Source organism: Bradyrhizobium glycinis (genome assembly GCF_016031655.1).
GTDB classification, from domain to species: Bacteria; Pseudomonadota; Alphaproteobacteria; order Rhizobiales; family Xanthobacteraceae; genus Bradyrhizobium; species Bradyrhizobium glycinis.
In genome coordinates, this window is record NZ_JACCHQ010000018.1 from 1 (window position 1) to 169,215 (window position 169,215).

Annotated in this window: 141 protein-coding genes and 21 pseudogenes; 47 read left to right on the forward strand and 115 right to left on the reverse strand. The window is 59.0% G+C overall.

Annotation, left to right across the window (positions count from 1 at the left end; translation table 11 throughout):
• Positions 1-1,030 precede the first annotated feature (1,030 nt).
• Positions 1,031-1,492 carry a hypothetical protein gene (locus HZZ16_RS23615; protein WP_197952221.1) on the forward strand — a complete coding sequence of 154 codons (462 nt, stop codon included), beginning with the start codon at positions 1,031-1,033 and terminating at the stop codon, positions 1,490-1,492.
• 379 nt (positions 1,493-1,871) lie between these two features.
• Here HZZ16_RS23615 and HZZ16_RS23620 read toward each other — a convergent pair whose 3' ends face one another.
• The gene (locus HZZ16_RS23620; protein ID WP_197952223.1) at positions 1,872-2,066 is read right to left on the reverse strand and encodes a hypothetical protein; all 195 of its coding nucleotides are present in this window, start codon (positions 2,064-2,066) and stop codon (positions 1,872-1,874) included.
• A gap of 595 nt (positions 2,067-2,661) precedes the next feature.
• A complete protein-coding gene (ald, locus tag HZZ16_RS23625; protein ID WP_197952226.1) occupies positions 2,662-3,774 on the reverse strand; it encodes an alanine dehydrogenase in 1,113 nt (370 codons plus the stop codon).
• Positions 3,775-3,954: 180 nt separating this feature from the next.
• Between ald and HZZ16_RS23630 the strand changes: the two are divergent.
• Positions 3,955-4,170: pseudogene (locus HZZ16_RS23630) on the forward strand (transposase); the annotation flags it as partial.
• Here HZZ16_RS23630 and HZZ16_RS37370 read toward each other — a convergent pair.
• Entirely contained in the window at positions 4,141-4,515 is a 375-nt protein-coding gene (locus HZZ16_RS37370) for a hypothetical protein (RefSeq protein ID WP_246510404.1), read from the reverse strand. The pseudogene HZZ16_RS23630 and the gene HZZ16_RS37370 sit on opposite strands and share 30 nt — an antisense overlap.
• Positions 4,516-4,621: 106 nt before the next feature.
• Here HZZ16_RS37370 and HZZ16_RS37375 point away from each other — a divergent pair, with 106 nt between their 5' ends.
• Positions 4,622-4,831, forward strand: a complete 210-nt coding sequence (locus HZZ16_RS37375; RefSeq protein ID WP_246510369.1) for a hypothetical protein — start codon at positions 4,622-4,624, stop codon at positions 4,829-4,831.
• Between the two features lie 90 nt (positions 4,832-4,921).
• On the opposite strand, the gene HZZ16_RS37380 is transcribed toward HZZ16_RS37375, so the two are convergent.
• The 23 genes and pseudogenes from HZZ16_RS37380 to HZZ16_RS23745 all read right to left on the reverse strand — a co-directional run bounded on the left by HZZ16_RS37380 (position 4,922) and on the right by HZZ16_RS23745 (position 28,229).
• Positions 4,922-5,854 (reverse strand): formyltransferase family protein, encoded by a 933-nt coding sequence (locus HZZ16_RS37380; RefSeq protein WP_246510370.1) that lies wholly within the window; start codon positions 5,852-5,854, stop codon positions 4,922-4,924.
• A gap of 8 nt (positions 5,855-5,862) precedes the next feature.
• A complete protein-coding gene (gene hypE / locus HZZ16_RS23640) occupies positions 5,863-6,903 on the reverse strand; it encodes a hydrogenase expression/formation protein HypE (RefSeq protein WP_197952228.1) in 1,041 nt (346 codons plus the stop codon).
• Positions 6,900-8,042, reverse strand: a complete 1,143-nt coding sequence (hypD, locus tag HZZ16_RS23645; RefSeq protein ID WP_197952230.1) for a hydrogenase formation protein HypD — start codon at positions 8,040-8,042, stop codon at positions 6,900-6,902. The genes hypE and hypD overlap by 4 nt, the downstream gene beginning before the upstream one ends.
• Positions 8,039-8,275 (reverse strand): HypC/HybG/HupF family hydrogenase formation chaperone, encoded by a 237-nt coding sequence (locus HZZ16_RS23650; RefSeq protein WP_197952232.1) that lies wholly within the window; start codon positions 8,273-8,275, stop codon positions 8,039-8,041. Before HZZ16_RS23650 ends, hypD begins: the two co-directional genes overlap by 4 nt.
• Entirely contained in the window at positions 8,275-10,530 is a 2,256-nt protein-coding gene (gene hypF / locus HZZ16_RS23655; protein ID WP_197952235.1) for a carbamoyltransferase HypF, read from the reverse strand. The genes HZZ16_RS23650 and hypF overlap by 1 nt, the downstream gene beginning before the upstream one ends.
• A gap of 2 nt (positions 10,531-10,532) precedes the next feature.
• Positions 10,533-11,444 carry a hydrogenase nickel incorporation protein HypB gene (gene hypB, locus HZZ16_RS23660; RefSeq protein ID WP_197952237.1) on the reverse strand — a complete coding sequence of 304 codons (912 nt, stop codon included), beginning with the start codon at positions 11,442-11,444 and terminating at the stop codon, positions 10,533-10,535.
• A complete protein-coding gene (gene hypA / locus HZZ16_RS23665; protein ID WP_197952239.1) occupies positions 11,444-11,785 on the reverse strand; it encodes a hydrogenase maturation nickel metallochaperone HypA in 342 nt (113 codons plus the stop codon). The genes hypB and hypA overlap by 1 nt, the downstream gene beginning before the upstream one ends.
• Entirely contained in the window at positions 11,778-12,863 is a 1,086-nt protein-coding gene (locus HZZ16_RS23670) for a hypothetical protein (RefSeq protein WP_197952241.1), read from the reverse strand. The genes hypA and HZZ16_RS23670 overlap by 8 nt, the downstream gene beginning before the upstream one ends.
• On the reverse strand, positions 12,860-13,372 hold the full coding sequence (gene hybE, locus HZZ16_RS23675; protein ID WP_197952243.1) for a [NiFe]-hydrogenase assembly chaperone HybE: 513 nt from the start codon (positions 13,370-13,372) through the stop codon (positions 12,860-12,862). Before hybE ends, HZZ16_RS23670 begins: the two co-directional genes overlap by 4 nt.
• Positions 13,369-13,578 carry a rubredoxin gene (locus HZZ16_RS23680; protein ID WP_197952245.1) on the reverse strand — a complete coding sequence of 70 codons (210 nt, stop codon included), beginning with the start codon at positions 13,576-13,578 and terminating at the stop codon, positions 13,369-13,371. Before HZZ16_RS23680 ends, hybE begins: the two co-directional genes overlap by 4 nt.
• On the reverse strand, positions 13,575-14,438 hold the full coding sequence (locus HZZ16_RS23685) for a hydrogenase expression/formation protein (RefSeq protein ID WP_197952247.1): 864 nt from the start codon (positions 14,436-14,438) through the stop codon (positions 13,575-13,577). The genes HZZ16_RS23680 and HZZ16_RS23685 overlap by 4 nt, the downstream gene beginning before the upstream one ends.
• Entirely contained in the window at positions 14,435-14,881 is a 447-nt protein-coding gene (locus HZZ16_RS23690; protein WP_197952249.1) for a thioredoxin domain-containing protein, read from the reverse strand. The genes HZZ16_RS23685 and HZZ16_RS23690 overlap by 4 nt, the downstream gene beginning before the upstream one ends.
• 270 nt (positions 14,882-15,151) lie before the next feature.
• Positions 15,152-15,448: a HypC/HybG/HupF family hydrogenase formation chaperone gene (locus HZZ16_RS23695; protein WP_197952251.1), complete on the reverse strand. Its 297-nt coding sequence runs from the start codon at positions 15,446-15,448 to the stop codon at positions 15,152-15,154.
• Between the two features lie 27 nt (positions 15,449-15,475).
• Positions 15,476-16,054: a HyaD/HybD family hydrogenase maturation endopeptidase gene (locus tag HZZ16_RS23700; protein WP_197952253.1), complete on the reverse strand. Its 579-nt coding sequence runs from the start codon at positions 16,052-16,054 to the stop codon at positions 15,476-15,478.
• 16 nt (positions 16,055-16,070) lie between these two features.
• Positions 16,071-16,814, reverse strand: coding sequence for a Ni/Fe-hydrogenase, b-type cytochrome subunit (gene cybH, locus HZZ16_RS23705; RefSeq protein ID WP_197952255.1), 744 nt, complete (start codon positions 16,812-16,814; stop codon positions 16,071-16,073).
• Positions 16,815-16,823: 9 nt separating this feature from the next.
• Positions 16,824-18,614 carry a nickel-dependent hydrogenase large subunit gene (locus HZZ16_RS23710; protein ID WP_197952257.1) on the reverse strand — a complete coding sequence of 597 codons (1,791 nt, stop codon included), beginning with the start codon at positions 18,612-18,614 and terminating at the stop codon, positions 16,824-16,826.
• A gap of 30 nt (positions 18,615-18,644) precedes the next feature.
• Complete coding sequence (locus HZZ16_RS23715; RefSeq protein ID WP_197952259.1) at positions 18,645-19,736, reverse strand: hydrogenase small subunit; 1,092 nt, start codon at positions 19,734-19,736, stop codon at positions 18,645-18,647.
• Between the two features lie 195 nt (positions 19,737-19,931).
• A pseudogene (locus tag HZZ16_RS23720) lies at positions 19,932-21,370 on the reverse strand (nickel-dependent hydrogenase large subunit).
• Positions 21,371-21,372: 2 nt separating this feature from the next.
• Positions 21,373-22,381, reverse strand: a pseudogene (locus HZZ16_RS23725) (NADH-quinone oxidoreductase subunit B family protein).
• Positions 22,382-22,448: 67 nt separating this feature from the next.
• Positions 22,449-23,761: pseudogene (locus tag HZZ16_RS23730) on the reverse strand (DUF3422 domain-containing protein).
• Positions 23,762-24,007: 246 nt separating this feature from the next.
• A complete protein-coding gene (locus tag HZZ16_RS23735) occupies positions 24,008-24,175 on the reverse strand; it encodes a hypothetical protein (protein WP_197952261.1) in 168 nt (55 codons plus the stop codon).
• Between the two features lie 492 nt (positions 24,176-24,667).
• Positions 24,668-25,552, reverse strand: coding sequence for a TauD/TfdA dioxygenase family protein (locus tag HZZ16_RS23740; RefSeq protein ID WP_197952264.1), 885 nt, complete (start codon positions 25,550-25,552; stop codon positions 24,668-24,670).
• A gap of 2,185 nt (positions 25,553-27,737) precedes the next feature.
• Positions 27,738-28,229: a hypothetical protein gene (locus HZZ16_RS23745; RefSeq protein WP_197952266.1), complete on the reverse strand. Its 492-nt coding sequence runs from the start codon at positions 28,227-28,229 to the stop codon at positions 27,738-27,740.
• A gap of 553 nt (positions 28,230-28,782) precedes the next feature.
• Here HZZ16_RS23745 and HZZ16_RS23750 point away from each other — a divergent pair.
• Positions 28,783-29,379, forward strand: a complete 597-nt coding sequence (locus HZZ16_RS23750; RefSeq protein ID WP_512699525.1) for a hypothetical protein — start codon at positions 28,783-28,785, stop codon at positions 29,377-29,379.
• Between the two features lie 346 nt (positions 29,380-29,725).
• On the opposite strand, the gene HZZ16_RS23755 is transcribed toward HZZ16_RS23750, so the two are convergent.
• Together HZZ16_RS23755 and HZZ16_RS37395 are read right to left on the reverse strand one after the other, a co-directional pair.
• A complete protein-coding gene (locus HZZ16_RS23755; RefSeq protein WP_197952271.1) occupies positions 29,726-30,139 on the reverse strand; it encodes a hypothetical protein in 414 nt (137 codons plus the stop codon).
• Between the two features lie 19 nt (positions 30,140-30,158).
• Positions 30,159-30,360, reverse strand: a pseudogene (locus HZZ16_RS37395) (hypothetical protein).
• A gap of 871 nt (positions 30,361-31,231) precedes the next feature.
• Between HZZ16_RS37395 and HZZ16_RS23760 the strand changes: the two are divergent.
• A complete protein-coding gene (locus HZZ16_RS23760; protein ID WP_197952273.1) occupies positions 31,232-31,432 on the forward strand; it encodes a hypothetical protein in 201 nt (66 codons plus the stop codon).
• A gap of 476 nt (positions 31,433-31,908) precedes the next feature.
• On the opposite strand, the pseudogene HZZ16_RS37400 reads toward HZZ16_RS23760, so the two are convergent.
• Positions 31,909-31,989, reverse strand: a pseudogene (locus tag HZZ16_RS37400) (dihydrofolate reductase); the annotation flags it as partial.
• A 132-nt stretch (positions 31,990-32,121) separates the two neighbouring features.
• Between HZZ16_RS37400 and HZZ16_RS37405 the strand changes: the two are divergent.
• The 4 genes from HZZ16_RS37405 (at position 32,122) to HZZ16_RS23775 (ending at position 36,879) form a co-directional block, all read left to right on the forward strand.
• Positions 32,122-32,427 carry a hypothetical protein gene (locus HZZ16_RS37405; protein WP_246510376.1) on the forward strand — a complete coding sequence of 102 codons (306 nt, stop codon included), beginning with the start codon at positions 32,122-32,124 and terminating at the stop codon, positions 32,425-32,427.
• 1,749 nt (positions 32,428-34,176) lie between these two features.
• Positions 34,177-34,377 carry a hypothetical protein gene (locus tag HZZ16_RS38625; RefSeq protein ID WP_512699526.1) on the forward strand — a complete coding sequence of 67 codons (201 nt, stop codon included), beginning with the start codon at positions 34,177-34,179 and terminating at the stop codon, positions 34,375-34,377.
• A gap of 115 nt (positions 34,378-34,492) precedes the next feature.
• On the forward strand, positions 34,493-35,965 hold the full coding sequence (locus tag HZZ16_RS23770) for a DASS family sodium-coupled anion symporter (protein WP_197952275.1): 1,473 nt from the start codon (positions 34,493-34,495) through the stop codon (positions 35,963-35,965).
• Positions 35,966-36,369: 404 nt separating this feature from the next.
• Positions 36,370-36,879, forward strand: coding sequence for an SET domain-containing protein (locus HZZ16_RS23775; protein ID WP_246510378.1), 510 nt, complete (start codon positions 36,370-36,372; stop codon positions 36,877-36,879).
• 192 nt (positions 36,880-37,071) lie between these two features.
• Here HZZ16_RS23775 and HZZ16_RS23780 read toward each other — a convergent pair.
• Positions 37,072-37,310 (reverse strand): annotated as a pseudogene (locus HZZ16_RS23780) (hypothetical protein).
• Positions 37,307-37,450 (reverse strand): annotated as a pseudogene (locus HZZ16_RS23785) (transposase domain-containing protein); the annotation flags it as partial. The pseudogenes HZZ16_RS23780 and HZZ16_RS23785, both read right to left, overlap by 4 nt.
• Before the next feature lie 123 nt (positions 37,451-37,573).
• Here HZZ16_RS23785 and HZZ16_RS23790 point away from each other — a divergent pair.
• From HZZ16_RS23790 to HZZ16_RS23800, 3 genes are read left to right on the forward strand one after another with little or no spacing between them, the layout of a single operon-like run.
• On the forward strand, positions 37,574-38,815 hold the full coding sequence (locus HZZ16_RS23790; protein ID WP_197952277.1) for a tyrosine-type recombinase/integrase: 1,242 nt from the start codon (positions 37,574-37,576) through the stop codon (positions 38,813-38,815).
• A complete protein-coding gene (locus tag HZZ16_RS23795) occupies positions 38,812-39,738 on the forward strand; it encodes a tyrosine-type recombinase/integrase (RefSeq protein ID WP_197952279.1) in 927 nt (308 codons plus the stop codon). The genes HZZ16_RS23790 and HZZ16_RS23795 overlap by 4 nt, the downstream gene beginning before the upstream one ends.
• Positions 39,735-40,736 (forward strand): tyrosine-type recombinase/integrase, encoded by a 1,002-nt coding sequence (locus HZZ16_RS23800; RefSeq protein ID WP_197952282.1) that lies wholly within the window; start codon positions 39,735-39,737, stop codon positions 40,734-40,736. Before HZZ16_RS23795 ends, HZZ16_RS23800 begins: the two co-directional genes overlap by 4 nt.
• 140 nt (positions 40,737-40,876) lie before the next feature.
• Here the strand turns inward: HZZ16_RS23800 and tnpC are convergent.
• The 8 genes and pseudogenes from tnpC to HZZ16_RS23835 all read right to left on the reverse strand — a co-directional run.
• Positions 40,877-41,592, reverse strand: a pseudogene (gene tnpC / locus HZZ16_RS23805) (IS66 family transposase); the annotation flags it as partial.
• Complete coding sequence (locus HZZ16_RS37410) at positions 41,576-41,773, reverse strand: hypothetical protein (RefSeq protein ID WP_246510380.1); 198 nt, start codon at positions 41,771-41,773, stop codon at positions 41,576-41,578. The pseudogene tnpC and the gene HZZ16_RS37410, both read right to left, overlap by 17 nt.
• Before the next feature lie 69 nt (positions 41,774-41,842).
• Positions 41,843-42,037 (reverse strand): IS66 family insertion sequence element accessory protein TnpB, encoded by a 195-nt coding sequence (tnpB, locus tag HZZ16_RS23810; protein WP_311974232.1) that lies wholly within the window; start codon positions 42,035-42,037, stop codon positions 41,843-41,845.
• Between the two features lie 33 nt (positions 42,038-42,070).
• Positions 42,071-43,348 carry a group II intron reverse transcriptase/maturase gene (gene ltrA, locus HZZ16_RS23815; RefSeq protein WP_197952286.1) on the reverse strand — a complete coding sequence of 426 codons (1,278 nt, stop codon included), beginning with the start codon at positions 43,346-43,348 and terminating at the stop codon, positions 42,071-42,073.
• A gap of 510 nt (positions 43,349-43,858) precedes the next feature.
• The gene (tnpB, locus tag HZZ16_RS23820) at positions 43,859-44,077 is read right to left on the reverse strand and encodes an IS66 family insertion sequence element accessory protein TnpB (protein ID WP_197952288.1); all 219 of its coding nucleotides are present in this window, start codon (positions 44,075-44,077) and stop codon (positions 43,859-43,861) included.
• Positions 44,074-44,496 carry an IS66-like element accessory protein TnpA gene (gene tnpA, locus HZZ16_RS23825; RefSeq protein ID WP_197952290.1) on the reverse strand — a complete coding sequence of 141 codons (423 nt, stop codon included), beginning with the start codon at positions 44,494-44,496 and terminating at the stop codon, positions 44,074-44,076. Before tnpA ends, tnpB (HZZ16_RS23820) begins: the two co-directional genes overlap by 4 nt.
• A gap of 153 nt (positions 44,497-44,649) precedes the next feature.
• Positions 44,650-44,874: a type IV toxin-antitoxin system AbiEi family antitoxin domain-containing protein gene (locus HZZ16_RS38350; protein WP_376707585.1), complete on the reverse strand. Its 225-nt coding sequence runs from the start codon at positions 44,872-44,874 to the stop codon at positions 44,650-44,652.
• Between the two features lie 176 nt (positions 44,875-45,050).
• Positions 45,051-45,788, reverse strand: a complete 738-nt coding sequence (locus tag HZZ16_RS23835; protein ID WP_197952295.1) for a glycoside hydrolase family 12 protein — start codon at positions 45,786-45,788, stop codon at positions 45,051-45,053.
• Between the two features lie 1,087 nt (positions 45,789-46,875).
• On the opposite strand from HZZ16_RS23835, the pseudogene HZZ16_RS23840 reads away from it, so the two are divergent.
• The 4 genes and pseudogenes from HZZ16_RS23840 to HZZ16_RS23850 form a co-directional block, all read left to right on the forward strand.
• A pseudogene (locus HZZ16_RS23840) lies at positions 46,876-47,182 on the forward strand (IS21 family transposase); the annotation flags it as partial.
• Positions 47,183-47,742: 560 nt separating this feature from the next.
• A complete protein-coding gene (locus HZZ16_RS23845) occupies positions 47,743-49,197 on the forward strand; it encodes a hypothetical protein (protein ID WP_197952413.1) in 1,455 nt (484 codons plus the stop codon).
• Positions 49,198-50,000: 803 nt separating this feature from the next.
• A pseudogene (locus HZZ16_RS37415) lies at positions 50,001-50,093 on the forward strand (IS5/IS1182 family transposase); the annotation flags it as partial.
• Between the two features lie 49 nt (positions 50,094-50,142).
• Entirely contained in the window at positions 50,143-50,760 is a 618-nt protein-coding gene (locus HZZ16_RS23850; RefSeq protein ID WP_311974237.1) for an IS5 family transposase, read from the forward strand.
• Positions 50,761-50,810: 50 nt separating this feature from the next.
• On the opposite strand, the gene noeE is transcribed toward HZZ16_RS23850, so the two are convergent.
• From noeE to HZZ16_RS38370, 15 genes and pseudogenes are all read right to left on the reverse strand, one after another.
• On the reverse strand, positions 50,811-51,779 hold the full coding sequence (gene noeE / locus HZZ16_RS23855) for a nodulation protein NoeE (RefSeq protein WP_197952297.1): 969 nt from the start codon (positions 51,777-51,779) through the stop codon (positions 50,811-50,813).
• Positions 51,780-52,179: 400 nt separating this feature from the next.
• Entirely contained in the window at positions 52,180-52,476 is a 297-nt protein-coding gene (locus HZZ16_RS38355; protein WP_197952299.1) for a hypothetical protein, read from the reverse strand.
• Between the two features lie 61 nt (positions 52,477-52,537).
• Positions 52,538-52,783 (reverse strand): hypothetical protein, encoded by a 246-nt coding sequence (locus tag HZZ16_RS38360; RefSeq protein ID WP_197952301.1) that lies wholly within the window; start codon positions 52,781-52,783, stop codon positions 52,538-52,540.
• 530 nt (positions 52,784-53,313) lie between these two features.
• Positions 53,314-53,520, reverse strand: a complete 207-nt coding sequence (locus HZZ16_RS23870) for a hypothetical protein (protein ID WP_197952304.1) — start codon at positions 53,518-53,520, stop codon at positions 53,314-53,316.
• Between the two features lie 1,217 nt (positions 53,521-54,737).
• Positions 54,738-56,957 carry a T3SS effector XopP-like protein gene (locus tag HZZ16_RS23875; RefSeq protein ID WP_197952306.1) on the reverse strand — a complete coding sequence of 740 codons (2,220 nt, stop codon included), beginning with the start codon at positions 56,955-56,957 and terminating at the stop codon, positions 54,738-54,740.
• Positions 56,958-57,406: 449 nt separating this feature from the next.
• Positions 57,407-57,760: a hypothetical protein gene (locus HZZ16_RS23880; protein WP_197952308.1), complete on the reverse strand. Its 354-nt coding sequence runs from the start codon at positions 57,758-57,760 to the stop codon at positions 57,407-57,409.
• Between the two features lie 265 nt (positions 57,761-58,025).
• The gene (locus HZZ16_RS23885; protein ID WP_197952310.1) at positions 58,026-59,267 is read right to left on the reverse strand and encodes a cytochrome P450; all 1,242 of its coding nucleotides are present in this window, start codon (positions 59,265-59,267) and stop codon (positions 58,026-58,028) included.
• 321 nt (positions 59,268-59,588) lie between these two features.
• On the reverse strand, positions 59,589-60,470 hold the full coding sequence (locus HZZ16_RS23890; RefSeq protein WP_197952312.1) for a pantoate--beta-alanine ligase: 882 nt from the start codon (positions 60,468-60,470) through the stop codon (positions 59,589-59,591).
• Positions 60,471-60,678: 208 nt separating this feature from the next.
• On the reverse strand, positions 60,679-62,160 hold the full coding sequence (locus HZZ16_RS23895) for a pentapeptide repeat-containing protein (protein ID WP_197952315.1): 1,482 nt from the start codon (positions 62,158-62,160) through the stop codon (positions 60,679-60,681).
• A gap of 556 nt (positions 62,161-62,716) precedes the next feature.
• A complete protein-coding gene (locus HZZ16_RS23900; protein ID WP_197952317.1) occupies positions 62,717-63,025 on the reverse strand; it encodes a hypothetical protein in 309 nt (102 codons plus the stop codon).
• A gap of 357 nt (positions 63,026-63,382) precedes the next feature.
• Positions 63,383-64,920: pseudogene (locus tag HZZ16_RS23905) on the reverse strand (S10 family peptidase).
• Positions 64,921-65,925: 1,005 nt separating this feature from the next.
• Positions 65,926-66,240, reverse strand: coding sequence for a hypothetical protein (locus tag HZZ16_RS38365; RefSeq protein ID WP_376707586.1), 315 nt, complete (start codon positions 66,238-66,240; stop codon positions 65,926-65,928).
• Positions 66,185-66,496 carry a type 1 periplasmic-binding domain-containing protein gene (locus tag HZZ16_RS23910; protein WP_197952319.1) on the reverse strand — a complete coding sequence of 104 codons (312 nt, stop codon included), beginning with the start codon at positions 66,494-66,496 and terminating at the stop codon, positions 66,185-66,187. Before HZZ16_RS23910 ends, HZZ16_RS38365 begins: the two co-directional genes overlap by 56 nt.
• A 601-nt stretch (positions 66,497-67,097) precedes the next feature.
• Positions 67,098-67,736, reverse strand: a pseudogene (locus tag HZZ16_RS23915) (TrbI/VirB10 family protein); the annotation flags it as partial.
• Positions 67,730-67,960, reverse strand: a pseudogene (locus HZZ16_RS38370) (TrbG/VirB9 family P-type conjugative transfer protein); the annotation flags it as partial. The pseudogenes HZZ16_RS38370 and HZZ16_RS23915, both read right to left, overlap by 7 nt.
• A 138-nt stretch (positions 67,961-68,098) precedes the next feature.
• Between HZZ16_RS38370 and HZZ16_RS23925 the strand changes: the two are divergent.
• Entirely contained in the window at positions 68,099-68,308 is a 210-nt protein-coding gene (locus tag HZZ16_RS23925) for an NAD-dependent epimerase/dehydratase family protein (protein ID WP_197952321.1), read from the forward strand.
• Here the strand turns inward: HZZ16_RS23925 and HZZ16_RS23930 are convergent.
• Together HZZ16_RS23930 and HZZ16_RS23935 are read right to left on the reverse strand one after the other, a co-directional pair.
• Positions 68,266-68,433, reverse strand: a pseudogene (locus HZZ16_RS23930) (transposase); the annotation flags it as partial. The gene HZZ16_RS23925 and the pseudogene HZZ16_RS23930 sit on opposite strands and share 43 nt — an antisense overlap.
• Before the next feature lie 14 nt (positions 68,434-68,447).
• Positions 68,448-69,031: pseudogene (locus tag HZZ16_RS23935) on the reverse strand (terpene synthase family protein); the annotation flags it as partial.
• 517 nt (positions 69,032-69,548) lie between these two features.
• Here HZZ16_RS23935 and HZZ16_RS23940 point away from each other — a divergent pair.
• The 4 genes from HZZ16_RS23940 to HZZ16_RS23955 all read left to right on the forward strand — a co-directional run bounded on the left by HZZ16_RS23940 (position 69,549) and on the right by HZZ16_RS23955 (position 71,105).
• Positions 69,549-69,692 carry a hypothetical protein gene (locus tag HZZ16_RS23940; RefSeq protein WP_197952323.1) on the forward strand — a complete coding sequence of 48 codons (144 nt, stop codon included), beginning with the start codon at positions 69,549-69,551 and terminating at the stop codon, positions 69,690-69,692.
• A gap of 688 nt (positions 69,693-70,380) precedes the next feature.
• On the forward strand, positions 70,381-70,593 hold the full coding sequence (locus tag HZZ16_RS23945; protein WP_197952325.1) for a hypothetical protein: 213 nt from the start codon (positions 70,381-70,383) through the stop codon (positions 70,591-70,593).
• Positions 70,594-70,613: 20 nt separating this feature from the next.
• Positions 70,614-70,883 (forward strand): hypothetical protein, encoded by a 270-nt coding sequence (locus tag HZZ16_RS23950; RefSeq protein WP_197952327.1) that lies wholly within the window; start codon positions 70,614-70,616, stop codon positions 70,881-70,883.
• Positions 70,884-70,931: 48 nt separating this feature from the next.
• A complete protein-coding gene (locus HZZ16_RS23955) occupies positions 70,932-71,105 on the forward strand; it encodes a hypothetical protein (RefSeq protein ID WP_197952329.1) in 174 nt (57 codons plus the stop codon).
• Positions 71,106-71,861: 756 nt separating this feature from the next.
• Here HZZ16_RS23955 and HZZ16_RS23960 read toward each other — a convergent pair.
• The 11 genes from HZZ16_RS23960 to bioB all read right to left on the reverse strand — a co-directional run bounded on the left by HZZ16_RS23960 (position 71,862) and on the right by bioB (position 85,845).
• Positions 71,862-73,577: an outer membrane beta-barrel protein gene (locus HZZ16_RS23960; protein ID WP_197952331.1), complete on the reverse strand. Its 1,716-nt coding sequence runs from the start codon at positions 73,575-73,577 to the stop codon at positions 71,862-71,864.
• A gap of 687 nt (positions 73,578-74,264) precedes the next feature.
• Positions 74,265-75,398 (reverse strand): aminotransferase-like domain-containing protein, encoded by a 1,134-nt coding sequence (locus tag HZZ16_RS23965; RefSeq protein WP_197952334.1) that lies wholly within the window; start codon positions 75,396-75,398, stop codon positions 74,265-74,267.
• Between the two features lie 19 nt (positions 75,399-75,417).
• Positions 75,418-76,995 carry a class I tRNA ligase family protein gene (locus tag HZZ16_RS23970; protein WP_197952336.1) on the reverse strand — a complete coding sequence of 526 codons (1,578 nt, stop codon included), beginning with the start codon at positions 76,993-76,995 and terminating at the stop codon, positions 75,418-75,420.
• A gap of 1 nt (position 76,996) precedes the next feature.
• Positions 76,997-77,326, reverse strand: coding sequence for a cupin domain-containing protein (locus HZZ16_RS23975; RefSeq protein ID WP_197952338.1), 330 nt, complete (start codon positions 77,324-77,326; stop codon positions 76,997-76,999).
• Positions 77,327-77,350: 24 nt separating this feature from the next.
• Positions 77,351-78,130, reverse strand: a complete 780-nt coding sequence (locus HZZ16_RS23980; protein ID WP_197952340.1) for a phytanoyl-CoA dioxygenase family protein — start codon at positions 78,128-78,130, stop codon at positions 77,351-77,353.
• A 40-nt stretch (positions 78,131-78,170) separates the two neighbouring features.
• Positions 78,171-79,400: an MFS transporter gene (locus tag HZZ16_RS23985; RefSeq protein ID WP_246510384.1), complete on the reverse strand. Its 1,230-nt coding sequence runs from the start codon at positions 79,398-79,400 to the stop codon at positions 78,171-78,173.
• Positions 79,397-80,716: a lysine N(6)-hydroxylase/L-ornithine N(5)-oxygenase family protein gene (locus tag HZZ16_RS23990; protein WP_197952342.1), complete on the reverse strand. Its 1,320-nt coding sequence runs from the start codon at positions 80,714-80,716 to the stop codon at positions 79,397-79,399. Before HZZ16_RS23990 ends, HZZ16_RS23985 begins: the two co-directional genes overlap by 4 nt.
• Positions 80,717-81,627: 911 nt before the next feature.
• Entirely contained in the window at positions 81,628-82,881 is a 1,254-nt protein-coding gene (locus tag HZZ16_RS23995; RefSeq protein WP_197952343.1) for an adenosylmethionine--8-amino-7-oxononanoate transaminase, read from the reverse strand.
• A complete protein-coding gene (gene bioD / locus HZZ16_RS24000) occupies positions 82,878-83,522 on the reverse strand; it encodes a dethiobiotin synthase (protein WP_197952344.1) in 645 nt (214 codons plus the stop codon). Before bioD ends, HZZ16_RS23995 begins: the two co-directional genes overlap by 4 nt.
• Complete coding sequence (locus HZZ16_RS24005) at positions 83,519-84,673, reverse strand: 8-amino-7-oxononanoate synthase (protein ID WP_197952345.1); 1,155 nt, start codon at positions 84,671-84,673, stop codon at positions 83,519-83,521. Before HZZ16_RS24005 ends, bioD begins: the two co-directional genes overlap by 4 nt.
• A 158-nt stretch (positions 84,674-84,831) precedes the next feature.
• Positions 84,832-85,845, reverse strand: coding sequence for a biotin synthase BioB (bioB, locus tag HZZ16_RS24010; protein WP_197952346.1), 1,014 nt, complete (start codon positions 85,843-85,845; stop codon positions 84,832-84,834).
• Positions 85,846-85,963: 118 nt separating this feature from the next.
• On the opposite strand from bioB, the gene HZZ16_RS24015 reads away from it, so the two are divergent.
• Entirely contained in the window at positions 85,964-86,605 is a 642-nt protein-coding gene (locus HZZ16_RS24015) for a GntR family transcriptional regulator (RefSeq protein WP_197952347.1), read from the forward strand.
• A 962-nt stretch (positions 86,606-87,567) separates the two neighbouring features.
• Here the strand turns inward: HZZ16_RS24015 and HZZ16_RS24020 are convergent.
• Positions 87,568-88,008, reverse strand: a complete 441-nt coding sequence (locus tag HZZ16_RS24020) for a VirK family protein (protein ID WP_197952348.1) — start codon at positions 88,006-88,008, stop codon at positions 87,568-87,570.
• A gap of 2,443 nt (positions 88,009-90,451) precedes the next feature.
• Between HZZ16_RS24020 and HZZ16_RS24025 the strand changes: the two genes are divergently transcribed.
• Genes HZZ16_RS24025 through HZZ16_RS24035 form a run of 3 tightly spaced genes read left to right on the forward strand, consistent with a single transcriptional unit; the run spans position 90,452 to position 93,296 of the window.
• On the forward strand, positions 90,452-91,141 hold the full coding sequence (locus HZZ16_RS24025; RefSeq protein ID WP_197952349.1) for a response regulator: 690 nt from the start codon (positions 90,452-90,454) through the stop codon (positions 91,139-91,141).
• A gap of 27 nt (positions 91,142-91,168) precedes the next feature.
• Complete coding sequence (locus tag HZZ16_RS24030) at positions 91,169-92,623, forward strand: type II and III secretion system protein family protein (RefSeq protein WP_197952350.1); 1,455 nt, start codon at positions 91,169-91,171, stop codon at positions 92,621-92,623.
• A gap of 10 nt (positions 92,624-92,633) precedes the next feature.
• Complete coding sequence (locus tag HZZ16_RS24035) at positions 92,634-93,296, forward strand: CpaD family pilus assembly lipoprotein (RefSeq protein WP_197952351.1); 663 nt, start codon at positions 92,634-92,636, stop codon at positions 93,294-93,296.
• Positions 93,297-93,598: 302 nt separating this feature from the next.
• Here the strand turns inward: HZZ16_RS24035 and HZZ16_RS24040 are convergent, their stop codons facing one another.
• Genes HZZ16_RS24040 through HZZ16_RS24090 form a run of 11 tightly spaced genes read right to left on the reverse strand, consistent with a single transcriptional unit; the run spans position 93,599 to position 102,081 of the window.
• Positions 93,599-94,636, reverse strand: a complete 1,038-nt coding sequence (locus HZZ16_RS24040; protein WP_197952352.1) for an EscU/YscU/HrcU family type III secretion system export apparatus switch protein — start codon at positions 94,634-94,636, stop codon at positions 93,599-93,601.
• A complete protein-coding gene (sctT, locus tag HZZ16_RS24045) occupies positions 94,633-95,454 on the reverse strand; it encodes a type III secretion system export apparatus subunit SctT (protein WP_197952353.1) in 822 nt (273 codons plus the stop codon). Before sctT ends, HZZ16_RS24040 begins: the two co-directional genes overlap by 4 nt.
• A gap of 11 nt (positions 95,455-95,465) precedes the next feature.
• A complete protein-coding gene (locus HZZ16_RS24050) occupies positions 95,466-95,741 on the reverse strand; it encodes an EscS/YscS/HrcS family type III secretion system export apparatus protein (protein ID WP_197952354.1) in 276 nt (91 codons plus the stop codon).
• Positions 95,742-95,743: 2 nt separating this feature from the next.
• Entirely contained in the window at positions 95,744-96,409 is a 666-nt protein-coding gene (gene sctR / locus HZZ16_RS24055) for a type III secretion system export apparatus subunit SctR (protein WP_197952355.1), read from the reverse strand.
• Complete coding sequence (gene sctQ / locus HZZ16_RS24060; protein WP_197952356.1) at positions 96,402-97,520, reverse strand: type III secretion system cytoplasmic ring protein SctQ; 1,119 nt, start codon at positions 97,518-97,520, stop codon at positions 96,402-96,404. Before sctQ ends, sctR begins: the two co-directional genes overlap by 8 nt.
• Positions 97,517-98,047 (reverse strand): hypothetical protein, encoded by a 531-nt coding sequence (locus HZZ16_RS24065; RefSeq protein ID WP_197952357.1) that lies wholly within the window; start codon positions 98,045-98,047, stop codon positions 97,517-97,519. The genes sctQ and HZZ16_RS24065 overlap by 4 nt, the downstream gene beginning before the upstream one ends.
• On the reverse strand, positions 98,023-99,378 hold the full coding sequence (sctN, locus tag HZZ16_RS24070) for a type III secretion system ATPase SctN (RefSeq protein ID WP_311974233.1): 1,356 nt from the start codon (positions 99,376-99,378) through the stop codon (positions 98,023-98,025). The genes HZZ16_RS24065 and sctN overlap by 25 nt, the downstream gene beginning before the upstream one ends.
• The gene (gene sctL, locus HZZ16_RS24075; protein ID WP_197952358.1) at positions 99,375-99,998 is read right to left on the reverse strand and encodes a type III secretion system stator protein SctL; all 624 of its coding nucleotides are present in this window, start codon (positions 99,996-99,998) and stop codon (positions 99,375-99,377) included. The genes sctN and sctL overlap by 4 nt, the downstream gene beginning before the upstream one ends.
• Positions 99,995-100,627 carry a nodulation protein NolU gene (locus tag HZZ16_RS24080; RefSeq protein ID WP_197952359.1) on the reverse strand — a complete coding sequence of 211 codons (633 nt, stop codon included), beginning with the start codon at positions 100,625-100,627 and terminating at the stop codon, positions 99,995-99,997. Before HZZ16_RS24080 ends, sctL begins: the two co-directional genes overlap by 4 nt.
• An 11-nt stretch (positions 100,628-100,638) precedes the next feature.
• Positions 100,639-101,493: a type III secretion system inner membrane ring lipoprotein SctJ gene (gene sctJ, locus HZZ16_RS24085; protein WP_311974234.1), complete on the reverse strand. Its 855-nt coding sequence runs from the start codon at positions 101,491-101,493 to the stop codon at positions 100,639-100,641.
• 18 nt (positions 101,494-101,511) lie between these two features.
• Positions 101,512-102,081, reverse strand: coding sequence for a nodulation protein NolB (locus HZZ16_RS24090; RefSeq protein ID WP_311974235.1), 570 nt, complete (start codon positions 102,079-102,081; stop codon positions 101,512-101,514).
• A 137-nt stretch (positions 102,082-102,218) separates the two neighbouring features.
• On the opposite strand from HZZ16_RS24090, the gene HZZ16_RS24095 reads away from it, so the two are divergent.
• A complete protein-coding gene (locus tag HZZ16_RS24095; protein ID WP_246510386.1) occupies positions 102,219-102,902 on the forward strand; it encodes a secretin N-terminal domain-containing protein in 684 nt (227 codons plus the stop codon).
• A gap of 2,440 nt (positions 102,903-105,342) precedes the next feature.
• Here HZZ16_RS24095 and HZZ16_RS24100 read toward each other — a convergent pair.
• Positions 105,343-106,827: a DUF1521 domain-containing protein gene (locus HZZ16_RS24100; protein WP_197952362.1), complete on the reverse strand. Its 1,485-nt coding sequence runs from the start codon at positions 106,825-106,827 to the stop codon at positions 105,343-105,345.
• A 719-nt stretch (positions 106,828-107,546) separates the two neighbouring features.
• Here HZZ16_RS24100 and HZZ16_RS24105 point away from each other — a divergent pair.
• From HZZ16_RS24105 to HZZ16_RS24145, 9 genes are all read left to right on the forward strand, one after another.
• On the forward strand, positions 107,547-107,855 hold the full coding sequence (locus HZZ16_RS24105; protein WP_197952363.1) for a hypothetical protein: 309 nt from the start codon (positions 107,547-107,549) through the stop codon (positions 107,853-107,855).
• 353 nt (positions 107,856-108,208) lie between these two features.
• Entirely contained in the window at positions 108,209-109,102 is an 894-nt protein-coding gene (locus HZZ16_RS24110; RefSeq protein ID WP_197952364.1) for a SctD/MshK family protein, read from the forward strand.
• 33 nt (positions 109,103-109,135) lie between these two features.
• Positions 109,136-109,669 (forward strand): hypothetical protein, encoded by a 534-nt coding sequence (locus HZZ16_RS24115; RefSeq protein ID WP_197952365.1) that lies wholly within the window; start codon positions 109,136-109,138, stop codon positions 109,667-109,669.
• 3 nt (positions 109,670-109,672) lie between these two features.
• Positions 109,673-110,101, forward strand: a complete 429-nt coding sequence (locus tag HZZ16_RS24120; protein ID WP_197952366.1) for a tetratricopeptide repeat protein — start codon at positions 109,673-109,675, stop codon at positions 110,099-110,101.
• A gap of 9 nt (positions 110,102-110,110) precedes the next feature.
• On the forward strand, positions 110,111-112,228 hold the full coding sequence (gene sctV / locus HZZ16_RS24125; RefSeq protein ID WP_197952367.1) for a type III secretion system export apparatus subunit SctV: 2,118 nt from the start codon (positions 110,111-110,113) through the stop codon (positions 112,226-112,228).
• 215 nt (positions 112,229-112,443) lie between these two features.
• On the forward strand, positions 112,444-112,848 hold the full coding sequence (locus tag HZZ16_RS37435) for a hypothetical protein (RefSeq protein ID WP_311974236.1): 405 nt from the start codon (positions 112,444-112,446) through the stop codon (positions 112,846-112,848).
• Between the two features lie 2,189 nt (positions 112,849-115,037).
• On the forward strand, positions 115,038-115,247 hold the full coding sequence (locus tag HZZ16_RS37440) for a hypothetical protein (protein ID WP_246510388.1): 210 nt from the start codon (positions 115,038-115,040) through the stop codon (positions 115,245-115,247).
• 1,101 nt (positions 115,248-116,348) lie between these two features.
• Positions 116,349-117,098 carry a P-loop NTPase family protein gene (locus HZZ16_RS24140; protein ID WP_197952369.1) on the forward strand — a complete coding sequence of 250 codons (750 nt, stop codon included), beginning with the start codon at positions 116,349-116,351 and terminating at the stop codon, positions 117,096-117,098.
• Between the two features lie 59 nt (positions 117,099-117,157).
• Positions 117,158-117,877 (forward strand): hypothetical protein, encoded by a 720-nt coding sequence (locus tag HZZ16_RS24145; protein WP_197952370.1) that lies wholly within the window; start codon positions 117,158-117,160, stop codon positions 117,875-117,877.
• A 275-nt stretch (positions 117,878-118,152) separates the two neighbouring features.
• On the opposite strand, the gene HZZ16_RS24150 is transcribed toward HZZ16_RS24145, so the two are convergent.
• Positions 118,153-119,784 (reverse strand): NEL-type E3 ubiquitin ligase domain-containing protein, encoded by a 1,632-nt coding sequence (locus HZZ16_RS24150; protein ID WP_197952371.1) that lies wholly within the window; start codon positions 119,782-119,784, stop codon positions 118,153-118,155.
• Positions 119,785-121,361: 1,577 nt separating this feature from the next.
• Between HZZ16_RS24150 and HZZ16_RS24155 the strand changes: the two genes are divergently transcribed.
• The gene (locus tag HZZ16_RS24155) at positions 121,362-121,661 is read left to right on the forward strand and encodes a hypothetical protein (protein ID WP_210342599.1); all 300 of its coding nucleotides are present in this window, start codon (positions 121,362-121,364) and stop codon (positions 121,659-121,661) included.
• 1,430 nt (positions 121,662-123,091) lie between these two features.
• Here HZZ16_RS24155 and HZZ16_RS24160 read toward each other — a convergent pair.
• Positions 123,092-123,253 (reverse strand): hypothetical protein, encoded by a 162-nt coding sequence (locus tag HZZ16_RS24160; protein ID WP_197952373.1) that lies wholly within the window; start codon positions 123,251-123,253, stop codon positions 123,092-123,094.
• Between the two features lie 634 nt (positions 123,254-123,887).
• Between HZZ16_RS24160 and modC the strand changes: the two genes are divergently transcribed.
• The 3 genes from modC to ahpD all read left to right on the forward strand — a co-directional run bounded on the left by modC (position 123,888) and on the right by ahpD (position 126,408).
• Positions 123,888-125,036: a molybdenum ABC transporter ATP-binding protein gene (modC, locus tag HZZ16_RS24165; RefSeq protein WP_197952374.1), complete on the forward strand. Its 1,149-nt coding sequence runs from the start codon at positions 123,888-123,890 to the stop codon at positions 125,034-125,036.
• A 262-nt stretch (positions 125,037-125,298) separates the two neighbouring features.
• The gene (locus HZZ16_RS24170; RefSeq protein WP_197952375.1) at positions 125,299-125,853 is read left to right on the forward strand and encodes a peroxiredoxin; all 555 of its coding nucleotides are present in this window, start codon (positions 125,299-125,301) and stop codon (positions 125,851-125,853) included.
• A 6-nt stretch (positions 125,854-125,859) separates the two neighbouring features.
• Entirely contained in the window at positions 125,860-126,408 is a 549-nt protein-coding gene (gene ahpD / locus HZZ16_RS24175; RefSeq protein ID WP_197952376.1) for an alkylhydroperoxidase, AhpD family, read from the forward strand.
• A 178-nt stretch (positions 126,409-126,586) separates the two neighbouring features.
• Here the strand turns inward: ahpD and HZZ16_RS24180 are convergent, their stop codons facing one another.
• The 16 genes and pseudogenes from HZZ16_RS24180 to HZZ16_RS24250 all read right to left on the reverse strand — a co-directional run bounded on the left by HZZ16_RS24180 (position 126,587) and on the right by HZZ16_RS24250 (position 141,469).
• Positions 126,587-126,883, reverse strand: coding sequence for a ferredoxin family protein (locus HZZ16_RS24180; protein ID WP_197952377.1), 297 nt, complete (start codon positions 126,881-126,883; stop codon positions 126,587-126,589).
• Positions 126,884-126,921: 38 nt separating this feature from the next.
• Positions 126,922-128,229 (reverse strand): FAD-dependent oxidoreductase, encoded by a 1,308-nt coding sequence (locus HZZ16_RS24185; protein WP_197952378.1) that lies wholly within the window; start codon positions 128,227-128,229, stop codon positions 126,922-126,924.
• A gap of 11 nt (positions 128,230-128,240) precedes the next feature.
• Positions 128,241-129,350 carry an electron transfer flavoprotein subunit alpha/FixB family protein gene (locus HZZ16_RS24190; RefSeq protein WP_197952379.1) on the reverse strand — a complete coding sequence of 370 codons (1,110 nt, stop codon included), beginning with the start codon at positions 129,348-129,350 and terminating at the stop codon, positions 128,241-128,243.
• Positions 129,351-129,459: 109 nt separating this feature from the next.
• A complete protein-coding gene (locus HZZ16_RS24195) occupies positions 129,460-129,618 on the reverse strand; it encodes a hypothetical protein (protein ID WP_197952380.1) in 159 nt (52 codons plus the stop codon).
• Between the two features lie 705 nt (positions 129,619-130,323).
• Positions 130,324-130,665, reverse strand: coding sequence for a nitrogenase stabilizing/protective protein NifW (gene nifW, locus HZZ16_RS24200; RefSeq protein WP_197952381.1), 342 nt, complete (start codon positions 130,663-130,665; stop codon positions 130,324-130,326).
• 539 nt (positions 130,666-131,204) lie between these two features.
• Positions 131,205-131,463, reverse strand: a pseudogene (locus HZZ16_RS37445) (hydroxymethylglutaryl-CoA lyase-like TIM-barrel protein); the annotation flags it as partial.
• Positions 131,464-131,819: 356 nt separating this feature from the next.
• Positions 131,820-132,518, reverse strand: coding sequence for a nitrogen fixation protein NifQ (locus HZZ16_RS24205; RefSeq protein WP_197952409.1), 699 nt, complete (start codon positions 132,516-132,518; stop codon positions 131,820-131,822).
• A 149-nt stretch (positions 132,519-132,667) separates the two neighbouring features.
• Positions 132,668-133,552: a nitrogenase iron protein gene (gene nifH, locus HZZ16_RS24210; RefSeq protein WP_197952382.1), complete on the reverse strand. Its 885-nt coding sequence runs from the start codon at positions 133,550-133,552 to the stop codon at positions 132,668-132,670.
• Positions 133,553-135,328: 1,776 nt separating this feature from the next.
• On the reverse strand, positions 135,329-135,688 hold the full coding sequence (locus HZZ16_RS24215) for a DUF3024 domain-containing protein (protein ID WP_197952383.1): 360 nt from the start codon (positions 135,686-135,688) through the stop codon (positions 135,329-135,331).
• A gap of 15 nt (positions 135,689-135,703) precedes the next feature.
• Complete coding sequence (locus HZZ16_RS24220) at positions 135,704-135,943, reverse strand: nitrogen fixation protein NifZ (RefSeq protein WP_197952384.1); 240 nt, start codon at positions 135,941-135,943, stop codon at positions 135,704-135,706.
• Complete coding sequence (locus tag HZZ16_RS24225; RefSeq protein ID WP_197952385.1) at positions 135,940-136,254, reverse strand: nitrogen fixation protein NifZ; 315 nt, start codon at positions 136,252-136,254, stop codon at positions 135,940-135,942. The genes HZZ16_RS24220 and HZZ16_RS24225 overlap by 4 nt, the downstream gene beginning before the upstream one ends.
• 288 nt (positions 136,255-136,542) lie before the next feature.
• Positions 136,543-136,767, reverse strand: coding sequence for a 4Fe-4S binding protein (locus tag HZZ16_RS24230; RefSeq protein ID WP_197952386.1), 225 nt, complete (start codon positions 136,765-136,767; stop codon positions 136,543-136,545).
• Between the two features lie 10 nt (positions 136,768-136,777).
• Positions 136,778-138,340, reverse strand: coding sequence for a nitrogenase cofactor biosynthesis protein NifB (gene nifB / locus HZZ16_RS24235; protein ID WP_197952387.1), 1,563 nt, complete (start codon positions 138,338-138,340; stop codon positions 136,778-136,780).
• Between the two features lie 1,097 nt (positions 138,341-139,437).
• Positions 139,438-139,662 (reverse strand): putative nitrogen fixation protein NifT, encoded by a 225-nt coding sequence (nifT, locus tag HZZ16_RS24240; protein ID WP_197952388.1) that lies wholly within the window; start codon positions 139,660-139,662, stop codon positions 139,438-139,440.
• Between the two features lie 4 nt (positions 139,663-139,666).
• Positions 139,667-140,764: an aminotransferase class V-fold PLP-dependent enzyme gene (locus tag HZZ16_RS24245; protein ID WP_376707587.1), complete on the reverse strand. Its 1,098-nt coding sequence runs from the start codon at positions 140,762-140,764 to the stop codon at positions 139,667-139,669.
• Between the two features lie 384 nt (positions 140,765-141,148).
• Positions 141,149-141,469 (reverse strand): HesB/IscA family protein, encoded by a 321-nt coding sequence (locus tag HZZ16_RS24250; protein ID WP_197952390.1) that lies wholly within the window; start codon positions 141,467-141,469, stop codon positions 141,149-141,151.
• A 273-nt stretch (positions 141,470-141,742) separates the two neighbouring features.
• On the opposite strand from HZZ16_RS24250, the gene HZZ16_RS24255 reads away from it, so the two are divergent.
• Positions 141,743-142,333, forward strand: a complete 591-nt coding sequence (locus tag HZZ16_RS24255; protein WP_197952391.1) for a hypothetical protein — start codon at positions 141,743-141,745, stop codon at positions 142,331-142,333.
• A 7-nt stretch (positions 142,334-142,340) separates the two neighbouring features.
• Here HZZ16_RS24255 and HZZ16_RS24260 read toward each other — a convergent pair whose 3' ends face one another.
• The 14 genes and pseudogenes from HZZ16_RS24260 to HZZ16_RS38380 all read right to left on the reverse strand — a co-directional run bounded on the left by HZZ16_RS24260 (position 142,341) and on the right by HZZ16_RS38380 (position 155,912).
• Positions 142,341-142,736: a Rieske (2Fe-2S) protein gene (locus tag HZZ16_RS24260; RefSeq protein WP_197952392.1), complete on the reverse strand. Its 396-nt coding sequence runs from the start codon at positions 142,734-142,736 to the stop codon at positions 142,341-142,343.
• Between the two features lie 475 nt (positions 142,737-143,211).
• A complete protein-coding gene (locus HZZ16_RS24265; protein WP_246510391.1) occupies positions 143,212-144,054 on the reverse strand; it encodes a host specificity protein in 843 nt (280 codons plus the stop codon).
• A 925-nt stretch (positions 144,055-144,979) separates the two neighbouring features.
• Positions 144,980-145,279, reverse strand: a complete 300-nt coding sequence (gene fdxB / locus HZZ16_RS24270) for a ferredoxin III, nif-specific (RefSeq protein WP_197952393.1) — start codon at positions 145,277-145,279, stop codon at positions 144,980-144,982.
• A 14-nt stretch (positions 145,280-145,293) separates the two neighbouring features.
• Positions 145,294-145,494, reverse strand: a complete 201-nt coding sequence (locus tag HZZ16_RS24275; protein WP_197952394.1) for a CCE_0567 family metalloprotein — start codon at positions 145,492-145,494, stop codon at positions 145,294-145,296.
• A gap of 8 nt (positions 145,495-145,502) precedes the next feature.
• Positions 145,503-145,966 (reverse strand): annotated as a pseudogene (locus tag HZZ16_RS24280) (NifX-associated nitrogen fixation protein).
• A gap of 6 nt (positions 145,967-145,972) precedes the next feature.
• The gene (gene nifX / locus HZZ16_RS24285) at positions 145,973-146,368 is read right to left on the reverse strand and encodes a nitrogen fixation protein NifX (RefSeq protein WP_197952395.1); all 396 of its coding nucleotides are present in this window, start codon (positions 146,366-146,368) and stop codon (positions 145,973-145,975) included.
• A complete protein-coding gene (nifN, locus tag HZZ16_RS24290; RefSeq protein ID WP_246510392.1) occupies positions 146,365-147,774 on the reverse strand; it encodes a nitrogenase iron-molybdenum cofactor biosynthesis protein NifN in 1,410 nt (469 codons plus the stop codon). Before nifN ends, nifX begins: the two co-directional genes overlap by 4 nt.
• Before the next feature lie 9 nt (positions 147,775-147,783).
• Positions 147,784-149,430, reverse strand: a complete 1,647-nt coding sequence (gene nifE / locus HZZ16_RS24295; protein WP_197952396.1) for a nitrogenase iron-molybdenum cofactor biosynthesis protein NifE — start codon at positions 149,428-149,430, stop codon at positions 147,784-147,786.
• A 95-nt stretch (positions 149,431-149,525) separates the two neighbouring features.
• Entirely contained in the window at positions 149,526-151,082 is a 1,557-nt protein-coding gene (gene nifK, locus HZZ16_RS24300; RefSeq protein ID WP_197952397.1) for a nitrogenase molybdenum-iron protein subunit beta, read from the reverse strand.
• 66 nt (positions 151,083-151,148) lie between these two features.
• A complete protein-coding gene (nifD, locus tag HZZ16_RS24305) occupies positions 151,149-152,651 on the reverse strand; it encodes a nitrogenase molybdenum-iron protein alpha chain (protein WP_197952411.1) in 1,503 nt (500 codons plus the stop codon).
• Positions 152,652-153,352: 701 nt separating this feature from the next.
• Positions 153,353-154,048, reverse strand: a pseudogene (locus HZZ16_RS37450) (SufB/SufD family protein); the annotation flags it as partial.
• Between the two features lie 193 nt (positions 154,049-154,241).
• A complete protein-coding gene (locus tag HZZ16_RS24310; RefSeq protein WP_197952398.1) occupies positions 154,242-154,445 on the reverse strand; it encodes a 4Fe-4S binding protein in 204 nt (67 codons plus the stop codon).
• Positions 154,446-154,882: 437 nt separating this feature from the next.
• Positions 154,883-155,295: pseudogene (locus HZZ16_RS38375) on the reverse strand (NAD-binding protein).
• A pseudogene (locus tag HZZ16_RS38380) lies at positions 155,289-155,912 on the reverse strand (hypothetical protein). Before HZZ16_RS38380 ends, HZZ16_RS38375 begins: the two co-directional pseudogenes overlap by 7 nt.
• Positions 155,913-156,793: 881 nt before the next feature.
• Between HZZ16_RS38380 and dctA the strand changes: the two are divergent.
• The 7 genes from dctA (at position 156,794) to HZZ16_RS24345 (ending at position 165,003) form a co-directional block, all read left to right on the forward strand.
• Positions 156,794-158,116, forward strand: a complete 1,323-nt coding sequence (gene dctA, locus HZZ16_RS24320; protein ID WP_197952399.1) for a C4-dicarboxylate transporter DctA — start codon at positions 156,794-156,796, stop codon at positions 158,114-158,116.
• Between the two features lie 633 nt (positions 158,117-158,749).
• On the forward strand, positions 158,750-161,422 hold the full coding sequence (locus HZZ16_RS24325) for a PAS domain S-box protein (protein ID WP_197952400.1): 2,673 nt from the start codon (positions 158,750-158,752) through the stop codon (positions 161,420-161,422).
• The gene (locus tag HZZ16_RS24330; RefSeq protein WP_197952401.1) at positions 161,419-162,102 is read left to right on the forward strand and encodes a response regulator transcription factor; all 684 of its coding nucleotides are present in this window, start codon (positions 161,419-161,421) and stop codon (positions 162,100-162,102) included. Before HZZ16_RS24325 ends, HZZ16_RS24330 begins: the two co-directional genes overlap by 4 nt.
• Before the next feature lie 88 nt (positions 162,103-162,190).
• Positions 162,191-162,577, forward strand: a complete 387-nt coding sequence (locus HZZ16_RS24335; RefSeq protein ID WP_197952402.1) for a response regulator transcription factor — start codon at positions 162,191-162,193, stop codon at positions 162,575-162,577.
• Between the two features lie 949 nt (positions 162,578-163,526).
• Positions 163,527-163,652, forward strand: coding sequence for a hypothetical protein (locus HZZ16_RS37965; protein ID WP_283815867.1), 126 nt, complete (start codon positions 163,527-163,529; stop codon positions 163,650-163,652).
• Between the two features lie 247 nt (positions 163,653-163,899).
• Complete coding sequence (locus tag HZZ16_RS24340; protein ID WP_197952403.1) at positions 163,900-164,271, forward strand: CidA/LrgA family protein; 372 nt, start codon at positions 163,900-163,902, stop codon at positions 164,269-164,271.
• Positions 164,272-164,280: 9 nt separating this feature from the next.
• The gene (locus HZZ16_RS24345; RefSeq protein WP_197952404.1) at positions 164,281-165,003 is read left to right on the forward strand and encodes an LrgB family protein; all 723 of its coding nucleotides are present in this window, start codon (positions 164,281-164,283) and stop codon (positions 165,001-165,003) included.
• 341 nt (positions 165,004-165,344) lie between these two features.
• On the opposite strand, the gene HZZ16_RS38385 is transcribed toward HZZ16_RS24345, so the two are convergent.
• The 3 genes from HZZ16_RS38385 to HZZ16_RS24360 form a co-directional block, all read right to left on the reverse strand.
• Positions 165,345-165,515, reverse strand: coding sequence for an aldehyde dehydrogenase family protein (locus tag HZZ16_RS38385; protein WP_197952405.1), 171 nt, complete (start codon positions 165,513-165,515; stop codon positions 165,345-165,347).
• A 1,033-nt stretch (positions 165,516-166,548) separates the two neighbouring features.
• On the reverse strand, positions 166,549-168,237 hold the full coding sequence (gene nodU, locus HZZ16_RS24355; protein WP_197952412.1) for a nodulation protein NodU: 1,689 nt from the start codon (positions 168,235-168,237) through the stop codon (positions 166,549-166,551).
• A 694-nt stretch (positions 168,238-168,931) separates the two neighbouring features.
• On the reverse strand, positions 168,932-169,215 hold a 284-nt coding region (locus tag HZZ16_RS24360; protein WP_197948773.1), incomplete at its 5' end, for a transposase domain-containing protein.

Sequence of the window (169,215 nt, forward strand, 5' to 3'; positions counted from 1 at the left end):
GGCGTCCGCCCGTTCTTGCTCGGCCTTGATTACATCGGCTGCCGATGAAGACCGAGACTGCAGCGCGCGAAGCTGATCGGCCGCTACGGCACTGTTGGGGGTGCGCGTCCGGTCAGCTTCGCTCCGCCGACCATACCATCAAACATGTGACGTGATCCCTTCAGCGGCCGCTTGACCACGGGCTATCGATGGTGCCAATTACCTTTAACGATCGGGTGCTTCTCCTGCGCGCGATCAGATTGGAACGTTGCGCGGCATCAGATTGGAATACCTGCGCGCGATCATTGGAATCCGCACCTCAATGCGGTCGGCTCGAAATCATGATGCGTCGAGTGGGACCCGTCATAGCCTAGAGGCGGACTGCGACACGCGGGCGCGGAGCCGCCAAGGCTGGGAGCCGACAGGAACGGGACGGCGTCGCGCTCGAATTCGTCTTCATGACGGCCGTGCCGTGGCCGCCGCCGTGACAATTCTGGAACACGTTGCGGTCCTGACCGAAGTAGTCGCGCCGTCTTGCCGTCTGGAGACGATGTGGGCAGTGACAGTCTTGGCTGCGTGCAACTACTGTTTCAGAAACCCAAGAAATCGAGTGGAGTATCTCCGACAACGAAGCGGCTGTTTCCGTTCTTGCCGGAATCGTTGTTGATGCTACCAAAGAGATCGGCAATAAATGTTCCCCGTCGTAGCATTGTACTATGTACCCGCGGTTATACTTAAGCTGTCCTGCGGATGGCATACCGGTTTGGCTAGCTAAGACGGACCGCCACCAGTGGCTGTCACCTGGGTTGCCGTTGTCATACCATCAAGCGCCACAGCCGCGTTGGCCGAGTCCGTTACATTGGCTGATGCGATCCATGGCGATGTGCCAACACTCCATACTTTGCCAGTTTGGCCCGGCTTTCCTCGACCACCTTTCTGCATTCCTTGATCTATCAGCTGGTTGAGAGCAGCGGGGTCGAACGGATCGTGCTGATCGACCTCAAGGCGGCCTGGAATTCCCAACCGGTACCGACATAGTGGGAAGGTGCAGGTGATTTGGGATTTCCGGGAGGTGGTGCGCGTGGTCGAGGGGCTGGTCGCGACCATGGATGCACGCCAAGACCAGATGCGCGACCAAGGTCTTCAGAACTGGCCAGGCGGCCGGACGTTTGTCATCATCGACGCGTACGCGGAGATCCAGAGCGAGATCGATACAGCAGATGGCAAGGAGGAGAAAGCCATTGCCAAGCGCTTGTCGGGCAACCTTGTGCGGATTGCCCGGCGCGCCAGGGCTCTCGGCATTGTGCTGATCTGCGCGTTGCAGAAGCCCACACTGGACGCCATGGATTCGGCGCTCCGGAGCAACCTCGGCTGCCGCACCTGCCTGCGCGTCGGTTCAAACCAACTGGGCCGGGTTGCCGGCGGTACGCCTCTTCATTGTCACCCGGCCGACCATAGGCCAAATCCTCGCCTTTCCAGTTTATGGGTGTCGCGTTCCGACACCAGTCCGTAAGCTTGCGAAGGTTTTCCTTGCTGATCTTGCGCTGGTAATCGCCATGTTTTTCACAATGGGCAAACTGGCCAAACTGGAATTCTCGCCGATTACGAGCAAAATACGAGTCCGGATTCGCCGGGTAAACCTTGGTCAGTCGTTTGATCGCCTCTTGCGTGGTGATGTCTTGCGTCATGGGCGCTCGCTATGCTTCATCGTCAGCGCTTCGACTGCAGCGCGACGGGGCAGCCAGCATGGGGATTGAATGACGAACGTCGAGCTGAAACTGCGGCGCAGCATCAACAAGTTCGAGTGCGTTCTTTCGTCCGAAGGCGATCTCCAAGCGACGCTTTTTCAGGTCGAACGTGAACCGAGCGCTCTCGCGGCTATATGTGACGCGCTAATGACGATCATCGTCATCGACCTCGCCGCCCAACGCGTCGGCGATGTCCTCCAGGCGGTTGACCAGTGAGTCGAACGAATCGTCCATGCTATCGAACTCGACCACCAACTGCTGAAATTCGTCGGAGAAGAGTTCGTCGAGCGCTTCGCGGTGCGCCGCCCAGCCTTGGCGCAGCTCCAGCCGCCAAGTCATGTAATGGGCCCTCGGGTTCTGACCGGTCTCGACGATGTAGCGAAAGGCCGGCGCATCGAGCGTGTCGACTTCCTTCCGAACGTCCTTCCGCCGTGTCGGCAAGCAGCCGATTGCACCAGCCTTCGGCCGATTCCGAGAGTCGGTCAGGCACCTTGATATCCGCGCGAAAAGCCGTACAGGCTGCGAATGGCGCCCGTCTCGGTGCCTTCGGGATCCTCGCTGTTGTTCTTGAGCCGGATGCCAGCAAGCGCCGCATCCGCAGCTCAGCGGCCGATGGCGGCACATAGTGGATCCGGAAGGCTGTTGAATGCCGACAAGCTGGCCTGCGGCATCTGTGTCGCCCTGATCGTCATCTCGTGGGTTATGTAGGGGCGGCACCTCCTAGAGAGGGTAGTTCTGCAACCCTTCACCCGTCAGCCAACGGTCGCGTGTGAGCGCGTCGGGCACGCGCCCCTGCTCACAGTTCTGCAAGAACTAGCTTGACACCTGCCTTGGAGGGCACGTCACACGATGGTGCCATTCCTCCCCAAAAGAGGGCCACTCCGAAGGAGTGGCCCAAGTGAGGGAGGAAATGTCCCCATGGGGACCACTGGGATCAGGCCGCGGCCTGTTCGATCGGTGAGAAGGGTAGGCCTAGACTCTCGGCCACCGCCTTATAAGTTAGCCGGCCCCGATAGACATTGAGGCCTGCGCGCAGATGCGGATTCTCGAGCACGGCTGAAAATCCCTTGTTCGCGAGAGCCAAGCCAAACGGCAGCGTGGCGTTGTTCAATGCCTGGCTTGAGGTGAGCGGGACAGCCCCGGGCATATTTGCGACGCAGTAGTGAATGACGCCGTCCACCTCGTAAGTCGGATCCGCGTGCGTCGTTGGACGCGAGGTCTCGAAGCATCCGCCCTGATCGATAGCTACATCCACGATGACGGAGCCCTTGCGCATTGAGCTCAACATGCCGCGGCCGACCAGCTTCGGCGCGCTGGCGCCGGGAACGAGCACCGCACCAATGACAACGTCCGCGGCAAATACTTCCTCCTCAACGGCGTCTATGGTCGAAAACCTGGTGCGAACGCGCCCCTCGAATAGCTCGTCGAGCTCGCGAAGCCGGGGAATCGAACGGTCGAGGATCGTGACCTCGGCACCCAATCCCGCTGCCATCCGTGCCGCATGGGCACCAACGACCCCGCCTCCGATCACAACGATTCGGGCCGGCTGGACACCGGGCACGCCGCCGATCAACAGTCCCCGCCCGCCGGCGTATCGCCTCAGCGCCGCACCCGCAGCTTCAATCGAAAGCCTGCCCGCAACCTCGCTCATCGGCGCAAGCAGCGGAAGCCCGCCAGCCGCACCAGTAACCGTCTCGTATGCAATGGCCGTACAACCGGACTTCATGAGGCCCTGAGCCTGCTCCGGGTCGGGCGCCAGATGCAGATATGTGAAGAGAATCTGGTTCTCTCGCAGCTGGGTCCATTCCGATGGCTGCGGCTCCTTGACCTTTACGATCATCTCGCTCGACGCAAAGACCTCGCGAGCGGAGTCCAAGATCGTCGCGCCGGCCTTGCGATAATGGTCGTCTGTGGCGCCGATGCCGGCACCGGCCGCTGTTTCGACCAGAACGCTGTGGCCTGCGGCCACATATTCGCGAACAGCGCCAGGGGTCAGGCCCACGCGGTATTCATGCGTCTTGATCTCCTTGGGAACACCGACCTTCATTTGCAATCTCCTCTTCGAGGGCCCCTTCTAATGGGAATCGCGACGCAAACTTGCGAAAGTGAAGCCAAGTCGCGCGGAAATTCCGCGATTTTCCGCTCAACCTCGCAGGATTTCAAAGAAGGGAATGAGACAGATATGGCAATGTCGATGAGCAAGCGTAAGCGATGCATGACCGGCCGGGTGTGCCGTAGGGCCGGAATCAGCCAGGCTGACGTATTTCAATTTGAAGAAGAAGTATGCAGACCTGATGCCTTCGGAGATGAAGCGGCTGCGCCAGCTTGAGGAAGTGAATGCCAAGCTGAAGCGGATCGTCGCCAACCTGTCCCCGCACAAGGTCATGCTTCAAGATGTGCTCTCAAAAATGCTCTAAGGCCTGGCCGCAAGCGCGAGCTTGTCGACAAAGTGCGGTTTGGTCGCGCGCCGCGAGCGATGATCGGCGATGGTCAGCGATATACGCGACTTCGGCACCTTGTGGATGAAGTTATAGCGGGCGACGTGGTAGCTGGGATCGAAGCCGCAGAAGTTGGGCCCCATCCGCCGCAGCTCCTCGTCGAGGTAGGCCTGCAGGGGCTTTTCAATCTCATCCGCCTCGCGGCGTCTTGTCTTGTCGGAAAGGCGTCGTGCAAATCCTGGGTCCGAGCCTGCCTCAGCGGCCAGCCTCACGAGCGCTTCGCGTGCAGGCTCGTTTCCTGCGAGCACACGATCGACGATACCAAGGCGCTGCGCCTCGGCGATACCCATCGGGCAACCGGCACTGCGTGATCCGCCTCGCGTTCCCAGCGCCCGCGCGACGCGGCAACAGATAGGTCCAGTATTCGGAGCCGAAGAGATTGCCCATGTCCTTGTAATGCGGATTGAGGACGACCTGATCACTGGCCCAGACCTCGTCGGCCGCCAGGCTCAAGAACGCGCCCCCGGCACCCGGATTGCCCCGAATGACGGATATCAACAGCCGGTCCGTTGTCTCGATGATCGCGCGCGCAAGATCGTCGATGGCATTGATGTTGCGCCAGGATTCATCGGCGGCGCTGTCGGCGCCTCGATCTCAGCGAGATGAATCCCGTTCGACCAGTAATCGCGGCCGCCGGTCAGAAGCAGTACCTTCGTCGGGCGCGCGAGCGCAGCCCTATAGGCGCTCAGCAGTGCTTCACAGTCGCCGGTCGACATGGCGCCGTTGTAGAACGAGAACTCCAATTCGCCCACCTCGCCATGCTCGCTGTATTGCAGCGGCGCATAGCCGCAATCCGGCCGCCGCGGCAAGCGCGCGGCTTGTTCGGCGAACACCTCTGCCGCAGGTCGCTTCAAGCTCTTCGGTGCAAGCTGCCGCACATGGCCAATCCAGATCGCCCCCATCGACCGTCGCGCGGGCCAAGGCACCATCGCATTGTGCCACGATCGTACCGGGAACACCGGAGATGCCGCGCGCTTCATGGACATCGAACAGCTGCACGTCCTGGAAGAACAGGCTGTCGACCAGGCGTGGCATGCCGTCGGCGCTGTTGATCTTGCGCAGGGCGATTTCCGTCGTGTCGTGCTGCCAGTCGATCGCCCGATCGGACTGGCGGCAGGGCCCGCGCACGCGAATGCGCGCATCGCCCTCCTGCATCGGCTGCGGCGTCGGCTGTCCCGCTTCGATCGCATCGATGGCTTCCAACACCGCGTCGACGGCACCTGACGTCACCTCGTTGCGGTAGACGCTCGATTTTGCCGCGTGCCGCAATGGAAAGGTGCGGAACGCCCACACCGGACCCGCGTCGAACTCGCCGGTCGCCTGCAGAACGGTGACGCCCCACTCCGCCGCGCCCTCGAGAATGGCCCAGTCGGGCGCCGCCGGGCCTCGGTCACCGGGCGGGCCGGGATGGACGATCAGGCAGCGCACGCTGCGCCAGACGTCTTCGGGAATCGCCCGCTTGAGGAACGGCGCGATCACCAAACCCGGCTGGTAGAGCGCGACGCTTTCGCGCGTGACGTCGGCATGGATGTCGAGCTCGACCGAGACCTCATGGCCGCGCTCGCGCAGCTCGACATGCAGACGCTGCGTCAGGCTGTTGAACGAATGCGAGAGCAGCAGGATGGGCATCGTGGGCTTCAACAGATCCGCGGCAATTGCTCGCCGGAGAGCCAGTCGACGATCCGCCCGCCGCCAAAGCTCGTCGCCATCTGCACGAAATGGTGATCGTCGGCGACGGCCTGGCCGATGTCGGCGGCATCGCGGCCGAGCGGATGGGCCCGCATGGCGGCGAGCACCGCGCCGGCGACTTCCGGCGCGACGATCGCGACCAGCTTGCCCTCGTTGGCGACATGGAGCGGATCGAGCCCGAGCAGCTCGCACGCCGCCGCCACCCCCGGCTTGACCGGGATCGCCTCCTCCTGGAGGTGGAAACCGACGTCGGACTGCCGGGCGATCTCGTTCAGCGTGGCGGCGAGCCCGCCGCGGGTGGGATCGCGCATCAAGCGGATACCGCGGCCGCCGGCTTCGACCATCCTGGCGACGAGATCGTTCAGCGCCGCCGAATCCGAGACGATCTCGGTCTCGAAGGCGAGATTCTGCCGCTTCGACATGATCGCGACCCCGTGGTCACCCAGCGTGCCGGAGATCAGTACGCGGTCGCCGACCCGCGCATTCTCGGCCGAGAGATCGAGCCCGTCGGGCACGATTCCGACCCCTGCCGTCGAGATGAACAGGCCGTCGGCCTTGCCAAGCTCGACCACCTTGGTGTCGCCAGTGATGATATGGACGCCGGCATCGCGCGCCGCCTGCCCCATGGACTCCGCGATCAGCTTGAGATCGGCGAAGCGAAATCCCTCCTCGATGATGAAGCTCGCCGAGAGATAGAGCGGCTTTGCACCGGCCATGGCGATGTCGTTGACGGTGCCGTGCACCGCGAGCGAGCCGATATTGCCGCCGGGGAAAAATAGCGGCGAGACCACATAGCCGTCCGTCGTCATCACCATGCGCCCGGCGCCGACATCGAACGCCGACTGGTCGTTGCCGCGCGCCAGCCATTCATTGCCGAAGGCCTCATGGAACAGGCCCGAGATCAACTGCGCCATGGCGCGGCCGCCCGAACCGTGAGACAGGTCGACGCAGCCGTTCCTGATATCGAGCTTGCGCTGATAGGCCTTCATGACGCCCGCCTCTGCTGATGGTCGCGGAAGCGGCCGTAGGTCCAGTGCGCGGCGCAGGCGCCTTCCGAGGAGACCATGCAGGAGCCCATCGGGGTCTCCGGGGTGCAGACGGTGCCAAACAGCTTGCAGTCGACCGGCTTCTTCACCCCGCGCAGGATGGCACCGCATTCGCACGCCGGATTGTCGTCGACGCGAAGCTCGTTCATGCCGAAGCGGATTTCGGCGTCGTATTTGGCGTAAGCGCGCTTCAGCTTCAGCCCGCTATAGGGCACCTGGCCGAGGCCGCGCCATTCGAACTGGTCGCGCAGCTCGAAAATGTCGGAGACCTCCTCTTTGGCACGCAGGTTGCCGTCGCGGGTCACCGCGCGGCTGTACTGGTTCTCGACCTCGTGCCTGTGCTCATTGACCTGCCGCACCAGCATCAGGATGGCCTGCATCATGTCGAGCGGCTCGAAGCCCGAGATCACCACCGGCCTGCCGAATTCTTCTGCGAAGAATTCGTAAGGCGCGGTTCCGATGATGGTCGAGACATGAGCAGGGCCGACAAAGCCGTCGATCTCGACACGGCCGATGTTGCGGATGTCGGGACTCTCCAGAATGTTCTGCATCGCCGGCGGCGTCAGCACGTGATTGCAGAACACGCTGAAATTTGCGAGCTGCTTCTTCTCGGCCATACGGATCATGACCGCCGTCGGCGGCGTCGTGGTCTCAAAGCCGATGGCGAAGAATACGACCTCGCGCGCGGGATTCTCCTCCGCGATCCTGACCGCATGGATGGTGGAGTAGACCATGCGGATGTCGGCTCCGCGCGCCTTCGCTTTCAACAACGAGGCGCCTTGCGAGCCCGGCACCCGCATCAAATCGCCATAGACGCACAGGATGATGTCGGGCCGCATCGCGAGGCGGATCGCCATGTCGATGCGCCCGGCGGGCAGCACGCAGACCGGGCAGCCCGGCCCGTGGATCATCCGCACGTTCTTCGGCAGTAGGTCTTCGAGGCCATAGCGCGAGATCGCATGGGTATGGCCACCGCAGAACTCCATGAAGCGATACGGCCGTCCGGCATGGGCCCCCGTGCGGATCGTCTTCGCAAGCCCGAGCGCGATCTCCTTGTCGCGAAACTCGTCTGCATATTTCATGGCGAGACCCCCTCTCCTTCGGCGCTGAGCTCGCGCAACAGCTCGAGCGTCCGCCGCGCCTCTTCCGGATCGATCTTGGTCAAGGCGTGGCCGACATGGATAATCACGTAATCGCCGACGGCGAGGTCTTCGATCAAGGCGACCGAGATCTCCTTGCTGACGCCGTCGATCGAGACGATGGCCATCTCGTCGGGCAGGAGTTTCGTGACCTCTGCCGGTATCGCCAGACACATCAGGCGGTTCCTTCCAGGGCTTGCCGTTCGAGGAGCGTTAGCGCGGCGATCCAGGCCTGACCGAGGCTGAGGCCGCCGTCGTTGGGCGGCAGCTGGCGTTGCAGCAACGGCGTGAGGCCGGCTGCTCTGCAGCCGCGCTCGATCTCGGCGCTGAGGATCGCGTTAAGGAAGCAGCCGCCGCTCAAGGCGACGGTCGTGATGCCGGTCGCATCGGCCGCGCGATTGATCCAGTCGACGCAGGCTGTGGCCAGCGTGCCGTGGAACAGCTCGGCGCCTTGGGCCGGATCGATCGTCTCGTCGGCCAGGCGCGCGAACAACGGAGACAGGGACAGCACGCCGTTTTCGATGGTCCAGCCGTCCTCCGCGATGGGCCGTGTGCGGACGCGTGCTTCCAATTTCATAGCAGCCTCGCCCTCGTAGCTCTGCACCGGGCAGAGACCCAGCAGCCCCGCCGCCGCATCGAACATCCGGCCTGCGCTGGTCGTCATCGGCACGCCGGAATGCTCGAGCATGGTGCCAAGGCGCGCGGCCTGCGGCTGTGCACCGAACCGGGTCGCGACAACGCCGCCACGCCTGAGGCCATGCAGCACGCTCGCGGCCATGCGCCACGGCTCGCGCGCGGCACGATCGCCACCGGGCATCTTCATCGGCGCCAGATGCCCGAGCCGCCGGAACTGAGCGCCATCGCACAACAGGAGCTCGCCGCCCCAATTGCCGCCGTCGCTGCCATAGCCGAAGCCGTCGAGAACCAACGCCAGCACCTCGTCTGCGACGCCATGCTCCGCCATTACCGAGGCCGCATGGGCATGGTGATGCTGGACCGCGATCAGCGGCTTTCCCCTGGACTCGGCAAAGCGGGTCGAAGCCATGTTCGGATGCAGGTCATGGGCAATGACGACCGGCTCGACGTCGAGCGTCGAAAGCAGGTGATCCACCGTCTCCTCGAAAAAGCGGTGGCCTGCCGCAGTGTCGAGGTCGCCGATGTGCTGGGAGACGAACGCCTCGTTGCCGCGCGTGACCGTCACCGTCGATTTCAATGCGCCGCCGACGGCGAGGATCGGCGGCACCGACCGGGCGAGGCGAACCGGATCGGGCACGTAGCCGCGCGCGCGGCGGATGAACTGCGTCCGGCCCGCGACGCATGCGGCCACGGAATCGTCGGCCCGGGTGACGATGTCGCGGTCATGCGTGACGATGAGATCGGCAATGCCGGCAAGGCGCCGCTCGGCCTCGCCGTTGTCGATCAGGAGCGGCTCGCCGCCAGGATTGGCACTGGTTGCGACGATCGCCCAACTTGCGCAGGCCCGCTGCTGCGTCCCATTGAGGGCTTCGAAGATCAGGTGATGAAGCGGCGTGACCGGCAGCATGATGCCGAGGCGCGACAGCTCCGGTGCGATGGCCGGCGCGAGACGTTGGCGCGAGGCCATCAGCACGATCGGCCGCGGCGACGTCTCGAGCAGCGCGAGCTCGGCGGCATCGGCCTCGGCGAGGTGGGCGACCGCCTCCACCGAGCCGACCATCACGGCAAAGGGTTTCTGATCGCGCTGCTTGCGCCGCCGAAGGCGCCGCACGACATCGTCGTCGCGGGCATCGCAGAGAAGCTGATAACCGCCGAGCCCCTTAATCGCGACGATCTTGCCGCCTGCGATCGCGGCGGCAATGTCCGCGACCTCATGGCTGAGCCTCGGTCCGCAATCCGGACAGGCGATCGCCTCGGCATGGAAACGGCGGCTGCTCGGGTTGGCGTAATCGTCCGCGCAGGCTCTGCACATCGCAAAGCCCTTCATTGCGGTGGTTGCGCGGTCATAAGGCAGCCGCTCGGCAATGGTGTAACGCGGGCCACAATGGGTGCAGTTGATGAACGGATAGCGATAAAAGCGGCTGTTCGGGTCGAACAGCTCGCGCAGACATTCGTCGCAAGTCGCAGCGTCGGCGACGATGCGGGTCGATACCCTGCCCTGCTCGCTGGCGCGGATGCAAAACTCCGCACTCGCGACCGCGCCGACCGGCTGCACCGAAATTTCGTCGATCCGGGCCAGCGGGGGCTTTTCGAGCCGCAGCGCTGTGACGAAGTCGGCTGCACGCTCGCCCTCGACCTCTATGACCACCCCGTGCGGGTCGTTGGCGACGAAGCCGCCGAGCCGATAGCGCGTGGCGAGACCGTAAACATGCGGACGAAATCCGACGCCCTGCACGGCACCGCGCACGTGCAGTCGCAACCTCCTCCCGTCGTGCGCGCTCGTCCCCCCGTCCATCGTCAACCCTGCGCAGTTCTCTCAGCCTGCTTCAGCTTCGCCCAGCGCTTGCGGATCCAGGCATAGAAGGCGGAAAACCCCTCGCCCGTGCGCGCCGACACCGTCATCACCTCGATGCCCGGATTGACCCGCCGCGCATATTCGACCGTCCTGGCAAGGTCGAAGTCAAGCACCGGCGCGAGGTCGATCTTGTTGATCAGCATCAAGGCGGAAGCCGCGAACATGTCGGGATATTTCAGCGGCTTGTCCTCGCCCTCGGTGGTCGAGAACACCACGATCTTGCAGGCTTCGCCGAGATCGAAGGCCGCAGGACAAACGAGGTTGCCGACATTCTCGATGAAGAGAAGGCCGCCGTTCAGCCAGGGCAGCCGGTCATAGGCCTCGCCGACCATGGCCGCATCGAGGTGACAGCCCTTGCCGGTATTGACCTGGATGGCGGCAACGCCGGTGGCGCGGATGCGCTCGGCATCGTTGGAGGTCTGCTGGTCGCCCTCGATCACGCCGATCGGAAAACTGTCCTTCAATTCCGAGACCGCACGGACGAGAAGCGATGTCTTGCCGGCGCCGGGGCTCGACACCAGGTTGAAGACGAGCACCTCGTCGGCGCGGAAGCGCGCACGGTTGTCGGCCGCGAGTCGGTCGTTCTTGCCGAGAATGTCGCGTTCGACCTGGATGATGCGCTCGCTGCTCATGCCGGCGATCGTCTGCCCGGCCGGGTTGGCACTGCGGTCAAGCAGTCCGGCATCGCCCGTCGCGAGATCGTGGTGAGGATCGTGGTCATGCCCATGACCGTGATGGTGATGGTGATGATGATGATGCCCATCGTGACCATGGTCATGGTCATGGCCATGATGATGATCATGCGCATGTTCGATGGATGCCTTGCCATCGCTGCAGCCGCAGACCGTACACATCAGTCGACCTCCAATTCCCGCACGCGCATCTCTTCGCCACCCGTGACCTGCAAATGATAGCCGGCGCAGGACGGGCATGGCTCGTAGCGCTGCTTGATCTCGACGCTCTTGGAACAATCCATGCACCAGGCCGTGCCCGGCGTCGCCACGATCTCAAGCCGGGCGCCTCGCGCGATGGTCCGGGCCGCAACGGCCTCGAAGCAGAATTTCAACGCCTCCGGCGCCACATGGCTGAGAGCGCCGATCTCGAGGCAGACCACGTTCACCTTGGCGAAGGCGCGCTTGCGCGCCTCCTCCTCGACGATGCCGATGATACCCTCGCACAGTGCCATCTCATGCATGGCCGGCCTCGCGGAAGTCGAGGTTGAAGCCGACGCAAGGATCGAACGAGCCGACCAGCGCACGCACCGCGTCCTGGCCCCGCCGGCCGGCGGCCAGCATCGCACCCTTGAGCATCCGGACCAGCGGTCCCCGCGCGTGGAAATTCCACTCGGTCGGTGCCAGGAATTCGAAGCTCACGATGCGCTCCGCCTCGTCGAGCGCGACCGCGTGGTAGAGCCGGCCTCGCGCACATTCGACCGCGGCCGCCGCCTTGCCAGGGCCGAGCCGGTAGCTCGCAACGACACCGTCGTCGAGGCTGGCCTCGCCATGGAGCCAGGCACAGAGCCGCGCGACCTCGGCGATGCGCGCCTCGAGCCGCGCCGCCGGGCTCGCCGCTGGCGGGACGGGCTCGCGCTGAGCCCGGCGCGCCCAGACGCCGGTCTCCGGAATTCTGCCGCAGAGATCCGGCGCATCGGAATAGGCTGGCCCGTCCGCGAGCAGACGCGTGACGATGTCGAGATCATCGGCGGCGGTCAGGAATGATGGCTCGACCGCCGGCGGCGACAATCCCTTGCTCTCGCAGCGTGCGACATAGACGGCCAGCGCGCTGCCGGGCGCGAGGGCCGGACCTTCGCCAACAATCCCCAGTGCGGCGAGCGCAGCCCTGATCTGTGCCACGGCCTCGCGCCGCGCAGCTTCCGGTACGCCTTCGCTCGCCACGCCGAGAACCGCGCTCGCCTGCATCATGGCGCGGACGGCACCGGCGCTGCCGCCGTCGAGTGCAATTCCTCCAACGAACAGGCCCCGCAACAACTCGGTCAGGCGTTCGGCAACCACCGCCGTGACTCGACGGAGTGCAGCCGCTTGCGTCGCCTCCTGCCCAGAAGCGGTCTCGATCGCCGTCAGATATGCCACCTGATGCGCGACCGAGCAGAGCGAGAACAGCCGCGGCAACACCGGAACCAGGGACGCCGCGGGCTTTCCCGCAAACAGCCGCGTCAGCGGCGGCCGGCTGCGCGGCCGGATCGCGACATCGGCGATGGTGGCGCCGGCGAGCCACACCGTGATGTCGATCTCGTTGCGGAAGACCAGGCTCATCCGCGCCGCTCCGTCAAGGCACCACGCAGAAAGTTACGCCGATCGATCTGACTTGTCGCAGGCGCGCGGCGGCGGACCGCCTCCTCGCTGTCCGCCGGCAGCATCAGCTCCGCCAGTGCGGCTTCGGCCGTTGCCCGGGCGGCGGCCATGTCGGCGAACTCGAACATCGGCGAGAACAGCGAGCAGCTCGCGACCCGGCCCATTTGTCCGACCTCGCTGAGGGTGAATTCGATATCACCTGCGGGAAAGCGGATTCGCGAGTTCGAGCCCGCCGTCTCCCGCGCCGCACTTGCCGGCATCACCACGTTCATGAACCACGGCGTGACCATGATGCCGACCATCGTGCCATTGAAGGAGCGGAAACCGACCGCCTCGACGCCGAGCGCCTGGTTGTAGATCGGCAGATCTTTCATCGCGCGATCGCCGATCTCGCGATAGCTTGCGGCCAGGAGCTCGCCCCACGCCGCGGCGTCCCGGTCGCGAGCAGGATTGGGGGCGCTCCCCATCATGCCTCGATCGCCATGAATTTGGATTTCGGCGCGTCGCAGTTCGGGCAATGCCAGTCCTCCGGCAGCGCCGCGAACGGCGTGCCGGGCGCGATCTGGGCGACCTCGTCGCCATCGGCGGGATCGTAGATGGTCCAGCAGATGCCGCATTCGAGCCGCGTCACGTCGGCAACGTCCTGGCGCACGCCAAAATTCTCGAAGGCGCTCATTTGAAATAGGCCTCGATGATTTCCTGCAGCCGCTCGGCGGAATCCTCGAAATCCTCGTCCGCCGCGAGCGCGACGGTCGGCACCCCGCCGACTTCCAGCGTGTCGAGAATGATGGTGTCCATGGCGTTGAAGAACTGCACCGACCAGACATTGCGTATGCCCGTCGACAGCACCCGGCAGGTGCCATAGCCGCGCGACACGAGCTGGATCGGTCCGTTCCGGATCGTCTCCTGCAGGAAGCTCATATCGACCGGGCTCATCGGCAGCAGCGTGAAATTGATGATCTGCGAGCGGGTGCCGGGACGCCAGGCCAGCGCGCGCTCGCGAATCTCGGCGAGCACCGGCAGCACGTTCATGGCGCCCTCCGGCGCCTGCCCGATCTCGAAATCGGCGGACGTCAGGTCGGCGGCCGCGCGCTTGACGATCTCCGGGATGGCGCCGATCTCGATATATTCGGAGGCGGCGTCGGTCTTGAGCCGCACGCGCCAGATCCCCGCCAGAACCGATTCCTGGATCTGCGCCAGCGAACCGTCCGGAAGCGCGACGACGCCGCCGACCTCGCCTTCGCCGAGCACGTCGGCGACGAGCTTGCTCTCGAGATCGTTGAGGTTGGCGAGCCGGAACAGCTGGTTCGGCGCGTCCGCCTTTTGCTCCGCGATGGCTGCCGCCATCTTCGAGAGCAGCGCCACCGCGTTAGGACAGCGCTTGGCGAGCTCCGCGCTGTCGAGCGTTGCAAGCCGCGCGAGCGCGCCAGCTGCCGTCAGGCTGCCGCTCGCCGCATTGAGACTCTCCTCCCCGATCGGAAACACGCTGACCGGTTGCTCGGCGCCTTCGGGCGCATCCCAGAAGCCGACCTTCATGGCGCGACACCTTGTGTGCGATGCTGGGGAACGATGGTGACGGCGACGGCGGCGCACTGCCCGCGCGGCCGGTCGATCAATTTCGTGATGCGGTCGATATAGACCGACCAATCCTGAATCTTGGCGATCAGCCCCAGTGTTTCGCCCCTGGCGACGAAGATCAGCGTCGGTTGCACGCGCACACCGAAGCGCTCGCCGAGCGCTCGCTCGGCATCGCGCGCGATGACCGCGCCACGCAGCCGGCCTCCGAATGCGGCGATCAGCTCCGGCAGCACCACGGCGAGGTCGGTCGCCTCGGGAAAGCGGTTGGGATCGCCTGCGGACAGCAGCACCGCGATCGCACCGGCCTCGTCGGCCCCGCCCAGAAATTCATCGACCGTCGCGGCGTCGACCTCAGGCAGGCCGTGCCGCGTCAGACCATGCTTCCCCACCTGGAATTCCATCAGACCTCCCCTGGCAAGCTTATGTTTTCGCTTCGAAATGGGGTTAGCAAGGCACATGCCAGGATAGACTAGCAATCCTCCCGGATTATCCGTTTGATCTACATCATGTATTTTCGAGCGCGCAGAAGGGCGCATACATTGATGGTAAGATGCTTTCCGGTTTTGGATGGAATTCATCTTTGCAGAGAGAAAGATAACTTCCAGGCTAGCCTGCAGCCAGCAAGCCGATTGCCGCGGCGGGGTGCGCCAGCGCAGGTGCCGGCGGGTCGCTTACTCGGAGCGAAGATGTGCGGGCAGTTGCGGCTCGCGGTTGATCAGATCCGCGAAGAAGCGATCGCAATCCTCGCCGTCGAGCGCAGCACCGAGACCGTCGATGGCGGCGCCGATCAGGCGCGCCTCTTCCTCGTCCAGAAGCCGGATCGCGCTATCGATGTAGACGAGCACGTGAGCACCGACCGGCGGATTGGACAGCAGCAGCACCGAGACGCGGCGCTGTTCGCCACGAAATTCGCACAGTGCCGACATCCCATCGGTCTCGACAATCGTCATTGGCAGGCCGAGGCACATCGCGCGTTCTCCAGACGGCCGCGCCGGTCAGACCGGCCGCATCTCGTAATTGAGATGATCGATGTCGTTGGCGAGCAGCCGCTCGGATGCCACCAAGGGTTCGCCGCGCTGCTGCACCTCGATGCGCCAATCGGCCAGGATCCGGCAGGCGAGCTCGATCGCAGGCGCGATCTGGTCGCGCACCGGCTGCGTCAGCGGCCCGCCCCAGTCTTCGAGATCGAGCGGCTGGCAACCGATCAGGACGAGGTGCTTCGGGCAGCGGCCGAGCAAATCGGCCGCGCTGATCACCTCCTGGAAGCCGGTCTGGTGCAGGCTCATCTTCTTGGCGCCGGTGAAGCGCGGCACCTCGTCGTCGCGCACCAGCTTCAGCTGGCCCGGCTCGAGGCCATAGTCGATGGCGTCGAACACGATCAGGCGATCGGCCTCCTCCAGGTAGTTCACGAGGTAGAGGCCCTGCGTGCCGCCGTCGAGAATGGTGACGTTGTCGGGCACGGCGTGGCGGCGGTGGAATTCTTCCACCACGCGTACGCCAAAGCCCTCGTCGGCCCACAGGATATTGCCGATGCCGAGCACCAGGATGCGGTCGTTTTGCGAAGATTTCGACATCGGTCGCGTTCCCGTCTCAATCGCGGAATTGCCGTTCGCCTGATATCATCGAGGAGACGATGCTCTGGCGCGACATGATGTCTTCGCGGACCGCCGCGTAGATGTGGACCATCACGAACATCACCAGCGCCCACATGCCGAGGTGGTGCCAGGTGTGCACGTCCTGGCTGTTCGGCCAGATCGCGAACACCCAGCCGAACAATTTGTGCTGCCAGCTGTCGATCCCGGTGCCCTCGGAATAGAGCGCAAAGCCGGTGACGATCATGAAAGCCACGAACAGGGTGAAGCCCGTGAACATCGCCGTTTGCGACAGCGGATTATGGCCGACATACATCTTCGGCTTGCGCTCCAGGAACGCGTACCAGCGGATCTCGTGCAGCACTTCCTTCCAGAACTGCTTGCGATGAACCGGGATGTAAAAGATCTGCCGGGAGTGGTGGTTGCCGACGAAGGCCCACAAGAAGCGCGTGAGGAAGAAGACCGCGAGCACCTGTCCGGCGGCGAAATGGGCAAAGCGGATGTAGCCCATGACGAAGTTGTCAGACGCTTCGCCGGCGACCGTCGGCAGCGGCGATCCGATGAAATAGCCTGTCACCATCAGCACGAGAATCGAAAACGCGTTCACCCAGTGGCAGATCCGGACCGGCGCTTCATAGACGTAGACGGTGGGCCTGCCCACCGCACGTTCTCCGGAAGCGTCGGCGGCGATCGCGGAGAGGTCCGACCTGACGTCCGAACCGGGAGCAATGGCATCCATCATCGCCGCCTCCTACCTGATCTTGACCTTGGCGAATTCCTGACCGTCCGGACTCATGACGTGCGTCGAACAGGCAAGGCACGGATCGAAGGAATGGATCGTGCGCAGGATCTCCAGGGGCTGCTCGGGATTGACCATTGGCGTATTCATCAACGACGCCTCGAAGGCGCCGATGTTGCCCTTGGGATCCCTCGGCGAGCCGTTCCAGGTGGTCGGCACCACGCACTGGTAATTGTCGATCTTGGTGTCCTTGATCCTGATCCAGTGCGCGAGCGCGCCGCGGGGTGCCTCGGTGAAACCAACGCCCTTGGCCTCCTTGGGCCAGCTCTCCGGCTTCCATTTGTCCACGTTCGCCGTCGAGCTGTCGCCGGCCTTGATGTTGGCGACGAGCTTGTCCTGGAAGTAGCGCATCTGGCGACCGGCCCAAACGGACTCGAGCGCGCGCGCCGCCGTGCGGCCGAGCGTCGAGAACAGCGCCGAGGTCGGCAGGTTCAGATCTTTCAGGAATTTGTCTACGGGATCCTTGAACTCCGCCTTGTTCTGAGCGTAACCGACGACCCAGCGCGCCAGGGGGCCGACCTCCATGGCGTGCCCGCGCCAGCGCGGCGCCTTGATCCAGGAATATTTGCCGGCCTCGTCGAGCTGCTCGATCGCGGTCTTGGTCCCCTTCGCATTGGCGCCCAGCACGAAGTTCGGCTCGGTGACGCCGTCCCAGGGATGCAGGCCCTTGGTCTCGTCGGGGTATTTGTACCAGGAGTGCACCACGAACTCCTGGATCTCGTCGGGGTTGGCGAGATCGACCGGAAATACTTCCGAGAGATTGCCGTTGATGATGGCCCCGCGCGGCAGCTTCAGACTCTTGGCGGAATAGTCGTTGGCGTGTTCGGGCACGTCGCCATAGGCAAGCACGCTCTTGCCAGAGAGGCCGGCGCCATAGAGCCAGTCCTTGTAGAAGGAGCCGATCGCCGCGACGTCGGGCAGATAGACCTGCTCGTTGAACTGGATCAATTGATCTATGATCGAGCAGATCAGGTTCAACCGCTCCATGTTGATGGCGCCGACCGCGCCGGTGCCGTCGACATTGATCGGACAGGGCACGCCGCCGACCAGCCAGTTCGGATGCGGGTTCTTGCCGCCGAAGATGGTGTGGATCTTGACGATCTCCTTCTGGAAATCGAGCGCTTCGAGATAATGCGCAACCGCCATCAGGTTGGCCTCGGGCGGCAGCTTGTAGGCCTTGCTGCCCCAATAGCCGTTCTTGAACGGTCCCAATTGCCCGGATTCGACGAACTTCTTCAGCCGGGTCTGCAAATCCTTGAAGTAGCCCGGCGAGGACAGCGGCCAGCTCGAGATCGACTGCACCAGCGTCGAGGTCGCTCGCGGATCGGCCGAGAGCGCGGAGACCACGTCGACCCAATCGAGCGCATGCAGATGATAGAAGTGGACGACGTGGTCGTGCACCTGCAGGGCGAGCTGCATCAGGTTGCGGATCGAGTTGGCATTCTCCGGGATGGTGATTCCGAGCGCGTTCTCCACCGCACGCACCGACGTCAGCGCGTGCGTTCCGGTGCAGACGCCGCAGATCCGTTCGGTGAACGCCCAGGCGTCTCGTGGATCGCGGTTCTTGAGGATCACCTCGATGCCGCGCCACATCGTGCCGGTCGAGACCGCGTTGCGGATGACGTTGTCGGCGTCGACGTTGACCTCGACCCGCATGTGGCCTTCGATACGAGTCACGGGATCGACGACGATGCGCTTGCCGGAATTGTCGAGATTGAAGCCGTTGGGAGTCTGGATACCCATAGTCGTCCCTGCCCTGATGTCTCTTTTTGCTCAGCTATTATGGTCCGCGTCTTCGCGCTTTGACGCGAGCCGCTTCACCGCCGTCACGGCCGCATGCGCAGCTACCGCGGCGCCGACGACGCCGGCCGCCGCCATTCCGATCTGGTCGGCGTTCTTCTCGATGCCAAACTGCTTGATGTTGGTCAGACGATCATAGAATGAGCCCTTGTCCCAGAAGCCGTCCTCCGAGCAGCCGATGCAGCCGTGGCCCGATTGGATCGGAAAGGAGACACCGCCGTTCCAGCGTACGGTCGAGCAGGCATTGTAGGTGGTCGGACCCTTGCAGCCCATCTTGTAGAGGCAGTAGCCCTTGCGCGCGGCCTCGTCGTCCCACTGCTCGACAAACTGGCCGGCGTCGAAATGCGGGCGGCGGTAACACTTGTCGTGGATGCGCTGCGAGTAGAACATCTTCGGCCGGCCCTGGCGGTCGAGCTCGGGCAGCTTGCCGAAGGTAGTGATGAAGGTGACCACGCCGGTCATCACTTCGGCGATTGGGGGGCATCCCGGCACCTTAATGATCGGCTTGTTCGTGATAACCTTGTCGATGGGGGTCGCTTGTGTGGGATTGGGTTTGGCCGCCTGGACGCAGCCCCAGGACGCGCAGGCCCCCCAGGCGATGATCGCCATGGCATCCTCGGCCATCATCTTTAGCTTCTCGACGAACGGCTTGCCGCCGTCGATGCAGAACATGCCGCCTTCGTTCAGCGGCGGGTTGCCCTCCACTGCGAGGATGTACTGGCCTTTGTGCTTGACGCGGGTTTCCCCGAGAATGGCCTCGGCCTGGTGGCCCGCGGCCGCCATGATGGTATCGTCGTAGTCGAGCGAGATCATCGACAGCACGGCGTCCTTCACCAGCGGATGGGCGGACCGGATGAAGCTCTCCGAGCAGCAGGTGCATTCGAGCCCGTGCATCCAGATGACGGGCACGCGCGGCTTGGTCTCGAGCGCATTCGCGATACGGCTCGCCGCGAGCGGGCCGAGCCCGAGGCTCGTCGCCGTCAGGCTGCAGAATTTGTGAAAGCTCCGACGCGTGATGCCTTGTCGCCTGATCACGCTGTAAAACGTTTCCGTCGCCGCGCCCATATTTCCTCCCGCCTCGGCTTTGACTTTTCGATGACGCCAAAGACAGCAAGAAGCAGGCCAACGATTTGGAGCGATTCAAAAGTAGAGAGATTTCAAACCCTTGCGTGTTGAATTGCGCAACGGAGTGGGACGCGACGGTGCTGAACCCAGGAGAAGCGGAAACAACACGTTTGCAGTCGGCAACGGAGTTTCCGCCTAGTGCGCGGTGCACACTATGCAGGGATCGAACGAGCGCACGATGTGCTGGATCGCGACCGCGCGCGCGCCGGCCTCGCCCACATCGGTGCCGACCAGCGCCTGCTCCAGCGGCCCCCGACGTCGAAGGAATCGCGCGGCGAAAAATTCCAGGTGGTCGGCGCGATGATTGGTGGCGCTCGATCTTGCCGTTCCGCACCGCCATACAATGTCCTAGGCTGCCGCGCGCGGCCTCGACCAGCCCGACATAGCTGCCGTTCGGGATCTCGTGCGAATTGTGGCAGAACGGCTCCGACAGCCGCAGCGCGCGCGTCCACTGCTCCAGCGCGAGCGCGATGCGCGCGGTCTCGATCAGCCGCGCGATCACGCGGTTGCGCACATTGGTGCCGCTGACCGAGACCAGGTCGGCAATCAACGGCTGCCCCGCCACCGTCTGGCGAGCGATGGCGCCGACCTCGATCGGCTGCCCCGACAGCCGCGGCACCTTGCACCAGCTGTAGGCGACCGGCTTGTCGCGGTCGAGCACCGTGCTGCTGTGGGCGGGGTCGGCCGAGGAAGCGCGCATCCAGGCGTGGAAGACATCCCTCGGTGATCTGGGCCAATGGCAGTGGCTCGATCGCAGCGCGCGGGCCGAACAGGCCGCGCGGAAACAGCTCGCCGTCGGGACCATGATAGGCGCCGTAGCTCATCATCAAGCCCATCCCCTTGCCGAGCCCGGTGAGCGCGGGCTTATCGGCAAGCCGCAGGAAATGGGCAAAGTCGCAGCCACGGCCGTCGCGTCAGCGATCGAGCTCGTCCGCGGTCGCGATCGCCAGCACATTCTCCAGCGTATCGGCGAAGACGATCCGCTCGAGAAAGCTTCGGAACGCCGTCGCGATGGAGAGCAGCCGGACGCGCTCGCCGACATCGATGGCGCGGGTGGTGCCGCCGGGCTGGAACGCGAGGCTGTGGGGCCATTTTCCGGCGATGATGCCCATGGTCTCGAGCAGCCGCGCCCGCGGCGGCAGGGCGTCGCGCCCCGCACTGCCGCGGGTCGCGGCAAAGCGTTCGCGCGCCGCGGCGTGCCAGTCATGCGCCGCATAGGCCTCGCGGGCAAAGTCCGGCATGAAGAAGATATAGAAATGGGTCAGATGGTCGGCCGCGTTCTCCGCAGCATGCGCGATATTGGTCGCAAGCAGCCCGTTGGGCGCAGCCTCGATGCCCATCGCCTCGCGCAGCGCGGCGGCTGCGGCAACCGATTGCGAGACCGAGCAGATGCCGCAGATCCGCGGCGCTAGCGCCAGCGCATCGAGCGGCGGCCGCCCTTTCAGGATCTGCTCGAAGCCACGGTAGAGCGGTGCCGTCACCTCGGCACCCACCACGCGCCCGCTTTCGACGTCGAGACGAACTTCGAGGTCGCCCTCGACGCGGTTGAACGGACCGATCGTGATCCGCCTCATGGCTATCGCTTGGCCCCAGCGCCTGCGGGCGGCACCAAGACGTGGTCGGCAGTCGCATTCAACCGCACGCGCCGCGGCGTTGCAGACTTCGACAACGCCGCAAGCGCAACGAACCAGGCTTTTGGCATGTCGGTGGGCAGGCCGACCGGAATGCCCGCGACCTTGGCGGTCTCCATAAAGTTCCGCCCGCCTTCGAAACCCGGCGACGTGCAGGCGATGCAGGCATAGCCGCCTTGGTGCAGGAGCCGCCGCGGTTCCAAGAGCGCTGGTTGCAATCGCCGACCGCCTGCGTAGCCTTGCAGCCGAGATGCTCCATCAGGCAGCCGCGCTCCGACATGGTCTCGGCGCTCGCCTTGAATTCGTAGAACTCGTTGCGCGAGCAGCCGTGATGGGCCAGATGATTGGCGATGAACTTCGGCCGCCCATATCCGTCAAGGTCGGTTGCGGCAAGATCCTTGGTGGTCAGTGCCAAAATGGTTTCCATCATCCAGCCCGGATGCGGTGCGCATCCCGCGACGTTGATGACGGGCAGACCGAGCCGCGAGCGGAACGCCGCGCCCAACGCGCCGCCACTGTCGGAGCCCTCGAACTGCAGGCCGACGGCATCGGTCGGGTTCGCACCGGCGGCCGGAACGCCGCCATAGGCCGCGCAGCTTCCGACCGCGATCACGTAATCGGCGCGCGGCGCCAGATCGAGCATCCAGCTGTAGACGGAACGATTGGTGCCCGCGAGCATGTTGAAGCGGCCAGTGTCGTTCGGTCCCCGGGCGACCGACCTTCCAGCAAAAGCAGGTCGAGCCGCACCTTGCCGTCGAGCATGGATTGCAGGACTTCGACCGCCTCCTCGCCCGTCTCCTCGCTCACGGACGGATGCCACAGCAGGTTGACGCCGAATTGCCGAAGCTCGTCGAACCAGCCCGAGGCGCCGCTCTCGAGGATCGACATGGTGCATCCGCCGCAACTGGCGCCCTGCAGCCAGAGCACGTTGGTCATGCCGTCGGATCGGTCCATCTCATGTCTCCCGGTCGTCCCAGCTTCAACCGCTCGCCTCCGGAGCGCAAGGGGCTCGTCGGCGTCCTCAATCGTGAGCGCCCGGCAATTCGTCGTGTTTCAGGTGCCGTCTGCGGATATTGCGGGTGACGAGCCAGATCACGGCCACGGCCACCGGGACGAAGACGGCGGTCGCCAGCGAAGGCTCGACATGCAGGCCGCTGTCATGGGCGCCCTTGGCGAGATAGCCGAACAGGCTGACGACGTAGTAGCCGATCGCCGCCACCGACAAGCCTTCGACCGTGCTTCTGCAACCGCAATTGCAGCCTTGTGCGCTCGTTCATCGAGCGCAGCAGGTCGCGATTCTGCTCCTCGAGCTCGATATCGACGCGCGTGCGCAACAGATCGGCCGCGCGCGAGCTTGATCGACAGAGTGGCCTGCCGGTCCTCCGTCGTGGCACAGGTGCGCATGGCCGGCGCCATACGGCGGGCAAGGAACGAGGACCAGGTCGGATATCCCGCGATCTCGCCGCCTTCGATCACGGCCAGGCGCGCCTGCACGATCTCGTAATAAGCGCGGCTGGCGCCGAAACGAAACAGGCTGCCGGCAGCGCCTCTTTCGAGCGTAGCCGCCAATGCGGTCAGTTCGTTCAAGAGATGGTTGTTCAGCTTGAGATGCTCGGCGCGCTGCATCTCCTCGAGCACCTCGACCAGCCGCCGACCGATGTGATCGACGGAGGGCGCAAGCTCAATCGCGGCGGGCAGGCCGAGCAGCGCCAGCGTGCGGTAGGTCTCGATCTCCAGCACGCGCTGCACGAGCGCGCCGAGACGGCCGGGCGACAGGCCGTCATTGCACACGAGAATGCGGACGAAGCCCTGCTCGTCGGTACGAAAGTCGGATGCAACGACGGCAGGCCCGCTGCGGACCGCCGCCACGGCGAGGCTGGCTCGCTCGAAAAGCTGCTGGGCACGCTCCAGCGCCGCGGAGGTCTGCTCGACCTCGAGCTTGACCCCAACCAGCAACTGCCCGGCCTGGTGGAGCGACCGGATCAGCGCTGCAGCCTCATCGCCGATCTCGCCGAACTGCCGCTCGCAAGAGCCGTCCAGAATCCAGGTGAAGGTGGTGAATTCCGAGTGCTGCTCCCAGCGAAGCTGGGTCGCACCGATCATGACCTGATGATGCTTCGTCTCGGCATCCGGCGGCGCCTGTCCGTGCGACGTGCAGAATGCCACGAACCTCTCGCGATCGGCCGCGGCAACCTCACCCTGGCTCAGAAAGGCAAAACGCAGCACCGTGAGCGGCGCGACTAGCCGGGTGAAGGGGCGGGCATGCACCTCGGCCAGCACCGCACCACGCTGCGGATGCAATTCGAAGCTCGCGAGATCGAGGTCACCACTCATCTGACGTCCCTTGGTACCGCTTTCAGGCGCCGATGTCCCGCGCGTCCTCGCCGTTCACTACCACGACACGCCCCTGCTGTTGCAATCACCCCTTTGCAGGATACGCCCGCCTCCTCACGCCGCTGCCCCGTTGGCCATGAAGCTGTCGAGCTCGACGCGCAGGCGCTGGCTGGCCTCGGTCAGGCCGCGGGCCGATTGCAGCACGGCGGACGCCGCAGCACCCGTCTTGGTCGCTTCGCGATCGACCTATTCGAGGTTGGTCGAGACCCGTCCGGTGCCGGAGGCCGCATGCTCGGGGTTACGCGCGATCTCCTGCGTGGTCGCGGTCTGTTGATCGACGGCGGAAGCGATCGAGCCCGAGGTCGAGGAGATCTCCCCGCTCGTGCCGGCGATGGTCTTGATCGCAGCGATCAACTCATCCTCGCCTGCTGCATGCCCTGGATGTGCGCGCCGAGGTGAAGTCGCTGGCGAGCCAGACGGCGCGCGCCACGCACTTTTCGGAGGCGACAACCGCAAAAATCGCGACGGCCTCGCCGACGCGCGCGGCTTTTTTGTGACGCGCCAGTAGATTGGTCTGCTCGGCGAGCGCCGGGTTGACTACAACGAAGTCCGACCACTCAGCGCGATCGGCAACAAGCCCGCGGCTGCGGTGTTGAATAGCTCCGAAGGCTCCGTGGCGGCCGGTAGCGGCGATTCTGACTCACCGGCACGAGCCATAATGTATGCGCCGAACGGCAGCACCAACTGACCCGCATCTCAGCAATGGTTATGGACAGAAAAAGAAGCAGATCGCTTCGCGCCGGGCTTCACCCCCAGGGCGGGACGCCCGCCGTCCCCGCTCGACGTTGTGGTCCGCAACTTAGCCTTGGACCACCTGCATTTTGCGAAACCGGACTCCTGACCTTACTAGGCAGCCTCAGCGGCCCGTGATTTCAGCCCTTTTGCGTGCGGAAAGCTGGCGGCCTCCGCCAGCCGGTTCATGGCCCTATGAGGACTGCCAATTTTATCGATGGTGTACCGCTCAGTCGCGCAATTGTCCCAGATTGCGACGTCGCCTGTTTTCCACTTCCAGCACAGGGTGTTCTCGGGCGCGGTGAGATACGACTTCAGCAGCTCGAACAGTCTTTGGCTGGGATATCGCTGCAGGCCGATAAAGTTTTGCACTGAACGACCAAGCGAGAGCATGCGTTCGCCAGTTTCGGGATGAACGCGAACAATTGGATATGTCGTATCATAGATACTTCCGGTGGATGCGTTCTCCAACGCCCGCTTGTCGGCCTCGGTGGCACTCTCCATCGGAGTGTGATCGAATGTGGCCCCGGGCACAGCCCAAAGATTATCGGCAAGCATCCGCAGGGGATCGGGCAGGTCAAGGTAAGCGGCCCTCGTGCTCGACCAAGCCAGGTCCGTGCCAAGAGGCGGCGTCGCTGAATCCCGCAACACTAATATTGTTGGATAGCGGGCACTGAAGACCTCATCATCGTTCCTGCAGGCGCGGTCGCCGAGCGTCTTCGGGATTGTTAAGCCGCCCCTTGGGTCCAGCACTGTGGGATTCAGTATCGAGGAGCCGAGCCGGAGCACAAAACGCTGTTGCTGGGCATCATCCAGATGCCCCTGGTCACGGAAGAAGATGACCTTATGCTCGAGCAGCAGCTGGTGAATGGTTATGATGACCTCGTCAGACACATCGTCCGACAGCCTGATGTTCTTGATTTCGGCACCAAGCCGGTCCGCATGCTTGACGATGTCTGCTCGCGGAATGACGTTATCAAAGCTCATAGTGCCAGTCATGGACGAGGCCTCTCTCTGTGGCTGTCTAAACAAAGCTCCGTGATTGCTGGTGATGCGTGGCTAGGAACGTAACAAGTCCCTCTTGATAACACGCATCCAAATTGTCTGAGGGGTGACCCACACCGGACAGTGAATCGGCTGAAGCTTGATACCACCACCATCATCTTAGGATCTAATTCCCTCTGCGTGCGGACTCAGGCAGTGCGGCTCAGGGCACTCGCGAATAACGTCACAAGACCGATTTGCAGCCTGATCAGCAGTACAAATTATAGAGGCGGCCCATGTCCGGTCTATGAAACGAAAGCAGCTTTCTTTTCGATCTCGCGTAACGTTCGCCTCGCCGCCGAACTCGTCCTTGGAAAATTCTCGAATAGCGGTTGCGTCGTCACCTCACGCGACCCGCATGGCTTCATCCGCCCACGAAGAACCAACTGGCTCGGGGCCTCCCTTTGACGAAACGGCTAGGACACGATGCCCGCCCCGTATTCTATCTACGATCGTACTGTAACGATATAACTATTTATACGTGCGGACCAATCATTTCTTCGCGACTTGAAAGTGTTCAATGCTCGCCGTCTACTCGTCGGCTGGTCTATTCGGTTGTGCTTTTGCCGAGGAGGAAGGCCGCGCAAAATTCAAACGCTGCAACCGCCGCTGCAGCTTAACAACGGACTCAATCCCTCGATTTACGAAATATGCGCTCGTAGAGCCGCTTGTATGGAATGGTGTCAGCGGGGGAGCCGACATCTCACATTCAAGGCTGGCGACGAGGTACAGCTTCGAGTGGCCGTGTAGCGACGTAGAGCGCGCAGGCGAGAAACTCTCGAACAGGACGAAGAGCCGAAGGGACATCAAACTCGAGTTGGTTCGCTAAAATACTGAAGCAGACAGCCGCCTATGTTTCACAAGCAATTGTGCGGCCGACTGGGAAGCCGGTGCATACACGCGAAGTGACCTCTGATGGCTTGTCAGTTGCGCGTCTCCCAAGTTCGCTGAGCCTCATGAGCGACGGAGGCGACCGTCTTTGCCCATTAAAGCTGCAGGAGGGCGCAGGCTATGGGACAAACAGGATGAGAGCGAAATATCTACTTGTTCGCCGCCGCCCAGCAGGCTCTGCCATGCCTCAACCCGGATCACGGAACCGAGAGGACGAGAAGGGGGCAAGTGTCGGTTGCTTGCAGCGCGATCCGATCCGAAGTTACTACAGCGCACCGCCCTACGGCGTTCGCGGCAGATTACTCAAGGATTCTAATCCGTCGACATGACATCGTCAGGACTGATCTTTTCCCCACGAGCCTCCGGCGCCCTTCCGTGTCATCTTATTTAGCTAGAGTAGCTTACTTGAACTTGCGCTAATTGCCGTCTTTGCACACCCACCCGCCCAGATTCCCTATTGCTGGGTCAATCGCCGGATCTCAATGTGGTCCCGCTTCGCGCGACGCGCTCGCCAGGCCCCCGAATGTAAAGGGTTTACGGCGGCCTATGCTGGGTCTCGCGCGCTTAGCCGTTCAAGATCAGCTTCCGCGGCCGCCGTTCCCTGAATGCCTCCAGCTCCTCGGGAGCTTGGTGATGGATCCAGAACGGCGTACTTAATTCTGTTTGGTTGAGTTATCGGCGGGTCCACCGACACTACTGCTTTCGGGTGAATGTTGGCGAGGACCTTGCTGAAGCCACATTGACGGAGCGCTGGTTAGCGCTTTTTGTCCGACTTGCCGGAGAACCTCGACGGACGTCTCGCCTCGAGCGGCGGCTTCTAGAAGTTTGGAGGCGACATACGTTCGGGTGCCGGTCTCGTGACGTGACAGCCCCTTGCAAACCTCATCCAGAACTCGACGGAGATAGGCAATTGTATCCGAGTCGAGCATAGAGGATCTCCTCCCAGCGCTACAATGACCACACTGCAAGCGCGAGTTTTACGATACAAATATCGCCAGTGGCCGACGAAAGAGTGACCCTTCATTTCACTTAAGGCTGCACGAACATACAAATAAACTGCTGTCGCGAGTCATCAACGTGATGTCATGGCAGACCGCCGACACCCGGAGAAGTCGGTTGAACCCGTATGGTCTTCTCGGCGTCAAGCAAGCCTCGCGGCTGAAAACGGCCGCTCTCCGCCCGGTTAACAGAAGCGAGGAACATCACCCGCTCTACTCCTGATCAAGGCCCGACGGGACCATTGAGCAACTCAAACAGCGTTCGATAAAAGCAATCCGACAAAACGAGGTGAGCAGGACAACAAGACAAAGACAGACACGAGCAGCATGTCCGCTCGAAGGGAGCGCTTGGTCCTGATTGCGGAAGCTGCTTCGACTTCCTCGACCTCACCGATTTTTTCAGCCGGCCACCAGGCGAGTTGACGGGCCGACGCAGCGACGATCGGCAGAGGTCCGAGCACAACGGCAGCTTTAATACAGAAGGCCAAGTGGGCCGTAGCGGTCGGGACATGAGGCAGGGTTGCGGCGGTAAGCCGAAATGCTGCCGCCCAGATCGTTAGCGCAATCACACCGAGAGCGGCCAAGTCCTTGACGGCGGTTACCTGCCCCATGTCCTCAGCGGCTATCCTGTAGAGCTCCTCAATCTGATCGGGCATGTACAACAAAGTAAAAATGACCACCGAGAGAACAACAATCCACCCATGGTTGCGCAACGATGCCAAGAGCTCTTCGCGCACAATCATTGCGTCAATCCCCATACTGTCTGCGGGGATTGTCTAGTGCGACTAGAACAGGCTTTGATCCCAGGACTTCGCGCGTGGCTCTCATTGAAAGCATCCGCAGATTCTGCAAACAAACAAGCGATACACTTTCGACCACCCCCCAAAAACGCGAACTTAACCTAGGGTAGTGACACGTTTTATCGCGGTATTCCATTGGGCGGTCAAGAGATTTTCGATTGCAGAGGTCCATGGCCGCGATGTCGATGTTTTACGCTGGGTATGCACCATCTCACGCAGTTTTTCTTCACTCGTTCGTCTATAACGCAGAAGGTCATGCGGTCGCTCCGGCCAGCGTGGTGATCTTGCTCCCGTACTGACTTGGCGAAACAGTCATCTGACCTGATCGTCGCGTTGGACGTTCTGGCCAACTATGTGAATGACGCCGCTCGTCAGTCTCGAGGGAGGCACGTGCACAGAGGGTGCGCGCCGATGCGGCCCTGATCTGTCGAGATCTCGAAGGATGATTTCGAGGATAAGCTGGCGGAGTTTCATGGGGATGACATAGCGCATCATATTGCTGCGAACCCGCAGCGGTACTCGCGTCCCATCTCCCAGAAAGCCCAGCGCACGATGGACACCGCCTTCAGGTTTTGGGAGGACGTCTGGTTCTGAGAATGCGCGATATTTCAGCTACCAGCTCGGCAACAACAGTGTTGGGCTCCTGAGAACGGAAGCCGGAGGGTTGATGAGTGAAATGTTTAAAGATGACAATTCTTCGCGGACAAAATTTCCCGGAAAAGATGAAATCACGTCAACGATAGATTTCCGCGTAACTCATCCTCTCGCCGAGAACGCGGGTGATATTCTGCTGGAGCGACAGCTCCAGCTCGACGGCAAGGAGCCGCTCGTTCTCTCTCATTCTGTTAACCCCGAGGCTAAAGCCCGTGCAATAGCGCTGGGTTTTACGGAGGTGAGCGATTCGATGATGGTACTCGACCCTACTAAGCATGCCGACAAATGGGCGAAGAACGGAAACAGTGAATGGCAGCGAAAAGGAAGACCTTTACATCTTGCCGCTACTCAAGATGGTAGCGCAAGCGGAGCCAAGCCTGTCCAGGCCTCCGAAAATTGGCTGCAGGAGCCGAATGACGATGAATATGAGTTCATGTGAGCGGCACATGTCTCAAATTGCACCTTCTGCCTCGTCACGGGATTTCGTGACGCTACTTCGCGCGTAAGGTGATGCGCGTCGTGCTTCGAGCCGGCGGACCAGTTGCGGCGGGCGATGCCGCGCGGGTCGGCTGCCGCGCTCTTCTTTTCGCGCCTTACCGGCTTGTAAGAGTTAGCCTACAACTCGGCTGGCCGATGCCGAATCGAAGCGCGTTCGGTGGGTCGGAGCGGCATGGCCGCAAACAAGGTTAAGGGCGGTACGCTTAGGCTGGTGGAGCAATCGACAGTCCGGAACTCTCTAAGCCGCCGAGCTAAGCTGGCGGCTTTCTCTTTTGGCTCGACCCTCATTAGGAGGCATTCGCCCTCGCTCGTTCTCGGGCCTGGCGGCGACGCTCTCGGCGCTCGCGGCGCCGATTGGCACGATCAGCGGGCTGCCGCAGAAGAACGGGCTCCGCGGGGATCGTACTGGTATCCTCAACCGCTGTCACGTGGACCGTCTCCAACGCCACAGGATGGGCCTCCATAAGCTCGAGCACCGCCCGTCCTTTGGCCGTGATCTTCCATCCCCCGCTTACGCGTTCGACCAGTCCTTGTGACCAGATGTTGAGGTCGCCTACCCTGGCCGCGAGCCGCTTGGTCCGATCCGCCCACTCGTGGCCGCTGGTCGCCAGGATGGCCATGTCACGCTTGAGGTCGTCCATCACGGCAAAGCCATCCGGATAAGCCGCCAGGATCTTTAGGACCGTGACCTGGAAGTTCACGCCCGCGCCCTGCTGTTAGTCAGCGCCACATGGTGGGCGCGTGTGTCAGGGCCTTGCGGCCGACCTGCCTTAGGTCCTCGGGAGAGAGCTCGCCACTGGTGAGCGGCCTGCAGGATCTTCGATGCCACATGGGTACGAGCCCCGATCTCCCGCTGCGAAGGGCCCTCGCACACTTTGTTGAAGACCGCGCTCAAAACCGCGGTGGTTGCGCTATCGAACATGAAACGCCCCCATGACGAAAACCTCAGGTTAGCTCAGTTCTTTAGACATGGGAACTCAGGCATGTTAAGTTTTGCGGGATTGTTGGGCCAGCTTCCGGTGCGTCCGGAGAGCCGAACTCTTCCTTCGTAGCGTGCCGCTTAGATCCGGGCCGCTTTGACCACACAAATCGGATAGCGTTGGTGGGAGCTCGGACGCAGGTAGTCCCGCGCCTACGTCAACGGCCAAACCCGTCCATAGTGCGATGGGATATTCAGCTCCGCTTGCTGAAGCGAAAGCACGTTCCTCAGATCGAGAGCGCCGCCATGCAGCTCTACGTAATCCCCGGCCACCGGAAACCAGAACGGGACGGTGCGGCGGTCGGCATCCCGGGCCTCGGGAGGATCGTGGGAGACAGTCTTGACTACCAGTTCGTATAGGCCACTCAAGACCGCTTTCTTGCTAAAACCCACTGTGTCCCGTGACCGAACCTCACGGGAAGGCCGGATGTGGTTAGTCTGGATCGTGCGTAAAGGGAGACACAGAAGTTGGCGGCGTGTGAAAGGCCCGCTCTTTTCCTTGCTCCAGAGGTAGGGCCCACTCACCACTAGCTTCTCCGGAAGTGCGGATGCGGCAGAGACAGCGCCTTTGTCCCAGATCCCCCGGTCGACAAAGAGGACGCCGAGTCGCATCCGCGCTACTTTCCATTGTGTCAGCTTATCACTGTGCCCCGGTTTAAGCCCTACCGGCTGACAGCCGTAACGTCCTTCAGATGTGAGAAGTGTAGGGACTGTAACATGACACAACCATCAATAACTTGGAGCGATTCTCACGCTGACAGAATCTTCGCGACTGTGCAGCGTATGAGGGCGAGCAGACCAGGGAGAAGGACACATGTTCAAACGAGAAGTCACGCCATCAAAGTCTAAACCCTATGCAGTTGCGCGTAGCGAAACGGAAACGGACAGCGCATCAACTCGCCGAAGCTTTTGTTTTGCGACGCGTGTGTTTGATGACATCGACTTGACAACACGCGAATGGCACGAGATGCGCGATCGCATGTCAGGACAGCCGATGGTTGCTTCTATCTTATGAAGGTCCAGGCACTAACCCCGGTGACCGTGAGGTCTCAACGCCTTACAGTCTAAACGCCGTCTTTGCCTGGCTGCGAGATTGCCCAGAACAGATTGAGCGCACTGTGTTCGCCGGCGGCTAGGCTGGAAATGCCCACACGGGCCGTTTCTTATTTTTTGTGAATAGCCGCGCGGGTATCGTCAGCTTTCAGTAAGCTAGCGCCGATACGTAATCGTTGAGTTTAACGGGCTGGCAAGGCCAGTGCTGTGGGTTCCAGAGCAGCCAGCGCTCAGTCACGTTTCGCTAAACTCAAGCGGCAGGCGCGGGTGCGGCCGGATACATGGGCAATCCTGGCTGCCCGGCGCCGAGCCGCGCCCGCGCTGTTTCCAACTCAAAGGCTACCCCCTTCTAGTAGTTGCGATCGTTGGGCGAGCAATGATCCGCCGTGCGGTTCTTGCGCTGCTCTGAGGCTGGCGGTTTGGAAGTTGGCAGGCGGTCGGCAAGTCTGGCTGCTGCTCGTGCGAATTGCGACCGTGCACGATCAGCGCGGCGCGATCGAGCGCCTGCTCGAAGAACAGCTTATCGCCTGGCCAAACTGATTGGTTAAGTCTCCAAGCGCGTCAGCTTGTCGACAGCTGATCGGAACAGAGGGTGAACCAGAGCGACACTATCCGCTCAGGATTGCGAACCCCATCGAACCGGAAGGCGACATGAACCCATTTAACAGCATCGACCCATCCGAGCGGGATTTCGCTGCTTACAGCGCCGCGGTGCCAGAACCGCAACAACAGCAGCAAGCGGAGTTTGAGCCCTACCTGGATGAAGTGCCGCAACTTGATACCACTGCCGTCGCAGGGATTCCTGTTTCTCCAGATCACGACCATCCTCATCCGTCTGACGAAAACCGTAGACTCACCGAGGCGTTGGAACTTGGACACCTCAGGGCCAGCGGATTTGAAGACGTCGACACGTCGGGGACGCGGCTGCGCAGTACAGCGGGCTGTGGGAAGCATTGAGTTGGCCGAAGGAGCGGTCTACGGACGGTTACGTTCAGGATCCACTGCGAGGGATGATGGGCGAAGCCAGCCTAGCGTCGTCTCTCATGCCAACCGCGCATGATCACCACGCGCCGCATACCGGAGAAGCCGTTAGCCAACTCAACCGAAGCCACAGCTACCAGCTGACTCCAAACGAATTGACCGGGAGCGCCCCCCTTTCAAGCCACGAGGTCCTCGTGGGTGAGGATTACATTGGGCAGTTGAGGCCTACCAAGAGGCAGAGGGCGCTAAGCCAGCCGGAAGGGGATGCCATCGGGCGCCAGCTGAGCGAGCCTAGCGATTCAGCCGCTCACGCGCTGATGGAGCACGCCGGCCCAACGTCGACTTTCAGGCCAGCAGTCGCTTCGCCATTGGTCCTTCCTGCGGAAGATTACAATCAGGATCTGCTATCGGCAATGCCAGACGACGCCGGCCCATCGTGGTCTCGTGACCCGACCGCGCCCCATCACCAAGACCTGGATTTAAGAGAGGCGGTTCGTCCCTTTAACTCGGGGCACGGCCACCAGCACGCGTCAGCTGCGCTTGACGGCAGCACCGTCCCGCCGGGCCAGGACGGTCGACCTTTCATAGTTCACAATGACCGCTACACGGCGCTGTTCGTGCCCGCGGCAGCGATGAGGCGAAGCACCCCGCTCAATCCGGCAGGCGCTGCCATTCGTCTCGGATCTCGACAGGACATTGTTCCGCAGCCCAGTGCGGGAGCGTCGAACCGGGTCCACCAGCGCTGCTTGGACGAATGATGGAGCAAGCCGTTCAGGCGTCCGCCAGGGCTGAGACGACGTCTCCCGCGGTCCGCGAGGTTTATGCTGCATCATTCGCCGTTCCCGAGGACTTTACGCATGGCACCAACCCGCCTCGGACACGATAATCTCTAATCTCGGGCGCTGGGGCCTCTTGCCGGACACGGCACAGCCCCTAAAGCAATACGATATTCGCGGCCAGCGCTACACCGGCCTCCTGGGGCCAGGAGGGCCCAATGAGGTTCGACTCATCCATCACCCTCAATTGTAAGACGCCGACGGGCACTCCCGACACTAGGAGCGCGTTCCAGAAAGCTCTGGTACTTCGGGAGGTTGTGCCGCTACAGATGGGCGCCCACTCGGCTTTCACGTTGTCCATGACGCGCAGCAGGAATTGCCTGAACCCGCGCGCCTACTTGATATGTCAGAAGATCGGCGCGACGACCGCCGACTACAACGATATGATTTACGGGCATCTCGCGGGAAGATCGAGGCGCTCGCAAGGACTACGCGCGCGATAACGCACGCCGGCCTAAGGTTCCTCAAACCCCAAAACGAATCTCTGATCTAACGCAGCGATCGCAATGACCGCGTTGGTATATTATCCATGTAAAGGTACGGACCGACCTGCGGTGGCCCGAATAGCGCGAGCGTCACAATCCCTAACGTCGTGATCCTAGTCGGATTCCGGAGGAGACCGCCGGCCGGGCTGGTCAGTTCAACAAATTTTACTTGCTGTCGTGTGTCGCACCTTGCCACAAATGCGAAAACCTTCGCGGTTATACCAGGAGACCTTTCGCCTGCCCGAGACCATTCGCGTCAACGTCAATGGCGGCGAGCTCTGGGACCGCACGGTCGATCGCCACTAACTGCCTATGGCATCAGCTTCGACTGGAAGTTCACCGACACATTGCAGTAGACCATCGAGGCCTATGGACAGGCCGGCGCGTCCGAGATCGCGAGCGTCGTGCAGCCGCGCTTTCAAACCGGCGTGCGCTACCGGACAAACGAGGTATTCTCCGTAGACGTGATTTTCGCCGTAACATCACCGGCGAGAACGCCAGCTGGATCACCATCGGCGCAACGATCAGGTTTCCTGTCCGTGGTGGCGAGCCGGAGCACCGGCGCACCGGGCATTTGTGAGCCTCTCGAAAAGTCAGGCACTTAGCGACAGAACGCTGCTGGCCATTGATCGCGCCGCGGACAATCCGTATACGCCGCCATAGATAATGGCGGCCCGGCCAACGGGCGGCTTGATATGGCGACGATTGAAGGGAGAGTCCATGGCCGCTAGCTCGCAGGCGCCGGAGGCGACAATGTTTCGCTGGAAGCTGATCGCGCCGCTCCTGGTGTGGCTGGCGATCTATCTGTGGCCCGTGCCCGCAGGGCTCAACGTCAATCAATGGCACTATTTCGCCGTGTTCGCGGCCGTCATCACCGGGCTCATCCTGGAATCGATGCCCGTCGGCGCGGTCGGGCTGATCGGGCTCACCGTCGCCGGCATCGGGGGCTATATCGACCCTGACCCGACCAAGTCGCTGCGCTGGATGCTGGCAGGCTTTGCCGAGAGCACGGTGTGGCTGATCGTCGGCGCCTTCGTGTTCTCGATCGGCTATCGCAAGAGCCAGCTCGGCCGTCGCATCGCGCTGGTATTGGTGCAGCGCCTCGGCCGCAACACGCTCGGGCTCGGCTATGCGGTCGCGATGTCCGACTTCCTGCTTGCGCCGGCGACGCCGTCGAACACCGCCCGTAGCGGCGGCATCGTTTATCCCATCATCAGCAACATCCCACGCATCTATGGCTCCGAGCCGGGGCCGACCGCCGGCAGGATCGGCACCTACGTCATGTGGACGGCGTTCGCGGCAACGGGCGTGACCAGTTCGCTGTTCTTCACCGCGCTCGCGCCCAACGCGGCGGCCCTGGCGATCGCCAAGAAGACGGCCGGGGTCGAGGTCAGCTGGGGGCAGTGGTTCCTTGGCTTTGCGCCGCTCGGCATCGTCCTGCTGGTGGTCGTGCCGCTGCTCAGCTATCTGGTTTGCCGGCCCGAGGTGAAGCGCAGCCCGGAAATCTCCGAATGGGCGGCGAAAGAGCTGAGGGCGATGGGGACGATGTCGCGCAACGAATGGATCATGCTCGGCCTGATCGTGCTCGCGATGTTCCTGTGGATCGCCGGCTCTAATCCCGACATCCGAGTGCCGCTCCTCGGCTCCAACTTCGTCAACGCAACCACTGTGGTCTTCATTGTGATCTCCTTGATGCTGATCACCGGCGTGATCGAGTTCGCCGACATCGTCAGCGAGAAGAGCGCCTGGGAGGTGTTCTTCTATTTCACCTCGCTGTTGACACTCGCCTCGGGCCTCAACGAGATCGGCTTCATCAAATGGTTCGCGACCGAATACGCTAAGCCGCTCGCGGGGTTGTCGCCGTCGACCGCGATGATCCTCCTGGTCGCGCTGTTCTTCTGGATCCACTATTTCTTTTCGAGCATCACCTCGCATGCCGCCGCAGTGCTGCCGGTGGTGCTCGCGGTCGGCTCGGGCATCGCCGACCTGCCGGTCACGACCCTTGCCATGCTCTGCATGTATTCGCTCGGCCTAATGGGCGTGATCTCGCCGTACGCGACGGGGCCCGCGCCGATGTATTTCGGCAGCGGCTATATCGGGAAGGGGCAGTTCTGGGCCTTCGGACTGATCTTCGGACTGCTCTATTTCGCGGGGCTTCTGCTGATCGTGCTGCCCTGGCTAATGGTCTCTTGAGCCAACGGGCGAATATTCTGCTTCGGGAAGGGATTGGGAAATCTTCGCCCAACTCCCGCCAGCTTCTTCGTCACGCCAGTCTTGTTTCTCATTTCAAAAGAGTAATGTTCGCTTCCTGCTTCTTCAAGACGCGACGCGCATCTCTCAGGCCGAACTGCTCCGGTCCAAGCGTAACTTTGACCGGGTGTTGCGGCGGAAGTGGTCGGGCCACGCCGTGGATGTGCGCGGCTGGGGCCATTGGATCCTCCTCCCATTCCCGCCGCGATAACAGGCTGTGCGAACTCTGCTAAATAGCCGCAAAGCCAGTCAGGGTCGCTGAGATCCTGCTCCACAGCAGCAGCACCGAAAGAATGCACGGATCCGAAATCGAATCGTGGGGAAGACGCGGTGAAACGAGCCCACCAATGCTTGCAGCAGATTTACGAGGGTCAGGTCAGTTAGCTTGCGGGGCGCTAGTCACTTCTGGAGATATCTCGATGTTGATTGTTGAGACCATTTTGAAGGCTGACCAATTTGGCGGTATTGGCCTTTTCTCTGCTACTCTTCTACCTAAAGATGAGTTGATTTGGATACATAATCCAATCGTTGACATTGCCGTGACACCTGAACAGTACGAAACTTTACCTCCGACATTTCAAGCTCTACTTGATAAGCACGCCTACCCGAGAGACTACCATATTGATGATGGTGTTGTAGAGTACAATGCTGACAATGCTCGCTTCATGAATCACAGCAGTCAGCCAAACACGTATCAAGACGATGATTGCCGAATTTTCACAGCCCGTGACGTGCAGCCGGGTGAAGAACTAACCTGCAATTACTTGATTTTTGATCCAAAATGCGACTTATCGTGGGTCAAGGAGCTATCGCCGAATGTTGGCGCCCGAAGAGCCAGCTTTTCTCGGCGAAAATGAAAGATCATAGCCGCGCAGCTTCATTCGACACATGTCTTGGCGCGCATTGTGCAGTGGCGCTCGGTCGCGAATGCGCTTTCGATGACGTTGGTAGTGGTTGATCCCGTGCCGCCCTTTCAGGACGAAGCACTCTCTCCTCAGTACCGGGAAGAACGCGCAGCAGTACGTATCCGTTCGGCGTAGGCCGCAGCGTCACCGCCTGAGCAGTTCAGGGTGTTCTTTGTAGAACTTGATGAGCTCGATCAGGTTATCGATGCCGAAGTCGGTGAACGCCTGGACGCCGTCTTCTCCGCCGCCATAGACCCAGATGGCGCCATCCTCGATCTCCATCTCATTGGCGATGTCCCACAGCCAATCCTCATCTTCGCCGAGGTCTTTGGCGATTTGGCGAGGGTGGTGACGTGATGGACCTTGTTGACGTGCGTGCTCATGCTGCTTGAGCGGAGAGCGTTGATGCCAGCGTCCAATTCCAGGGCAGAAGCTCGTCCAGGCGATGAGTCGGGTGGGTTGCGATGCGGGCAAGGACATCGGCCAGCAACACCTGCGGGTCGATGCCGTTCATTTTTGCCGTTTATGTCGCCCGCCGAACTATGCCGAGTCGGGTCGTTTTCCCCAGATTTCTCGCTGATTGGCGTTTGGTCGGTTCGGCATAGTTCGTTCTGTGCCTCCGCTTTCAACAGCGGAGAACAGGAAGATGGAAGTTGAAGAGTACTTGGGCAGAAGCCGGCTGTACCGGCGTCTCAGAGGCGGGCCGCACGGACAGCTCGTTGAGCGCTATGCCGCTCGTCTCGTCGAAGAGAGACTCGTTCGGCACGGCGCGTGGCGTTGCCTCAACGTGGTTGGCGGGCTCCTGAGTTGGATCGCAGGCCGTCGCTATGAGCTGGTCGATCTCGATGAGCAGGTCGTTGAGCGGTACCTCCGACATCGAGGCGGGAGGCAGTCTATCCAACCCGGTGACCGGGCCGCGCTCAAGCGATGGCTCTCGGTGCTGCGCCAGGAAGGCGCGATCGCGCAGTTGGTGCTGCCGCCTCTCACCCCGCACGAACGGATCTTCAAGGAGTTCGATACCTACCTGCGATCAGAGCGCGGCCTAGCCCCGAGGTCCATCGTCCGCCATCTCCCGGTCATCCGCAGGTTCCTGCACGAGGTGTGCTCCGGCGGCGCCGCCGCCCTGTGCAAGATCAACCAAGAGGACGTGATCCGCTACATTGAGCGCCACGCCCAGGATTGGAGCCCGGGAACAGGCAAGGCGATGTGCTGGTCGTTGCGCGCCTTTCTCCGTTACCTCCACCATCGGGGGCTGAACGCGCGCCCGTTGGCGGATTGCGTTCCATCGATGCGACGATGGAAGCTCGCAACTCTGCCGACCTATCTGCCTGCCGCTCAGGTGCGGAGGGCTCTCGACGGTTGCGATCGGGAGACGGTGATGGGACGGCGCGACTACGCCATTCTGTTGTTGCTGGCCAAGCTCGGCCTGCGGGCCGACGAGGTTGCGACGCTCACCCTCGACGATATCGACTGGCGCGCCAGCGAGATACTCGTTCGCGCCAAGGGCCGGCAGCGTGCACGGATGCCGATATCGCCAGACGTTGGCGCGGCAATCGTTGCATATCTGCGCAATGGCCGCCCAAAGTCGTCCTGCCGACGGTTGTTCGTCCGCACACTCGCGCCACACGTCGGCTTTGCTTCCGGATGTGCGATCACCATGATCGCCAAGGCCGCTCTCGATCGCGTTGGAATCGAAGGTTGCGCACACCGCGGCGCCCATATCTTCCGACACAGTCTCGCTACCGAGCTTCTCCGATCTGGCGCGACCTTGTCGGAGATCGGACAGTTGCTGCGGCACGAGAACCACGACACCACCCGGATTTACGCGAAGGTCGACGTCGATGCGCTGAGAACATTGAGCCTGCCCTGGCCGGGAGGCGTGCAATGACCAATCTGGGCTCCGCACTCGATAAGTACCTGAGCATGCGCAAGGGACTGGGCTACAAGTACGAGCACCAGACCTGTCGGCTCGCCGACTTCGTCGCCTTCATGGAGAAGCGCAAAGCCAGGATCATCACGACGAAGCTGGCAATGGAATGGGCGACGCTGCCGCCCGATCGTCATGCATCCTGGGCGCTGCGATTGAGCGACGTGCGCGGGTTCGCGCGCCATGTCGCCAACTTCGATCCGAGAACAGAGGTGCCGCCCATCGGCATGCTGCCGGGATGGAAGCGTGCCAAGCCCTATGTCTACAGCGACGCGGAGATCGATGCGTTGCTGACGGCAGCGCTGGCTCTGCCGCCAGAGGACGGGCTGCGCCGATGGACCTACCATACCTTGTTCGGGCTGATCGCGGTGACTGGCATGCGCATATCCGAGGCGATGGGCCTGGAGCGTGATGACGTCGACCTCGACGCCGGCGTGCTGACGGTCCGGCTGACCAAGTTCGGCAAGTCGCGGCTCCTGCCATTGCATCCGACGACGAGAACAGCGCTGCGCGACTACGTCCACCGGCGCGATGCGCTGCTCGGATCACGCTGCGGCTCGACCTTCTTCGTTGCCGAACAGGGAGGCCGCTTGCTTCGCCAGTACGTTCATCGCGTCTTCTGGCGATTGTCCAGAGAGATCGGGCTGCGGCGCCCAGGTGATCGTACCGGGCCACGCGTGCACGACTTCCGTCATCGCTTCGCCATCCGGACGCTGCTTGACTGGTATCGCGAAGGCAAGAACGTCGAGCAGCAGCTCCCAGTGCTGTCCACTTACCTCGGCCACGCCTGCGTGCGCGATACTTACTGGTATCTCTCGGCCTGCCCCGAGTTGATGGAAGAAGCGGCGCGGCGTCTCGACCGGCGATGGGAGGTGACGCTATGAAGCCCGCCTGCAATGTCGCCACGTTGATCGAGCGCTTCTTCACCGAGCGCCTCATGCGCCAGCGCAATGTTAGCGCCAACACGATCGCCTCCTACAGGGACACGTTCCGGCTGCTGTTCATGTTCGCGCAGGTGCGGCTGCGGACGTCCCCATCGGCCCTGACGCTCGTCGATCTGGATGCAACGTTCATCGGCGCGTTCCTCACCGATCTCGAGGTTAAGCGCGGCGTCAGCGCAAAGACGCGTAACCTGCGTCTGACCGCCATCCGATCCTTCTTCAGGTTCGTGTCCTTCGAGGAGCCGGCACATAGTGCTCTGATCCAGCGCGTACTCGCCATACCGAGCAAGCGCCACGACAAGCGACAGGTGCACTTCCTGACGCGCCCCGAGATCGAGGCGGTTCTCGCCGCGCCTGATCGAACGACGTGGCTTGGCCGCCGCGATCACACCTTGCTGCTGGTCGCGGCCCAGACGGGCTTACGCCTCTCAGAGCTGACTGGCCTTGACCGGGATGCCGTCCACCTCGGGTCTGGCGCACACGTGCGATGCGTCGGTAAAGGGCGGAAGGAGCGGACCACTCCGCTGACCACACTCGCTCGGTGTGCACTCCAGGCATGGCTCAAGGAACCGTTGCGGAAAGGAGCAACAGCGTTGTTCCCGAACGTGCACGGGGGCAGGCTCAGTGCCGATAGCGTCCAATCCCTGCTGGGAAAGCATGTTCGTGTCGCTCACAAGAGTTGCCCGTCTTTGAAGGCCAAGAGCGTGTCACCGCACGTGCTGAGGCACAGCGCTGCGATGGAACTGCTGCAAGCCGGCGTCGACTGCTCCGTGATCGCGCTGTGGCTCGGTCATGAATCGGTCGAGACCACGCAGACGTACCTGCACGCCCACCTCGCGCTCAAGGAAGCTGCCCTGGCGAAGCTCAAGCCGTACGAGCGCGGCAAGCGAACCCGCTTCCAGCCGAACGACCGCCTACTCGCCTTCCTCGAGGCGCTCTGAACGACCAGACTATGCCGAATGGAATGGGGCTGCCCTGCGCGCGATTGACGGGTGCCAGCGTGATAACAGCGCGCTATACCAAATCCGTTCGGCATAGTTCGGCGGGCGGCATAAACAGCCCTATGCTGAGCGCGGCATAGTGCCGTGACGATCAGGCTGTACATGGCCGCCGCACGCCGTCCGCCACGATCGGAGCCGCAGAACGGCCAGGACTTTCGGCCAAGAGCAATGCCCCTCAGCCCTCGCTCGGCGGCATTGTTGGAGAGGCACACGCGCCCGTCCTCGAGGAAGAGCGTGAAGCTCGACCATCGCTTCAGGATATAGTTGAACGCCTTGGCCAGGTCGTGCCCCCGAGACAGCTTGGCAAGCTGCTCCCGCATATAGACCTGGAGGTCCTCGACCAGGGGCCGGCTCAGCATCTGCCGCACCTGAAGGCGCTCGTCGGCACTCTTGCCGTTGATGGAGCGCTCGATCTCGAACAGTGCATCGATCCTCCGCACGACCTCGATCACGATCGGAGAGAGCGGGATTTCCTTCTTGCCGGTGGCCTTGCGCCGGGCATTCTCTTCGATGTCGGCCATGGCAAAGAACGGGCGCCGTCCATGCGACCAGCAGGCAGCCTCCCGGATTGGGCCTGGCTGGCGTCCCGCCAGATAGAGCTGGTTGTACCCGTCATAGGCGTCGGCCTGCAGGATGCCGGCATACCCCGCCAGATGCCCTGAGGATGCTCGCCCTTGCGGTCGCGTGAGTAATAGAACATCGCCGCCGGCGGGTCCGTGCCTCCAAACGGCCGGTCGTCCCGGACGTAGATCCAGCATCGTCCCGTATCGGTTTTGCCCTTAGCCAGCACCGGCACGTTGATGCCTTAGCCTGGCAATCTGCAGCTTCTGTTGCGCGATCAGCGCTTCATCTTCTGACGCTTTCGCGCGGGCGACCGCGAGTTCGGCGGCGATCTCCACACCCTTCGCGCGCTCGACTGCCAGCGCCTTCTTCAGGGCGGCAACCTCATCCGGAGCAGCGTCGCGGTCGGCATCCATGAGACGCAGTGAATCACAGATTGGACGCGATGGGACTCCCCAAAATGCAAAGAGCTGCGGATTCTGCGCTTAGCCCGCGCTTTGCGGTCGCCAGCTCAATTGCGGATTCCGCCAGTCGATCCCTTCCAGCATGTAGGCCATCAGCGCCGCCGAGATTGATACCGCGCCGTCGGACGCCGACGGCCAGATGAACTTGCCGCGATCCAGGCGCTTGGCGTAGAGCGACATGCCAAGCCCGTGGTGAGTCGGCCCCGGGAGTTGCACCCGGAGCCGCTCTCCGAACCGTACGTGACGCTCTCACGTCATACGGCTATCAACAAGTACCGAAGCAGAACTCAACCTCGCCCAATGAGCAAACAGCTTTGGCCTGCGGCGGCGGATCAATCTGAGCCAGGTGGAGGCTCTGACTTTTCCATTCTTCAGCTCTTTGTATTTGCGTCGCGCCCAGCGGTTAAGAGATTCATCGACGTATCGATACAGGTTGTGCATTTCTGACCGCCCATATCTGCCGTAGTACTGCATCCATCCACGAAGGATGGGATTCAGTTCCAAGGCGATTGCGTCGACTTCCGTCTGCGAGCGAAGCCTGAGCCGGAGCTGCCGGATCGTCATACGCATAGACTTCATCGCCGCCCTGCTGGCCGCTGGCGAGAACGTACAGAAGTTTTCTTTCTTCTGATGATTTCTTGCCCTGCGCGGTCGAAAGGTAAATCCCAGAAAGTCAAACGACTGACTGGTATGGCTACCCGGGCGGTTGCTGTCTTTGCAGTAGACGATCTTGGTCTTGTCGGGATGCATTTCGAGTTCGCATTCCTCAAACCTTGCTTGCAGCGCCGCCTTGATGGCCTCCGCTTCAGCCTTGGTTCGGCAATGAACGAGCCCGTCGTCTGCGTATCGACACCATGGTGACCGCGGGAAGTTCCGCGCCATCCACGTATTGAACGCATAATGCAAGAACAAAGTGGCAAGGACGGGACTGATCACGCCGCCTTGGGGTGTGCCCCGGCCGCGAGCGGTGATCGCTCCGTCTTTGCCTTGCATCGGCGCTATTAGCCAGCGTTCGATGTAGAGCAGAGCCCATTCGTCTTGCACATGCTTCCTGACGGCCTTCATAAGCAACTTGTGGCTGATATTGTCGAACAGGCCTTTGATGTCGAACTCCAGCACCCAGTCCATCTTCCAACACCGTTGCCGGGTGACGCCGACGGCGTCCAGCGCGGATTTTCCGGGCCGGTAGCCGTAGGAATCGGGAAAGAAGATTTCCTCGAGTGCTTGTTCAATCTGCAGCTTGACGACCGTCTGCGCCACGCGATCTGCTACTGTCGGCACGCCTAGAATGCGTTGTCCGCCATTCTTCTTGGGAATGGGGACAGCCCGAACGGCAGGTGGAAAGTAGCTCCCAGAAGACATCCGATTCCAGACCTTGTAAAGGTTGCCCTTCAAGTTCTTCTCGAAAGCTTCCAACGATACCTTATCCACGCCGGCTGAGCCCGCATTGGCTTTGACCAATCGGTAGGCCTTCATCACTGTTTGCTTGTCGATATTGTACTGCTTACGTTCGGTTACACCCATCATGTCCTCCTGCTCATCACAGTTGCATGCAGGCGGAACCACTTGCCTCGGCCCCTTCGCTCCAGTCCCATTACAGCACCTTCATCACTACTACGAGCCAATCCGCCCCAGTGTCGTGCTTCGGTACTCTCGTCTCGCGGTGTGCGCCGCTTGAACTTCTCCCTTGGCATCACAACGACTGGTTCCTGCAGTTCTCTACAAGAGCCTGTATCCAGCTCGCGTCCCCTAAACGCCGGTCGCCACCCGCGCAGTAATCCAGGCGCCTCACGGATTGATCTCAGGGATGGCACGCGCCCCTGATTTTGGCGACATCTAAATAATTTTGGACGCGTCATCGGAAGATTCGCTTTCGCTCGCCTTCTGGATACTCACCTGCCCCGTAAACTCGGGACTTTTGCAACACTTGCTGATGACCGCGCCTTTTAAGCGAAGCCACAGTGTCGTGGTTTTGCATCTGCGGCTGGAACGCCGATGCAGGAGGGCCAACCTCCATCTCTCATAAAGCTGTACGCATCAAATTCGGTTATTCACCTCCTTCATGCTCTGCAGCACACCATGCCAGAGGATCTTGACCAAATCGCCGCGGCGCCCCCGGAAGATGTAGAGATCGCCAGCATGAGGATCGCGCTTCAGGCTCTCCTGGATCGCAAGCGCCAAGCTTTGCATTCCGCGGCGCATGTCGGTGTGGCCGGTGGCGATCCAGACCCTGACGCCGCTCGGGATCGGGATCATCGCCGTCTCAGAATCTCAAGAACCCGCTGCAGCGCCTCAACATCGACGTCGCGGTCAACGCGAACACGACAGCCGCCAAGCTCGATCTCGATAGTGCCGGCCCTTGCACGGTGCACAGGCGGTGAAGACACCGGTTGTGGCGCGCCACTCGAGATCGGAGCCGCCGCAGGCGTGATCTCAACCGGAACAAGCACCGGCGCAGCATCGCCGTTCAACTTGCCTTCGCGCGCCAACCGGCGCCACGTGAACAATTGGCTTGTCGACAGCCCGTTACGTCGCGCAGTCACAGACACCAGACGCGACCTACCATAGCTCTCGGTGACGATCCGCTGCTTTTCTTCCAATGTCCAACGGCGCCGTGCGCCCGTCGAGACGACTTCAAGTCGGGAAACCTTCGGCATAGGCATATGGTCGGTCATACGCCTATGTCTTCATCCTCCATCAAACCGCGCAAGACGGTCTCCGCCGGAGCGATACAGTAGTACCGACGACTGCTTTTTGTAAGAGTGAGTGAAGGCTATTGAAGTCTCGGGGTACGGTTATCTGATAGGTTGGTTTGAGAACGGCATCCTTTACGAGCACACGTTTGCGTTAACCCACATCGACGCCCTGCTAAGGCGTTTGAGCCAGGCATGATCCCGGCCGTCGGCGAGGTAAAACAAGAGGCGCTTGACCTTGACGCTTGCACAATCCTGCCCGAGCTTTTGCAAGCAGTCCGCGGGAAGATTGGCAAGGCCGCCAAGGAGGGCATAGACTTGCCGAGCTTTCATTGTTGGGCAGTTCGTCAAGCAATTCAAAGACCACGCGTTCCGGCAGCTGTCTGGCGCTCGATCGAACGGGGGCGGTCGGTTTGTGCTAGGGCGATAGAACCCGAGCGCCGTATCTCAGCGCCCCGGTAGTTCGCTGCTTTGCAGTGTAACTGACGCGCAATGGATTTGCGAAGCGGCTTGGTGCTGCGATCTTAACACAGCAGTCACTTCGAGGTCACGGCCCAATGATTGACGTCGAAGTTTAGGCCGCCTGGGGAAGACGTTATCTCAACACCATATTGGACGCTTCCGACGACTATATCGCCGAAATAACCTTTCGACTTGATCCATTGCAGGATACTCTGGATGTCCACAGTCCCTGTGTTGGCCTTGGACGTGCGCAGGAACGAGATGACCTTGTGGTTGTTCCAGCCTTCAAACACATTCCAAGTCGTCCCGCCCACATCCACGCCTGTATAGACCGGAATCGCGGCTCCCGTCTTGGAGTACTTGTCAGAAATGGGCTTGACGTCGCCACTTCCATCGGGATTCCCGGTGTAGTTGGTCCAGAGCATGATCTCATAGGCATTCGAGCTGTCCCAAATGTCGTACGCGAAGTTCCAGCGCCCGCGAGCCGGGACGCTCTGATCGAAGCTTGAAGTCAAGGTGTTGATCGCGCTCAGCCGTTTACCGACATTGAACGCCTCGTGGGGATAGCTCTTAATGCCCCCGCTATCAGGATGGTTCGACCACACATTCCACCGATCGGCCGCATGTACAGAGATCGTCTGAGGGCCAGCACCTTGGCCATAGACGTCGTTATTCCAGGAATAGCCATCAAGCGAATAGGTGCCGTATCGATCGCTCGAACTCCAGATCGGCGCTTTCGCGGATGCCGGGAATAGCACAGGGATGGCCACAAAGGGCAGCGCAAGAACGTTCCGCTTCGATAACTCAGACATTCTAAACTCCAACTGAGATCTACCCCTCAGCAACCCAAAGCAAGCAAAGTTGGTGCCAGTGTTCGCGTGCCTCGCGACGGGTTCAACACGCAGATCAAGCAATCAATGAGACGCGATAGTGCTGCTCGAAAGCAAGTCGGCCGCAATCCGCACATTCTATGATTGGGCGATCTGTTAGCTGAATGAGGCCCGCGCCATTCTCGTGAATTCGAGAAGCACGGCAGGATGCAGCATCAAACCCACCCACATGCGCGCGAGCGCGCCTTCGATCTAACCCGCTTCGATACCCCACAAAAGATTCTCGGCGGAGAAGGCCTCGCCGAGCTGCATGACTTTTTGGCTTCGATCGGCGGCACCTGCCGAAAATTCAAACATTGGACAGCCGTGCCGAGTCTGCCACGACGGAGGGGTTAGACATCGACCCCCGTGTTCATTCTAATTGGCGGGCAGGTTAGCATTGTTCAGATGCCCGCAGGCGAGCCAAGGCGGAGTTCGCGGCGGCACCTGCGCCCTTTAAGCACGTCGCCGCCTCTGACTCCAGCCGACCGGCGCACGATGTCTTGGTCGGAGTTGCCGCCGATCGCTTCCTCAAGGCGCCGATCGCCGGATTCCAGTTGGCGCTACCTGTTCGGGGCCCGCCAATTTGTCGCAAACTCGCCGCTGCTCAGCAGGCGAATGTCTGGAGCCGCCCAAGAAATGCGGCGAGTTCTCTAAATTGCCGTTGCTGGCAAACGGCGCGATCAGATCAAGAGAAGATTGGGGCGAAAGAGACCACGCATTTTTATTGCACACGCTCTCATGAGCTTCGTTATGAGACGCTTCAGCTACCTGTGGACTAGCGCACTGATTGCCCTACCTAGATCATCAACCTAGAGAGGTATCCGGCAAACGGGATGCAGCGTGCGCGACCTGCCTGGTCGAAATGTTCTTGCCAGCGATCGCGCTCTAGGCAGGTGGAGGAATGGCCAGGCAATTTACCCAAGAGAAGTTCGAGCCCTTCCCGTTCGAGCAGACGAACGCTTGAAGAGCCGCGCCGTGTTGGGCGCTACGATCGGCAATATTCGAGGTGGCCTTGCTGAACGGCACCACGGTGATGGTGAAGGCCGTCCATCGCCGGCTCTGTCATAGCCGCATGCTGTTCGTGCGGGCTTCTCCGCGGGAGACGCAGGAGACGGTGTTCGACGCCCATGACCAGGCGTTCGCCCGTTCAAGGGCACCTGCAGTCGCGGCATCTACGACAATGTGAAGGCCGCGGTGGAGACGATCTTTGGCGGCAAAGATCGCTGCTACAATCGCCGCTTGCTGCAGATGTGTAGCCACTAGCTGGTCGAGCCGGGTGCCTGCACGCCGGCCCGGGCTGGAAGAAGGGACAGAACCAGGTTCGGCTGGTTCGGCTGGACGATCGCTGAGCGACCATCCGGCCCATCGCAAGGGTCCCGCTGCCGCCGATGGTGAGCGATGCAGGCGATCTTGGCAAAGCTGACAGCCGAGCGCGGCGGCCTAGCAGTTGCCCTCGTTCTCAGCCTCGACGGCAAGCGGCCAAATGGGTCGCTTCTCGTTTAATGAAATTGCGGCAGGTTCGTCAGCTTTTGGAAAGCCAGCCCGAATACAAGACCTTTGCAATTAGCGCCGCGTGGTAGGACAGCGCTTGACCAGGACGGAGAAAGCGCATCGTCACGTCGCTACTAACTTCAATTGCAGCGCGGGCGCGGTAGGACGGTAGGACAGCGTCGACTACGCAACAAACGGCGCCGAGTCGCGTCCGCGCTGCTTCCAGCCGCTGGACTGGTCGCCGGGAAGCTGGTGCCGTCGGAATCTGTCAGCCAATGACACGAGTGGCCACGATGGTGTTTTTCACGCTCGTCGGCCGGCTTGGGAGGTGGTGTGGCTCGTCAGCTTTTTGAAAGCTGGCCCTGGTAGTTGTGAACTTTTCGGGTGATCTGAGGAGGTGAGTGTGGACAAATCCAACATAACAGCTTGGTCGCAGGTGTCGCAGCCAATCGTGCAGGATGAGCGGACGGGACAGCCCGAGCAGATTGCGTCTTTCGAACAAGTAGTACGCCCGTTCCTCTCCGATGATCTCCGTGCGGAGTATCGCCATCTGTCTGATGAGGATCGGCGTTTGATCGAGAGTGCAATTCGTGCCGCGTTTGTGAGGGGAGAGGTGGACTTGGCATCCGGAGGCCGGTACGCCAACAATCTTGCCAGCTTCGCAAATAGTCTCGGATCTAAGGGTCTATCGATGGTTGGCCTTAATACCAACGAGCTGGAGGCTGAAAGAAAGGCCGGACACAATCGCGGCGCGTATTTACCTAAAGCATTGGATCACCTTCGTAAGTTTCGTGATCCCGATGCATCTGCAGAAGCAGGGAGCTCACGGAAGCCTCGGGGTCGGTCAAAGATCAAAAATTTTCCAAATGAGCAGCTTATGGGCGGCCCTCCACCAAAACGTCGGCGACTGCTGGATGACGAGCCCCCTCATTTGACGGTCTTGGTCGATCCAGGGGAGCTTCGCAGACCGGAAGAGCGGCTTCATGGGGAGCTTCAGCCACAGCGCCATGCTGAGCCCGGGCTGTTGGCGCTGGTTAGTCCAGATCACTTCATTTTCGATCCAGTGCAATTCCCTCCAGCTGAACTTCGGCAGGTGCTAGATGAGGAACCTGCCGGGGCGCCATTCTTCAATGTCGATCCAGAGCACTTCACGCTCGATCCAGTTCAACTCTCTCCAGGTCAGCTTCAGCGATTGCAGGATGATGAACCCACGCCTTTCGAACAGCAAGTGCGTTCGAGCTCACGGCAGCCTCAGAGTCAGCCCAACACCATAGACATTCGAAATGAGCAGTTCATTGATAGCCCTGCAGCAAGAATTTGGCGACTGCTGGATGATGAGCCGGCTCAGTTGGCGGTCTCGATCGATCCAGGGGAGCTTCGGGAACTGGAAGAGCGGCTTCGTGAGGAGCTTCACCCACAGCGCGGTGCCGAGCCCGGGCCGTTGGCGCTGATCGATCCAGAGCACCTCACCTTCGATGCAGTGCAATTCCCTCCAGCTGAGTTTCGGCAGTTGCTAGATGATGAACCCGCCGGGACTCCATTCTTCAATGTCGATCCAGAGCACTTCACGTTCGATCCAGTTCAATTGCCTCCAAGTGAGCATCGGCGATTACTGAATGATGAACCCGTGCCTAATGAAGCGGGTCCGCTGCCACCCTTGTCGTTTTATGCACCTCCGGGCTGGCAGCACGGGAACCAGTGGGCGCCGGAAGACCTCAAAGAAGGAATGCTCTTGCACAACGTGCTGCCAAGCGTGTTCGAGCCAGAGAAAACTCTAACTCTCCGGGGCGTGAACTACACGGCCACTATTGGACCGCCAGGCCTGGAGCATGAGATTTTTCTCCGCAGGACAATTTGAACAGTTTTGCCTGGCATAGCCTGCTGTCCTTCTCCGGAGAGAACTTGGCGGCCCCGGGGTAACCCAAGCCTGGGGAGCGAGGTGGTCAGCTTTGCTGATGCAAAGGCTGGTGAAAGCAGGCCCGGCGCGCCGTCTCGTCGAGCAGGCTGTCAAGCTGGTCGCGGATGCGGGAAGCTGCAATCGCGCCAGCATGGCGTCGAGCCGATCGATCGGTGCTTCGGTTATCTTCTTTGCGTGGACCGTCAGAAGCTCCCTGCAATAGCTGCTTCGTATTCGGTAAGAGGACCCAACAAGGGATGGGGGTGGAGACGACCGCGGCTGCGTCGCTGCCGTAGTCGCCGGTCCGCAGACCGTGCGAATTGCGCCGGCAGCATCGATCGCCTTGCCCTTGTTGCTGCCGACCTCTGAGCAGTTGGCTGACCGCGCGAAGCCTCACCTTTCGAGGACGACAGAACGTCAGTTTTCCGAGTTGAAATTGCTCAAGTCATCCGGCATTGATCCGCGCCTGCAGCTCGCGTTGGCCAATTACCAGACCGGTAAGGTCGGCCCGACCCTCGCTTCAACCGCTGGAGACGAGATGCGGTCGTTGTCCGCCACCATCATAGACCACGGACTTCACCGGTCCCCTTGGGAATTTGGGCGATCGCGGGAGAAGTCCGCCGATCCATGGGAGTCGATGCCGGACGTTGATCCGGGAGATAGGATAGGCAAGACACCCTCTGGCGACTAGGTCGTGTACTCAAATTCGTCTAGCGGATCAGGGCGGACCATGATTCAAGCTACCAAACATCGGGGCTGTGATCATGCGCTACGACCTGACGGATTTCGAGTGGAGTGTTATCGAACCCCTTCTCCCGAAGGACCGTCGAGGTCGCAAGCCAGGCAACAACCGCCGCGTTCTCAACGGCATCTTCTGGGCCCTGCGCGCGGGAGCGCCGTGGCGCGATCTGCCAGCGATACGGGCCTTATACGACTGCTTACAATCGCTTCAACCGCTGGCGCAAAGCCGGCATCTGGGACAGGCTGATGGATGCGTTCGTCAAGGCACACGATGGCAAGGTGCAGATGATCGACAGTTCGGTCGTGCGGGTCCATCAGCATGCTTCCGGGGTGAAAAAGAGTGGAGATCGTTGTGTGGGGCGAAGCCGAGGCGGCCTCACCACCAAAATCCACGCGCGCGTCGACGCGAAAGGCCGCCCGGTCCGCCTCATGATCACCCCCGGCGAGGCCCACGACGTGACGTGCGCCGAGGCCCCTGCTCGACGAACTCGATGCGCGCGCCATCGTCATCGCCGACAAAGGCTACGATGCCGATGGGGTTCGTGCCCACATCCGCGATCAAGGTGCGATCCCCAACATCCCCACCAAATCCAACCGGAAGAAGAGGTTCCGGTGGAAAAAGCCATCTATCGCGAGCGCAACCACGTGGAGCGCTTCTTCAACAAACTGAAGCAGTTTCGACGCATCGCCACCCGCTACGACAAGCTCGGCGCGACGTTCTTCGCTTTCGTTCAACTCGCTTCCGTCCGAATTTGGCTCCGATCAATTGAGTCCACACCCTAGTTGGCTAATGACGCTCCTTAGCTCTCGGGCGCGGGCACATCAGATACTGCTCATGGCTCGCCCCTGAGTGATTCCCACCAGGTTCGAAATGCCTGACGGTAGGCGCCAGTTACTGCTTGCCCCCTGTCGACAACTCCGAGTTGCTGTGCGTACCGAAATTCCTCCTCATAACCAAGGTCTATCAGGAGCTCGACGCCGACTCCATCCGTTACTGCTTGCATCTCCTCGACACTGAGTTCAGTTTGCCAGGCCTGAACAGATCGGCTATCAATCTCCGTTCTCTGCAGGATCTTGTGGTCCCCGAAGCTACTGGACTTGAGATAGTCCGTTTGCATTAGCGTTGTAGAGGCGAGGGCCACAGGATCATGGCCCAGTCCGGCGATGATGCGGCGTATCTCTTGGTCGGGATGCGCGACCAGAATTTCGTATTTCACTACTTGCGTTTGCTTGCGCCCTCGGTGCGCGGCCAGCTTAGGTAGGCCCAGCACGACGTCGGCGAGAGATGATGCGATCGCCGGCGGCAGACCAAACACGAGATTGGCGAGAGAGGATGGGCTGGTCAGATCGGCATTGTCCGAAACGAGCGGTATGCGCCAGGTCGATTTCAGTGATGCGGCGATAGCGTATGGATTCCGGATAAGAAGGATATGCGGTGCTTCTGGGTAGAGCGACTCCAAGAACTCGAGCACCGTCCAATACCGCGGCGTCTTGTCGATCAGCGTGCGCTTTCCCGTAAGCGCCAAATATTGGCTGTAGGCCGCATCGGCAAAGGCGCGGCTGACGATAGTACGATCTATTCGCTCCAAGAACTCGGTGGTCCCAGCCAGAACCAGGGAGGCCCCAACCGGGTGTTTGCGATCGACTCGGCCGAATGCTTCAAGCGCCAGCATTATCCAGGGCTCAGGCGGCGCGGCAATTTCCGGGTGCTGCTGGAGCAAATGCGCCAGCAGCGTCGTCCCCGACCGCGGAAGGCCAACAAGAAAACAGAGCTCAGGCGAATATTTTAGGTCGAGGCTCATGATTGCCCCCTCCGTATGCCTGGACAAGGCGACTGCTCACGTACCGTAAAAGACGGCGGCTGCCGTTCTGTTGCACATGAGGTCGTCAGCCTTGAGAAGGACTTCGCTTGCATATTCCGCACACTATCGGTCCTTGGCGCGACGGGTTTGGCTGGAAGACAGAAGCATCTGGTTACGCCATCGGAGCTGCTGATTGATCGCGCGGATTGGTCTCACGTTCAATTATACGTAACTCGCGCTCGATAAATAAAGTGTTGGAGCAGCTATACAAACGTTTATCCTAGCAAGATATACTTGCTTCACGCCCCGTGTGCCGGCCATAGCTGTTCGCCGGCCGATCCCCTGAAGGTCATCGGCATCCATGAACGTGCCTGGCGGCACAATCACCGATAAGCCAGCATCATCTGCAACCTGGAAAGGCACCGGGCCTTGCCATCTCGTCGCCGGCCAGCGTGATTCCGCTCGTGACGTCCTTTTCTGTCGCCTGACCCGCAACCAACTCACGGCTCCGCGCTTCGAAATTCTTCCGCCTCACCGGGCCAACCTTCAGCCCAAAGCCGCGCAAAATCCGGCGGATACTAAATTCCACATCGATCAGCCGCCCGAGAAGCTGTTTGCGTGCGATCAGAAGAGCTCGGATCTCTTGCGCATCCACCGACTTTGCGTGTACCGGCCGGAACCATCCCATCCGGATCAACTGGACAATCCCGCGCCCATCCTTGCGATCCGTCTGGACGTCATCGCGGCTAATGCGGACTTTACATGTCGCGCTTCCAGCAGAACCGTTTCGAACTCTGCTCTTTTTGCGCCGCATGCAGCCATTGCGACAGCGGCCCAGCCTCCAGCCCGATCCGCTTCACTGCAAAGCCAAGCGCCTCAAAAAATTCAACCAAGGCATCGTGTTCGCTTGCGACCTTCGCCTCCTTCAGGACCTTGCCCTGGGCGTCCACAACGCGCACGCTCAACAATTCCAATGACACGTCGATTCCGGCATAGTTCTCCACCGCTCTCCTCCATCTCCAGATGCCGACTCAGGTCTTGACCCGGGCAGCCACCATCATGACCCCTTGCTCGGAGCAGGCCCATTAAGCCATCTAGCTAAGCGGCCGAGGCGGTTTGGAGAATCCGGTGAGGCTCGCGATGCCATCGCGCGGTCGCAGCGCCGAACAGTTGACGCACCACAAGATGTAGCTGGAATCTCCTGGTGCATTGTCGCGCCGGCAATAGGACATGGTATACGCTAAAACCGAACCCCCACTGCTCAGTCAACTTTATGAGCTTGTCACCAGCGGCTTTGGCGCTGATTGTCTTCCCGGTGCTCTCCCGACCAAGGTCACCAATCATTGGGAAAGCGTAAGCAGTGCTCGTGTGACTGGTCTCACCGCCCTGCTCTCGCGAAATTGCCGCTTACGAAAATATCAAAGATGGCGCGTCTTGCATCGTCTGCAGGGCAAGAGGACGCGACCGCTCTCCTCACGAGCGGTCGGTGTACGAGGCCTCTACACTCACTCTCCTCTTGGTCTGCTTTCCGATGTCAGGGCTTCACGCACGCAGGGTCGGTCAAGCAAAAGAAGAGATCGCAGATACCCTCCAACGGGTCCTCCTCGCATTCAGGATATGATGTATCGGCTACCTGCACCTTAGCGTCGACCGGTTGCGCAGTAACCTTGGCGACAAAAGTCGGCAGCGCCGTCATTGCAAGCGCGACGACGCTCGCGGCCACAAACAGGAATTTTTTCATTCGAGTCTCCCTTATATAGGCCCAGCCTCCTCTGAGGTGCTATAAGACGACCTCGCGAAGGTAAAATCGATATTCTTGATTGGCTCTATCTACCGAATGGATAGATTTGGACCTTACCACCGGCTTGATTGAGGGGCGACGAGCCTGCGCAGCCGTTTGTGGTCCGCGAATCTCTCGGAGCAGTCGCATACGCTTGTACCCGGACTTCGCTTGCGGGCTGGAGCCGCCGTTCATCGCACGCGTTCGAAACCCTAAGTGCCTTCCAGCTGCTGCACCACCTGCCGAGGAGATGGACAAGCGAGTTCTTGATGGGCGAGAAAGACTACGGCGTCTTTGCTCGGCTGAGCTCCACCCACACCGCAAAGTTTCGACGGCACCGAGTAAGGCGACAGTGCACGAGCAGGGGGAAAAGGCTTTGCGGACGACCTGGCGACGTGCTGGTAACCTTGGACGACGGTGCTGCGGCGCATTGCGCCCGAAGACCATGCAGAAATGGAGTAGCGGCTTGTCGATGCGCCCCCCGCAAGGAGCTTCAAACTCGCCCGCGTCGGGACCGAGCTTATCGGAGTGCGGAGGGCATCGCCTACCACTCCGGCGATACCCTGTTGGTCGTTCGGGGATGCTGAAAGGACGCAGAGACATGACTGATTACACCCCATTCTCTTTGAGAGAACCACCTCCGATGTGAGCCGGCTTGAGGGGATGAGCGAAGGAGACAAGCGCACCTGCAGCGGCCCATGGAGGCGGTAGGTGGGTCGGTCGTAGCCTTACAGGCAGCATCGTTGCGCAACGCGAATTTGATTCATTAAAGCAGCCCCGGATGCTCAGCTCTCGTGCATCCCGACCGACCGCAAGCGGCTCAAGCTCCGCCAAGGGTTGCGCAGCAGTTTGCAGCGGGCAGACGAGCGAAAGCGCTGTTACGTCTGACGGATCGTCGGCCTCATCAGGCGCATCTTTGTCCGCCCGCCGCATTCAGTGGCCTACCCGCTCGCCGGAGCGCCGATTTTCGCGACGCCTGGTAACGGCAGCTTGCTTGTCCGGGGTCGACAATTGTCAAGATCGCCAGCTGACAAGTCGCGCGTGGTGTGTGTTTTCCTGCCCAGGCTCCATACTTTCGGGAGATGGAGCTTGGGGCACGGTGCTGCTCAGGTCCCCCCGAGGCGATGCGGAAACATGAAAGCTGCCCCTGAAGGGTACACTGCCGCAAGACCAGCAGTTTACCGGAATCCCAGTCGAGCCATCTGCGCCGACGCGTGCTCCGGGTCGGGAAGGGGGTGCCACGGATGGCTGCCAGCGGCGCTGCTCAACAAGGACCTACAGAACGCAGGAGTGAGCTTGCCGCGGTGGATCACCACGTTCTCGTACCCATCGGCGGCTCGAGCGCTCTGCCAGTGCTGATTGTAGCCGCGCTGTTCGTCGGACTTCACGTGGCAAGCAGCGAATTCGCGATCGCCCAGCGTTGCCAATTGCCAGGCATGTACCGGCCGCTTGGTATGGATGTGCACCCACACCGGATTCGGCATCTTACCATTGCTCAGCGGCTTGGGTTGAAGCCTGATCTCGAACAGCGTCCCCGGCTCGCCCTTCAGAGCGCGTGGTGGATCTGCAGGCGGCAATTCCCCGGCCCCCCGCAAATATTCAAGGTAATTCTGCGACGGGAAGGCGTAGGTCTTCATGCAATTCATCGTGATCGCTGCCTTCTGTGCGTCCAAATAATTTGCCTGTCCCTGCACCTCGGACCACATCGCCTTGAGCCGGGATATTTTTTCGTGCACTTCGGGCACCTGCGCAGGCGTAAGCAGGCCGCGTCGGCGAGGCTCCTCCAGGGCCGCTACGCAGGCCCCGATCTCGGTAGCTTGCGTTTGCAGGCGCTCGACGACAAGACCGACGACGTGGTCCGCGTCCTCGGGCTTCATCTGGCGCGCTTGCGAGACGGCGCTTTGCTGCGCCGGCAGATTGAACTGCAGTAGCTCGTCCAACCGATTGAGCAATCCGCTCAGCGCTTTCCTGGATGGCGGAGCCTGCCACATCTCCAGGTGGTCGTCCGCTGATGATTCCTGTGCGCGTGCCGCCTCCGCAGCGGTCGCAAGCTTCTTGGTGCCGAGGTCCGACAGGACGATGACCTTACCTGTCCGAGCCGAGGCAGCGTCGGGCCTGGCAAGCTGTGGGTCGCGCTCCGCGGCCGCCGAACTCCCCTCGCCTGCCGCCGGCGCGCGCTTGCTTTTTCCCTTCCTGCGCGTGGCCTGGCCCTCAGCGACTACACCGGCATTTTCTGGTATCGAGCTGGCCAGCGGTTCAATCACGGTCGACATCTTTGGCTGCACAGCCAAAAGCCGTGTTACTTCGTTTGCAGTGACCCAGGCACCCTCTACGATCTGGTCCAACAGATCCAATGGGACGTCGGCCCCCATTCCGTCATCCCTTAGCCTGGCAACGATGCCGTGCACTCCTGACGCAAATTCCGAAAGCCGCTCCATGACACCTTCCAGAACCGTGCAGTGCTCTGCGTCGAGCGCCGCTCCGTCGCTGTACAGAACGGCTTCGACCGTCGACAGGAATGCCGGAAAAAGATCCTCGACGAAGGTCCCGAGCAAACGCACCCGCCCGTCCTCACCGATGAGAGCGTCATTCAAATCTGGTTCGAACGTGCTCGCCTGCGATTCGATCAGGAGCTGCGCGAGAGCGATCCGCGATTGCAGATACATGCAGTTCGTAAAAAGTGTCCAGCCGGTATGCAGGCGCAGCAACTCGGGCGTGGTACCCGGCAAGTTTGCGGTGGCCGCGCAGACGGACTGCATCCGTTCCGAGCGTAATACCTTCTTTCCCCACCATTCCATGCAGGCCGTGTAGCGCTGCGCCACCGTCGATACCGCTCGGCTCAGCTGGGCGGGCGAAGCGTTGGCTCCGCGCAGCTGCTCGAGCACTGTTGCCGCTTTCTTTCTGCTCGCTTCCAGCTCTTGGACAATCAAGGTGGCCACGGCGTTGCATTGATCCCCCGCAGCTAGAGTCTCTTGGCGAACTCGGCGAGCTTGATCGTCGGGAAGAAGCCTGCGTGCCACGTCTGGGGGGAGGCTTGCATAATAGTCCAGAACTTCCGCCCCCGTCTTGACGACTTGATCAATCAGGTCCTGCGCCTGCGACCGGTTCAGGGGCTGGGCCGCCTCATTTTTAGAAGCATCAAAGGTTTGGAGCAGGCTGCGCATTTGTCGCTTGGCCGCCTTGATCTCGTCTTTCGTTGGGACTGCCACATCCGAAGCTGGTGGGTCGCCAACGAGCGGCGCTATTCTATCTCCAGACCCGGAGCGCATCCGCTCTACGGCCGATTCGAAAGATTGCCTGGCTTCACCGGAGACTGGCCCAGGCTCCCCGCCCGGTCCCCAGCTTTCCGTTTCTGCAGGCTCAACGTTCGAGGTGCCAGCTCGGCCAATGCCCGCCATATTCAACCTCCAATCAAGTCGAGAATGCGTAGCCTGTCTGACTAGACAGCTTGGCTGACGACTAGCTGACCAAGGAGCGTTCATCCGGATGCACACGAAAGAAGGCGCCGTCTTTTGTGTATCCCGTGGCTCTGTGCACGTGGCCCGGGCGGCCGTTCCAAACGCTGGAGAGCAGCCGGCAGTCCGCTCGCCTCCTAACGCTCAATTGTGGTCAGGCAGAAATGGCGAGCGGATCGATTGGCACACCCACGGCCGCTGGACTCGTCGGCTATCCGGTCCGGAGACTTCGACCGAAGAGCATCCAGCCGCCATACACCCATCGTGACGAGACGCCGGACGCGGATCAGCAACGACATATAGCCATCCAATCGCGCAGAATCGAGTTGCTTAAGTCCTCTTCCAACTACACTTCGCCGAGCCGCGCCCCTCCAGGCCCGGTCAGATCACCTTCATAGAAATATGGCAGCGAGCGTACCAAGCGCGCCAAGCATCAGCCCGATCAGCGAACCGGCTGTCGGCACGTCTCTAAAGAGCAGGAGGACGAGTATCGGTTCCACTACCAGAATAGCTCCCACCGATATCGCGACGACGATCCAGATATTCTTCAGATGCATGTAGCCCAGTGCGTATCCGAAAATGAGGAGGATGCCACCGAAGGATATCAGGAGAACCATCGGCAACAGCATTGCCGGATCACCGCCGGCCTTTCCTAGTTGCCTTGAGGCAAGCAACTCGGCCAATATCGAAAGCGCTTCGCCAAGGAAAATCGCTGCCAACGCTACAATCTTCAATACCAAGTTCATCGGCCTCTACAGTTTGCGGCTATCTAAGCGGGGCATCGGAGTTACCATTGCGGTTAACTTTTCCGCCTGTCAGGCGCTTGCAAGCGGTCGACGAGCTATTGCTCCTCACGGTCAGTTCAACGTCTGCCTGATTGATCACTAGATCCCGACCAGCAGCAATTATTTCGCGTCGACCAAACCATCTTCGCTGCTTGCAGAAGCGAAGATGATTAAGGACGCGCCCAATCCCAGCGCGTGCCGGCTGCCACACCGCAGCGATCCGGACCTAGGCTGCAATCCGCACGGGAAGAGCGGAATAGCCATGCACGAAGTTGGACGCAATTCGCTCAGGTTCGCCGACAACTTCGACCTCCAGCCCCGAGTCCAAAATCTCTTGCCAGAGGACTCTCAATTGCAATTCCGCTAGATGTCGGCCAAGACAGCGGTGGATTCCGAATCCGAACGAGAGATGCTGTCGCACATTCTTGCGGTCGATGACGAAACTGTTGGCGTTCTCAATGATCTCTTCGTCCCGATTGCCAGATATGTACCACATAACGACCTTGTCGCCCTTTTTGATCTCTTTCCCGCCTACGATGCAATCGGTCGCGGCGGTGCGGCGCATATGCGCGATTGGTGTCTGGTATCGAATAATCTCGGACACTGCGCTTGAGACCAGCCTGGGATTCTCTGTCAGTTTTCGCAGTTCGGAGGGGTACTGACTCATGAACAGGAGGCCGCCGGTAATCGAGTTTCGCGTGGTGTCATTTCCCCCAACGATCAGCAGAATCAGATTGCCGAGAAACTCACTCGGCTTCATTTGGCGGGTGGCGGGCGAGTGCGCCATCAAGGAAATCAGGTCGAGGCGCGGCTCGGTATTGATGCGCTCTTTCCAAAGCCGGGTGAAATAGTCCAGGCACTCGGACAAGATTGTGCTTCGCTTGTCCCAGCTGTCGATTGCATGGCCAGCCTTCGGAGTTGCAACAGCTACATCCGACCAATAGGACAGGAGTCGCCGATCCTCAAATGGAACGTCGAACAGTGTAGCGAGCGTTTGCGTCGTCAGCTCTATGGAAACCATGTCCACCCAATTGAAAGCATCATTGCGTGGCAAGCCGTCCAGGATCGCCCTGACCCGAGAGCGGATCAAGCTTTCCAGTTTCGTCAGGCTTTCCGGTCCGACTATCGGACTCACGGTATTGCGCTGCTCGGCGTGCTGGGGAGGTCCCATCTTGATGAAACTCGGGGTCCTGTGCTCGGTAGGCACGTCGGCTATCGTGACACCCTGCTCCGACGAGAATCCGTTGTGATTAGTATCTACTGCCACAATATCCCTGTACTTCGTGACGGACCAGTATGGGCCATAGGCGCTGTCTTGGCAGTAATGAACGGGATCTTCTCTTCGCAATCGCTCGAAGCAACCCCATACACTGTCGTCTTGAAAGCGCTTGGCCTCGCTTACATCCAGATTGCTCAGGGGGATAAGACACGCGTCGTCAGCTCTATTATCTTCCAATCGCCTTTTCATAATCGTCTCCGCAGACTTCTGCTCTCGAGAGCTTACGGATCCAAAGGTCGCGGTTCACCGTTTCGAGCTGCCGCGGCGTTTGGCTGCGACGAGCCGCTCGAGCAGACTATCTCAAAGTGCGGCTAGCCGACCCTACCGTATTGGGCAGGCCGGTTCGGATTGACTTTTCAAGTCGATCTACTCAGTGGATCGTGAGAGCTTCACCGCTGGTGCGACGATCGGGGCAGTGCAAAGTCGAATGCACAATCAAAAGGTAGAGGCTGCGTCATCCGCCGCCGGAGTGGCAACTTTGTCAAGATCACGATATGCATAATCCTCTGACTACGACTCTTCAGGCAAATCAATCCAGATATCCGGAGGACCACTCAGGAGTGTATCCTGATCCGGAATGTAGATATTATCGAAGACCCTAAGGCCATGAGCCGTCGCTGCTGCAACAATTATGAAAGGGAGCTTGACCTGCTCCAAGTCTTCGAAGGTATCAGCGTCAACAATCCGGACGAAATCGAGTTTAAACTTTCTGAACCTTATTTGAGATGTAGCCGCGGCTACCAGATCCTTGACGCTCGACGCTCCTTGGGCGATCTCTTTCCTCGAATGGTTGAGTGCCGTGAAGAGACGCGACAGCTCATCGAGCTCGGAGCGACTAAATCGCCTCAAGCGCGACGAGATTGGCACCCCGTTCTTGTATCTCACGGTCGGCACAAACCGTATCTCGCAATCGAGAAGGAGGTCTGCGACCGCGCGCTTCACCAGAATCGCCTGACCGATATCCTTGAGGCCGAAGTAGCTGCGAGTTGGTCGCGCATAACAGATCCAGCGGATTGCCCCTGTAACGGCTTCCTTCAAGTACGCCTCAGGTCCATCTAAACGCAGATGATAGTTGCCTTGCGATACGAACGTTCGATAACCAGGCGGGAACATTTCGCTGTCGTTCGAGGAAATCACGGCAGTTGCTCCCGCACGCAGGGCGAATCCAATATCAGCGTCCAAATCGAAATCGTAGCTCCCACCTGGTCTAAGTTGGGTCTTGTTCGGGTAGACTGTGACAATTGCGACGTCATTCTCACATGCCGCACGTCTGATCAGTTCTGCATGCCCAAGATGCAGGGCGCCGAGGGTGTGTACCGTCCCAATCGTCTGCCCTGTTCTCGCCACCTCCCGGATGAACGCTTTGCCTGCAGAAAGACATCCCAGATGCATTTTTCTTACTCCAATTTTTTTGGACGCTAAAAGGCTCGTCTGATCGCATCGGTTGGATCGCAAAAGGTCGGCCCTGGGTGGCGGATTGGCAGCGCTTGCCCACGAGCCCCAAAGAGCTTTAGCGCCCGCTTACAGCTCGGACACCGCACCCACCTGCTCCAAGCTCTCGGGCATTGTAGTCCCTTCCATTTTGCAGTTTCCAAAGCAATCAGGTTGACCCTTCTCGACCACTTCTGACCAACGATGAGAGTTCAGCCAGGTAGCTTGATGGCTCGCACTGCTGATCACCCTTCAAAGCGGCCTGCAGTCCCGGACATCGGTCGGCAAAAAACGGTGGTTCGAATGTCGTTATCCTAGCGCCTGAAAAGTCGACTTTTACGAAGCTGGCCTGGAACGGCGATATCCCGCGCAGGTTCGCGTCGCGCAAGGACGACTGGTTCATGCGAACGTATGCGACGCGCGTTGCCTCCAGGTTGCTGTCAGTCATTCCTGCTGCCAGATATGCCTGCACTAGATTGGATCCTTCGAGATTTGCGTGGTCCAGCGCCATTGATTTCGGGGGATCACCCGTCATCATCGACCTGTAGAGGTAAGCCTGTGATAAGTCTGCAGATTCAAGGTCGCAGTCGCGCACAAAGGCACAGCGGCCGCGAAAACCTGTGAGTTTGCTGGCTCGCATTGTGCTCTCTGTTATGCAAATGCTTTCGCCCGAAGCCCGAGACAGGTCCACTCCATCGAGCTGACAGGAGTGAATAGAAGCACGATTCAACACAGCACCGACCAGATTTGCGTCGGATAAGCTTACGGACAGAAATCGCGCCTCGGTCAAGTCTGCCTGCTCGAGCTCCGCACCTGAAAGGTTTGACTGGTGAACATCAGCGAATGGAGCGCTCAGGGCTCTCGCCGTAATGCGGCCGCTCACCTTGGAGAGTCTCAGATAGGGAAGATAAGCGCCTTCCAGGACCAGACCGTCGACCGAGGTGGGGCGCACGATCGACAAACAGTCCCCTTTCGACTGAAAGAATGAGCAAGCCGCAAGATGCGCCTTCGTGATCGTGACCTGACTCAGCTTTGCAAAGCGGAAAGAAGCGGAAGAAAGGAAGCATTCATTGATGGTCGAACCCTGCAGTTCCGCGCCGTCAAATACAGCATCACTCGCGTCGCACTGGTAAAGGAGGAGCCCGCTCAGCATCGCGTTGTCAAAGCGTGCCCTTCTCATGCTGCAACCGTGAAACAGACTTCCGGTTGCATCAATTACACCGCGAAGACTGGCATCCTCGAAATTGCAAACCTGCGCTGCAACTGCGTGCATATACGCATAATCGAGCTTGGCTCCACGGAAACTTACCCTCTCTAGCCCCGGACAGATAAGATTTGCCCCAGATAGGTCTGCCCGATCCAACTTTGCGCCGTGCAGCTGCGCACGATTGAGGGTACATCGTCGCAGCGGGAAATCTGACAGGTCAAGACCGTTGAAGTTCTCGGAGGAAAGCTGCAAACCAATGCCAGTCTTTCTGATCGCCTCTTGGGTCCGCCTTTCGACAGCGGCCGCCGCGCGCAGCCGATCGGCAGCTCGGCTCCAGTACCGAACAAACTCGCCATCTGATGAAAAGCTGTTTTTCGAATCTGACCAGTGCTCTGCCCGTTCATTCGCGGTGCACTTGCTTTCAGGACCGATCGTTTGCGACATCTGGATGATTCCGTATTGCCCGGATTATGAACGGGCCTGTTATTGACCTCTTTTTGTGTGGCCTATGCGACGGGTTTCGAACTCGTCCGTGAAATGGCGACGCGATGCATCGAGGAGCCACCAATTGTGTCGGTTGCCTCCGCAGCTGACACGCTTGAGCAGGGCGACCGAATTCTAGTCATGGGCCCACACAGTACCGCTCGCTGCAATTCTCTATGAGCCCGGCAACGCCGAAGGCGCAACGGTCGTTTGGCAGTGCCGATATACCAGAAGGTGCGATTTGTCTCGTCGGCAAATTATACGCAAGTCCACATCGCTCTCCATGCTGAATGCGAACGCTCAAAGCCTTGCTTCTTTTTAGAACGCACCCACGGCTTGCGGGCGGAAAGGTGATCTTTCAAGAGATGCACTCAGCTCTTACCGGCGTTACTTGATGTCGATAGCAACGATCGTGCCATTCGTATCTGTCGCAGCTAAGGGCCGAATAGGCGTCAGGAAATCGAATTTGACGCCGAATGTTTTGAACCAGACAACGACAATCGTTGTGGGAGGCCGATCAGGCTAAAATCGGTGTACGGATGATGTTCGTGCGCAAAGGATCGACCGATCGGCGGCTCACCCGCAGCTTTACTCCAGCGCTACGGCGCGCCCGACACCAGATATAGGTTTGCTTCGGCCAGCATCGCGACAGCATCATCCAGAATAATTCTGCGCTCGGCACAGCTTTTACGAAATCAAGAGCTAAACCATGAAAGAGATCTGGCTCCGGTCTTCTCACCCGGTGGGCCGGCACAACTGGAGTTGACAAGGTTCTGAGCGGGTGGGCATCAGAACTGGTCGGCCAAATCAACTCGTACAGGATCATTGGTGACAATCTTAAGCGATAGTTCTGCTTGGTCGACGCTTCGATCCTCCACAGAGGTGGCTTCATTTTAAACCGCCCCTTTTTTAGTTAGATTTGTATTGCCATCGCGAGTATTCCAGACTGTCTCATTTGGCCATTCGGCGCGATCCGATCATCATTCCGGAGCCATCCTATAAATGCCATAGGTATCCACACCGCCATACTTGAAAACCTAAGATCGATCGAACGGACGGGAAGCAGCTCGGGCGACCACGGTACGGCCGAAGGAAGCCTCGCATCGATTGAAGCCGACCTCTGATTCATCAGCGTCTCAGTTGAAGCGATGCCGGCGCGCACCTAATCATGCTTGTGGTCCAGTTACTTCATCATCGCTTCGACCTCTGCACGAAAAGCTTGGCGCGAAGTGTCTCGTGAATAGAACATGTGGCCGCCCGGAAAGACTACAAGCTTGACGCGCGGCGCCGACGCAAATGGCGGTAATTGATCCAGCACAATCTGTGATCCGAAATAAGGCGTGACGAGGTCAAACAGGCCGTGCCCGACTAGCAACTTCATATTGCGGTCCGTTGCCAGAGTCTGGCGCAGCTCCGAAACTGACTCCGGCAAGCCGTGACCGAAGTCCCAACCCTGTAAAATTGTTGGGTTACGCAACTCATAGGACCCGTCCGGCCGCCAGTTTAGCTTGCGCGTAAGCAGATCGACAGTGGCGCTGGTCAGCGGCGCCAACAGCGGATCGCCCGAGGGATCGCCGGAAGCGTGTAAATCGGATTCCGGATATGGATTGAGGCCACGCGCCGAGGCGTCATAATTACCGATTAAGTTACCGCTCTTACGCTCGAATTCGCGGCGGAATTCGTCAAGTCCGAAGCGGCCCGCGAGCCTACGACTTACGGCATTGTCGATGCCCGTCAGCGCGGCAGCCTTGTCGGCGAGACGCATGGTCGCTTCCTTATCCGCCGGGCCTTTGATGAGATCGACCAGAAACTCGCTCCGTGCATAAGCTTCCACGCCGATGAGATCGGCACGCTTCACCGGACCCTCGGCTTCACGCACCGTCGCGACATAGCTTGGCAATCTTGCGACGTATTGCAGCAGGCTCGTGCTGGCATACTGGCTGTAGTCGAACAGAGGGGAGACCATAATCAGGCCGGAGACGCCTATACCCTGGCGCATCTGCAACTCCCGGACAAGTTTCGGCCCGCGAATGCCGCCATAGCTTTCACCGGCGATATATTTCGGCGACAACAGCCGGTCGTGTTTTCGAGCCAGCGGCGGATCACCAGCGCCAGCGCGTTGACGTCGCCATCAACGGAATAGAGCCGCTTGCGCGCATCATCGCCGGTCCCCACGAACCGGCTATAGCCAGTGCCTACAGGATCGAGAAAAACCAGGTCGGTGAAATCGAGCCAAGTTTCTCCGTTTGGCCTCACCTCCGGAAATGTCGATGGCGTGACCTTGTCCGCGTTGATTGGCAGTCGCCATGGCCCGGCATTGCCTAGCTGCAGCCAAGCCGATGATGAGCCCGGTCCGCCGTTGAAGAAGAATGTCACGGGGCGCGTACCGCGATCGGTGCCGTCGAGCTGATAGGAGGTATAGGCGATGTCCGCCTGCGCCTCGCCCTTGTCGTCGAACAGACGGATGGAGCCGGCGATCGCGACGAAAGAAAGCATCCGCCCAGGGAGCTCAAGCGTGTGCCTGGTGCTGGAGTCCGGCGGCAGGCGCTGCTGCTCGGCCGGCGACGGCATATTCGGCGTTTGGCAGGCGCCCCCTTTCTGCCCGGCCGGCGTCGTGACCTCGGCAGGCCCCGGCGGATCACCAGCTCGCGCGCTCCCCATTACCCCGCAGGCACCCAGGATCAGCGCAGGAGAGGCGCGGCTCAGCGCGGTCGCATGCATGAATTTCCCCTTTCCGGGCGCGCACTTTGCTGCAGGCACCCATCTATCAATAGCGGCTCTACCCACGAACTCATGACGCACTAGCTCATGCCGGGTGGCAAACGAACCTGCTCGATCTAGTAGTAGTCACCCTGGCCGAATGCCCTATCAATGACCATCAAGGTTGGCTGCATGAGCCGGCGCCTATTCGCTTTTCACCCGACCAGGTGGACCAGTTCGCTCCGGGCCGGCCGGACTGTCACGTAGGCCGTGCTCTCATAGGATCTCCGCGCTGCCGCCGCTATTGTCGTCATTCTGGTTAGCAACCCGAGCATAGGCTCAAACTGTAAGCCTGAACGACTGGTGATGGCCGACCCATAGTATGCCCGTAGCCGTATTTTATGCCTTTTGGAGGCTGAAAAGCGACCCCGAGGAACTGATGGAGGTGAAGCTGCTCATTGCATACTATCAACTCCGCGCAGTTCACTTTGGAGCACACCTGCATGAGGGCCGTCGCTAACTGGCCCATCGCTGCGAATTGGCAATTCGTCAAACTTTGAAAGATGGCCGCTTCGCGCGGGCCATTTTCGTATCAGATCGGATCAAATCAGTATTTGGCTGCGGGGACACGCAACACCCGATTTTTGCGATTGATGGAAGCGGCAATCCCACGTTTGGCCGCTTAGATCGACCTTGCACTCCGAACGCGAAGGCCACACGTTCCAATCGTGTCAGGGGCGCCAATTGCGTACAAAACCGCGAACGTTGGAGATCGCCCTTTGATCGCTAGCGATGGGCGGCCAAATTGATCGAGGCGTCCGGGATTTAGGGCTCCGCGCGACACCGCGTGCCCGACGGTCGAAGCGAACAGCAGCGTGATGTCAAAGGCAGTCCGCGCCGAAGGAAGCCAAGCGCGGCTACCTTAGACCCGCGGACAAAAAAAACGGGCGGCTCGCATTTCGGGCGGCCCAGTCAGGGAGGAGAGCTTTGGCGCAAGGACGCATCAACGCCGGTGACGAGTGATGCTCATATCTTCTTACGAAGGTGGATTTGGAGGATTTCGAGGACTGCAGCAACGACAAGGACAGTGCCCGAGATGATATTGGTAAACTCGGCACCGACGTTCATGAGAGCCAAGCCGTTCCGCAGTACCGTTAAGAACCAGACGCCGAGAAGAACGCGCCACATGCTTCCTCGCCCACCAGTGAACGGAACCCCACCGAGTAGTACAGCCGTAAGTACCGTAATCTCCACGCTGACGCCGAGCGTGCCGGACGGTGCGCTATCAATACGAGCGACGATAAGTACGGCGCCAATAGCCACCGCCAAGCCAGTCAGCACGTAGAGGGCGAGGATCGTCCGTTTGACACGGATAGCCGAGAAGATCCAGCCGGATCGCGGCTGTCGCCTTATAGTAGGTGCCCTTCTTGATATCCACGAGCGCTTGCTCCGAACCGTCCATTCCGCCGATATAGACTTCTGCTCGGTCGATGCCAGCATTTCGAAATGCCCTGGCTGCGCCGACGCCCGGATCATCGGTGCGACCTGCGATAAAAATTCTTAGATTGGGGTGTTCCCTTAGCGCATTCTCGGCCATTGCCAATTCGCATTCTTGATTGGCGCAATCCTGCGCCAGGACGACAGGTGCTCCGAGCTTCTTCAGCGCAGCTTTGGGTGTCTCCTACTGGCCGGCGAGCGAGGACTCGACCGAAAGCTCAGTCACTGCGGCGGAAACGCCGCCCTTCGGCAGATTTGCTTTTCGCCCACGCCGTGACATCATCGGCAATCAACTGGCCCGCTTTGTTAGTATCCCAGCCTACGGACCCATCCTGGCCTTTCAACGGCTTGGTGTACGTGAGCCGCTTGATGCCCTTCGACTGAGCTTCTCGCTGAGTTGTACGAACGCGGTCGGATCAACGGGACGAATGACGATGGCATCGGCTTTCTGAAGGATCCAATTCTCAACTGCCGCGCTGGGTCTTGAAGATTTAGGTTTGTTGTCGCGTCAATTTGAAGCTTTACGCAACCCAGTTCGTCGGCGCGCTTCTGGGCGTACTTGGCTATGCCTGAACGGCCTTCGCTTCGCTCACCGGATGGCTATGGTATAAGTCTTTTCGCACTCGCTGCCTTGACTTCGGACACGCCAAACAATGCTGCGAAAGCCACGGCCGAGGAGCACCCTCGAGATACCGGTCGTAAAGATATTTGCCGGACGGGCTGTCGTAGACCGCCTCGGTCACTTGGGCCGTGACTTGGCCAGGCAGATCGGAACGAATGCCCGTGAGGAGCGCTGACGGGATCACGGTGCCGGCCTGCACTACGTAAGGTGAGGCCTTGGCCTCTAACCGGTCCGGACTGACCGTACGTTTGTCGATTAAGCCTCGGCGGTTGCTGAGCAGTTTGAGCGAAGAGGCGGCTCACCAGCGCTGCCTCGATTTCCTGGGATCTGTGCTGGGTGTCCGGATCAGACGTTGCTGCCACCGTGTTCGGTGCAGCACCGGCGTTGAGGATGGGCTTGCCGAGATCGCCCGGCAGCGGCGGCCCGAGCAGCGGCGCTTGACGGGGCAGGCCGGTGTAGTCTTTCGGCAAGGCGGCGAGCCCGTCGGCCGAAGGCCTGTTCTGCGTGCTGAGCAACTCCTGGCCGGCGTGTTGCGTGTTGCCAGTCTGGAGAGCGTCGCCGAGCCCGCTTGGCGTCGAGGGGCCGCCGCCGCGCCGAGGCCGATCAGGACCCTACGCGAGAGCCGTGTGACGCGGGGCCGCTCGCCCCTGAGCCGAAGGTCCGGCGGCGCGACGGGCGGGATGTCGCGCTGATGTTCGTCTTCGCTCTCTATCACCATGAGCGCGGCCTTCCGTCGGTGCGGACAATGCGCACGCGCCGCTCGCTGTCCTTGTCGCCCAGACTCAATTCGGCGGCAGCGAACAGACGGTTGACGATGCAGTAGTTGCGGTTGACGCGGTAGTTCACGAGTTCAGAGCCGCCCGCCGGACCGACGACGAACAGCGGCGGCATCTCGGCCTGGACGATGCCGCTGGGAAACTCGATGTAGACCTTGTTTCCCTCGTGACGGCGCTCTGCGTTTGAGCTTGGATCGTGAGCCCATTGCACGCAGCGTTGAATTTCGTAGCGCACCCTTCCGGGCAGACGCTGGTTATATGACCGCCGATCGCAGCGATCGGCGGTCAACTCGGAGAACCGAAAGTGACAAAGAGCAACAAGCGCGTCGCCGTCACCGGCGGTCATGGCAAGATCGGCAAGACCTTGGTCCCATATCTACGCGAGCGGGGTTATAATGTGTTCACTATTGATCGCGACGGACCAGAGAGCCTTGAAGAGCCAATGATGGTGGCTGACCTTACGGACTTCGGTCAGGCACTTGACGCACTCTCGATGGTTCCCAGTGTCATGTAGCGTCCACGCTCGACGCCCCACCCGTCATTCTGCTCGAACAGGATTGCGCCGACCAGACGTGTGATGGCGTCCGCATTGGGAAAGATGCCGACCACTTCGGTCCGCCGCTTGATCTCGCCGTTGACGAAGCCGGCGCACGCTAGCCTGCCCCCGCAGCGTCGCTGCGGTAGCGGCTGGTCGAGGTCTGGTAGTACTGCGCGCGGATGGCCGCCATGGCCTCGATCAACGCTCCCCAGGGCGCGGGAAAGCGTTCTTTCGCCATCACCCGGTCCAGCACGCGCCTAAGGCCGGCCAGCTCGTCGTTGAGGAACTCCACCACAGGCATAGCCGGATAGCGCTGCAGCAGGAGAATCGCGCGTTGTAGGCCTCGCCGGCCGACCTGTCCTTGTCGCGTCCATGCAGGTCGTTCTGCAGGCGCCCTATCGCGGAGATGAGCCGCAGGACCTGGCGAAACGCCGGACGCGCGCGCCAGGTCGCCATGTCCAGCCCCCACAGCAACGACAGGCAACAGAGCACGTTCGCGTAGGTGATCGAATCGATGCCGTTGTGCAAGTACTCGGTGTAAGACCAGCGTTCCGCCCCCGCCGCTTGCGCGTGTCCGGCGCGCAGCGCTGCGCAGTAGCACCGGGTATCGTCGAGAAGCTGAGCATAGTCGCGACGATCGTAGGCGAGCGCGGCCAGCGAAGCGCGCAGCACAGCGCAGCCTTCGAATCCGGTATCAGCTCCTCCACTACCCCAATTTCGCGCCTGACAAACTCCATCGCGATCGTTCAGCGGCTGACGATGGAGAAGCCGAACCGCGTGAAGTCAGCTACTCTCGTCTCGTTCGAGAGCGCCGATGAATGCCTGGAAGCTCCGTACCTACCAGACGCGCGAGAGACCGTTGCGTCCGTCTCATGCCGAGACGTTGGATCGATATGTGGCCCGCCTTGAACAATATGTCCTGAGGCTGACAAGCGCGCCGCATTAGCAGGAACGCACGAGCTCTTTCGGTGTTTATGAAATGCGAAAGGCGACTCTAGCCAGCGGCGGTTACTTGACAGGTTGCGTCGGTTAATTGCGGAAAACTAGATATGGGGCGGGACGTGATAAGCGAACAATATCCCATTCGTATACTTGTCGGGCCTTCACCAGCGAAGCTATCTTCGCTCGCGGGGCGTGGACAAGCGGGGCGGAAGTCGGTCGAAGGATTGGCCCGCGAACGCGCATGTTGACCTTGAGGAAAGAGCAAATGTCGAGAATGACTGACCTGACAATGCGTACGGACGGCGCCACGGCCGAGCGGCTGAAGGCCTTCGAAGAGGAGGACGCAGAGCTGAAGAAGCTTCTGGCTGAGAAACTGCTCGAAGCAGCCGCCCTTCGCGAGCATCTTTCAAGGGAATGATCGGGCACGCGCGTTGCGTCGCGCCTCCGCAGACCGTCATCTCTCCGCCCTGTAAAGAGATCTCTTCAAGTGGCCAAATCGAAAGCGAAAGCAGCGGCTGTGGATGATGTCACGCTCACGTACTGGCTGATCGGAGCTGGAGCAGTCCTAGTCCTGATTGGGCTATTGGGCGTAGTGCCTTGCGCAGGCTCGACGCGAAGGCGGAAAGAACGCGACAGTTGGCTGGCACGACCCCTGGTACAGCACGCTTGCCAGAAGTTCTTGATCACTAGAGCGCTAGCGAAGTGTCCCCTCCCCATTTGTTGATAGGGCTGAGGCGTTATGACATGGCAAATGAGCCCGCGAAGCTGATCGACGACTTCTGCAGGAGACCGGACTTGCCAGCAAACGTTCGCGCGTGGGAGAAGGAAGCTCGCGCCAGCGCCCTGTCACTGGCCGGATTTCTCCATGCCACGGGGGAATCGCCGATTGGTTGCGGCCTGATGCTTTCGACTTCTCAGCCGCCCGTTTTCTGTCGATCGTGCCTCCTATATGAGACTTGATTTGAGATCCGGCGAGAATGACGAGCGCGCCGCATGCAAGCTCACGAGCACATGTTGTGCGCCCTGAATTGCCAAAGACGAATCTGAGCCAGTGCCAATCAGTTGACTGATTGCATTTCGATTGGGAAGAGATACGGGGGAACTTGATGAGCGAAGAAATCTCCGAGGTTGAGTGGAACGGGAATGCCTTGGTAGGCTGGGTTACGATCAACGGGGCTCCCATTAAGGTTGTGCTCGATAGAAACACGATTCATCGTCACGCGCCGGGCTTCGATGACGCCCTTACTTGGGAAATCAAACGTCACGGCGCCGCAATCGTCGAGAGAATGATGCCATTTCTTCGTGCGACCTACGGATGAGGCCGGCTATACGCGCGTTGATGTCGTCGGTTTTGCCGGCCCGGTGCTCGCGGGACGGCGACGCAGCCAGCCAAAAAACCGTCGCGGCCGACCTCCAAGGCGGCTGCTATTCGGGTGATCGCGTGCCCAGAGTCTGCCGCCTCGTCGCGCCACCGGTGCAGCAACCGGAGCAGCGCGTGTTCGTCGGCGCCAAGCTTCTTCAACGGACGACGATCCAATGCGGCGATAATTCCGGCGACAATGACCACGATCAGCGTGCTATTCTGTTCTGCACGCTGGACGACGGCTGAGATCGTGTGCCTTTGCATGGGGTGCGGCGCGGCGAGCGGGTGACTGTTGTGTCCACGATCGCGATCCAGACGCCGATGATCGCCGACGAACTTCGGCGGCAGGCGAACGAATTTATCGACTTGTCACAATTCAAGCTGAAGCTGGAGCGCGATGCGGCCGAACGGTTAGGCCTGCGTCAGGAGGAAAGCCGAGGCTCGAAAATCGGAATGCCAAATCTCTGAGCGACCCGCCGAGTTACAAGCAAGTTCGTTCTCGAGGGTGAAGAACTCAAGGCTTTAGGCCGGATTTGCGATCGGTTCGGTGATTAGCGCTGCTAGGATTTGGCACGCCAAAAGCCTGAGGCACCCGAAGATACTATGACGTTACCGGCAAAGGCGGACATAAAGTGAAGTGCCCGCCACGATCGTCGCCCAAAAGCCAATCGCCGCAAGCGATTGAGGACGGGATGGATAGAAAAGGCAGGAAATGGATCAGCTCAACAAGTATTCAGCCTTCGTAGGAACCAAGGGTAGAGCAGAGAAAAAGATAGTTGCTGTATCGAAGGCGTGCTGATCGAGCTTCTCACGGCAAACCTCCACAATAGGGATTTATCGGCAATGCAAGGGGTCAAATTTGCAAACGATTGACATCGGTCCGGCGTCCGCGTCCCTACCGATTCACGACGTCATCGCTAAGCCGCAGGTTGATAACGACAACCCGCGCAGCGCAAACGACAACAAAGCGGCGCAATCAAAGCTCCGACCGCGCGCTTGCGGTGGGCGGACGACGGCGCTGACATCGAAGATCAAACGTTGCACCACCTCCGCGGCGCCTGGTCTTCACCTTTGATGGGTCGATGCAAGCTTTCGGGCCCAAAAGCCCAAACGCTTGCAGCTATAGTCCCATCCTTCGCTTAGTTCCAGCCTAGCCAAGAGCGCGGCGCCGTCTTCATTGTGGTATCTCGGCGGTGCCAAGCTTAGAACGAGGAGCAGGCAGTTTTAGTCAAACTTGTAGGAGGCCTGCAGGAACGTGCCCCATCGTTCCATGCGATGGTCCGCAGCAAAGGGCCCTTTGGTAACGGGGGCGTGGTGCGCGTCCGGGGCTTGCGTGGCGTGTCCTTTACGCTCATTTGGGGTCCACATGGCCCAATAGCGGCCACCGACGCCGACGCTGAACTTCTTACTGATGAAGTAGGATAGGATTGCCTCGACCTGCACACCACCGCCACCACTCCCGCGTTGATCATTGAACGTCGTGAATTGGCGTAGCAAATGGTTGTCGCGCCCGTGGAAATCCGTCCACGGCAGGTAAGCAAAATCGGCACTCACGCGCCAACGATCTAGCAAATTGGTCTCAGCGCTGAGGCCGATGCGCAGCGCATTCCAGTCAGTGTCTTGGCTGCCGATGATTTTTCTATCGCCCGGCGCAAGGCATGGATCAGACTTCGGGGCGGCGATCTGAACGCAGCCTATCGAGTCGGACTTCTGGCCGTAGTAGCTCCAGCCCATAAACCCACCGACCTTGTAGGTGCTGCCGCGGAGGAAATTGTATCCGGCATCGGCGGTGTAGTAGGTGAACCTTCCGTTGGCCTGGCCCGATATCGTGTTGACGTACGCGATGGGCTGGCTCACGTAGGGAGGGACCAAGCCCCAATCTTCATCGTTCATGTTTCCAGTGTTGAAGCGCCCGACCCCGATATTGCCCTTCAGGAAGATCCCCCAGGGGCTATCCACACGTTGGAACAACTCACCGGAAATCCCATCCAGCCTATGATAGGAGAGTCTTGATACGAGACCACTGCCCCCGTTGTCCCATTGATACCTTCCTCGGCTTAACCACAGCCGTGTGCCGCTTTCCAGCGACCACCCATCAGCGAGGGCAATCGGCGAGGCGCTGACCGCTGGCTTTGTCGGGTATAGCGGCGCATCTGACCATGCCGGTGTCCATGGGGCGGCGTCAAAATGGTAGTTCAGGCCAAGCTTTCCGACGTGGTAGCTGCTGGATAGGCTAGTGACGTTGGCTGGGACTGTTGCCAAAGGTGGATACCGTAGGGTCGGAGGGGTCGCCACGTTTGCTCCGCCGAACCTTAGATAGTCGTATTCAAGTGTTAGGGACCAGGCCGGCGTGAGCGCTTGCTCGACGCCTACCCCGATTGTGCCACCGACACGACCATAGTCGAAATGGGTGGCATTCTGGGGCGCCAAGCCACGGAATTCGTTGTTGTTGGTGACCTCGCCGCGATTGTGCTGCCAGACCACGCCCCCCTTGAGATAAGCCAGCGTTTGGCCCTGCGGTCCAAACGCATACCCCAGGCGCCCCGTCCCGGTGACAAAGAAGTTTGGACTGGCGTTGCAGTTGGCGCTGACGACAAAGCTGGAAGCGGCAAGACAGGTGTTTATACCGTCCGAGACGGCGCCACTTGCCTCCAGTTCAACGCCAAAAACCCAGCGCTCCCTCTGCCAGAGGTAGCCGATCTGAGCTCCGGCCAGGAACACAGGGGTGTGGACAACGTCCCCATAGAGTGACGGACCATAGGGATTACTGAATGATGTTTGCCCGTAGCCCCCGCCGACGTGACCGCCGATATATCCGCCCGTCCAGCTCCAGACGGCGGGTGGGACCTTTACTGCCGGCCTAAGATCGGCCGAATTGACGGTACCGCCTGCAACAAGCACAGCTATTGTGACCCCGCAAAAAAGAATTCCAGATCGCATTTCACCTCACGGACATATGACGCGCGCCAACTTGCAACGAACGCCGAATAGGCGACGTTGTTGGCTCCGCTTCCACGGCCTTGTGGTGTGCAGGATCTAGGCCAGCAGACGCGATGCACATTCTCTGCGGTTTTTCGATCGCGATGTTGTCTTCGCAACAAAATCGGTGGATTTTGAAACAAGCCGCTCGTCTTAGGTGGAACAGCGGAGCGCCGAGAATTCGTCGAGCATCAGAAAGAAGATGACGCCGTCCGGCCTTGGCTTGGAGATCCTCAGTCAATCGGCGGCGTTCGTCATGATGGCCTTCATCGGTCATCGGGCCAACAGCGGGCCGTTGCTCAAAAACAAATGACCGCGGTCTCGACCGAAGCATCGTTATTGATCCGCTGGTCGATCCCGGAAATCCGGCGCATCGCATGAAGCATGAAGCTTGCCCAGCCGCGCATCTCGCACGCCCACATCATCGCGTGGTCGTCCTGGCGCAGGGCTCATAAGGGCCAACGCGCGCAAAGCCCATCTACACGCCGGCTAGGGGCGCACCGAGGCGACCTTGCCGGCCGGCAACAAAGCAGGACAGTGACTTGTTATGTCCCTGCGAGCTATCTCTCTTTCAGAAGCGCCGGCGCTGGGAGCTGGACCTGCGACGCGTCCTAGATCAGAAACTCTGCTGGAACATACCACGCGCGTCTAGCGGTTAGCATGCAAGTGACTTAAGCGCTCCAGCCCCTGCTCAATGAGAGATATTGGAAGATAGCTGAAACACAGGCGAACGTGACGGCCACTTCCTGGGCCATAGTTACGACCATTTACAAGGTGCACGTCGTGCTCGCGGCTTGCAGCTTCAATAAACCTCTCCGGATCCGTACCCAGAGTAAGCCGTACCCAGAACGAGAAGCCCCCGCTTGGGACGCTATATTCCGGGTCACAAATCCGGCTGCGCTGCAATAAGCTATGTACGTTGTCTCGCTTGGCTCGGTAGTGCTCGCACAAGCGTGTTATGTGCGAGTCAAGAGCGCTCGATTGCAACAACCCCAAAACGATATTACTTAGAACCGGACTTACGCCGCCGTCGCGTTTGAGGTGCGCAAGCCTATTGATGATGTCCGATTCTGCAAGCACCCAACCTACCCGTAGCCCCGGTCCGGCAACTTTTGAGATGCTATGGACATTGATCACGTTATTGCCGGGCGCTAGCCAATGCGTTGGGCCGTTGTAGGGTAACTCAGCATAGACAAGGTCCTGCACCAAGAGAGCGCCACTGCGGGCTAGCAGTGCCGCCAATTTCGCCACATAGTCGCGCGACATCTGGCGCCCGGTCGGATTGTGAAATGCTGGCATCGTGTAGAAAAGCTTCACCCGGGCATTGGTCTGCAGCATTGCCTCGACCTGGTTTAGATCCACTCCCTCTGCCGCCAGACCTAGCTGGACCACGGTTGCACCCGCGATCGAAAATGTACGCAGTGCACCCAAGTAGGAGGGGTCCTCCGTCAGGACTACGTCACCGGGGTCAATCCAGCCATCGGCAAGCAATTGCAAGGCCTGTGAAGCTCCACCCGTGAGCATGATTTGGTCATGCCGCACACCGTACCTCAGTGCGAGCTTTGTACGGAGTTCGGGCAAACCTGCCGCATCCGTATACTGCGGCAGATCGGCGAGAGCCACACCTGTACCTCCGTCAAACGCGCCTGGCCACGGCAGTTCTGCAAACATCACCGGATCAGCCAGCCCGTAGCTGAAATTGATACCATGCTTCGCACTTGAGGAGTTGAACGGTGCGAAATCCTGAGCGATAGCGCTGCGTTTTGAGAATCGCGAATTCATGGCTTCGTCATTCGGATCGTCATGATTGCGAAATCTGTTCTTTGCCAAAGCGCTTATTGTACTCCGCGGCAAAGTTTGCGGGTATCGGCGTGCTGAAACGAGGAAAGCCCACCGACGTCTTTGGCTGGACTGCTACGGCCGAAGTCTCGAGGGACGGCCGCCACGCACCGCCAAAGTAATGCTGGCCGTAACCCATCGCTAGCTCAGGTAGTACGGGATAGAGTAGACTCAGGAACAGCGAGATCTGCGCAGCATTCCCTGTCCAATCGCCTGCATGTGCAAAGCCAGCTACCTTGAAGCACCTGTCAATGACATCAAGCGCATCCCAGAAACGCAGTGCGGTGACCGCATCGGCGTAATCTTCAGCGAAGCGGCGGAAATTCGGGGAGAGTTCAGTGCTCTCTACTATACGTGCGTCTTCTGCACACCGCCGTAACGCATCTTCCCAGACCCGAATGCGTGACGCTGCCGAGACGAGTCCGTCGAGATTAAAATCATTTGCGTCGGATCCAAAGGGCTTTGCCACTCGCGCCAGTGCATAACGGAGTACGTTTGGTCCCACCTCACGCGCCACTTCATCGGCCCAAAGAGCATGATCACGACTGGTGGAAAACTTTTCGCCTTCCAGCTTGTAGAAATCCTGCACGGAGTGATTTTTGGGAATTGGGTAGCCGCGCGCGAGCAGAGCGCCAGCCACACCTAGCGTGTAATAGAAGCGATTATCTTGCCCCATGAAGAAAAGAAGCTCGCTGTTCTGGTCGTGCAAGGTCGCGTTTGCGTCCAGACCGGCGCGGGCGCATAGCTCGCGAATTCCGGTGTCGAAGCACCAGAGGCCCTCAAACCATGTAAGCAGCGTTTGGCCGATCAGAGAGTCAGGCTGTTTTACCTCCACACCGTGCTTGAAATGCCGAGTCATCGGCAAGCCGCGCACCTCCCGGTGTAGCCAAGTGCGCGCTTTGGCGCGTATCGGCTCGGGCCACACGCTTTCTCCGATGGCTTCATGCAGTTGGCGAGCGAGACGTGGCATGTCGAAAACGGCCTGCTTGATGGCTCTTAGCATAAGATTGCGGCCGCAGGTGACGTGCCGCGCGTCACGGATTGTGTCGTGCTCAACAGCCAACCCGCAGTTCTCACACAGGTTGCTGTCACAAGGCGATGAGCAGGCCGGACAACGGCCAGTTGCGAGCGAGTCCGCAACGAGCTCATCGCAATGTTCGCAATACAGTTGGACGCCCTGCCGTACGTCGACGTAGCCGGCCACTTGCAGCTCGCGGAATATCGCTCGCGCATTTTTCTTGTGACTCTCGCTAGATGTGCGCACGAACACATCAGGCGTAATTTGCACAGCACGCAAACACTCTAAGATCTGATGAACGTATTGTTCTGCGACCTCGCTAAAGGATCGGCCGAGCTTTCGTGCCGTTTCAAGCGTATGTGTGCCGTGCTCGTCTGAGCCGGTGATGTAATAGGCCCGATGGCCGGTCATGCGCTGAAAGCGGACGAAGATATCAGCCAGTAAATACACACCGCCGATGTGGCCCAGATGTAGTTTGCCGTTAGGGCAAGGCGGCGCGGGACAGACAAAATAAGTGCGCACGTCAATCCCACCAGATCGAGACAAACTTGAGAGTGCTGTCTTGGCTGATATTGCGGATAGTGTGCGTCTGATGTGGCAAGATGTAACACAACGTCGCCTCGCTAACGTCACGGACCTGACCGTCGACTTCGAACTCTCCACGACCAGAGATCAGCAGCCACACTTCGTGCTCCTGATGATCGTGCGGGTCGACCGCATCGCCTGCAGCGAGCTCCACGACCGAAGCGCCAAATGCTGGGCTGAGCCCCTCCGGGAGATGCTCCAAGAGGCGCCAGACCAGAGCGCCGTATTCGGTTCGCATCACAGAATGATCGAGCCGCACCGTGTACATGTTGATCTTCCTCAGACGTGGCCATCAGTCGCGATAGAATATGCCATTGGGAAGCTTTAGGTTTTCAAGATCCGCCACCGCTTCCTCTGGTGGGTTGTAGGCGCGCTTCATGCGGTTGTATTCGGTGCGTGTCGGCCCCCCAGTAGATGCGCGCTGGAACACCAAGTGTATCGCACGACGCGGCCGATCGCTCTTGTTTGGCGGGGAGTAATGGGGCGCATAATCGTCGAAAATGAAAACATCACCAGCTTTCAAGTGCACCGGCTCCCACGCGAAGGTCTCGGCAATCTCCGGGTGAATCACGCCGCCGGCATCCATCGGAAACATTCCTTCCTTATGGCGAGCTGGCGTGAAGAAGAGCCCACCGTTACCCGGGCCGGAGTCGTCCACGGCGATGGATGCAATTGCGTGCACCATGCGGTCGGCTATCTTGTGCGGCACATGATAGATGTCCTGATGAGGGTGGTATCCACCGCTGTCCGGATACTTGAAGATCAAAAGTTCCTTCAACATCCGTGTCTTCTCATTCAAGAGTGTCTCGACCGCTATACGAATGCGGCCATCGGCCAGGAGCGCCTCCCGTAGAGGGGCATGGTAGTCTAAGAAGTTCTCAGCCTTTGAGATAATCTTGCGGCTGTCACTCGTCTTCTCGAACCACAACATCCACTTATCGGAACTTACATCCCAACGTGCAACTTCCTCAACATAACTAGAAATCTTCTCGCGCGTGACTGGATCGAAGAACTTCTCCAATCGAAGGTATCCATCCTTATGCCATTTCGATTGTTGTGCCTCAGTCAGCATCTGTGAGCTCCTTCCTAAGACGAGACGGATCAGTCGTGCTTCACTCCAGGCGGGTTGCTAGCACCGCATTAAGAGCCGCTGCGCTCAATAGGCCCAGCAACATCACGTCAGGACCGAGTCCACGGACCAACGGCCCTCCGACCATAGGAAAGCCGAAGAGCCCGAGAAAATATGCGAGGGTAAAGATCTGCGATGTAGTGGGCACGGAGACGCCGTGCTCGCCGGCGAGATTGACGGCGATGGTATTCAAGGTTGAATAACTTAACCCATAGCCGGCGGCAAAGAGGACAGAGGCCGCAATATAGAGTGAGGTGCTGCCACCGTTGAAAAGGAACAGCACCAGAGACGCAGCGGTCAGTAGGATGAGCGTGAGCGCCAGTTCGCGCAACGGCAGGCTGCCCATCAGGTGAGCGACTGAGAAGCGTAGTACCACGCTCGTAGCAGTGAAGAAAAGAAAGAAAAGATCGGGATTGAGGTGACGTGAGGCGGAGTACGCGCTCTGATATGTGGACAGCCCCGCGAAGATGCAGGCTGAAATCGCAATCATGGCGATGGGCAGTGCTGTGCGCTTCTGAAGCAGTGTCCTAGTCGCGGCAAGTGTAATTGCGATATCTGGCATAGGAAGTGCCGATAGCTTCGAAGTTGCGCGTCTTGTAAGGTCTACGCAGGCGGCTGCGATCAGGCACGCAATCGCAAGCACCGCATAAATCGTGGCCAGCGAACCGGTGTATCTTGCGAGCAAGTGACCAAGTGGAGCTGCCAGGCCGAGCCCAGCCATTTGTGATCCGGATAAGACCGTCAAATACTGAATACGTGCTGAAGGCCGTAGATGGCGGATGATCTGCAGCGGTGCCAAAATGAAGAACACTGACCAGGCAGCGCCCACCAGCAGTCCTCCACCGTACGCTGCCCGCGTATCGAGAGCAGCGCCGGCAAAGGCAAGCATGGCTAACGCCATAAATAGCGATGCGACAGTCAACGTGGGCAATAGGCTTATCCGCCTTGCCAGCCACCCTGCCAAGTAACAGGAAACGAGAGAGGTAGCCATACCGCTAGAAATGATAAGATCCGCTGCTTGACCATCCGTTTCGAGCGCATGCATGTAGCCCGGCAAGAGAAAGCTAGTGCCGTAAGCTGCTGCAATGACAATGGAGGCAATCAAAAATGGTACCAAGGCGCGGTAGTCGAGCGTGCCTGAAAGCCGGTCGGCGGTGTTGGCCGTTCCATCCGCAATCCGGCCCCGCAGCGGTGAGGTCGAGCCGCCGTTCAAGTGCCACCCGATACCTGTCGGGTCAGTCGCATCGCAACCACACCGGCGTCTCGTTCAAACTCGTCTGAAGGTGCGTAAACCTCAATCATCTGCCTGTCGGATGTATTCAAATAGAACGGTCGGCCGAGGAGGCTATTGATAATCACGCTGTTGCGGTACGCGACCAAAGATAGATTGGCGCTCTGCAATCCGTGCTGCACGCGGCTTTGATTTTGGAGATATACTGGTCCTGGCATGTGCCGACTGAAGCGGACTGCGTAGTCCGGGCCGAGTATGGGCAGCCCCTCTTCCATACTCGCGCCCTCGAGTAGGGCCTCCAAGAAGGGCGGCTTACGTGGCTGGAAACCTGTAGCAAGCACGATACGATCGACGAGGATGCGGCTATTTCGCTGCGTTGCGATGTCATCCAGATCTACTCGCCAGCCCTTGTTGTGGGAGGTGATGTCTTTCACGACTACGCCGCGCAACACACGAAAACGGTCGGCCAGCGTGCCATCCACGCTCCGTTCGTACAGCATTTCATATAGGCGGTTACACAAGTCGACGGAAATACCATCGCTCGTAAGCATCTCGGCGTCGACTATATCGCGGCGTTGCTGAAACGGTAGAGCGTGAAAGCGGCGGCTATAGGCGGGCGTGTAAGCCTCGTTCACAAAGCTGTTGTCATCGATGGCAAAAAAGTTCGAACGCGACGTTGCCCACGTGATCTGGGTGGATACAGAACGAGTAAGAATGTCCTCGATAATCTCAGCCCCGCTCTGACCGCCTCCCACAATGAGCACATGCTCGTCTGCATTCGGTAGCGGCCGCTCGAGATAGTCAGCTGCATGGTAGACAGTGCCACATAGCAAAGATCTGGCACAGGCGGGGATCTTGGGCTCTACGCCAACACCGACAACAACAGCGCGCGCTAAGTATGTGGTTGTATTCGTACTGATGCGGTAGCCGTCCCTGAAGGGAATAACGTCCTTGACGTTCTCGGAGAAGCGGAGCGTCTTGAGTCGCCCTGCGACCCACCGGAAATAGTCGGTAAACTCATGCCGAGACGTTGAAGCATTGCGCTTGTTGACGAAGCTGTAGAGCCGACTATGCAGTGCCAAATAGTTGAGGAATGAATATGGGCTAGTAGGATCGACCAGGGTCACGCAATCCTTGAGCGGCGACACCTGTAGGCGACTGTTTGGCAGCGCAAGGCCTGGATGCCAGACAAGTGCGCCCCGCTTCTCCAGGAAAAGTGCGCGGAGCGGAGTAGGTTCAATAAGTGCTGCAAGACTAAGGTTAAATGGGCCGATCCCAATTCCGATGACATCCAGCATTTCCCCAGAAGTCTCCTTGAACTCGTGTAAGTTCTTGTCCTTGGCGCTCGCGTAAATTCTGTCCTGGTCCGGGTACGTCGCTTCATTACTGAAGCACGTTTGTCGGACTGGGATTGGGCAGCGGCTTGGCCTGTAACCGCGGCAGTGGTCTGTCTGCTCAAGAGCAACGGCCGTGCCAACCACAAAATCTCGACTGCGCTTTGTTGGACGAGAAGAACATGCCCGACTACAGCATTTCCTGCGGAATTGCCCCGGCAGCTGCTGTCGGATTTAAGACATTGCGGCGGCAATCGGACATACACATGCGGAATACGGAGCGCACGGGTCCATGGCTGAAAACCAACACACCGTGAGTGCTCGTCTACACCGGCAATGTGGGGCCACGTAGACGAGCTCGCAACAGCACTCGCTAGCCGTTTCCTTGGGCGGAAGATCAATATGCACAACGCCGACGTTAACGGCAATGAGGCGCCAAATGAAGTCGCACGGTTCAAGAGGGAGGTTATCGTCCCGAATTTGAACCCTCGCGAACATTGGTAGCCCAACGAGACAGCCCGTCCTGCACCAGCTGAAAATCATCCACTTGGGTGCGAACGAATTTTCGGACTCCGACTTTTGGCCAAGCACGTCACGGAATACAAGCACCTGGCCCGAACAGGCGGGACCCGCGAGTGGACGAAAGGAAGAGTGTCATGGGCGGGAAGATTAGGACCTTTCGTCTGGATGACTGATAACCCACGCACAAAAATGCCAATTATAGCGATTCTCAGAGCAAGATCTTTTCCTCCCTTTGTGTGCGCGCCGCTCTCACAACCTTGTCTCAAGCTTGGTATAGGTCCACTTCAGGCGTTTAAGATCGCGCGGCAGGATTATTTAGAGCGGGGCTGCTGGGGCGGCGAAGAGGGCCAATTTCAGGCCAGCGCATCAGCAGCCTCGCGAATGCCCCCATAGATTTCGTCAAGATCTGCTTTCGTGACGCAATATGGCGGCATCACATAGATCGTATTCCCGAGGGGACGCAGCAGCAGATTTTGCTCTCTGAAGAAGGCCTGAAGCTTCGGACCGACCTCCGCCAGATAGCCGGCATCGCTGGCTTTCAGATCGAGTGCCGCAATCGTGCCGGCGCGACGCACGTTTGCGAAGCGCGAGTCCGTCCGGAAAGGTTCGAGTGCTTCTTCTTGCATCCTGGCAACCGACGCCACGCGCTGACGAGTTTTCGGATGCTGCCAAAGGTCGAGGTTGGCCTTTGCAGCGGCGCAGGCCACGGGATTTGCGGTATAAGAGCTCGAATGAAAGAACGTACGGGTCCGATCTTTCGAGTAGTGCGCCTCGAATATCTCGGCCCGGCACAGCGTCACCGCGAGCGGAAGTGCTCCACCCGTAAGTCCTTTGGAATAGCAGACGATATCCGCCGTGACGTCCGCCTGCTCGCAGGCGAACAGTGTTCCAGTTCGGCCCCAGCCTGTCATGATCTCGTCGGCGATGAACAGGACATGGGAAGCCTCACATATCCGCTTCATCTCTTTGAGCACCCAAGCTGGATACATCAGCATCCCGCCCGCGCCCAATACCAGGGGCTCCACGAGAAACGCAGCCGGAGTTTCGCTTCGGCAGGCGAACTTGAGCGCGTCGAGTGTCGCCTGCTCATGGCCTTTCGCTGGGAACGGAATGGACGTCACATCGAACAGCAGGGGCCCGTACGCGGCATTGAATACACCGCGGCTACCTACCGACATCGCCCCGACAGTATCGCCGTGATAGGAATACTGCATCACGACAATACGCGTTCGCGGTTTGCCGATGTTATGCCAATAGCCGAGTGCCATTTTCAGGGCCACTTCCACGCTGGCTGAGCCGCTATCGGAGAAGAAGACATGATCGAGGCCGCGGGGAGCGAGTTTTAAAAGCAGGGCGGCGACCTCCTCGGCCGGAGCATGGGTGTAACCGGCGAAGATGATCTGGTTGAGCTTGGTGGCTTGTTCTTGAATCGCGCGCGCAATAGGCGGATGGCAATGACCGTGGGTCACGACCCACCAGGATGAGATGGCATCTATGATGCGGCGCTCATCCGCGGTGTAAAGATAGGCACCCTCACCACGTGCGATCCTCGTCATCTCGTCACAAAGTGCGTGTTGGGTGAACGGATGCCAGATCGGCGACTTCACGTTTGATCTCCCCGCTTGAAATCCTCGGCCACGAATGATTCTTTGAACGCGGCCTGCAGCGCCTCGGGCGTGAGAGGAGAGAGCCAGGGCAGCCGTCCCAACCAACGCACCCGGCCGATCTCGCAAATGGCGGTCTCGGCCGCGGCATCTCGTTGGCCAATGAACGCAACCCCAAGAAGATTGATGTGGCGCTTGCGCAGAGCCTCGATCGACAACAACGAATGATTGATGGTGCCGAGTCGCGTGCTCGCGCAAAGCACGACGGGAAGCCGCCACCCCTCGAGGAGGTCGATATAAAGAGTGACGCCGTTCAGCGGCACCATCAATCCACCTGCGCCCTCGATCACGAGCGGCCGTTCGCCCGCGTTCGGTGGCCGAACCGAGTCCACTTCAATGCGAACTCCGTCGATTTCCGCGGAATGATGGGGCGAGGCGGGGGTCCGAAGACGGTAGAGTTCCGGGACGATACGATCGTGTGAGAGTCCGCCAAGGCGAGCGACGAGCTCACTATCGGTTTCTCCGTCGAGGCCGGCTTGGACCGGCTTCCAGTAGTTTGCACGCAGGAGTTTGGCGAGTCCCGCTGAAAAGACCGTCTTGCCGATTCCGGTATCCGTGCCTGTCACGACAATCGACTGACTCATCGCAAATCGTCCCATGTCTCTTCGACCAAGGCATCGAGCATCTCGGTTACATCATTCTCTGTGACGTTAAGCGTTAGGGAGATTCGCAATCGTGCCGTTCCCGCCGGCACGGTAGGTGGCCGGATTCCACGGATGTCAAAGCCGCGAGCCTGAAGCTTAGAGGCGAGCTGCATTGCTCGCGCATTGTCGCCGACGATATATGGAATGATCTGTGAATTCGAACCACTCGCGCGGCCGCGCGCAGCGATGGCACGATGCGTGAATGCGACCAGACTGGCCAGGTGTTGCTGCCGCTCAGGCTCCTCTTCCAGGATCAGAAGCGCTTCCCGTACGGCAACCGCCATCAAGGGCGAAGGGGCGGTAGCAAAGATAAACGGACGGCAGCGATTGACCAGGAATTCGCGCAGCACGCTGGAGGCCGTAACAAGCGCGCCAGCAGCGCCCAGCGCTTTGCCGCAGGTGTGAACGATGAGGAGATTTTCGCGTCCCTCATAGGCTGCGGTAAGCCCCCGTCCCTGCTCACCATAGATGCCCGTTGCATGGGCCTCGTCCACGATCAGAAAGGCTTCGTAGCGGTCCGCAAGCGTGACCAGGGCCTCGAGCGGCGCGAAATCGCCATCCATGCTGTAGAGACTTTCGACCACGATGAAGATCCGGCCCATTCCGCCCTTGGCCCGCCAATCACGTATCGTGTCTTCGACCGACCCTACGTCGTTATGCGCGCTTAGCCGGAACTCGGCACGGCCGGCACGCGCTCCCTCATGAATGCTCGCGTGCACAAGCGCATCGATAACCACCAGATCGCCCCGCTGCGGCAGCGTCGTCAGCAGAGCAAAATTTGCGACATAACCGCTGCCAAAGAACAGCGCCGTCTTCGCGCCGAAGAACTGGGTAGCAGCCGCCTCCAGTTGTTCGTGCTCCTTGCAATTGCCCCGCAAGAGCCGCGACCCGCCGGCCCCGATGGGCGTTCCAGTCTCGAGTGCGGCTGTGAGAGCCTTTTTCATCCGCGGCGAGCGCGCAAGCGCGAGGTAATCGTTCGATGTAAAATCGATGCCGGCGCGCGGCTTGAGCCCGCGCAGCCGGTTGTCCCCATTAAGAGCATGCAAGGCTGCGACATAGCCCGCAGCTCCGGTCGAACGACTTGAGTTCATTCTTTGCCTTCCAGGGTTAAGTTCATTAACGCAAATATCTTCAGTCCCCGCTGCGAAGGGGCCTCTACTTAGCTTCGTAAGGTTTCGAGCTGCGTAGATTTTGTCCTTTCAGGGCGATTTGCATATCGCACCTATACTGAAGATTGGCTCTGGGCGGGCTAGCCGCCGTTTTGCGCTTGCGAAAGGGCTGACGCGATACCCAGTCGAGCGAGCAACGCTGTATCGCGATCGACCTTCAAGTTCTTGGTGGTCAACAGCACGTCGCCGATGAAGATCGAGTTCGCGCCAGCCAAGAAGCACAGCGCGTGCGCCTCATCACTCATGTATTGCCGCCCGGCAGACAGCCGCACCACGCTTTTGGGCATCATGATCCGCGCCGTTGCCAGCAGGCGCACAAGCTCAATCGGATCGGGGCGCTCGGCGGTGTCATTGACCGGTACGCCCTTGACTTCGTTCCAGAGGTTGATCGGCACGCTTTCCGGTGGCTCGCCCAGATTGGCGAGCAGCACGAGCATGCCAAGTCGATCTTCGACGCGTTCGCCCATGCCGATGATGCCACCGCAGCAAACTTTGATGCCGGCCTCGCGCACAAGAGATAGCGTATCGATACGCTCCTGCAGGGTACGCGTCGTGATGATTTTCCCATAGAACTCAGGGGAGGTGTCGACGTTGTGGTTGTAGAAATCGAGCCCTGCCTCGGAAAGCCGTGCAGCTTGCTTCGTCGTGAGCATTCCGAGCGTGACGCAGGTCTCCATGCCAAGTTCCTTGACCGCTCTGACCATCTCGCAGACGGAATCGAGATCGCGGTCTTTTGGCCTGCGCCAGGCAGCTGCCATGCAGAAGCGGGTAGCGCCAGCGTCTTTTGCAGCTTTCGCTGCAGCGAGCACCTCCGATCGATCCAACAGACCTTTGGCTCTCACTCCGGTGTCGTAATGGGCGCTCTGCGAGCAATAGCCACAGTCTTCCGGGCAGCCGCCCGTCTTGATGCTGCACAGGCTTGCCGTCTCAATGCTGTTTGGATCGAAGTTCTCGCGGTGAACGCGCTGCGCCTGAAACATCAACTCTGCAAACGGCAGCCCATAGAGTGCCTCAGCCTCGGCGCGTTCCCAAACCCTGCTAACGGCAGCGGTGTCTCCGCTGCCTTTCCGGCCCACAACCAGACCTGCCGTCATGAACGCACTCCACCTTGAGATTATAGACAACAAGTCCAATTATCTATAACAAGGGACCCGTCGATTAACGTTAGTTGATGCGTGACCAGATTGCACTCGCTATTCCGGTAGATAATCTATGAAAGCCGCTTACCAGACGAATGCTACGGCCGCAGCGCGCATTGAGCAGTCAATTGGCGAGCGCATCATCAGCGGCGTCTTGCCCCCGGACGCTCCGCTCCGGCAGGATCATGTGGCCCGAGAATTCAATTCAAGCCACGTCCCAGTGCGTGAGGCTTTTCGGCGGCTGGAGGCTCAACACCTCGTCGTCGCTCAGCCTCGTCGAGGTGTGCGTGTCGCCCCGCTCGATACCAAGGCGGTGAAGGAGATCGCCGAGATGCGAGCGGCGCTCGAAGTGGTCGCCTTGCGCAATGCGATTCCCAAGCTCACCTCTCGCGATTTGGCCCAGATCGAGCTTGCACTGATTGAAGGAGACAATGCTGATACCATTGAGCAGTTCGAGTTAGCCAACCGCGCGTTTCACCACGCGCTAGTTGCTCCTTGCGCGATGCCGCGCCTGCTGGCTAGTCTCGACGGACTGCAGCTTGCGAATTCACGATTAGTGTTCGCGATGGCGTGCAATCAAGGCTGGCGGCCGCGACCCAACCAGGATCACCGCCTGATTCTGCAAGCCGTGCGAGCGCGCAACATCGATCAAGCCTGCAACGTGCTCTTGCGCCACATTCAAGCAATCGAGCGCTTGGCGCTTCCAGCATCCTGAGCAGGAACAAGAGAAGTCGTCCTTCGAGGGTCATCACACGTGTCAGGCTATCGAATCTAACTTGCAGTTCAAGCCGGTTCAGCCAGCTCGCTGCCAATATCTGCGAACCCGGCTCCATCTTTGCTTCCGACGGCTTTGTCGGGATCTGTCACATCGTTCTGTTTTCCGTCAGGGTTAAGGACCACGTTGAGCAAATCGTTGACGGCCCGTCGGTTCTCAATGCGCGCGGGGGTCGTCTCACAGTCGAGCGCAACAGCTTGCGAAGCTAAGCATCGGTCATCGGTCTGCCGGGTACCCCTAAACGGATCCGCGGCTCACTGAACGCTGCGATCCCCTCCAACAGGAGCCAACTCGAGAATCCGAAAGAATGAGGGCATACACGGCCGAAAGCGTGGAGGCGGCGTTCTTCGCTTCCACCGGCCCCAATTTGGCTCAAAGAGTCACCCATCGTTGCTGATGGCGCCACCGCTCGCAGCCCGCGCCAGCGCCGTTAGACACATGCGTCGTGCCAAGGCCACGCTGATGGGTAAACGCCACTAGGTCAGTTCAATCGAAATTCCAAGCAGTACGCATCAATCGAACTGCGAGCTGTGGATCAGATCTCCATCATCGCCGCCGGCAGATTGAATGAGTTGGAAGAATGCGGTCCGACAGAAGACGCAGATCAACCGCGAAGATACTTTGTCGAGATCTATGTGCGCTGATTGCCTGCGAGGAACTGGTTTCCGGCCATACGAGCATAGGCGGGCCCGTTCTTCTGATCAATACGATCCCATGAGCACCGCCGGTCCCAATGCAGAGCGAACTGACGCGAGTTCGCGGAACCTGGTTATCACGGACGTAAAGACGGCCAGAAACGATCTGGCCGTCGCTACTGACGATACTAGCGCATGACGGCTTGCCGACTTTGTCCACACCGCTAACGGATAAAGGTCAACGCGCATTCCCGCGGTGCTTGTCGCCTACCAGATGAATGTTGCGCCATCAGGCAGTTCGCACACGAATTCGCCCTGGTTCACGAGTTCGGTGGTCCCAACGACAAGCTTGGAGGCCCGCACGGTAAGCTTTCCGTCGCGGTTGAGGCTGTGGCGAATGTATTCGGTCACGGCATGGCCTGAGCTATCCACCGTTTGATGCGCATTGGCAAAGCTGATGCCGTTCTGGGCGGTCACCCTGAACGCATTGATAACCAGGCCAGCCTGCGTCCCAGGCCCGGGCTTGCCACCCTCGGCGGTAGTACAATGGTTCATATCCAGTATGAGTTTCACGTTTTTGCCCGTCTGCAAGGCCTTGAGCACCTCCATGTATTTCGGCGAGGTCTCATTGGCGCTGACCACACCGCTCACGGTTGTCGCAGAAAGCACGGACAACACGATCAACAGGGCTCTGCCAGTTAAGTTCATTTGCTCTTCTCCCTCCATAGAGAACCACAGGTCGCAAGCGTAGCGCCACAAGATGGAATAGCCGGGTGGACAGACGTCAAGCGCCGTTGCACTTCGAACAAAGACAATCAGTCACAATTGAACGCAAGTGGTGGCGACGGCTATTCCGACGTCACAACATCGTAGGTTAGGTTTACTGAATCGCCTCCTCGCGAGCGTCGTCCCGGGAGATGGTTCATCGAGCAGACCCTTGGAAAGCGATAAACGGCGCGGGCATCTGCCACCTGACCGACGGGCTGGACTTAGGCTGACACGAGCCCAGCAGCCAAGACAGCTGAGTATTACCTCCTCGAAATACACTCATATATCGCACATGCACCGACTTGCGGCAGAAGCTCGCTTCATTACATCCTCCAATCCACATCTGAAGACGAACAGCATCATTCTCTTCGCCGGTCAGCTTCTTGAAAGCTGTCTTGCAAATTGTCTCCAACGACTGGAAACGGCTGAATATCGACCCAGGGAATGCGGCAGGGACCGCGGCTGACGGCCACGACGCGGTGCCGCAATAACACGAGGGAACAAGCGTACTCACCGCTGCGGCAGTCGGCCTATCGAAGCAGAATCGGACACCCAGCTACAGTACCTCCATTCGGTTCAGCAAACATCGGATCCTGCTGGATCTGCCAGTGCAGCGAATGAGACTGCGTCAGAAAACAATCACTATCCTGCCGCATCATTTGTCAGCGCGCGCGCCTGACGTGAGCCGTTAAGGCCCAGCATGGATCCTTTTGGCATCTCGACTTGCCATCGGCCGTGCGCTCAACAAGAGAGCTCGGACACGATCGCATCAACGATAAGGTCATTAGAGTCTTGTTCAGCGGCAAGCCGCGCCGTCGCACAATGTTCTATTCGCGACCTGGATGCGTTCCATAAAAACAATCGATTTTGCCGATCTTGCCTAAACGTCCCATATTGTCCTGGTCTATGGAGGCAGCATTCAAGAATGTCGTTTTGCAATCCTTCCCGTCCCTTTCCGGCTAAATCAGCTTGCGCGCTCGGGCGCCTGCGTCCCAGAAGTTAGCTCCTGCGGCTCACAGGAAGCATCGCGGGGCTCGCCACCGTCTCCCTGCTGAATCGGCACGCATGAGTTTGATCGTACGACCGTCACGACACGCCTTAAGGGCCAGCAAAGACGATCGCGTTCACGCACTGTCATCGCCTTAGGCTCGAGCTACGCTTTGAATGGACCGAGGGAATGCCCATGACATTGGGGAGAAGACAAGCGATAGGCCCAGATCAGACGTCTGGTTTCGGCACGCGTCGTCATCGTTTCAGACTCTTGCGACGACAAGGGCACTGCCTCCAACCAGCGGTTAAAGGCACTTGAATCTCACCTTGCGTCAGATTGTAGGATTTCTGACAGCCTAGAACTCTTCCTGACAGGTAGCAAGAATTGCGAACGTCTCAAAAGCACAACGCTCCTCCGCTCAGTCCCATCACGCTGCTGGATTTCTCCGCTCCAGGACCTGCGTCCGACGTCCCCCACGTGCAGATCGAAGGACGAAGAACCGATACGCTTGCAACCGAATCAAGATGCGGCGCGCGAGCAGGACGCCGGCGGACGCCATCTTGGGCACACACCAATTCCAAACTCGAGATCCGGTTATTCTGGCGCCGTGCACCACGTGAGACGAGAAGGTGCTGGTATAGCCACCTGGATCTATGCGCGAGGCAGCACCGTGGAGCTCGATTGGGGCATCGTTCTCAGCTTTCGCTAGGCTGCTGCGGACGAGGGAACCTCGGGCGCAACGGAACTTCGGCACGGTTGACAACCTTGCGTGCGAACGATTCCCCAGCAATAGGGTGCTCTTCGAGCCGAGCGAGGCATTGATCGTTTCGTCGTGCATCTCGAGCAGTGAAGCCATCGGCCAGATGCGCGGCGTGATGTGTCTTCGAATGCGGAAAAGACTTGCATTGTCGTGACTCCACGACACGACGGGCTCAACGGTCTAACAAGACCACCGCAGACCATGACCAATTCGGAGGGTTCTAAATGTCGGTTTCGCTCATCTGTTCAGCCACAACTCCGATCGTCTCCCGCGCCACGGTTTCGATCGCGCGGCCTGGCGCTATTCGCACCGCAAGCGTCGGCTCAGGACACGCAAGAACGGCTGTGATCGACCCACAAAGGCGTCAGCGCGCTGCCGCGGCAAACAACACAAACTATCTTGCTAGCACGAGGGGCATGTTGAGCGGCGCCGGCGCCGTAAGCAGTCCGCGGCGGTCTATGGTCCATACGATGACAATGGACCCCCACATATCGATCACCTGGCAACATGTTCCGCCCTCTGGTTTCGGGCGGTTCAAATTCACCCCAACTAAACCGCCTCTCAGGTCCATCGAGCCCCATAATCGGACTCATCGCGCTCAGGTCTTGCTGTGAATGGACGAGAGGCGATGAATGCGAATTCTCCTGGTTGATCATCACTCGGACTTTGCCCGCGACGTGAAGGACGTGCTGTTGAATCGCGGCTTCGCCGTCGACGTCACACGCACTCTGGACGAGGCGGCGGCCGCGCTCGATTGCGCGAACTACCACATGGTCCTGCTCGAATTGGCGTTGCCAGATGGAGACGGATTGGATTGGCTGAAACAGTTGCGGCGCGAGGGACGGTCGATGCCTGCCATGATGATGAGCAGCCTCAACGATATCAGTCGACGGATCGCGATTTTCAATGCGGGCGCAGACGATTTTTTGCCAAAGCCTGTCTCTACCGACGAACTCATTGCTCGCATGCGAGCTATTTTGCGACGCTCAATGCAAATGACAGCCCCGGTAGTGACATTCGGGAATTTGCATTTCGATCCGATCGCGCGACAGGTCTCGGTCGGTGGCCGACTCCTCAGAATTGCGCGCCGCGAAGTGTGCATTCTCGAACATCTGCTCTATCGCGCGGGCCGTACCGTGCCGCGCGCATCGCTCGAAGACAGCTTGTATGCGTTTGACGACGAGGTCTCGACCAATGCGCTGGAAGTCGGGATCTATCGCTTACGCTCACATTTGAGCCAGGCGGGTGCAACGCTCAGGATCAAGACTGCGCGCGGTGTCGGTTACACGCTTGAACTTATTGGCGCAGCATCGGCTGCCTAGCCGATCGAACTTGAAAGCAACACTCCCTTGAACGTCGTTAATTGTGCCGCCGGCGCCGATGAGCCGTCGCCGTTCGCCAGCGGCTCGCAATATGCCGCTTTTCCCCGCGTCCGCTACCTCCTATGCGTAGTCGGTCTGCTATTTCCGCTTGCCGTCACAGCTCAGACAAAGAGGGACGGCAAAGGAGAACCGCCACGTGCCGCGCCTGGCAGCACAACCGGCACGCTCAATCTTACCTCCTCCCAGGGCAAGACAGTTCATCTGACCGGACCGGCTACGACCATCTTTATTGCCGACCCGGCGGTCGCCGATTATCAGGCCCCGTCCAACACCACGATCTTTGTGTTCGGCAAAAAGTCCGGACGGACGAGCCTGTTCGCCCTGAACGACAAGGGAGAGGCTCTCGCTGAGCTGCGTGTTGTCGTTACCCAACCGATCGAGGATCTGCGTGCCGCGCTGAAGGCCGAGGTGGGCGACTATCCGATTCAGGTCAGCTATACCCCACGCGGCGCTATCCTTAGCGGTACGGCGCCCAGTGCCGATGTCGTCGAGAACGCCAGGAAGGTCACTGAGCAGTTTCTTGGCCCGGGCGCGCTGGTGGTCAATAAGATTCAGGTCGCTGGCTCGCTGCAGGTGAATCTCAGCGTGCGGGTGGCAGAAGTCTCTCGCAGCGCCGTCAAGGACCTCAATATCAACTTCACGGCCTCCAGCCCAAACGGCGCTTTCCTTGCCACCGGCAAAGGTGGCGGGTCCGGCGCGGCCGGCGGCGGCGGCACGATTGGGATCGGGTTTAGCGCCGGCAACGCTAACCTGAGCGCTGTTCTCGATGCTCTCGCGAGCGAGCACCTCGCCTCGATCCTGGCTGAGCCGAATCTGACCGCGATGTCCGGTGAAGCGGCAAGCTTTCTCGCCGGCGGGGAATTTCCGATCCCGGTCATGCAGGATAATCGACAGGTTTCCGTCCAATTCCGGCAGTTCGGCGTCAGCCTGGAATTCGTCCCGACCGTGCTTAACAACAATCAGATAAATGTCCGTGTGAAGCCCGAGGTCAGCGAACTGTCGAGCGAAGGCGAAGTCAAAATCAATGGCATAGCCGTCCCTGCACTCTCGACGCGGCGGGCGAGCACCGTGGTCGAGCTCGCCAGTGGTCAGAGCTTTGCAATCGGCGGCCTGATCAGGCGCAACTTCAACACTGACATTGGCGAGTTTCCCTGGCTCGGCGACGTGCCGATCCTGGGTGCGCTTTTTCGCTCCTCATCCTTTCAAAAACGAGAAACGGAGCTGGTCATTATTGTCACGCCTTACATCGTACGGCCCGGATCGAACTCGAACAGGATGAGCGCGCCAACCGACCGCATCGCACCGCCCTCAGACGCGGGGCGGATCTTGACGAACACGGTGGCCCGGCCGCCGCGAGACCGCGATGCGCCTCGCGCCAGCGCACCAGGATTGACCGGCAGCGCCGGCTTTATCATCGAATGAGGATCGTCAAATGAGCTTGCGACATTTGTGCCAATTGATCGTTGTTGGGACAACATTGGGCGGCTGCGCAAATAGTGCCTCGATCCATCTCGGGCCGGCTGAACAAGCAATACTGGTCGAGCAGAAGAGACGCACCTTGTTCCTGCGGAGCGTTCGTGGCTCGGAAAAGCGTCAACTGCGGAGCTTTCTCATGAACGTCAGCGGCGGCCGGCGGGATGCGCTTCATGTGGATGTCACCGGCTCGCCTCGGCTCATGGCCCAAGTGGCGCACGAGGCACGCGTTATGGGCGTTGCTCCTTATAACATCCGCCTGTCTGCTTCTCCGGTCGATTTACCGCCCTCCTCCGGGGTGAGGATCGAGGCAATCACTTTTCAAGCCCATCCTCCGATCTGTCCGTCGCTTTTGATCGTAGGACCTGCCGTGAACGACAATTCGTTCGACCCGACGCTTGGCTGCTCGACGGAAAATAATCTGGCCGTCATGGTGAACGATCCGCTGGACCTGCTGGAGAATCGGTCTGTCGTCGCGAGTAATGGCGATCGCGCCGCCATTCCTCTTGCCAAGTACGGTACCTCCGCTCCACACAACAAGAGCAACGGAGAAGATGGAGCAGGCACGGCAGCGCTCGACGCCGCAGGAACGACAACACGAAATGTGCAGCCGCTCCGATAGACGGTTTCGGTCGCAGGTCGATTGGCGGATCTGGTTCACCCGCACCAATCGATCTCTCCACGTAGCGTGCTCGTGCTCAATAAGGTCCCCATCACCGCCCTGAGCGCTTGGACAGAGAAGACGTAACCGGATGTCGTCTCTCCGAGATCGACGGCTGAAGAGAGAGCCTACAATCTATGAGGCTTATCCAGCAGCGTGAGTTAGGCATCGCGACCACGGTAGGCCTATGGCGCCGGGGCGGTTAGGCGCGCCCTTCCCGACGAAACTACCCTGACGCTGCGATCCGCAACGTGCAGGATGATCTAGACCAGACCAGCGCCATAGAGTGCTTTTGCGACCGGCTCGAAATATTGCGAGGGAACCGGCTTGCCGAGCTTTGCTGTGCCGAGCAGTTGACGTGCCAGGACGTCGTCATTCACAATCTTGAGGCGCAACGCGCGCGCCTCACCAAGCAGCTGTGAAGCAGCTCCGCCCTCGCCACGGCAGACCAAGACCGGCACGCCGGTCTCACCACGAACGTAGCGCAGGCCGATCAACGTTGCCGATCCCCGCACTATCAACGTGGCGCGACTGATACCGAGCGGAGCCTCGTTGGCCGACTCTTGCCTGAGACGCCGGTGCTCACGCTTCACCTGCGGATTGCCTTGCTGCTCCTTGTTCTCCCGCTTGGCCTCGGTTTCCGTCATGCGCATATCCTGCATAAACAACCGGCGCTGGATTAGAAGGTCGGCCAAGCCGCCGACCAGAAAAGCTGCAGCGGCCATCCCGGTGAGAAGTTTAACCTCGCTGAAAACGAAGCCAAAGCAGCCCATCCCGCAGACCGGCAGGTACACAAGCGCCTTCCAGCTCGCGGTCACGCTGACAAAGAAAGCCGCACCAAGCAAAACCACTTTGACCAGCGTCTTGCCAAGCTCGATGGCCGCACGTTTGGAGGCGATGCGTTTCAAGCCCTTGATGGGATCCAGTTTCTCGAGCTTCGGCTTGAGTGGTTCCGACGCAAACATGAAGCCGCCATTGGCCAGGACATTGGCCAAAAGAGCTGCTGTCACGGCAGCGGCGAGCAACGGCGCGACAGTTGCAATCGAAAGCTCTAGTATGCCGCTGAGCGCTTGCGGCGCCGCATTTGTGAACGGCTGCTCCTGCAGTTTATCGACCAGCTGAACCGTCTCTTGCCACTTATCCTGGATCGAACCTGCTTGCCACCAGAGGCAGCCGAAACCGGCACAGGCGCTGACGCCGCTCACCAGATCGGAGCTGCGCGCAATCTGCCCCTTCTTGCGCGCGTCGCGCAGCTTTTTTGGCGTTGGAGGAAGCTTTTTTTCCTCACTCGTCCCGCTCATTTCAATAGCTTTTTCAGATGCTCGAGCATGTTGCTCGAGCTCAAGGTCTCAGCTTCCGCGTATTCCAGCAGATAGACGGTGTAGCTGACCATAATGACACCGAAAGCGACATTCTTGATCATCGGAGAGAGATCGTTCATCTTGAGCTGAGATGCGAAACGGCCGAGCATCATGACCGAGATATCGACCAGCAGCAGCAGCGCCAGCACCGGTCCGGCGATCAGCAGCGTCGTCAGCATGATATGATCGAGAAGGGCCAGACATTCCATCGCGCCCTGCGACGTCACCGCAGGCAAGAACTGAAAAACGGGCCAGACCAGATAGCTGTCATACAGACCTTTCACCATCATCCGAAGACCGCCGACCAGAACAAAGATCGTAACCGCTGTTATGCCGAGAAAAAGTCCCGTTCCGGACGCCTGGCTGTGCGTCGCGGGGTCCTCGCCCGCAACCTGGCTTGAAATTCCTCGTTGGGTATCGATGATGTCGCCAACTGCCTGGATACTCCATAGCGGAATACTGAGCAGGACGCCGAGCACAAGACCGACAAATACCTCCTTAAGCCCAAGCATGGTGACGCTGACCAGACGTGTGCTCGAGTCCAGTGCTGCTAGGCCGAGCTTGACTTGGGCGAGGCATGGCAGGCCAATCGCGATCGTAAAGCTTCCCCGTATTAGGCCGCTGATGCGCGGGCGCGTAAAGACGGGTAGCACTATCATGATGCCTAGGGCACGGGCCGCGCTCAGACTGGTTGCGGCGACGAGTTCGATCGCGCCCTGGACGACCGCTTGCGCATCGGCGGGGGACAGGCCAGCCATCCAAGCTCCGGCTAATATCTCGCGGTGAGTGCAGGAAACTCGCTGAAGATGCGCTCAGCTTGTTCGATGAGTGGCGCGCTGAGCACGGGAGAAAACCCGGCGAGAACGGCGACGACGACCAGCAGCTTGACGGTCAACGGCAAGGTCTGATCCTGGAGCTGGGTTGCCGCCTGGATGAGGCCAACGATCAATCCTGAGATGAGAGCTGCGAGCAGCGGCGGCAGAACCCAGAGCATGAAAAGAACAAGCGATTGACTCAAGTGCGTGAGGATGCTGGCTTCGTTCATCGTTAACCTCCCGGTGTCGTGTAGCTTAACACCAGCCCGTGCATGAGGCGTGACCAGCCGTCGATAGTGACGAATAGAAAAAGCTTGAACGGCACAGATATGACCGTCGGTGAGACCATCGACATGCCCATGGCCATCAAAATCGTCGTGACGATCAGATCGATGGTGATAAAGGGAAGATAAAGAAGAAAGCCGATTTCGAAGCCACGCTTGAGCTCGGCAATCAGGAACGATGGCACAAGAATCACAAGATCATCTGCCGTGGCGCTGCCGCGCATCTCCTCCGACCAGACATGCTCAGTGGACGATAGGAAGAATCGTCGCTGCTCTTCATTGGTGAACCTCTTGAGATGGGCCCGCAACGGTTCCTGCCCCTCTTTGGCGGCTGTCATCCAGTCTTCAAAGGTTTGGTAGCGAAGTTGAGGTTCGGTAAGGCGGTTGTAGGTCTGCTCAAAGACCGGAGCACTGATGAAAACGGTCAGTATCAGTGCCGCTCCGTAAAGGACGATGTTCGGCGGTATCGATTGGGTCCCCAGAGCATTGCGCACGAGGAAGAGAACAACCGAAACCTTGATGAAGGCGGTGGTTGTGACGACTGCAAAGGCCAACAGGCCAAGGCCGACAGTTATCGCAAGAAGCGCAAGGATGCTGGGCTGAACCTCAGTCATTAAGCGCCAACCTACCGCGCAACCTGACAGCCAGTTCTTCCCCGATCTGCACGATGTCGCCGCGACCGATACGTTGGCCGTTAGCAAGGATATCGATCGGGCCGTCAAGCGGCCGGCCAATTTCGAACACGTGGCCTTCGTTGATGGTTCGCAAGGTCCCCAAAGACATCGGCCAGCGGCCACATTCGAATACGAGTGTGATCTCAAGACTATCGATATCGGCCTCTGAGGGGGGCTGCTGCGTCGGGCTTTGTGTCATCACATCTTCACTTTTCAGAGGGTGGGATCCCAAGCGGAATGGTCCCCGCAACACCAGGCGGTCGCTGCCAATCTCTGCAGGGGCCCACAGCTGGTCTGCAGTGAGAATGATCTGGCCTCGCGCGAGGGGAATTGTGTCGGGGAGCAGAGCGTCGCCTTGCCGTGCTTGGCGAACAACGCCGATCGAGACACGGAGCGAACCAATATGGCCTGCAACGATGACCCGGAGTTCGGAGGACAGCCTGGGTGTCTGCCGGGGCAATCGGGCAAGCAGCTCGCCTAGGGTGCGGAACGCCGGCGGAACCGGACCGTCAAGAGACGAGAATAGAAGCAGGCGAGCCTTGCTAGCGAGCTGACCACAGACGACGTCGAATTCGAGATAAGGTCTCGCGCTCGGCGTTTCATCAGCGCGAACAAGCCGCAGAGTCAGTTGGGTCGTACTCTCCAGTGCAGAAAGCAAGGGCTCGAGCGCAAGTTCCAGGATCAGCGAACGCGCCGGCTCAGAAGGTAGGGTCAGCCCATCCTGCACAGTCTCAATCAGTGCTGCCACAAGCGGACCCGGCAAGGACATGACAACGTTCTCTCCGTCTACTTCAAAGACGCAGCTAAGCATCGACGACGACGCCGCCTCCGCCTCCCAGACAAGCCGGCTTACACCAACTGACAGCGGCTTCTCGCCGAGGCGGCTTTGCAGAGGTGTGCGCAAAGCCGCAATCTCATTGAGCCACGAGGCCACCTCATGAGATATGGTCAGCGCTGGTTTAAAGGGTGCGGCCCCACCCGATCTGTGTGTCGCAGGCGCCACCTCCACATTGCAGTCCTTAGGCTCTAGCACACGAAGATCAGCCATCATGTCGGCTCGCCTCCCATTTGCCCAGGTCGGCCGCGACGGAGCAGGACCTCGTCATCGGCTTCGATTTCGACCACAGCCTCGAAATGCGCATCTGTGATACGCCGAACGTCGCGCTCGATCTCGTGCCATTTCTGACTCGCGGCCGAACGTTTGGTCCAAAGGGTGCGCGCCTCAACAGCCGCAGCCTCGGCCTGCCGATGAGCAGCACGAGCCTCCTCAAGGCTCCGCTGCGCCGCTGCGATCTCGTCTGTGAGCCGGCCGATGATGAGATGATGGCGACGCTCCAGTTCGGAGACTGAAATTGCATCAGCCGCTAACATCTCCCCATAGAGCTCCGCTTCGACCCTTGCGCGTCGTTCTTCGGCGTTTGCAAGATGCTCGCGAGCTATTTCGACGGCTTGAACGGCAATGCGGCGCTTGGCTTCCATGTTGGACACCTCACGGAGGGCGCTCCGCTCCCGCATCTCCTTGACGAGCCGCAATTTCGACGCGTGCAGGGGATTCAGGCGGTCAGACGTGATATCCACGCGATGGTCTCCTCAAAACTGCATGCCTCGTCCTGACCCTGGCGCAAAAATGCTCGCAGATCCTCGATCGAGGCAATCGCCCGATCAGTTAGCGGATCAGAACCTTGCTTGTATTCGCCTACCTTGATCAAGAACTCGGCTTCAGCGTAGCGCGAGAGCAGATCACGAAACAAGGATGCCGCTTTGCGATGCGGCCCGGATACGATTGCATCCATCACGCGGCTTCGGCTCGACAGCACATCGATAGCCGGAAAATGCTCTCGAGAGGCCAGCGCGCGCGAAAGTATAATATGGCCATCGAGAATGCCGCGTGATTCTTCGGCTATTGGATCGCCCGTGCCGTCACCTTCGACAAGCACTGTATAGAAGGCCGTAATGGAGCCATGCTCACCCATGCCGGCGCGCTCCAACAAGCCTGGCAACAGTGCAAACACGGACGGTGGAAAGCCACGCCGGGTAGGCGGTTCTCCTGCGGCAAGGCCGATCTCACGCATAGCGCGACTAAAGCGCGTCAAAGAATCCATCATCAAAACGACGCGCAGTCCCTGGTCACGGAAATATTCGGCGAGTGCCGTTGCCATATAGGCGCATTGAGCCCGCTCCATCGCCGAACGGTCGGATGTCTCGACCACGACCACGGAACGACGGAGGGCCTCGCCAAGATGACGTTCTATGAACTCACGCACCTCCCGTCCACGTTCGCCGATCAACGCGACGACTGTCACGTCGGCGGACGCCCCTTTTACGATCTGCGACATCAGCGTCGACTTGCCGCAACCGGCATCACCATAGATTCCAATGCGCTGACCTTCTCCACACGTCAGAAGGCCATCCAGGACGCGCACGCCGAGCGGAAAGGGCTGCTCAATGCTGCGCCGCTTCATTGGATTGGGCGCCTTGCCGCGCAACGGGCGGGCTTCGTCAGCCTTTATGGGACCTTTGCCATCGAGTGGGCGCCCAAAGCTGTCGACCACTCGACCGAGCAAATCGGGACCGACTGCCACTTCCTGCATCCGTCCGGTTGTGACAACTTCAGCACGGTTAGACAGCCCGACCATGTCACCGATCGGCGTGAGTAACACCCCATCGGGCAACAGGCCGATCACCTCGGCCTCGAGCGACCACCCGGTGCGGGGATCCTGCAGCAGGCATAGCTCTCCGACGCGGGCCTCCGGCAAGACAGCATGCAGCAGCGTGCCGATTGCCCGCGTAATCCGACCGCGGACGGCGCGCGTATCGATATGCTTCGCAGAAGATCTCAAGGATGAGAGCGCGGCCTGGACAGTTCCTTCTCCGGCCGCGGCTTCACGGGTTGTTTGTTGCGTGGTCACAATTCACCTGCCTGCGAAGACAAACCAAACCCGAGCCGTAGGGCGCGGAGCTGCGCGCCAAGTCCGAGATCGACATTGCCAAACTCGCTCCACAAGACGCACTGGTCCGCCGTCAGCGCCGGATCCGGCTCAATCCTGACCTTCGGCCGGCCTTCCAGCCCGTCACAGCCCCTGAACTCACTGGCCAGCAGATCGGCCCTCAGGGGGGACACGTGAAGGCAAACTTCCGTATTCTTGTATTTTTGCTCAATGGCGTGACGAACACCCCGCACCAGCATCTCGCCCGGATCAAACGCGCCAAGCAGATCGCGCACAATCTCAAAGACCAGCTGCGGCAATTCCCGCTGCAGAACAGCCTTTCGCTGCGCCAGCTCACAAGCAGCCTGCGCTATCAGTCGCGCCATCTCTTCTGCGCCTGCCTTTGCGCCCTCGACGCGGCCGCGCGCGCGTTCCCGCTCATAGGCCTGGCGTGCCCAACCGCGAACCCGCTGCAGATGCCGCTCGGCAGCAGCTCGTGCCTCTACGGCGTCGTGCCAGATCTTGAGCTCGGCTGCCGAGATCAAGGGCCCGAGAGGCCGAATCTGTGGTGGCACGGGGAATTCTGGGGGATCGGCTGTCATGCTCTGGCGGGCTCCGCTGCCAAATGAGCCATCACCAGGGAAAGAAGCGGGCCGGCCGCTCTACGATGTTCGGCAGCCGGATTCTCCGCGCTGGTCCCAATTGGCAGGCGTAGAAGCACGCGGATACGGTCAACTGATGATGCCTTTTCGAGCCAGGCGCCGAGACAAGCATGCCCGTCGCATTCGATCTGTCGCGACAACTCCTCAGGATCGAGAATGGGTGTGGTTGCGACCGCATCGGATAAATGCCGGATCCCGAAAGCGTGCGCTTCAGCGCCGATCATTTCGACTAATATCGATAGATCGTGCCGGGATACCAGCTTGAGGACCGAGCATGCATGCCAGATGCTGCCCGCGAGCAGCGCAGCCCGACGCGGATCATGCCCGAGCAGAGGGTCCTCGTTCCAAGCGGCGTCGCTCAGATCCACTTCGCTGCCAAGCAGCAGCTCGGCTAGCCTTGGCTGCAGCCTGGCACTGCGCTGTAGCCTATCCAATGTGGGAGGCGACAGCAGCGGATCAAGACGCGCAGCGAAACGGCTCGGATGGCTCGAGGCCACGAGCTCGCGCAGCCGATCGGCAGCCAGCATGAACGAACGATTGGGTTCGGTTGAGGATATCGATGTCGACATGAGCGTCCTGACTATGTCGCATCAGAAATCATCTTTTTGCCGGCAGCCTGCACCGCGGGGGCACTCGAACGTGTACCGAACATGGTCCATTTGCGCGATGATTGTCCGGACTGACGAAGACGGGCGCCCAGCAACACGTAACATACGATGCCGAGTGCGGCGCCGGCGCCCCCCACACCGAGTGCAAGCAAGGGCACTGAACCAGATTTGGCTGGATGAGCCGCAGCGGCCGCCGGCGCGGCCGACTGCTCGAGCGGCGCCCGCTCAACCGGCACGAAGACGACCGCGACCTTGTCGTAGGACAAACCTTCAATGCTGTTTGCGACAAGCATCTTAATTTGCGGTAGCAGCGCCGACAGTTTCGCGCTCGAGCCATGTCGGATGAAAACCGACGCAGAGGACGGGGTCGCATCTTGCCGCAGCAGATCGTTCTTCGGAAGAACGACATGGACACGAGCTGAAAGGACGCCGTCTATATCGCTGATTGTGCGCGACAATTCTTCGCTTAGAGCATAAACGTAACGGGCCCGCTCCTCGATCGGCGAGGCAACGAGGCCGGATCCTTTGAATACTTCGCCGAGATTCTTGAAGGATTGGCGCGGCAGCCCCTCGGTATTCAGCAGGTCAATCGAATAGGCGAGCTGCTTTTCCTCGACTTGGATTGTACTGGTTCCGTCCTTGGCGACAACACGAACGGCATCAACACCCTTACCAAGGAGAAGCGCAAGCATCTCATTAGCCTCGCGCTCCTGAATTTTAGTGTAGAGATCAGCCTTGCAGCCGATCAGCGGAAGGAGAAGGGGCAGAGCAAAACATATGCGAAGGCGCCGCCACGATTGACAGCCTCGGCCACCCGTCTGCTTCACGCCACTCACCAGCCTCACTCAGCCTGCCGAGAGCAGCTTGTTTAGCGACGAGCTGACAGCACTAGTACCCTTGGACACGAGCGAAACCTGAATGACGTCTCTATAGACGTCTCGCAGATTAACCATCATCGAATCGAAATCCGTCCCAACCGGCTTAACCGCCGCATGCCCGCCGACATCGTCAGACTGAAAGACCGGCTGGCTAGCCGGCCCAGGCTGCAGACGGGTCACAGCAGTCGGCACGCCTCCACCAGACGAAGGAACGGCATGGCTATGGTACATACCCGAAAGGGTATGAAGGACGCGCTCGCCCGGCGGATTTGCCAACGTGGTCGCGCGCTGAACCTCCATTAGCGGCGGAGCAACCACCGGCCTGTCCGCGACCCGGGCGGCGGCTCCTTCACTGGAAGCTGCTTGCGCAAGAGCCTGCTCAAAGCCCCCCTGCTCGCCAGTAGCCGCCGGCGAGCAGGCACTGGGAAGACAGTCGACTGAACTGGGAGAGATCGGCGTTGCGCCTAACAGCATGGAAGGAGTCATTGTTCTCGTGCGATGAGACCAGGCGTTTACCGATAAGCAGATCAAGTTCATAGATCAGCGAGCTGACGAAAAGCTGACGAAAATGCCGGTGATTGCGTCATCTAAAGCTCACGTTTGCCTTCCAAGTTCGAATGAAACTCCGGTCTATTCTGAGTGGAAGGCGCCTGGAAATGCTTGTGCGATCTAAGATGGTGCAAATCTTAAAGAAAGCTCTCTATGTGGGTGGGATCGTCTATCTCGGAATGATGCGCGCGTTTGGCGCCTCCCTTTCACTACCCTCGGCCCCTTATAGCTACACCGTTCTCGATCAGGATCTTTCTGCGGCTCTTCAGGAGTTCGGCAACAATCTCAACATCAGGGTCAATGTCAGCGCCGAGGTAAGGGGCAGGATCCGCGGACGAATGCCGGACCTTCCGCCGCGAGAGTTCCTCGAACGTTTGACAGCCCTCTACAATCTTCAATGGTACTACGACGGACTTGTCCTTTACGTCTCCGCTGCCCACGAGGCGCAAAGCCGGCTCATTGTGTTGAACCCGATCAGCTTCGGTGCGTTCAAGACCGCGCTCGATGCGCTCAACATCTCCGATGAGCGCTATATCGTGAAACCGGCTCCGGGAGAGGGCCTCGTCCTGGCTTCTGGCCCACCGCGCTTTGTTGCGTTGGTGGACCAGACCCTCAAAGGCCTTGTGGCGGAGGCGCAGGCCCGGCGGGATCCCGTCGCGGCCGAAAGGCCACAACGCGAGTCGGTTTTGATGTTGTTTCGCGGCTCCTCCAGCACGGTCATTCGGGACGGACGACCGGAAGGTCATTACTCTTCCGATACTCCGCACCAGGACAGCGTCGTGCGGGAAGCCGGTCCAGGCCGGAAATGATACCTGATGATGTGTATCCGAGCGATTTGGGCGAACCGGCCTTGGCTTGAATCCATCTGATCGTCAGCTTCTCGAAAGTAGGGTGCCCAGAACGAGCGCGCGACTTCTACACGGCCAGCTCATGGAGACAGCCCGCGGATGTATGCATTAGGCACGGATGCTCGATCGAAAGGTGGTTAGCGTCATCTTTGAAGCTAGTGCGAGCACTTAAAGGTCAATGCGAGCCTCCGCACACGTGCTTCGGAGCGAGCACGGTGCCTTTGCATAGCTCGAAGTGTTCCATCATTTGAAGGGAGGAATGAGGTGGATTTCAATGCACTCGGCTCGGCGGCTTCGAGCCCAGAGCCCGACATACCGCGAACGACCACGGACATCATCGACTTTGAGCGGCAGCTCAGCACACGCAGGCTAGTGCTCCGCCAGATGGAGCCCCTCCTCCAGTGCTGCAGGGCGAGACTTATTCCCCGTATGTGGACGCTGGGCATCCCTATTCTCCATATTTGGATGCCAGGAACTCCTATGCGCCATATCTGGATGCAGCGCACCTCTATTTACCAGACTTGGATTGGCAGGATGATCTGTATAGCCCCCCTGCGGCCGATGCCGAGCCACCGGCGGAAAACCTCCCGCAACATCTCTCGCAGCAAACCATCGCTCAGTCCATCGAGGAACATCCTGGTTTCGATCAAGATCTGATATGGCAGAATGTGGATGTCGGCCCGTCGCATTCCGAGCAACCACACGTGGGGGGACCGGAGGCGGAGCCATCGCGACCATCGTGCGTCGCCCCTTTGCGGGCTGAGCCGTCGCACGCCGGCCCCTCTCACGCCCCACAATTGCAAGCAGGACCACCTCAAGCTGGGCCTTCCGAAGCTGCACCGCCAGAACTTTCGGAGTTCCGTATGCTGAACGGACATCTCGCCAAGGATTACTGGGTGTTCACTGGTCAAACAGCCACAGGCGCTCAAATCGACATGCTGGAGCGCAGCGGAGTGAAGCCGAGCAAGCAGCACCGAACGCAGGGTTTCACTATGCTCGGGGTGCCTCACACAGCCGAGTGGAGAGAAGAGGGCTTCATTCGTCTCACACCATCGCTAGACCCAAGCCTTTGGCCACAAGATGCGGAGGAAGACGGACCCGCAGACCCAGAAGATCCGCCCATCTATTAGCGGCTGTAGCCGAGCCAAGATCAGACTGGGTGAAACAGCACTTCTGATTGGAGGCCGGTCGCATCCACGGCAACAGCCGCCAAGCTGGCCAGGCGGCCTTCAAACTCTTTAGCATCGCGCAAGCGGCGCTGGATTGATGTAACAGGATTTTCCCGAGACGGAACGTGATATTCGCTGACCAATGCTTGCGCACACAACCGCTCTGGTCGCTGGCAGATGCCCAGCCGATCTACTTTCCGCGCCTTGTGAGCACAGTCCCTTGTACATCAACAAGTGGCCTCAGAACTCATCGCGCACGAGATTCGATCTTCGTCAGCTTCTCGCAAGCTGCCCCCTGCTATTAGTAAGTAGGTCATCTCGCGGCGACGCCGCTATCTGGGTGTTACGACATGGACGCAGGCGCAACCGATATCGCAGCAACAAGGCCAGAGGTTGGCGGAGGCGCTGACACTGCAGCGAACGGCGGCGACCATTCGCCTGCAGCGCTATTGCAGCGAGCTTTCGAGAAGGCTCTCATTTCCGTTGCCACGCAAGTCATAAGCGACTCTCAGTCGGATATGGATGATGCCATGAGCGAGCTGGACGACGGGTGAGGCGGGAAGGAGATACTTGGGCGCGGTTATTAAAGCGAGCACGATTTAGGGAAGCGAGCGGGACTTAATACCTGCAGCAAGCAGACGTGCCTTCAGCGACCTCCAAATGCTCGCGAGCGGGTCCAACGATGGGTGTGCACCCGAATCTCTCGGCAAAGGCTGCTGCGACTTTTTGGTCTTCCGTAGGGGCAGACTTGCACAGCAAGGCCGAACCACCGGCAAGCTCCTCGGTTCCTGTCTCCAATGACGACGATAAGAGCGCTCTCAGCCCATTTTATGAACGATAGCACGTATAGCAGTGCAACATTTCCCTATCCGAGGATTGATCGCGCTCGCTAGGCTGTCTCTAGACCGATCCACGGCTGACCGCGAGCCTGTCCGCAAGAGAGATCCCGATAAACTTTCCTGAGCGCTAGCATCTTCGGCCTTGGGGCCCAGAGCCGGAGGCCTGTGCAACTCGTGCGCCTTCGCAACAGCATTGAGAGATGTTGCCGGTACTTGGTCCTGAGGTGAGGGCTTGTTGGCGCGGTTGGAGCCAGAGCTATCGGACTGGCGCCATCTCCGACGTGAACGGCGATCTGGATCCATAAGCCGCGTCTGTTCTCATGCTCGCTTGCTGAACATGAAAAGCGGGCGCTAGCGCCCGCTTCCACGATTTGTCCAAAGAGGATTCGCGCCTTACGCAACCCGCTGCAACATCATTTCCCGCATCAGAGTCTTGAAGTCCGGCGGCGCGTCCGGGTTCTCATTGTGGTCGATGACCGACTGCGTCACCCTGCGTCCAGAGTTGTCAACCCATCCCTGATTTCGCTCGTGGATTGTCTGAGCTCCATCAGACGTCAGTTGATCTAGGGTTCGGCCGGCATTGGATTGGGTCACCTTCAGATTGTTCTTTCCATCCTTGTCATCACCGAGTCCCTCGACAACAATCGCATTGTCGCCGTTGGTAATGGTCAGCTTTGAGGAAATGGTTTTGCCTTTCCCGAACTCGACCGTGTCCACGGTAATCTTTGTACCGTCGTCAAGCTCGAAGGTCATGCCGTTCTTGAAGTCGAAGTCATCCTTGCCGTCGCCATTCGCATCGACATGAGGATCGCCATGAACCTTTGTGACATGACCGGTCTGGTTGTTGCGAACAGTCCACGTGCCGTCCTTCTCATCGGCCGTGATCGTATACTTATCACCGAGGTTAATCGTCGCCTTGCCGTCTTTCACCTCATGCGACCAAACTGGCGCCGGCTGAGTCGACTGCGCGGGGGCCTGAGCGACCGCAACCGGCACCATTGCAAGAGGCGGCGGCGGAGGCGGAACGAAGAAGACGGGGTTCGCAGAGCCTGTCGACTGACTTGCATACTGGTAGTTGCCGGGGCCGCGTCCCTGTTCACCCGCATCGATACTCGCCTGATTTACCGCGCGTCCGGCGCCATCGGCCCAGCCTTGCCCGCTCTCATGGATGGTCTGAGCACCATCGGCTGTCAACTCATCAAGGGTCATGCCGGCATTGGACTGCGTCACCCTCAGGTTGTTCTTGCCATCCTTATCGTCGCCGAGCCCCTCCACAACCATCGCGTTGTGGCCGTTCGTAATGGTAAGCCTTGAGGAGATGGCCTCACCATTGCCGTAGTCGACGTTATTGACGGTAATTTTCGTGCCATCGTCGAGCTGAAACGTCATATCCTTCTTGAAGTCGAAGTCGTCCTTGCCGTCGCCGTCGGCATCGACGTGGGGGTCGCCATGGATCTTCGTGACGTGGCCGGTCTGGTTGTTTCGGATTGTCCAGGTGCCATCCTTCTCGTCGGCCGTAATCGTATACTTGTCGCCGAGATTGATCGTGGCCTTGCCATCCTTGACTTCATGCGTCCACACCGGATCCACAGCAGGTTCAGAGCTTTGACTCGTCTGCCCCACCAGCATAGTGGGAGGAGGAGGCGCCATCATGTACGCCTGGGTAGTAACAACTGCTGGAGCCACGGCGACGGGAACGACACCTGTGAGGACCGGGGTTGGCGAAGCTACCGGCAGGTACTGATAGCCCACCGGGGCATATTGCCCTAACAAGGCGTTGAAAGTAGGAGCGACAACCGCGCCTTCCGGCATCACTCCGTTCATCGTCGAATCGAGCGCGCCGACCACGGGAAGACCGGCGACGGGAAGATACGGCATTTAATTCACTCCTGTTGCATAGAAGAAGGCTGCAAACTGCAAGCGTTACACGCTAGTCAACTGAACACGCCCTTCAGACCTGTAAACGCGCCATTAGCCACCAAGCGCATTGCCAGGCACCTGCAGCCCTGATCAAGCCCCTTCATTCAACGCCGCAGTCCTGGCACAAGCACATCGCACGCGCATTCCACTCCTGAAACGCTACCCGCAATACCTGTCGAAAAGCTGACGGCAATACACTCCCCGACGTCGCACTTACTGCGATGGCATTGACCAAGTGCTGCAGCGATTCACCGATGCAGATGCGATCTGTAGGCGTACAGGCGACCACCCTACTAGCTTCCGCAGCATCAGGGATACCGCCAAAGCGTGCTTCAGTTCGACAGCAAAGCTGGGCCTGGATGGGCCAACCAGCCACCACAACACGACCTCCTTATCGACCAGTTGCTACACGCGACCGAAGTGACGCCGCTGGTTTGGCGAGAAAACAGCATTCGCGCGACCCCGCAGTCATGCACCGGAACGCTATTCTTTTCGACGCGCGGACCATAAGGGCTAGTGGGCGACGGATATTTCGAGCAAGCGGTAGACTGCGGCAACAGTCTCCTCGAACGTTCGCCTCGTCAGCTTCTGGAAAGGTAGCGCTCCTAGCATGAGCACGCTGAACTCTAGGCGAGGAGTCGTCTATTGAGCGTAACAGACGAGCATAGGAGAAACCGATGATCGGAGAAATGATCGGAAGCGCAGCCGGCGGATGGCTCGGCGGCCCCGCAGGAGCGGCGATTGGTTCCGCTCTGGGCGGGACCGTCGACAAGGCCTTCGGAAAGATCGTCCATAATCTGGAGGCAGAGAAGAGTGATACTGACAAGGCCGCCGACACCAAATATGCCGACGAAAAATGCAGCGCGGAGACCAAGCCAGACCCTCTCTGCAAGCACCCGGAGCTGAACCTCAGCTTCAGCACGCTTGGAGGCGAACCATTGTTTCTTTCGATTCCAGCTATCGTTTCGCCGGCCCGCGCGACGTAACAGGCGATAAAGCAGCAAGATACAACGAAGAAAGGTGAATCGAGATGGCAGTTAACAATGTTGGCTCTAACGCTGGTGCAGTTGGCACCCAGCAGACCGGGGATGCAGGGTTCCAGAATCAGTTGGCCGAATTCGAGGCTGTTAGCCGGAAGGTTCAGTCCCAGGCCATAACGATGCGCAGAATCACGACCGAGCTCTCGTCCGAGAAGAAGGTCGCCGACGAGCGCGTCCAGTAATTCTGCAATACGAGTGGCTCACCGCATCGCTTGTCATGGCCGCGATGTGAATGACGAACTCTGAATGAGCCGTACGGCACTGCCGTACGGCTTCTCTCGTTATTCAGGAGATTGTCCGTGAACCAATCGATTTCCCTCGACTTTGAGGTGCTGTCGGGACTCTATACCGGGCTGAGGGGCAAGGCGCCGGTCGGAGACAGTCTTATCGGCAGCGGCCTCGATGCTGATATAATCTTCGTGGAGCAAGGGCTCGAACCGCATCACCTTCGTATCATTCCACAGCGCGAATCAATCGAATTGGAGGCACTTGCTGCTGGCATCAGCGTCGACGGCCACGAGTCTATGACTGCAGGCGAGCGCGTCAGTTTAGCTCTTCCTACGATCGTTCATGTCGGCGCGATGTCTATTCGCTGGTCTACTCAGGATCTCCCGCAAGCTAGTTCCGGCAATCGCTCACGAGGCTCAATCGTGGCACTCAGTTTCCTTTTGCTCAGCTCTGTCGCGATCGGCACCGCCTCAACGGTCTTCGCCCCTACCGACAGCGCAGTGGCGCTGAGTAATGATTCGGTGCCGGCAATCGAGGGCGCCGGCAAACCGGCCCTCAATCATCATGACTCGAGCGCAGCTGATGGAATCGCCGAATTGCTGCGGCAAGAGCTCGAACGACGGGGCTTACTTGATGTTAAAGTCGCTTCCGGCCCTGGTGTTGTGACCGCGGAAGGCACCATCACACCTAACCTTGTTGTCAAATGGCAAGAGATTCAGCAATGGTTCGATCGTCAAACCAACGGCACTCCTAGCCTTGTGAATGCGGTAACGGTCAACAAGGAGAAGACGCCGTCTTCAATTGCTGTCCAAGCTGTTTGGCGTGGAAGCGAACCCTATCTGCTTATCGGCGGGCAGAAGTATTTTGTCGGTGCGCTATTAAACAATGGGTGGACGGTCGATCGAATTGAGGATGGACGAGTTCTACTCAGCCGCAATGGCCAATTTGCTGCTTTGCCGTACTAGAGCCTCTACCCTGCAAGAAAGAAGGAGAAGTCGATGGCTAGGCTGCCCCAGCACGCGGTAGGGCCCGGCACCTCATCGCAGGGATTAGACGTGGGCCACAACGCAACAGCTATCGGCTCGCCCTCCTCGCAAGTCGATATGGAAATCGGCCTTGCTCATGCAAATGGGGGCACGAAACGGGCGTCGTGGCGAGACGCGCCCGCGCAGAATCTGCCAATTGAAGGCGCGAGCGAAGCCGCTCTCGAGGTCAATTCCATAGACGCTGTCTCGGGCGTTGCTCTGTTCGAGATGGGTGCCGGGGCAAATGAAATCGACCCACGAGCAGTACTGGCTTCGCTTTACGGATCCAATCTCTCGCACGGACTACTCGCGTTCGTCATCCCACGTCTTCGTCATCCGGACGTGCTGCGCGCGGACAAGCATGGTGTTCTTCTGGAACGCTTAACCCAGACGTTGGAGACGACGCCAGACGACAAGACAGCCCGTGAGTGTCTGGCAATCCTGCAGCAGGAGCTGCGTCGACTCCTTCTGCTTCGGCAAAACCAAAACAGCATAATCAAGGGCTAAGTCATGGTCGACGCTAAGGGATTGCAGCATGTCCCCGCCACGCTGTCGCCGGACGCTACCAAATCGGGCGATATCTTGTCGATCTCAGGACCCGAGCGCGACCTGCTCTGCGCCCTCTCCTATGTCCACCTCGCGTGCGGGCAGAGTGCACAGAGTCTGGCTCTGCTGAGAATCGCAGCGCGCGAGCATTCCCACGACGTCGACCTGCTCCGCATCCTGGCCTACACTCTTATCGCGGAGGGCCTTGGCGATGAAGCGCTTGATGTGCTGGATCGACTGGACGCCCTCGACGTGCACCCGTCCTCGCGCGTACCTATGACGCTCTTGCGTAGTCACGCATTGCGGCACGCCGGCCGCATGGCCGAGGCTCGCGATGTTTTCCAGCGCTATGTGTCATTGCGCGCGAGTACAGCCTTCATCAAACAGCAATAGGGAACTTTCATGGCCAACGCTTTGCGTAACTTGGTCGTGCGCGCGCCGGCCCACCCGGACTTCATGGTCGCCTTGATGCTGCTTCTGGCGATCGGCATGATGATAATGCCGATCCCGATCATTGTCATCGACATGCTGATCGGCTTCAATCTCGGGTTTGCTATATTGCTGCTGATGGTTGCCCTTTATCTCAGCACGCCGCTCGATTTTTCGTCCTTGCCAGGCGTCATCCTGATCTCGACGGTATTTCGTCTGGCGCTGACTATTGCAACAACGCGATTGATTCTTGCTGAGGGCGACGCCGGCAGCATCATCCACACCTTCGGCGATTTTGTCATATCGGGGAATATCGCCGTCGGAATTGTCATATTCCTGATCGTGACCATGGTTCAGTTCATGGTTCTCGCCAAAGGTGCCGAGCGGGTCGCAGAGGTGTCGGCCCGTTTCACACTCGACGCGCTGCCGGGCAAGCAGATGGCAATAGACGCGGAATTGCGCAACAACCATATCGATCAACACGAAGCACGTCGCCGGCGCGCCGCGCTGGAGCAAGAGAGCCAACTTCATGGCGCCATGGATGGCGCGATGAAGTTCGTGAAGGGCGACGCGATCGCCGGACTGATCGTCATTTGCATTAATATGCTGGGCGGCATCAGCATCGGCCTGCTTTCTAAGGGTATGTCGCTCGATGAAGCGCTGCATCAATACACCCTCCTCACGATAGGTGATGCACTCATTTCACAGATACCTGCGTTACTGCTGTCAATTACGGCCGCAACCATCGTCACGCGTGTGAACGGGCCTTCCAAGCTCAAGCTGGGCGCCGATATCGTTCACCAACTTACAGCGAGCACACAGGCGCTTAGGTTGGCCGCCTGCGTTTTGGTATTCATGGGACTAGTTCCAGGCTTCCCTTTGCCGCCTTTCGTCGTCCTGGCTGTTCTTTTTGCGGCGGCAAGCTATGTCAAGGTCGGCACGAAAGCTGACAAGACTACCGTCAAGAGAGGCGCTGACCACGTTGCTTCCGCGCCGGCTCCTGCGCCGGCTCAGAAGCAAGCCGTGCATGCGGAAGCACTTCCGATCGCTCTATTTCTCGCACCGGACCTGACGCATTCGATCGACAAAGACGAGTTGGAACAGTGCATTGCGCGTGTTTCTACACTGGTATCGGCGGATCTTGGCATCACCGTTCCACGCATCCCGGCCCAGATCGGCCAGAACTTGTCCAGGTCGCAATTCAGGGTTGATGTCGACAGTGTGCCAGTTGAACGTGATGTGATCGATCCCACGCAACTGGCGCTCAATGACGATTTGGCGAATATCGAACTGAGCGGCATCCCTTTTCGGCAAGATCCGGAGACGAATCGGGTCTGGATTGAAGAACGGCATGCAGCCGCTCTCAAAGCGGCCGGAATAGGATATCACCGGCCGAGCGAGATTCTGGCCTTGCGTCTCCATTCCACCCTGACACGCTATGCACAGCGCCTGGTCGGCATCCAGGAAACCCGCCAATTGCTCGCCCGGATGGAGCAGGAATACCCGGACCTGGTGAAGGAGGTTCTGCGTACGGCCACCGTCCCTCGGATCGCCGAGGTCCTGCGGCGTCTGCTCGATGAGGGCATTCCCATCCGCAACACCCGCTTGCTCCTGGAGGCGCTGGCAGAGTGGAGCGAACGCGAGCAAAACGCCGTCCTGCTGACTGAATATGTTCGTGCTACTCTGAAGCGACAGATCTGCTTCCGCTACGCTAACGCGCATCGTGTTGTCGCCGCCTTTATCATCGAGCGCGAGAGCGAAGACATTGTGCGCGGCGCGGTGCGCGAAACTGCTGTCGGCCCATACCTGGTTTTAGATGAATGGCAGAGCGAGAAGCTGCTTGCACAGTTCCGTCACATCCACTCGACCATCGCGCAAAGCAAGAGCCAGCCTGTCATTCTTGGATCGATGGACATCCGACGTTTCGTGCGTGGCTTTCTCACCCGCAACGGAATCGACCTACCTGTTCTATCCTATCAAGACCTCGCTGCCGATTTTACGGTTCAACCGATTGGGTCCATTAAGCTTCCAGCTTCGAAGGACAGGGTCCCTGCACCGGAACGGGGCGGCCTCCTTCCCGCTGCGAGTTAGCAGTGTACACGCTCGCCATGAGATAGTCTATGAACTCAAATGAGATCCGGGGCCGAAGGTGCTTGTGCTCCATTCTTCCAAGGGCCTGGCCAGCTCTACTCGCACTCCTCGCCGTGGTGCCGCTCGCGGGCTGTGCTAGCTCGAATAGATCGGGTGTTTCACCGGAGCAGGCGTCCACATCAAACCTCGCAGACAGCAAGGAGATCGATCCTGCCGTGCGCGAGCGCATTTCGCACGCGCTCGGCCGGGATCCTGACGATGACGCTCTGCGCGATGCACTGAAGCAGCGGCCGAACAACATCGACGATGCGATTCCTCTTGCACGAGCCCTGCTGGCACGCAACTGTCCGAACGATGCGCTCGAGGTGCTCGAAGGCGTGCTGATGGCGGCCCCCGGCGACCTGCGCGCATTGAATGCCAAAGCAGTTGTTCTCGATCACGAGGGCCGACACCGGGAGGCCCAAGAAATATACCGCCAAGCTCTCGCAGCGGACCCCGCAAACCCGATGCTGCGCAATAATTTCAAACTGTCCCTCGCCCTGGAAGGCAAGACAGAGGCCCGCGGCGCTGACCCAACATCGCAGACGGACCGACGGCACGCTTTGGCTCGTTCAAAGTAGCGCGGTGACCGAGAGCGGACCGAAATCCCGAAGTCTAGATGGTTAGCTGTTAGCTTGCCAACTGCTAGGCTCACTATGTCGGCGGAACCTCAACGGGCGCAGATCCCCGCGACCACATGCGTCGACACAAGTACGACCTATCATGTTTCAGCGGACCACTCGATCCAATGCCGAACGCGATTCCGAGCCCGATGAAATAAAAATGAGCGATACTAAATGACCCGTACCCCTCCGCGGACGGCCAAAGGCTTCGCGGATGTATTCTCTACTTTGAATTCGGCGCCCTCGAGTTCCTCCTCTGATCCATTCCGATCGCGGTCCACACGTGCTGATTGATGAGCCGCCGGCTGCACAATCAAGCAGAACGTGCAGCAGAACAATTGAAGTATCTCTCGAGCTCCGCAACCGCGCGCTCTTCCCAATCTGCAGCTTGCGCCAGCAATGAGTCTCCTCGACTTGGCCGAAATGCCGCGGTTTGGCCGCACAGCGAAGCTATCGCGCGATACCGACGCACCTTTTCCATCACGGCTATCCCGGTCACGTGTGAATCTCCTCGCCTGCTATCCCCGGGCAAGAACTTACTCGAAACGTTAGCGGTCGCAGGCCGACGGCGGGATTGGTTGGCAGAACGTTGCGGATGGCGGCGACCGATAATGATATCTCCAGGAAGAACACATCCACGCCAAACCCGCCTCGTCGCTTGCCATATCTGGCGCTTCTGCACCCCGTTGGCTTCGCTTATGTTCAGGTAGCGAAGTCGAGAGATAGCTAACGGGAGCAAGGCAGCAAGCCCGATCGGACGATCGTGATCTGGCGTGTCTTTCAAACCCTTAACACGAGCGACCCGTATATTGGTGATTTGAGACACGGAGCGCGGTGCTTTGCCGATATCCCTTTGCCTTCACGAGCAGCGACGGCACGCGGGCCTGGGCTTCTCCCTTCTGATCGCTACTGCGACTGAACAGTTGTCGACCTCCCCGATCAACAACCCAAATGTTGCTTAGCGACAGATCTTGTGAATCGCGCGCCTCTCGGCGGGAGGCAGGGCCTCGCATACGGGTTTCCGCGTCTCTTCGGTCGCTCGGCTTGGTTGACGTTGGCTGCGCGCTTGCGCGGCGGGAGCGCAAAAGGGAATAGTACGAGAATGAAGCGATTCAAACGGCGGCCAGACAGAGATGCTCATCGATATTCGTCGGAAGCTGTATGCGCGGAACCGCCGAAACGTAGACGGCCACAGCAGCGATCCTAATATTTGCGATCTACCGGACGCAGATGACCCTTCCCCGATTGGTACCAGGGCGTCCCGATAACACGCGTTGCGCCAACTACATGCTCGAAAACGTGTGACAATTCCACACAACGATAGGCGGCGTCGTGGATCTGCTGACACTATCGTGCCTGTCAGCAATGGCTATCCCTCCAGAACGACGCTCGAGGGGTCAGGTGAGGTCGTCTTCACCGGCGACTAGCCATGCCAGGGTATTCCCGGTTTTGCGGCCGCGTGCAGCACGAAACGCAACGGCCAATTCGAGGCGACGCTTGAGCCAGCCGAAAGGTCTCTGGCCATCAGCCTCCCAAAACAAGGAGGCGACGAGATCTCTTGCTTGTTTGTAGCATCTACCGAGCGACGTACGGACGGCCGACGGTTTGCGGGGCCGCTCGCGCATTTGGCGACTAAGGGCATTCGGATGATCACGCCGATTCGACGAAAGTGGAGTCCAAAAGAATTATTCAATGCTCTTACGCCAGAAATGTTCACTGCTGAGCCGTCGGCTATCCGCGCACGTTGGGACAAATTGTGGCCTGATCTATACACAGAATATGACGCCCGGTATTTGAAACAGGAAGTAGTGACGCGGATATTATCGCTTCCGATGAAGCTGCGCCATTCTTTGACGCTTGGGCAATTGACGAAGAGCGCCACACCGAGGGATTCATCCGGATCATTGAACTTGTCGCGAATGGGTCCGAAAGTGACCTTCGGGAGCGATTGGAAGCTCGATCGCATGATTTTGGTCCAATCGTCGAATATCTGAAGGACGAATTCTCCCTAATGGTTATTGATAGCATTTGATGAGATGTGCACTTGCCGCGCCTATGCAGCAGAAAGGCACTTTTATGTCACCCTTGGGCACAACACCTTCCATCATTGGCTGCGGGAGGTAATTGCGGACGAGGCGGTCCATTCGATGAACGCTGTTAACGTCATCCGCGCTCGCTATCGCGACCGCATTGGCCAAGTCGGCACCATTCTGGATAACCTAATCCGCTCGACCGATAATCTACGCTATTGTGGCACCTTCGTCCTGGACTACTTCGGCACAACGTACTCCAAGGAGCTGCTCGCCGACTCCCGCCTCGCAATCATGAGAAATATTGCCAAGCCGCTCATTGTGTAGAGACAGATGTGTGACAGCGAGACTGCCGAAAGTTGCACCGAGCCTCATATTGATGCTCATGCACAAGATTCCCTCGTGTCGATGACGCCAAGTTGGCCTGACGCGTTATGCGCAACGTCGTGTTCTCGACCTGCCAACGGTTCACCTTTGGTGAGGATATTAAGCGTCGCGCGGATCGTGATTGATCCGATGATTGGTCCGATGATTGGTCCGGTTTTTTGCTCTGCTGTTTGCGAAAACGACCTGCGGCTCCCCCCCCCGCTCTGTCGAATTTCCCGCCATAAAAGTGGATCAGTATGAAGGGAAAGCGATGTCATAAAGAACTGGAGGTCGGTCACCTGCAAGGTGGCACTTACCCGCAGCCTCAGACACCACGCCGCGCACTGCGCCAGCGGTCGAGGATAGAACGGATGATAGCACTGGCTTGCACCTTCCTGAAGAGAGTCGCGTCTTTTCCCCCACGGTCAGATTAGCTCGGCCGCTTCGTTCCATTAAAGGTCCTTCTCGACCGACGCCACGTAGCGTCATCGGCGAAATCTGACCCAAGGCAAAGATCGCCGGTTCTGGTCGTTCGTCGACCTCTTCTTGGCGGAAACGTCCCCAACATCGCTTCGTCACCGACGCTGCGCCGTCTGCTGGGGCCCCGCTCCAAATTCGATCGTTTTCTCTGTGACACGATAATTCAGCTCCGCGTGAGCAGATGTATCGTTGTTAGTCGCGGCAAATGCGTTCAGCTTTTAGCTCGCAATCTGACGCTACGTAAGATTCGGTCGCTTCATGCAAATAGATAGCAGCCGCGCTGCGTCACATAGTTGGTCTATGGCAATACAACGATCGCTCCAGTCAGAGCGGTATTTGTTGACCCGCGCATTTCAGTCGCCCGCAAACCTCACGTAGATCACCAGTACGAGTGATTACTCTCATTCTCGGCCAGCATGACCAGACAACCCACTCGCTTAATGTTGAAAAGGTTCATCGGTCGCAGAGCTCTCATATAGAACGATCACCGCCCCTTCTTTCTGCCATGTTCACAACCAAAGCAGAGGAGCGCCGACGCGCACCTTGCGCGCGGCAGTAGCGAGTGTCTCAGGAGATATGCCCATGGTGAAGCCGGTTGTAATTGTGGTAGGTGCGGACAAGGGAGGGGTCGGCAAGACAACCGTATCACGAACGCTGCTGGACTACTTCAGCGTCAACAACGTGCAAACACGCGCGTTCGACACGGAGTCGCCACGAGGAACGCTGAAGCGCTTTTATCCCGAGATCACCGAGATCGTCGACATGACCACGACGGCGGACCAGATGAAGATCTTCGATACCCTGAACTCAGGGCTGTCAGTCACTATCATCGATGCTCGCGCAGGCCTGCTGTCCTCTGCGTTGGCTTCCTTGCGTGACATCGGATTTCTGGACGCGGCACGGTCTGGCCAGATCACATTTGCTGTGTTCCACATCCTGGGATCATCTATCGCTTCGCTAGACGAGATCGCCGAAACCGCGACCTTCATGAGTGGCGCCAAGTACTACTTGGTCAAGAACTTCATCAACGACACTCAATTCTTTCAGTGGGATCAAGCGACCTATAATACCTATTTTCACCGCATCAAACATGCCACTGAATTGACCATCCCGAAGCTCAACGAGATGGCCTATGAACAGGTGGAAGTCGCGTCCGTCCCGTTCGTAGACTTCGTCGCAAACAAGGGACGGAACGGCGAACCTGCGAACAACTCCTTCGTACTTCGCGGCTATGTCCGGCACTGGCTGGCAAATGTCTGGAGCGAATTTGACCGCATCAACCTGACGGAATTGGCCGGGGCCAAGGCCGCGACCCGGGCCGGCGAGAAGTAGCCGAATAACCGGCGAGCTGGGGTCGGACCCACGTACGCAACGAAATTGATCTGCTGGCTATGTTAGCGACCCCCATCTACATCATCTGCTCTCCTAGCCCGCAGGTCGGTAAAACACTCGTCGCTCGGGCCATGAGCGAGTTCTTGCTGCTGAAGAACGGCACAGCGCGGTCGTTTGATGTCAACTTGAAAGAGCCGTCATTGCTCGACTTCCTCCCCCACATCACGGAGACCGCGGATGTGATCGACACCTACGGCAAGATGCAGCTGATGGACCCTCTTATCATTCATGACCGGGTACCCAAGGTAATCGATCTTGGCTTTCACGCATTCGACGAATTTTTCAAGATGTGCGAGGAGATTGGCTTCCTTAAGGAAGCGGCACGCTGCTATGTCGTCCCTACCATCATGTTCATCGCGAGCGCAGACCGGATCTCCTTTCGCGGCTATGAAATGCTGCAACGGCGAATTCCACCGTGGTCGCTGGTCACCGTCCACAACGAATTCGTGCTGCGCGGCGGATTACCTGAAGCGATGGATGGCGAGCGGGTAATTCGGATTCCCGCGCTTCCGCTGTTCATCAAAAGATATATAGACCGGCTTAGCTTTTCCTTCACTGGATATCTGCGCAACGAGAAGGACTGGTCCACCGAGCTCCATCAATGGATCCGGCGGAACTACACCATGTTTCGCGATCTGGATTCGAGTGTGATGCTGCGAGGATCCTATCGATCGCGGGGGACGGATATCGTTAGCCTACGTTGCACAAGGGCAACTTGAGAATTCGGTCTGCGCGCAATCTATTCGCCGGCCTGTAAAGGATCGTTGTCCAATGTTCTCAATGATGTTCGCAAACCAACGCTGGAATTGCGGTATATGCATTTTTGCTGGGATCGTAAGTCTTTACCGTGATCGTCCGCAGTGGCGGCGCGACCAGCAATCGACGGAGCTGCTTGCCAAGGTTTTTCCAGACACGCCGGTCTCCCAAACGATGAAGGTTGATATTGACCTTGTGAGCGGCTCGGCGGATCGCCAGGCGTTCCGCCGGAGGACGGTCATAGCTGAAGGCCGAGTCTCTCGAGCACCCGGTGCATGACGGCGCTTTTGATCTCCCTGGCGATCTCGTTGCGTATCTGAGCGCCGAGCACCCGCTCGGCATCGGCATCACCTGTCAGACCATGCTCGGCCAGTCGTCCATCCAAGCGGGTTCGAAACTGTACGCCCATCGCCTCGACGAGCCGCTCCTGCATTTCAGCATAGGCTTCTGGTGCGATGCGCCTCACCACGCTTTCCCATGGTTGCCAGCGCGTTGCCAGATAATCCGGAAATTCCGCCGCTTCCTGGTTCCGCACTGATGCCTCGGCGCTGGCGACATCGCGCTCGGTCACGTGAGAGACGTTCATGAAGCGCATATCGGGAGCGATGTGCCGCAGCTCGAGCGGGTTCCGCAGCTGGGTCTGGTAGGCAAGGTAGACCTCGATCTCGTCGACGTCCGCGTCCGGATCAGCACGGCGAAGTGAGTTGACCCTCTCGCGCGCGATCCCTTCCAGAGCTTCCAAGCGAAACATGACACGGCCGCGCTGGAGCAGTTCGTCCACTCGCCCGTCATAGACGCCGTCCTCGACATCAGCGTTCAAGCGTGCAGTCTGCATCCCATTCCAGGCCAAAGTAATGCGATCTTCGCAGCTCGCGTTCGCCCCCGAAGCTAACTCGAAATACTGCTCGCGCAAACGCGGCCTGACGGCTGCTTGCCGCAAATCTTCGGCGACAGCCTGGCGGAACGCCTCATTCCCATAGTTCACGGTGGCCCGCAGTCTGTCGAGGAAGCGTGCATACTCCGCGGAGCCCCCTTCATGGGCAAAACGCTGCCAAGCGGCCACTGTCGTGGGTTCGCCCTCAAGCCAGTCCGCTGCGACCTCTTGCAGGGGCCGCGACTGAACTTCCACCGGCCCATCCACGTTGGAGAGGAAAACCTGAGGGCCGGCATAGCGTCCGTCATGCATCGCTGTTGTTAGGCTCGCCAGTGCCCAATCGGCGAGCGGATTATTCTGCAAATCAACGCTCGAGTAGCGGCTTAGGTGCGTCAGCAGCGTCTCGGGCACGCTGGTCAGTTGATTGTTGCTCGCGCCGAGCCATAGGAGCCAGGGCGGGAGCGTCTCTGGCAGGCTGGTCAGGCGGTTGTAGCTGGCGCTGAGCCATTCGAGCTCAACTGGAAGACGGGGGAGGTCCGTCAGCTGGTTGTACTCGACGTTCAGAAGCTGGAGTCCGGCTGGAAGCTGAGGAAGGTGGGTCAGGCGGTTACGGCGGGCGTACAACTCCTGAAGCGTCGCTGGAAGGCGTTCGGGCAGGCTGTTGAGCTGGTTGTCATCGACATTCAGGTGGCGCACACCGGCCAGAATGGACGTAGACAAGGCAGTCAGGGACAGAGACGATAGATCTAGCGGCTCATTGAGATCACCTGCGTCCCGCCAAGTCCTCGTTCGACTTACCGCCTCTTGCCGATCCCCCGATTGCCCCTGCCCGTCTTCGGCAGACCAGTCGGTCAACACCTCCTCCTGCCAGGCAGCGGACGCCTGCACGTCCATCACGGCCTCTCCCCACCGCGATGCGGCCGGAGAGCCTGGTTCGGAGCTTCCCGAGTCGGACGTTGCGGATGGACTGCCAGCGCCAAGCTGCTCTGTATTCATTTGATGTCGTCTCTTGAGTAACAAAACCGAGCGAACGCACCCGTAGAACGGTCAATCCCCAACCAGGGGTGACACTCCACCGGCCAACTGCAAAAGGCGCGATCACACAGCCGGGCCGTCACGCACGACTGCTGCGAGTGCCACCGAATAGTTGCAGACGGTGCAGCGAACGAAGGCAAAGTCTCGTTGCTGGATCGGTTTGATCTTGAAGTCCATCCCGGTCTCGTCTGCCAGATCTCGCCCCGTTGAGCCGTCGTGCACGCGAGTAGCGAGGTTCATGATACGAGAGCTAGCTGTCCATAAGCTGACGGACCGCGGAGCGAGAAATTACGGATGGGTCTCCCTCACTTTCTGGACTTGAAGGCTCGGCGCTCAGTAAACGAAAGCTGCCGCCGCACGCCGGAAGCGGCGCTTGGGACGAGGCGGTCCTACTGCTACCTGCCATCAAACGCATATGTAACAGCTGAGCTTAAGGGCTTCCGTCGCGCCTAACGCCGCTCGCCCCTGGGTACGAAAAGCGGCGCGCACCCGATCTTAACAACACGGGTCGGACAAATTTCTTCGATGACGCGTTCCGCACACATGGCCACGCGAATCGGCCTCCCTCGGCTCATCGTCGCATATCTCGACGTGGGCAATGGCCCATGAGGCGGTTCTTGACCTTACCCGTTCGACTGAATGATTTGGCAGATGAATCGGCAATGGTTCAACAGAGTTTCTACCTCGATCTCAGTACAGTTTTGTCAGTGGCACTGGCGCACGGCTTCCCGTGCGTGAGCTGCACAATTCTGACAACTCCACAGCGGCACTCCACTATTTAGAGTGCCGAATGATCATGCGAATGGCCCTAATTTCGACCTTCCCAATCAGAACGCCCTCAAGCTGCAACACATAAAGAACTATTCTCTGGCAAACGCCCCGGACGGCCCGACCTCTGGTTTTTCAGCCCAACGCGGCGTGTCGCGGCGCAGCGCCACGATCTTCCGGCGCGGATGCTTTGCCCCAACTCGGCACTACTCTATGATTTTTGACCACGGGGACGGCGCAACGGCAAAATCGAGTCGTTCAAAGACAGCTCCGCGCGCTCACGGCCTGCTTATCGGAATTTCGCCTGGGACGGCAAGTGCTTCGGCCAAGAGTTGACGTGAAGCCGCTGAAGGTTGGCTGGTGTTTTCTGAAACGCTGAGACGATCACACCAACCTGCTGATCTGCGACCTGGCTCACGTCGGTGAAATCCGGGTTACGTTCGATTTTTCAGGCTGAGGTCTGACATCGACTTAACCGCTCTGCGGTGTTGGCGCACCAATCAATCCTACTGGAGCGCCGGAATTATGCAGGGCGCACGAGCGTCGTGCCGCAAAAGCGCGAAAATTTGCCGCGAATTCTCGTCACGCGCACGGTGTCCGATGATATTGACGATAAGAGCTGCATACATCGGCTTGCTCGCACCTCCGGGGAGAACGGGCGGCAAGCTGCAAGTCCTAGGGTCAAATCGGCAGGAGCGCGGAGCCAAGGAATGGCTATCGATGGCGATCGCCATGCTTGATACTTAGCGCCCAAATGAAGTGAATCTGTGATGACTTCGATTGACGATACATTGAGTGAGATCAGATGGCTGCGGAACGAAATCTGGCGCTGCCGCCGATCACTTAAAACTGTATTACCTGCCGCGGAGCGCCAGGCCGTTGAGAAGCGACTGCATGAACAGCTTTCTGCCTTTGAACGGCTCTTGTCGTCGGCATTTCCTTTGACCTTGAGCTCTAAAGTGTATTCGGGCAAGAGCACCACGATCGGGCAAACCGGCTCCTCTGAAGCGCTGATGGTGAACGTCGCAATACCATCAAGCGGCCTCTTCGGGAAGCCGAATAGCGGCTAACAAAAGAGGCCTCCTAACTCTCAAGTGCACCTTGAGCAGGCCAGCCGAAGGCAATCCCAAAGCTGAGAAGCAAACCTTCACCCTAACGTTCCGTCGCTGAAGCTTCGAGCCCGATTGACTTTCGGCCGCAGCCGGCCAAACCGCGGCACACGCCCGTCTAAACATCTCTGTCGCTTGAGTTCTGAAACTACCGCTCGGACAGTTCACTCTCGATGAAGGACGACCGGCAGCCTGTTGAGGCGTCGTCTCGGTCCGCCGTTTCTCGCGGCCGCGATTGGCACTATGCGTCGGCATTCGCCGCGTAAGTTTTTAAAGTTGTCCCTAAGACAAAACATCACCACGTCCACATCGCTACGCCCGGTAAAGCGGTCACAGAAGCGGATCACGTCTGGTCCGCACGGGGTCAGGACTTCCTCGGCCCGCCGATCTCGCGCGCGAGCCTGTGCTGTGCACCACGTCGCTGCGATTGCAATGGCAGCGAGGGCGGCTGCGCAGCGATGCGCATTCCAAGTCCAGCTCATTTGTCGCTGTTGATTCACGAAACCGCTCTTAAGCCGCATATCCTTTACCATTTTTTTCTTTGGCCAGCGGCGTGCTCTGTTTACGGATTGAGCCACCTTGGCAGGCACTGCCTCGCTGTTGCGGGGCCGTGCAATCATTCGCGGCCCTCGAATCATCGTCCGGCCACGCGCAACCCGCATTACCAAGACCGAGATACAACAGAGATCGGCCGTTTGGCCTTGTGTGGCCATGTTGGCTCCAAAGTGGCGTTCTGCTTCGCAATGCGTACAACCTGACGTTAGGGCCGATTCAAGTACTTTGAGAGCGCGGCAAGTGCGTGTATACGCGCGGAGAAGGGCATACCAAGATTGAGGGGATTAGGAAAACTTCTCGAGAACTGCACGGCTGACCGGCCCGCCGCCCGGGAAGGAACGTCCCCGATGTTGATCAATGACGCTCAGCCTCGTGTTGGGATTGAAGGCGCAAGAGCGCGCATAGTGACGATCAGCGACGAGCTGCGTCGACGCAGCTCGCTTTGTTCGCGATCCCAACCAGAGCGGGATCAAAGAGTTCGTTACGATGGAGCTCCGAGTAGTACAGAGGTTTAGACCGACAAGGCCGCCTGCCGTCGTCGTGTTGGCAATTGCTTCAGACCAGCTCAGCTTGAGGCTGTGGAGTCGACGCAGGGGACAGTTGCGACAATCACCATCCAGGCCACCCTATCCTGACCTCCGCCAGCGGAGCTCCAAGGTCGAAGCCGCTGAGGCGCGGCGGCTGCTACTAACATTGACCTGCGGTCGCACGCGGACCGCGCGTGACGTTCGCCCCCCAGCACCTGGTTGCAACGACGGGCGGCGCGAGCTGAATTGCGCCCGCGACCGGAGCTGCGAGCAAGACGCCCCCTTCTAACGGGCGGACAATACATGTCATCAGCCCTTTTTTCCCAGCGCTCCGCTGCCGACCTTCTCGTCCGCGCAGATCGGGACAAATCGGACAACATGTACTTGTGCATCATTGACAAGTGTTACAGGCGGATATTTGCCAAAGCGCCGTCCAATACCGAAGGTGATGGTATCGTCATCGGCCGCCATCTAGTAGCTCCTGCATGTGCGCTTGGTGACGCGAGCGTCGGAAGCTCTACAAGAGATGCGGCGATCCAACACTCCGAGAGCCGCTACAAATCCTCCTTGTCTCCAGCCGCGCAGATATTTTCCAACCGGCACGCGGATTGCTGGGTGAGGATCAGCCAGGTGCCGCAGAGCGAAGCACTTGCGGCGGAGCCGGAGCAATGAGGCTTATCCGATACATCCTGATCGATCCAGCTTTGATGCGACCTGCATCCGAGAATGCCGACGCCACGACTATCCGGCCGCGCCAACTTCAAATCGGCTCCTAAAGCACTGGCATGCTTGATGCGGACCTCCCACCCCGAGCCGGTATTCAGCTCTGGCCTGAGCCGCCATGCTTACCGCCAAACTCCTCAAGCCGCGCCATTTGGGCATACAGCAGAAGCCCTCCTCGGGCTCGCTAGGCAGGGCGAGAACCTCACGGTGATGGAAAGGTGCTTTGCCTTTCATTGGCAAGCGCAAAGGGCGCCTAATCGCCACGATTCCTGCGGCGCGGAGATGCTTAACAAGCCTCCGGTCGTCACACCGGTTCTGCAGCCCGCCATCGCATGTGTGTGCTCGTGGCTTGGATGGGAAGATGCAACACAGGTGTAGGTTCATGAGAGAAGCAAAAAAGGGCTACATTGAGGTTGCATTCAACGGCTCTCTCGCAGGCATTCCGCTAGATGCGCAATTTAGGCTGCCAGCCAAAGGCGTCACAGCGATATTTGGTCCGCCCGGGTGCGGCAAGACGGCACTCGCGCGCTGCATCGCTGGCGTACAGCGTCTATCGAACGGATTCTGTGCCATCGACGGAGAGATCTGGCAGGATGAGAGGACCTTTCGACCGCATCTTCTGCGTCGCGCCGCTTATGTATTCCAGCTCCCAATTCTTCCTTCCCATTTGTCTGTACGGCGCACCCTCTTATATTACGCTTCATCGGAGCCGACACTGATCGATTTTCATGGTGTGGTCGAATTGCTCGATTTGGCGCCACTGCTCGAGCGTTTGCCATCACATCTTTCCGCGGCCCAGCGACAGCGCCTTGCTCTTGGCAGCGCGCTGATAGGCCAGCCTCGGCTACTTTTGATGGACGATCCGCTTTTTGTACTCGACCGTTCCGCCAAATGCGAGATCCTGCCATTTCTAGAGCGAATGCGGGAGACGCTCCAATTGCCGATGATCTACATCAGCGATGACATCGCTGATATCGAGCGCTTTGCCGATCGTCTCGTCATGATGAAAGACGGCGCCGTGATTGCGGCCGGGTCGCTCAATGACATTCAGAGCGATCCGGTGCTTGCCGGGCGGGGCGAAGCGGCCGTATGTCTCGATACGGTGGTCGGCGGCTATGATGGACGGTATGGGCTAACCATGCTCCGCCTCAAAACTGCGCGCCTTCTTATACCTGGAGTGCCGCTTAGACCGGGCTCGCAGCTGCGGCTGCGCATCGCGGCGAGCGACGTCAGCATTGCGAGCGAGCCTCCGCGCGCGAGCTCCATCCTCAATGCAGTTCCGGCACGCATCAAAGCATCACTGCCGTACGACGAGGCTCATGTCACCTTGGTTCTGGCTATTGAAGCTGGCTGCTCTGGCGTACCGCTCTTGGCGCGCATCACGCGGCGCTCCTTTGATACGCTACAGCTCGGCGATGGAGCGAATGTATTCGCGGAGATTGCGCGCGCCGTTCCGCTTGGGACCCCGAGCGGTTGCTTGCAAGGTCCCCCACATCAGCATGAGAACGTTCGACAGCCGATGTCACGATGAAGCCGTTGCTCTAAGGAACGAAGAACGGGTTTGGACCAGACGCTTGCAGCCGGGCACCTTAGTGCGGTCGCTCAAAGCTCGAGTGTTCTCAAAAAAGATTTCTACGTGCGTTAGTGCTGATCGAGGCACAAGCGCGCCAGCATGCCCGTAGCCCTCGATGGGCTGGCCTTGTTCCGACGATTCCAATCTGGAGGACGGATGGCATATAGCTTGCTTCACCAGTGAAGTTGAGATCTACAAGAAAGCAAGATGTGAGGACAGCATGCTCGGAATTGGGAGTCAGTTACCGCCTTTTGAAATCACAGGCGTGAAGCCCGGCTTTCAAGTGCAGGAAGAAGACGGACAGAGTGCATTCCAGACGCTGACCGAAACGAGCTTCCCAAACAAGTGGAAAATTATCTTCTTCTATCCCAAGGATTTTACCTTCGTCTGCCCGACAGAGATCGCCGAGTTTGCCCGGCTTTCCAAGGAATTCGCGGACCGGGACGCGGTTGTACTGGGTGGTTCAACTGACAACGAGTTCTGCAAGCTCGCCTGGCGTCGCTCACATGTCGACCTACACAATCTATCAATTTGGCAGTTTGCCGACACAAAGGGAACGCTCGTCGATGGCCTTGGCGTGCGTTCACCCGAGGGGGTTGCCTATCGTTACACCTATATTGTTGACCCCGAAAACACGATCCAGCACGTCTATGCGACCAACCTTAGTGTCGGGCGCAGTCCCAAGGACACGCTACGCGTTCTTGACGCACTGCAAACGGGCGAGCTCTGTCCCTGCAATCGCGAAGTTGGCGGCGAAACCCTGAAGCTTTCTTGAGGCAGTATGTCGTCGATCGAACAATTGAACGACAGAATCCCCGATTTCGCGAAGGATGTCAGGCTTAATTTGTCCACTTTGATGGCCGATGAGACACTCTCGCCGGAACGGAAATACGGACTGCTGCTGGCGAGCGCAATCGCCACCCGCAATGCAGGCCTGATTGCCGCGGTGGAGTCCGACGCGCGCGCCGTGATGACATCTACCGCGATCGGAGCAGCGAAAGCCGCAGCCTCCCTAGTGGCAATGAACAACGTATACTACCGCTTCGCTCACCTCGTTTCCGACCCGGAATACAAGACGATGCCGCCACGGCTGTGTATGAATGTGATCGGCAATACCGGCGTGGACAAGTCCGATTTTGAGCTATGGTCGCTTGCGGTCTCCGCCATAAACGGCTGCGGCGCCTGCATCGATGCCCACGAGAAGACCCTGCGAGTGGCCGGCATCAGTTCCAGAGCGATCCAGACAGCCGTGCGCTTTGCCGCGATCATGCAGTCAGTTGCGATCGCAATCGAGGCCGGCGGGCCCAACCCGTTTCAGGCGAGGGGCTAATCCTTCCTCCGCCACGACATTCCAGGCGCCACTCAGTGGCGCCAAGAACCAGCCCTTCGGCTCCGGAAATGGCGTGACATCCGCAATGTCATGTCTTGCGCGGCGCTCAGCGGATGCGCCACAGATACTTTGGGGCCCTCGCCTAACGACGGTCGCAGCACGGCCGTTTATTTCACCATCACCCAAACTTGAATAGCACTCCATACCCACCGCGCGGATGGCTCCATTGGATGTCGCCGGTGGACTCGGCGATCACGCGGCAGGTGCCGCACTCGATGCAGCCGTCAACTGTTATCTCGACCTGGCCGTCGTCGTTCAGCTCGTAGCACCGGGCGGGGCAGGCTTTCAAAAGAGCAAGTAGCTGCGGCGACGGAGTCGTGTGCGGACGGATCTTGACGTGAGGATGACCGACGTCCACCACATAGCGGTTGTAGTACAGCTTGTCTTCGACGCGCACTGGGGCTTCGACATTCATGCTTTCGCTTTCCATTGCTGAACTTCACAGTGTTGCGGTCAACGCCAGGCCCGAGCAAATCGATAAACATCACCGAGAAGACCTGTCCATGACCGCGCCTTGACAAAAGATTGCAGGGTCGCCTTCTCCTTCTCAGCCTTGGGCGTACCATCGATCCGCACAAAGTTTTGCATCGCCTTCGAGATCAGCTGCGGATAGGTGAGAAAGAAGTTTTGTGAATGGGTATGCATCAGGGGCGGCAAATCTTTGTACTTCTTTAGATCTTTGATGACGAAGGAATCGTCCAACCTCTTCTTGTAGATCGACAGATTTGTGGCGTTCATCGGCTCGCCGCGCGCTTTCACCAGACTTATCGCTTCGGCGGCGATGCGGCCGGAAGTCATTGCGAGATTGGAGCCCTCACGATGAATGGCATTGTTGAGCTGGGCCGCATCGCCCACCACGACCCAGCCTTCCCCATAAAGCTGCGGGATGGACTTGTAACCGCCTTCAGGAATGAGATGCGCCGAGTACTCCTTGACTTCGGACCCTGCTATCAGGGGCGACACAGAAGGATGTCTCTTGAATTGATCGAGCAGGCCGTAGGGGGTTTGGCCCGTGCGCTGGAAGTCGGTGACCAGACAACCGATGCCGAGCGAAATGCACTCCTTATTGGCGTAGATGAAACCCATTCCAGTCATGCCGCGGGAAATGGTACCGGCCGCCTCGATCACGACGCCTTCATCGCCTTTGAGATTGAAGCGCGCCTCGATAGTTTCGCGAGGCAAGAAGTGCATTTCCTTCACCGCGAGCGCAACGCTATCAGGTGCCGGGCGGTCGCGCAGGCCCGCGCGCGTCCCGAGCAGGCCATTGACCCCTTCGGCTAGCACGACAACATCGGCATGTATTTCGCCGTCTCGGCGATCGGTACGAACACCGATGACCCGTCCACGGTCGTCCCGTACGAGTTCTGTGACGGTCGTCTCGCACAGCACCGTCGCGCCAGCCTCCCGCACCTTGGAAGAGAACCATTTGTCAAACTGCGCACGGATAATCGTATAGCGGTTTGGCCGCTCCTCATTGAAATCCTCCGAGCGGAAATGCATGCCGACGTGGGAGCGGTCGTCCATCATCCAGAACCTCTGCTCGATCAGGTGACGTTCGAGCGGCGCCTCCTCTCGAAACTCGGGGACCAGCTTCTCCATCATGTCGGCATAGAGGATGGCGCCCTGCACATTCTTCGATCCGGGATATTCGCCCCGCTCGAGTTGCAGCACCTTCATGCCGTGTTTCGCCATGGTCAATGCCGCCGCGTTGCCGGCCATACCAGCTCCGACCACGATCGCATCGAATCTCTCTTCAATCATCACCCTCTCCTCTAGACCGCAATCCGGGCGCGCGAATTCGGCAAAAGCCGGGCACGAAATGCGGCCGTCAGCGCCGGTAGCAATTGTATGGCATCACTCACGATCGCGAGATGGGCGAAGTCGAAGATCGGAGCGTTCTTATCAGTATTGACGGCGACGATCAGATCCGCGCCCTCCACGCCAACCCGGTGCTGAATCGCTCCGGAAATGCCGGCGGCAATATAGAGCCTTGGCCGGATCGTTTTGCCCGTTTGGCCGATTTGCCGGTCAGACGTAACCCAGCCTTTTTGGACCAGAGGACGCGAGCAGCCGTATTCAGCGCCAAGCAGTGTTGCGAGCTCGCGCACCAATCGAAAGTTCTCAGGCGATCCTAGTCCCAGACCTCCTGCAACTACGAAGTCGGCATAGGCCAGGTTGGACGTTTCTGCATCGCGGTCGGGCAGGAACGACAATATTTTTGTGACAATGTCGTCTTCGATAAGACCGAGTGGATGGACGATGATATGAGCGGCATCGCGTGCGACGCGCTGAGGCATCGGCATGACCCGCGGGCGGACGGTTGCCATCTGCGGACGATAGTTCAAGGTATAGATCGTGCAGAGCAGCGAACCGCCAAAGGTCGGACGCGTTGCCGCAAGCGAACCATCGGCGTCGACTTCCAGCGCGGTGCAGTCGGCGGTGAGCCCCGTCGACAGGGTCGTCGCCACGGAGCCTGCGAGATCGCGACCGAGCGTCGTCGCCCCCAATAGCAGGATCTCGGGCTTGTAGGTGTTGACGAGTTCGGTTAGCGCCTTGGTATAGGATTCGTTGCGGTATTCCGACAAAACATTGTCGCTCACGAGATAGGCCAGATCGGCGCCATAGCAAAAGGCATCAAGCGCAGCGTTACGTGTGTGCTGCCCCTCCGGACCGATAACGACAGCGGCAAGATTCACTTTTAACTTGTCGGCAAGCCTGCGCCCGGCACCCATGAGCTCCCAGGAAACCGGATGCACCTTGCCGCGCTCCAACTCAACAAAGACCCAAACGTGCTTGTACGCCTTAAAGTGCTCCGGTAGGTCTTTTTTCGCTGCTGCGCGGTTGGCCGCCGACGGCATGGCCGCTCTGGTGACATTGCTCATGCTCTAAATTCCCTTCAAAGATAGGCGCGCCGGCGCCACAGGTTTGCTTTCTGGCTCCGTTGACTGGAGATCACCTTTGGTCAGCAAGTGGCCGGGTTGCTCCGCCCCGTCAGCTTGGTCCGACCGGCTGCACAACAAGATCCATAATGGCGATAGACGTTCCGGTCAGGCCGAAGATGTCTTCCACATTGGAGCCTTGTGCGCCGGTCTCGACGAGCGCGACCGCCGCGGTCAGGGCACCGCCGTGATTCTGGCCGATCGCCTCCATGCCTGAGTTGGCAAGACCGTTCGCTGCGCAATACCTGTGCGTCACTTTCAGCCCAGCGGATCCACATAGAACGTGGCGACGAGGGCGATACCGGCAACGCATCTGTCACGCATTCCATCTCGCGCCTCGAGCGCCGACTACCCGCATGAGCCGACCTTGGCCCTCTTCCTGAAGTGCCATCCGCCATGAGCTCGATACAAATCCGAGCAGAATTAAAGGCCGACTTGATGCGGAAGACGATGTGCATGTCCTCTCCAGCTGTAGCGAGAACCGGCGACTTCGCCATTGACCACCATCTCACCGTCAGTTCGCTCGCGTCAAAAACCATCTCGAACGGACCTGTGCGATTGTAGGCCACGAGATGATGCCGCAGCGCTCGCAGGCAGTAAAAGCTGCATCATGGGTCTTCCTTCACTCTCATTTCGGACGATTACCGTCGTTCGGTAGCGACGATCTGATGGGCAGGACAACAGCAAGTGTCGTACCAGTTGCAAAGACGATTGAAAGTTGGTCGAGCGTGATGGCTTCGGGGACACTTGAAAAAGCGACTGATACCGCGGACACGACCAGCCCAGACATGGGTCGGGAATACGACAGTCGTCGCTCGGGTCATGACTGCTGAGAGTTGTCCTATGAGGGCGAGGGCTGCACACGGGGTTGCCATGGCGGCCCCTTCGGCAATCTTGCTTCCAGTGGATCGCCAGATCACTTCAGTTCGCTCAAAGGGACAAAGGCCGTGGCCTTCTTAGCGTCTACGACGGCATCCTTCAAAACCTTGAACACTCGCTGGTCAATCGGTGACGATGCAACGAAATCGGCATAGGCCTGCTCCAGCATCGTCTTGCACCGAGCTCTGATTTCCGGCTCCGGGGCACCAGCAAATTGCTCTTTGTCTAAGTATTGTCCCATGCGCTTTAGAATGTGAAGGCGCGCGACATTCACGATCTTAGGATCGTAATCGACGCCTAGCAGCGAAAAAAACTCCTCGGCGGACGAGGCCTTGTTAAGCCGAACCAGGATACCGGTTGCCGGGCATGGGTTGATCATCGAAAACTTTTCCTTCGAATTCGCTTTAGGCAGTTGATGAGGGATGGCGCCCGTTGACCGTGCCGTCCTGCCTCGCATAGCGGGTTCGCATCGCCACAGCCCGATTCCGGGAAACGGATCTCCAAATTTCGCTGCCCAGATCGGCAGGCACGCCGGTGAGGCGCCAGCCGATGAAGTTACGGGATCAATAGCCAAACCACGCTCTATGTCGACGCCTGTTAGGACGGTCGCAGGACCGGAAATCAGCCGCGCGAGAGGACGCCGATTGGCCTTCCGGGGGCGGCTCGCCATTGGGCAGGAGATCACAGCATGTATGGCGGAACGGGCAGTAAGATCTGGAGGTGAGATCGCATCAGAGGATCTGGCGTGCGGAAGCTGGACGCCGGCCGCACCATCAACGACATCGGACGCCGTCCTTGCCACGCTTCGGTTTGCGAAAGATCGACGCAAATGCTGCTGGATAGGGCTTTTCACCGGGACGGGTTGCCAAGCATCCGCACACGTCGCGCCACATCGCCGCGAGCGCTTGGCGCTCGACCGGCAGCTGTGGTCAGCGGAAGAGCTGCTTCGACAATGGCGCAAATGGCGGCGATCTCCTCGCCGCCCGTCGCCGGCGTTCCCGCCTCGATTTCCGTGAACCCGGCCCGCCGCCTGGGCGATTGTTAGCTTTTTCCTCTTTGTGAAAGCAACGCCAGGTGCCTGCTCACCGTCACTCGATGTCGTGTCGTTTCGCACAATGGACCTGGCGCGCACCTGGTCGGACCAAGACGATTTGGCGGGGCTGCTGGCGGCAGTCACGCAAGAGCTCCTTATTGGTTAACCCACCTATCCTTCAGCAACCAGCATGCCAGCCGTCCGTCCCAGGCAACCTATTGACGAACCTAACTCTTCCGTCGTCGCCTTCCTCAGCAAATGAATTGTCGCAAGTGCGACACGTCTTAAAGCGGACGTTTTGATTATTGTTGCCCCGAGTTCAAACGTTAGCAATTGCGCGCGCCAGGAAATTGTCACGGACCACTGCCTTAGACACGTGGCCAGTCGCTCACATCGAAACGGCGTCAGCCGCGTCCTCATCTTCCGCGCGACTTACCGGATCCGGCGAGACTAACTCAGATGGCGAGGCTGCGGACCCTTGCAACAGTTCGGATGGCCAGTCACCGGCAACGCCGATCGCGAGCCGCCGGCAACAGAACATCGCGCCGGCGCTCGGCCATCCGACTCTCACCGCTCTCTTCGCCGAAGCAGAGATTGAAGTCGTCACATTGCTTGCACACAGGTGCTTTGCACATCACGAGGCCCTCATTCTCGCAAAGCATGCGGTAGAAGAAGCGCTTCCAACGCATATTGTTGACATTGCGCGTGGCGAGCGGCGCGAAATGGCGGCTCAGCAGCCGAAATAGTTCGCCACGATTGCGCAAGCCGAGAGCTTGCCACAGATGGCCTGGCTCAATGGCGCGGCGCGCGATCATCGCAGCCAGCCAGCTGCCGATATCCCCTTCCGTCGAGCGTTGCTTGAGCAAGAGATCGCGCAGCATCGTGATCTCGTCATCCCCTTCCCACTTGGGAGCCGAGAGTTGCTCGGCGAGCTTGACCTCAACCGACGGGAAGTACTGCTCCAGCAGAGCCGCCAGTTCATGACGGGACAAGCCGGTCTTCTCGGGAAGGGAGCCACCATCCATTGTGGCAGCCACCAGGATAGACGCCAGAATATGGCGATCGAAATTGCTGTCGGTGGCGATATCGCTATCTGCAGGAGGCGCACCGGTGAGCAGGCGGTAGGTTTCAATTCCCCAATGCATCCAGCTGTTGGTATCAACGGCAGCCATTAACGAAAGGGAGCGCGCTTCGGACATAATTTCGCGGGTTTCACAGTGATCCGGGCTCCCCGCCGCATCCTGGTTTTCGCTACACTCGATCATCAGGATGCCGGCCTCCCGGGATGGGCGGGTGAGGGAGACCGGCATCCGTCGCGGCCCTTCGCGAGGGCCGCGGCTCGCGACCTTTACAAGGCCGCGAGTTCGGCGGCGGTCTTGCCGATGATGGATTCGTCCACCGGCTTCATAATGCCATGCTCCATCAGCATGTCCTCGAGCTCGTCCATGGAGATCGGGGTCGGGATAATGCCTTTGCCGCCATTATTGTGAATCTTGGTCGCAAGATTGCGATAGTGGTCGGCCTGCTTGGAATCAGGTGCATATTCCAGCACTGTCATGCGGCGCAACTCGGCATGCTGCACCACGTTGTCGCGCGGCACGAAGTAGATCAGCTGAGTGCCCAGCTTCTTGGCCAACGCTTCCGCCAACTCAAGCTCCTTGTCGGTCTGGCGCTCGTTGCAGATCAGACCGCCCAGCCGCACGCCACCAGAGTTTGCGTATTTCAGGATGCCCTTTGAAATGTTGTTTGCGGCATACATAGCCATCATTTCACCGGACATCACGATATAGATTTCCTGCGCCTTGTTCTCGCGTATTGGCATCGCAAAGCCACCGCAAACGACGTCGCCGAGCACGTCGTATGAGACATAGTCAATGTTATCGTAGGCCCCGTTCTCCTCCAGGAAATTGATCGAGGTGATGACGCCGCGGCCGGCGCAGCCGACACCCGGCTCAGGACCACCGGACTCCACGCAGCGAATGTCCTTGTAGCCGACCTTCATTACGTCCTCGAGCTCGAGGTCTTCCACGCTGCCGGCGCTCGCTGCAAGGCTCAAAATCGTGTCTTGCGCCTTGGCGTGCAGAATCAAGCGGGTCGAGTCCGCTTTCGGATCGCACCCTACAATGAGGATTTTCTGGCCCATCTCGGCCAGTGCCGCCAGCGTGTTTTGTGAAGTGGTCGACTTGCCGATGCCGCCCTTCCCGTAGAACGCGATTTGTCTCAGTGAAGACATGTTGCTCTCCATCAACCGATTTACCAAAAGTTGCGCGGGTTGCTTCGCGCGAGTTTGTTTCTCTCGCAGAAACGGGGCACACTTGTTCGAGGGAAGGAGTGCATCGCTCGTCTTACGCGTTGGCGTGCACTCAGCCCTCAGCCAGTGTTGCTGCCGCTTATCAGCAACCGCCGTGCCAAGATTGACTTCGCTCCCTAAGCTTCTGACTACGTTTCTGGAAACCAGCCAACCGGTGAGTGATCCCGGCATTTCGGGATCTGACATGATCTGCGCGATTGTCAGAAAGCAAACATGACCACAAACGATCATGCGAAAAGCCGATTTGCACCGTCTTGTTCCCATGCGTCAGGTATGGAACGAAACTTAGCGCTTTTCTCGCGAACCAGGTGATTGAGGGAGAGTGGATATGCACGTCGGACTCGAGCACTGGCGGGACCTTCGAGCAGTGCTGTAAATGCGGTACGGCGCTTGCTGCACTGACATTGGAGATGATCGGCAATAACTTCGAATGGGCTCAGGGGAGCCGCAGCACCGTGCCAATCGTTCCGCTCAGCGCGCCTACATAGGTATGTCGTGGCGACAATCACCTTTTATCCCCGGCAAATACTAACGCGGGTCAACTTCAAGCCCTGAAGTTCGCCGGTCACGCCAAGCGCACTCTCATTGCTGATAGGCGATCCGATCCTGATACGAAGACCGCTGCCGACGCAGATGGGGCACGATGTGCCGCACTTGATCATGAGCCTGTGCTGTCGCTACTTAGCGGCAAGAACCAAGATGATCTTCGTGGATGCTTGCAGCAAGCCGCAAACGTTATCCCAGCCGTCAGGAACTGGCGGCACGTACTCCCAATGTCGGCATTCGAGCGCGATATAGACGACGCCGCCCCGGAGCAGCCGCCCGCGCGGGCTCGTGTGAGCCAAGATCCGCGTCGGCTGTACACGTGAAGGAAACGCAAGTTGCAAACGGCGTTGAGGCGGGGGCACGCGCTCGATGAGATTGCCTTGTCCGGCTTAATAAAATTGAGACCCCTTTCTGGTGCGGTTCTCGCGTCAGAACTCGTAAGTAAGCCCACTGGCGAACCATGGGTTGATATGGGGCGCCCGGTTATGCGATCGCATTATTGCGATCGCCGAGTCCTCCGGCCAGCTCAGGCGCCCGCGAGAGTAATGGGAGGCGACGGCTCACGAAGGCGTGGGGCGCGACGACAACCTCCTGCCCTTGGCTATGCGAAGCGTCTTCAGACGCAGCCAGGAGCTCAATGTGTACCACTTGAGACCGCAGCAGCATATGCGGCCAAGATAGACCGCGAAAGCGCTCTCAAGGCCGTCAGTGATCTGCCCGGTTGCGGCGAACACAGGAGCGTCTTGACGGCCGGGAGCTCCGCGAAGGTGACGTCGGGATCGGACCGCGGAATGAGAAACTGATTTCTGTGCACGGTGTGCGTGCCGTCAAGCCGATACTCTGCTAGCTCACCGCACTCCACCCAACACACTTTTAGCCGATACTATGCCCGCCGCTCGCGTCGGATCGGTCGTTCACGCAGTGATCTGATCCAGCGAGCAGATGATGCTTGAGACAAGCAAACTGCCGGAACGGCTGATCCGCTAATCCGACGCCTCACTGCACACAAACGCAAGCTGAGGCAAGCGGCGCCGCAGCTCGACAAACGTGTTCGTCTCGGCGCCATCGGCTGAGAGCAACCGTTCGATTTCGATCAATTCCTCGGCGATGAGCGCCCGCGTTGTACCACTATGACTCGTCGAAGGTGGCTCGTCATTGCCAGAACAGCCCCTCCGGATCGGCATTCAAATCGTCGATTGCAGACGTCAAGCGGTGGTAAAGGCTATAAAATTCCCAGTTTCCTCGCGCGTGATTCTTGCGAAACATTTTCCAGATCCCGCTCACGGCATCATAATGAACTAGCGCAACATCGATGAGAGCGCCGTCTTTGTCGATGTTGCGCGAGCAACAGGGGCTCTCGATGAGATAGCCGCCCCTCACCGGCCTCACATTGGGCGAGACGTAGAGATAGCGCTTGCGCGAGCTCAAGCTGCGCTCGATCCGTTTTCGATCGAGCTCATTGGGGTGAGGCACCAGCTCGGCTTTTACCTTCCTCGGCAGCGCGGTATTCATGGCGGAAGCCTCTCTTCAAAGCACTGTGATTTCTTCTTCAAGACAGCCGATGAGCAGTTGCTCGCCGAAATCGACGATATAGATCGGCACGTCCGCTTCGGTATGGATAGCGACCTTGATGATCTCGCCGGTCGCCCCGGCGGGGAGCAGGACCCCGTCGGGCTCTCTATTCGGAAATGAGTGGTCGTTGATGAGGTCGACTGCGGTTTTGACCCGCTGACCGCGCCGAAATTTCGGAAAACCGGGCTGAGTCATGACTCCTCCGGCAATGGCGGATCATCGATCTGTTCGCAGGCGTCTGCCGGCTCTAGTTCCTTGCGCTTCATGCCAACGCGATATCCGCTTTCTAGAAACTCCACGCCGTAGATGTAGAATTGCTGCAGGAACGTGCCGATTGAGACGACGTAACCCACCTCTCCCTTTCTAACTAAGATTTCACCAATCTCCTTGCCGCCATAGGTGCCATCATTGCGGATATTGCGATTGGCTCGCAGCTTTTGGCCAAAGCTGAACACAGGTGGATCGTTGAGCTCGACGACATCGGTGTCGCGAACAATGCTGTTCATGTAGAGCTCCTCATAGATCGTTCCCTCTAGAGATCCAGCAAGCGCACCTTTTCCATCGCAAGCGAGGATCCTGCATCACTTGGTGCTCGCTTGGCTATTGGCGCTGCCTATGCCCCACTCTCGGTATAGAGAAGCACCTCCAGACCGCAGCCCAGAAAGAAATGCCGCCGGGCGGTGCTGCCGACCAGCAACGCACTATGTAGCTCAATCAAGCGCAGTCGCGAAAACCGAACGTCGGCGGCGTGTTCAGAACCAGCTCTTGGCATGCCGTTCATAGGTGCTCACGCGCTACGCTGGCGCTTGGTAGCGAGGCAAGGACGTGTCAATCACGCAGGTATTGTCAACCGGACAGACGGCGACACATTGCGGCTCGTCGAAATAGCCGACGCATTCGGTGCACTTCGCCGCTTCAATGACGAAGTTTCCCCGCACCTCCGAGATGGCAACGTTCGGGCACAAGGGTTCGCAGGCCGAGCAACTCGTACACTGCGAGGCGATGATCTTAAATGGCACATATTCCTCCTTACGCGACAGAGATCAGAGCTTCCCGCCGGATCGCGGCGTCGCGCTCCGCGTGTTGGATCTCCCCCCGTTTCACCTTATCCAGATAAGATCTGAACCAGGCGATCGTCGACTTCTCAATGAACTCGTGGGCATATTGATCGACTGGCTCGATCCCCGCCTTGATCAGATTGCTTTTCGGGCAGCCTCCGATCTTGGCCACGAAAACCGCATGGCAATCATGGATGCCACGGATGATGGCGGAAAGCCTGTCCTCCTCGCCATAACCGCCCTGACAGTAAACGTCCACTCGGCGGTGGCCGACGAATTTGGCGCCGGATGTAGACAGTTCGTACATTTGAAATTCCTTTGCGTGCCCAAAGTGCTCGTTGATCAATCCCGAGCCCTTGGTTGCGACCGCCACCAGAAGAGTGATCGTGCTCATCTCTCCGGCAAATTCCGCAAGCTCCTTTTGGCCGGCCGCGACCTGGGCGGCCCGCTGATCCTCTACCCTTTCCTGATAAGCCTTGCGCATTTGCAAGTCATATTGGACGTTCATTTTCATGACCCGACCCGTGGTGAACTCCGCGCTGCGATCCTCCGCGAGTAGGCCGACGGCATCGGCGCGACACTGGCGGCAATGCCGCATCATGTTTATCTCCCCTTCGCAAGCATCTTGCAGCGCCCGCAATTCTTGCGCCGTCGGTCCGCGCTGGCCATTGAGACCAAATACCGTGCCGTGCTCGGGCGCGGAGATCAGCGGCATGATGTTGTGAAGGAAGGCACCACGCGACTTCACCACCCTGTTAACCTCGACCAGGTGGTCATCGTTGATGTTGGGGATCATCACCGAGTTGACCTTGCACAAGATACCCCGTTCGCTAAGCATCTCGAGGCCTTGCAGCTGCCGATCGGTGAGTATTCTTGCCGCATCGATGCCGGTGTAGCGCTTATGGTTGAAGAATATCCACGGATAGATTTCGGCGCCGATGTCAGGATCAACCGTGTTTATGGTGATAGTAACGTGGTCAATATTTGCCCTGACGATGGTATCAACATGGTCTGGCAAAGCCAGTCCATTGGTTGACAGGCACAACTTGATGTCGGGAGCCGCTTTGGTGACCAACTCGAATGTTTTGAAGGTCTTTTCTGGATTGGCCAGGGGATCGCCGGGACCAGCTATGCCAAGCACCGTCATCTGCGGAATGCTGGTCGCTACCGCGAGCATTTTTCTGACCGCTTGCTCAGGGGTGAGCTTCTCGCTCACCACGCCTGGACGCGATTCGTTTACGCAGTCGTATTTTCGGTTGCAGTAATTGCATTGGATGTTGCAGGCGGGCGCGACCGCTACATGCATACGTGCGTAATGATGGTGTGCTTCTTCGCTGTAGCAGGGATGGTTCTTCACTTTGTCCCAGATTTCGTTCGGCAAATCGCCTTGCCCTGCCTGCGAGCCGCAGCTCGTCTGGCGCGACTTGGCTGAAGCCCGGCAGCCCTTGTGCTCGGCTGCCGGCTGAATCCGATTGCCGCTATCCACGGCAGCTGTGACATATTCTCCGCGTCCGACAACGGCCCTAATTTTCATTTTACCCTGCAGGCATCATCAGCCTCCCACGACCATCCGTGGCGAGCCTCAAGAAGCTAAGTAGCAACTTGCATGCCATAGTGGAGATGATGAAAGTTCCACCAAATTCCAATGAGTTAGCGAAAGGAACGGCGCTGGCGCATGTAAGAACAGCAATGATGCGTTTGTTGAAAATGCGACAGATACACTCGTTATGCTCAAGCACAGCTCCACCGCTTGCACGTTCATTCTCCCGCTAGGCTAGCAGGCCGGCTTAATCCGAAAGGGTTTTCCGGCGCTAAAGCTCTCAGAATATGCCGATATGAGCTGGCGGATTCGTCGGTAGTGGGCCAGAAGTCGCTCAGCCGCGCAAGCGAGCCCCAATCGCAAGCAATGTCACGCGTTGCTCGAGTAGAAAGCGGAGCTCGTTGCCACTGAGCGCGCCCAGGATCTACGATCGCGTAGTGAGTTGCCGCCCGAGCTGCTGATGATTTGTTGCGTATAGCTATTAAATAGCCGTTCGTGAGACAGGACCGTCCGGTCGGCCTTTCCGTGATGGTGTCCGGATTTGGCGCTTGAATGTCGATTTCGGTCAGCGGCGCGACATAGTCAGGTCGAAGATAGCGAAGTTGTTGGTCCGCTGCACGCAGCCATGCTGCTTATACAGCACCCCGGGCCACCTGCCAGCCACGCCACTGTCGAACTATTGGCCAGCGGACTCGCAACAACGATACTGGCGATCTCGCCAATGCCGCGCGGGTATTGTTCTGCACTTGCCGATGTATCGCGCTTACCCAGCGCCGCGTGCAGCGACAGAGACAAAAGATGGTGGTGGAACCACCTCGGCTCGATTGGCCGAGCGAAGCCTGCGTCAGCAATCCTGTTACCGCGGATCGACTTTTGCTGATTTCCATATGCTGCGCCTGACGCAGCAGCGTGAACTTGTTGGCAAAGAAAGCGGCCAACACCCCTGGTGGGGCCGGTACATCGGATCTGCCCGATTCTGCAAGACTAGGAACGACATACGGACCAAATGCTCCGGCCCTCGGGCCGGCAGCAATGTCCACGAGAGTTGCCTTGCATGGCCGCATCGACAAAGTCGATCTGCGGAGGCGGCTTCACGGATCGTCCTCGTTTCGGCCGCGCTTTTTAGCATTGATTGTGATCGGTAATCGTGTGTCACTCGCCATCTGGGGCAAATCGAACACCCAACCATTAGCTACTTTGATCCAGCCACCCCATAGCGTCTCGTACTCAGATTCCACGATTGGCTCTTCGAGATCCTTTTTTGGGACGTAGATCGACAGGCCGGCTTCCGGAGATCGGCGAATCATGATCTTCACGAAGTCAACTCCCTGACTTGACGCGGGAAACGGCGCGCAGGCGAGCCACGATGTCGGACACTGCGCACACGACCTCATTGACGTCCGCGACTGAGGTTTCACGCGACAGAGAAAAGCGCACCGTGCCGCGCATCCGCCACGCCGGCACCTGCATGGCTCGCAGAACATGGGATGGCTGCAAAGAACCCGAGTTGCAGGCCGATCCGAGCGATACGGCGATTCCTGCCCGATTGAGATGGTGAGCGATGGCTTCGCCTTCGAGATGGTCGAAGGCAATAGAGGCCGTGTTCGCTAACCGATTGCTGATATCGCCGAGTGCAACGCACTCGCCGCTAGATAAGATTCCCTGCTCAAGACGGTCGCGCAACGCGCCGATGCGAACGCGCTCCGGTTCGAGCCGCTCCACCGCGAGCTCGGCAGCCTTTCCCAGGCCAACAATGCCGGGAACATTCGCGGTCCCGCCGCGGCGCCCTCGTTCCTGTGATCCGCCGCAGATCAGCGGCTCGAATTTTATTCCTTTGCGCAGATATAGCGCGCCGATTCCCTTAGGGCCGTGCAACTTGTGCGCGGATAGCGACAGCATGTCGACCGCACTGTCCTTTAGATCCACCCCCACCTTACCGACAGCCTGGACAGCATCGGTGTGGAACAGCGCGCCCGCTTCACGGGTCAACCCGGCCAAGAATTCCACAGGAAACGTCGTTCCGGTCTCGTTGTTGGCCCACATCACCGAGGCAATCGCTGTGCGGGGTCCGAGCGCACAGCGAAACGCCTCGATGTCGATCCTTCCGCGGGAATCTACGGGTACGGTGTGCGTCTTGACTCCTCTTGTCGCTAATCGCTCGGTTAGCGCAAGAACAGCGGAGTGCTCTACCGAGGTAGTGACGACCTCGTCGCGGTCTTTTTGGGTGGCCAGCGCAGAGAGGATCGCGGCATTGTTGGCCTCCGTCCCTCCTGAAGTGAAAACTATTTCGTGATCGTATGTATTTCCTAGCAGGCGGCGCAAGCTGTGCCGGGCCTGCCTCAGAGCACCTGCGACCTCTTCGCCAAAGGCATGCGGCGATGACGGATTGCCGAATTGCTCCGTGAAGAACGGCAGCATGGCTTGCACGACGGATGGATCGACCCGGGTCGTTGCATTGTTATCGAGGTAAATCGGCACTCGATTCTCGCTCAATCCACCGGCTCGCCAACAGGAGAAACGGTGATCGGGCGGACCAATTCGCCGAGTCTATCGAGCAGCGGCACCTGAATGCCTTCCAGCGTCACCCTCCAAAGCCTATACGGCGTGCAGGCACCGGTCTGCCCCCTGTTGCCATCGACGCCGATCAGCTGACAGTCGCCACCATCGCAATGCGGATTGTGTCGGGTCTCTTGGGGAGCAACGCGAATGCCACGCTTTAGGGCTGTCACGATTGGCCCAGTTGTTCTGGCCCGGCCAGCATGCTTCGACTGTCTCCTCTTCGTCGGCTGAACGACTTGTTCTTCAGCTGAACGATTTTCCGCAGGAGCAGCTCACGGTGGCGTTCGGGTTATGAAAGGTAAAGCCAGATCTCTCCAGCGCCATCACAAAATCGATGGTCGTGCCAGCCAAATGCTCACGGCTTTTGTTATCGACGAACACCTTCAAACCGTCGCGTTCGATGACGGTATCGTCGGGCTTCGGTTCCTCGGCCAGACCCATCTTGTATTTGAATCCATTGCAGCCGCCCGCTTCAACAATAACGCGCAGACCGCCAGTCGGGTGGGTCGACGATGAAATCGCGCTCTTGATTGCATTTACTGCGCTATCCGTCAGGTTGATCACTGCTACCTCTCAGCACTTGAATCTAGCTTGCCAAGAGCAAGTCACGTGCCAGCGTGCAAATGCTTGATGAATGCTGGCTTGTTCGGATCGCGCCTGTTGGCTTTGAAACCGTTGTCGCATACCTGACGAGGCTACCTGAGGCGATCACGCCCACTGAAGCGTAGCCTTCTAAGAAATGCCAAAGGCCGCTACGCATGCAACGGCAAGCAATTTGCATCGCATCCGTGCACCGGCCAGAACGTCGGTAAAGAGCTTAGTTTGAGGACGAATCTAATGACCGCAATCGAGAACACCGCACTTGGCAGACTGGAGAAGGAGGGACGCCTGCTCAACGCCGTATTCAAGGGTGGGACTACCAAGCCGGGCCGGTTCGGCTTTCGCGGCGACGTCGCACTAAAATTCCAAACGCAAGTCGCGGACGAGAAACGGCCACCGGACTATTCGATCGAGCAGGTCTTGACGATCGCGCAGCACGGAGAACGCACTATTCCGGTGCTGGCAGGCTACCTGCATTCTTTCGCGTATCTTGCGGACGTCGCGACTGTTCTTGACGGTGCCTTAAGCCCGGACGGCAGCTACTTCATGTTCTGCAACAACATAGATTTGCTGGCTAAGTACCGAATCAAACTTGGTGATATTTGTTTCCATGTCTTGCCGTGCGATGAATCCACCGTTTGGAAGGAGATGATGGAGCTGGTCGGGCTCAACAAGGATGACCTCAAGAAGCTCGATCCGGCCGGCAAGCTTGATCATCTCCTCGATGCCACAAACGATCTTGATCTGTCCTATGAGGAGATCTCGTACGACGACGGGCTAAAGGGAATGGAGCCGGTGAAAAACCGCAACGAGAACCGGCCGGTCTGAGCGGTCTTCAGTTGTTGGGTGATGCTTCGTCTTCGACAAGACGCACGCCGAGGACACAGATATCATCATCCAGAACTGCCAACGCGATTGGCGTAAGCGTTCTACCCTGACATGGACCTTCGACGCACCGGCCGGTGCCGAGTTCGAAGGTCGAACCGTGCTTGCCGCACATCAGTCGATTACCGTATGGATCGAGGAACTGGTTCCGCTCCCAGTCCAAATTGACGCTGTTGTGGGGGCATTCATTGACATAGCCAAACACCTTTTTGCCCCAGCGCACCACAATGATGGACCACGGGTGGTGATTGCCATCATCATCGACGGCCATCAGGCGGAATCCCATCGCCTGGCGGCTCGGAATGTCGTTAAAGCCGCAAACCGCATAGATCGCATCTGGCTGCATTTATCACTCGTACATTGCAAGACGTTCTTCATTGTCGCCGTGCAATCAATACTGCAAAAACCGTGCAAGCGCCGGAACGGCCCGATTAATACAACGCGCAAGCTTCACTATGCAGTGCCTCATTGGCAGGGCCGCACAATTAGACCAACTCGCGCGAAACTTGAGCCTTGCTACCCGTTCAATGCTTGGCTGCGCAGGTACGGCTTTCGCTGGACCATTTGCCGGAGGATTAAACCCGGTGGCTGGTCTTTGCCGCTCGCTCACGCCGCGCTGAAAAGGGCCGGTACACGCCCCGCGATGGCCTATCCCATCGCGGAGATCGCAGGTGCCTTCGCCGAGAGTTGAACGATTCCTTTCGGTAAGCGAGGGGGGCGCACGCGGCGAGCGTGCGCCCCTTTTTGCCAAGACTCTTGCGCACCCGCGTGGAACGGGCGAAGTCCGTTATTTCTGGCCCGCTGTTTCTATTACAGCCACCTTAGTCCATGCGCAGACCCCTACTAAGGGCGCGCTCCAAGTAAAATGAAGCGTTATCGTCTGAGGAATCCGAATCGTACCTTCGCTCAGCATCGATACCCTCAGCTGAAAGATACTTCGTAGGCTTGCCGACCCGCTGCCACTCGCCGTTCTCGTTCTTCCCCCACACTTCGGGGTGCTGGTTAGGATCAAGCACCCAGTAGTTCCGGCCGAAGTGAACAAAACCCATTTCCGCTAGACGGGGCTCCACCTCTCTTGTGGCAGGACGTGACAAGACCAACGGACGATCGCCGTCCTGTCGAAGTTGATGCTCCAACAAGATATCGCCCGCGTTCTCGACCAGCGGATGAGTAACTCGGAGATCTACCACGGACGTGATATCGTTGCGCCCAAACTGTTCCCGGAAGCGTTCGCTATTAATAAGAGCCGGGCCTCCGGCTCTCAAAAGCCCAACAGTTTTGTCGCCCAACTTATAGCTGTAAAATTTCGCCTCTTTATCTGGATCATCATAGGTGTTGACGTAACTTCCGGCAACCGTTGCCGCGCGCTCAGCTTTCCCCCACACGAAATCCGGGTACTCTTCTGGGTTCTCGACAATGTGCCTGATGTCATCCCCCAAAGAAAATCTCCTTACTTCGGCCATGAAGTCATCGCGGTCATAGATCTCGCGAATCGGCGGCTTTGACTCCAGAGAGTATCGCGCTGTCGTTTCAGATGACGATCCACCGGACTCCATACTTGCAATTGTTTCCGCAAAACGGGGACTATCGCCCGCGCCCCCCCATTCATCAGCTTGGCTAGCGCTTGTGGACTGGCTGGATGAGCCAACGATTCTGTTATACATCAGATCGCTCTCCTGTCGGCAAATTTGCACGCGATCGAGCTCGTGCCGCGCAAGCTCACGGTGAAAATATACACCCTAGCTGACCACAACCTGACCGTAGCATCCGCCCGGCACTCCGACGCGACGGCGGCAATACGCAGGCGAGTCACCCATAGCCGCTGGTCACTAATCGTAGGCTGACGGCGGGTGATACCTTGTGCTTGATGTGAAGTCGAACGGCGCCGATCTACAGCAAGGGCCTCTCCTCGGACCGCCGCCACCATTGAGCCACCCCACTAGACTGGAAACGTTGGCCAATGCAGCCGTCTATCGAAGTTCGGCGGCCTGCGAGCAGAATTGCGGCTCTGTGTTTTTCGAGCGCGTCGTCCACGACCCGCATACGCTAATGCAGCATCCAATTCTGTGGCAGCGCCATCCAGTCCGCGGTGGAGAATTGCGTAGGACACAGGTGCAAGAATGCGCTTCAACGCGATCGGCAACCATAGGGCGGACAATTGTCCGCCCGCCGCACCGCCGCGTCCTAACGCTCCCAGCGATCCTCCTGCGGTGAGCGCCCCAGGAAAGATGGCCAACATTGGCTCCGCAGGAACGTCCCCTAGCGTCGTAAGGCAACTCGATCACTCCCCCGGCGTAACGGCCAGGGCGCCTTGGCGAGAACGTGCGCCCTGCGATAGGGCAGCGATACGCAATCAGGCGCCACTCAGTCGCTATGACTTTGCTTCGGGACTAATCAGCCTATGCGGCTATGCGCGAGTGTCCTCGCCAGTTCTGTCTTGCTGTTCAGTGAAAGACCAGGGCCATTCGACGGCGCCGGGCGAGTCTGTTGACCTGATCACTATCTGGTCTCTCGATATCCCGCCCGCTGCTCCAGGACAGAGAGAGAGAGAGAGAGAGAGAGTGTGTGTGTGTGTGTGTGTGTCCTCCGCTATGCAGCTGCCGCTGCGCCCGACACGTGGGTCTGGCAGTCCGCCGGGCATACCCTGGCGCACGCACCGCAGCCGATGCAGGCACCTTGATCGTTCAGAACCATGATTTTCTTTTCGATCTCATCGTCCTCGTCACTGCCGAGGTCGACAAGTTCGCCTTTCTCGTTGATTCCCTTCAAAGTCATGACGTCTCGACCGCACACCTTGAAACAGCGGCCGCAACCGATGCACTTCTTGCTATTGATCGAGATCAGATATTCTGGCGTCCACTCGCGTCCATCTCGCGTTGCAAATGACATGGATCGGGGCTCCTTTAAGTATTTTCTATCGCCTTCAATTCACGACTCTTGAGCTCCAGTTCAGCATAGGCGTCGTGCGCCTTCTGCGCCACCACCATGATCGAGGTCCAGTTGGCGGGCAATTCTTCCGAAAGGTCGTGCAGATCCATCTTGGCCTGTACCGCCTTCACAGACCGTTTCTTTAGTTCTGCCTTCAGTGTTTCACGATCGGCCATTAGGATCCTCAATAGTTCGCCACGTCCGGAAATTTCCGAATCAGCTCGATTCCTTCGCTGACATATCTGTCGCCCTCTTGCGCGAGCCTTCCCAAATTATCGAAGCCGAAGCGGTGCACATCGCGCAGCTGCTTGTTCACGGCGATGAGGCGGCCCCCGATCAACACCGCGCGGCCAAAGCCTTCGTGATGCAGCTTTAGAATCGGCTGGATCATCACGCCGGTCACCCTCTCGATCGAGAGCCCGACCGCACCGAAGAACAGCTCAACCCGCCACAGCGTATCGGGATCAGGATCACCGATAATCGGCAATGCGGCCGCTTCTCCTTGTCCAGAATGTAGGGTTGGAGCAGCTCGAGATCACTCTTCGTCTCCCAGGCTCCGTTGACGTCCTGAGCACGCCAGATCTTGATCAACTCCAGGAGGAACGGCGCGTCGATGGCGCTCTCCTGATGCTCTATTTTCGCGCTCATATCACCTCATTCGTCGAACTCGAACGTACGCCGCCGGTCCTTTGCCATGGCCTTGCGTAGCCAGGGAGGTGGCGTGCCCTTCAGTACGCCCTCGAGTTTTTCGAGCAAAACCTGAATGCTTTCTGGCTTATTTACCTTGATAGGATGGATCTTGTTGGCCACAACTCGCGCAGCCCCGCCCCCCCCAATCGCGGCGACGTAAAGGATTGCGCAATCCTTGATGGCCTCGATCTTCGGCGCCAACTTGTCGTCATTGCCGTCTTCCTTAAGATCGCCATCAAACTCGATCGCTTTGAGAAACACATGCCCGCCAGGCGTGACATCGTATATCGCGATATTCCTTGCCCAACCAAAATGGGCATCGACGTATTGCAGGTCTTGAGTGGCAAACGCGACCTTCATGTAAACGACCTCTCAGTTACCCTGACGAAGTCGCGATGTCTCACGTATTGTGTCGATCGGGCCGCAGTCCGCCATCTATCGGGCGTAGGCCGATCGTTGTCCTCGCGATGCGCGATCACCAGATTGGCGATATCGAAGATCAGATTGCGGGTTCCACGATAGCCCACGGATAGTTGGTGTCCCGCGCCAAGCCGATCGAACATCGGAAAACCCGCACGATAGAACGGGATTTTCAGCCGAGCCGCCGCTTGCCTGCCATGCGAATGTGTGATCAGCAGGTCACAACACCTTGTTTTGGCAAGCTCTTCCAGATCCTCCAGATCGCCAATGAGTACCTCGTTGGTCTTGATCCGCTCGATCACCTCCGACCGAGTGGTGGTCACGGCCGCGGTCACCTGCACGCCCATTTCGTGCAGCATGCCGGACAGATCGAATAGGAGGTCTGGCTCAGCTCCGATCGCAAGTTTGCGACCGCCAATATGGAAGTGCGCGTCCAGCATTGCATCGGCGAGCTGGCCGCGCTGGCGCCGATATTTCAATGGTATGGGGCGGCCGCTGATGTCGCTCAAGAAAGTCATGAATTCGTCGTTCGGACAGAGACCACACAGCCGCTCGAAGACACGAAAAGGCACACCGGTCTTGACCTGCATGACCTCTGCCGCTCGCTGCATCTGCGCGCCGATTGCAATCGTCCACCCGGCGCGGCCCATGCTCGCAATTTCGTCAACACTAATGCCGCCGACGGTCGTTGGCGCAAGCTCAGCGGGGATATGCCCATCGAGCGATCCCGCCACGTCAGGCAGGAAGGAGGGAGACAGCCCGAAATCCTCCAGTATCATTCGGAGTTCATCAAGGTCGCCCGGCGTGAGGTGACATCCCGGCAGAACGTTCACCTTCGATGGATCCCGCAGGCCATTGGCGTTGGGGCCTTCCACCAGCAACTCCACAATGCGCGCGACAGCCTTCTCCCAGCCGTCCTGGAACGCGCCCTCAAAATCAGGCGTCGATACATACACCAGTGGCAACTTTGTCAATTGTGGATGCTTGCGCCGGATTAGCTTGAGGTAGGCATCCACATCCTCGCCATTGGTCTCGGTCACACCGGTCGAGCAGATTCCGATGATCTTTGGCTTGGTACGGTTGTAGATGTTCAGTATCGCCTGCTCGAGATTCTCGTAGCCGCCGAGTACGGTCGCGACCTCACTCATCGCGGTGGTCTGCAGCGGTACTGCCTCTTTGAAATGCCGGACAAAGAGCGTGAGCGCGAAGGACGCGCATCCCTGGGAGCCGTGCAGAAGCGGCATTGCCCCGCGCAACCCCATGAAGGCGAATGCGCCGCCGATCGGCTGACTCATCTTCAGCGGGTTGATAGCGCAGGCTTTTGTTGGCGCTGTGACGATGGCCATAACGCCTCGCTATTCCGCGGCCTGTCGCATGGCGGATGGCTTGGACGCCAAGATTTCTTCGATGCGTCTTTGGCAGCAGCCACCGACCGCATTGGTATGCTCTCTGACCGCCGCGACGCTCCTTAAGCCGTGCGCGCAAATTGCATCCTCGATCGTACCCAGATCGACCGTGTTACACACGCAGATCTCTCTCGCGCGGCGCGCGGTTTCGGTGAGCGCCGGTTCGCAGGCGCTCGCCGCCGCCGCCGATTGCATCTGCTGCATCGCCTTTGCCAACGCCTCCCATGGTGCCGGACGACGCAGCTGCACCCAAATCGGACTGGAGAGCGACTTATCGATCTCCTCCACCAGCTTGACCATCCCGACATAGCCCATATACGCGTGGCAACGCTCCTGGTTGATATCGAGCCAGGGCATGGCCGCTTTCAGCGCGACGAATTGTGACTTGCCTCCCGATAGCATGATGTCCGCTTTTGCGTCCTTAAAGATATTGTACATTTCGCGCGGCGTCATCTCCTCGATCATATTGGCATCCTGCCCCATGAGCTCCTTGATCCGTTGCTTGTCTTCGCTGGTTGATTTCTTCACACTTGTTCCGACTAACTCAAGCCCAGCTTCCTGAAGTGACGCCACGACCGACCATGACTTGACGCCGCCGGTAATCAACAAGGCTTTTTTGCCTTTCAATCGTTGCCTATACGGTTCGATCGCAGCCCAAGCCCGCGCTTCCTCGCGCACGATCACCGCATCGGTGCGCGCGAGCAGATCTGTCGGCGCGCCGCGTTCAACCAATAAGCGGGCAAGCTGACGGAGGGCTTCGCTCGTATCTCGGATACCGTAGAACGCCCCCTCGAAGAACGGGATGCCGTAGCGTTGCTCCATCTTCCGTGCGACATTGATCATGGACTTTGAGCACACCAACATCGCAGCCCGCGCGCGATGAGATGAAGCGACTTCGCGATATTTGCCATCGCCTGAGATGCAGGACAGAATCCGTATTCCAAGCTCGTCGAGCAATGGCTTCACTTGCCAAAGCTCTCCCGAGACGTTGTATTCCCCGATCAGGTTGATATCGTACGGCGTGGTGTAGTCTGGCTCTTGCGTCCCGATCACATAATCGAGCAAGGCCTCGCCGGCGAGCTTGTTCCCGAGGTTCTTCGAGCCGACGAAGCCCGGGGAATTGATCGGGATCACCGGCCTTTCGAACCTTTGAGATGCTGCCTTACAGACTGCGTTGATGTCGTCGCCGATCATCGCTGGGATGCAAGTTTGATAGACGAAGATGGCGGGCGGGTCGCACTTGTCCATGATCTCCTTGATCGCTTTGCAGAGTCGCTTCTCGCCCCCGAATACAATGTCTGTTTCGCTCAAATCGGTTGTGAATGCGGTGCGCCACAAATCCGAGCCGGACGACGCCGCGCTACGACTATCCCAGGAATTACCTTCGCACGCGATCGGACCATGCACCAAGTGAGCGACGTCGGTGAACGGCTGCAGCGCAACTTTGGCGCCGTCGAAAGCACAGCCGCCGGCAGCGCTGCCCGGCTGAAGTTGTTTGGTGCAGCCCTGCTTGCGTTCAGCCTCGGACTTACTGCCATTCGTGGGGCAGCCCGGCTCGTCGAAAATCTTCTGCACCGTGGCCGCTAGTGAACTCATCCCTTTTCCTCTCAGCGCAAGCCGGTTGCAAGGTCAACGTCGTGTGGTTGCGCCGTCGTCGAGTGCTTTGGGGACGACAGGCGCATAGTCGCTCATCAACGAATGATGTCGAAGCTGTAGTCAGTTTTGCCAAGAACGTTGGTCTTCCGGTCGATCTCGTCGAAGATCTTGTCCAGGATCTTCACCAGAACATTGAGGCCGCCCTGATAGCCCCACAGGGGGGAGCGGTGATGGTGATGCCGATCAAAAATCGGAAAGCCGATGCGGATCAGTGGCGTCCCGGTGTCACGCTCCAGGTACTTGCCATAGGTGTTACCGACCAGAAAATCGACCGGCTCGGTGAACAGGAGTGAGCGCATGTGCCAGAGGTCTCGGCCGGGATAGGCTTGGCAGCCCTTCCCAAATGGCGAGCTCGCAAGCAGCAACTGCATCTTTTCCTGCCAAGCCTTGTTGCCGTTGGTGGACAGCACATGGGTCGGTTCGGCGCCGAGCTCAAGCAAAAACGCAGCCAACCCATAGCAAAGATCCGGATCGCCATAGATCGCGAACTTCTTGCCATGGACATGGGCGCTGGAGTCAGCGATGGCGTCGACCAAGCGGCCACGTTCGCGCGCGAGTTGCTCGGGAATCTCCTTGCCGCTGATGCGGGACAGCGCCATGATGAAGTCATCCGTTGCGGATAAGCCGACCGGGTAGTTGAAGGACACGACGTCCTGGCCATGCTCAGCTACGAATGGCAGCGTTTTCTCGGTGCACCACTGCTGCATGGAGATTGTCGCCTTGGCGTGAACCGCGTTGGCCGCATCTTCCAGCGTCGTGCCACCGTCATACATCCGGAATTCGCCGTCTGTCGGAGTATCGAAGACTTCTGAATTATCGGCGAGAATCGTGTGCTGGATGCCCATTAAAGCCAAGATGCGCTTGATCTCGCGAAGGTTTCCGACGGTGTAGCCATCGAACCCGCCAATGATGTTGATCGCCCCGTTAGGCTTGCGCTCCAGCTTCGGTGCCGTTCCGGCCTTGCCGTCCCAAAAATGCTCCAGAATGCCCTTGAGCGCATTGTCATAACCGGTGACATGGCTGCCCACGAAGGCCGGCGTGTGGGCGAACGGCACGTCGAACTCCGCCGGAACCGAGCCTTTTTCTTTCGACGTCTTAATGAAGGCGTTGAGGTCATCGCCAATCACCTCGGCCATGCAGGTCGTGGAGACCGCAATCATCTTGGGTTTGTACATGCTGTAGCAATTCGCGAGCCCGTCGATCATGTTGTTCAGCCCGCCGAATACAGCGGCGTCTTCCGTCATCGACGAAGAGACGCAGGAGCTAGGTTCCTTGAAGTGCCGCGACAGATGGCTGCGATAATAGGCCACGCAGCCTTGCGAGCCGTGGACGAACGGTAGCGTCCCCTCAAAGCCAACAGAGGCGAATACGGCACCAAGCGGCTGGCAGGCCTTGGCCGGATTTACCGTTAGCGCCTCCCGCGCAAAGTTCTTTTCACGATATTCGGCCGTTTTCGTCCATTCCTTGATACGTTCGACCTCGACCGGATCGCGAGAATTCTCGAATATCTTCTTCTTGGCCAGCATCTGCTGATATTCTGGACCGCGGAACAGTTCGAGATGATCGAGCACGTGTTCGGCACTCTGCGCCATTGTTGAAATCCTTCACTGTCGAGATTGGTATTGCCCCGGCTTTCGCAGATAGCGAGATGAGTTGCTTTATTCCGCCGCGAGGAGCTTGGCGCTCGAAGTTTCCTTCCAGGGCGCCTTCGTTTTCTTCCAGACCGGTGAGTTGACGGCCATGTCCATGTCGCGCGCAAAGATCGCAAACCCGTCATAGCCGTGATATGGGCCCGAATAGTCCCAGGAGTGCATCTGCCGGAACGGCACACCCATCTTTTGGAAAACGTATTTTTCCTTGATGCCCGATCCGACAAGATCAGGCTGGAGCTTTTCGACGAAGCGCTCGAACTCATAGCCATTGACGTCATCGTAGATCAGCGTGCTGTCCTTCACGTAGTGCTGTGCTGTGCGCTGATAATCGTCGTTGTGACCGAACTCGTACCCGGTGCCAATGACCTCCATTCCGAGATCCTCGTACGCGCCAATCACATGACGCGGACGGAGCCCGCCGACGTACAGCATCACCGTCTTACCCTCCAGGCGCGGGCGATATTTTGCGATCACGCCGTTCACGAGCGGCTGGTACTTTTCAATCACCCGCTCGGCGCCTTGCTTAATCTTGTCGTCGAAATAGCCCGCAATTTTGCGCAACGATTCCGCGATCTTTGAAGGACCGAAGAAGTTGTACTCGCACCAAGGGATACCGAACTTCTCTTCCATGTGGCGTGAGATGTAGTTCATGGAGCGGTAGCAATGCAGAATGTTGAGCTTTGCCTGCGGCGTCGCCTCGAGCTCAGCCAAAGAACCATCGCCGGACCACTGCGCGATCACCCGCAAGCCCATTTCTTCGAGCAGAATTCGAGATGACCAGGCGTCGCCGCCGATATTGTAGTCTCCAATGATCGCGACATCGTAAGGCGTCGGCTTGAACCTGGGTTTGCCGTCGGACTCGATCTTATCGAAAATCCAGTCGCGCACTGCGTCGTTGGCAATGTGGTGCCCCAGTGACTGCGACACGCCGCGAAAGCCCTCACAACGGACCGGCACGATGGTCTTGCCGCCATATTCCTTGGATTTCGCTCTTGATACGGCCTCGATGTCGTCCCCAATCAGCCCGATGGGACATTCCGATTGGACTGTGATGCCGTTGTTGAGCGGAAACAGCTCCTGGATTTCGTCTAGAAGTTTGCCTAGCTTTTTGTCGCCACCAAATACAATATCCTTTTCCTGGAAGTCGGAAGTGAACTGCAGCGTCACGAAGCTATCGACGCCCGTGGTGCCAACGTAATAATTGCGTCGCGATCCCCACGAATACTGACCGCAGCCGACTGGGCCATGGCTGATATGGACCATGTCTTTGATCGGTCCCCAGACCACCCCCTTTGATCCGGCATAGGCGCAGCCTCTGATCGTCATCACGCCAGGTATGGATTTGATGTTGGACTTCACCCCGCAGTCTGACTTTCCTGCTTGGTGAACGTTGAGGTGCTTGGCTCGACGTTTCGCGGTTTTCTCCGGATAGACCTTCAGCACCTCCTCGATCAGCTCTTTGTTGCGAGCCCTGATTTCTGCGATGCTCTGGGTCCTAGCGAGGCTCATCTGATGTCCTTCAAAGGTTAGCTGTTGCAAGGGCGACTTCCTGACCAAGACTTTTGCAACCCGCATGCCACCGGCTGATGATTACAGAAAACACAGCAGTCAAAATCGTTTAGCGTGCGTTGCCCGGTGGCAGGAGTTGTTGTTGCGAATCCGACATCACGCTTTGGGAAGAAAATTCTTGGCTTTGCTCTGTTTGAAATGGAACAACGGTTGGCTTGGCTGAATCGCCTGCTCATTCTCGTGCTGTCCGCGGACCGGTATTCTGCGATCGCGCTCGCCGCCGGAGAGCCGACATTGAATCCGCGCTCGAGCATGTCCAGGGGCATGTCGAGCGACGGGCCACCTCGCGGACTTTCTTCAGAGATTCGGGGGGTGGAGAATTCCTGTTGGCCGCCTCCTGCCCTGGGCTTTCAGTGCCGCCCGCCGGAAGTTCATGTTGGTCACGCCGTGGATCTCGACCCGATATTGGAATGCTAGGAACACGGCCTTGGCGTTTGGCTACATCCGCAAGAGCTTCTCGCCCCTGAACGGATCCCTCCACCGGCGATCTCATAACACGGCTCTCCGGCGATGAAGAGCGAGAGCGTCGATTTGCCGGATCCGCTTTGGGTGATGATAGCGTGTACCTCACCTAACATCGAGGTCGCGAATGATTTCGCGGTCTTCGGCACATGAGACGAATGAGTCATCCTCGGCGATGACAGCGTGCGCTCGAACTGGCCGGTGTTGCGCTCATTGATGCGGAAATAGGTCGACAGCTCCATCGGGCAGCACGTCCCCGCGACACGTAGAAGAACGAACATCGCCGAGTTCAGCGTGGACTAAAAATTGTCCGAGGTCGGAACCGCCGAGCCGACATATTTCTGCACCAGCTCGGATGCTCGTGGATCAATTCCGAGATCGGCATGAAGATCGCGCCAGCCCTCTTCAGCTCCGCCTTGAACGTGGTCGCAACCGAGACCGAGTCGAAGACGGCATCGACCGCGATCTTGCGTCGCCCCGGTCTTCCTCCCCCACCTTCGGATCGACGCCATGGAGCATGGCAACTTCCCGTAAGGGAATGCCGAGCTTCTCGTACGGTCTTCAGGATCTCCGGATCGATTTCTTCCAGCGACGAGACCGTGTCCTTCGGGTTCGGTGCCGCGTCGTAATGGAGATCCTGGAAACTGATCTCGGGATAGAAGACCCGCGTCCAGGTGGGCTGGTCACAACCAACCAGCGCCGATTGGCTTGGAGGGCGCAGTCCAGCTTCCAGGCCGGTTCACTCCTTCTTTGCCTAGATGAAGCGGACGGTCTCTTCCCATGGTGGGTTGGGGGCTTTTCGAACTCGATCAGCGTCTCCCGCCCAGTTGATACTGCTCGACGTCGATGCTTTTCACGCGCTCGACCTTGTACAGCCACCATTGTCCAGTCCGCTCGCGCTAGGCCCAATTCCTGCGGGCGCTAAGGCGTCGCAATCTCTCCGAGGATGTCGCGCAAGTCACGGCCAACTCGGGGCCAGCGAGTGAGAGAAACAGAAGACGAATTCCAAAAGGCGGTGACTATCGACACGGTCTTCATCATATTTCGCAATGGAGCTCCTCTCACCGGCTACTCCCTCGGTACCGGCACGCAGGTATCGGGGACCGGGCATACGACGGCGCATTGCGGCGCGTCAAAATGCCCTTCACATTGGGTACACTGGGTCGGATTGATTACATATATGTCGTTCTTCAAGCTGATCGCGGCGTTGGGACATTCGAACTCGCACGCACCACACCCAGTACATTGGGATGCGATTATCTTGTAGGTCATTACTGCGATTCCACGAGCAAAAGGTGCGGGACAGTTTTCTTGTCTTCAAGTCTTGTGCCAGGCAGGCAAGCTTGATTTGTCTTCGTTATTTCAATAGCAAGTCGCCCCTGGAGACGGATGTCGCAAATCCCACAATGGGTCCGCCAGCGGCCGATCTTGATGCTCTGCGCATTGTCGATCTCGCGGCAGCAGCCGATCAGATAACCGCGTTCGCAGCCTCAGGGAACGAGGAAATGCCCATAAGGGACCTCGAGATCAGGCCGCAGCCCGTTTGATCGGTGAGAAGGCAAACCCAAGGCTTTCGGCCACTGCCCTGTAAGTTAGCCGGCCCCGATGGACGTCGAGGCCTGCGCACAAATGCGGATTTTCGAGCACCGCGGAGAAACCCTTGTTGGCCAGAGCCAAACCAAATGGCAGTGTCTCGTTATTTCAATGCCTTACTCGAGGTCAGGGGGCACGGCGCTGGTCATATTGACGACGCAATAAGGAATGATGCTATCGACTTCGTACGCGGGATCGGCGTGAGTGGTTGGGCGACATGTCTCAAAGCAGCCGCCTGATCGATAGCAACGTGTACGAGCACCTCTTGCGCATCGAGCTCAGCATGTTGCGGCGGATCAGCTTCGGCGCGCTCGCACCTGGGACGAGCACGCGCCAATCACCAGATCAGCCGCAGATACGTCTTCATTCACAGAGCCGATGGTCGAAAATCTGGTGCTAACGCGCCCCGCGATCAGCTCGTCCAGCTCCCGGAGCCGGAGTATCGAACGATCGACGATAGTCACCTCCGCACCTAGATCGACGCCATGCGTGCCGCGTGCGTACCGACGACGCCGCCTCCGATCACCATGGTTCCGGGCGGCTGGACACCGGGCACCCACCCATCAACAGCACTCGTCCACCTGCACCTCGCTTGAGGGCGCTACCCGCCGCCTCGATCGCCCGCCTACCCACGACCGCGTTCATCGGCCCCAGTAGTGGAAGACCACCGTGCGCATCAGTTACGGTCTCGTAGGCGATCGCGATCGATCCAGATTTCAGGAGGCCATTAGCCTGCTCCGGGTTGGGAGCCAGACGCAGAAAAGTGAACAGGATCTAATTCTCCCTCAGCTAACACCCTTCGAACGGCTGAGGCTCCTTGAGCTTTACCATCATCTCGCCCGATGCGAATACCTCAGCTGCGGCAGTTAGGATCGTTGCGCCAGCTTGCTGGTAATCGTCGTCGGTTGCGTCAATGCCGGCGCCAGCATTCGTCTCGATCAGCACGTAGGGTTCCGCCGCCACGCAATCGCAGCCAGCGCCACGGGTAAGGCCCACGCGATATTCGTCCGCCTTGATTTCCTTTCTAATCGGAAGGGGCGCATCGATACTGCTACCCAGCTCCCCAAATGGCGCAGGAATTAGGCGATATTTGACACACTCGGGCAGAATTTCGAACCATCGGTGCCGAGCGGATCGCATGGTCATGCTGACTGAGCTTAGCCATCGAAACTGTGCGATGGACGCCGACGTCGCTGTGGAGCGGATCTAACGCCCTGTCAGATTTCTGGCATCTTTTCCCCGAGCATACAGCGACGATCGCGCAACGGAACGGCAGAATTTGAGGCTCCGAGAGACGCTTGGTTGATTGTCGATCGTTCGCCGACAGTGGAACGGATTGTAAGAACGCTACCATTTCGCAACAACGCGAATGATCTGACCGAGAAACGTCGTAAGGCTGGTTCTGCGGCTCGGCCTAAGGCACGAGGGGCCGAGACCGAAAACCATCTCTCGACCAACCTGCCCTTACGAATCGTTTGCACACGCTTGGAGCCAAATGTCACTCGACGACCGGCTTGTACCCATCGCAACCGCGCAGTGCATGCCAAGTGATTGTGTCCGCGCAATCGAGTTCTTAGACCAGGCTTCCATCGTATGGATGCCTACAATCCAAATTATCAATTTTACGAATGCCACGTACTGTTGCATTCATCTCGGCAATCGGCGCGTATCGCTCAAGCTACGGGTTCGAGACCGAGACGTGACTAAAATGCTGCTAGCTGCTCAAGTGGCGAGTCACGCGAACACTTCGTGTTCGGCCTTGCGAACGCTGTCCGGAGCGCTCAAGCCGATGCCGTACAGAGGACGCCGGTTTGTCCGCAGTTGATTAATCGTCCTAAGTTTTGGCATCTGGTGCATATCTTGCTTAACGAGAAAGGATAACGTAACTGAACGCCTGCCCTTGAACGGCGCGCCGACTCTCGGAATCGTCTTCAATCGGACACGGCTAAAAAGATGAGTCTCGCCTGGCGCGGTCGCCAATAAACGACGCGGCGGCTCACATTCGAGTATTTCGGGAAGGAAGCGTCATGGCCACCATCGCAACTGCGGCGCCAGAGCGTGCGCCGCAACGTTGGTATAAGATTCTCTACGTCCAGGTCCTGATCGCGATTTTAATTGGCGCGATGGTCGGATGCCTATGGCCGTCCGTCGCAACCAGCGACTGGGTCAAGGCGCTCGGTGACGGGTTTATCAAGCTCATTAAGATGGTGATCGTGCCGATTGTTTTCTGCACCGTCACATCTGGTATCGCGCATATTCAGGATGCGAAGAAAGTCGGGCGCGTCGGCGTCAAGGCGCTGGTATATTTCGAGATCGTCTCCAGCTTTGCCTTGCTGTTGGGCCTCGTTATGGGCAATCTTGTCCAAATCGGGCATGGACTCGCGGTCAAGCCCGATGCTGCAGCGGTCGCCAATTACGTCAAGCAGGCTGAAGCCTCGAAGACCGTCGATTTCTTTCTCAACATCATTCCCGATACCGTCGTCGGCGCCTTCGCTCACGGCGATGTTCTGCAGGTTCTCCTATTCGCGATCCTGTTTGGCTTTTCGCTGATGGCGCTGGGAGAGCGTGGGAAGCACCTGCGCGGCATGATTGACGACGTCGCGCACGCGGTGTTCGGCGTAATCGCGATCATAATGAAGGCGGCCCCGATCGGCGCCTTCGGCGCCATGGCCTTTACGATCGGCAAGTTCGGGCCAGCAGCACTCGGCAACCTGATCGGCTTGATCGCGCTGTTTTACGCGACGGCGGCTCTATTTGTGGTGGCAGTGCTCGGCTTGATCGCTCGCGTCGTCGGCTTTTCAATATTCAAGTTCATCGTCTATATCAAGGACGAGATTCTGATCGTGCTCGGTACTTCGTCCTCTGAAAGCGCGCTGCCGCAATTGATGGTGAAGCTCGAACGTCTGGGCTGCTCAAAGCCCGTTGTCGGCCTGGTGGTGCCAACCGGCTACTCATTCAATCTAGACGGCACCAACATCTATATGACACTTGCGACATTGTTCATTGCCCAGGCGCTCGGGGTCGATCTCACCTTTGGCCAGCAGCTCACGATCCTGCTCGTGGCAATGCTAACGTCGAAGGGAGCAAGCGGCGTCACCGGCGCGGGCTTTATCACGCTCGCTGCGACGCTGTCCGTAGTCAACCCGGCCTTAGTACCGGGCATGGCGATCGTGTTTTCGATCGACAAGTTCATGAGCGAGGTGCGCGCCCTCACTAACATCACCGGCAATGGCATTGCCGCCGTGTTTGTATCCTGGTGGGAAAACGAGCTCGATCACAAGACACTGCAGGCTGGTCTGAACCAGTCCACCGTTTCCACTTCTATCGACAGTGGGAGCACAATGAGGTAAGTCCCGGACCTTGACCGCCTCCGTTCGTAGGTGCGTCGAATTCAAGCGCAGCCACATTTCTCGTAATTTGAGTCCGCGCCGCGGACTTGACACGAGCCGGAACTTCTCGTGCGATCTCCATCACGTAGTAGCCCTCGCTCGGCGTCGCCCCGGGGCAGCCGCGCCCAAAAGATGCAGCGTGCGAGCAAGATTACGATTTCTAACAGCAGTTTTTAAGAGCGTCTTTCGCCGCCGATGGTACCTGCTGTCTGGGCGCTCGTGCAACATTCTAGGAGCCCGATAACAGGGTAACGACAGATCGTGTCCAGCCTTATCTAGGTGTTGGTCCGCCTACAAATGCCGCCACTAAACTTGCCTGGCCCGGCTAACGATGTCCGTAGCCTCAAGCGCCTGCGGCCCTAGGGGAGAGGAAAGCAGACATCTCAGCCTCGATTGTAGGCACCTCGGCGCGCCATATTGAAACGTTTAGAACAACTATACCTATGTCTGTAGTGATTTTTTTCTCGGCGCGTGCTGAGTTCAACAGCAGGCAATCGATCTCAGAACCGCTCAGCGCCTGGCGCCGAAGATTGCCCCATTTTTGCCTAAAATGTTATAGCTCTCCCGCCGGAGAAGAGGCGGGACGGTATCAGAATGCGTAGCCACATCAGCAGTCTCAAACGTTCAGCCGCTCAGTTTACATTCGGCAGCATAACGCTAGCCATGGTAACACTGCCCTGCTTGTACCTTCAGGCGCATTTCGCCGCGACGGCATTCGTCTACTTGTTAGTGATCTTGCTGTTTTCGTTGATGGGCAGCTTCATCGCCTCATCCGCGCTTTGCATCGTAGCTATCGCTGCTCTCTCCTACTACTTTGCGCCACCGGCGTTCACTCTGCGAATCGATGATCCCCACGATCTTCCGGTGGTTGTCGCGTTTTTTGTTGTATCGATTGTGGGAACACACCTGATTGCAAAGCTACGCCAGGAAAGAGAGGCTGCGCATGTGGCGGCGGCCAAGCTTCAACAGAGTGCGGCGGATCTAGAAAATCGCGAACAACGCTGGCGCGCAATCTTCGAGCACAATCCGGCCATGTACTTCATGGTCGATGAAGCCGGCACTGTCCTCAACGTCAATACGTTCGGCGCGACACAACTCGGTTATGATCGGGCTGAACTGACTGGTCAATCCGTGCTGCACGTATTTCTCGACGAGGATCGCGCGTTCGTTCGCAAATGCATTCGAACGTGCCTTGAGGATATCGGTCAATCGCGCACGTGGGACGTTCAGAAAGTCAGGAAGAACGGCTCGGTACTGTGGGTACGTGAAAACGCCAAAGCCATGCTCTGGGCCGATAACCAGCCAATTGTCCTTATAGCATGCGAGGATATCACGGAGCGAAAGCAGACCGAACTTGCCCTGCAGCGGAGCGAAGCACATTTGGCCCAGGCGCAGGAGTTGAGTCATACGGGCAGCTTCAGCTGGAACGCCACCACGGGCGAGGCCTTTTGGTCGAAGGAAACATTTCGGATGTTCCAAGTGAGCCCAGAGACGACGCCAGCGCCGCAGCTCGTCGTAGAGCGCACCCATCCAGAGGACAGGGCTTCGGTTCAAGATACTATCGATCGAGCGATGCGGGACCTGAGCGATTTCGAGCACGAATACCGGCTGCTGCTACCGGATGGTTCCGTGAAGCACATCCATGCGCGGGCACGCGTGACGAGAACTGCCTCTGGTGAGATCGAGTTTGTTGGAGCAGCTACGGATATCTCGGCGACGAAACGAGCAGAACAGCAGCTGCGCCGGAGCGAAGCCTATCTAGCCGAAGCCCAGCACCTGACTCACACGGGCAGTTGGTCCTGGGACGTCTACCGTCTGGATTTCGTGTACCGCTCCGCCGAGGTCGATCGTCTGTTTGGCTTTAGCCCACAAGAGCCGGTAACGATAGAGGCCATTCGAAAGCGCATCCACCCGGACGACCTACCGCGGCTACAGGAGGTGCAGCGCCAGGCGATTGAACACGAGCAAGGCCAGTTCGAATATGATTTCCGTATCCTACTACCAGATGGCGGAATAAGGCGCATACACTCCGTTGCGCATGTGGTGATCGGCAGCGATGGTAAGGTCAGCGAGCTGATCGGAACACACATGGATGTCACCGAACAACACGCAGCCAGAGAACGCCTGGAGAATACACTTGCCGCGTTGCGCGAAAGCGAACAGCGCTTTCGCGACTACGCCGAAACAGCTTCCGACTGGCTGTGGGAGACCGGGCCAGATCATCAGGTCACCCACCTGTCGGAGCACACCAGCGCTTCGGGGATCTTGGCAAAAGGATTGATGGGTCTGCCTCGCTGGGACATCGCGTGCGACCTCGAAGAGGAACCAGAGAAGTGGCGGCAGCATCGTGCGATGTTGGAGGCCCATCTCCCGTTTCGGGATCTGGTCTACCGCACCGTGAATAGGAAAGGATCTCCGATCTACGTCCGCACGAGTGGCAAGCCTTTCTTCGACGGAAACGGCAATTTTCTTGGCTATCGCGGCGTCAGCACTGACATCACGGCTACCATTCGTGCCGATCAAGCCGAACAGGAACTTCGAAAAGCACAGGCGGAGCTTGCGCATGTGACGCGTGTAACGGCGTTAGGAGAGCTGACAACTTCGATCGCACACGAAATAAACCAGCCACTCGCAGCCATTATCAGCAACGCCGATGCGTGCCTCGGTTGGATGGGTCGCGAAGCTCCTAATCTGTCTGCTGCGCGCTCCTCGGTGGAGTGGATCATCGAAGACGCAATCCGGGCAAGCGAGGTGATCCGTCGCATTCGCGCGCTCGCGAAGAAAGGCGAGGTTGAAATGGTGCCGCTCGACATCAATGAGGTCGTTAAGGACGTCATTGCGCTGGTAACACGAGAGCTCGCGAGCCACCGGGTGCCGTTGCGAACTGAGTTGACGGCGGCTCTGCCTACGGTTCTCGGGGACCGGATTCAGTTACAACAGGTGATCATCAATCTGGTGATGAACGGAATCGAAGCCATGGACGCGGTCACAGACCGGCCCCGCGAACTGCTGATTCAATCGTCAAAGGACGATCTGGGGTACGTGCGACTTGCGGTCAGCGATTGCGGCGTCGGGATCACCGAGGAGGACGCGAACCGCGTATTAGATCCCTTCTTCACCACCAAACCGAGTGGTCTTGGAATGGGTCTTTCGATCTGCCGATCGATCGTGGAAGCTCACGGAGGCCGGCTCTCAATCGTCCACAAGGATGGACCGGGCGCGACCTTCCAGTTTGCCCTGCCGCTGCATAAGGAGGTTGTCTCGTGACGGGACGATTTGACTCGCTAAGTGAAGACACCAATGCCGAAGCCTCGACAAAGCCAATAGTCTTCATCGTCGAGGATGACATTTCCATGCGTCGCTCGCTTACGAACCTTTTTCAATCGATAGGGTTAGACGTCGTTGCATTCGGATCGGCTCGCGAAATGCTGCAGAGCGCAATGCCAGACGTTGTTAGCTGTCTCGTTCTTGATGTCCGGCTGCCAGGCTTGAGCGGCCTCGAATTCCAGACCGAGCTGGCGAGGTTGAACATACATATTCCGGTCATTTTCATTACCGGCCATGGCGACATTCCCATGAGCGTCAGGGCCATGAAGGAAGGAGCCGTCGATTTTCTCAGCAAACCGTTTCGCGACCAGGAACTGCTTGATGCTGTGATTGCGGCGACCGAACGCGATCGCAAAAGACGGGAGGCTCAGCAGACCGTGGCGAACTTGCAGTCTTTATTTCAGACCTTGAGTCCGCGCGAGCAGGCGGTGATGAAACTGGTCTGTGCTGGGCTGATGAACAAGCAGGTAGCCGCCGAACTTGGGCTGGCTGAGATTACGGTCAAGATCTATCGCGGACACGTCATGAAAAAGATGCGTGCCAGATCGTTGGCCGACTTGATCAGAATGACTGAGACGCTGGGCATTCGCGTTGATCGTCCTGAACAAACTCAAGTATGATTTTACAATTTCGTCACTTGGCCCCAACTTTTCGCCGAAGGTGGCTAATGCTTTGGCAGCCACTATAGCCGCGTCAGGAGGGCTCGTCTTGTCCACGCCTTTGATTTCCGTCGTTGACGACGACCCCTCGGTCCGTGCCGCGACAGAGAACCTTTTGAAATCGCGCGGCTACATCGTCCGAATATTTGCGTCTGCCGAGGAACTCTTGCGGTCGCCGTATTTGGACGAGACATCCTGTGTTATTACCGATGTGCAGATGTCGCCCATGAGCGGCCTGGAGCTGTTGGCAGAGATACGGACTCGTGGTTACGACGTGCCCGTCATTTTCATTACTGCTTTCCCCAACAACCGCGTGCGGGCGTCAGCCCTAAGCGCGGGAGCGACCGGCCTCCTCGCCAAACCCTTTGGCGCAAAAGCATTAATCGAGCACCTCGACACCGCACTGAAGGCGTGTGGCGGCCGAGGCGGCACCTGATGCATTCGACCTGCAGCGCTTGAGTTCATGTTCATCTAAACGCTCGATGCGACGACGATCTCGCCGCCGATCAACCTCTTCGGGATCGGATAGGCTGCTCGCTCTGGAGGCGAGCGAGACGTGGATTCTTGCCTACAATGCTTTATCCGGTGCGGCTACATTGGTGCAGAACAACCTCGTGGCTTTTAGGTCGGAGGGCACTTCCGGTCGACGCATTCTGTAGGTCGACGTTGAAGGCAATGCTGCCCCAAAGCAATCGGCGACGTTACGCATTCTTAAGGAGCGGAACTGGCCGAGTGCGCTCGACAAATCAAGCGATGGCTGTGCTCAGCCCGACAGAGACGATGAACAAACGGGCTTCGCCCAGGACAACCTGCGTATTCCGGCAGAAGCTGCTCGCTGATTCAACGAACCCGCTACGCGAGAATGGGGCAAGCCTGCTAAACTGAGATGTCCCATCTGAGAGAATGTTGATCTTCTGCCCCCTCTCGAGACAAGGGACCCAAATGGCTACGATGAGCGTTCTTGGGTAGCGCATACGTCGAGAACATGACGGTCCGCATCTGCCGCCACGTCTCAACAATCCTATATCTATTCGATCGCAAAGTTTAGCGGCCATTTCGGTTACGCCGGCGATCGATGTGAGTTTTTGAGCAGGTCCGCGCCTACCATTGCATGTCGTCGCCGTTCGTCGTCCCACATCAATCAGGTTGCCTGCGCGCTGCGGTTCTTCTTGGCCGTCACACTCGGGGAAGACGGAGGCAGCCGGCGAGGGGGCGAGCATGGCGGCCGTTGACCCGTACCGAACGAGCGCTTCGAAACAGCCGCGGGCAGCCGCCGGGAGAAAGGCCGTCCCGGCGAGCTTTTTGGCTGAACGCGCAAACAATCCAGCTCTTTCCGACGCCGGTTGTGTCAATGATGAGCAGATCCACTCGCCGGCGGCGAGCCCATGGAACGACAACCTGTCGAGCCCGCGTCGGCGGAAGAGCAGGAACAGGTCGAACTGTGGGTCGCCTTCCTTGAGACCACCGCGCTTCAAACAGTCCGCGTCTGCCTGACGCCGGGCGCTGCCTAAGAAGTGTCCAGGGCCAGCTTCGTCGTTCAATCGAGCAAGGGCGCGAGCGTCGAAGCGACCTACCGTCTTAAAGCAAGGGCGAGGGCAACGATCTCTGATCGTGCCAAGTCGTGTTCGCGTCGAGCGACATGATCAGCCCAGCAGCGCCGCCCCCCATCATGCGGCCGGACTAAGACTCCTATTGCATCTTGGTGGTTGACAGCCTTTCGTTAGATCGGCTTCATGCGGCTTGTCGCAGGGATTGCCTATGATTGCGGGCCTCGCCGCCATTCTCCTCAGTCAACTCATCGGCGAGCTGGTTGTCCGAGGTCTGTCTCTACCTTTGCCTGGGCCGGTGCTTGGGCTCGTGTTGTTGCTCGTCGTGCTCCTCGCCCGTGACCGCTTTGTGATGATCGCCCGCGGCCCCCTTGCGGATGAAGGGGTAGAGGCTGTCAGCCGTGGACTCCTTAAGCACCTGTCGCTGCTGTTTGTGCCTGCCGGTGTAGGGGTCGTGCAGAAGCTTGATGTGCTCGCCGCGCATGGCATCGCAATTGTTCTCATTCTGTTGGTGTCGGTGACAGTGACTTTGCTCGCGACCGTTCTAACCTTCCGCCTCATTAGCCGTCTCATGCGCCTATAGGAGCCGCGAATGAAGGAGAACCCGTTCTCGCTGTGGGTCAACCTCTCACAGTCGCCCCTACTCTGGCTAACGGTAACCCTGACTATCTATGCCATCACAGATTCGGTATCAGTTGCAACGCGCCGTCATCCGCTCGCGAACCCCGTCCTGCATGCGATTTGGATCATCGCCATCTTTCTAGTTCTGACCGGCACGCCCTACACAGTGTATTTTTCAGGTGCGCAATTCGTGCAATTCCTGCTCGGGCCAGCAACTGTTGCGCTCGCGGTGCCGCTCTATGACAATCGCAAGCTGGTGACTACTGCAATCCTGCCCATGCTGGTCGCTCTGCTTGCTGGCTCGATCACCGCCGTCATGTCTGTGATCTTGCTTACCAGGGCTGCCGGCCTGCCCGACGAGGTTATCCTGTCCCTGGCGCCGAAATCCGTCACGGCCGCCGTTGCCATGGGCATCAGCGAAACCCTGCATGCTGACCCCTCGCTGACGGCCGTGGCGGTCATTCTCACTGGTATAATGGGGGCGATCGTCGTGACCCCGCTCATGAACCGGAGCGGGATCACCGATTTTCGAGCACGCGGCTTCGCCGCAGGTATTGCGGCGCACGGCATCGGTACGGCGCGCGCCTTCCAGGTTGATGAGATCGCCGGGGTGTTTGCGGGGCTCGGCATGAGCCTGAATGCGCTTGTGACCTCGTTTCTGACGCCGCTCGCCGTTACGGCATTGATGCGGTGAGCCTGCGTAGCTGGCTTCACCATGACCCAGGTATGGTCCCTCAACCGTCAAGTTTGATCCAGCTTGCAGCGGGAAACAAGAGTGCTCTGCACACGCAAATTTTGTCCAAGACGCACCGATTTACCTCGCCAAGTATCTCATTTCTGCTTCCACCTGAATGAAAGAAGGTGTCTGCCCAGCAAGAGTGGGAACGCAGCCGGATTTCTCCGACCGCGGCTCAAGTCTAGGGAGAAGGGAGACTTAGCGGTCTGCCAGCTGAGACCGGGCGAAGCGCATGGGGCGATCCGGCGGCACTGTCGAACGAAGTCGTTCTCTGCACTTTGGCGTCTGGCATTCCGATTTTAGCTCGCCTGGCTCACAAATTTGGTATCGAGATAGCCCTTGATTGCCTCGAGGCTACCTTCCGAGCCAACGGTCGAGTCCCTCGTTCCTCCGAAAGGCACTTCATGAAGCCCAAGTCCATGATTGATCGACACCATGCCGCATTGAAGCTCGGCCCTCGTCGTGGCCATCGTTGTGGCGATCGCGTGTTGGCGTAGGCGGTGAGCCCGTAAAGCAGTCGACTGGTCTCCGTGACAAGCTCGTCATAGGTTTCAAATCACGCAAGCGCGGCGACGGGACCGAACGGCTAGTCAATCATGATCGGCGCTTCAGGCGGAACATCGGCCAGGATCGTCGGCTCGAAGAAGTACCCGCATTGCCGATACGCTTGCCGCCGGTGCGCAACTGGGCGCCGCAATCGAGAGCGTCCAGCGACAAAACTCTCCATTGCACATCGACCGGCAGTGAATTCGCGGGCGGTCCCGTCCGGCTACCCCTTTGAGGCAATTACCAACCTTCATCGCGCTGGCCCCCGCAACAAACCTAAGATGCTCTCATGCACCAGACACGTTGGCCAGACGCGCTGAAACGAAGACGAGATACTACCCGGTATTTTCATAGTGGTTTCAGAACGAGGGAAATTCTCGTCCTGAGGGCGCCTTGTGATATCGCCCGTAAGCACCTGCCAGCCAGGCGTTTCCTCTCCCGCAGCGGAGACCCCAGTTCGCGACGTTCTGGACCGGACCAAAGCACAAAGAACGCATCCATCTCGCCATCGATCCGGATGCAGTGAGCGGTACCGCGATCAATCTCGATGATAGCCTGGCCCTTCTCTAGACGAGTCGGCGTCGTGAATGGCGCTTCGGCCACTTTCCGCGGCGGCACAGACGATCCAACCTCAATCGCCACGAACCCAGGTCTAATCGCTTCAGCGTGCTTCCAAAACTCCTTTGCCACTTGAACCGCTGGCTCACATGAAGCCGACCACGCGAGTTGCCTCGGAACTTCTGACGCCGGGCTCGCGCGATGCTCCAACAAGCCGCTCGTTCTTGTCCAGCGACGATGGCCGCCGCCGCTCTACCGATATGATCACCTCCGCCCTCGAAATCGCCATGGCGCTTCTCCTCGGTTATCCCTAGGACCTGTAGCCATCGCGTTCGCCAAACAACGCAGCCTCTGGCCGGAAGTGTACGATGTTCGGGCGAACAGTCCCGCTTCCGCGCGCTAAGGAGAAAGATGCCGTTGGCTAGCGTCAGTCACCGGCCCACGTTTGGTCCACAGCATGCCATCGCACCACACGTGGTCAACGCGGTCCCACTGGCAGGCAGATGCCGCATTCGGGAAAAAACCGCGTCCATTGTGATTGGCGCTGGTGTTGCATAATAGCGGAATGCCGGTCAGGCCTTCGTATTCGACGAGAAGTTCGGCGATTTTGTGCTGAGAGGTCCTGCGAATAGTCTGCAACCGCGCAGATCCGTCAAGATGCACAACAGCGGGAATCTTGTCCCGCCATTCTTCGCGTGTTAGGTGCTCGAAAAGCATGTAAGGATCTGGCGTTCCCGGAGTAAAAATATCCGGCGCACGATCTTCCAGGCATATTGGCGCGACAGGCCGGAAATGCTCGCGAAGTTTAATGTCGTTGAGATAGTCCTTCATTCGCGGCGATATCGCCGGGGCCAATATGCTCCTGCTACCTAAAGCCCGAGGTCCAAGCTCCGCGCGACCGGCGAGAAAAATGATGGGCTTGTTGCCAGCGAGAATCGTTGCAAGTTCACGCATGCTACATGGAGAGCTGCCCCATCCGGGCGGCACCTCGCCTCGTTCCACAGCCGGACCACTGTAGACCGACCATTCCAACGGTACAAAGCCTTGGTCCGCCGCCAATGCGGAGCAAGCGGCACCGATTGCCGAGCCACTATCGTTTGGAAAGGGTGGCACCCAGATCGCGTCGAACAAGCCGGCCGCCCGTAGCGCGCTGTTCCATTTTATGTTGAGACCACAACCGCCCGCTACGCACAAATTGCGCACCGGAAGCGTCGAATGTCGCTGTACAGCCCTAGCGAGTTTCTTAACGAGCAGACGCTCCTGGAAGTAATGAAACGATGCAAGTACATCTTCGGAGGCTTTGGCCGTGAGCCGTAGCGCGCTGGCATCGAAGAACTCGTGGACAGGCTCAAGCGCCTCGTCCTCGCTGCAACGACCGACTGGCTCCGTAAAGGTGATAAAGTGCTTTTCGTAGAGCTCCTGAAACACCTCGACGATGCTTTCATCGACTGACCCGAGCGCAATGTAGGCCATCAACTTGCCCGCAACACCAAGGTCCCACTTGGTCCGGTTCGCCTGCTTATATGGTCCGAAATGGTAGCCTGCGGCAGCATAAGCATGCCCAATCAGCGGGAAGAGGCACTCGACGAACCTGGCTGCGCGGCGTTCCACAAGGTAGAGACGCGGAAAGGAAGCGCCGTCCCACACCAGACAGAACGCGGGCTGTCCGGCCTTGGCGAAAGGGCTCGTACAATAAGAGGAAGCCACGTGGCCTGTGACATGCGGATAGCTTTCGTAATGGAAGGCGCTCCCATTGAGCATCAGCCCGGAGCCGTCCTGCCCTTTGAGGAGGCCTTCGGCCTTACACTCAACATACGGGGCCCCTTTAATGGTAATGGGTTCAGTCCCACTGAGAACCTGAAACTGTGACTCAATCCCGCCCCACCATCCGTCGATGACAAACCGATCAATGTCCCGCGGATCTAAACCGTGCTCTGCCAAGGCGACCACAACTGCATCGAGATTGTCGATTTTTTGATATCGCGGATTATTGCCCCGCTTCTCCTGCTCGACACAAAAAACAAGCCGTCGGTCTTCGACCAGAGCGACTGCTCCGTCATGGGTCAATTTGATACCGCAGATGCGCATACTTTCTCCGAGACTAATGTCGGTAATCCACTCGATTTGAAGGCGCGGCACCTGTTGCTTATGTCTCGCGAGACCCAGATGGCCTTCCATCTGTCACGATGCACGATGTGGGCCAGTTCCAATCAAAGTCAAAGGAAGTCGCGAGAGTTGGCTCAGACACATAAAACGTCGCACCGTATGAGAAGCTTGCAGCATAGTGATTGCGGTTTTTCCAGCGCTTATTGTGCCACTCCACGATCATGATAACGGCCCACGAAGCAGAACGCGAGTTACCCTCTCCATAGGCTTGCAAAGCAAGTTGCCGAACTAGTAGGAGGGGCTACCAACGACGCGGTGCGTCAGGACCTCACGGCACGACCTTAACCGGCGCACCCGTCGACGTGCAGGCCACCAGCAGGGCCGGGACGAGGAACGGCTGCAATCACATTTCTACCCAGGGCAAACGTACTATGCGGCCGCCATCGGTTTGCAGATCTCCTTAGTTGCGAAATTCAGAGCGTGACGATCCAGGCCAGCCGACACGATTGGCGCGCGGGCTCTTTATCTTTCGCCGATGTGAGGTGGATGGCACGCACGGTGGCTGAAGCGCGGCCCCTCCCGCCATTGCTGGCGCCGCAGGTCGGCTCTACCGTTTGCAGGCGTGTCGCCAACGTACTCATCGTCAATGATAGTGACTTCGACGTAAGCGTCGTTTTCAAGCCACGGCTTTGAGGGCTTGAGCGCGGTAGGACCAGGGCAGTAGCTGGTCGATGTCGCGGTTTGGATGCCCGTTGACGATCCTGGTCAGGACATCGGTGAGATAGGCGAGCGGATCGACGTCGTTGATCTTACAGGTCTCGACCAAGGACGCGATAACAGCCCAATGTTCCGCGCCACCGTCAGATCCAGCAAACAGCGCGTTTTTGCGGCTGAGCTTGATGCCGCGGATCGATCGTTCGACCGTGTTGTTGTCGAGTTCGATGCGGCCGTCATCGATGA

Coding starts and splice junctions, on each gene's coding strand:
- HZZ16_RS23715 (WP_197952259.1), bottom strand. CDS start 19,736: ATGGGCGCGGCGACGGAAACGTTTTACAGCGTGATCAGGCGACAAGGC.
- HZZ16_RS23980 (WP_197952340.1), bottom strand. CDS start 78,130: ATGCTGACTGAGGCACAACAATCGAAATGGCATAAGGATGGATACCTT.
- HZZ16_RS24310 (WP_197952398.1), bottom strand. CDS start 154,445: ATGACCTACAAGATAATCGCATCCCAATGTACTGGGTGTGGTGCGTGC.
- HZZ16_RS24245 (WP_376707587.1), bottom strand. CDS start 140,764: ATGCTGCCGTTCTTCACGGAGCAATTCGGCAATCCGTCATCGCCGCAT.
- HZZ16_RS23875 (WP_197952306.1), bottom strand. CDS start 56,957: ATGGCGGGCATTGGCCGAGCTGGCACCTCGAACGTTGAGCCTGCAGAA.
- HZZ16_RS24160 (WP_197952373.1), bottom strand. CDS start 123,253: ATGGCGGCCGATGACGATACCATCACCTTCGGTATTGGACGGCGCTTT.
- nifN (WP_246510392.1), bottom strand. CDS start 147,774: ATGGCCATCGTCACAGCGCCAACAAAAGCCTGCGCTATCAACCCGCTG.
- HZZ16_RS23695 (WP_197952251.1), bottom strand. CDS start 15,448: ATGTGCCTCGGCCTGCCAATGACGATTGTCGAGACCGATGGGATGTCG.
- HZZ16_RS23745 (WP_197952266.1), bottom strand. CDS start 28,229: ATGATTGTGCGCGAAGAGCTCTTGGCATCGTTGCGCAACCATGGGTGG.
- HZZ16_RS24140 (WP_197952369.1), top strand. CDS start 116,349: ATGGTGAAGCCGGTTGTAATTGTGGTAGGTGCGGACAAGGGAGGGGTC.
- HZZ16_RS23910 (WP_197952319.1), bottom strand. CDS start 66,496: ATGGCCGAGAATGCGCTAAGGGAACACCCCAATCTAAGAATTTTTATC.
- HZZ16_RS37405 (WP_246510376.1), top strand. CDS start 32,122: ATGAACCCATTTAACAGCATCGACCCATCCGAGCGGGATTTCGCTGCT.
- HZZ16_RS24120 (WP_197952366.1), top strand. CDS start 109,673: ATGGTCGACGCTAAGGGATTGCAGCATGTCCCCGCCACGCTGTCGCCG.
- dctA (WP_197952399.1), top strand. CDS start 156,794: ATGGCCACCATCGCAACTGCGGCGCCAGAGCGTGCGCCGCAACGTTGG.
- HZZ16_RS23950 (WP_197952327.1), top strand. CDS start 70,614: ATGTCGTCGGTTTTGCCGGCCCGGTGCTCGCGGGACGGCGACGCAGCC.
- HZZ16_RS23740 (WP_197952264.1), bottom strand. CDS start 25,552: ATGACTGGCACTATGAGCTTTGATAACGTCATTCCGCGAGCAGACATC.
- HZZ16_RS23965 (WP_197952334.1), bottom strand. CDS start 75,398: ATGAATTCGCGATTCTCAAAACGCAGCGCTATCGCTCAGGATTTCGCA.
- ahpD (WP_197952376.1), top strand. CDS start 125,860: ATGTCGTCGATCGAACAATTGAACGACAGAATCCCCGATTTCGCGAAG.
- sctQ (WP_197952356.1), bottom strand. CDS start 97,520: ATGATGGCTGATCTTCGTGTGCTAGAGCCTAAGGACTGCAATGTGGAG.
- HZZ16_RS23975 (WP_197952338.1), bottom strand. CDS start 77,326: ATGTACACGGTGCGGCTCGATCATTCTGTGATGCGAACCGAATACGGC.
- hypD (WP_197952230.1), bottom strand. CDS start 8,042: ATGAAATATGCAGACGAGTTTCGCGACAAGGAGATCGCGCTCGGGCTT.
- HZZ16_RS23650 (WP_197952232.1), bottom strand. CDS start 8,275: ATGTGTCTGGCGATACCGGCAGAGGTCACGAAACTCCTGCCCGACGAG.
- HZZ16_RS24090 (WP_311974235.1), bottom strand. CDS start 102,081: ATGAACTTGATCTGCTTATCGGTAAACGCCTGGTCTCATCGCACGAGA.
- HZZ16_RS23775 (WP_246510378.1), top strand. CDS start 36,370: ATGCTTGCAGCAGATTTACGAGGGTCAGGTCAGTTAGCTTGCGGGGCG.
- HZZ16_RS23890 (WP_197952312.1), bottom strand. CDS start 60,470: ATGCATCTGGGATGTCTTTCTGCAGGCAAAGCGTTCATCCGGGAGGTG.
- HZZ16_RS23685 (WP_197952247.1), bottom strand. CDS start 14,438: ATGAAGGTCGGCTTCTGGGATGCGCCCGAAGGCGCCGAGCAACCGGTC.
- sctL (WP_197952358.1), bottom strand. CDS start 99,998: ATGACAGCCGATCCCCCAGAATTCCCCGTGCCACCACAGATTCGGCCT.
- HZZ16_RS24260 (WP_197952392.1), bottom strand. CDS start 142,736: ATGCAGCCAGATGCGATCTATGCGGTTTGCGGCTTTAACGACATTCCG.
- HZZ16_RS24025 (WP_197952349.1), top strand. CDS start 90,452: ATGCGAATTCTCCTGGTTGATCATCACTCGGACTTTGCCCGCGACGTG.
- HZZ16_RS23710 (WP_197952257.1), bottom strand. CDS start 18,614: ATGGGTATCCAGACTCCCAACGGCTTCAATCTCGACAATTCCGGCAAG.
- HZZ16_RS24190 (WP_197952379.1), bottom strand. CDS start 129,350: ATGAGCAATGTCACCAGAGCGGCCATGCCGTCGGCGGCCAACCGCGCA.
- HZZ16_RS24265 (WP_246510391.1), bottom strand. CDS start 144,054: ATGTATAACAGAATCGTTGGCTCATCCAGCCAGTCCACAAGCGCTAGC.
- HZZ16_RS23885 (WP_197952310.1), bottom strand. CDS start 59,267: ATGAAAAGGCGATTGGAAGATAATAGAGCTGACGACGCGTGTCTTATC.
- HZZ16_RS23880 (WP_197952308.1), bottom strand. CDS start 57,760: ATGAACTTGGTATTGAAGATTGTAGCGTTGGCAGCGATTTTCCTTGGC.
- sctT (WP_197952353.1), bottom strand. CDS start 95,454: ATGGCTGGCCTGTCCCCCGCCGATGCGCAAGCGGTCGTCCAGGGCGCG.
- HZZ16_RS23900 (WP_197952317.1), bottom strand. CDS start 63,025: ATGATCCTGTACGAGTTGATTTGGCCGACCAGTTCTGATGCCCACCCG.
- HZZ16_RS23835 (WP_197952295.1), bottom strand. CDS start 45,788: ATGTCTGAGTTATCGAAGCGGAACGTTCTTGCGCTGCCCTTTGTGGCC.
- HZZ16_RS23895 (WP_197952315.1), bottom strand. CDS start 62,160: ATGTCGCAAACGATCGGTCCTGAAAGCAAGTGCACCGCGAATGAACGG.
- HZZ16_RS24205 (WP_197952409.1), bottom strand. CDS start 132,518: ATGTCCGAAGCGCGCTCCCTTTCGTTAATGGCTGCCGTTGATACCAAC.
- HZZ16_RS24345 (WP_197952404.1), top strand. CDS start 164,281: ATGAAGGAGAACCCGTTCTCGCTGTGGGTCAACCTCTCACAGTCGCCC.
- HZZ16_RS37370 (WP_246510404.1), bottom strand. CDS start 4,515: ATGGGTATCGCCGAGGCGCAGCGCCTTGGTATCGTCGATCGTGTGCTC.
- HZZ16_RS24105 (WP_197952363.1), top strand. CDS start 107,547: ATGATCGGAGAAATGATCGGAAGCGCAGCCGGCGGATGGCTCGGCGGC.
- hypF (WP_197952235.1), bottom strand. CDS start 10,530: ATGGACGGGGGGACGAGCGCGCACGACGGGAGGAGGTTGCGACTGCAC.
- hypA (WP_197952239.1), bottom strand. CDS start 11,785: ATGCATGAGATGGCACTGTGCGAGGGTATCATCGGCATCGTCGAGGAG.
- nifH (WP_197952382.1), bottom strand. CDS start 133,552: ATGTCTTCACTGAGACAAATCGCGTTCTACGGGAAGGGCGGCATCGGC.
- HZZ16_RS24035 (WP_197952351.1), top strand. CDS start 92,634: ATGAGCTTGCGACATTTGTGCCAATTGATCGTTGTTGGGACAACATTG.
- ald (WP_197952226.1), bottom strand. CDS start 3,774: ATGAAGGTCGGTGTTCCCAAGGAGATCAAGACGCATGAATACCGCGTG.
- HZZ16_RS24215 (WP_197952383.1), bottom strand. CDS start 135,688: ATGAATACCGCGCTGCCGAGGAAGGTAAAAGCCGAGCTGGTGCCTCAC.
- HZZ16_RS24185 (WP_197952378.1), bottom strand. CDS start 128,229: ATGATTGAAGAGAGATTCGATGCGATCGTGGTCGGAGCTGGTATGGCC.
- ltrA (WP_197952286.1), bottom strand. CDS start 43,348: ATGATGGGTGTAACCGAACGTAAGCAGTACAATATCGACAAGCAAACA.
- hybE (WP_197952243.1), bottom strand. CDS start 13,372: ATGATGGGGAGCGCCCCCAATCCTGCTCGCGACCGGGACGCCGCGGCG.
- HZZ16_RS24145 (WP_197952370.1), top strand. CDS start 117,158: ATGTTAGCGACCCCCATCTACATCATCTGCTCTCCTAGCCCGCAGGTC.
- HZZ16_RS23960 (WP_197952331.1), bottom strand. CDS start 73,577: ATGCGATCTGGAATTCTTTTTTGCGGGGTCACAATAGCTGTGCTTGTT.
- HZZ16_RS24340 (WP_197952403.1), top strand. CDS start 163,900: ATGATTGCGGGCCTCGCCGCCATTCTCCTCAGTCAACTCATCGGCGAG.
- HZZ16_RS24180 (WP_197952377.1), bottom strand. CDS start 126,883: ATGAATGTCGAAGCCCCAGTGCGCGTCGAAGACAAGCTGTACTACAAC.
- HZZ16_RS23770 (WP_197952275.1), top strand. CDS start 34,493: ATGGCCGCTAGCTCGCAGGCGCCGGAGGCGACAATGTTTCGCTGGAAG.
- HZZ16_RS24115 (WP_197952365.1), top strand. CDS start 109,136: ATGGCTAGGCTGCCCCAGCACGCGGTAGGGCCCGGCACCTCATCGCAG.
- HZZ16_RS24220 (WP_197952384.1), bottom strand. CDS start 135,943: ATGACTCAGCCCGGTTTTCCGAAATTTCGGCGCGGTCAGCGGGTCAAA.
- nifE (WP_197952396.1), bottom strand. CDS start 149,430: ATGAGTTCACTAGCGGCCACGGTGCAGAAGATTTTCGACGAGCCGGGC.
- HZZ16_RS24225 (WP_197952385.1), bottom strand. CDS start 136,254: ATGAACAGCATTGTTCGCGACACCGATGTCGTCGAGCTCAACGATCCA.
- nodU (WP_197952412.1), bottom strand. CDS start 168,237: ATGCGCATCTGCGGTATCAAATTGACCCATGACGGAGCAGTCGCTCTG.
- noeE (WP_197952297.1), bottom strand. CDS start 51,779: ATGAGCCTCGACCTAAAATATTCGCCTGAGCTCTGTTTTCTTGTTGGC.
- HZZ16_RS37440 (WP_246510388.1), top strand. CDS start 115,038: ATGAACGCTGTTAACGTCATCCGCGCTCGCTATCGCGACCGCATTGGC.
- HZZ16_RS23990 (WP_197952342.1), bottom strand. CDS start 80,716: ATGCTGGATGTCATCGGAATTGGGATCGGCCCATTTAACCTTAGTCTT.
- modC (WP_197952374.1), top strand. CDS start 123,888: ATGAGAGAAGCAAAAAAGGGCTACATTGAGGTTGCATTCAACGGCTCT.
- HZZ16_RS37380 (WP_246510370.1), bottom strand. CDS start 5,854: ATGCCCATCCTGCTGCTCTCGCATTCGTTCAACAGCCTGACGCAGCGT.
- HZZ16_RS24040 (WP_197952352.1), bottom strand. CDS start 94,636: ATGAGCGGGACGAGTGAGGAAAAAAAGCTTCCTCCAACGCCAAAAAAG.
- HZZ16_RS24100 (WP_197952362.1), bottom strand. CDS start 106,827: ATGCCGTATCTTCCCGTCGCCGGTCTTCCCGTGGTCGGCGCGCTCGAT.
- fdxB (WP_197952393.1), bottom strand. CDS start 145,279: ATGTCATTTGCAACGCGAGATGGACGCGAGTGGACGCCAGAATATCTG.
- HZZ16_RS23620 (WP_197952223.1), bottom strand. CDS start 2,066: ATGACTTGGCGGCTGGAGCTGCGCCAAGGCTGGGCGGCGCACCGCGAA.
- HZZ16_RS38385 (WP_197952405.1), bottom strand. CDS start 165,515: ATGGCCACGACGAGGGCCGAGCTTCAATGCGGCATGGTGTCGATCAAT.
- nifB (WP_197952387.1), bottom strand. CDS start 138,340: ATGAAAATTAGGGCCGTTGTCGGACGCGGAGAATATGTCACAGCTGCC.
- sctV (WP_197952367.1), top strand. CDS start 110,111: ATGGCCAACGCTTTGCGTAACTTGGTCGTGCGCGCGCCGGCCCACCCG.
- nifX (WP_197952395.1), bottom strand. CDS start 146,368: ATGAAGGTCGCGTTTGCCACTCAAGACCTGCAATACGTCGATGCCCAT.
- HZZ16_RS23940 (WP_197952323.1), top strand. CDS start 69,549: ATGACTGACCTGACAATGCGTACGGACGGCGCCACGGCCGAGCGGCTG.
- HZZ16_RS23700 (WP_197952253.1), bottom strand. CDS start 16,054: ATGTCGAAATCTTCGCAAAACGACCGCATCCTGGTGCTCGGCATCGGC.
- HZZ16_RS23945 (WP_197952325.1), top strand. CDS start 70,381: ATGAGCGAAGAAATCTCCGAGGTTGAGTGGAACGGGAATGCCTTGGTA.
- HZZ16_RS23690 (WP_197952249.1), bottom strand. CDS start 14,881: ATGGAATTCCAGGTGGGGAAGCATGGTCTGACGCGGCACGGCCTGCCT.
- HZZ16_RS23670 (WP_197952241.1), bottom strand. CDS start 12,863: ATGAGCCTGGTCTTCCGCAACGAGATCGACATCACGGTGTGGCTCGCC.
- HZZ16_RS24050 (WP_197952354.1), bottom strand. CDS start 95,741: ATGAACGAAGCCAGCATCCTCACGCACTTGAGTCAATCGCTTGTTCTT.
- HZZ16_RS24020 (WP_197952348.1), bottom strand. CDS start 88,008: ATGAACTTAACTGGCAGAGCCCTGTTGATCGTGTTGTCCGTGCTTTCT.
- hypE (WP_197952228.1), bottom strand. CDS start 6,903: ATGAAGGCCTATCAGCGCAAGCTCGATATCAGGAACGGCTGCGTCGAC.
- HZZ16_RS23870 (WP_197952304.1), bottom strand. CDS start 53,520: ATGAAAAAATTCCTGTTTGTGGCCGCGAGCGTCGTCGCGCTTGCAATG.
- HZZ16_RS24255 (WP_197952391.1), top strand. CDS start 141,743: ATGACCGCAATCGAGAACACCGCACTTGGCAGACTGGAGAAGGAGGGA.
- nifW (WP_197952381.1), bottom strand. CDS start 130,665: ATGATCAACCCATGCCCGGCAACCGGTATCCTGGTTCGGCTTAACAAG.
- HZZ16_RS37375 (WP_246510369.1), top strand. CDS start 4,622: ATGCGGATTGAGGACGACCTGATCACTGGCCCAGACCTCGTCGGCCGC.
- nifD (WP_197952411.1), bottom strand. CDS start 152,651: ATGAGCCTCGCTAGGACCCAGAGCATCGCAGAAATCAGGGCTCGCAAC.
- HZZ16_RS24150 (WP_197952371.1), bottom strand. CDS start 119,784: ATGAATACAGAGCAGCTTGGCGCTGGCAGTCCATCCGCAACGTCCGAC.
- HZZ16_RS24275 (WP_197952394.1), bottom strand. CDS start 145,494: ATGGCCGATCGTGAAACACTGAAGGCAGAACTAAAGAAACGGTCTGTG.
- HZZ16_RS24095 (WP_246510386.1), top strand. CDS start 102,219: ATGGTGCAAATCTTAAAGAAAGCTCTCTATGTGGGTGGGATCGTCTAT.
- HZZ16_RS23790 (WP_197952277.1), top strand. CDS start 37,574: ATGGAAGTTGAAGAGTACTTGGGCAGAAGCCGGCTGTACCGGCGTCTC.
- HZZ16_RS23795 (WP_197952279.1), top strand. CDS start 38,812: ATGACCAATCTGGGCTCCGCACTCGATAAGTACCTGAGCATGCGCAAG.
- bioD (WP_197952344.1), bottom strand. CDS start 83,522: ATGAGTCAGTCGATTGTCGTGACAGGCACGGATACCGGAATCGGCAAG.
- HZZ16_RS23760 (WP_197952273.1), top strand. CDS start 31,232: ATGTTCAAACGAGAAGTCACGCCATCAAAGTCTAAACCCTATGCAGTT.
- bioB (WP_197952346.1), bottom strand. CDS start 85,845: ATGACGGCAGGTCTGGTTGTGGGCCGGAAAGGCAGCGGAGACACCGCT.
- nifK (WP_197952397.1), bottom strand. CDS start 151,082: ATGGCGCAGAGTGCCGAACACGTGCTCGATCATCTCGAACTGTTCCGC.
- hypB (WP_197952237.1), bottom strand. CDS start 11,444: ATGTGTACGGTCTGCGGCTGCAGCGATGGCAAGGCATCCATCGAACAT.
- HZZ16_RS24325 (WP_197952400.1), top strand. CDS start 158,750: ATGCGTAGCCACATCAGCAGTCTCAAACGTTCAGCCGCTCAGTTTACA.
- HZZ16_RS24170 (WP_197952375.1), top strand. CDS start 125,299: ATGCTCGGAATTGGGAGTCAGTTACCGCCTTTTGAAATCACAGGCGTG.
- HZZ16_RS24080 (WP_197952359.1), bottom strand. CDS start 100,627: ATGTCGACATCGATATCCTCAACCGAACCCAATCGTTCGTTCATGCTG.
- HZZ16_RS37965 (WP_283815867.1), top strand. CDS start 163,527: ATGGAACGACAACCTGTCGAGCCCGCGTCGGCGGAAGAGCAGGAACAG.
- HZZ16_RS23680 (WP_197952245.1), bottom strand. CDS start 13,578: ATGAGCGCCTTCGAGAATTTTGGCGTGCGCCAGGACGTTGCCGACGTG.
- cybH (WP_197952255.1), bottom strand. CDS start 16,814: ATGATGGATGCCATTGCTCCCGGTTCGGACGTCAGGTCGGACCTCTCC.
- sctR (WP_197952355.1), bottom strand. CDS start 96,409: ATGACTGAGGTTCAGCCCAGCATCCTTGCGCTTCTTGCGATAACTGTC.
- HZZ16_RS24015 (WP_197952347.1), top strand. CDS start 85,964: ATGAAAGCCGCTTACCAGACGAATGCTACGGCCGCAGCGCGCATTGAG.
- HZZ16_RS24005 (WP_197952345.1), bottom strand. CDS start 84,673: ATGAACTCAAGTCGTTCGACCGGAGCTGCGGGCTATGTCGCAGCCTTG.
- HZZ16_RS23800 (WP_197952282.1), top strand. CDS start 39,735: ATGAAGCCCGCCTGCAATGTCGCCACGTTGATCGAGCGCTTCTTCACC.
- HZZ16_RS24195 (WP_197952380.1), bottom strand. CDS start 129,618: ATGGAGGCGATCGGCCAGAATCACGGCGGTGCCCTGACCGCGGCGGTC.
- HZZ16_RS24155 (WP_210342599.1), top strand. CDS start 121,362: ATGACTTCGATTGACGATACATTGAGTGAGATCAGATGGCTGCGGAAC.
- tnpA (WP_197952290.1), bottom strand. CDS start 44,496: ATGACCGACCATATGCCTATGCCGAAGGTTTCCCGACTTGAAGTCGTC.
- tnpB (WP_197952288.1), bottom strand. CDS start 44,077: ATGATCCCGATCCCGAGCGGCGTCAGGGTCTGGATCGCCACCGGCCAC.
- HZZ16_RS37410 (WP_246510380.1), bottom strand. CDS start 41,773: ATGGATGCCGACCGCGACGCTGCTCCGGATGAGGTTGCCGCCCTGAAG.